Source organism: Kocuria palustris (assembly GCF_016907795.1).
Lineage (GTDB): Bacteria > Actinomycetota > Actinomycetes > Actinomycetales > Micrococcaceae > Kocuria > Kocuria palustris.
This window is the reverse complement of sequence record NZ_JAFBCR010000001.1, coordinates 1,032,892-1,261,050: the sequence shown is the minus strand read 5'-3', so window position 1 is coordinate 1,261,050 and position 228,159 is coordinate 1,032,892. Positions and strand designations below refer to the sequence as shown.

The following is a 228,159-nucleotide window of genomic DNA, read 5'->3' as shown; positions in this document are numbered from 1 at the left end:
CGCGCAGCAGCCTGGTCTTGCCGATGCCCACCGGCCCGGAAATCACTGCGGTGCGGGGATGACCGCGGCGCACCTCCTGGTAGAGCCGCAGGAGGTGCTCGAGCTGCGCATCGCGCCCGACGAGCGCGACATCGCCGGAGCTTCCGGTGGGTGCGTGGGGCATGGGCAGATCATAGCGATCGCGCCCGAGCGGTCCGGGGCTCGGGCCCGGGAAGGCTCGACGACGCGGGATCTGCCCGAGAAGGAGGGGCCGGCCGACTCGAGGGAGTCGACCGGCCCCGGGGGCTGCGTCCGGGGGCTCAGCCCTGGTCGCCGCCTCCCACCGGCAGCACGGAGCCGGTGATGTAGGAGGCCTCGTCGGAGGCCAGGAACACGATCGGGGCGGTCTGCTCCTCGAGCGTGCCGTAGCGCTTCATGTACGAGGAGTCGACGGTCTGGTCCACGATCGCGCGGTACCAGGCCTCCTCCTGCTCGGTTTCCGGGCCGGGTCCGCGCTGGACGGCGCGCGGGGGTGCCAGGGTGCCTCCGGGGGCCGTGGCCACCACGCGCACACCGCGCTCGGCGACCTCGAATGCCAGTGCCTTGGTCAGGGCGTTGACGCCTCCCTTGGCCGCTGCGTACGGCACGCGGTTCAGCCCGCCGGTGGCCACCGAGGACACGTTGACGATCGTCCCGGAGCCGGCCTCGAGCATGGGCCGCAGCACCGCGTGGCACGCGTACATGGTGGGGAACAGCGAGCGGCGGATCTCCTTGTCGATCTTCTCGACGTCGTACTCCTCGTACGGCCGGGCCCAGGTGGTCCCGCCGACGTTGTTGATCAGGACATCGATCCGGCCATGCGCCTCGAGCGCTGCGCAGACGAACTGCTCCGCGCCCGAGGCCTGCTCCAGGTCCACTCCCGTCACCGCGGTGGCCCGGCCGGCGCCGGAGCCCGTCTCCGCGCGCTCGTTGATGCCCACGGCGACCTCCTCGGCGATCTCGGAGCGGTCCACGAGCACGACGGTGCCGCCCTCGGCCGCCACCCGCTCTGCCACAGCGCGGCCGATGCCCTGAGCAGCTCCGGTCACCACGACCACACGGTCCGCGAAGCGGCCCGGGCTCAGGTGCGCGCGCTGCCCGGCCTCAGCCTCGACGGTCGGCATCCCGGAGACATCGGTGCCCGTGGCGCCGGGAGTGCCGGGGCCCTTGCCGTCTGCGGAGGCCATCAGGAATCCGCCCCGGCGGCCGTCTCCGGCTTCTCGTCGGCGGAGGTCTCGTGGGCGTCCACTGCCGTGTCCATGGTCTGCTTGGCCTGGACGGTGTGGGACTGGATCAGCTCGAGCGTCTTCTCGAGCTCACCGGCCCGCATGAGCTCCACGAGATCGTGGTGCTCCTGCGTGACGGTCTCGAAGATCACGCCGCCGTTCTCCAGGGCCTCGCGCATGTGGGAGGGGGTGTCCAGCCCCTGGTACGCCGCGAGCAGCGCGGGGTTGTCGGCGACCGTGAAGGGGTACTCGTGGAAGTCGTAGTTCGCGGCCACGAAGGCCTCGTAGTCCACGAGCTTGCCGTCCTCGACGGTGCCGTCGCACTTGTCCGCCAGGCGGCCCCAGTTGTCGAGCTGCTCCTCGGTGAGCTTGCCGATCAGCAGGCGGGCGGCGGCGGTCTCCAGCCCGGCGCGGGCATCGAGGTGCGCGGCGGTGTCCACCTTGCCGAACTTCAGGACGCCGGTCTCCATGGACGAGACCGCCTGCTCGGCGGAGGTGGACGAGTCGACCTCGTCGGGGGAGACCGGAGCGCCGGTCTCGTCGTCGCCGCCGGTGGTGCCCTTGGGGGCGAAGCGCTCGAAGTAGAAGTTGGCCGGGTTGACCTGCTTCTCGTCGAGCCAGGAGGACACGGCGTTGACCATGGGGGGCGGGCCGCACAGGTAGATGTCGACGTCGCCCTCGTTGAGGTGCTCCGGCTCGGTGATCTGAGTGACGTAGCCCGTGTGCGGGGCGGAGGTCCCCTCCTCGGAGGCGATGTAGTCCCAGGTGAAGTCGGAGAGCCGGTCCTCGTAGGCCTTGAGCAGGTCCAGGCCCACGATGTCCGCCTCGCGGGTCACGCCGTAGATCAGGTGCACCGGCTGATCGGTGCCGGATTCTGCGAGCTTCTCGAGGATCGACAGCAGCGGGGCCAGGCCGGTGCCGCCGGCCAGCAGCAGCAGCCGGCGCTTGGGCTCGCGGAGGAAGAACGAGCCGAAGGGGCCGGAGAACTCGATCTCATCGCCCTCCTGCGCGCGGTCGCGCAGGTACTCGGACATGGCGCCCTTCTCCGAGATGCGGACCATGAAGGCGGTCTCGTCGGTGTTCGGGCCGCTGGACATCGAGTACGAGCGGACCTCGTCGGTGCCGGGGACCTTGATGTTCACGTACTGGCCCGGCAGGAAGGAGAGCTCGTCCCGGTTGGGGATGTCGATGCCGAAGGAGATCGTGGAGTCCGAGTGGCGCTCGATCATGTCGACCTTGCCGTTGAACGTCACGGCGGAGGTCTTGGCGACCTCGGAGGTCGACGGGATGTTGATCGACATGTCCGACTCGGGAGTCGACTGGCAGGTGAGCAGGTAGCCCTTCTCCAGCTCGTCCTCGGTCATGGCGTCGTCGATGAAGTCGCCGGGATCGAACTCGCCGGACTCGCAGAACGACTTGCAGGTACCGCAGGCCCCGTCGCGGCAGTCCGACGGGATGTTGATGCGCGCCTTGAACGCGGCATCCATGATCGTCTCCATGTCACCGACCTTGATGACCTTGGTGACGCCGTCCTCGAAATTCAGTGCGACCTGGTTGGGCATGGTCTTCTCCTCGTCCTCTGCGGCGCTGCGGCCGGCGCAGGAAAGCTCGTGGTCCGACGGCCGCGCGGGCGGGATGCTCGCGCGGGGGTCGGGATTCGGGAAGGCCCGGGATGGCCCCGGGCGGGGGTGCGGGGCGCCGGGCAGACGGCGACTCGCGCGGGTTCGACGGGCGACACCCGAAAGCCCGCCGCCGTGCTCTGCGTCGGTCCGTGACGGAGCCAGAGCACGGTCGGCGGGCCGGAGGGCGCCTGCGATCAGATCATGTAGACGTCGATCACCTGGTGGATGTAGTCGTTCTTGAGCACGACCTTCTTCTTGGTGATCTGGGGCTTGTCGCCGGCGAGGTCGATGTCGACCTCCGCGTGGCCCCAGTAGTACATGTCGTTGTTGTAGCGGAAGTAGCCGGTCAGCCAGTTGTACCGGACGTGGACGGTGTCGCCGTCGCGGCCCAGGACCTCGATGTCCGAGAGGTTGTGGTTGTGCCGCGGCTCCGGCAGCGACGTGGCCGACGAGCGGTCCGTCTTGATGCGGAAGACGCGGTCCTCGAGGCCGCCGCGGTTGGCGTAGTAGATCAGCGAGATCTCGGTCTGCGGATCCGTGGTCAGCTCGTGATCGTCGTCCCACGACGGCATCCAGTACTCGGCGTCCGGGTGGTAGCACTCGATCCAGGCGTCGAAGTCGCGGTCGTCGAGCAGGCGGGCCTCGCGGTGGAGGAAAGCGCGGACGGTCTCGAGGACCTGGATGTCCTCGATGCTCATGAGCTCAGCCATGTGGTGTCTCCTTCAGGTCTGGGGAATCGGTCTGCGAGGGGCGTGCGTCAGCTCGAGGCGGCCGCGGACTCCGCAGCCTCTGCCTCGGCGGCCTCCTCGGCCTGCAGGCCCGACTCCATGACCTCGTGCCAGTAGCCGTGCTGGATGGGGTAGAGGCCCTCGTCCTCGGTCTTGACGCCCGAGGCGAGCACGTTGTCCATGCCCAGCGCCTTGGCCTGCTCGTCCGGGCCCTGGATCTCGTGCTCCATGCCGCGGGTCATGTCGTTCCACTGCGCGCCCTTGGCCCAGTAGGTCTTGTTGCAGGAGCGGAACTCCTCGAGATCGTCCGGGGTGGCCATGCCAGAGGCGTTGAAGAAGTCCTCGTACTGGCGGATGCGGTTGGCGCGGTTCTCCTTGGACTCGCCGACCGGGGCGATGCAGTAGATCGTCACCTCGGTCTTGTCCGCGGACAGCGGGCGGAAGACGCGGATCTGCGAGGAGAACTGATCCATGATGTAGACGTTCGGGTAGAGGCACAGGTTGCGCGAGATGTTGACCATGAAGTTGGCCATCTCCTCGCCGTACTTCTCCACGAGCTCCTCGCGGCGGTCCCACAGCGGGCGGTCCTTCGGGTTGCCCCACTCCTGCCACAGCAGCAGGTGGCCGTGCTCGAAGGAGTAGAAGCCGCCCTTCTGCTTGCCCCACTTGCCGGCGTCCATGGCCTTGGTGGTGTTGGTGGAGTCGCCCGAGGAGCGGCGCGAGGTGGTCGCGGCGTAGTTCCAGTGCACCGAGGTCACGTGGTAGCCGTCGGCGCCGTTCTCCGCCTGGACCTTCCAGTTGCCGTCGTAGGTGTAGGTGGAGGCGCCGCGCAGGACCTCGAGGCCGTCCGGGGACTGGTTGACGATCGAGTCGATGACCTTGGTGGCATCGCCCAGGTGCTCCTCGAGGGGCTTGACGTCCGGGTTCAGCGAGCCGAACAGGAAGCCGCGGTAGGACTCGAAGCGCGCGACCTTGGTGAGGTTGTGCGAGCCCTCCTTGTTGAAGCCCTCCGGGTAGGCGCCGTTGCGGCCGTCCTTGACCTTGAGCAGCTCGCCGCTGTTGCGGAACGTCCAGCCGTGGAACGGGCAGGTGAACGTGGTGCGGTTGTCCGTCTTACGTCGGCACAGCATGGCCCCGCGGTGCGCGCAGGCGTTGATGATGCAGTGCAGCTGCTCATCCTTGTCCCGGGTGATCACGACGGGGGTGCGGCCGATGTTGGTCGTGTAGTAGTCGCCGACGTTCGGGATCTGCGACTCGTGGGCCAGGTAGATCCAGTTGCCCTCGAAGATGTACTTCATCTCGAGCTCGAAGACCTCTTCGTCGGTGAAGATCTCGCGCTTGGCGCGGATGACGCCGTTCTCGCGGTCGTCGATGACGGCGTTGTCGATGACCTCGTGCAGATGGCTCAGGTTCTCAGTCATGGCTCATCCTGGAGTGTCGACCGGGCCGCCCCGGAAAGGTCCTGGGGCGGGTGCGCGGCTCGCGCTTCCCGACGTGCGGTCTGCGGCAATGCGGCACGCTTCAATGGTGCTCCAAGTCTGGGGCTCGGTGACGGCGCTCACATCAGGGGAATGCCTAGTGCAGGGCAAGGGGTTCGCATGTGCCGATTCGAGAAGAGAAACAGGTCGATTGATATTTGTGATGTGAGCAATGAGCGACCTACTCTTGCTGTATTGCACATCACATGTGCGGCCGGGCTCCTCGCTCCGACAGGACGTCCGCAGCCCCCTGGGGCTCATGGGCATCCGCTGCGGCGGGGACGGCTCCGCATCGACGCGGCGCAGCCATGGGCGGCGTGCTCGCGTCGGCAATCCGAACTATGTGGAGGTCGACATGACTGAAACCCGCAAGGAGCACGAGGGCACAGCCGTCGAGGCCGGCTCGCTCGCCACCCAGCGCTTCGCCGAGTCCGGCAAGCTCTCCGGCCTGGACGTCCCGGTCGAGCGCGTCGACGCGATCGCCTCGGACCTGGTCGACGCCCTGAACGAGATCGCCGTGAAGCACAGCGCCACGTACGAGGAGTTCAACGCGTTCAAGGCCTGGCTCATCAAGGTCGGCTCGGACGGCGAGTGGCCGCTGTTCCTCGACGTGTGGCTCGAGCACACCATCGAGGACATCAACTCTCAGGACCGTCCGGGCGTCGTCGGCACGATCGAGGGCCCGTACTACGTTCCGAACGCCCCGCAGATGCAGACCCCGGCCACGCTGGAGATGCGCGAGGACGAGGAGGGCACCCCCTTCGTCTTCCAGGGCGACTTCACCGACACCGCGGGCAACCCGATCAAGGATGCGACCGTCGAGATCTGGCATGCCGATGCCCAGGGCTTCTACTCGCAGTACGCCCCGGAGCTGCCCAAGTGGCTGTTCCGCGGCACTGTGGCCGCCGATGAGAACGGCCACTTCGAGATCCACACCAAGCGCCCGGCGCCGTACCAGATCCCCACCGACGGCGCCTGCGGCCAGCTGATCGCAGCCGCCGGCTGGCACGCCTGGCGCCCGGCCCACATCCACATCAAGGTCCACGCTCCGGGCTACCAGCTGGTCACCCAGCAGCTCTACTTCCCGGGCGATGTCCACAACGAGGACGACATCGCCGGTGCGGTCAAGCCCGAGCTGATGCTGGATCCGCAGGACAACCCGGAGGCCCCGGGTGAGATGGCGACCTACAACTACGTCCTGGCCCGCGAGGGCGAGACCAAGTGATCAGCCTCCGCTGATCCCGCGACGCCGGCCAGGGGGGAGCTCCCGCTGGCCGGCGTCGCATCGCACGAGCCCTCGGGGGGTACCGACCAGGTGCGCCCGGGGGCATCTGAGTCTCCGCCCGACGTGCGGAGAAACATGATTAGTCGATGTCTTGTCAGTGGACTGAGGTGTCCCCTATATTGGGGGATGTCGCGCGTATCGGCCCGAGGACGTCCCCCGTATGTGTTCTCGGATGATTCCCGCGCGCGATGGTGCGTCCCGTTCCCCCGATGCGGACGCCAGAACGGGCCCTGCCGATCCCCCAAGCGGCAGGGCCCGTTCGCACCCCCGGGGGCAGGATGCTCTTCAGCGTCGCTGGCCGCGGATCCAGGAGGAGTCGTAGCCGTCGTCGGGGCGCCGGTGCGGGCGGTCCTCGAAGCGCTCGGGATACTCCTCGGCCCAGTCCACACGGCGCAGCGGGGCGTCATCGTCATCGTGGATGGTGAGGCGGGAGGCCGCCACGAGTCCGAAGCTCAGTCCGGCGAAGGTGACCAGGGTGGCTGCGCTGACCAGCCAGACGATCGTCCAGGGGGAGCCGGACTCCGGGGCGGTGCCGTCGGCCCAGAAGGCTGCGCCCAGGAAGACGAGGGCCAGGGCAAGCACCGCGGAGGGCAGCAGCCATAGCGCGCGGCCGCGGCGGTGCTCGCGAGCAGGCAGGCGCAGCCCTGCAGGCACGCCCATGCCCACGGCCAGGAATCCCGCAGCACCCAGCACCGCAGGGAGCAGGCCCAGGGCTCCCAGGAGGCTCCGGCCGGTTGCGGAGAGCGAAGCGCACAGCAGCAGGCCCAGGCTGATCATGGCCAGGGATATCCCGCGCACAGCCCGGCGTCGCGCGCGGACGGTGCGCTCGTCCGTCGATGGCGCGTGCACGGAGTCCTCGGCCGGATCGGGGCGCTCGGTCACGGGATCACCTCCTGGTGGTTCTGATCCGCCCGCGGACCTGCGGCGGATCTGACCCGTCTTCAGGATACGACCGGAGCCTCGCGGGTCCCGGTGAGATCCATTCGGTAGAAGGTGGTGCCGTGCAGCGGGGCCCCGCCCACCCGCTCGAACTGGCGCGACGAGCCGCGGTTCTCCTCCACGATGAAGGTCACCAGCAGCCGGCGATACCCCTTCTCGCGCAGGCGGGACATGACCTCCTGGCTGAGCATCGACAGCAGGCCCTGGCCCTCGTGCTCCGCGCGCGTGCCCTGGACCAGCAGCAGGGCCTCGCGGCGGTAGCGCCGGTTGCACACCAGCAGCTTGGCCTGGTCCCACAGGCGCATCCGGCCGCGCGCCTCGCGCACCGCGGGCGAGATGTTCGGGATGCAGATGAAGTGCGAGGCGATCCGCCCGGTGGCCCGATCGCGCAGCAGTCCCACGATCTCCAGATCCAGCATGATCGACAGGTCCTTGACCGAGGCGGCGAACTGCTGCTCGTCCATGGGTGTGAAGTAGTGCTGGCGGCCCATGGCCTCGTTCACGGCGGCGGCGATCTCCGGCAGGATGCCGTCCACGTCGCGGCGGCGCAGCTGCACGAGCTCCACACCGCGGGCGTCGAGCTCGGCTGCCTCGGGGCGGCGCAGCGGCGCGCGGGTCAGGTCCACGCTCCAGGTCGCGCCCTCGGTCCAGCGCTCGAAGCCCAGGGCCTCGAAGCTGTCCGGGACGCGGCTCGGGTTCCAGGGCTGGTCCATGAACGTCGGCTGGGAGAAGCCGCTGGTGATCACGCCGCAGCGCTCCTGCCCGTCCAGGGCCACCGGGCCGAGCAGCTGCTGCTTGCCCATGGACCGCCCGCGCTCGGCGGCCCAGGCGGTCAGCGTCTCGAGGCAGGCGTGATCTGCGAACTCGGTGGCCCCGAAGAACAGGGTCGGCGTGCCCAGACGCTGCTCGAAGGCGTCGTGGGTGTGCACGGTCGAGCGAGCCCGCGCGGCCCCTTCCTGGTCGCGGACCAGGACCAGGTCGATGCGCCCCGGGTGATCCGCGGAGCCGTGGAACCAGCTGCGGATCGTCTCCTCCATGATCGGCATGTGCAGGTGGGCCGGGTGCAGCTCCCAGGGCAGGTCGATGAACTCCTGCAGCTGCGCCTCCGTCCGCACGATGTCGACGCGAAGTCTCTGGCTCACGGGGTGCTCTCCCTCTGGCCCGCGCGCAGCGGGCCGGGTGACGGTGGGGGTGTCGGGGTGTTCCCGCCGTCCGTGGGGGCGGGCGCAGGACGTCTGGCGGGATCGTACGGGATGCGCGAGCGTCCTCGGTCGTGAGGCGGGTCATGGGCACTGGCCGGATCTCTTTTGGTGACGTATCATCTAAACCAGGAACGGGTCGCCGGCCCCGCCGCAGCGCGGGGCTCGGGGCCGCAAGCGCACCACGATGGAGGAGAGCCATGAGCGAGCTGACGACAGCAGGCACCGAGCACAGCACCAAGGGCGCCTACGTGCACCAGGGCGAGGAGTTCGACCGGGACGCCAACTACATCGAGGACCGGATCGTGGCGGACCCGTCGTCGGCGCGGCTGAACGAGGGGGCGCAGGCCTGGCCGGTCGAGGCGGGGCGCTACCGCCTGGTCGCCGCGCGCGCCTGCCCGTGGGCCAACCGCACGCTGATCGTGCGCCGCCTGCTCGGGCTCGAGGATGCCATCTCGGTCGGGCTCCCGGGGCCCACCCACGACGTCCGCTCGTGGCGCTTCGACCTCGACGAGGGCGGGAAGGACCCGGTGCTGGGCATCGAGCGGCTGCAGGAGGCCTACTTCGCCCGATTCCCCGACTACCCCCGCGGCATCACGGTGCCGGCGATCGTGGACATCGAGACCGGTGGGGTCGTGACCAACGACTTCCCGCAGATCACGGAGGACTTCGCCAAGCAGTGGACGGCTCATCATCGCGAGGGCGCCCCGGACCTGTGGCCGGCTGAGCTCGAGGACGAGATGCGGGCGGTCATGAAGCGGATCTACACCGAGGTCAACAACGGGGTGTACCGCGCGGGCTTCGCCGGCTCGCAGGAGGCCTACGAGAAGGCCTACGACCGGCTGTGGACCGCCATGGACTGGCTCGAGGAGCGGCTGGCGGACCGGCGCTACCTGATGGGCGATCACGTCACGGAGGCGGACGTCCGCCTGTTCACGACCCTGGTGCGCTTCGATCCCGTCTACCACGGCCACTTCAAGGCCTCGCGCAACAAGCTGTCCGAGATGCCCAACCTGTGGGCCTACGCCCGCGATCTGTTCACGACCCCCGGATTCGGCGACACCGTCGACTTCCAGCAGATCAAGGAGCACTACTACATCGTCCACGAGGACCTGAACCCCACGCAGATCGTTCCGGTCGGGCCGTCGCTGGAGAACTGGCTCGAGCCCCACGGCCGCGAGGCGCTGGGCGGCAGCCCGTTCGGCGACGGGACCGCCCCCGGACCCGTGCGCCCCGACGAGCGCGTGGATCCGGCGCACACGCCCCTGGCGGTCTGAGCCCGGGCGCCGACCCCGCGGCGCGACCTGCGCTCAGCGGCCCGGCCCGGCTGGGGCGACGGCGGTACGCTGGTGGGTCGAGACCCGCCCGGCTGCCGCGCAGGCCCCGCCCCCGCCGCCGGGCCGCCCCCACTCCCCTGAAGGATGATTCCGTGACCCCGTACCGCAATCAGCGAGCCGCCGCTCTGCCGGCCCGGCTGTCCCGCTCCGTGCTGCTGGTCGGAGCCGGCGATCCCTCGGCCTTCGTCCCGGCGCTGGCCTCGGAGGCCGACTCCGTCATCTTCGATATCGAGGACGGCCTGCCCGAGGGGCAGAAGGAGCAGGGGCGGGCCGATGTCGTCGAGGCGCTGAACCAGGGCGCGGGCGCGTGGGTGCGGATCAACGACATCCACTCCGAGCACTGGCAGGCGGACCTGGATGCGCTGTCCGGGGCGCGCAACCTCCGCGGGATCATGCTGGCCAAGACCGAGTCGTCCGATCACATCACGCGCACCGCAATGATGATGCCGGCCGGCACCCCGGTCATCGCGCTCATCGAGTCCGCGCTGGGCCTGGTCAACGCGAATGACATCGCCCGGGCCCCGGGCGTCTTCCGCCTGGCCTTCGGCGTGGGCGACTTCCGCCGCGACACCGGCGCCTCCGGCGACCCCATGGCCCTGGCCCATGCCCGCTCGACCCTGGTGGTGGCCTCCCGCGTGGGCGGTCTGCCCGGCCCGATCGACGGCCCGACCCCCGGCGCCTCCGGCGAGCAGCTCGACGAGGCCTGCCGCGTGACCCAGTCCATGGGCATGACCGGCAAGCTGACCCTGGATCCGGCTCAGACCGAGGCGATCAACTCCGGACTGGCGCCCTCGGAGCAGGAGATCGCCTGGGCCCGCGAACTGCTCCACGAGCACGAGTCCGGCATGTCCGGGACCATGGACGGCAGCTACCTGCCGCGCCTGGCCCGCGCCCGCAAGGTCTCGGATCTCGCCGCGACCTACGGCCTCTGGAACCGCTGACCCGACTCCGACGAGCCCTCGCCGCGCGCGACGAGGGCTCGTCGGCGGTGTGAGGGTCGACTCGTCGGGACGATGGAGCCGACCGATACGATGGCGGCATGGATCAACCCCAGGAGCGCTTGAGCACTTCCGCAGGACCCACCAGCACCGGCGGCAGTCCGTCCGGGCAGACGCTGCGGCGCCTGGCCGAGCAGCTGGGCGTGAGCACCAGCTACGAGGGCTTCGACGGCCAGGAGGCGCAGGTCCCGGACGCCACGCTGAGCTCGGTGCTCACGGCCCTGGATCTCGATGTCTCCTCCGAGCGGGCCGCGCTGGACTCCCTGCAGGAGCACCTGGATGCCCCCTGGCGCAGGCTCCTGCCGCCGGTGGTGATCGCCGTCGAAGGCCGCGACGACTCCTTCCCCGTGCACGTCCCCTCCGGCAGCGAGCCCACCGTGGAGCTCTTCGCGGGAGAGCGGACCCGGCCCCTCGAGGCCGTGCCCGGAAGCCTGAGCACCCGGGAGATCGACGGGTGCCCGGTCGATCGCATCCTCTACCGCATCCCCTCCGATCTGGCCCCGGAGTGGTACGAGCTGCGCGCCAGCGCCCCGGAGATCGATCACGGGGTGCCCACCGAGGTCGAGCTGGCGGTGACGCCCGCCCGCCTGTCCACCACCGATCGGCTGCAGGACAAGCGCCGCTGGGGCTGGGCCGTGCAGCTCTACTCCGTGGCCTCGAACCGGACCTGGGGCGTGGGCGATCTCAACGACCTCGCGGGCTTGGCCGCGATCGGCGGCGAGCAGGGCGCGGACTACATCCTGATCAACCCCCTGCACGCCTCCGAGCCGGTGCCCCCGCTGGAGGCCTCGCCCTACTTGCCGGTGACCCGGAGGTTCTTCAACCCGCTGTATCTGCGCATCGCGGGCATCCCCGAGATCGTCTACCTCCGTCCCGGCGACGCCGAGGTCGTCCAGACGCTGGATGCCATCCAGCGGCGCAGGATCCTCGAGGTCGACGACGTCGAGCGGGACTCCGTCTACGCCGCCAAGCTGAAGGCGCTGGAGCTGCTCTACACCGTCCGCCGCTCAGCACAGCGCCAGCAGCAGCTGCGCCGCTTCGCCGCCGAGGGCGGGCAGCAGCTGCAGGACTTCGCGCTGTGGTGCGCGATCCGAGAGGAGATCGGAAAGGACTCGCCGCTGTGGGAGGACGAGGCCGCCGGTCCGGACTCGCCGTACGCCGTCGAGGCCCGCACGCGCCTGCAGAGCCGCGTCCACTTCCACATCTGGCTGCAGTGGCTGCTCGACGAGCAGCTTGCCAGCGCCCAGCACGCTGCGGACTCGGCGGGCATGGCGATCGGCGTGATGCATGACCTGGCCGTGGGAGTGTCCAAGGACGGGGCCGATGCCTGGTCGCTGAACCGGTCTCTGGCTCGGGGAGTCTCCGTGGGCGCTCCCGCCGACATGTACAACCAGCAGGGTCAGGACTGGAGCCAGCCGCCGTGGCATCCGTTCCGTCTGGCGGAGGCCGGCTACCGCCCGTGGCGGGAGATGCTGCGCGGGATCTTCCGCCACGCGGGCGGCATCCGGATCGACCACATCATGGGCCTGTTCCGGCTGTGGTGGATCCCGGAGGGCAACAGGGCCTCCGAGGGCGCCTATGTCTACTACGACCACGAGGCCATGCTCGGCATCCTGGCGCTCGAGGCCCAGCGCGCGGGCGTCGTCGTGGTCGGCGAGGACCTCGGCACGGTGGAGCCCTGGGTGCGCGAGGAGCTGGCGGCCCGCGGCGTGCTCGGCACCTCGGTGCTGTGGTTCGAGACCGAGGGCGACGGCCCCAAGGACCCCCGCGACTACCGCGTGGAGACCATGGCCTCGGTGGGCACGCACGACTTCCCGCCGACCGCCGGCTACCTCCAGGGCGTCCAGGTGGACCTGCGCGATGAGCTCGGACTGCTCGAGCGGCCCGTCGAGCAGGAGCGAGCCGAGGCTCAGCAGACGCTGCAGCGCTGGCTCGACGCCGTCCGGGCCGAGGGCCTGCTGCCCGAGGAGGCGAGCGAGCAGCAGACCGTCGAGGCACTGCACGCCTACCTGGGACTGGCGCCGTCGCTGCTGCACTGTGTCCAGCTCGTCGACGCCGTGGGCGAGCGCCGCGTGCAGAACCAGCCCGGCACGACCGATGAGCAGCATCCCAACTGGCGCATCCCGCTGGCCGATGACGAGGGCCGACGCGTGCTGCTCGAGGAGATCCAGGGCTCGGAGCGCGTGCGCTCGCTGTCCGCGGTCATGAATCGGGCCCTCGGGCGCGGGATGCGCAGGCAGAACCGCGAGGGCGCGCCCTCGCAGCCGCGGACCATGGACCCGGACGCCCCCACCGCGCCGTGGACCACCGGCTCCGTGAGCCCCGTCGAAGGCTGAGCCGCGCGGCAGGGTGTGGGTGATCCCACCCCCTGCCGGTTGGTCTTCCGCGCCGTGTCGACTAGACTCGCCTCTCGTCCCATCCCTGTCTCGGGCCCGATCAAGGCTCCGGACGGCACCCGGGGAGGGGCGGCATCCTCCTTCACCGGGGGATGCGGAAAGTTGCGGGCAACCCGGCGTCAACCTACTATCTAAGGCTGTCGTGTGGTGGAGTCCACCTTCCGGCACCAAGATCTTCACCGTCGTCATGGCGGACCCCTGACGGTTACCCACCGTGCCGGGCCCGAGTGCGGGCCCTGGGTTCATGAACGGTGGCTGTACTCAGGTGACGGGACGCCCTGGCCGCTGCCGCAGTTGCATCCGTGCATCAGCGCGCACCACAGCGTGCCGTCATTCGTCGACATTTGGAGGAGAGCACAATGGCAGCGTATTGCCAGGTGACCGGAGCTCAGCCGGGCTTCGGGCACACCATCTCGCACTCGCACCGCCGCACCAAGCGCCGGTTCGACCCGAACATCCAGAAGAAGCGCTACTGGGTCCCGTCCCTGCGCCGCAACATCACGCTGAACCTCAGCGCCAAGGGCATCCGCGTCATCGACGCCCGCGGCATCGATGCTGTCGTCGCCGAGATGCAGGCACGAGGGGAGAAGTTCTGATATGGCCAAGGATAAGGACGTCCGTCCCATCATCAAGATGAAGTCCACCGCCGGCACCGGGTACACCTACGTGACCCGCAAGAACCGTCGGAACAACCCGGATCGCATCGTGCTGAAGAAGTACGACCCGGTCGCCCGCAAGCACGTCGATTTCCGCGAGGAGCGCTGAGATGGCCAAGAAGTCCAAGATCGCCAAGAACGAGCAGCGCAAGGTCATCGTCGCCCGCTACGCCGACAAGCGCGCGGAGCTCAAGAAGACCCTGATCGACGAGAACGCCTCGGACGAGGCTCGCGAGGCAGCTCGTCTGGGCCTGCAGAAGCTTCCTCGCGACGCTTCGCCGGTCCGCGTGCGCAACCGCGACCAGATCGACGGCCGCCCGCGCGGCACCTTCCAGAAGTTCGGGATCTCCCGCGTGCGCTTCCGGGACATGGCTCACAAGGGCGAGTTGCCGGGCATCACCAAGTCGAGCTGGTAATTTCCCGTTCGGCGGGCATCTCCCGATGAGATGCCACTGAGTAGACCCCAATCTTCAGGAGGACTGCAGTATGGCTAAGAACCGCAGCGAGATCGTCGCCGAGATCGCCGAGAAGGCCGACACCACCCAGGCGCAGGTGAACGGCGTCCTGGACGCCCTCTTCGAGGTCCTCGAGACCTCCGTCGCTCAGGGCGAGAAGGTCACCATCCCGGGCTGGTTCTCCGTCGAGCGCACCGTCCGCAAGGCGCGCACCGGACGCAACCCGCAGACCGGCGAGTCCATCGAGATCCCCGAGGGCCACTCGGTGAAGCTCTCGGCCGGCTCCAAGCTGAAGGCTGCGGCCTCCTCCAAGTGATGCGGCGCGGCTGAGCAGCAGGACTGCTGCCCGGCCCGAGCGCCTCAGGGCGGCTCCCCCTCGGGGGAGCCGCCCTGAGGCGTTTTCGGACCAGGCGGTGCTCCGCGTCATGGCCCCGCAACCGGCCCCCGCGGATTTGCGGGGCGGACGCGGCGCGCGGCATACTGTGGGGCATCTGCCCGGGCGGTCGAGGCCCCGCCGCCCGGAGTCCGCATCGCCGCCGGAGGCCCGAAGGAGGGACGCTCGCCGTGATCACCGCGCGCTCCCTCCGACTGCTGCGCGGCTGGACCGCGGCCGCGGTGGCCACGGGTGCAGCCGCCCTGGCCCACACCGCCGCCGGAGGCCCGTGGCCGTCGCCGCTGCTCGTGGCCCTGTGCCTCGCGCTGTCGGCGCCGGTGTGCATGCTGCTGGCCGGACTGCGGCTGCCCGGGCTGGGGCTGACGCTGTCCGTCGCCGTGTCGCAGCTGCTGTTCCACGGACTGTTCTCCGTGTCCGGGAGCATGTCCGCAGCCGTCGATCACACCTCGCACGCCGGGCACGTGGGTGCCGCCTCCGACGGCCCGGAGCTGGTCCTGAGCGCCACCGGAGCCATGGTCCACGACCATGCGGCGCTCGAGGCGCTCGGAGTCAGCTCCGCGAGCGCCGCATGGCTCATGCCCGTCCTGCACGCTGCGGCCGGGATCGTGACCGTGCTGGTGCTGCGCCACGGCGAGAAGCTCGCCCTGCGGGCCGCGGCCACGCTGCTGATCCGTGCTCGAGCACTGATCTCGCGGATCGGGGACCCGGTCGTCATCGCCGCATCCGCGTGGCGCTGCGCACCGATGGGCCCGGCCGTGCCGCGTCTCGCCCAGGTGATCCTGGCCGCACTGCGCTACCGGGGTCCGCCCGTGCGGATGCTCGCCATCTGATCCTCCGCGCTCCACGTCGAGCCGCGCGCTCCGGAGTGCGCCTGAGACCGCACCGGCGCGTCGGCCCGTGGACGTCGCGGCCCCTCACGGGTCCAGCGGCTTCTGCCTGCGGACGATGGCGAGATGCGCAGCTCCACGCCGAGCGGGCCAGCACCGGCACCGGATCGGCTCCATCACAGCATCATCGCCGCCCCTCCATTCCCTGAAGGGCATGTCCGAGGCGCGGCGGAGGAGGAACTCCATGTCCATCAGCAAGCACACCATGAGCGCGGGGGCCGGACTGGCCGCTGCCGCGCTGATCGCCATGCCGGCACCGGCGCTGGCACACGACAGCCTCACCGGCTCGAGCCCCGAGAGCGGGGCCTCGAGCGCTGAGGCTCCCCAGGGGATCGATCTGACGTTCTCCGCGGCCCCGCAGGACATCGGCCTCGATATCCGCGTCAGCGGGCCCGACGGCTCGGACGTGACGGACGGCGAGCCCGAGATCCAGGGAACGACGGTCACCCAGCCCCTGTCGGATCAGGCGGACGAGCCGGGCGAGTACTCCGTCGTGTGGCGGGTGGTCTCCTCCGACGGGCACCCGATCGAGGGCGCCTACGACTACACGGTCGAGGGCGGGGAGGCCAGCGCCTCGCAGGAGCCCGCAGGCGGGGAGCCGGCCGAGGGGTCGTCGTCCGCCGGGGCATCCGGCTCGGCGCAGGCCCCGGAGTCGGCCTCCCCGGACGCGGACGACGCCCCGACCGAGGGGCAGGACGACGACCAGCCTTCGTCCGACACTGGGGACGAGTCGTCCTCCGGCACAGCCCTGTGGCTGCTGATCGGCGGCGGCGTCGTCGTGCTGGGTGCCGTCGCTGCGGCCGTCGTGATGATGCGGAGGATGGGGCGATGAGCGCGCAGGCAGCCGCGCGGCGGCGCCTTCTGCCCGCTGCGGCCGCCGTGGGCGGCCTGCTCCTGCTGTCCGGCTGCGCCGTGGGACAGGACGCCCCGGACGGCGACTCGGCCTCCAGCAGCGCCTCGAGCAGCGCCGAGGCGCAGGGCGGCGATCAGCTGGGCGTCGAGCAGCCCTGGATCAAGGCGGCCGATAGCGGGATGACCGCCGCCTTCGGGCAGCTGCGCAACGACGGCGACACCGCCGTCACCCTGACCGGCGCCTCTGCCGACGGCATCGCGGGCGAGGTCGAGCTGCACGAGACCGTCGCGGATCCGGAGACCGGGGCCACCAAGATGCAGGCGCTGGAGGACCCGATCGTGATCGAGCCGGGGGAGACCGTGACCCTCGAACCGGGTGGGCAGCACATCATGCTCATGGATCTGCAGTGCGCCCCCATGGCCGGCACCGAGCTGAGCGTGCAGCTGCAGTTCGAGGGCGGTCAGGAGCAGAGCCTCCGGCTGCCCGTGCGCGACTACGCCGGTGCCAAGGAGGAGTACGCACCGGGCGAGGAGCCCACCGCCGGTGAGAGCCCGGAACATGCCGACGAGAGCATGGAGGGCATGGATCACGGTGACATGGCGGGGATGGAGGACTCCTCCTCGGAGGCGCTGCCCATGTGCGAGGAGGCTGCGTGACACAGCGCCGTCCCGATCCTGCTGCGCGCTCCCGCGGCGCGCAGCAGGGCCCGGTCGAGGCCCAGGGCGGCTCAGCGCAGCCGCCCTGGGCTGCGGCCGGGGCGCCTCAGGGCGAGTCCCGTCCCGCGCGGGGCCTGTCCCGGCGCGGGCTGTTCGGCGCAGGCGGCGCCGTGGGAGCTGCCGCTGCGGCTGGCCTGGGCGCTGTCGGTCTGGGCGCCTCCAGGCTGTCCGTGCCGACGCGCTCGGGAGGCTCGAACGCTCAGGCGGAAGAGGCTCAGCCCGCGTTCATCGGCGACATCGCCGAGGACTTCCACGGCGAGCGCCAGGCCGGCATCGACACCCCCGCGCAGGGTTTCGCGGCCTTCCTGGGCATCGATCTGACCGAGGGCACCACGCGCGAGGACCTGCGCCGCATGCTCGTCGTGCTCACCCAGGACGCCGCCGAGCTGACCGAGGGCCAGGCCCCGATCGGCGACCAGGAGCCCGAGCTGGCGCTGAACCCGTCGAGGCTCACGGTGACCTTCGGCTTCGGGTCGGGGCTGATGCGGATCCTGGCCCCGGCGGCCGCCCCGTCGTGGCTGGCCCCGCTGCCGGAGTTCTCGATCGATCAGCTGCAGCCGCGCTGGAGCGACGGCGACCTGCTGCTGCAGCTGTGCTGCGAGGACCCGCTGACCCTGGCGCACGCTCAGCGCGTGCTGCTCAAGGACGTCCGAGGCTTCGGGCAGGTGCGCTGGGTGCAGGACGGGTTCCGCACCGCCGCCGGAGCCGAACCCGCGGGCACCACGCCGCGCAACCTGTTCGGGCAGGTCGACGGCACCGTCGACACCGCCGCAGGCACGCCCGAGCACGAGAGGATCGTGTGGGGCCAGGGCGAGGACGCGTTCGAGCCCTGGATCCAGAACGGCACCTCCTTGGTGCTGCGCCGGATCCACATGAACCTGGACACCTGGGACGAGGTCGACCGCATCGGGCGCGAGGACGCCGTGGGACGCACCTTGGACACCGGGGCGCCCCTGACCGGTGAGCACGAGCACGACGAGCCCGACTTCGAGGCCACGACCCCCGTGGGGTTCCCCGTGATCTCGGACTACTCGCACATGCGCCGGGCGCGGCACCCCGATGAGCGGGTGCGCATCCACCGGCGGGTCTACAACTACGACATGCCCGTCAGCGGGGCCTCCGGGTTCTCCCGCCACGACGAGACGGAGGGCGGGGTCAGCGACTCCGGTCTGCTGTTCGCGTCGTATCAGTCGGATCCGGCCCAGCAGTTCCTCCCGATCCAGCAGCGCCTGGACGAGCTCGACATGCTCAACACCTGGACGGTGCCGATCGGGTCCTCGGTGTTCGCGATCCCGCCGGCCTGCGAGCCGGGCGGATTCGTGGGGGAGCAGCTGTGGTGAGACCCTCGGGACAGCGCTGCCCGGCGGAGGCCCCGAACGCGGGCCCCGGTCGGCCGGCAGCAGATGGATGGAGGTGCGCCGCGACGGCGCGCCCAGCAGCACAGGCCGCGGCGCAGACGGCGCCGGCCGGGAGGACAGCATGAGCAGCACGGCGAACTCGACCGGGACCGCCCAGCAGCGGCGGTCGGGGCGAGGCCCCGCCCTCGGAGGCGGATCCTCGCCCTCCACCGGGCCCGGGGTCGTCCACGGCCTCTCGCCCTGGTGGATCGCAGGGGTGCTCGTGGTGGTGCTGCTGTCGCTTCTGGGTGCCCTGGCCTTCTCGGGCGCCTCCGCCCCGCAGGAGGTCGCCGATCCGGGAGCCGCAGTGCGCTGGGGTCTGCCGATCGCCGAGGCGCTGCGGGACACGGGCATGATCGTCGCGCTCGGGTCCGTGCTGCTGGCCGTGTCGGTGCTCCCGCACCGGCAGCGCTCGGGGCGGGGCCGCTCGCCTCGGGCCCGCGCGGGGGAGCAGGAGCCCGAGTCCCCGCTGTTCGCGCGCACCGTCGCTCTGGCCGGGGCGTCGTCGATCGTGTGGACCGTGGCCTCGGTCGCGGTGCTGATCCTGACCTATGCCGATGTCTCCGGGGTGCAGCTGTCCGCCAGCTCGGACTACACGCGCCAGCTCGTGAGCTTCGCGACCGAGATCCCCACGGGGCAGGCGATCGCCGTGGGCACGATCGTCGCCGCCGTGACCACGACCCTGCTCTTCGGCCTGCGCTCCCGGCTGGGACTGGCCGCGGCCATGGCGGTCGGCTGCCTCGCGATCGTGACCATGGCCCTCAACGGCCACAGCGCCGGCGGCGACGATCACATGGGCGCGGTCAACTCCCTGGGTCTGCACCTGCTCGGCGTCTGCCTCTGGGCCGGCGGGCTCGCCGCTCTGGCGTGGATCTCGCCGCAGCTGGCCGCGGACACCACCACTTCGGCACTGCCGATCGGCACGCGCGGGCGCCGCGGCGCCGAGTCCGGGCAGGCCGCCCGAGGCCGCCGCGTCCCCACCATCGCCGTGGTCCTGCATCGCTTCTCGACCCTGGCGCTGTGCTGCTATGCCCTCGTGCTGGCCTCCGGGATCATCAACGCCGGGGTGCGCATCGGCACCTGGGAGCAGCTCACCAGCGACTACGGGGTCCTGGCACTGCTCAAGCTCCTGCTGACCCTGCTGCTGGGCGTGGCCGGTCTCATGCACCGCCGCGCAGTGATCCCCGCGCTCGAGGCGGGGAAGGTCTCGGGGCGCCGAGCCGTATGGCAGGTCATCCTGGGCGAGCTCGTGCTCATGGGCGCGCTGATCGGCGTCGCCGTAGCACTCGGCAACTCGGCGCCCCCGGTGCCCGAGGAGCTCTCCGACAACGCCTCCCCGGCGCGCATCCTCACGTTCTACGAGCTGCCGCCGGCGCCGACGCCCGAGGGCCTGGTCACCATGTGGCGCTTCGACTGGCTGTGGGTCGCGGTCATCGCCGTGCTGGGCCTGTCCTACGCCTGGGCCCTGTGGAAGCTCGCGCGCACCGGCGGGCGCTGGTCGCCCCTGCGCGCAGTGTCCTGGTTCGCCGGCCTGGCCCTGCTGATGTACGCGACGTCCGGCGGTCTGGCCATCTACGCGCGGGTGCTGTTCTCCGCGCACATGGTCGAGCACATGTCGCTGACCATGATCATCCCGGTGTTCCTGGTCCTGGGCTCGCCCGTCACCCTGCTCCTGCGGGCCCTGGAGCCGCGCCAGGACGGCACTCGCGGACCGCGCGAGTGGATCCTGCGCCTGGTCCACTCCACCTGGGGCAAGGTCGTCACGCACCCGATCTTCGCCTCGGTGAACTTCGCGGCCTCGATCGTGATCTTCTACTTCACGGACCTGCTGTCGGTCACGCTGCGCTACCACGTGGGCCACGAGTTCATGATGGCCCACTTCCTGTTCACCGGGTACATGTTCGCCCTGGTGCTCGTGGGCCAGGACCCCATCCCGTACCGGCCGCCGCACTTCATGCGACTGGTCCTGCTGATCGCCACGATGGTCTACCACGCGTTCGTGGGCGTCACGATCATGGGCATGGACTCCCTGCTGGAGGCCTCCTGGTTCGGCAACATGGGCCGTCCTTGGGGCGCCTCGGCGATCGAGGACCAGCAGATGGGCGGAGCCCTGATGTGGGGCATCGGCGAGCTGCCCACGGCCATCCTGGCCGTCGTCGTGGCCATCCAGTGGGCCATGGACGGCAAGCGCGAGAACCGCCGGGTGGATCGCGAGGCGGATCGCACCGGCGATGCCGAGCTCGAGGCCTACAACGAGATGATGCAGTCGCTGGCCGAGCGCGAGCGCCGCTGAGCCGGACGGAATACCCCGGCGCCCGCCGGGGGTTGACACGACGGGGCAGGACCGAGCGATCGGGCCCCGCACGAGACGAGCACGAGGAAGAGGACCCCAGATGAGCGCGCAGTCCCGCGTCCGAGCATCCGCCCTGACAGGCCGCAGCTGGCTGAACACCGGCGGCGAGCAGCTCGACTGGCAGAAGCTGCGCGGCAAGATCGTCATCCTGGACTTCTGGTCGTTCTGCTGCATCAACTGCCTGCACGTGCTGGATGAGCTGCGTCCGCTGGAGGAGCGCTTCTCCGACGTCCTGGTGACGGTCGGCGTGCACTCGCCCAAGTTCGAGCACGAGGCCGATCCCGAGGCCCTGGCCTCGGCGGTGGACCGCTATGAGATCCACCACCCGGTGCTCGATGACCCCGAGCTCGGCACCTGGGACGCGTACACCGCGCGCGCCTGGCCGACCCTGGTGGTCGTGGATCCCGAGGGCTACATCGTGGCCCACCTCTCGGGGGAGGGCCACGTCCAGGGGATCGTCTCGCTCGTCGAGCAGCTCGTGGAGCAGCACGAGGCGGCCGGCACGCTGCACCGCGGCGACGGTCCCTACGTCCCCCCGGAGATCACCGACGGCGACCTCCGCTTCCCGGAGAAGGCCGTGGCCCTCGAGGACGGATCCGTGCTGGTGGCCGACACCGGTCACCACCGCCTGGTCCGCATGGCCGCCGACCTGCAGACCGTGCGCTCCGTGATCGGCGACGGCACCCGCGGCCACGCCGACGGCAGCCCCGAAGAGGCGCACTTCAACGAGCCGCGCGGGCTCGCGCTGCTGCCGCAGGGCGTCCGCGAGCAGGTGGGCTATGACGTGATCGTGGCCGACACCGTGAACCACCGCCTGCGCGGCGTGCGCCTGTCCGACGGCGAGGTCACGACCCTGGCGGGCAGCGGTGTGCAGCGCCTGCTGGATTCGGAGCGGGCCAAGGGCGTGGACGCCGATCACATCGATCCTGAAGCCGACCCGCGGGAGGTCGCGCTGTCCTCGCCGTGGGACGTCGTGTGGTCCGCGGCCGCCGACACCCTGGTGGTGGCGATGTCCGGCACGCATCAGATCTTCACCTTCGATCCGCGCACCGGCGAGCTGGCCGTGGCGGCGGGCACCGGCGACGAGGGCCTGGTCGACGGGGATCCCTCGCAGTCCTGGTTCGCGCAGACGTCGGGGCTGGTCGAGGCCCCGGACGGCACGATCTGGGCGGCGGATTCCGAGTCCTCGGCGCTGCGCTCCATCGCGGTGGCGGACGGCGCCCTCTCGGGCGTGGCCACGGCCGCGGGGCTCGGCCTCTACGACTTCGGCTTCCGCGACGGCGACTCGACCCAGGCGCGCCTGCAGCACCCGCTCGGCGTCGCGGTGCTGCCCGACGGCTCGATCGCCGTGGCCGACACCTACAACGGCGCCATCCGGCGCTGGGATCCCGTCGAGGGACAGCTCTCCACGCTCGAGCGCGACTTCGACGAGCCGTCGGACCTGCTGGTCGACGCCTCGGGGGAGACCCCCGAGCTGATCGTGGTGGAGACCAACCGGCACCGCCTGGTGCGCCTGCCCGTTCCGGAGAAGCTGCTGCAGGTCGACGAGGGCGCCTCCGTCTCCCAGCGCAGCCGCACCCCGATCGCCGGCGGCACCATGACGATCGACGTCCGCTTCGCCGCCCCCAGCGGCCAGAAGCTCGACGACCGCTGGGGAGATCCCACGCAGCTGAAGCTGTCGGTCTCCCCGGCCGAGGCGCTGGTCGACGGCGGCGGCGCCGCCCAGGGCCTCAAGCGCGAGATCACGCTCGCCGATGGCGTCACCGAGGGCGTCCTGCACATCACCGCCCGCGCGGCCGCCTGCGACGGCGAGCCCGGCGGCGAGATCCCGGACCACGCCGCCTGCCACCTGTACCAGCAGGACTGGGGGATCCCGTTCACGGTCGCCGAGGGCGCCGAGGACTCCCTGGTGCTGGATCTGCGCGGTCTGAACGCCTGACCCCTCCCACCCGGCCTCCCGCGCCTGTGTGCCTGGATGCCGCATGCGCGGCGCGGAAGCGCATGCGGGCAGCAGGCGCGAGGGGCTCAGCGGCGGGTGACCTTCACGCTGTCGTCGCTGACGGCCAGATCGGCCTGGTAGGTGAAGGGCACCGACTCGGTGACCTCCTCGGTGGTGCCGTCGAACAGGTCCACGGAGGTGAACGAGACCTCGGCCATGCCCTTCGCCGAGCCCAGGGCCCAGTCCTTGCCGCCGTCCACGCCGATCGTCACGGGCGGCTCGGGCTGCTTGGTGATGCTCCAGGTGACGTCGCCGTCCACTCGGCCGTCGAAGTCGTAGGAGAACGGGCAGTCGGTCGGGTACAGGCTGGACTGCTCGGTGCAGGTGCTCAGGTCAGCGGCGATCTGCTCGGAGATCTCGGTCTCCAGAGCCTCCGACGGGGTGGCCTCCAGCGCGATGGTCTCGGTCTGGGCCTCGTCCGTCAGGACGACCGAGGCAGGATCGGTGTCGACCCAGCGCGAGGCGTAGGAGGCCGAGTAGACACCGGGCGGGAAGGCTGCGAAGCGCTGCTCGGACTCCGGCAGCGCCGCCGAGGCTCCGTTGAGATCGGCGCTGGTGGCCCCGGGCATGGACACGGTGACCGAGGGGAGCTCGGATTCCTCGAAGCCCCACACCGTGAAGAAGCCCCACTGGGTGTCCACGGGCACCAGGCGGTACTCGGAGGCATGCGGCTGACCGTCCAGGGTGAAGTCGGCGCGCACCACGGCCTCCTCCGAGTCCTGGGAGACGGTCGAGATCTCGAGGTCCTCGAGCGACTCGGTGGCCGCGGCCAGCGGCTCGCCGTCGAGCAGGACGGCATCGTCCTCGGGATCGACCTGCGCATTGAGCAGGCCCAGGGCGCGGCCGCCGTCGCCGTCCTGGAGGCTCTCGAAGTAGGCGCGGACGTCCGTCTCCGGGCCGTACATGTACTTGTTGACCAGCGAGATCGTGATCCACGCGGCAGCCATGGCGAGCACGAGAAGGACCAGCCACATGCCGATCGCCCTGCGCACCGCCGTGTTCTGATCCATCCTCCTTACGCTAGTCGACGACACCGCCCGCGCTTCGAAGGAGCCGCACTCCATGGCCGAGTCCATCCGCCAGATCCCCGCGAAGTACGGCACCGCCGAGCGGGTTCTGCACCCTCGCATCGGCTCGATGGGCCGGCGTCTGCTGGCCTGCCTGCCCGCGGTCGTGCTCGGGCTCCTGTGCCTTGCCGTGCTGGGGGTGCGGCGGCCGGCGCCCATGGGGATCATCGTGCTGGTCATCGTCATCATCGGCTGCGCCGTCAGCGCGTGGCGCTGGCTGCGGCCCGTGACCGTGGCGATCACGCCCACCCATGTGCTCGGCTCGCGCACGATCGGCTTCCACACGATGGAGCGGGCGAAGATCGAGCGGCTGGTGGTCGTGGACTCCCTGCGCCGCCCGGCGCGCACCGGCTCCGACGGGACCAAGCGCCGCCGCGGCGTCGCTCGGCCCTACCTGTGGGCGGCCGACGACGCGGGGCGGCGCCTGTTCCGCATGGACGGGACGATCTGGGACCGGAAGTCCATCGACCGCCTCGTGGAGCACCTGGGGGTGAAGACGGAGCGCTTCGCCCAGGCCAGCCCAGCGCACATGGCGAAGACCTGGCCGCGGCTCGTGGGCCCCTTGATGCGCTTCCCGTGGCTGCGTCCCCTGCTCACGGGTCTGGCGGCGATCGCCGCGGTCCTGCTGCTGGTGTGGATGGCCTGGAACCAGGGCTGAGCCGCCGGCCCCGCCGGATCGCCGTGCGGGAGTCAGGCGGACGGCCACCCTGCGACCCGGCACGACGACAGCGGCCGGTCCTCCCGTGAGGGGAGGACCGGCCGCTGTCGTCAGGCAGGAGGCGGGTCAGGCCTGATGGTCGCGCATCCGCGCGATGTCGGCCTTGCGCTCCTCGTTGGCCTCGCGGGTCAGCTCGGCGCCGGCCTCCTCGTCGCGGGTGAGGTTCTCGCCGGTCTGCGGGTCGAACACGTGCATCTTGGAGGTGTTCAGCCACAGCTTGGCCTGCGAGCCGCCGCGCACGCGAGAGCTGGCGGGCAGCTCGACGACCACCTGGGCGGGCATCTCATCGGCGTCCAGGTCGCGGGCGAGCTCGTCGAGCTTGTCCTTGACGTCCCGGTCCTGCTCGAACTGCACGTAGCCGTACTGCTGGTTGCCCAGCCACTCCGTGTGCGAGAGCTCGGCGTCGAACGTGGCGCCCTTGGCCGACCACGGGGTGTCGGCGACGTCGCGGGCATCCGCGAAGTGCTCCGGGCGCACGCCCAGCACGAGCAGCTCGCCGGCCGAGTCCAGACGGCCCTGGGCATGGGCCGGGACCGGGATCTCGCCCAGCGGCGTCACGAAGACGTCGCCGTTGCGATGGGCCGGCAGGAAGTTCATCGACGGGGCGCCGATGAACCCGGCCACGAACAGGTTGACGGGCTGCTCGTAGAGCTCGCGCGGAGAGGCGATCTGCTGCAGCTCGCCCTTCTTCAGCACGGCCACGCGATCGCCCAGGGTCATGGCCTCGGTCTGATCGTGGGTCACGTACAGCGAGGTGATGCCCAGACGGCGCTGCAGCTGCGCGATCTCGGTGCGCATCTGCCCGCGCAGCTTGGCGTCCAGGTTGGACAGCGGCTCGTCGAACAGGAAGGCGTCGGCCTCGCGCACGATCGCGCGGCCCATGGCCACGCGCTGGCGCTGACCGCCGGACAGGTTGCCGGGCTTGCGCTCCAGGTGATCGTCGAGATCCAGCAGGCGCGAGGCCTCGCGGACCTTGGCGTCGATCTGGTCCTCGGGGAGCTTGTCCGAGCCCTTGGCCAGGCGCAGCGGGAACGCGATGTTCTCGTACACGGTCAGGAACGGGTACAGGGCGTAGTTCTGGAAGACCATCGAGAGGTTGCGCTCTCGTGGCTGCTTCTCGTTGACGCGGGTCCCGTCGATCCGCAGCTCGCCGTCGGTGATGTCCTCCAGACCCACGACCATGCGCAGGAGGGTGGACTTTCCGCAGCCGGACGGGCCGACGAGGATCAGGAACTCGCCGTCGGCGACGTCGATGCTGACGCCCTTGATGGCGGGGAAGCCGTCGTCGTACTTCTTGATGAGATTGTCGATGGTGATGGATGCCATGGTGCTGTGCGCCTCTCGTGGGGAGGAAGTGTGGTTTCGGGTCCGTACCGGGCGTCAGCCCTTGACGGCGCCCTGGGTGAGGCCGGAGACGATCTGGCGCTGGAACAGCAGCACCAGCAGGACCACCGGGATGGTGACCACGATCGCGGCGGCGGAGATGGCGCCGGCGGGGTCCTCGAACTGCGAGGCGCCGGTGAAGAAGCCCAGTGCGGCCGGCACGGGGCGGGCCGCCGAGGTCGAGGTCAGGCCGATGCCGAACACGAAGTCGTTCCAGGCGATGAAGAACGCGATGATCGCGGTCGTGAAGATGCCCGGGGTCACCATGGGCACGATCACCTTGCGGAAGGACTGCAGGGTGGTGGCGCCGTCGACCTGGGCCGCGGAGTCCAGATCCCACGGGATCTGCTGGAAGTAGGCCGCCAGCGTCCAGATGGAGATCGGCAGGGTCAGCGACAGGTACGGCAGGATCAGGCCCAGCCAGGTGTCGTAGAGCCCGATCTGGCGCCACATGTTGAACAGCGGGGTCACGATCGACACGACGGGGAACATGGAGACCATGAGCGAGGTCGTGAGGATCAGGGACTTGCCGCGGAAGTCCAGGCGGGCGATGGCGTAGGCGCACAGGGTCGCCAGCACCACAGCGATCGCCGTGGCGATCAGCGTGATGCCGATCGAGTTGCGCAGCGCCGGGACGAAGAGGTCCTGGGCCGAGCCCACGAAGATCATCTCGTAGTTCTCCCACGTGAACTGGGTGGGGATGAACCCGCCCGAGGTCAGGTCCGAGGCGGACTTGAAGGAGTTCATGAGGATCGAGAGCACCGGGAAGAGGCACCACACGAGGACGAGGACGGTGATGACCGCCCAGCCGAGCTTCTGCTTGCCGGTCATGGGATCAGCCCTTCCTTCCGGTGAGATCCACCTTGAAGCCCTTGATGGCCACGACGGCGATCAGCAGGACGCAGATGAACAGGATCACGGAGATCGCCGAGCCGAGGCCGATCTCCAGACGGGTGATCGAGGTGCGGTAGGTCAGCAGCGACAGCGACTCGGTCCCGTACTGGCCGTTGGTCATGATGTAGATGTTGTCGAAGATGCGGAAGGCATCCAGGGCGCGGAAGACGACCGCGACCATGATGGCGGCCTTCATGGAGGGGATGGTCACCTTGACCATGCGCTCCCACCAGCCGGCGCCGTCGACCTTGGCGGCCTCGCCGAGCTCGTTCGGCACCTGCGCCAGGCCCGAGAGCAGCAGCAGGGAGATGAACGGTGTGGTCTTCCAGATCTCGGAGGCCATGATCACCAGCAGCGCGGACCAGCCCTGGCCGAACCAGTTGAAGTCCGGGCCGATGACCGGCAGCCAGGCGAACCACGAGTTCACGTAGCCGGTGTTGATGTCGAAGGCGTAGAACCAGGCGAAGGCCGACACGACCGTGATGATGCCGTAGGGCACCAGGATCACGGTGCGCAGCAGGCCGCGCAGCTGCTTGATCGCCGAGTGCATGACCAGCGCCAGCGCGAAGCCGAGCACGAGCTCCACGGCGACGGTCACGACCGTGATGAGCAACGTGACCCACAGGTCCTTCCAGAACACACCGTCCGTGAGGACCGTCCAGTAGTTCTGGAGGCCGATGAACTCGCGGTCATCCGGGGCCGTGAGGCGGTAGGAGAACAGCGAGTCGAACAGCGCCTGGACGATGGGGTACATGGTCACCAGCAGCATGACCGCGAAGGCCGGTCCGGCCAGCAGCCAGCCGAGGCGGCGCTCGGACTTCAGCCGGTCGGAGACCGGGGCGGAGGCGGGCCGTCGGCGGCCCTGAGTCGAGGTGCTCACAGCAGCGACTCTCCCTTCAGGACGGAGTCGATGAACTCCTGCGAGTTCGCCGGGGTGTTCTCGTTGACCTCATGGATCGGGGTCCACTCCTGCTGGATGCCGGAGGAGATCTCGTTGTAGTACGGGGTCTGCGGGCGCGGGGCGGCGCTGTCCAGGGACTCGCGGATGGCCTCGTACATGGGGTAGGCCTCCTGCACGGCCTTGTCCTCGTAGGCAGAGGAGGCGGCGGCGGGGTTGCCGTCGGAGACCATGTACTTCGCCTGGTTGGCCGGGTCCGAGATGCACTCGATGGCCTCCCATGCCAGGTCCTGGTTCTCGGAGCTGGCGCCCACGCCCAGGTTGATGCCGCCCAGCGGGGGAGCCGACGGGGTGTCCGCGTCCACGCGGGGCCAGGTGGTCCAGGCGATGTCGTCCATCACGGACTGCTCGACCGAGCCTTCCGCGACAGCGCCCTGGGTGGCGGAGTAGACGAACGGCCAGTTGACCATGAACGAGCCCTTCTCGCCGCGGAACTGCTCCATGGCGGCGTTCTCGTCCTGGGTGTCGATGCCCGGACCGCCCAGTCCCTCCTCGCCGATCGTCCCGACGATGCCTGCGGCCTTGCCCCCGGCCTCGGAATCGAGCGCGAGCTCCAGGGTGTCGACCGAGGCGGGGTCGCCCTCCACGATCGAGCCGCCGGCGGACTCCACGAGGCTGTTGACCCACACGGTCATGGACTCGCCCTGCACGCCCTGCACTCCCAGGTACTTGTCCTGGTCCTTCGCGGCCGTGATGATCTGCTCCCATGTCACGGGCTGGGTCATGTCCAGCCCGGCGGCCTCGGCCACGGACTTGCGGTACCACAGCAGCTGCGTGTTGGCCCAGAACGGGATGGAGACGTACTCGCCGTCCCACTGCGCACCGGCCTGGGCGCCCTCGAGGGTGTCCTGCGTAGCTGTCTCCACGAGCTCCTGCGGCGGTGCGGCCAGGAAGCCCGGCTCGGCCAGCTCGGGGATGAAGGGCGGGTCCAGGGACATGATGTCCATGGACCTGTCGCCGGCCGCCAGGCGGCGGGCCAGCTGCTCGCGCTGCGTGGCGGCATCGCGCGGCAGCAGCGAGGTGGTGATGGTGTACTTCCCGCCCGAGTCCGCGGAGCACTGCTCGGCGATCGTGACCTGCCCCCCGTTGTCCGGGTTGATGTACCACGTCAGCTCGGTGGGACCGCCATCATCCGATGCGCAGCCCGCCAGCATCAGTGCTCCGATCGAGGCGAGCGCTGCGGTGCGCAGCCGTCGCCGATGGTGCTCTGCTCTCACGAGGTTCCTCCGTGTGCTCGATTCGTGCGAGGTGCACCGTGGACACGGCAGGCACCTCCACGGCCCAGGATACTCCCAGATGTGAATTGGCACACAATCGTCTGGGCGAGTCCCCGGAAGTCGCGCAACGGGAGATGAATGGGGGCGGCTCAGGCGAGCAGCAGGGCCACGACGGCCATGGTCCCCATGGCGGCCACGGAGGTCACGAGCACGACGTCGCGGGTCACGGCCTCAGCGCTGCGATAGCGCACGGCCGCCACATAGACGTTCTGCGCCGTCGGCAGCGCCGCCATCAGGACCACGCCGTAGAGCGTGGCGGGGTCCAAGCCCAGGGCGAGGCCGAACAGCCAGGCCAGGACGGGCTGGGCGATCAGCTTCAGCGCGGAGAGCAGCGCGACCTCCTGGCGGTGGGCGCGAGTGCCCTGCAACGGGCGGTGGGAGACCAGCGACATCCCGAACGCCGCGAGCATGCACGGGATGGCCGCCCCGGAGATCAGCTCGATCGGCTGGTGGGCCACGGTCGGCAGCTGCCAGCCGGTGGCCGAGAAGACCACGCCGAGCAGCGAGCCCAGGATCATGGGATTCGTGGCCACGGAGCGCACCAGCGACAGCGGGTTCGGGCGGCGCCCGAGCACTGCGATGTCCATGAGGGCCAGGTAGATGGGCGTGTAGATCGCCAGCTGGAACAGGATCACGGGCACGACGGCCGAGGCATCGCCGAGCACGAAGGTCGTCAGCGGGATGCCCAGGTTGGCGGAGTTGACCATCGAGGCGGACTGTCCGGACATGATCACGGAGCCCAGCCGTGCGCGTCCGCCCTGGGCGCCGCGGCGCTCGACGGAGCTGCCGTCGTCGTCGGCCGAGGGGAGGCTCTGCGCGGCCCGATCCCGCTGATCCCGCCGCCGCAGGGCGCGCCGTGCGAAGGCGAAGCCCCACCACAGCGAGGCGGTGGCCCAGGCGGAGACCAGGGCCACGAGCAGCGGGGCGGAGAAGATCTGAGAGACGTCCGCCCCGGAGACCGTCAGGAACAGCAGGCAGGGGGAGGCCACCCAGAAGGAGAAGGCGCTCAGGGAGCGCTGGCCGGCATCGCCCAGGATCCCCGCGCGGGAGACGACGGCCCCCACCAGGATGATGATCCAGATGACCGCGAATCCCGCGAGGACCCCGGCCATCTCAGCCGCGCCCGCCCAGCTCGGCGCGCGCGTCCGGGGAGCTCACGGCGTGATCGGGGGTCTTCACGTCCCCGACGACGGCCTCGGCGGGGTCCTGCCCCAGGTGCACGATGCGGTTGCCGGCATCCACATGGACGACGTGCGGCTCGTACGTGCGGGCCTCCTGGTCGTCCATCTGGGCGTAGGCCATCAGGATCACGAGGTCGCCCACGGACACGAGGTGGGCGGCGGCGCCGTTGATGCCGATCACGCCCGAGCCGCGCTCGCCGGGGATCGTGTAGGTCTCCAGGCGCGCCCCGTTGGTGATGTCGACGATGTGGACCAGCTGGCCCGGGAGGATGTCGGCGGCCTCGAGCAGGTCCAGGTCGACGGTCACGGAGCCCACGTAGTGCAGGTCCGCGTGGGTCACGGTCGCGCGGTGGATCTTGCCGGTGAACATGGTGCGCAGCATGGCTGCCTTTCACGAGACGCGAGCAGGGGTGCGGGGAAGCTCTGATGCCGCTGACGGCATATGCGCGTGGCGTTCGGGGCTGCGGCCGCACGGAGCGCCCCTGTCCGCAGCCGGAAGGGCCGTCCGATGAGAAGCGCCCGCAGACCGGAGGGTCTGCGGGCGCGGTCGGCGCAGGCCGACGAGAGAGCGGCTGACGGGAATCGAACCCGCGTATCAGGCTTGGGAAGCGTGCGCTCTACCATTGAGCTACAGCCGCGCGACGAACGCCGACTCTAGCGCAGTCCACGACACGGCGCCAATGCGTCGGGCGCCCGCGTGGACTACCGTGGCAGCCGTGCTGCTCTCCGATCGCGACATCCGCGCCGAGCTCGAGGCCCAGCGGGTCCGGCTCGAGCCCTGCGACCTCGACCTCATCCAGCCCTCGAGCATCGACGTCCGCCTGGACCGATGGTTCCGGCTCTTCGACAACCACAAGCACGCCGTGATCGACCCGTCGATCGAGCAGCCGGGGCTGACCCGGCTCGTGGAGGTGGCTCCGGAGGAGCCCTTCGTGCTGCATCCCGGCGAGTTCGTGCTGGGCTCCACCTACGAGTGCGTGAGCCTGCCCGACGACATCGCCGCCCGGCTCGAGGGCAAGTCCTCGCTGGGGCGCCTGGGGCTGCTGACGCATTCGACCGCGGGCTTCATCGACCCGGGCTTCTCGGGGCACGTGACCCTCGAGCTGTCCAACATGGCCACGCTGCCGATCAAGCTGTGGCCGGGCTCGAAGGTCGGGCAGCTGTGCTTCTTCCGGCTGTCGTCGTCCGCCGAGGAGCCCTACGGCACGGGGGATCACCAGAACCGCTACCAGGGCCAGCGCGGACCCACGGCCTCGCGCTCGCACCTGAGCTTCCACCGCACGCAGCTGCCGCGCTGAGGAGCACTCGGGCGGCGCGGGCTGCTGTGCGCAGCCGCATGCTGCAGGGCTCAGGCTGTGTGCGCGGTGGAGACCGCTACGGCGGCGGCCACCGCGGGCCGGGGCCGCGTGGGCAGCCCGATCATCATGAGAAGGCCCAGCAGGACGACGGCCACGATGCCCAGGATCCCGTAGCGCTGTTCGCCGAAGACGCCGATGGCCGTCCCGAACAGCAGCGGGGCCAGGAAGCTCACCGCACGCCCGGTCGTGGCGTAGAGCCCGTAGAGGGAGCCCTCCGTGCCCTCGGTGGTCAGCCGCCCCAGGTAGGACCGCGACGAGGCCTGGGCCGGGCCGACCGCTACGCACAGCGCCAGTCCGCAGACCCAGAAGGCCCCCTTGCCCTCGAGCAGCATCAGGGCGGTGCCGGCCACGGCGACCAGGGCCAGTGCGGCGACGATCACAGGCTTGGGACCCAGGCGGTCGTCGAGCTGGCCGCCCAGCAGTGCACCGAGGCCCGCGATCAGGTTGCCCGCGATCGCGAAGATCATGACCTCGGTGAGGCTGAACCCGAAGGTCCCCGCAGCGATCAGGCCGCCGAAGGCGAACACGGCGGAGAGGCCGTCGCGGAACACGGCCGAGGCCGCGAGGAAGTGCAGCGCCCGACGATCTGTGCGCCAGAGGTGGACCACCATGCGCACGATCTCCCGGTAGGGAGCCAGAGCTCCGCCGCCGGGGCCCGGGGCCCGGCGGCTGGGACACCGGGCTTCGATGCGGCGCAGGCTCACGATCAGCGGGACAGCCAGGACGACGCACCACACGGCGCAGAACAGGGCGACCGCCCGGACGTTGAGGGCCTCGTCCGTGGGCAGCCCCACGAAGCCGGGCGTGATGAAGCCGAACAGCACGAACGCGGTGGCCAGGATCGAGAAGATGTAGCCGACAGCCCAGCCGCGTCCGCTGACGCGTCCGATCGACTCCGGGGAGGTCAGCCCGGGAAGGGTCGCGGAGTAGTCCACGACGGCGAGCTCCTTGGCCGCGTTGGCGGCGCTGAGCAGGACGACGCCGAGCATGAGCAGCTGCTCCTCGGGGCGCACGAGGAAGCAGGCTGCCGTGCACGCCGCGCAGATCCCCGTGAACACGGCGATGCCGGTCGATCGGCGGCCGCTGCGGTCGGAGAGCCAGCCGATCAGCGGAGCCGCCACGGCGATCATCACCGCGGCCACGACCGTTCCCCGGGACAGCATCTGCGTGGCGTGCTCGGTGCTGCCGAAGGACCCTGACGTCAGGTACGTCCCGAAGACGAACGTGATCATCAGCGCATCGATCACGGAGATCGCGGCGTCGTAGAGGTACCAGGAGCGCAGGGCGCCGGGCCCGGCGGGGGACAGCGGAGCAGGGGGAACCGTCGGATCGACGGCCGCGGGCCGCGCAGTGGATTCCATGATGCTGAAGACTAGGGGCGACGGCGGCCGTCGGACGATTTCGCGACAAGGTGAAGGTGGCCCTGGGCACGGCGGGGCCTGCCGGCGAGTTGGTAGTCTGCTGGGCAGTTCCCCGCAAGACGACCCCGCAAGACGACTTACGAGCCGCTGCCCTCGTCGCCGGTCCCTCGACCGATCGGCTGGCCTGCAGAGCCGCTGGTCGTCGACTCCTCGAGCCGCAACGGAGGCGCACGTGCTGGCAGTGCTGATAGCCCACGCAGCCATCGCTCTGCTCGCACCGCTCCTGTTCACCCGCTTCGGCCGGTCCGCCTTCTACGTCATCGCGGCGGTGCCGGCGGCCTCGTTCATCTGGGTGCTGCTGCAGGGCGGGGCCGCGCATTCCGGGCAGTGGCAGCAGGTGATCCCCTGGCTGCCCACCATGGACCTGGCGATCGCCCTGCGCACCGACTCCCTGGCGTGGGTGATGTCGCTGATCGTGCTGGGCATCGGTGCGCTCGTGCTGGCCTACTGCGCCCGCTACTTCTCGGAGGACTCCCCGGACACGGGCTCCTTCGGCGCGCAGCTGGTCGCCTTCGCCGGGGCCATGTACGGGCTCGTCGTGGCCGATGATCTCCTGCTGCTGTTCATCTTCTGGGAGATCACGACCGTCCTGTCGTTCCTGCTCATCGGGTATGCCCGCGTCCGGCTCTCGGCTCGTCGCGCCTCCATGCAGGCCCTGATCATCACGACCGCCGGCGGCCTGACCATGCTCGTGGGCGTCATCCTGCTGGGGCAGAGCGCCGGCACCTACCGGATCTCCGAGCTCGTGGCCATGGGCCCGCAGCTGGCCTCGCACGGGCCGATCATCGACGTCGCGATCGCGCTGCTGCTCGTGGGCGCTGTGACCAAGTCGGCGCTGATCCCGTTCCACTTCTGGCTGCCCGAGGCCATGGCCGCCCCCACGCCCGTCTCGGCCTACCTGCACGCCGCCTCCATGGTGAAGGCCGGCGTCTACCTGGTGGCCCGGCTGGCCCCGGGCTACTCGGACACCGCCGCCTGGCAGCCCATGCTGCTCACGCTGGGCGTCGGCACCATGGTCTTCGGCGGCTGGGTCGCCATGCGCCAGTACGACCTCAAGCTGCTGCTGGCCTACGGCACCGTGTCCCAGCTGGGCTTCATGATCCTGGTCCTGTCCGTCGGCACCCCCGACGCCGCCCTGGCCGGCATGGCGCTGCTCGTGGGCCACGCGCTGTTCAAGGCGACCCTCTTCCTCACGGTCGGGATCATCGACCACGAGACCGGCACCCGAGACATCCGCAAGCTCTCCGAGGTCGGTCGCCAGATGCCCGTCCTGCTGGTCGTAGCGATCATCGCGGCGGCCTCGATGGCAGGCGTCCCGCCGTTCGGGGGCTTCGTGGCCAAGGAGGCCGTGCTCGGCACCCTGCTCCACGACGTCCAGGCGGACACGGGAGACGCCCTGGCCTGGATCCGCCTGCTCGGCGTGATCCTCGGCTCGGTGTTCACCGTCGTGTACTCGGCCCGCTTCGTGTGGGGCGCCTTCGGGGTCAAGCGCAGCGCGTTCGCCCAGCTGCCCACGGGCGAGGACGGCCGGCCCATGCGCACCCCGGCCCACCACGCAGCCCGCTCCTTCGTGGCCCCTGCCGTGGTGCTCACCGTCCTGACAATCGTCTACGGCTTCGTGCCCGGACCGGTCGAGCACTCGCTGCTGCCCTGGGTGGGCGAGTTCGCCGGCGAGGCCACGCTGCACCTGGCGCTGTGGCACGGCATCAACGGCGCGCTGCTGATCTCGCTGGGGATCATCGCGCTCGGGCTCCTCCTGCACGCCAATCGCCGCACGCTGGCCGCGGTGCTGCACTCCCTGCCGCACATGACCCCGGCCGAGCGGATCTACCGCGAGGTCATCGACTCCCTGGACAAGCTGGCTGTGTGGGTCACGGGCAAGACCCAGAGGGGCTCGCTGAGCTTCTACCTCTCGGTCATCCTGATCACGGCGATCGTCGTGCCGGTCACCGTCCTGTTCCTCTACGAGACCCCGCCGCTGGGCTCCATGCGCATCGCGGACTCGTGGGGACAGCTCGTGGCGGCCGCGCTGATCATCGGCGCGTGCCTGGCCGTGCTGCGCGCGGGCAAGCGCTTCCTGGCCGTGCTGCTCGTCTCCGTGACGGGCTACGGCCTGGCGCTGACCTTCGCCCTGCAGGGCGCCCCGGACCTCGCGCTGACCCAGACCCTCGTGGAGACCATCGCCCTGGTGGCCTTCGTGCTGGCGCTGCGGACCCTGCCAGCGCCCGTGTGGGACCGCAAGGCCGATCGCACCCGCCTGCCGCGGGCCATCATCGCGATCCTCTTCGGCGGCTTCATGATGCTGCTGGCGGCCTTCTCCATGGCCTCGCGCACCGAGTCCCCGGTCTCGTTCGCCATGCCGCGGCTGGCCTACGAGGAGGGCGACGGCGCGAACGTCGTGAACGTGCTGCTCGTGGACATCCGCGTGTGGGACACGTTCGGGGAGATCTCCGTGCTGGTCCTGGCAGCCACCGGCATCGCCTCGCTGATCTTCGTGCTCGGGCGCCGGGACCGCCCGCACGCCACGGCCCAGCCCAGCACCGGGCAGATCCGCCAGATCCGCCAGCGGGCCGAGATCACCGCGCGCAGCTTCGAGACCGAGTTCGACCGCGCCTCGCGGTCCTTCCGCGGCGACGAGGACGATCCCTACATCGTGGCCGGGCGCACGCTGTCCCCGGAGCGGCGCTCGATCGTGCTCGAGATCGTGACCCGGCTGCTGTTCCACACGATCATCATGGTCTCGCTGTACTTCCTGATCGCCGGTCACAACCTCCCCGGCGGCGGATTCGCCGGCGGCCTGACCGCCGGTCTGGCGCTCACGCTGCGCTATCTCGCGGGCGGGCGCTACGAGCTGTGGCGCTCGACGCCCATCAACGCGGGCACCATGCTGGGCCTGGGCCTGGCCATCGCCGCGGTCTACGCCATAGCCCCGATCTTCTTCGGCGGCTCGATCATGCAGAGCTACACGTTCGAGTGGACCTGGCCGATCATCGGCGAGGTGAAGTTCGTGACCGCCATGATCTTCGATGTCGGCGTCTACCTGGTGGTCGTGGGCATGGTCCTGGACGTCCTGCGCTCGCTCGGCGGGCAGATCGATCGGCACACGGAGGACGAGGCGCTGCGCCGCCGTCGTCGTGCCGCCGGTCGCGGCGGCGCCCGCATCCGCGTGGTGCGCCGCCCCTCCTCGGAGCCGGGCAGCACCGGGGCGATCACCGTCCTGCGCGAAGAGGCCAGCGACGACGTCGACCTGACCGAGAGCGACGCCACGCAGGACGTCACCGTCTCCGAGACCGACCTCAAGGACTTCGGGGGCGGGGGCATGGACCGGCAGCAGATCCTCAGCGCCGGCAAGCGCACGAGCACCGATGACGACCGGACGGGGGAGGGACGACGATGAGCCTGAACCTCACCATGCTGGTGGTCATGGGCGTGCTCTACGCCGTGGGCGTCTACATGCTGCTCGAGCGCTCGCTGACCCGCGTGCTGCTGGGCATCATGCTGCTGACCAACGGCACCAACCTGCTGCTGCTGCACACCGGAGGGCTGCCAGGGCGCTCGCCGCTCTACGACTCAGGTCTGGACCCGAGGGCCTACTCGGACCCGCTGCCGCAGGCGCTCGTGCTCACGGCGATCGTGATCGGCTTCGCGATCACCGCGTTCCTGCTCGGCATGATCTACCGCTCCTGGGTGCTCTCCCATCGCGATGAGATCACTGACGACGCCGAGGACCGCCGCGTGGCAGTCCAGTCGTCGTACGACGAGGAGCTGGACGCCGAGGTGCCCGAGGAGGACTCGGAGTTCGACGACGACGAGATCGACAGGCACGAGAAGGAGAGGGCCGAGGAGCTGGCACGCCACCGCAGGGAGCATGAGTCCGCTGAGCGGCGGCGTCAGCGCAAGGAGGGACGGCGATGAGCTTCGACATCATCCAGCTCGCCCCGCTGGCCATCGTCCTGCCCTTCCTGGGCGCGGCGCTGTCGCTGGTGCTGGTGCGCCGCAACCGGGCCCAGCGCTTCGTGGCGATCGTGTCGCTGTCGCTGACGCTGCTGGCCGAGTGCCTCGTGCTGGCCACGGCATGGGAGTCGGCCCCCACCTCGATCAACGTCGCCGGGTGGCAGGCTCCGTTCAGCATCGTGCTGGTCGTGGACCAGCTCTCGGCCATCCTGCTCGTGGTCTCGACCCTGGTCTCGCTGGCGGTGCTGCTGTTCGCGACCGGGCAGGGCATCGCCGACGGCGATGACGACGGCCCCATCTCGATCTTCTACCCCACGTTCCTGATCCTGGTCGCAGGCGTCTCGAACGCGTTCCTGGCGGGTGATCTCTTCAACCTGTACGTGGGCTTCGAGATCCTGCTGATGGCCTCCTACGTCCTGATGACCATGGGCGGCACGGCCCAGCGCATCCGGGCCGGCGTGACCTACGTGGTCGTCTCCGTGATCTCCTCGGTCCTGTTCCTGATCGCCATCGCGATGATCTACGCGGCCACCGGCACCGTGAACATGGCGGATCTGGCCGTGAAGCTCGGCGATCTGCCGGTGGGCACGCAGATGCAGCTGCACCTGATGCTGCTGGTCGCCTTCGGCATCAAGGCCGCGGTCTTCCCGCTGTCGTTCTGGCTGCCCGACTCCTACCCCACGGCCTCGGCACCCGTCACGGCCGTGTTCGCGGGCCTGCTCACCAAGGTGGGCGTCTACGCGATCATCCGCACCGAGACGCTGCTGTTCCCGGGGGACGGGGCGGATCAGCTGCTGCTGTGGGTCTCGCTGCTTACGATGGTCGTGGGCATCCTGGGAGCGCTGGCCCAGATCGACATCAAGCGTCTGCTGTCCTTCACGCTGGTCAGCCACATCGGCTACATGATCTTCGGCATCGCGGTCGGCACGCAGACCGCCATGGCGGCAGTTGTCTACTACGTGGTCCACCACATCATCATCCAGACCAGCCTCTTCCTGGTGGCCGGTCTGATCGAGCGCCGGGGCGGGTCGACCAACACGGACCGCCTGGGCGGTCTGGTCGGGCTGTCGCCGCTGCTGGCCCTGCTGTTCATGATCCCCGCGCTGAACCTGGGCGGCATCCCGCCGTTCTCCGGCTTCCTGGGGAAGGTGGGCCTGATCCAGGCGGGCACCGACCAGGGCGGCTGGGCCATCTGGGTCGTGATCGCCGGCTCCGTGCTCACCTCGCTGCTGACGCTGATGGCCCTGATGCGCATCTGGAACAAGGCGTTCCTGCGCGCCCCCGACGACGCCGACTACCCGGATCCGGTCCTGCTGGTCTCCCGGGACGAGGCACGGGAGCACGGGCCCCGCAGCGCCGCCTCGGTGTCCATGGAGGCCGAGGGCGGCGGCCGGTGGGCCGGTCGCAGCAACGTGCAGCTCATGCCGTTCTCCATGGTGATGCCCACCGGGATGCTCGTGGCGGTCGGGGTCGCCCTCACGGTCTTCGCGGGACCGCTGTTCTCGGTGGCCGACAACGCCGCGGAGAACCTCATGCACCCCGAGCGCTACGTCGAGGCGGTCTTCGGCGACGAATCGGGACCGCGCGGCGTCGTGGACGACGGCGAGGACCCGAGCTCCGATGACCCTGCCGCACCGAGCGTGCCGGAGGGCGAGCAGTACGGGGAGGATGTGGGCGAGGACAGCGGCGCCGGCATCCAGCGCGAGGTCTACGACGGCACGGATTCGCGGCCCTCGGCCGAGGCCGACGCGCAGCGGCAGGGCGCCGAGCAGTCCGAGGAGGCAGATCAGTGAGCTCGACAGCGACATCCCGCGGGTCCGCATCCGCCCGGCCGCGGCGGCGCGAGCACCGCTGGGCCGTGGAGATCCCCCTGATCCTATGGCTCATGCTCGTATGGGCCGTGCTGTGGGGCGAGCTGACGGCCAAGAACCTCCTGGTGGGCCTGGTGCTGTCCCTGCTGGTCACCCGGGCGCTGGCACTGCAGCCCGTACAGCTGTCCAGCCGCTTCAACGTGCTGCACGCCGTGACCCTGTTCGTCACCTTCCTGTGGCAGGTCATCCGAGCCAGCTTCGAGGTCATGTGGACCGTGATCGCCCATGGGCCCAGGGCCTCCTCGTCGGTGACCGCCGTGCAGATGCGCTCGCACTCCGATCTGATCATGACCGCGACCGGAAGCACCACGGGACTGATCCCGGGCTCGGTGCTGCTGGAGGTGGACCGTCCGAACGCGATCCTCTACTTCCACGTCCTGGACGTGCACGACGACGAGGACATCGAGCACTTCCGGGAGTCCGTGCGCAACACCGAGGCTGCCTGGATCCGCATGATGGGCTCTCCGGAGGACTACGCCGCGCTGCGGCGCGAGGACGCCCAGAAGGGCCGTGGACTCAGCCCTCGGGCCGTGCTGCGCAGCTGGGCGGGCTACGCCCACAGATCGAAGGCCGAACGAGGGGATGAGGAGCAGAGCCGATGAGCACCATCGTCATGGCCGTGTGCCTCGTGATGCTCGCCGGTGCGGCCGCCGGCGTGCTGTATCGACTGGTGAAGGGACCCTCGCTGCTGGACCGCGTGCTCTCCAGCGACGTCCTGCTCTCCGTGGTGGTCGCCGCGATCGCCCTGGAGATGGTCTGGAGCGATCACTCCGACTACATGATGGTCATCGTGACCGTCTCGCTGCTGGGCTTCATCGGCTCGGTGTCCGTGGCGCGGTTCGTCCAGCCCACGCGGCCCCGGAAGACGGGCCAGACCGATGAGGGCGCCACCAAGGAGCCGGTCGAGGGCGAGCGGGCCGAGCAGGATCACCGGCCCGCCCCGATGCAGAAGCCCTCCCCGTCCGAGAAGGAGGGACACCGCTGATGGATCCCATGGACCTCGTGCTCGACATCGTCGTGGGCGTGCTGCTGCTCGTGGGCTGCCTCATGTCCCTGACGGCCGGCCTCGGCCTGATCCGGCTGCCGGACGTCCTGTCGCGGATGCACGCGGCCACCAAGCCGCAGGTGCTCGGTCTGCTGTGCATGCTGCTGGCCGTGGTAATCCACTCCCGCGAGTGGACGCTGCTGCCGCTGGCCCTGCTCGGCTGGGCCCTGATGCTGCTCACGGCGCCGGTCTCGGCGCACATGGTGGGGCGCTCGAGCTATCGGACCAAGCACGTGCTCGATGAGACGCTGATCGCCGATGACCTGGCCGCAGCCCTGGACGAGGCCGACACCGCCGAGTCGCAGGGCGGCGCGGATCGCCCGTCGTGATCCGCGACGGCTCGCCGAGCGCGCTAGGGTGAGCACCGAACCTCCGGCGCCGGCTGAGGCGCCGGTTCCGCGATCTCCCGAGTAGCTCACTCGGGGTAGGAGATGACATGAACCCCAAGATCATGGGACTCATCGGCACCGGCGCGTCCGTGCTGGGCGTGCAGGCCGCCACCAAGGGCCTCGACGCCACGTGGAAGAAGGTCACCGGCCGCCAGGTCCCGTCCAAGGGCGATGACCCCCGTGAGGACCGCTGGCTCGATATCGTCCTGTTCGCCGTGGTCAGCGGCGTGCTGACCACGGTCGTGCGCACCCTGGTCAACCGCCAGGTCGCCGAGCAGCGCGAGAAGGCCGAGCTCAAGGCGCAGGAGAAGGCCAAGGGCCGCGCCTGATCTCGACCGGTCCGGGCCGGTCGCTGCGCGCGGCCTGCTGATCGATAGCGAAGGCGCCGGGAGCCGTGTGCTCCCGGCGCCTTCGTCCGTTCCGGGCCCGGCTGAGGGCGACCTGCATCTGCTGCGCGTTTGGCGTAGGATCCCGGGCATACGACAGGGGAGCGCCCGAGGGCGCTGAGAGTGCGGTCCGCCGCAGACCCTCGAACCTGCTCCGGCTAGCACCGGCGAAGGGAGTCGAGCATCTCGAGGGTGCTGTCGCGCAGCGGCATCGGCGCCTTCCGGCCCCGCCATCGAGCGCGGCACGCATCCTTCCCCTCCTGATCAGCGGGACGCCATGGCGCCCCCGATGCCCCAGGAGGAGCACCATGACGCAGCATCGCAGCACCGACCCGCTGTGCCCCGATCGCAGCAGCGCCGATCCCGGCCTCGATCCGCGCTCGCAGAGCGGTCCCCACCCGCGCCCGGACGGCGCCGCCCGCTCCCCGCAGCGCGGCTCCCGCTCCCGCCTGCGGTGGCGCGTGCTCGACCTCGTGGTCCTCGCGGTGCTGGCCGCCGCCTGCGGTGTCCTGTTCTGGGCTTGGTCGTCGCTGGTCTACCCGGTCTCCGAGGCGCTGACCGTCGGCTACCCGCCGGCAGGCGGGCTGCTGGTGGGCGGGTGGCTGCTGGCCGGACCGCTGGGCGCGCTGATCATCCGCCGTCCGGGAGCGGCCCTGGCCTGCGAGCTGCTGGCCGCCTCCTTCCAGGGGCTGCTGGGCACCACGTTCGGCGCCACCGTCGTGATCTCCGGCCTGATCCAGGGCGCTGCAGCGGAGGTCGTCTTCCTGGCCTTCGGCTACCGCCGCTTCGGACCGGCTGTGGCGATCGCCTCCGGGGCGCTGGCCGGCGCCCTCGGGACGCTGAGCGAGTGCCTCCTCTACTACTACGAGTGGCCGGGGGCTCACCAGGCGGTCTACGTCGTGCTGGGCACGGCCTCTGGCGCGGTGATCGCCGGGCTTGCCATGTGGCTGCTCGTGCGCGCGCTGCGTGCCACCGGTGTCCTGTCGGGCCTGGCCTCCGGGCGATGACGGAGGCTGTCCGCACCGCTGGGGCGAGCGTGACGGCCCGCGGCTTCGGCTGGCAGCCCGACGGCCGCGGCGAGCCCGCGCTGCAGGGCCTCGACCTGCAGATCCCCGCCGGTCAGCGGGTCCTGCTGCTCGGGGCGAGTGGGTCGGGCAAGTCCACCCTGCTGCACGCCCTGGCGGGGGTGCTGCCCCAGACCGAGGACGAGACCGACGACGGCGCGGGCAGCGGCCCCCGCGGGCAACTGCTGGTGGACGGGCGCCCGGCGGCGCAGCGGGACGCGGTCACGGGGCTGCTGCAGCAAGATCCGGAGTCTTCGATCCTGCTGGCGCGGGCCGGTGACGACGTCGCCTTCGGGCCTGAGAACCTCGCGGTGCCGGCGGCCGAGATCGGCCCGCGCGTGGACCGCGCCCTGGACTCCGTGGGGCTCGAGATCTCCACGGACCGGGACACCTCCGCCCTGTCCGGCGGTCAGCAGCAGCGCCTGGGGCTGGCCGGGATCACCGCCATGCGCCCGCGGCTGCTGCTGCTCGACGAGCCCACCGCCAACCTGGACCCCGAGGGCGTGGCCACGGTGCGCCGGGCCGTCGAGGCGGTCGTCGAGGACACCGGGGCCACCCTGGTGGTGGTCGAGCACCGCACCGAGGTGTGGGCCGATCTCGTGGATCGCGTGGTGGTCCTCGGTCCGCGCGGCGTGGTGGCCGACGGATCTCCGACGCAGCTGCTCGACGCCCACGGAACCTACGCCGAGCAGCTGCGCCGAGCCGGTGTGTGGACTCCCGGGGCGCAGGTCGAGCCGCTGCTGCCGGAGGCCTTGGCAGGCGACCTGCTGCTGAGTGCCGAGGCCCTGGAGGTCTCGCGCGAGCAGCCCTCGCAGCGCCGGCTGTCCAGGCGCCGACGGCGCGTGCGCTCGGGGCGGCCCGCTCCGGAGGACTCGATGGCCGGAGCCCCCGCAGCCCTGCCGGTCGACCTCCAGCTGCGCGCCGGGTCGGCCGTGGCCCTGACCGGTCCCAACGGAGCCGGCAAGTCCACGCTGGCGCTGAGCCTGGCCGGGCTGCTCGTGCCCGCCTCCGGTGCGGTGCGCGCCGCCGACGCTCTGGCCGACGGGATCCCGAACGATCCTTCGGTGTGGTCCGGTCCCGAGCTCGTGGAGCGGATCGGCACGGTCTTCCAGGAGCCGGAGCACCAGTTCCTCACCGGCACGGTGCGCGAGGAGCTCGCGGTCGGCCCGCGCCGGGCCGGGGTCCCGGAGGAGGAGATCGCCGGGCGCGTGGACGAGCTGCTCGATCGGCTGCGGCTGACGGAGCTGGCCGAGGCAAACCCGTTCACGCTCTCCGGCGGGCAGAAGCGCCGCCTGTCGGTGGGCACGGTGCTGGCCGCGGCCCCGCGGATCCTGATCCTCGACGAGCCGACCTTCGGCCAGGATGCCGTGACATGGGCGGCCGTCGTCGATCTGCTGGCCGAGCAGGTGCAGCGGGGTCGCTGCGTGGTGGTCGTGACCCATGACGCCGAGCTGATCCGCGCTCTGGCCGCTCGGGAGGTCCCGGTGCGGCCCGTGCCGCGCGCGGTCGGCATGCAGGGGTCCTCCACCGCGCCTGGGCGCCAGCGCGGGGTGCTCGCCCGACGGGACGCGCTGGCCAAGCTGGCCGCCGTGGCCGTGCTCAGCCTGGCGCTGCTGGTCTCGGCGGATCCAGTGACCTCGGGGCTGATCCTGGCCGTCGAGCTCGTGGGCCTGGCGGTGATCGGCCAGCGCCCGTCCGCGGTGCTGCTGCGGGTCTGGCCGCTGCTGCTGGCCGCCGTGCTCTCCGGGTGGGGCACCGCGGTGCTCTCCGATGCCGGAGGCGAGCTGTGGGTCTCCGCTGGGCCGCTGCAGCTGACGTCCGGCTCGGTGGCCGCCGGTGCGGCGATCGCCCTGCGCGCCCTGGCCCTGGCGCTGCCGGGGGTGATGCTGCTGCTGAGCACGGATCCGACCGATCTGGCCGATCGCCTGGCGCGCACCCTGCGCCTTCCGGTGCGGATCGTGCTGGCCGCGCTCGTGGGCCTGCGGCTGGTGACGGTGATGATCGATCAGTGGCAGGTGCTCGTGACGGCGCGGCGCGCCCGCGGCGTGGGCGGCTCCCGGCGTCCTGCGGCGGTGCTGCGCGAGGCCGGCGGGCGGGCGTTCGGGCTGCTGGTGCAGGCCCTGCGGCGGGCCTCGCGGCTGGCCGTGACCATGGAGGTGCGCGGCTTCGGCGGCGTGGTGGATGCCAGGGATCGGACCTGGGCCCGTCCGCTGCGCTTCGGGCGCGCGGATGCGCTGCTGCTGGGGGCGGCCGTGGCCGCAGCGGCGGCCGCGCCGGCGGTCTCTGAGCTGCTGGGGACCCACCGCTTCATCTGGCAGTGAGACCGAGGGCTCAGCCGGTGGGGCCGGGCTGGATGATGGTGGCGGACTCCCACACGGGATCGCGCTGCAGGTAGTCCAGCTCCTGCTGGGCCCACATGTCCCAGTAGGGCTCGAAGCCGCTGTCGCGGTTCAGGGCGCGCTCCCGGCGCTGGGCCTCCGGCAGCTCGACCCACACGGAGACGTCGAGGACCTCTCGCGCCGGTGCGCTGCAGGCTCCCACACCCTCCAGGACCACGATCTCCGCAGCACGGGTCAGCCGCGGTCCGCCCGGCGAGTCGGCCAGCCAGTCCCACGCCGTCCAGTAGGCGTCCCGGCCGTCGCGCAGCGGGGAGAGGATGGACTCCTCGTACATGGCGATGCCCCGATCCAGGCCGTCCCAGCCCGGGTAGAGGTCCTCGAGGTGGAAGACCACGACATCTCGGGTCACGGACAGCACCTGCGCGAGCTGCCCGGCCAGCGAGGTCTTGCCCGCCCCGGAGCGCCCGTCGATCCCGATGAGGTGGGGCCGGTGGATCGGCTCGGTGAGCTGATGCATGAGGGCGATGCCCGAGGGGTTGCGCTCGGCGATCGCGGGGTCCATGTGCAGCTCGACGTCCTGCATGCCTCAGGCCCCTGCCTGTTCGCGGGCATGCTCGACGATCCCCGGCAGCGCGTCGACGACCATCTCCCACGTGCTCTCGAAGCCCTCGGCCCCGCCGTACCAGGGGTCCGCCACGCCCTGCTCGGACTCGGGCAGATCGGCGGCCTGCGGGTCGAAGGAGCGGTACAGGCGCACCCGGTCCTGGGCGCCCTCCGGGGCCGTGGCGCGCAGGGCCCGAGCGTGCTCAGGAGTCATGGCCAGCAGGAGGTCGTGGTCCTCGAACCACTGCAGGGTGACCTGGCGGGCGCTGTGCCCGGAGGGATCGAGCCCCTCGCGCTCGAGCACCCGCGCCGCCCGGGGATCCACGGGGTTGCCGTGCTCCTCGTCCGAGATGCCCCCGGAGTCCACCGCGACCGATGAGGCGAGCCCGGCGCGATCGAGCTCGCGCTCGAGGGCCAGCTCGGCCATCGGCGAGCGGCAGATGTTGCCGGTGCACACGACTGCGATGCGATACATGCGCTCCAGTGTAGGCGGCATGCATGTGCGGCGTATGAGCGGGCCCTGACGAGCGCGGGACAGCGGAGTTCACGGGCGCGTCGGAAAGTTGATACGAACTGACTCAAGTCTGCTTGACACGAAGGTTGGCAGGGCTATACTTGAGTCCAGAAAGCTCAACGAGAGAGGCCGTCCGGGGCTGAAGGATCCGGTAGCCGCTCGCAGTGAGCACCGCAAGAACAGATCCGAAGGCCCCGTCAGAGGCTTCGGCAGAAGGAGGAATCACCATGGCTCGAGCAGTCGGCATCGATCTGGGCACCACCAACTCCTGCGTCGCAGTGCTGGAGGGCGGCGAGCCCGTCGTCATCGCGAACGCGGAGGGCGCCCGCACCACCCCGTCGGTCGTCGCGTTCTCCAAGGACGGCGAGACCCTCGTGGGCGCCGTCGCCAAGCGACAGGCCGTCACGAACGTCGATCGCACCATCGCCTCGGTCAAGCGCCACATGGGCACGGACTGGACGACCTCGATCGACGGCAAGAAGTACACCCCGCAGGAGATCTCGGCCCGCACGCTCATGAAGCTCAAGGCGGACGCGGAGGCCTACCTGGGTGACGACGTCACGGACGCCGTCATCACCGTCCCGGCCTACTACAACGACGCAGAGCGCCAGGCCACCAAGGAAGCCGGCGAGATCGCGGGCCTGAACGTCCTGCGCATCATCAACGAGCCCACCGCGGCGGCCCTGGCCTACGGCCTGGAGAAGGGCAAGGAGGACGAGAACATCCTCGTCTTCGACCTCGGCGGCGGCACGTTCGACGTCTCCCTGCTGGAGGTCGGCAAGGACGACGACGACTTCTCCACCATCCAGGTCGTTGCCACCGCCGGTGACAACCGCCTGGGCGGCGATGACTGGGATCAGCGCATCGTCGACTGGCTGCTGGAGCAGGTGAAGTCCAAGACCGGCGCGGATCTGTCCAAGGACAAGATCGCCCTGCAGCGCCTCAAGGAGGCCGCCGAGCAGGCCAAGAAGGAGCTGTCCTCGGCCTCCTCGACCAACATCTCGCTGCAGTACCTCTCCGTCACCAGCGAGGGCCCGGTGCACCTGGATGAGACCCTGACCCGCGCCAAGTTCGAGTCCCTGACCTCGGATCTGCTGGCCCGCGTGGAGCAGCCCTTCCGGGATGTCATCTCGGAGGCCGGGATCAAGGTCTCGGACATCGACCACGTGGTCCTCGTGGGCGGCTCGACCCGCATGCCCGCGGTCGTGGAGAAGGTCAAGGAGCTCTCGGGCGGCAAGGAGCCCAGCAAGAGCGTCAACCCGGATGAGGTCGTCGCGATCGGCGCCGCCATCCAGGCAGGCGTGCTCAAGGGCGACCGCAAGGACGTGCTGCTGATCGACGTGACCCCGCTGTCGCTGGGCATCGAGACCAAGGGCGGCGTCATGAACAAGCTGATCGAGCGCAACACGGCCATCCCGACCAAGCGCTCGCAGGTCTACACGACCGCCGAGGACAACCAGCCCTCGGTCTCGATCCAGGTCTTCCAGGGCGAGCGCGAGTTCACCCGGGACAACAAGAACCTGGGCACGTTCGAGCTGACCGGCATCGCGCCGGCCCCGCGCGGCGTGCCGCAGATCGAGGTCACCTTCGACATCGACGCCAACGGCATCGTGCACGTGTCCGCCAAGGACAAGGGCACCGGCACCGAGCAGTCCATGACCATCACCGGCGGCACCTCGCTGTCGCAGGAGGACATCGACCGCATGGTCAAGGACGCCGAGGCCAACGCCGAGTCGGACAAGAAGCGCCGCGAGGCCGCGGACATGCGCAACAACGCCGAGCAGCTGGCCTACTCGACCGAGAAGCTCGTCAAGGACAACGAGGAGAAGCTCTCCGACGATGTCAAGACCGAGGTCCAGGCGGACATCGACGCGGTGAAGACCGCGCTCGAGGGCGACGACGACTCCGCCGTGGAGTCGGCCGTCGAGAAGCTGCAGGGCTCCATGGGCAAGATCGGCGAGGCCGTCTACTCGCAGGACGGCGCCGAGGGCGCAGCCGCAGGCGAGCAGCCCGCCCAGGATGAGGACGAGGACATCGTCGACGCCGAGGTCGTCGACGACGAGAAGGATTCCGACTCGTCCAAGTGACCCGTGCTGCGAGGCTCGCCCGAGCGCCTCGCGGGACCCGTCGCGCACAGCGGCGGCCCCGCGACGGCGCCGGGCGGGCCTCGTCCGCATCCGCACACCGTCGCGCGCGATCCGCAGGCCGATCGGCCGGGTTGCGCCCCCACATCGCTTGAGGAGCCAGATATGACCACCAATCCAGAGGACCCGCGCTCGCAGGAGCAGGTGCCCGGCGATGCCGAGCAGCCCGCTGAGGGCGCCGAGAACCAGGAGCAGGCCTCGGCCGAGCAGCCGCTGACCCCGGAGGACGTCCTGGGCGCGGAGCAGACCGAGGAGGCCCGCCAGGCCGATCAGGGCCAGGGGTCCGCAGGCGATGACCTCGCCCGCGAGCGGCTCGAGGATCTGCGTCGACTGCAGGCCGAGTTCGTGAACTACAAGAACCGCACGGCCCGCGAGCGTGACCAGCTGCGCGATCACGTCATCGGCGACGTCGTCGCCTCGCTGGTCCCCGTGCTCGATGACATCGACGCCGGCCGCCAGGCCGGAGAGATCACCGACGGGCCCTTCGCCCGGATCTCCGACAAGCTCGAGGAGTCGCTGCAGCGCAACGGGCTGCAGCGAGTCGGCACGGTCGGCGAGGCCTTCGATCCGAACGTGCACGAGGCCGTGCTGCAGCAGCCTGCCGAGGGCGTCGAGCCCGACCACGTCTCGCTCGTGCTGCGCTCCGGCTTCCGCGTAGGCGGGCGCGTGGTGCGCGCGGCCCAGGTGGCCGTCGCGCCGGGCGACTGAGCCGGCCCGCTCGCGGAGGCGAGCGCCGTGACACGAGCCGCGCAGCGGCCCGTGCACCTGAGATGACGGGGGCGTCCGCCTCGGCGGGCGGCCCCGTCAGCTCCTCCCGGCAGACCCGAGGGATACGGGCCGCCGGAAGCACCATCACCACCGTCAACTGCCCCTGAAAGGAGGCGTCATGGCCAGTCAGGACTGGATCGACAAGGACTTCTATGGCGTTCTGGGCGTCTCCAAGGACGCGACCGACGCCGAGATCAAGAAGGCCTACCGCACGCTCGCCAAGAAGCATCACCCGGATCGCCACCCCGGTGACCCGGAGGCGGAGGCCCGCTTCAAGGAGATCTCCGAGGCGCACGACGTCCTCGCCGATCCCGAGGAGCGCCAGCAGTACGACCAGATCCGCGCCATGGGCTCCGGCGCCCGCTTCGCCGGCGGCTCCGGAGGCGGGGGCTTCGAGGACCTGTTCGGCGACGCCTTCGGAGGGGGCGGGCGCACCCGCACCCGCTACACCACCACCGGCGGCGGCGGAGGCTTCAGCTTCGAGGACCTCTTCGGAGGCGGCGGCTTCGGCGGTGGGGGCTACAGCGGCGGCTACAGCGCCGGAGGCTTCGACGGCTACGAGTCCCCTCAGCCGCCCGCCAAGGGCGAGAACCTCACCACGTCCACGCTGATCTCCTTCGACGACATGCTCAAGGGCACCACGGTGCGGCTGCGCCGCTCCGACGGCAAGACCACCACGGTCAAGGTCCCGCAGGGCGTGCGCGATGGCCAGAAGCTCAAGCTGCGGGGCAAGGGCCATGACGGCCCGGGCGGCCCGGGCGACCTGATCCTCACGGTCAAGGTCGGCGAGCACCCGGTCTTCTCCCGCAAGGGGGAGACGGACGACCTCCTGGTCACGGTGCCGATCTCCTTCCCGGAGGCCGCGCTCGGGGGCACCGTCCAGGTCCCCAAGCCGACCGGCGGCACCGTGTCGCTGCGCATTCCGGCCGGGACGTCGTCGGGACGCCGCTTCCGCGTGAAGGGCCAGGGCGTGCACTCGTCCAAGGGCCAGGGCAATCTGATCGTCACCGTGGAGGTGGCCGTGCCCGCCGAGCTCAACGACGCAGCCAAGAAGGCGGTCGAGGACTTCGCCGCCGCCACAGCCGGCGAGGATCCCCGGGCCAAGCTCATGGAGCGCGCCGGCGCGTGAGCCGGCTCTGAGCCCGGCCTCGCAGCGCCGGCCCGGGATCGCTCCCGGGTCCGCCCGCCGGGACACCGGAACCCCATCATCTGGAAAGGAACGTGAATGCCATGGCTCTCGACACGGACAAGCCGCTGTTCGTGATCTCCGTGGCGGCCGAGCTGGCGTCCATGCACCCGCAGACCCTGCGCCAGTACGACCGCCAGGGGCTGGTCCGCCCCTCCCGGGCCCCGGGGCGCGCTCGGCGCTACTCCCAGCGCGATGTGCAGAAGCTGCGCCAGATCCAGCAGCTGTCCCAGGACGGCGTCTCCCTGCAGGGGATCAAGCGCATCATCGAGCTCGAGAGCCAGGTCGCCGCCCTGCAGTACCGGGTCACCGAGCTCACGCGGGAGCGCGACGAGGCCCTGGAGCAGGTGGAGTCCGATCAGTCCGTGTTCGCGGCCACGGCCTCGGGCGAGATCGTGCGCCTGCCCCGCGGCAGGCGGCGCCTGCCGAGCGAGCGCCCCGAGGTCTCCAGCTCCCGGGCGCTGATGCTCTACCGCCCGAGCGACGGCCAGGGGCGCGCCTCCGCGACGCAGCGCCAGCGGCCCTGAGGCAGCACAGCGGCACGTGCCGGTCGAGGCTGTGAAGGCGGCGGTCCGTCCTCCCCGGGACGGGCCGCCGCCTTCGCCTATGGTGAAGCAGTCCATCGAACCGCGACACCGAAGGCACCCCATGCCCAGGAGCGAAGCGTCCCGCACCCCCATCGAGTCCCGACGACACGGGAAGGAGGCCGCAGCAGGGCGAGCCTTCCTGCGGGAGATCACCTACCCGCACAACATCCACCCGGTGCTGGTACCCGGCATCTCGGTGGACGGCCAGCTCAACCGCTACGGCGTGGACCGCATCGTCACCGTGGTCTCCGGAGCGCTGATCCTGGCGTTCATCGTGTGGGGCCTGCTCGACACCCAGTCGCTGACCGAGATCTCGACGGCCGCGCTGCAGTGGACCAGCGTGAACATGGGCTGGGCCTTCAACTCCCTGGCCGTGGGGCTGCTGATCTACCTGGTGTGCCTCGCCCTGTCGCGCTACGGCCGGATCCCGCTCGGCCTGGACACCGACGAGCCCGAGTACTCGACCGCGTCGTGGGCGGCCATGCTCTTCGCGGCGGGCATCGGCATCGGCATCATCTTCTTCGGGCCGTTCGAGCCCATGACCTACTTCCTCTCGCCGCGCCCCGGCTCGGTCGATCCGGGCACGCAGGAGGCCATGAAGCTGGCCTCGGCCCAGGCCGCCCTGCACTGGGGCCTCAACGCGTGGGCGATCTACGGGATGGTGGGACTGGCCGTGGCCTACGCCTCCTACCGCCGCGGCCGCGTCCCGCTGATGAGCTCGGTGTTCGCCCCGTTCTTCCGCGACGGGCGCACGGACAGCGCCGTCGGGAAGATCATCGACATCCTGGCGATCATCGCCACGCTGTTCGGCACGGCCGCCTCGCTCGGCATCGGGGCGCTGCAGATCGGGCGCGGCGTCGAGATCTTCGCCGGCCTGGGCGAGACGGGCAACGCCCTGGCGCTGATGATCATCGCCCTGCTCACCGCCGGATTCATCGCCTCGGCCGTCTCCGGGGTCTCGCGCGGCATCCGCTGGCTGTCCAACATCAACATGGTGCTGGCTGTGGCCCTGGCGCTGTTCTTCTTCATCGTGGGCCCCACGGCGTTCCTGGCCAACTACGTCCCCGCCGTCGTGGTCACCTACTTCGCGGAGCTGCCCACGATGCTCTCCGCCTCGATGTCCGACGGCCCCGAGATGCAGGAGTTCCTCTCCTCGTGGACCACGTTCTACTGGGCCTGGTGGGTCTCCTGGTCGCCGTTCGTGGGCGTGTTCGTCGCCAAGATCTCGCGCGGGCGCACCATCCGGCAGTTCATCTTCGGGGTGCTGTTCATCCCGTCGTCGATCGTGGTGCTGGCCTTCACCATCCTGGGCGGCACGGCCATCCGGGAGCAGTTCCAGCATCAGACGATCGCCCCCGACGGAAAGGCCGCAAGCCTGCCGGCCCCCGAGGAGATCTTCTTCGTCGTGGCCGATACCCTGCCCGGCGGGGCGGTCGTGACGGGGATCGTGATCGTGATGCTCGCGGTCTTCTTCATCACGACCGCCGATTCGGCCTCCGTCGTGGCCTCCCAGATGTCGCAGAAGGGCAACCCCGAGCCCCGCAGGCTCGTCACCGTCTTCTGGGGCCTGTGCATGGCCGGGATCGCGGTCGTGCTGCTGCTGGTCGGCGGTCAGAACGCCCTGACCGGGCTGCAGAACATGATCACCGTGACCGCGCTGCCGTTCACGCTGATCATCTTCGCCATGGCCGTGGCCTTCCACAAGGATCTGCGCACCGACCCCTACATCCTGCGCAGCGTCTACGGGGAATGGGCCCTGGAGAAGGCCGTCCGCCACGGCGTGGACGAGCACGGCGACGACTTCATGCTCGCCGTGCAGAAGGCCGACGGCCCCGACCGGGAGTGGGCCACGGCGGCCGATTTCGACTCCTCGGCCAGCGAGTACACCGACTGGTACCAGCGCACCGATGAGAACGGCCGTCCCGTGGACTACGACTGGGGCACGGGCACGTTCCCCGCTCAGGAGGACGAGCCCCGCAGCCCGGACGCCGACGGGTCGTCGGTCGAGGGGCGCCCGGAGGCCGGCGCCCAGCCGGGCGCCGAGGCCGGCCCCGGCGAGGATCAGCCCGAGAAGCGGTAGGTCAGATCCCGCGGAGTGCGCCCGGCCTCCCTGGCCTTGCGCTCGAAGCTGGTCAGGGTGCGGCCCTCCCAGCGCGGCGCCCAGCCCTGATCCGGCTGGGCGTCATCGGCCAGGGGGCCGGGGTGCAGGTTCTCGAAGCGGCCGTCCGCCTCGATGACCTCGCGCATCTGGATCGCGTACTCCTGCCAGTCCGTGGCCAGCCGCCAGGTGGCCCCGGGGCGCAGCACGCGGGCGACCTTCTCGACGAAGCCGGGGGAGACCAGGCGGCGCTTGTGGTGGCGCTTCTTGTGCCAGGGGTCCGGGAAGAAGACCCACAGCTCGTCGACGGAGGCCGGCTCCAGGAAGTGCTCGAGCACCTCGGGGGCGTTGGCCTGCACGGCCCGCACATTCTGCGCGCCGGCGGCGTCGGCCTTGGAGAGCAGGTCGGCGAGTCCCGGCGTGTACACCTCGACGGCCAGGAAGTCCTGCTCGGGGACCTCGGCGGCGCGGTGGGCCATGGCCTCGCCCAGCCCGGAGCCGATCTCGACGACCAGCGGGGCGCGCCGGCCGTAGACGGCCTCCTGGTCGAACACGGCGTGGGCGGCCACGGAGGTGTCGGTGATCTCGCGCGGGACCTGAAGGATCCGCTCGGGGGCCAGCTCGTCCCAGGCCCTCTGCCGTCGATGGGTCAGGCGGTCGCCCCGGCGCACGAAGGACAGCGGCTGGCGGTGGAAGCGGGTGGGATCCGCATCCCCGCCGGTCTGGTCGTCGGTCTCGGGCGCGGTCTGATCGGGGGAACTGTGCTCGCTCATCAGTCGGTGAGTCTAGCCAGCCGCTAGGGTGATGGGGCCGCCGCCCACCCCTCCCCGCCCTGACCGGGCATGTCCCGCAGGAGCACCGTGTCGTCGCTGACCAGGCTGAAGCTGTCCTCCGGAGCAGATCGGGCCATGTTCATCGTGGCCCTGGGCATCATGGCGGCGGTGAGCCCCATGGCCACGGACATCTACCTGGCCTCGATCCCGGCGGCGGCCGAGTACTTCCGGACCCCGATCACGGCGGTCCAGCTCTCGCTGAGCACGTACATGATCGGCATGGCCCTGGGGCAGCTCGTGCTGGGGCCCGTCTCCGATCGCCTGGGGCGCTACGGCCTGATCGTGGCCGGCACCTCGGTGTTCACGCTGAGCTCGGCGGGCATCGCCCTGTCCACGAGCATCGAGATGATGCTCGTGCTGCGCGCCGTCCAGGGGATCGCCGGTGCCGCGGGCGTGGTGGTCGGGCGTGCGATGGTCTCGGACACGGTCTCCGGCATCGAGGCCGCCAAGGTCTACACGCTGCTCGGCACGATCACCTCCATGGCGCCCATCGTCGCGCCGCTGATCGGCGGAGTGATCGCCTCACAGGCGGTGTGGCAGACGGTCTTCTGGCTGCTCACGGGCTTCGGCCTGCTCATGCTCACCGGGACGCTCGTGGTCCTCAAGGAGACGCTGCCTCCGGCCGAGCGCAGCCGTGCCGGCCTGGTGGGGATCTTCGAGGGGCCGTGGCGCATGCTGGGCCAGCCCGTGTTCATGGGCTGGGCGCTGGCCCTGGCCTTCGCCTTCGGCTGCCTGTTCTCCTACATCTCCGCCTCCTCGTTCGTGCTCCAGAACATCGTGGGGCTCTCGGAGCTCGGCTACTCGGTCGTCTTCGCCCTCGGCGCGCTGTGCGGGCTGCTCGGGGGCCTGGTCAACGTCCGCCTCCTGAACCGCTTCTCCCCGGGCGCCATCCTGCGCACGGCGCTGATCGCGCTCAGCTGCATCAACCTGGTGGGTCTGGCGGCTCTGCTGGCCGGTGCGCCGATGTGGACGCTGATCGCCCACGTGGTGGCCGCCCAGGCGTGCTTCGGATGCGTGATGGGCAATGCGATCGCGCTGGGCCAGGCCGAGGCGCGGCACCGGGCCGGGGCCGGCTCGGCGGTTCTCGGGCTGCTGCAGTTCCTGCTCGGAGGGATCGCCAGCCCGCTGTCCGGACTCGGCGGCGACAGCACCGCGGTGCCCATGGCGGTGTGGATGCTGATCTTCTCCGGACTGGCGCTGATCTGCGCCGTGACCGCCCTGCGGCTGTCCCGGCGCGCCGACGCCGACTGAGCGGACCAGCGACGGGCAGGCCTGCCGACACACTTCTCCCGTGAGCAGGCCGAGCACCGGCTGGCAATCACCTGTGTGCTTAGATGCTTTCGGATGGGACGTGTCGCGCGTCTCTCCGGCTCCAGACTCCCTGACGAGAGGACCCCCGTGATCCAGGACCTGCTCGACCAGCTCGCGGGCATCGGCTCGTACTGCTTCACCCCCGGCTCGATCGATGCCGCCCAGTGCTTCGGCAGCTTCGGCTCGATCATCTGGGGGCCCTTCTGCCTCATCCCGCTGATGCTGCTCACGGGCATGTACCTGACCATCCGCCTCTCGGGCCTGCAGCTGCGCAAGCTGGGCCCGTCGCTGCGCCTGGCCCTGCTCGACCGGGCGGACGACGACGCCGTGGGCGGCGACGTCTCCCAGTTCCAGGCGCTCACCACGGCCCTGGCGGCCACGGTGGGCACCGGCAACATCGTGGGCGTGGCCACCGCGATCTCGATCGGCGGCCCCGGCGCCCTGTTCTGGATGTGGGTCACGGGCGTGTTCGGCATGGCCTCCAAGTACTCCGAGGCCTTCCTGGGCGTGCGCTTCCGCACGACCGATGCCAAGGGGGAGATCTCGGGCGGGCCGCAGTACTACCTGCAGCGCGGCATCCCGGGCGGCATCGGCAAGTTCCTGGCCCTGTTCTTCGCGGTGGCCGCAGCGCTGGCGTCGTTCGGCATCGGCAACATGACGCAGGGCAACTCCATCTCCTCGAATGTCGAGGGCTCGTTCGGCATCCCCCTGTGGATCACCGGAGCGGTGCTGGCCATCCTGACGCTCGCCGTGCTGGTGGGCGGCATCAAGTCGATCGCCAAGGTCTCCTCGGGCTTCGTGCCGATCATGATCGTGTTCTACGTCGTGGGCGCGATCTGGATCCTGATCGTCAACATCGTCGACGTCCCCGCGGCGATCGCCCTGATCTTCACCGACGCCTTCTCCGGGACGGCCGCCGTGGGCGGCTTCGCCGGCTCTGCGCTGATCCTGGCCGTGCAGATGGGCGTGGCCCGCGGCGCGTTCTCCAACGAGTCCGGCATGGGCTCGGCCGCCATCGCCGCCGCCGCCGCCCAGACCACCCACCCGGTGCGCCAGGGCCTGGTGTCCATGACCCAGACCTTCATCGACACGATCATCGTGGTGACGTTCACCGGCCTGGTGATCATCACGACCGGCGTGTGGGAGCAGGGCTCGGACTTCGCCGCGACCATGACGGGCGACGCCTTCTCGCACGGCCTGCCCGGCAACTGGGGCCACTACGTGGTGACCATCGGACTCGTCCTGTTCGCCTACTCCACGATCCTGGGCTGGGCCTACTACGGCGAGCGCTGCATGGAGCGGCTGTTCGGTCGGAGGGCCGTCATGCCCTACCGCGTCGTGTTCTCGATCGTCGTCTACATCGGCTGCACCGTCCCCCTGGCGGTCGTGTGGAACTTCGCCGACGTCATGAACGGCCTCATGGCGATCCCCAACCTGATCGGCCTGCTCGTGCTCTCCGGGCTGATCTACCGGGAGACCAAGTACTACCTCGACAACGATCCGCAGCTGCGGGCCGGCAAGGCGCAGATCGACGCCTTCATGGCGGGCCACCCCGGCGGCATCGACACGTACGAGTCGACCGGGCGCTGAGCGCACGCGGGAGGGGCCTGCCGGCGGACCGGCAGGCCCCTCGTCGCTTTTCCACGGCAAACGACGACGACAGCTTCCCCCGCGGCAGCCGAGCGTGCCTAGGGTGGGGGCATGAGCGAACTCAACCACCCTCTGGCCCTGAGCGGCGACGCCGGGATCGCCACCGTCTACGACCAGGGCGCCCACGTCGCCTCCTGGACCCCGTTCGGCCACGACCCGGTCCTGTTCGTGTCCCGGCGCTCCGGATTCCAGGTGGGCACGTCCATCCGCGGCGGGATCCCCGTGTGCTTCCCGTGGTTCGGTCCCGGCCGCAGCGGGGACCGGAAGCCGGCGCACGGATTCGCGCGCATCGTGGACTGGGCGCGGGTGAGCACCGAGCAGGATGCGGCGGTCTTCGAGCTCACCGACGCCGCCCTGTCGCAGGAGCACCGGGAGTCCTTCCCGCACGCGTTCCGCGCTCGGCTCTCCGTGCGTGCCGGGGCGTCGCTGGAGGTCGTGCTCAGCGTGGAGAACACCGGGGAGGAGGCCTTCGAGATCGAGGAGGCGCTGCACACCTACCTGGCCGTCGGCGACGTCCGGGAGGTCGAGGTGCGCGGCCTCGAGGACGCCGAGTTCATCGACAAGACGCAGGACAACGCGCTCGTGCCCGCCGCCGGCCGGTCGCTGCGGCTGACGGGGGAGACGGACCGCGTGTACCTCTCGGGCGGGCCCGTGACGGTCGAGGATCCTGTGCTGGGCCGGCGCCTGCGCATCACCATGCGCGGGGCTGCGGACACCGTCGTGTGGAATCCGTGGAGCGAGAAGGCCGCGGCCATGTCCGACTTCGGCGACGAGGAGTGGCCGGCCATGCTGTGTCTCGAGGGCGCCAATGCGCTCGAGCACGCGGTGCGGGTCGCACCCGGCGAGGTCCACGAGCTCGGCTATCGGATCGACGTCGAGACCGACTGAATCCATCGAGAGCCTGCTGCCCGGACATGCGAACGCCCCCACCGTCACGGTGGGGGCGTTCGCCTGCTCTCGGGGCGGCAGCTGTCAGCGGCTGCGCCCGGGCGGAAGCGGAGCGCTCAGCTCACTTCTTGCCCTGAGCGATCAGGCTGGCGCCGATCGCGGCGAGCCAGACGTCCTTGGACAGCGGCGTGCCCTCCTGGGAGGGGCGGATGCCGTCCGCCTGGGTGAGCTCGTCGTTGCGGAAGTACATGCTCAGCATGCCGGCGGAGAACGCGAGCAGAGCGGCGCCGGCCAGGCGCTTGTTCACGAACGGGGTGACCAGCGCTGCGCCGATGCCGACCTCGGACAGCCACAGGAACTGCCCGAAGGTCTTGTCGTCCCACTCGCCGAACTGCGGGATGCCGCTGGCGGCCATGCCCTTGAGGTGGCCGTAGGCCTCCTCGGGGAGGTCCTTCTTCCCCAGCCCGGACTGGATGAGGTAGGCGCCGGAGACGCCGCGGAGGATGGCATTGGAGAGGCGCATTCGTGCTCCTTCAGGTCGGGGGTCTCGGCTCCCGCGTGCCGCGAGGAGCCGATGGGTGATCCGTCACGATGTTAGCAGGGCCTCCCGGGGTGGGCTGGTGCGCGTCGGGACGCCGGCCCCGCTGAGCGAGGGCCGGACTCGTGCTGCGCCTCACGGCGGTCAGGGGCCTGTTCATGTAGGGTCGATGAGTTGCACATGGCACTGCCCGCCGCGCACCGGACCCGACGGCCGTTCATCGGCCCGGGACGTGAGATCTGAAGCGAGATGGGCAGGCAGCGCGTCGAACACCCCGCGGGCACGCGGACGGCGCAGGACGCAGACGGACCCTCGAGGGCAGACCTCGGGTCTACGCCTGCAGCGGACCGGGAGCTCGGAAGCCCCGGACGTCACTGCGCGAGTCCGGTACGTCGCCTCCACGCGGATCGTGAGATCGGCGCACCCCGGCCGGCCGATACCGGCGCCGGGACATCCGATCGAAAGTGCTCTTCCCTTGACGTCCTTCATCGACCTCGGCGTGCCCGAGGCACTGGCTCGTGTCCTCTCCCAGCACGGGATCGACCAGCCCTTCCCCATCCAGACCAAGACCCTCCCGGACTCGCTGTCCGGGCGCGATGTGCTCGGCCGAGGCCGCACCGGCTCCGGCAAGACCATCGCCTTCGCCCTTCCCCTGGTGACCCGCCTGGCAGGCCTGGCCCAGGGAACCAGCCGCGCGCCGCGCAGGGCCAACCGGCCCACCGGCCTGGTGCTGGCCCCCACTCGCGAGCTCGCCACCCAGATCGATCGGGCGATCGCTCCACTGGCCGAGGAGGCCGGGCTGTCGACCACCGTGATCTTCGGCGGCGTCTCGCAGGTCCACCAGGAGCGCGCGCTCTCCCGCGGCGCCGACATCGTCGTGGCCTGCCCGGGCCGCCTCGAGGACCTGCTCAAGCAGGGGGTCCTGACCCTCGACGACATCCGCGTGACCGTGATCGACGAGGCCGATCACATGGCCGACATGGGCTTCCTGCCCGTGGTCACCCGCATCCTCAAGCAGACCCCGGACGACGGCCAGCGCCTGCTGTTCTCGGCCACGCTCGACGGCGGCGTGGACGTGCTGGTCAAGAAGTTCCTGCACGACCCCGTCACCCACTCGGTGGATGCGCCCAAGGCCGCGGTCTCGACCATGGAGCACCACGTGCTCGTGGTCGATGCCGATGAGAAGCAGGCGCTGATCGAGACCCTGGCCTCCGGCACGGGTCGGCGCGTGATGTTCACGCGCACCAAGCACCGCGCCAAGAAGCTGGCCAAGAAGCTCTCGCAGCAGGGCATCCCGGCGGTGGACCTGCAGGGCAACCTCTCGCAGAACGCGCGCGACCGGAACCTGGCGAGCTTCTCCCAGGGCGATGTCCGCGTGCTCGTGGCCACCGACGTGGCCGCCCGCGGCGTGCACGTGGATGACGTCGAGCTGGTCGTGCACATCGATCCGCCGGCCGAGCACAAGTCCTACCTGCACCGCTCCGGTCGCACGGCCCGCGCCGGCGCCCAGGGCCAGGTCATCACGATCGCCACGCGCGAGGAGCGCCGCGACGTCGAGAAGCTCATGAAGCAGGCCGGCGTGACCGCCGAGTTCTCCGAGGTCTCGATCGGCTCGCCGGTCGTCGCCGATCTCGTGGGCGAGCGCGCAGAGCGCGTGGAGTACGTGGCCCCGGCCCAGCAGCAGCCCTCCGGCGGCCGGGGTGCACGGCGCTCCGGCGGCCGCGGCGGCGAGGGACGTCCCGCCCAGCGCCAGGGCGGTCGTCAGGGCTCGGGCCGCGGCGGACGCGGCGGGGACGACGCCCGCGGCGAGTCCCGCGCCGAGGGCGGCCGCTCGCGCGGCGGCCGCGGCGCACAGCCCGAGGCCCAGGGCGGCCAGCGGGGCGGGCGCTCCGAGGGCCGCGCCGGTGAGCGCGGCCAGTCCCGCTCGGGCGGTCGCGGTGGACGCGGCGCCGAGCAGGGCCAGGCCCAGGGCCGGCGCGACGGAGGCCGCGGAGGCCGTCCGGTCCAGGGCGGCGGCCGCTCCGGCGGCGGTCGTACCGCCGGCTCGGGCCGCGGACGCAGCGGCGGCGCTCGCAGCACGGCTGCGCGCACGGACGCCCCGGCAACCGCTGTGGCGCTGCACGGCACCGCGGACGCGGTGGCCGATCGCGCCACGCAGGCAGCGGCTCGTCGTCGTGACCGCCGCGCCGGCGGCTCGCCGCGCGGCTGAGGCCCTCGCCGTGAGGCGCCGGGCAGGCTCGGCCGATGCGGCCGAGCCTGCCCGGTCCCACCTTCCGCCTCCGCGCCCCGTCCTCCCAGGACGACCGGACCCGGATAGGCCAGAAGCCCGGGATCTCCGTGAGGAGGTCCCGGGCTTCTGCCGTGCCCGCAGGCTCGGGGGATCAGCCGCGGTTCAGGCGCAGCACCTGACTGGCGGGGCGTCGGGGCGCCCCTGCGAGCTCAGCGCGGGACTGCTCGGCGGCGGCCGCAAGCGCGGAGGGATCGCTCGGATCCTCCTGCTGCTCGCCAGTCAGGTCCTTGCGGGGCAGCTCGGGGACCAGCGGGCCGATCGAGCGCAGCAGCTCGAGGGTCACGTCCTCGTGCCGGGCCACGGGCACGAAGCCGGGCTCGGTGGGGACCTCGCGCTCGCCGGGGACGATCACCACCGGCATGCCGGCGGCAGTGGCCGACTGGGCGCCGGCGATCGAGTCCTCCACGGCGATGCAGTCCTCGGCGGCCGTCATGAGTCGCTCGGCGGCCGTCAGATAGGGCTCCGGGTGCGGCTTGGCGTGCTCCACGTCCTCGCGCGAGACCGTCGCGCGGATCGCATGCGGGGCTGCCGCCGCGGTGCCCGCGATGACCGCGGCCAGCGCATTGGTCACGATCGCGGCGGGGATCGCGGCCTCGGCGAGCTCGTCGAGCAGCTGCGGGCGTGCGGGCAGGAAGGGGACGTGCTCGGCGGTCGCCGCCGCCACCTCGGCGCCGATGCGGTCGGTGACCTCCTGCAGCTCTCCCTGCGCTCCGCGATCGAGCATCAGCTGCGCCGACTCCTGGACGGTGCGGCCCAGGGTGGCCATGTCGTCCTCCTCGGTCCACTCCTGGCCGAACGAGCGGGCCACGGTGCGCTTGGCGATGGCCCACTCGGGCTCCGTGTCCACCAGGGTGCCGTCGTGATCGAGCAGGACGGCCTTGGGCCACGAGCGGTGCTGGGGATCCAGCCACTCGAGCAGGGCCAGGGAGAGCTGGCGGTGATCGGTCAGATGGACGGTTCCCCGCTGCGGGTCCACGGGCAGGGCGCCGGGGACGACGACCACGGTCATGCCCGCGGCCTGGGCGGCCTCCACGCCGGAGGGGGAGTCCTCGATCGCGATGCACTGCGCCGGGTCCACCCGCAGGCGGCGAGCGGCCTCCAGGTAGCCCTCCGGGGACGGCTTGGCGGCGATGCCCTGGGCGAGCTCGCGGTCGCCGATGATGACGTCGAACATGTTCTCGGGGCCCTTGGCGGCCGTGTGCTCGGCGATCTCGGTGGTGGCGTTCGTGACGATCCCGGCCGGGATGCCGGCAGCGGCCACCTCCTCGAGCAGCGCCTCGACACCCGGGATGAGCTCTGGGTCCTGCTCGCGCAGCAGCTCGCGGGACAGCAGCACCAGGCGCTCGCCCATGGCACGGTCCTCGAGCTCCACGCCGCGCTCGCGCAGCCGCTGCAGCGTCAGCCCGATCGACCGGCCCATGACGTCGTCGGTGTCCTGGGCGGTCCACGTGCCGCCGTGCTCAGCGGCCAGCCGCCGCTTGGCCAGGTCCCAGAGGGGCTCGGTGTCCATCAGGGTGCCGTCGTGGTCGAACAGGACGGCCTGGGGGAAGGTGCGAGGGGACATGCGCACCAGCCTATCGGCGCTGGGCGGACTCGGATTCCGACAGCGGGCGGATGGGCTCGGTGATCCGGTCGCGGTCGTAGACCACCAGGGCGTCGTTCTCGAGCAGGGTCTCGCTCGCCACGATGTTGCCGGTGCGCTTGTCCCTGGTGCTCCGGCTGACGATGTTGTGCCGGCGCACCTGCAGCTTCCCGGTCTGCGGGTCCAGCGCCTCGTAGAACCACCCGTCCTCCTCGCGGACATGGAACTTCTGGTCCAGGGGAGCATCGGCGCGCAGCTCGCCGCGCAGGTGCTCGTCATCCGTGCGGACCCGGAACTGGAAGGTGATGCCGGTGTCGTTGCGCAGGCGGTAGTCCAGGAAGTTCCACACGATGGAGGTGCCGGTGCCGAACGGGATCTGTCGCTTGAAGTCGGGGAAGAGATCCAGGCCGGAGTGGTGGTGGTGCTCCACGATGCTCAGCGGCGAATGCAGCGCCATCCAGTGCAGGAGGTTGGTGAACTGGCACAGCCCGCCTCCCACCCCGGTCTCCGCGCGGTCGTCGAAGATGACCACGCCGGGCTGGAAGCCGCGCCGGGCGCTGGGCTCGCCCACCAGCCGCCAGAAGGAGAACGTCTCTCCGGGGCGGATCAGGATCCCGTCCACGTGCGGGGCGGCCAGACCGAGCGAGACGGCCTTCCCCTCCTGCAGCTCGGGCTGCGCATTGCCCAGACGGCGGCGGATCAGCGAGTTTTGGGTGTAGACCTTGACCGGCAGCGACTCCTGCGACGCCTGCCGCGCGAAGCTGCTGCGCCGGAGACCGTCGGCGATCCTGCGCTGCATCCGGCGGCGGGCGAGGGCGATCTGATAGGTCGTCGGCGAGAGCTCGGAGAAGAGACGGCGTGCCATGATCTGCCTCCTTCGGCGTCGGGGGCACGCCATCCAGGGCAGCCCTCCGGTTTGCAGAGGGGAACAGGTGACGCCGAGGGGCGGCGCAGCCTCAGTCGTGGGCGGGGCCCAGAGCCTCGTGGCGGCGGTGCGATGCGGGCTCGAGCTGGAAGGTGGTGTGCTCCACGGCCACGGGGAAGTGCTCCACCGTGCACAGCTGCAGCGCGTCCAGGACGGCGGGCAGGGAGCCGTCGTGGAAGCAGTCGTCGTCCACCACCACGTGCGCGGTGAGCACGGGCACCCCGGTGGCCACCACGGAGGCGTGCAGATCGTGGATCGCCGCCACGTGCGGGACGGTCTCCAGGTGCTCGCGGACCTCGGTCACATCCAGACCGCGGGGGGCGGATTCGAGCAGCACGGAGCCGGACTCGCGCAGCAGCATGAGCGCCCGGGGCAGGATCAGCAGCGAGATCAGCAGGCCGGCCAGGGCATCGGCGCCGGTCCAGCCGGTGAAGTGGATGACGGCGGCCGCCGCGATCACGGCGACGGAGCCCAGGGCGTCGTTGAGCACCTCCAGGAAGGCGGCGCGCATGTTCATCGAATCCCCGCGCCCGCCCGCCAGAACCAGCAGCGAGGCGATATTGGCAGCCAGGCCCACGGCGCCGATCACGGCGAGCAGCACCACGTCCGTGTCCGCGGCCGGCGGGGGATCCAGCAGCCGCCGGACGCCCTCGACGATCGCGTAGAGGCCGACCACGAGCAGGACGGCGGCCTGCATGCCCGCGGCCAGGATCTCGGCGCGCAGCCAGCCCCACGTCCGGTGCGAGGAGCTCGGCCTGGCCGCCAGCGAGGCGGCGAGCAGGGCCAGCAGCAGACCGCCGGCGTCGACGAGCATGTGGGCGGCATCCACGAGCAGGGCCAGGGAGCCGGTGATCACCGCCCCGATGACCTCGGCGATCAGGATGCTCGACGTGATGGCGAAGGCGATGGCCAGGCGGCGACGGCCCGCACCCGCTGCATGGTCGTGGCAGTGCCCGCCTCCGTGCGCATGGCCGTGACTGTGGCCGGAGGCCTCTGCGGCGGCGCCGTCGGGGACGGCATGGGCGCTGCGGGTCTGCGCGCAGGCATGGTCGTGGGGGCGGGGGATCGTGGGGCGATCAGCCATGGCGCACCTCCTGCAGCACGGGGCCTCGTCGACGCCGACCCTTCCGGAAATTATCACGCCGCCGGCAGCTCCACTGCCGCCGGTGCGGTGCCCGGCCCCGTGAGCGCTGGGCGGGAGCGTCGGAGAGCGCTTCTAGGATGGAGCCATGAGCGCCCCGCTGGATGACCCCCGACGCCGCGGAGCCGTCGCCCGGACGGTGCCCCTGCTGGCTCCGGTGATGCCCCTGCTGCTGGCCGCCTGGCTCGCGCTGTCCTCCGCACCCGTCGGCGGGCCCGGGCAGCGCTGGCCGATCTGGCTCGGGGCCCTGGGCGCCCCGCTGGCGCTCCTGCTGTGGATCGCCGCGGGCATGGTGCTCGCCGATGCCCGCCGCTACCTCCAGCGCCGTGCCCGGCCCCTGACCTGCTGGCTCATGGTCGTCGCCTGGGCCCTGGCCGTGGCGCTGGGGGCGCTGCTGCCGGACCTGGTCCACGACGAGCCCGCCTCGATCTTCCTGGTGGTCTTCCCCGGTGCCACCGCCGGGCTGAGCTCGGGCTTCGCCAACACCGTGGGCGTGCTGATGTTCGCGGCGGCCGCCGCGAGCCTGCTGGCCGCGGCCCTCGACGTCCGCCGCACCCGCCTGCTGAGCCGCGGCGTGCCCCTCATCCCTGAGCCCGAGGACGAGGACCGCCTGCGCGAGCAGTGGCTCGACTCCTTCCGGTGACCGCGCCTGCACCCCTCCCGCCGAACAACGGATCCGCACCATGAACAAGGCCCTGACCGCTCTGCGCGACGGACTCCTGCCGCCGTCCCTGCGAGGCGATGAGCCCGCGGGACAGGGGCGTGCCGCGCAGTCGTCGTCGCACGCGGACAGCGGCGTGGTCACGGTCCCCAATGCCTTCACCGCGCTGCGCTTCCTGCTGATCATCCCGGCGGTCATCGCGATCCTGCAGATCCAGGAGCGGCCCTGGATGCCGCTGGTGCTGGTGGCGATCTTCTCGCTGACCGACTGGGTCGACGGCTTCCTGGCGCGACTGCTGGACCAGTTCAGCGAGTTCGGCGCCAAGCTGGATCCGATCGCCGACCGGATCGGCCTGGGCCTGGTGATCATCGCGCTGACGGTCGAGGGCATGCTGCCGCTGTGGGCGATCCTGGTGATCGCCGCGGTCGATGTGGCGCTTCTGGTCATGCTGGTCCGGCTGCGCCTGCGCGAGGGCATGGCGGTCACCTGGGCGGGCAAGCTGCGCACGGCCCTGACCATGCTGGGCGTGGTCGGGGTGCTGGCAGGGCCGGCCTTCGACTGGTCCTGGCTCACCGCCCTGGGCTCGGTGTGCGTGCAGGTCGGCGCCGTGCTGCACGTGCTCAACGGGATCGGCTACGCACGCACCGCCCTGCGGATCAGCCGCGGCGCATGACCGCCTGCTCCACCCCGGCGGAGTCGGTGATCAGCTCCACGAGCTCGAAGCCGCTGCGCTCGTAGAGCCTACGGCTGCCCGGGGTGGTCGACTCGAGGCCCACGGGCAGGCCCTCGGCGCGGGCCAGGCCGTGCTCCAGCAGGGTCGAGCCCACGCGACGGCCCTGCGCGGCCGGAGCCACCGTGAGGTAGGACAGGCGCCAGTGCGGCTCCTGGGGGTGCAGGCGGTCGTAGGTGCGGCTGTCCTGCTGCTGCTTCTGCGGGTCCGTCCCCAGGATCTCGCCAGCGCGGCGCTCGGCCTCCCGGGCCGCCGGGTCCTCGTGGGCCTTCGACTCGGGGCGGTCCCAGACGGCCGCACCCAGGATCTGTGGACCCTGATCGCCGTGCAGCTCCGCGACGTCCACCGCGGCATGGGGCAGCCAGACCTGCTCGAGCAGCAGGCGGTAGTGGGCCTCGAGCCGCTTGGTGAGGTCCTCGCCCGGCGCCGCATGGGCGCGGGCCCACGGATCGTCGGTGAAGGCCAGTGCCATCACTCCGGCGATCGTCTCGAGGTCCTCGGCGCTTGCCGGGCGGACGCGGATCGCGGTCTCGGAGGTGGTCATCGCGGAGCCTTTCGGGTCGGGACTGCGCCGCTACGGAGCGCGTCGGGGCAGCGGGGCCACACTATCCAGTCCGGCGGCGGCCCTGCAGGGCATTCAGCGCCTGGCCTCCGAGAGCCACAGGGGGATGACGCCGCGCACCACCTCGGTGCCGTCGCGCAGGTGGGCCGTCACGCGCACGGGCACCTCGCAGGGGAGGGGCTGCTCCCAGTCCGCCGGGTCGGTCTCGGCCAGGCATCGGACGTCGCCGGGGACCTTGGCCACGTAGTCGAGCCGGATGCCCTTGGGGATCCAGCGCGTGCCCTCCGGCAGCGTGGCCTCGGCCAGCAGGCCCATGGCCGCCTCGAGTCCGTTGCCGACGGCCAGGGCGTGGACGGTGCCGATGTGGTTCTGCACCGCGCGCCGCTTGCGGATCTGCACCACGGCGCGGTGCGGGGCCATCTCGAGGACCTGCGGGCGCACGGAGGCGAAGTAGGGGGCCTTGAGCATGTAGGCCAGGGAGAACGCTCGCTTCCCCAGGGGGCGGGCGGCGAACTGCTGGTACATCCGGTAGGTGGAGGTCATGCCCCGATGGTAGAGAAGATAGCGGGGAGAGGTGTCGAGCATCACTCCGGTGACGCAAGCCCGTGCCCATGGTGTATGGCGCAATAAAATTGAGTGGAGTAGACTCAAGTCAAGACAACACAAGAGGCGTCAAGGTCCGCAGGAGTGCAGCGGGCGGCAGCGCCGGAACAAGGAGGAACCTGTGGACACTCAGCTGACCACTCGCTCGCAGGAGGCCGTCTCGGCGGCGGCCGCTGCGGCCTCGACCGGGGGCCACCCGCAGATCGAGCCCCTGCACCTGCTGGACGCGCTGCTCCAGCAGCGCGACGGCGTCGCCGTCGCCATCCTGGAGGCCGCAGGCACGGACGTCGCCGCACTGGCCGCGGCGGTCACCGCCAAGCTCGGCGCGCTGCCGTCGGTCTCTGGCGACACTGCCAACCAGGCCCAGTTCAACCGCGCCGCCCTGCAGGCGGTCAAGGCGGCCGAGGCCTTCGCCCGCGAGCTCGGGGACGAGTACGTCTCGACCGAGCACCTGCTCTACGGCATCGCCGAGGGCCAGGGCGCTGCGGCCGAGCTGCTGGCCTCGGCCGGCGCCTCGCCCGCGGTCATCCGGGAGACGATCCCCAAGGTGCGCGGTGACCGTCGCGTGACCTCGCCGGATCCCGAGCAGACCTTCCAGGCGCTCGAGAAGTACGGCACCGACCTGACCGCGATCGCCCGCGAGGGCAAGCTCGATCCGGTGATCGGGCGCGACGGCGAGATCCGCCGCGTCATCCAGGTGCTGTCGCGGCGCACCAAGAACAACCCCGTGCTGATCGGCGAGCCCGGCGTGGGCAAGACCTCGGTCGTCGAGGGTCTGGCTCAGCGCATGGTGGCCGGGGACGTCCCCGAGTCGCTGCGCGGCAAGACCCTGATCGCCCTGGACATCGGTGCCATGATCGCCGGCGCCAAGTACCGCGGCGAGTTCGAGGAGCGCTTCAAGGCCGTCCTGGATGAGATCAAGGCCTCCGAGGGGCAGATCGTCACCTTCATCGATGAGATCCACACCATCGTGGGCGCCGGCGGCGGCTCCGAGGGCGCTATGGATGCGGGCAACATGCTCAAGCCCATGCTCGCCCGCGGCGAGCTGCGCCTGATCGGTGCCACCACGCTGGACGAGTACCGCGAGAACATCGAGAAGGACGCCGCGCTGGAGCGCCGCTTCCAGCAGGTCTTCGTGGGGGAGCCGTCGGTGGAGGACACGGTCGCGATCCTGCGCGGGCTCAAGGAGCGCTACGAGGCGCATCACAAGGTCCAGATCGCCGACAGCGCCCTGGTGGCGGCTGCGAGCCTGTCCAACCGGTACATCCCGCAGCGCCAGCTTCCGGACAAGGCCATCGACCTGATCGATGAGGCTGCCTCCCGGCTGCGCATGGAGATCGACTCCGCTCCGGAGGAGATCGACCAGCTGCGCCGCCAGGTGGACCGCCTGACCATGGAGGAGCTGGCCCTGGAAGGGGAGACCGACCCCGCTTCGGTCGAGCGGCTGGCCGCACTGCGCAAGGACAAGGCGGACAAGCAGGCCGAGCTGGATGTCCTGAACTCCCGGTGGGAGCAGGAGAAGGCCGGGCTGAACCGCGTGGGCGATCTCAAGGCGCAGATCGATGAGTTGCGCTCGCAGGCCGAGCGCGCCCAGCGCAGCGGCGATCTGGGGGAGGCCTCGCGCCTGCTCTACGGCGAGATCCCGGCTCTGCAGAAAGAGCTGGAGCGCGCACAGGAGCAGGAGGACGCCGCTGCCGATCGCGAGCTCATGGTCTCGGAGGAGGTCACCGCCGATGACATCGCCGAGGTGGTCTCCGCCTGGACGGGCATCCCCGCCGGGAAGATGCTGCAGGGCGAGGCAGAGAAGCTGCTCGAGATGGAGTCCATCCTGGGTCGGCGCCTGATCGGCCAGAAGAAGGCCGTGAAGGCGGTCGCCGACGCCGTGCGCCGCTCGCGCGCCGGCGTCTCCGACCCCGACCGCCCGATCGGCTCCTTCCTGTTCCTCGGCCCCACGGGCGTGGGCAAGACCGAGCTGGCCAAGGCGCTGGCCGAGTTCCAGTTCGACGACGAGCGCGCCCTGGTGCGCATCGACATGTCGGAGTACTCGGAGAAGCACTCCGTCGCCCGTCTCGTCGGGGCCCCTCCGGGATACGTGGGCTACGAGGAGGGCGGTCAGCTCACCGAGTCGGTGCGGCGCCGGCCCTATTCGGTCGTGCTGCTCGACGAGGTCGAGAAGGCCCACCCCGAGGTCTTCGACATCCTCCTGCAGGTGCTCGACGACGGCCGCCTGACCGACGGACAGGGCCGGACCGTGGACTTCCGCAACACGATCCTGATCCTGACCTCGAACCTGGGCAGCCAGTTCCTGGTGGATCCCGAGCTCGACGAGACCGCCAAGCGGGAGGCCGTGATGAACGTGGTCAATGCCTCGTTCAAGCCGGAGTTCCTGAACCGGCTCGACGAGACGATCATGTTCGATCCGCTGAGCACCGAGGACCTGTCGCACATCGTCGAGATCCAGGTGCGCGAGCTGGCGCGTCGCCTCGAGCCGCGCCGCTTGCGCCTGGAGGTGACCCCGGCGGCCCGCGAGTGGCTGGGGCTCGCCGGGTTCGACCCCGCATTTGGCGCCCGGCCGCTGCGCCGCCTGGTGCAGCAGCAGATCGGCGATCGGCTGGCCCGCGGTCTGCTCGCCGGCGACATCGTCGACGGCGACACCGTCCGCGTGGATGTCGATCCGAGCATAGACAGCGACGGACTGGTCGTCACCGCCGAGCGCGACTGATCGTCAGACGCCGCAGCCGCCCGGCGGTCGCCCCTTCCTCCCGCGGAGGGGCGACTGCCAGGTCTCTGCCAGGTAGGGCCGGGTCGATCCAGGAGCGTTCGAACGTGTACCCTGGGGCCACGATTCATACGCACATCACCGGGGCAGCACTGTGTGTCGACTGGCTGCCGACCGGAACCGAGAGACAGAGGGGGTCACGCTCATGGGGCGCGGCCGTCAAAAGGCGAAGGCAACGCGACAGGCTCGGGAGATGAAGTATTTCACCCCCGACACCGACCTCACCGCACTGCAGCGCGAGCTGCGGCAGTCGGGGCCGACCGAGAGTCGGCGCCCGGCGTTCGAGGACGACCAGCACAGCGCGGTCGACTCGCACTCCGAGGATCAGGACAGCTACGAGTACGACGATCGTCGCCGCTGAGCCTCCCCTCTCCTGAAGGGGTCAGCCGGTGCGACCGGCGTGCGAAGAGCCCCCCACCGTTCGGTGGGGGGCTCTTCGCATGCCAGCTGATCTCGGGGCGGGCGCCCCGTGGGCCGTGAGCGGCCCGCCGCGGCCGCGAGGAGTCGCTCGTGCAGGGCTTCAGCACGCGAAGGCCTGCACGAGCGACTCCTCGCGGGGCTCGATCGCTCAGCCGGCGTAGTCGCCGACCAGGTGCACTGCGCCGCCGTCGACGCCCTTGGCTCCCTGAACCCAGTCCGGTCCTCCGCCCAGGCCGTCGGCCGGCAGGTCCTCGACCTGGCCCATGATCCAGGCGTCCATGCCGCGGGAGTGCAGGCGGGCCAGGGCGGAGTCGGCCGCGGACGGATCGACGACCGCGATCATGCCCACGCCCAGGTTCAGCGTGCGCTCCAGATCGGGCTGCGGGACGCTGCCCAGGGTGCCGATCAGCTGGAAGACCGGCGGAACCGACCAGGTCCCGCGATCGACCACGGCCACGGTGCCCTGCGGCAGCACGCGGGCCAGGTTGGCGGCCAGTCCTCCGCCGGTCACGTGGGTGAACCCGCGCACACCCGAGCCGGTCGTGCCGTCAGGGCCGTTGACGGGGAAGGAACGGGCCAGATCCAGGACGTCGGCCGCGTAGACGCGGGTGGGCTCGAGCAGCTCCTCGCCCAGGGTGCGCCCGAACTCCTCGACCTCGCGCTCGAGCGACCAGCCGGCCACGTCCAGGACGCGGCGGACCAGGGAGTAGCCGTTCGAGTGGATGCCCGAGGAGCCCATGGCGATCAGGACGTCGCCCGAGCGCACGCGGTGCGGTCCGAGCAGCTCGTCGGCCTCGACCACGCCGGTCGTGGCGCCGGCGACGTCGTACTCGTCCGGGCGCAGCAGGCCCGGGTGCTCGGCGGTCTCGCCGCCCACCAGGGCGGCACCGGCCGCGGAGCAGGCGGCGGCGATGCCGCGCACGATATCGGCGATGCGCTCCGGCACCACCTTGCCCGTGGCGATGTAATCGGTCATGAACAGCGGCTCGGCGCCGACCACCACGATGTCGTCGACGACCATGCCCACCAGGTCCCAGCCGATGGTGTCGTGGATGTCCAGGGCCTGGGCGATCGCGACCTTGGTGCCCACGCCGTCGGTCGACGAGGCCAGGTACGGCTTGCGGTAGCCGGTCAGCGCCGAGGCGTCCCACAGCCCGGCGAAGCCGCCGAACCCGCCGACGACCTGGGGCGAGTGGGTGTCCTTGACGGCGGCGCGCATCAGCTCGACCGCGCGGTCACCGGCCTCGACGTCGACGCCGGCCGAGGAGTAGGTGATGCTCTGGGCCGCGTCTGTGCTCTTCTGATCGGTCACGATGCTCCTGGGGTGGCGTGGTGGTCGTGAGGTGTGCGATGCGGGGCCGACGGCCGCGCTCAGCGCTGGGACGAGCTGTGCTCGTGGGAGGTGCGGGTGTCCTGCTCCAGGACCAGGTCCTCGAGCTCGGAGTCGGGTCCTGGATCGCACGAGCCGACCTCGGAGGAGGGCTCGGCGTCGTCGGCCAGCAGGATGCGCTCGCCCGAGGCCTCGACGGTCTTCTCCTCGCTCGCGGCGGCTGCGGACTCACTCCGGCCGTGGGGCGCCGAGGGGGCGCGACGAGCCTCCACGACGGACTTGCCGAGAGCATCGGCTGCGGGCAGCTCGGTGGGATAGCGCCCGCAGAAGCACGCCGTGCACAGCTCGGAGGGCTCCTGCCGGGTGGCCTCGATCATGCCGTCCTCGGAGATGTAGCCCAGGGAGTCGGCGCCCAGGGAGGCGCGGATGTCATCGACGGCCAGCCCGTTGGCGATCAGCTCCGCGCGATTGGCGAAGTCGATGCCGTAGAAGCAGGGCCACTTGATGGGCGGCGAGGAGATGCGCACGTGGATCTCGGCCGCGCCGGCCTCGCGCAGCATGCGCACCAGCGCGCGCTGGGTGTTGCCGCGCACGATGGAGTCGTCGACCACGATCAGCCGCTTGCCCGCGACCACGGACTTCAGCGGGTTGAGCTTGAGGCGGATGCCGAGCTGGCGGATCGTGTCCGAGGGCTGGATGAACGTGCGGCCGACGTACGAGTTCTTGACCAGGCCGTTGCCGAACGGGATCCCGGAGGCCTCGGCATAGCCGATCGCCGCCGGCGTGCCGGATTCAGGGGTGGGCATGACCAGGTCCGCCTCGACGGGGTGCTCATGCGCCAGGGCCCGGCCCATGTCCACGCGGGACTCGTAGACCGAGCGGCCGTGGATCGCGGTGTCCGGGCGGGCCAGGTACACGTACTCGAAGACGCAGGCGGCCCGGCGGGCCTCGGCGAAGCGGTGCGAGCGCAGGCCGTCCTCGTCGATCGCGATGAACTCGCCGGGCTCGACCTCCCGCACGAACGAGGCGCCCACGATGTCCAGGGCGGAGGTCTCCGAGGCCACGACCCAGCCGCGCTCCAGGCGGCCCAGCACCAGCGGGCGGATGCCCTGCGGGTCGCGCGCGGCGTAGAGGGTGTGCTCGTCCATGAAGCTCAGGCAGAAGGAGCCCACGAGCTGCGGCAGCAGCGCCAGCGCGGCCTCCTCGAGGGAGTCGTGCGGGTGCTCGGCCAGCAGCGAGGTCACCAGGGCGGTGTCCGTGGTGTTGCCCCGGGCCATCTCGCCTCGCGAGGGGAAGCCCGACTTGTCGATGAGCTTGTCGTAGAGCTCCGCGGAGTTCGTGAGGTTGCCGTTGTGGGCCAGGGCGACCGTGCCGTGGGGCGTGGCGCCCAGGGTGGGCTGGGCGTTGGTCCAGGTCGAGCCGCCGGTGGTCGAGTAGCGGCAGTGCCCGACGGCCATGTGCCCGATCAGGGTGTTCAGCGTCGTCTCGTCGAAGACCTGGGAGACGAGCCCCATGTCCTTGTACACGCTGATGCGCTCGCCGTTGGAGGTCGCGATCCCCGCGGACTCCTGGCCGCGGTGCTGGATCGCGTACAGGCCGAAGTACGTCAGCTTGGCGACGTCCTCGCCGGGGGCCCAGACGCCGAAGACCCCGCATTCGTCCTGCGGAGCCCTGTCGTCGTCGAAGGTCTCGTGGGTCAGTCGTCCATCAGGTCGCAGCACGGGTTCAGTCTCCCACGTCGGCGGATCGGTCGTTCGGCGCGGCGGTGCGGGACTCCAGGTGAGCCTGCACCTCCCGGGCTCGTCGCACCGAGATGCGGTCGGCGACCACGTAGGCCACCGCTCCCAGGGCCATGCCGAGGAGTGCGAAGATCACCGCCATGTAGCCGATGACCTGGGTGGCCGTGAACTCCACGTTGCCCGATCCCAGCACGCCGATGACGATGCCCGCGATCAGGCCGATCGCTGCGCCGGTGCCCAGGAACACGGAGACCCTGGGCGCCCGGCGGAGGCTGAGGGTCGTGAGCTGCTCCTGGTCCTCGACGGGAGCCGTGGAGCCGCGGAGCGGGGTGGTCGGGGAGTCTTCGGAGGGCATGGGTCTCAGGATAACGGCCGCGGAGGCCGAGCGATCCCGCCGGAGGCCTCGCGCTGGGAGGCGTGCGTCTCAGGCCCCGAGCAGCGGCAGGACGCCCGAGAGATCGGTGCGGGTCCCGGAGGCCGCCACTCGGCGATCGGCCACGGCATCGGCCCAGCTCAGGCGCCCGGTGGCCAGCTCGAGCCACGTCCGGGCATCGGTCTCGACCACGTTCGGCGGGGTGCCGCGGGTGTGGCGCGGGCCCTCGATGCACTGGGTCACGCCCAGGGGCGGAACGCGCACCTCCACCGAGTTGCCCGGCGCGCGCTCGGCGAGCTCCTCGAGGGTGAAGCGCACGGCCGTGGCGATCGTGCTGCGCGGGGGCTCGTCGTCGCGTCGCCAGGCGGCCACGGCCAGGGTGCCGTCGGCGGGATCGATTCGTCGCCGGGCCATCAGCCGCGCCTCCGGGCTCCGGCCGGCTCGACCGGCTCCTGCCCGTGCTCGCGCAGGACGTCGACGACGGCGGGGGCCAGCTCGAATCCGCCCACGACCGCCTCGGCGCCCGTGATGGACGGGGTGGCGTCCTCGATCACGGGCCGGGCCCGCTCGGGGTCGATCGCCCCGACGGCGATCAGCAGGTTCAGGCCCACGAGCGCGTTGATGCGCCCGGAGCCGTCGAGGGTCTTGACGGCCACCGAGTAGCCGTCGGCGGTGCCCAGCCCCAGCACGCCCTCGGCGCCGAGCTTGGCGATGACGTCGAGCTGCTCCATGATCACGGTGTTCGACCGGCCGGGGCCCTCGACGAACTCGGGGTAGTCGAGCATGGCGGTGGCGACCGTGGCCATGCGGGCCTCTGCGCGGATGTTGCGCGCGGCGGCGCCTAGGGAGGCGTACGCCCTGCCGAGTCCGCTCAGCGAGATCGCGGCCAGGGGAGCCCCGCAGCCGTCGACCCCCACGAGGGAGGGCTGCTCGCCGGTGACCTCGGCGATCACGCGCAGCACCTCCTGCTGCAGCGGGTGCTGCGGATCCAGATAGGTCTGCAAATCCCAGTCGTTGACCGCGCATGCCGCGAGGAAGGCCGCGTGCTTGCCCGAGCAGTTGTAGAACAGGCGCGAGTCCTGCTCCTCCGGGCGGTGGCGCCCCACGGCCGGGCACTGCAGGGCCGTCTCCGCCACGCCGGCCTCCTCGAGGATGGAGCGCACGGCGGCAACCTGGTCGTCGTCGGCGCGGTGGGAGCCGGAGGCGATCGCGATCTGGCCCAGGCTGAGGATCGCCCCGGAGTTCATGGCGGCGATCGTCTGGAACGGCTTGAGAGTGGAGCGGGGGAAGATCGGCGTGTCGACATCGCCCAGGCTGATCAGCCGGGAGCCGTCCGGGCCGGTCACCACTGCGGAGCCGATATGGCGGGTCTCCACGAAGCCGCTGCGCCGCAGGCGGGCGATCTCCACGGCGGAGGAGGCGGCGAAGGTCTCGTCGGGACTCGGATTCTGCATCGTCATGGCCCCAGTATCGGGCATGGGCGGGCCCGCGCACCCGGTCCCGGGTGGGCACTAGGCTGGCCCCGTGAAGATTCTGGTCATCGGCTCAGGCGGTCGAGAGCACGCCATCGTCCGCACCCTCCTGCGAGATCCGGCCGTGAGGGAGGTGCACGCAGCCCCCGGCAACGCCGGGATCTCCCGGGAGGTGCCGGTCCATCCGGTCGACCCCCAGGATCCGGCTGCGGTCCTCGCCCTGACGCGGACGATCGGCGCGGACCTGGTAGTCGTCGGCCCGGAGGCCCCGCTCGTGGCGGGAGTGGCCGACGCCCTGCGCGCCGAGGGCATCGACGTGTTCGGGCCGTCGGCCGAGGCCGCACGGCTCGAGGGCTCCAAGGCCTTCGCCAAGGAGGTCATGGACAAGGCCGGGGTGCCCACGGCCCAGGCCCGGACCTGCACGACCGAGCAGCAGGTCCAGGACGCCCTCGACGCGTTCGGCGCTCCGCACGTGGTCAAGGACGACGGCCTGGCCGCGGGCAAGGGCGTCGTGGTGACGGAGGACCGCCAGGCGGCCGCGGCCCACGCGCTGGCCTGCCTCGAGGCGGGCTCGACCGTGGTGATCGAGCAGTTCCTGGACGGCCCCGAGGTCTCGCTGTTCGTGATCTGCGACGGCACCGAGGCCGTGGCCCTGACCCCCGCCCAGGACTTCAAGCGCATCTTCGACGGCGACGAGGGCCCCAATACCGGAGGCATGGGCGCCTACACGCCGCTGCCGTGGCTTCCGGCAGGCTTCGCCGACGAGGTCGTGGCGACCGTGGCGCGTCCGGTGCTCGAGGAGATGGCCCGCCGCGGAACCCCGTTCAACGGCGTGCTGTTCTGCGGCCTGGCCGTGACCTCCGAGGGCCTGAAGGTCATCGAGTTCAACGTGCGCTTCGGCGACCCCGAGACCCAATCCGTGCTGGCGCGGCTCGTCTCGCCGCTGGGCCAGCTGCTGAAGGCGGCGGCCCAGGGGCGGCTGGCCCAGGAACAGGCCTCGCCCGACGACGGCCCCCTGCCGCTGCGCTGGAGCCCGAGCAGCTCGGTCAACGTGGTCGTCGCCTCGGCCGGCTACCCGGGCACCGTGCGCACCGGCGATCCGATCACCGGCATCGAGGAGGCGGAGGCGCTCGAGGGCGTCGAGGTCATCCATGCGGGCACGGCGCACGGCACCGGCGCCCAGGACGGGGCCGTGCTCAGCTCGGGAGGCCGCGTGCTCACGGTCGTGGCCCTGGGCGATGACCTGGCTCAGGCCCGGGCCCGTGCCTATCAGGGCGTGGAGCTGATCCGGCTGGAGGGCTCCCAGCACCGCACCGACATCGCCGAGGGCGCCCTGCGAGCGCAGGCGCGCGCGCAGGCCGAGGACGAGGACGAGGCTGCAGCACCGGCCCCTGCAGTTCCGACGGCAGCTGCCGCCGCCCAGGGCGAGCGTCGACCGGAGCATCCCGAGTTCCCCGGCCACCCCGCCCCGCCCGAGCTGCCGGGCTGGAGGCACATGTACTCCGGCAAGGTCCGCGAGCTCTACGTCCCCGAGGACGAGCACATGGCGGCCACGGGCGCGTCCGTCGGCGATGACGCCGAGTACCGGGCGGGCAGCGTGCTGGTGCTGGCCACCGACCGCATCTCGGCCTTCGACCAGGTCCTGCCCACCGAGATCCCGGACAAGGGAGTCGTGCTGACCCAGCTGTCGCTGTGGTGGTTCGAGCAGCTCAGCGAGGTCCCCAACCACCTGTGGAGCACCGATGTCCCGGAGGAGGTCCGCGGACGGGCGGTGATCTGCAAGAACCTCTCGATGTTCCCGGTCGAGTGCATCGTGCGCGGCTATCTGACCGGTTCCGGGCTCAAGGACTACCGCCGCGACGGCGAGATCTGCGGCGTGGCCCTTCCCGAGGGGCTGGAGGACGGCTCGCGGCTCGAGGAGCCCATCTTCACGCCCACGGGCAAGGCGGAGGTCGGCGAGCACGACCTCCCCATCACCTTCGAGGAGATGTCCGAGGGCATGGGCACGGCCGTCTCGGAGCGGCTGCGCGAGCTGAGCCTGCAGATCTACGCCCGCGCCGAGGCGATCGCGCGCGAGCGGGGGATCATCCTGGCCGACACCAAGCTCGAGTTCGGCCTGGACTCCTACCGCGGGGCCATCACTCTGGGGGATGAGGTCCTGACACCGGACTCCTCCCGGTTCTGGGATGCCGAGACCTGGCAGCCGGGGCGCTCGCAGCCGTCATTCGACAAGCAGTACGTGCGCGACTGGCTGCACAGCGAGGCCTCCGGCTGGAACGGCGAGGGACTGGCGCCCGCGCTGCCGGCTGATGTCGTGGAGCCCACGCGGGCCCGCTACATCGAGGCATTCGAGCGGCTCACGGGGCGCAGCTTCAGCCCCCAGGGGCCCTTCCTGGAGGTCGACGCCGTCGACTGATCGGGTCCCCTCCGGCGGCTCGGATCCCGGGGTCCGCCAGAAAATCCCGAGAACCTGGACCAAAGTCCATAGTGCGAAGGCATGGACTCGTCGGATACTCGTGGTGAGCGAAAGCCGTGACGACCAGACGCGGCTGACGACTCGGTGAGGAACTCCTCGCCGCGCTCCCGGGAAGTTCCACCTTCCGGATCCAGGGCGCAGCGCGGAGTCCGTGTCGGTGTCGCTCCTGAAGGACTTGTCGAGGACCGGTGCTCTCCCCACCGCCTCGACTCCGGACAGCCGCGCGAGGACTGGATCCCCTCGCAGGACGGCGCGGAGCAGGTCCCTGAGGTGGAACGACGAGCGGCCCCTTCTGCCCATGAAGGGGCCGCTCAACGTTTGTCCGTAGCCCTTCTCAGGCCTGCTCGGGCGCAGCCGAGATGTGCTCGTGGATCAGCGACACCGCCGCAGCTCCCTCGCCGGTGGCCGAGGCCACCCGCTTCATGGACCCCGCGCGGACGTCTCCGGCGCACAGCACGCCGGGCACCGCGGTGGACGGCTGCGCCGGCGGGACGTCCTGCAGCCAGTGGTCGGCCGGGACGTCCCTGCCGGTGAGCACGAAGCCCCGCTCGTCCCGGCACACGGCCTCGGGAAGCCAGTCGCAGTGCGGGGCCGCCCCCAGCAGGAGGACGAGCCCGCCGACCTCCTGGTGCCGGCGCTGCCCGGTGGCGATCTCCTCGAGCTCGACCCAGGACAGCTCTCCCTCCTCGGCGCCGCCGTCGACCACGCGGGTCCCGCCCTGGACCTCGATCCGGGGGTTCGCCTCGATCTCGGTGATCAGGTACTGCGACATGGTCTCTCCGAGCCCGGGCCTGCGCACGACGATCGTGACGGAGCGGGCGAATCGTGCCAGGTGCACTGCGGCCTGCCCGGCGCTGTTCCCTCCGCCGACCACCACGACGTCCTGGCCCTCCATCTCCGGGGCCGAGGCCATCGCGGCGCCGTAGTGGACGCCGTGGCCGACCAGCTGCTCGAGGGAGTCGACGCCGAGCCGGCGGTAGCTGACCCCGCTGGCGATCAGGACGGTGCGTGCGCGCAGGGCCTCGGATTCGGTGTGCACGGTGTGCAGGTCTCCGTCGATCCCGGGCTCCAGGCGCTCGACCGGCCAGCCGGTGCGGATCACGGCGCCGAAGCGCAGCGCCTGGGTGCGCGCCCGCGACGTCAGGCGCATGCCCGAGATGCCGCGCGGGAAGCCCAGGTAGTTGCGGATCATCGAGCTCGTGCCGGCCTGGCCGCCGACGGCGTCGGATTCGAGCACGAGCGTGCTCAGTCCCTCGCTGGCCGCATAGACGGCCGCTGCGAGCCCGGCGGGTCCCGCGCCCACGATGATGACATCGAGCTCATCGGGCAGCTGCTCGACCGTGAGGGCGCGATTCGCCGAGAGCCTCCGGGCGAGGTGGCGGGCCGAAGGGCAGTGCTCGGCTGGCAGGCCCGAGGCGCTGATCATGGGCCAGCGGATCTCCTCCTCCGTCTCGGCCAGGATCCGCCGTCCGGTCTCGGAATCCGGGGAGTGCATCCCGTGCGGAGTGCCCATCCGATACAGGTGGTCCTGCAGCTGCCGGGCGATCGGGTGCCCCGGCGGGGCCACGATCGAGAAGGTCTCCACCTGCGGCCTGCCGGTCGTGGCGACCCAGTCGTTGAGCAGGTCGACGATCGCCGAGTGGAACTCCTCGTCGCGCTGCCCGCGCGGCAGCAGCAGGTGGGCATCGAGGACGCCCATGGCCACCTTGTGCCGCAGCAGCTGCACGTGGGGCATGAAGCTGGACCAGGCGGTGACCGCGATCCGCCGCGCCGTGGGCACGGCCGTGCGCACGGACTTCAGCGACGCGAAGGTCTGCGACCAGTCCTGGTCCTCGGTCTCGGGGGAGGTGTCCAGGACGAGAAGCGCCACGGGCGAGCCCTGGGCCTCGAGCTCCTCCAGGTCCGCGCTCAGCGCAGGCTGGGAGTCCACCGCGCGGACGTCGTACTCGTGGGCGTAGCGGCGGAACTGCCGGGTCAGCACCTCGCCGTGAAGGGCCGAGACGAGCAGGATCGCCGGCTGCGGCTCGACGGGCCGGTCCGGCTGGGAGGTCGTGGGCTGGGACGGGGGCGGGGTGGACATGGCGGCTCCAGTGCTCGGGCAGGACGGGGTTCCAGGACGACGGAGGAGGCTGCGACGAGCGCTGGATGCGTCGGGATCGGTTCAGGCGGTGGTGCTGTGCACGTAGCACCAGCGCCAGGTCTCGCCGGGCTCGGCCGACTGCATCACGGGATGGCCGGTGGCGCGGAAGTGCGCGGTCGCGTGCTGGCCGACCGAGGAGTCGCAGCAGCCGATCTCGCCGCAGGTCAGGCAGCGGCGCAGGGCCACCGGATGGGTGCCCTGCTCCACACAGGCGCGGCACACGGCGTCGTCGTCGGCATGCGGGCTCACCGAGGGCTGGGCGGCGAGCTCGTCGCAGGTGCCGCCCTGGCCGTCGCCGGTGGCCACGATCTCCTCGCGCGCCTCGGCGCCGGAGTCCAGCATGGACTCCTCGAGATCGAGCATGCCCAGGACCTCGCGGACCACGTGGGAGGGCACCTGGCCTTCCCTCCGGATCTCCAGCACGCGCTGGCGCTCGGCGGCGATCATGCTCAGACGCAGCCGGGTGTAGGCCTCCGACGGGGACTCCTCCCCGGTGCGGGTGGACAGCCGCTCCCAGGCTGCGAAGGTGCGCTGGTCCAGGCGGGCGCGGATGGACTCGGCCACGCCGTGGTCCTCGTGGTGGTCGCAACGATCGAGCTCGTGCAGACCTGCCTCGCTCGCCTGCTGCAGCAGGGTGGCCCGGGCCAGCGCGTCCACGGCGGGGTCGTTGGGCCTGACCCCCAGCGCGCGGGTCAGCCAGGGCAGGGACAGGCCCTGCAGGTAGAGGGTTCCCAGCACCACCACGAGCGCGCACAGCACCAGCAGATCGTGGTGGGGGACATCGGCCGGGATGATGAAAACGGCGGCGATCGTGACGACGCCGCGCATCCCCGCCCAGCCCGTGATGATCGCGTGCGACCACGGCTCCCGCTCCTGCGGGGCCTGGCGCAGGCCGCGCAGCCACTGGGTCAGCAGCACCCAGGCCATGCGCGTCAGGATCACCGCGGCGAGCACGCCTGCGCACGCGAGCACCACGCGCGACCAGGGGACGGTGCCGTCCAGGCCCGTGATGATGGAGACCACCTGCATGCCGATCAGCAGGAAGACCGCGTGCTCCAGCAGGAACGCCACGGTGGACCAGGTGACGCGCTCGGTGATCCGGGATCCGGAGGTCTGGACCACGGGCGCCTTGTGCCCGATGAGCAGGCCGGCGACGACCACCGAGATCACTCCGGAGGCGTGGATCTCCTCGGCCGCCAGGTAGGCCAGGAACGGGACGACGAACGAGAGCCCCGTGTCGATCAGGGGGTCGTGGATGCGCCGGCGCAGCAGGTTCACGACGACGGCCACGGCCAGCCCGAGCAGGATGCCCCCGCCGGCGGCGATGAGGAAGTCCAGGGAGACCGAGCCGACGGCGACGGCACCCGTGATGGCGGCGATCGCCGTGCGCAGGCTGACCAGGGCGGTGGCGTCGTTGAGCAGGGACTCGCCCTCGAGCACCGTGACGATCTGGCGGGGCAGCCCGATGCGGCGGGCCACGGCGCTGGCGGAGACGGCGTCCGGAGGGGCCACTGCCGCACCCAGGGCGAGCGCGACCGGCCAGGGGATGTCCGGCACGAGGGCGTGCAGCGTCCATCCGACGGTGAACGTGGTGACGACCACGGCCGTCACGGACAGCAGGATCACCGAGGTCAGGTTCGCCTTGATGTCGATGATCGAGGTCTGCAGCGCGGAGGAGTACAGCAGCGGCGGGAGCAGCCCCACGAGCACGAGCTCCGGGCCGAGCTCGATCACCGGGACGAAGGGCAGGAACGAGCCGATCACGCCCAGGACGATGAGGACCATGGGTGCGGGCAGCCGCAGCCGCTCGCTCAGGGAAGTGCCGGCGAGGACCGTGACGACGATGCCGACGAGCAGCAGAGCGGTGTGCATGGCGACATGCTAGTCAGCCGGGGGCGTCGGCGGCCCCGGTCGAGCGATCGGCGGAGCGGGCCCAGAACTCGATGATGTTCATGACGGCAGCCGCTCCGACGAGGATGAAGCTCAGACCCGCGAGTCCGACACCGGAATGACGAACGGCCGGATCCGCGCTGCGGCGGATCCGGCCGTTGCGATGTCCTGAGACATCACATGGTCGGGATGACAGGATTTGAACCTGCGACCTCCTCGTCCCGAACGAGGCGCGCTACCAAGCTGCGCCACATCCCGATTGCGCGGACTCGCGTCGCGCGCAACCCGACCAGTGTAAGGGCATCCGCGGGGGGATGGGAAATCCGTTCCTCGCAGCCCGTGCCGCTCAGGAGCTGGCGAGCAGGAAGGCCTCGCGCATCCGCTGGACGTCGGGCTCCAGTCCGGTGAAGTGGCGGAAGGCGTCGACGGCCTGGAAGACCGCCATGCGGCCGCCGTCGAGGGTGCGGCAGCCGCGCTGGGCGGCCTCCTCGAGCAGCTGCGTGCGCAGCGGCATGTAGACGATCTCCGCGACCCACTGCCGCGGGCTGAGCAGGCCGGTGTCGAAGGAGGTCCCGGGGTGGGCGGGCATGCCCATGGGGGTCGCGTTGACGACGCCGTCGCATGCCTGCAGCGCGGGCTCGAGCTGATCCTGGGGCAGCGCCTCTGCCGCCTGGCGGCCGGCCCCGCGGTTGAGGGAAGCCACGAGCTCCTGGGCCCGCACGGGGTCCAGGTCGCTGACCAGAAGGCGCTGCACGCCCATCCCGACCAGGGCCGAGGCCACCGAGGTGCCCGCCCCGCCGGTGCCGATCTGCACGACCGTCCCGGTCTCGGCATCCGGGAGACCCTCCAGGAACCCGCTGCGGAACCCGGAGACGTCGGTGTTGTGCCCGACGAGCGTCCCGTCCTCCCGGATCACGACGGTGTTGGCCGCGCCCAGGCGGCGCACGTCGTCGTCGATCTCGTCGAGCAGCTCGACGACGGCGCGCTTGTGCGGGTGCGTGATGTTCAGCCCGTCGAAGCCCAGGTCCCTGGCCGCGTGCAGGATCTCCGCGAGCGGCCGGCCCTTCAGCCCCGAGCGCAGGGTGTCCAGACGCCGATAGATGGTGGGGCGGCCCTGTGCCAGGCCCTCGGCCTCGTGCATGGGGGGAGTGCGGGACAGGGCGATGTCGTCGCCGATCAGCCCCAGCAGCAGCGTGCGCTCGCTCATGCGTCTGCGCCCCGTCCGTAGCGGGTCATCAGCAGGTCCACGGCGTAGAGATAGCCCTGCGCCCCGGCGCCGGCGATCACGGCGTCCGCGATCGGCGAGAGGAAGGACACGTGGCGGAAGTCCTCGCGGGCGTGCGGGTTGGACAGGTGGACCTCGACCGTGGGCAGCTCGGAGGCCTTGACGGCGTCGTGGAGGCTGACCGAGGTGTGGGTGAGCCCGGCGGCGTTGAGCACGCAGCCCACATGGCTCCCGCGTGCCTGCTGGAGGGCGTCGATCAGCTCGCCCTCGAGGTTGGACTGGCGGAAGTCGACCTCGGTGCCCAGCTCTTGGGCGCGCTGAGCGACCAGGGCCTCGATATCAGCCAGGGTCTGGCTGCCGTAGATCTCGGGCTCGCGCGTGCCGAGCATGTTCAGGTTGGGGCCGTTGAGGACCAGGATGCGCGGACGGGTCATGGTGCGTCTCCTCTCGGGGCCGCCGCGGCGGCCGGGATCTGGGATCGGGGATGGGAGCGTAGAAGGCCGGGCGAGCTCAGCGGGGCCGCGGCGGCAGCACGGCTGCGAGCTGATCGGCGGCCTCTCGCAGCAGCGGCAGCTGATCCTGCAGGTCCTCCCGGGTGCTGCGGAAGATGGGGGCGGCCAGGCACAGGGCGGCGATCAGCCCCCCGGCGGGGTCCAGGACCGGCACGGCGACGGCGGCCATGCCGTCGTCGTGCTCCTCCGACTGCGAAGCGAAGCCCTGCCGCTGCGTCTGCGCCACGAGCTCTCGCAGTCGATCGCGCTCGGTCAGGGTGCTCTCGGTCCGAGCCGGCATGGGGATCGACTCGAGCAGGCGGTCGCGCTCGGCGGCGGGGGCGAAGGCGAGCAGGACGCGGCCGATCGCCGAGGAGTGCAGGGTGCCCTGATCGCCCGGGTCCGTGGTGACTCGGAACTCCGGGCCGTCGATCTTGGCTGTGGTGAGGAAGCGCTGCCCGTGCAGCACGGCGAGCAGGCAGCTCTCCCCGGTGGTCTCGACCAGTCCCTGCAGCACCGGTGCCGCCGAGGCGTCGAAGCCCCGGGCGTGAGCGACCTTCTGCCCGAGCTGGAACACGGGCAGACCCAGGCGGTAGCGCTTGTCCTGGGGGGAGTGCTCCGCGAAGCCCGTGTCCACCAGGGTGCGCAGCAGACGGTAGGCGGTGGAGAAGTGGTGCCCCGAGGCCTCGGCGAGCTCGCGGGCGGTCGCGCCGTCCGGATGCTCGCCGAGCAGGCTCAGCATGTCCAGGGCCTTGCCCACGGTGCCGGTGCTCTGGGTGCTCACGCGCTTCTCCTCTGCGGTGCGCTTGACAGGCTCTGTTGTGTGGATCACAGTGAATCTATCACTATTCGGAAGTAATTTTCAATATGTGGAAATTATCCGTCCGGTGCTCCTGTCCTGCAGGACCCGGCGTGCGACTCCAGCCCGCCGCCTTTGCTCCGCCATCGTGAGGAACTGCCATGACCACTGCTTCGGCTGCCGAGCAGCCCGCCGCCTCGCCCTCCGGCAAGACTCCGCGCAAGGCCGCGCTGTCCAGCTGGGTCGGCTCCGCCCTGGAGTACTACGACTTCGCCGTCTACGGCACCGCAGCCGCGCTGGTGCTCAATCACCTGTTCTTCCCCGCGGACACCAGCCCGGGGGCTGCGATCCTGTTCTCCATGGCCACCGTGGGCGTCGCCTACGTGGTCCGTCCGCTGGGCGCCCTGATCATGGGCCCGCTGGGGGATCGCATGGGACGTCAGTTCGTGCTGATGCTCACCCTGTTCCTGATGGGCGGGGCCACCTTCGCCGTCGGCCTGCTGCCGACCTATGAGCAGGCCGGCCTGCTGGCCCCGATCCTGCTGACCCTGTGCCGCGTCATCCAGGGCCTCTCCGCCGCCGGCGAGCAGGCCAGCGCGATCTCGGTCTCGCTCGAGCACGCCGATGACGACCACCGCGCCTTCACCTCCAGCTGGACGCTGCAGGGCACCCAGGCCGGCACGCTGCTGGCCACCGCCGTGTTCATCCCCTTCACGCTGATCCTCACCGAGGAGCAGCTGATGAGCTGGGGCTGGCGCGTCCCGTTCTTCGTCTCGGCCCTGGTCGTCGTGACCGCCTGGGTCATCCGCCGCACCCTGGAGGAGCCGCCCAAGTTCCACGAGGTCTCCGAGCAGCTCGAGAGCGGCCCCACCAAGGCGCCGAACCCGCTGGGCATCCTGTTCCGCTACCACAAGGCGGCCGTGGCTCGGGTGGCCCTGGCTGCCATGGTCAACACCGTCAACATGGTCTTCACGGTCTGGTCGGTCTCCTTCGCGACCTCCGTGGTGGGCCTGAACCGCTCCACGATGCTGCTGGTGCCCGTGGTGGTCAACGCCGTCGCGCTGCTGGCGATCCCGCTGGCGGCCCTGCTCGCGGACCGGATCGGGCGCAAGCCGGTGTTCATCGCCGGGGCGGTCGGCGCGGCGGCAGGCATGTACGGCTACCTCGGTGCCGTCCACAGCGGCAGCTGGCCGCTGATCTTCCTGCTCGGCATCCTGATGTCCGGCTGCTTCTACTCACTGGCCAACGGCGTGTGGCCGTCGTTCTACGCCGAGATGTTCCCCACCGCGGTGCGCGTCTCCGGCCTGTCCCTGGGCACCCAGATCGGCTTCGCGGTCTCGGGCGGCGTGGCTCCGGCGCTGTCGGCCTACCTGGCCGGTGAGACCGGCGACAACTGGATGGGCGTGGCCATGTTCGTGACCCTCATGTGCCTCATCTCGGCAGGTGCCGCGCTGACCGCCACCGAGACGGGCCACCGCACGCTCGACAGCCTGGACGACCTGCACACCACCCGCACCGAGGCCATCGATCTCAAGGCCATCGAGGCCGCGCAGGAGCGCAAGGCGCAGAAGGAGGCAGCCGGCCGATGAGGACGTCGATCGCCACCGTGTGCCTGTCCGGAACGCTCGCGGAGAAGATGCGCGCCGCCGCGGATGCGGGCTTCGACGGGATCGAGATCTTCGAGCAGGATCTCGTCGTCTCGCCGCACACCCCGGCGCAGATCCGGCAGCGCGCCGCCGATCTGGGGCTGAGCCTGGACCTCTACCAGCCCTTCCGGGACCTGGACGGGGTCGAGGAGGACGTGTTCCGGGACGGCCTGCGGCGATTGGAGGCCAAGCTCGACGTGGCCCGCGAGCTGGGCATCGACACGATGCTGCTGTGCTCCAACGTGGGCACGGCCACGATCGACGATGACGAGGTCTGCGCCGAGCAGCTCAGGAGGGCCGGCGATCTGGCTGCGGAGTACGGCATCCGGCTGGCCTACGAGGCCCTGGCCTGGGGGAGGTTCGTCAACGACTTCGAGCATGCCGCTCGGATCGTGCGGATGGCCGATCACCCGAACGTGGGCACCTGCCTGGACAGCTTCCACATCCTCTCCCGCGGCTGGGACCCGGCGCCGATCGAGGACCTGGATGCGCAGACCGTGCTGTTCGTCCAGCTCGCGGACGCTCCGCTGCTGAGCATGGACGTGCTGTCCTGGTCGCGGCACCACCGGGTGTTCCCGGGGCAGGGCGGCTTCGACCTGGTCGATTTCATGGTGCACCTGCACCGCTGCGGCTACGACGGCCCGGTGTCCCTGGAGATCTTCAACGACTCCTTCCGCCAGGCCGACGTGGCGCGCACCGCCGTGGACGGGCTGCGGTCGCTGCGCTGGCTCGAGGACCGCACCCTGGCCCGCCTCGTCGAGCTGGGGGAGGCCGATCCCGGCGACGTCCTCGTCCAGGGCCGGGAGGAGGCCATCGGCACCGCCGACGGCGCGGGCCGCGGTGACGAGTCGGGCCCGACTGGTGCGGGCCCCCTGGAGCTGCGCGCACTTCCCCCGGCGGTCCAGCCAGAGGACTGGGGTTTCGTGGAGCTGCGCACGGGCAGGCTGGGGGAGGCCTCTCGCGTGCTGCATCAGCTCGGCTTCGCGCTGGGCGGCCATCACCGCAGCAAGGAGGGCGTGCAGCTGTGGACCCAGGGCGAGGCCCGCGTGGTCGTCGCCGACCTGGGCCCCACCGGCCAGGGGGCGGGACTGGCGGGGCTGGCCTTCGAGGTCCCGGACATCGAGGCCGCAGACGCCCGTGCTCACCTCCTGGGGGCGCGAAGGGTCGAGCGCAGCCGGCGATCGGATGAGCAGGACCTGCGCGGCGTGTTCGCCCCCGACGGCACGGAGATCTTCTTCTGCCCGCAGGAGGAGGGGCAGGTGCCGAGCTGGGCGCTCGAGTTCGGGCTGGAGGCCTCGCAGGGCCCGGCGCAGCAGGGACCGGGCATCACGGGGATCGACCACGTGAACACCGCCCAGCCCTGGCAGCACCGCGACGAGGCCGTGCTGTTCTTCACCGCGCTGCTCGGCCTGCAAGCCCAGGAGCCCCAGGACGTCCCGGGGCCGGCGGGTCTCGTGCGCAGCCAGGTCATGCGCTCGAGCGACGACGCGATCCGGATGCCGCTGAACGTGGCTCCGGAGGACGCCGAGCAGTCCGCCTCCATGGGCGCCGTGTATCCCGAGCACGTGGCCTTCGCCTGCCGGGACATCGAGGGCGTGGCCCGCAGGGCCGCGCAGCGAGGGCTGGACAGGCTCCCCGTGCCGGCGAACTACTACGCCGACCTGCAGGCGCGCTTCGGGCTGGACGACGACCGCGTGGCCGAGCTGCGCGAGCTCGGGCTGCTCTACGACCGCGACGACAGCGGGGAGCTGCTGCACTTCTACACCGGGACCCTCGGCGGGGTCTTCTTCGAGGTGCTCGAGCGCCTCGGGGGCTACCGCGGCTACGGAGCGGCGGATGCTCCCGTGCGCCTGGCCGCCCAGTACCGGCGCCTGCGCGATGCAGCACGCGGCATCCCGCGCTGAGGCACGGCACCTTTCGAGGCGGCCACCCCGAGACGACGGCCCCGGGCCGCGATTCCCGAAGGATCGCGACCCGGGGCCGTCGGGCGTTGCGGGACGACGTTCGCTCAGGCGCGCGCCGTCAGGGTCATGAGGACGGCCTCGGGGCGGCAGAACAGCCTCACCGGAGCGAAGCGAGATTCGCCGAGTCCGGCCGAGATCCCCACGGGCACGCCCTTCTGCTCCGTCATGCCCTTGCAGCGCTCGGGCTCGATATCGCAGTTGGAGACCAGTGCCCGGCCGCCGGGCAGGCAGACCTGCCCGCCGTGGGTGTGCCCGGCCAGGATCAGGTCCGCGCCGTCGTCGGCGAAGCGCTCGAGGGTGCGGATGTAGGGGGCGTGGGCCAGGCCCAGGCGCAGCACGGGCTCCTCGGCCGGAACCGCGTCTGCGGTCCAAGCCGATCCGGAGGCATGTGCGGCGCCGGCCGGCAGGCTGAAGCCCGGGTGGCGGTCGAAGTGCAGGTGGGGGTCATCGACGCCCGAGACGTCGAGCAGCTGCCCGCCGATGCGCACCGTGCGGGAGCGGTTGACCATCCCGAGCCAGCCGGCGTCCTCGAAGGCCCGGTGCATCTGCTGCCAGGGCAGCAGCTGCAGCTGGGTGCGGTCGTCGTCCTGCGAGGTGCGCTTCCAGAGATAGCGCGCGGGATTCTTGAAGGCCGGGGCGAAGTAGCAGTTGGAGCCCGGGACGAAGAGGCCGGGCAGGCGCAGCAGGGGCTCGAGGATCTCGAGCAGGTACGGCAGCGCCTGCATGTGCGAGAGGTTGTCGCCGGTGTCGATCACGAGATCCGGCTCGAGCTCGGCCAGACCGTGCACGAAGCGCTTCTTGGCCTCCTGGCCCGGAACCGTGTGCAGGTCCGAGATATGCAGCAGGCGCAGATCCCGCGAGCCGGGTGCCAGCACGGGAAGGGTCTCGTGGCGGACGCGGAAGCGGCGGCGCTCGCCGAGCACGGCCCATGCGCCGACGGCCAGGCCGGAGGCCGCGACAGCGGCACCGGTCTGGCCGAAGGTCCTCACCCAGGAAGCGCTCAAGGGATCACGCAGCCGGGGCGGTGGTGGCGGTCCCGCTGGCAGTCCCGCCGCTGTCGCCCGTCGCCGTGCCGCCGCTGCTCGAGTCGGAGTCGCTGCTCGAGTCGGAGTCGCTGCCGCTGGTCAGGTCCGACGGGGCCGAGGGGAACTCCTCCGTGCTGTAGTCCGGCGCGATCTCCTCCATGTACTTCTGCCACTGCTCACCGGCATAGGAGGCGCCGTCGACCCAGTCGTCGGGATCCGAGGTCTGGGAGGCCGGCGTGCTGCCGCCGATCGAGACGTCGTTGAGCGAGCTGCTGCCCTCGGCGTAGTTGCCGACCCAGGAGGCCGTGGACAGGCCCTGCGTGTAGCCCAGCAGCCAGGTCTGCGTGGAGTTGTCGGTGGTGCCGGTCTTGGCGGCCGACGCGTCCGGCAGCCCGATGCCGAGCTCGTAGCCGGAGCCGCGCACAAGGACCTGCTCGAGCACGTGGTTCACCGTCCGCGCCTCGTCCTCGCTGATCTGGCGCTGGCAGTTGCCCTCCGGGACCGCGTACTCGGTGCCGTCGGCGCCGGTGACGCTGAGCAGGGACCGGGGCTCGCAGCGCACGCCGTCATTGGCGAAGGTCGCGTAGGCGGTGGCCATGGTCAGCGGGGAGACGTTGTCCGACGAACCGCCCAGCAGCGCGGAGAGGTGCGTGGTGTCGATCGGCAGGCCCGTCTGTCCGTTGTGGAGACCCAGATCCGCGGTGAGCTCGCCGATGCGGCACAGGTCGAGCTGATCGGCCATGGCGTAGATCGCGGTGTTGATCGAGTTGTACAGGCCGTACTCCACGGACATGTCCCGCTCGTAGCCCTTGGTCGCGTTCTGGAACGAGAAGCCGTTGCCGTCGTTGCCCGGCTCGAACACCGAGCCGCCCTCCACGCAGGAGGCCTCCCACGCGTGATCGGCCGGGTAGCGGGTGCGCGAGGCGTCGATGTTCTGGCCCACCGACTTGCCGGCGTCGATCCAGGCCAGCAGCACGGCGGGCTTGAACGTCGAGCCCACCTGGTATCCGCCGGTGCCGGCGTCCAGGGTGTCCGTGTTGAAGTTGTAGACCGTGTTCTGGTGGTCCTCCTCCTCCGCTGAGGAGTAGTTCGAGTTCTGCGCCATAGCCACGATGTTCCCGGAGTCCGGCTCGACCGACACGATCGAGGAGCCCACGGAGTCCGGGTTGTCGTCGGCAGGCTGCGTGGCCTCGACCTGCTCCTGGGCCACGGACTGGGCCTTCGGATCCAGGGTGGTCACGATCTTCAGCCCGCCGCGCTGGAGGTTGTTCAGGCGGTCGTCCGGGGTCTCGCCGAACTCGGGCGAGGTGAGGATCTCGTTCTCCACGTACGTGCAGAAGTAGGGGGCGTCCTCGGAGGCGGTGCAACCCTGGTTCTCCGGGTGCAGATCCAGGTCCAGCGGGGCCGCGACGGCGGCGTCGTACTGCTCCTGGGAGATCTTGCCCTCATCGAGCATGGTCCACAGCACCGTGTTGCGGCGGTCGATGGACTGCTCCGGGTTGGTCGCGGGGTTGTAGTACTCCGGGGACTGCACGAGCCCCGCCAGGGTGGCCGACTGCTGGAGGTTCAGCTCCGAGGCGCTGATGCCCCAGTAGTAGTTGGCAGCGGTCTCCACGCCGTAGTTGCGCGGGCCGAACAGCACCATGTTCAGGTAGCCCTCGAGGATCTCCTCCTTGGGCACCTCGTTCTCCATGGAGACCGCGAGCTTCATCTCCTGGATCTTGTCCGCGTAGCCCTTGTTGGCGCCCAGCGTGGAGGCCTCGTCGCCGGCGCGGACGTCGCGGTCGATGATGAGGTTGTTGACGTACTGCTGGGTCAGCGTGGAGGCGCCCTGACGGCCCTCGGAGTTGGTCAGGTTGTTCGCGACCGCGCGGAAGATGCCCGTGACCGAGACGCCGCCGTGCGTGTAGAAGTCGCGGTCCTCGACCGAGACGATCGCATCCTGCATGTACGGGGAGATGTCGTCGAGCGCGACCGGTGTGCGGTTCTCCGCGTAGAACGTGGCCAGCTCGGTCTCGCCGTCACGCGCGTACGCGGTCGAGGAGCGGGAGATGGGGCCGTTGGAGAGGTCCTCGGGGAGGTCCTTCATCCACGCGACCGAGCCGTTGGCGGCGAGGCCCGCCGCAGCGGCCGAGGGCAGGACGAGGGCCGCGACGACGCCTCCGGCCAGGATGCTGGCGAGGAGGAAGGCGATGACGCGACCGACGGCAGACGTCCCCTGCGGGGCACCGGGGGAGCTCGGAGATGAGGCCATTCGGTCATGGTACAAGCGAAGCCTGGCAGCGGCGGGCGGCGCGCGATGAGGCCTGCGCCACGGGCCCAGGCACTAGGATCGGGGTCATGACCACCTGGGAATACATGACCGCGCCCATCATGATCCACGCGACCAAGCAGATCCTCGACAACTTCGGCTCGGAGGGCTGGGAGCTGGTGGCGATCCTGCCCGGCCAGCAGCAGGCCTCCACGCCGGACGCTGCCGTGAACGCTCCGCAGCAGACCAACCCGATCGCCTACTTCAAGCGCCCCAAGGAGGCCTGATCATGTCCGCAGCGGCATCCGCAGGACGCGTCGAGGCCCGCATGGCCGAACTCGGCCTGGCCCTGCCCGAGGTCCCCGCCCCGGCCGGCACCTACGTCCCGGCCCTGATCGACGGCACCCACGTCTGGACCTCCGGGCAGCTGCCGTTCGTCGACGGCGCCCTGCCGAGCACCGGCAAGGTCGGGCTCGGCGAGGGCCTGGTCGCCCCGGAGCTGGCCCAGCAGCTGGCCGCCACCTGCGTGCTCAACGCGCTTGCGGCGATCAAGGGCCAGATCGGCGACCTCGATCGCATCACCCGCGTGGTGAAGCTCGTGGGCTTCGTGTCCTCCGACCCGTCCTTCACCGAGCAGCCCGGCGTGATCAACGGAGCCTCGGATCTGCTGGGCGAGCTGCTCGGCCAGGCCGGAGTGCACGCCCGCTCGGCCGTCGGCGTGGCGGTCCTGCCCAAGGACTCCCCGGTCGAGCTCGAGCTCGTTGTCGAATTCGCCTGAGCCCCTCGAGGCTCCCACCGGGCCGTCCGGCCGCGCTGCTCAGGAGGAGCCGGCCGGGCGGCCCTCGTCGTACCCGCCGGGGCTCGAGCAGCGGCGCCCGGACTCGATCGCCCCGGTGCGCCGCTTCCCGCTGCTGCCGGAGTACAGGGCGGCGGCCGAGCTCTGGCTGGATCCAGAGCATGACACTGCTCCGGTCACGCCGCTGGACGCGGCCTGCACCGTGCTGCTGCGCGACAGCCCCCAGGGCGTGCAGACCTACCTCTGCGCCCACGAGCTGCGCTCGCCGTTCGGATCGGTGGCCTTTCCCGGCGGGAGGGTGACCGGCGCCGACGACGACCCCGTGCCCTGGTCCGGGCCCACGAGCAAGCAGTGGGCCGGCCTGCTGCAGGAGGACGTCGGCGATGCCCGCCGCGCCGTGATGGCCGCCGCACGCACCCTGTTCGTGAGCACCGGCGTGCTGCTGGCGGGTCGACGCAGCGATTCCACGATCACCATGACCGGCGGGCACGACTGGATGTCCGTGCGGGAGGACGTCGCTGCCGGGGAGTCCAGCATGGCCGAGCTGCTCCACGAGCGCCGGCTGGTGCTGCGCACCGAGCTGCTGCGGCCCATGGCCCGGTGGGTGACCGCCGAGTTCGTGCACCGCCGCTTCGACCTGCGCTGCTTCCTGGTGATCCTGCCGGAGCGGCAGGAGCCCTCGCCGCTGCGCTCCCGCGATCGTCCCGGCGCCTGGGTCTCCCCGGAGCAGATCCTGCGGGCCCGGGAGACCGACACCGGGTTCGCGGATGCCGCGCGCTCCGGCGATCTGGGGCTCACGGCCCGGGAGGCGCTGGCGGGGGCCGAGCCGCATGCCGACCTGCACCGGCTGCTGACCCCGTTCACCCTGCTGCTGCTCGAGGACCTGGCCGGAGCCGGCTGCGCGATCGCCGCCGCTGCCCACCGGCCCCACCTGGCTCCCTGCATGGCCCGGCTCGACCGCGACGACGACGGCAGGCTGTGCTTCGCCGTCGACCGCCGCAGCGGAGGGCGCCGCCGCCGCTGACCCGCGGAAGCCGCCTGCTCGCTGCTCAGCTGCGCCTCAGCGCCGCGATTACGGATCCCACGGCGGGCCCTTCCGCGCAGACGAGTGGAGGCCGCGACCCGATGGGTCGCGGCCTCCTCTTCATCGCTCCTGCCGGTCTGCTCGCCGAAGCGGTCCGGGGCAGAGCCGGCGGTGCGTCAGCGGGAGCGCTGCTGCAGGCGCGGCGTGTCCAGGATGACGACGGCGCGGGCCTCCAGGCGGATCCAGCCGCGCTGGACGAACTCGGCCAGGGCCTTGTTCACGGTCTCGCGCGAGGCGCCGACCAGCTGGGCCAGCTCCTCCTGGGTCAGCTCGTGGGCCACGAGCACGCCGTCGGGGGTCTGGCGGCCGAAGCGCTCGGCGAGGTCCAGCAGGGCCTTGGCCACTCGGCCGGGGACGTCGGAGAAGACCAGGTCGGCCAGGTTCTCGTTCGTGCGGCGCAGGCGACGGGCCAGGGCCTGCAGCAGCTGCTGCGAGACCGCGGGGTTGCGCTCGAGGACCTTCATGAGGTTCTCGTGGTTGAGCCCGGCCAGCTGGGTCTCGGAGACCGCGGTGGCGGCGGTCGAGCGGGGGGAGGGGTCGAACAGGGCCATCTCGCCGAAGACCTCGCCGGGGCCCATGACCGCGACCAGGTTCTCGCGGCCGTCGCTGGCCGTGCGGCCCAGCTTCACCTTGCCGGAGATGATGAAGTACAGGCGATCGCCCTGATCGCCCTCGTGGAACAGGGTGGCCCCGCGCGGGAGATCGACCTCGGTGATCTCGTCGGTGAGCGCGGCGAAGGCCTCGTCGTCAAGAGACGCGAAGAGGGGGGCCCGGCGCAGGACCTCGGTATCCATGGTGCTCCTCGAAAGGTGGTAGCTGATCTCGGTGCCGACTTGCTGTGACGCATTCGACACTCCTGTCCCCACTGTAATGCGAGATACTCCGATTCCCAACGGACCGGACATGATCGGACCGCCTCAGCGCGTCGAGGCGCCGGGGGGAGCCGCCCCGTCGACGGGTCGGCACGAGCGCGGAGGAGGCGGCGATGACCTGGAGCCTGATGGACCTGATCATCGTGCTTCTCCTTGTGCTGGGGATGCTCCACGGCCTGGTGCGCGGGATCGGGCGCACACTCGGCGGCATCGTCGGGCTGCTGCTCGGAGGTGCCCTGGCCCTGTGGCTGATCCCCCTGATCCCGCTGGAGACCGGCGGGTCCTCGGTGCGGCTGCTGGTGCTGGGCGGGCTGGTCGTGCTCGGGATGCTCGGAGGGCACGCCCTCGGCGAGGCCCTGCTCGGGCGGATCGCCGGGATGCCGTCCCAGCGGGACTCGCGGGCCGCGGCGGTGCTCGACGCCCTCGGCGGCGCGCTGCTCAGCACGGCGGCGGCAGCGCTCGTCGTGCTCGCGGCGGTCTCCACCCTGGCCAGCGGGCCGGCCCCGGCCCTGGGCGCCCACGCCGAGCGTTCGCCCATGATGCGCGCGATCGACGGCTCCGTGCCCCGGAGCCTCACGAGTCTGCTCGAGCAGACCCAGCACAGAGTGGCCGGAAGCGCCGCCGCGCGTGAGCTCGACACGCTGCTCTTCGCCCCGGCCTCCCCGCCGGAGGGAGAGGTCGAGGACCCGGAGATCCTCGCGGCGGCCGATTCGGTCGTCCAGGTGGTCGGCTTCGCCCCGCAGTGCTCGACGCGCCAGAGCGGCTCGGGCTTCGCTGCCGCCAAGGGCCAGGTGGTCACCAACGCCCACGTGGTGGCGGGCACCGACACCGTGTTCGTCCACGACGCCCAGGGGCGGCGGCACGAGGCCCGGGTGGTCCTCTTCCGTCCCGAGGAGGATCTGGCCGTGCTGGACGTCGCGAGCCTCGCGGCCCCGGCGCTGCCGATCGGCGGCGCCCCGGCGCAGGGCACCCTGGGGGCCTTCATCGGCCACCCCGGCGGCGGGCCGCTGACGATCGGCCCGGCCGAGGTCCAGGGCACGGCGCTGACCTCCATGAGCTCGATCGACGCCGAGGCCTCCGCCGCACCCGTCGAGGTCCTGCAGTTCGCCGGCGACGTCCAGCAGGGCAATTCGGGCGGGCCCCTGGTGGATGAGGACGGGGCGGTGATCGGCGTGGTGTTCGCCCGCTCGTCGTCCGGACCCGCCGGCTTCGCGGTGAGCACCGAGCAGCTCGACGCCGCGCTGTCCGCGGCGGACGGGGCCGAGCAGGCCGTCTCTACGCAGGACTGCGAGCCCGCCGCGGCGGGCTGAGATCGCCCGTCGCGCCGTGGATGCGGAAGGAGGGGCCGGGAGGAGCCGCACGGCTCCTCCCGGCCCCTCCTTTCGACGGGCTCAGGCCTGCGCTGGGCTCACTTGCCCAGCGAGTCCACGATCTGGTCCATGACCGTCTGATCGGCCAGGGTCGAGACGTCGCCGACCGGGCGATCCTCGGCGACGTCCTTGAGCAGACGGCGCATGATCTTGCCGGAGCGCGTCTTGGGCAGCTCGGGGACGATCAGCACGCGCTTGGGCTTGGCGATCGGGGAGATCTCCTTGCCCACGTGCGCCCGCAGCTCCTCGGACAGCTCGTCCTTGGGCCGGTTCTCGTCCACGGCGTCGTCGGTGAGGATCGCGAAGGCGACCACGGCCTGCCCGGTCGTCTCATCCGCGGCGCCCACCACGGCGGCCTCGGCCACCGACGTGTGCGACACCAGCGCGGACTCGATCTCCGAGGTCGACAGGCGGTGCCCGGAGACGTTCATGACGTCGTCCACGCGGCCCAGGACCCAGATGTCGCCGTCCTCGTCGAAGCGGGCGCCGTCGCCGGCGAAGTACATGCCCTCGAAGCGCGACCAGTAGGTGTCGATGAAGCGCTGGTCATCGCCCCAGATGGTGCGCATCATGGACGGCCACGGCTCGCGCACCACGAGGAAGCCCTGCTCGCCCTTGCCGACGCTCGCGCCCGACTCATCGACCACGTCCAGGCTGATGCCCGGCAGCGGGGTCTGCGCCGAGCCCGGCTTGGCCACGGTGACGCCCGGCAGCGGCGTCATCATGTGCGCGCCGGTCTCGGTCTGCCACCAGGTGTCCACGATCGGGCAGCGGCCGCCGCCGATGTGCTCGTGGAACCAGGCCCAGGCCTCCGGATTGATGGCCTCGCCCACGGTGCCCAGCAGGCGCAGCGAGGAGAGGTCGTACTCGGCCGGGATGTCCTCGCCCCACTTCATCATGGTGCGGATCGCGGTCGGCGAGGTGTACAGCGTGGTCACGCCGTACTTCTGCACGATCTCCCAGAAGCGGCCGCGGTGCGGCGAGTCCGGGGTGCCCTCGTAGATGACCTGGGTGGCGCCCATGACCAGCGGACCGTAGGCCACGTAGGAGTGCCCCGTGACCCAGCCGACGTCGGCGGTGCACCAGAAGACGTCGGTCTCCGGCTTGAGGTCGAAGGTCGCCTTCATGGAGAACGCGCCCTGGGTCAGGTAGCCCCCGGTCGTGTGCAGCACGCCCTTGGGCTTTCCGGTGGTGCCCGAGGTGTAGAGGATGAACAGCGGGTCCTCCGCGCTCATGGCCTCCGGCTCGTGCTCGGCGGACTGGTCGTCGACCAGGTCGTGCCACCAGTGGTCGCGGCCCTCGGTCCACTCGACGTCCTCGCCGTTGCGCTTGACCACCAGCACGTTCTCGACGGTGGGGGCGCCCTTGGACAGGGCCTCGTCGACGACCGGCTTGATCTTCGAGGGCTTGCCGCGGCGGTAGGAGCCGTCCACGGTGATCACGAGCTTGGCCTCGCCGTCCTCCATGCGCGAGCGCACGGCGTCGGCGGAGAAGCCGCCGAAGACCACCGAGTGGATTGCGCCGATCCGGGCGCAGGCCAGCATGGAGATCACGGCCTCCGGGACCATGGGCATGTAGATGCCCACGCGATCTCCCTTGGCGATGCCCAGCGAGAGCAGCGCGTTGGCGGCCTTGGAGACCTCGTCCTTGAGCTCGGCGTAGGTGTAGGTGCGCTCGTCGCCGGGCTCGCCCTCGAAGAGCAGGGCCGTGCGGTCGCCGTTGCCGGCTTCCACGTGCCGGTCGACGGCGTTGTAGGCGGCGTTGAGGGTGCCGTCGGCGAACCACTTGGCGAACGGCGGGTTCGACCAGTCCAGGGTCTCGGTGAAGTCCTGGGACCAGCTCAGCAGCTCGCGGGCCTGCCGAGCCCAGAACTCCGGCCCCTCTGCGGCTGCACGGTCGTAGACCTCTGCGCCGAAGTTCGCCTGAGCCGCGAACTCCTCTGACGGGGCGAAGGTCGGCTTCTGCTGCTGATCGGTCATCTGCTGCATCTCCAGTCCGGTGTGCGGTGTGTCACTGTCGTCTGCCTCGAGAGTAGTTCACCCTCCGAGCCACCTCCAATGCGGGCGGGCCGCACGCGGCGGAGGGCGTCGTGGGCCCCGCGTAGCATCGGGGCCATGACCCAGCCCGAGCCCACTGCGGACCCAGCCCAGCCCAGCGCGGGGCCGGTCAGCGACCTCAGCGCCGAGCACGGGCAGCACCCGCTGCACCGCCGTCAGGGCGGGCCGGTGCCGGATCATGTGCGGATCGTCGATCCGGCCAAGGCCCGCGCCGGTGCGGCCCGCCGTGCGCGCACGGGCAGGGCGGAGACCCCGCTGGCGCTCAAGCGCCGCGCTCGCCGGATCAACCAGGAGCTCGGACGGGCCTATCCGTATGCGGTGGCCGAGCTGGACTTCGACAGCCCCTGGCAGCTGCTCGTGGCCACTGTGCTCTCCGCGCAGACCACCGACGTCCGCGTCAACGCGACCACCCCGGCGCTGTTCGAGCGCTGGCCGGATCCGCGCGGGCTGGCAGAGGCCGAGCGCACGGAGGTCGAGGAGATGCTGCGGCCCCTGGGCTTCTACCGCTCCAAGGCCCGCTCCGCGCAGGGGCTGGCCCAGGCGATCGAGGACGAGCACGACGGACAGGTGCCGGGCCGGCTCGAGGATCTCGTGAAGCTGCCGGGGGTCGGGCGCAAGACCGCCAACGTGGTGCTCGGCAACGCGTTCGACGTCCCCGGCATCACGGTGGACACGCACTTCGGCCGACTGGCCCGCCGCTTCGGCTGGACCGGTCAGGAGGATCCGGTCAAGGTCGAGCACGAGGTGGGGGCGCTGTTCGAGCCCGAGAACTGGACGGATCTCTCGCACCGGCTCGTCTACCACGGCCGCCGGATCTGCCATGCCAAGCGCCCTGCCTGCGGAGTCTGCCCGGTGGCGGATCTGTGCCCCTCCTACGGGTTGGGCCCGGTCGAGCAGGAGGCCGCCGCGCAGCTGCTGGCCTACGAGTTCAAGCCCGGGCGCGAGGACCTGCTCGCCGGGTACATGGAGGGCCGGACGCGCCGCGAGCTGCGCGCGGCCGGGCACGGGCTGAGCGCATGAGCGCCCGCGAGCAGCTGCTGGGCGCCGTGGCCTCCCTGCGGGAGCAGGGTCCGCTGCGCATCGACGTCCTCAAGCACCGGACCACGCCGCGGGAATCTGCGGTGCTGATCCTCGTGGGCGTGCTCGACGACGTGGCCGCCGAGTCGGACGGGCCCGCCCCCGACGGCCCCGCGGCCGATCTGGACCTGCTGCTGATCCAGCGCGCCGCCACCCTGCGCGCGCATCCCGGCCAGGTGGCCTTCCCCGGAGGGCGGCTGGATCCCGAGGACGGCGACCCCGAGGACCCGGACGACGTCCTGCAGCTGCCCGGCGGGCCGGTCGCAGCCGCCTACGTGCGCGCGGCGCTGCGCGAGGCGCAGGAGGAGACGGGGCTGGATCCGTCCGGGATCGAGATCCTGGGCGCACTGCCCAAGGCGCCGGTGCCGGTCTCCGGGCACGACGTCACCCCGGTCGTCGGCTGGTGGACGCGGCCCTCGGCCGTGGACGTGGTGGATCACGCGGAGTCATCGCTCGTCTTCCGGGTTCCGGTGCTGGATCTGGTGGATCCTGACCGCCGCCACACCGCCGAGGTCACGCGCGAGGGGGCGAACCGGCCCACGCTGCGCCACCGCTCGCCGGCCTTCCGCGTGCCCCGGCAGATCACTGACCCGGTGGGCGGCGCGGACGAGGTGGTCGTGTGGGGCTTCACCGGGATCCTGCTGGACCGGGTGCTCGAGGCAGCCGGCTGGGCTCGCCCCTGGCCGAAAGACGACGGCCGTCCCGCGCCGCTGGGCTGAGCGGGACCGTCGTCACTTGGCCTGGTCGTAGCTCTCCACGACCGCCACGGTCACCGGGAACTCGACCGGCACCCGGCCGAAGACGATCCCGGTGGCCTGCTCGGCGCACTCGCGCACCAGATCGGCCACCTCCTCGGCGTGCTCGGCGGAGGAGTCCACCATGATCTCGTCGTGCAGGAAGAAGACCAGGGCGGCGTCCAGGCCGCGGCGATGCAGCTGCGCGCGCACGCAGCCCATCCAGGCCATGGCCCATTCGGCCGCTGAGCCCTGGACCACGAAGTTGCGCGTGAACCGCCCCTGCGACCTGCGCAGCTGGGCTGCGCGGCGCTCGTCCTCGGCGCTGGCCGTGCGGGCCACGGCCTCCTGCCAGCGCTGATCGGGCTGCGGCGACCAGCGCCCGAGCCAGGTGCAGACCTGGGAGCCGTCCTCGCCCACGCGGGCGGCGTGCTCCACGAAGGCCACGGCCTGCGGGAACAGCCGGGCAAGCTGGGGCATGAGCCTGCCGGACTCGCCGCTCGTGGCTCCGTACATGGCGCCGAGCAGAGCGACCTTGGCGTGATCGCGCTGGGTGAGTCCCGTCCCGGAGTCCCGGCCGCGCTCGGCGATCGAGAGGTAGAGGTCGCGACCGCGAGAGGCATCGGCCAGGGCGTCGTCGCGGGCGAGCACGGCCAGGACGCGGGGCTCGAGCTGGGCGGCGTCGGCGACCACCAGTCGACGATCCGGGCCCGGCCGCACGGCCGAGCGGATCACCTTGGGGATCTGCAGGGCCCCGCCGCCGCGTGCGGCCCAGCGCCCGGTGACCACGCCGCCCACCACGTACTCGGCGCGGAAGCGGTCATCGCGCACCCAGGATTCGAGCCACTGCCAGCCGCTGGCCGTGAGCAGCCGGGAGAGCTTCTTGTACTCCAGCACGGGGGCGACCAGCTGCTCGCGGCGAAAGCGCTCCCCGGGTGAGGAGACCGGTGCGGCCTGGACCCAGCCGGTGAGCTCCCACTGGCTCGTGGAGCTGACGTTGAGCCCCGCACCGCGCAGCGCCCGCAGCAGGGACTGGGGGGAATCCGGGTTCAGCTCGGCGGCGCCCAGCACCCGGCGGACCCGCTGGACGGCCTCCTCCATGCGGGCCGGACGATGTCCGAGCGCGGGCTGCGGGCCCAGCGCCTCGACGAGCAGGCGGCGATGGACCTCTGCGTCCCAGGGGATCCCGATCCGGTGCATGTCCGCGGCCAGCAGCGCCCCGGCGGATTCGAGCCCGCAGAGCAGACGCAGCTTCCCGGGGGAGCGGGAGCCCTCGATCGCGGCCAGCTGGGCGCGCAGCTCCTCGATGGCTGCAGAGAGCCGCTCGGCGCCCCCCGCGTCCGAGTCCGGGGCAGCCATGCCTTCCGGGGCATCGTCGAAGAGGCCCATCTGGCCCTCGCCGGGACCGTTCCACACGGAGCGCGGCGGGGGCTCGGGGGCGATCCCCGGGTGCTCGTGGGCCGCCAGAGGCTCGAGCACCGGCGAGTAGTCCACCCGTGCGGCCGGTGCGCTCGCCGCGTTGGAGAGGATCGCCGAGACCAGTCGGAGGTCGTGCAGGTGCGGCAGCGGCACGGCCGGATCCGCGGCCAGCAGCCCGGGCAGGATCAGCGGCGAGCGCTCGAGGACCCAGCGCGGGCTGCGGCCGGTCTCCGTCCGGCACCGGGCGTCCTGGTCGTGGATGAAGGCGGCGAGCCCCGTGGAGTCCAGCTGCTGCGGGGCGCTGAGGGGCCGGGTGAGGTCGTCGAGGACCTGCGCCCAGTGGACGGCCGAGGTTCTCGCGCCTGCGAGCCCTGTGGTCGCGGCGCGCGGATCCGGGGCGGTCACGACGATCAGCACTTCGGCATTCTCGCCGTCGGCACCGACAGCACAGGCGCCCCTGACCCCCGCCCGTGCGCGAGAGCCTCCACAGGCCATGCATCGGCGGCAGCGCCCCGCCAGGGCGTGCTCGGATCCGCGACTGCCGTCCCGAGGGGGCCGCCGGCGGCGCATCGTTCGGGGCATGACAGCACAGCACCTGCCCCAGGAGCCGCGGATCGAGCGGCGGCGACGCCCCTCCGGGCGGCGCGCCGCCGCCCTCGACCTGACGGCGCGAGCGGACCGCGAGGCCGAGCGGCAGACGGATCTCGACGCGGTCGTCGCGGACCGGGAGCTCGAGCGAGCGGGCTCGCTGCCCGGGCTGCCTCAGGCCGCGGGTGATCCGGTGATCAGTGCGAGCGCTGCGGTGCCGCCTCCGGCATCCGCGCTGCGTGCGACGGCCGAGACGACGGCTGCGGACCCCCGCGCGGTCGCTGCGCCCGGGGCGGAGAGGGCTCCTTCGGGCCTCGTGCTCGAGGGGCCCGGTCGGCGCGTGGTGCTGATCAGCGCGGACGCCGGCCTGGTCCAGGAGATGACCGCGGTCTGCGCTGCCGCCGAGGCGCGCCTGAGCCGCGCTCGCGGGCTCGAGCCCGGACAGCTGGAGGAGGCGGCGGCGGAATCGACCGAGCTGATCCTGCTGGATGCCCGCAGCCTCCGCGCCGCCGAGGTGAGCTCAGGGACGCTGCCGGCTCCGGCGGTGCTGCTGGGGACGGCCGAGGACGAGGACCTGTGGGAGCTGGCCTCCCGCGTGGGCGAGTGCACCGTGGCCGTGCTGCCGGCGGCCGAGCCGTGGCTGGCCGACCGGCTGGCGGATGTGCACGCGGACGCGGCACGCATGAGCGCAGGGGTGCTGGGCGTCATGGGCGCTGCGGGAGGAGCGGGCGCCTCGACCCTGTCCTGCTGGCTGGCGGCCTCGGCAGCTCAGGAGCACGACGTCGTGCTGGTGGACGGCGACCCCGACAGCTGCGGCATCGATCTGCTGCTGGGCACCGAGCTGCTCGGCGGGCTGCGCTGGCCGGATCTGGTGGGATCCCACGGGGCGCTGAGCTCGCAGCGGCTGTGGGAGGTGCTGCCGGACATCGAGGGCCTGGAGTCGCTCCGGTGGCTGTCCTGGGATCGTCGCGAGCCCGTGCAGGCGCCGGTGCCCGAGGTGCTGCGCACGCTGCGCCGTGCGTGCGACGTGGTCGTGCTCGACCTCGGCCGAGGCACCGAACGATCGTTCCGGATGGCCGGTCAGTGCGATGCCGTGCTGGTGGTCGTGCCGCGCACCCTCCGGGGGATGATCTGCGCCCTCCGTGTCGGACAGGGCCTCGGCGGGATCCCCGTCGAGTACGTCCTGGCCGGACCGGCCATCTCCGATGTCTCCGCCGACGGCGCTGCCGAGCACCTGGGCGTCCGTCCACTGGGGGCGCTGCCCTTCGATGCGCGGGTCGCGGAGGCCTGCGAGGTCCGCGATCTGCTGCCCCGCGGGCGCAGGCGACGCCACGCCGAGACGGCGGCTGCCCTGTGGGAGCAGCTCGATGAGCTGCACGGCCTGCTGGCCGAGGACGTCGCCTCCGCGGCCGGCACTGGATTGGGGCGGCGGGCATGAGCGCCCAGACGACGACGCCGTCGAGCCTCCGCGGCACGAGCGGCGCAGACCTGGACCCGCAGCTGCTGCACGAGGTCCGCGAGGCGCTGCTCAGCGACGGCGGCAGCGTGGACGACGAGCGGATCGCCCGTGCCGTGCGCGAGTCCGGCCATGCCCTCAGCGCCGCAGGGACCCTGCACGCCGTGCGCAGGATCCGCGCCGAGCTGACCGGGCTGGGCGCCCTGCAGGCCATGCTGCCCGCCGAGGGGCTCACCGACGTGTGGATCAACGGCCACCGCGAGGTCTGGTGGGAGGCCGGTGCCGGGCCCGTGCGGGTCAAGTCCCCCTTCCGCAGCGAGGAGGAGGTGCGCGCACTGGCCGTGCGCCTGATCGCCTCGGCCGGGCGGCGTCTGGACGACGCCCACCCCTGCGCCGACGTCCAGACCGACGACGGCATCCGCGTCCATGCAGTGCTGCCACCGATCTCCACGGGAGGCACGCTGCTGTCCGTGCGCTTCCGGCACCGCGCCGTGCTCAGCGTGAACGACCTGGTGGCCTCCGGGACCCTGCTCCCCGAGATCCTGGAGCTGCTGCTGGCCGCCACAGCCGGCGGGGCGAACCTGCTGGTCACCGGCTCGACCGGATCCGGCAAGACCACGGTGCTCAACGCGCTGCTGTCGGCCTGCCCCGTCGGCGAGCGGATCGTGCTGATCGAGGATGCCGCCGAGCTGCGCCCCGAGCACCCGCACGTGATCGGCCTGCAGTCCCGGCATGCGAACGTCGAGGGCGCCGGTGCGGTGGATCTGGTCGAGCTGGTGCGGCAGTCGCTGCGCATGCGCCCGGACCGGATCGTGATCGGGGAGTGCCGCGGGGCCGAGGTCCGGGAGCTGCTCACCGCGCTGAACACGGGGCACAGCGGGGCGGGGACCGTCCACGCGAACTCCGCCGATGCCGTGCCGGCTCGCCTGGCAGCGCTCGGAGCCCTCGGAGGGATGTCCCCGGAGGCGGTGGCCCTGCAGGCCGGCTCGGCCCTGGACCTGGTGATCCACCTGGACCGCGAGGGCGGTCGGCGGATCCTGCGCACCGTCTCGCTTCTGCAGGAGCACCAGGGGGCGCTGCGCATGGTCCCGGCCTTCGAGCAGACGCCGCAGGGTCCATCCTTCGGCCCAGGCTGGTCGGAGTTCGCGGCGCTGGCCGCGCGCAGTCCCGGGCAGGCCGGCTCATGAGCGCGTTCGCGGCCATCTGCGCCCTGCTCCTCGGGGCCGCGGTGCTGCTGTGGCTCCCGCGGCAGCTGCCGGCGCACCTCGGTGTCCTCGGGAGCGCCGCAGCTGCTGAACCGGTGCCGGCGGGGGCCACCGGGATCGAGTCCCTGCTTCGGCGGCTGCGCCGACGCGATGCCGCCGCTGAGGCCGGCGAGTGGGTCGATTGGATCCGGCAGCTGGCCGCTCTGGTCAGGGCGGGGCAGACCCCGTCGGCGGTCTTCTCCGTCAGCGCGCAGACCGCCGCCCAGGCGGTAGCGCCCAGCCGGTCGATCCGTGCTCAGGAGCGGATCAGCCGCAGCGTCGCCGCAGCCGCCTCCCTCGGACGCGGTCCGGGCGAGACGCTGCGGGCCCAGGCGGCCGCTGCGGGCCGAGGCCGCAGCCGGCTCGAGCGCACACGGGTCTCCGTGCTGCGGGATCTGGCCCGGTGCTGGGAGGTCTCCGAGCGCACCGGAGCGCCCCTGGCCTCGCTGCTGGAGGGCGTGGCCGAAGCCGCGGAGGCCGACCTGGATGCCGATGCCGCCCGCGAGACCGCCCTGGCGGGGGTCAAGGCCACCGTGCGGATCCTGTCCTGGCTGCCGGTGCTCGCCCTGGGGCTCGGGATGCTGATCGGCGCCGACCCGGTGCGCACGCTGCTGACCACACCCTGGGGCATCACCGCCGGCGTGCTCGGTGCGGTCCTGACGATCGTCGGGCGGGTGTGGACCCGCCGGATGGTCCACCAGGCAGAGGCCGCCTCCGGGCACCGGGCAGCGCCTGCTGCGGCACAGGGGAGGCGGCGGCCATGACCGATCCGCAGACCCTGCGCGGCGCGGCGCTGATCGCGTTCCTGGTCCTGGGAGCGCTGATCGTCTCGGGGATCGCGCCGCTGCCCGGCAGGAGCCGTCCCTCAAGCGGGTTGCCCGGAGCCTCGAGGGCCGCTGCGGCGGCCGAGGCGGAGGCGCCCGTCGGGACCGAGGCTGCCGCAGGCGTCTCCGCCGGGGTCCTGATCGAGCTCGTCGCCTCGATGCTCGAGTCGGGCGTCCCGGTCTCCAGGGCCCTGGAGGTGCTGGCCGGCACGGACTCCGGAGCCGTCGGGCAGGCGCTTCGCTGCGTGGCCACCGCACTCGGGCTGGGGCTGTCGTGGCAGCAGGCCTGGTCGGCAGCCGGGGAGGTTCCGCCCCAGGTCCAGGACCTGCGCTCGGCGCTGACCTTCGCGGCCGTCTCCGGGGCGCCGTCGGCCTCGGCCCTGCGGGCGGCCTCCGCTCAGGTCCGGCGCTCGGAGCACCGCCGGGCGGAGGCGGCGGCCGAGCGGCTGTCCGTGCACCTCATGGTCCCGCTGGGGCTGTGCTCCCTGCCGGCCTTCGTGTGCTGGGGCATCGTCCCGGTGCTCATCGGGCTCGTGCCCGACCTGCTCGGATGAGCGACGCCGTCGCAGCCGCGGCGGCCCATGAGCCCCGGTCGGACGACCGTCCGCCCGGTCCAGGAGCCCCTTCCCGGGGCCCGAATGAGAGAGAGGGACATCATGTCCGTCATCACCCGCACCACCGCCCCCGCCTCGCTCGAGCCGTCGGAGGAGATCGTCACCGCCCTGCAGCCGTCCGGGACCGTCGAGCCCGGTCGAGAGCTCAGCGCACAGGATCCGGACCTCGGCGCCTCCACGGTGGAGTACGCCATCATCCTCTTGGCCGCCGCCGCCTTCGGAGGCGTCATGGCGGCGGTCCTCGCCTCCGATGCCGTCTCCGACCTGCTGCTCAAGATCGTCGAGAAGGCGCTCGCCATCTGATCGCCGGGAGGATCCGCGCTCTCCGCGCGCGGATCCTCCCGGCCCTGGCCCGGTCGGCCCGGTGCCGCGCGCACCGGGCCGACCGACGACGACCGGAACGAGAGGACATCGCCATGAACAGCATCCGCGCAGCGCTCGCCCGCCGCACACGGCCACGGCACCGCCACAGCAGCAGCGCCCGGGACGAGGGCGCCGTGACCGTCGAGACCGCCATCGTCCTGCCCTCGATCGTCCTGCTGCTGGCCGTGCTCCTTGCCTGCGGCGGCGCGGCCATGCTGCAGGTGCGCGCCGAGGAGGCGGCGGGAGCCGCCGCCCGCGTGATGGCCCGCGGGGAATCCGCCGCCGACGCCCAGCGGGAGGCCGAGGCCATCGCCGGCGACGACGCCGTGGTCTCCGTGCAGCGCGACGACGACCGGGCCACCGCAGCCGTGCGGCTTCCCGCTCCCGGGGTCCTGGGGCGCTGGGAGTCGCTCGAGGTATCGGCCGAGGCCACGACGTTCAGCGAGGAGGTGATCGTCGATGTGGGCTGAGGGCGGCGGGCTCGACCCCGGGATCCTGGGCGACGATCCCGACGGATCCGCGTGGGATCGGCGGCATCATCCCGACCTCGGTGCGGGGACGGTCTTCGGACTGATCCTCGCCCTGGTCGCCGTCTTCCTGATCATCGCGGCGCTGGGAGTGGGGCAGGCCGCGATCCTGACCCATCGCGCCGGCAACGCCGCCGACCTCTCGGCGCTGGCCGCCGCCGACACCGCCCGCGGTCTGCGGATCGGGCAGCCCTGCGAGGTCGCCGCCGAGCTGGCCGAGCTCAACGGCGCGGAGGTTCTCGACTGCGCGGTCGTGGGTCCCGAGGCCACCACGGTCGACGTGGAGGTGGGCATCGACCTGCCGCCGTCGCTGTCGGTCTTCGGTCAGGCCCATGGCCGAAGCCGCGCAGGGGCGCCGGAGGACAGCCCCTTCTCATGAGGCGAGCGGGGCGTCCCTGCGCGGGGCAGCCGCCGGGTGTCCTGACAGCTCCGCCTGCAGCTGCCGGCGGTCGTCGCCGTGAGGGCCCTCAGCGCAGCCGGAAGGCTCGGAAGGCCTCGGCGGCCTCCACGCCGAGCTCGCGGCCGGCCTCCGCGGTGACTCCGGTGATCAGCTCGCGCGGGGCGGGGTGGCCCGGCAGATCCGCCAGGTACTCGCGGTGCTGCTCGAGCGAGGCGATCCCGCGCTCCAGGGGCTCGCCGCTGACGTCCACCGCGTGGGTGGGCTCGTCGGAGCCGGAGACCAGCAGCCACGTGGCGCCCCACGGCTCGAGGCCCTCCTGCTCGGCGAGCTCGCGGAAGACCCACCGGTTGTCGGCATCGCGCACGGCATCAGCGGCGGCGAGTCCGGCCACGCGGTGATCTGCCATGGACAGCCCCCACGGCACCACGTCAGCCCAGGTCATGGTCACCACCGCATCCGGGCGCACGCGGCGGATGTGCCGGGCGATGTCCCGGCGCAGCTCGAGCGAGGGCTCCAGGTGGCCGTCGGGGTGATCGAGGATCGTCAGGTCCGTGACGCCCACCTCCGCGCAGGCGCGGGCCTGCTCCTGGGCGCGCAGCGGGCCGGTCTCGGCGGGATCGCGCTGCATCCCGGCCTCGCCACTGGTCAGCAGCAGGTAGGAGACCTCCACACCGCGGGCGACCCAGCTGGCCACGGCGGCAGAGACCCCGTACTCGAGGTCATCGGGATGGGCCACCACGCACAGCACGCGGCGGAGGTCCTCATCGGGCAGCAGCTCCATGGCGCATCCGCTCCTCTTCCAGAATCGATTCGGGCCCCCAGTCTGGCACCGGCAGCGGGGCCAGGTCTCGCGCTCGCAGGGATCGCGGGGCGCAGCGCCGGATCAGTCCTGCGGATCGGCCACCGGCGCGGCCTTGAGCAGGGCGTCGAGCAGCCGCACCGCCGCCTGCTTGTCCAGCGGCTGATTCCGGTTGCCGCACTTGGGCGACTGGACGCACGACGGGCACCCGGCCTCGCACCCGCAAGCCGTGATGGCGTCCCGGGTGGCCTGCAGCCACCGCCGGGCGACGTCGTAGCCGCGCTCGGCGAATCCCGCGCCGCCGGGGTGGCCGTCGTGCACGAAGATCGTGGGCAGCTCGGTGTCGGCGTGCAGCGCGGTGGACAGCCCGCCGACGTCCCACCGGTCGCAGGTGGCCAGCAGCGGCAGGAGCCCGATCATCGCGTGTTCGGCGGCGTGCAGCGCTCCCGGCAGATCCGGCTCCTCGATGCCGGCGGCCGCCAGCTCCGATCCCGGCGCGGTGAACCAGACCCCGCGTGTGCGCAGGTCGGTGGGAGGCAGGTCGAGCGGCTCCTCGCCGAGCACCTCGTTGCCGGGCACGGCCTTGCGCTGAAAGGACACGACCTGCGAGGTCACCTGCACCTGCCCGAAGCGCACGGTCACCGGGCCCCACTGCTGGCTGCGCTCCTCCTCGATCACGGACACGGTGGTGACCTCGCGAGCCGAGGTCCAGAAGTCGGGCTGGGCGCGGGTCACCGAGACCAGGTGATGCTCCAGATCCAGGCCATCGACCAGGTACGACCTGCCCTGGTGGACGTACACGGCCCCGGGATGGGTCTGCTGATGGGCCTGGGACGTGCCGATCGAGCCGAGCAGCTGGCCGGTGTCCGTCTCGATGATCTGCAGGGGCCCGCCGCCGTCGCCGCGGATCGAGACCATGCCCGCCGGGTCCTCTGCATGGGTCCAGAACCAGCCGGTGGGACGACGACGCAGGCGCCCGGCCTGTTCGAGAGCCGCCACGATCACGGGGGCGCCGGGGCCGAAGAGCTCGAGCTCCTGGGGCCGCAGCGGCGTCTCGGCGGCGGCGGCGCACAGGTGCGGAGCCAGCACGTAGGGGTTGCCGGGGTCGAAGACCGTGGCCTCGAGGGGATCGTCGAACAGCGCCTCGTGATGGTTGACCAGATAGGTGTCCAGAGGGTCCTCGCGGGCGATGAACGCCGCCAGCGCGTCCTGCCCGGCGCGGCCGGCGCGGCCGATCTGCTGGAAGAACGAGCTGCGCGTGCCGGGCCATCCGGCCACCAGCACGGCGTCGAGCCCGGCGATGTCGATGCCGAGCTCGAGCGCGGACGTCGAGGACAGCCCGAGCAGCCGTCCGTCGCGCAGCTGCTGCTCGATCTCGCGGCGCTCCTCGGGGAGGTAGCCGGAGCGGTAGGCGGCCACGCGGTGGGCCAGGCCGGGCTCGACCTCCTCGAGCTGGCGGTGGGCGATCTGCGCGATCGTCTCCGAGCCGCGGCGCGAGCCCACGAATGCCAGGGTGCGGACTTGGCGCAGCACCAGGTCGGTGAGCATCTCGGCGGCCTCGACCACGGCGCTGCGCCGCACGGGTGCGCCGTTCTCGCCCTCGGCCCCGGACTGCTCGGGCTCCCACAGCACGACCGTGACCGGTCCATGGGGTGAAGTGTCCTCGCGGATCGCGGTGACCTCCTCGCTCGGAGCCCCGATCAGCCGGGCGAACGAGTCCTGCGGTCGCGCCGAGGTGGCCGAGGCGCCGATGAACACGGGAGCGGCGCCGTAGAGCGCGGCGACCCGCTGAAGCCGGCGCAGCACCACGGCCACGTGGGAGCCGAACACGCCGCGGTAGACGTGGGCCTCGTCGACGATCACCCAGCGCAGCCGGCGCAGGAATCGCGACCACTGCTGGTGGTTGGGCAGCACGCCTGCATGGAGCATGTCCGGATTGCACAGCACGGCATCGGCGTGATCGCGGATCCAGCGCCGCTCGGAGACGGGGGTGTCGCCGTCGTAGGTTCTCGCGCGCACGTCCAGGCCGGCGCCGTCGGGCCCGCCGCCGCGGCGGATGAGCCCCTCGAGAGCGCTGAGCTGATCGGCGGCCAGGGCCTTGGTGGGGGAGAGGTAGAGCGCGGTGGCCTCGTCGGGGTGCTGGAGCCTGCCCGGTGCCCTGCGCGCGGCCAGCCGCCCGCGGTGCAGATCGGAGAGCACGGGCGCCTGATAGGCCAGCGATTTGCCGGAGGCCGTTCCGGTGGCCACGATGACGTGGCTCTCGCCGGCCGCGCGGATGGCCCGGGCCTGATGGGCGTAGGGCTTGTCGATGCCCATGGCGCCGTAGGCCGCCACCACATCGGGGTGGATCGTCTCCGGCCACGCAGCGGTCTCGGCCTCGCGTCCCGGCAGCTCGCGGACATGGCGCACCTGCTCGGGGTCGGCGCCGCGACCGAGCAGCGGGAGCAGGGGATGGGGCTCGTGCATCCGCGCATTGTCCCACCGCGGCAGGCCGGCGTCAGCGCACCGGTCCGGTGCGCGCACGCCGCGCGCTCGTGGGGACGACGACGGGCTCAGCGGGACCCGCGGCAGAAACCCCGGGCAAGTCCTCGCCGCAGCCGGGGACCGAGGACCACCATGGGGACATGGACAAGGACATCCTCCACCCCGACCCCCTGCCCGAGCAGGATGAGCAGCCGGCACAGGCCCCGGCCGAGCCGCTGAGCGAGCAGCAGTGCTGGCAGCTGCTGGGTCAGAGCCGCTTCGGCCGTCTGGGCACCCGCGACGGCGATGAGATCGAGATCACCCCGGTGAACTTCATCGCTGATGAGGGCAAGCTCTACTTCCGCTCGGCCCGCGGCTCCAAGCTGCTGCGCCTGAGCCTGTACTCGCAGGTCGCCTTCGAGGTCGATCATGTGACCGGCGGACGGGCATGGTCCGTGATCGTGCGCGGACATGCCCGCACCCTCACCGATCCCCAGGAGCTCGAGCGCTTCGAGCGCCTCGGGCTGCGCCCATGGCTGGACACGGAGAAGCTCGAGGTCGTGGAGATCGCGCCGTACAAGGTCACGGGCCGGCGCTTCAGCCTGCAGGGCTGAGCCGCCCGTCGCCCGTCGGCGGCCACCGGTCGGCTGCCCGGCTAGCCTGGTGCGGTGACTGTCGAACGCATCCTGCTCCACTACCGGATCGTCGCCCTGCCGGATCCGCAGGCGATCGCGCTGTGGCAGGAGGCCCTGTGCGAGCGATGGGGCCTGCGCGGGCGCATCATCGTCTCCCCGCAGGGTCTCAACGGCACGGTCGGCGGGGAGGTCGGCGCTCTCAAGCAGTACGCCAAGGCCACCCGGCGCCATCCCGGCTTCCGCGACCTCGAGCTCAAGTGGTCGGACGGCTCGGCCGCGGACTTCCCGCGGCTGTCGGTGAAGGTGCGCCGAGAGCTCGTGGGCTTCGGCGCCCCCGACGAGGTCGCCGTGGACGAGCAGGGCGTGGTCGACGGCGGCGTGCGCGTGAGCCCGCAGCAGCTCGATGACATGGCCGCTCAGCGCGAGGACCTGGTGCTCTTCGACGGCCGGAACGCCTGGGAGGCCCGGATCGGGCGCTTCCAGGGAGCCGTGGTCCCGGACGCGGAGACCAGTCGCGACTTCGCCGCCGAGCTCGACTCCGGGGCCTACGACCACCTGAAGGACCGTCCCGTGGTCACCTACTGCACCGGCGGGATCCGCTGCGAGTTCCTCTCGGCCATGATGCGCCGCCGCGGCTTCCGCGAGGTCTACCAGCTCGACGGCGGCATCGTGCGCTACGGCGAGGCCCGCGGCGATGCCGGGCTGTGGCAGGGCTCCCTGGCCGTGTTCGACGACCGCGGGGCCCTCGAGTTCTCCGAGGACGCCGCCGTGATCGGGCAGTGCGACCTCTGCGGCGCCGACGCCCGGCGCTTCGAGAACTGCGCCCGATCCCGCTGCCACCGTCGCCTGCTGATGTGCGAGGACCACCGGGCCGCTCACCGCGACGGCCCGGGCCTGCGCTGCCCCGATGGCTGCCGGGATGCCCGCACCGGCGCCCCTCTGCCGCCCGAGGCCGACTCCGGGCAGAGCTCCTCCACACCGGCTGCGGCCCCCGAGACCGGGGACGCCCGCCCGACCGATCCGTCGACCAGCACCCAGGAGGGCGCATGAGCACGGGAGCGCACGAGACCGCCCGCACCCCCGACTTCGCGGATGTCCCGGAGGCGCCCCGCTCGGATGACCCCGCGCTGCTGGCCCGCCTGGGGCTGGCTCTCGAGGACGCTGGCTTCCGCGCCGAGCGGATCGCCGAGCTGCTGGGGACGGAGGCCGCAGATGCCCTGGCCCGCGATCAGGCGGTCCCCGCGCTTCGAGTCCTCCGCCGCCTCGAGGCCGCGGCGGAGACGGCGCCGTCGGCCGATCGTCGTCTGGCCGTGCTCGTCGAGCTGCTGCTGCTGGCACGCCCCGTCGGCTCCGGTGATCTCGAGGCGGCCCTGCCGGGCATCCGCGTTCAGGACCTCGAGCACCTCCGGCTGGTGGAGGCCGCGCACGGGCAGGTCCGCAGCCTGGTGGACCTGGATGTCCACCAGGCGGACGACGGCTTCCACCTGTGGATCGCCTCCGACCACAGCGCGTTCCAGCGCCCGGGCGCGCCGCTGCGCCGTGACCATGTGCTGGGCGTCGGAGGCGCCTCGCAGACCCTCGTGCAGATCACGGACCCGCGCCCGGCGGCCGTCGCGCTCGATCTGGGCACCGGCTGCGGCGTGCAGAGCTTCCACCTGCTGCGCCGGGTCGATCGCGTGGTCGCCACCGACCTGTCCGAGCGCGCCCTGGCCTTCGCCCGGTTCAACCTGGTGCTCAACGCCCAGGCCCTGCGCCTGGACCCCTGGGACCTCGAACGGCGCATCGAGCTGCGGCAGGGCTCGCTGCTCGAGCCTGTCGCGGGCGAGTCCTTCGACCTGGTCGTGTCCAACCCGCCGTTCGTGATCACCCCGCGCACGCCCGGCGAGGACGCGTCCTCCCGCTACACCTACCGCGACGGCGGCAGGGAGGGCGACGCCCTCGTGGCCGAGCTGCTCGGCGATCTGGGATCCGTGCTCGCCCCGGGTGGCAGCGCGCACCTGCTGGGCAACTGGGAGATCCGGGCCGAGGACGTCGAGCGCGGCGGAGGCAGCTTGGAGCGCGCCTGGTCGCGGCGTGTGGAGGGCTGGATCCCTGCGCAGCTGGACGCCTGGGTCATCCAGCGCGAGATCGAGTCCCCGCAGGCCTACGCCGAGACCTGGCTGCGCGATGCCTCCGAGCACCTCGAGCAGCAGCGGTGGGAGAAGGCCTACGCGGCGTACCTGGACGACTTCGAGGCCCGCGGGGTCGCCGGCGTCGGCTTCGGGTGGGTGCGCTTGGATCGCCCCGCAGCCGGGCGCACGAGCCCCGTCCGCCGCAGGCTCGAGCACATCGGCCACCCGGCTCAGCAGCCGGTCGGCGGCGTGCTTGCAGAGGCCGTGCGGAGGGAGCTCGAGCTGGAGCGCCTGGGCCCGGCCTGGGAGGAGCTGCACCTGGAGGTGCCCGAGCACGTCACCGAGGAGCGCCACGGGCGCCCGGGAGCCGAGGACCCGGCCGTCATCCTCGTCCGGCAGGGCGCCGGCCTGCAGCGCACGGCGGTCCTGACCTCGGCAGCCGCCGGACTGATGGGCGCCTGCGACGGCGAGCTCAGCGTCAGGCAGATCGTCGAGGCCCTGGGCATGCTGCTGGGGTGGGAGGCTCCCGCCGGGCAGCGTTCGCAGGAGGCGCTGGATCTGCTGGCGCAGACCCGCAGCCTGCTGGTCGACGGCTTCCTGGAGCCGGCTGCCGAGGATGCCGCCGCCGAGGACCGCGCCGGGGCCGGCAGGGCCTGATCTGCGCCTACCGCCTCGGCTTCCGAGGTGGGAGGATGGCAGGCATGACTGCAGAGAACCCGTACCGCGACCTGACCCGTGACGAGATGTGGCAGCTGCTCGACGACGAGCCCTTCGGACGCCTGGCCGTGCAGGCCGGCGGCTTCGTCGACATCTTTCCCGTCAACTTCGTGGTCCACGGCAAGAAGCTGTGGTTCCGCACGGCTCCGGGCTCAAAGCTCGCCGCTCTGACCGTCAACGACCAGGTCGCCTTCGAGGCCGATCACCGGGACGAGGACAGGCTGCGCGTCTCCTCGGTCGTGTTGCAGGGCCGGGCTCGCCGCGTGGACGACGCGCAGGAGCGCGAGCTCGCCGAGTCGCTGGGACTGCGCACCTGGGTGCGCAGCTTCAAGCCGGTCTTCGTGGTGATCGAGCCCGATCAGATCCACGGCCGCTCCTTCCCTGTCGGACCCGCGGACGACTCCGAGGACGACGACCAGGACTGACGCCGCAGCGCCTCTGCTCCACCTGCACGGCCCGAGGGGATCCCCCTCGGGCCGTTGTCGTCTGCTGAGGGAGCGGCCGGATCCGCGGACGGCGCCGGCCCGGAGGGTCGGGCGCGACCCCGTGTGTCGGGGGCTGTCCGGCGGCGGCTATATGGTGGGGGCGATCGGACGGGCGAGCGCTCGTCCACCGCAGCCTCCCGGCTCCCGCGCTTCCGGCGCGGAGGATGGCCGGGGTGTCCCCATCCCCTAGGAGCGACCGTGGCCCAGAAGAACCCGGGATCAGGCAGGAGCCTGCTCATCGTCGAGTCCCCCTCGAAGGTGAAGACCATCGCGGGGTACCTGGGCGACGCCTATGAGGTCGATTCCTCCATGGGCCACATCCGGGATCTGGCCCAGCCCTCGGACCTGCCCGCCGAGATGAAGAAGGGTCCCTACGGCAAGTTCGCCGTGGACGTCGAGTCCGGATTCGACCCGTACTACCTGGTCAGCACGGACAAGAAGAAGAAGGTCGCCGAGCTCAAGCGCAAGCTCAAGGACAGCGACGCCCTCTACCTCGCCACGGATGGCGATCGCGAGGGCGAGGCCATCGCGTGGCACCTGCTCGAGGTGCTCAAGCCCAAGGTCCCGGTCTACCGCGTGACCTTCCCCGAGATCACCCGCGAGGCGATCGAGCGCGGCTTCGGCGAGCTGCGGGAGCTGGACAAGGACCTGGTCGACGCCCAGGAGACCCGCCGCGTCCTGGACCGCCTCTACGGCTACGAGATCTCCCCAGTGCTGTGGCGCAAGGTCTCCTCCGGGCTCTCGGCCGGGCGCGTGCAGTCCGTGGCCACCCGCATGGTGGTGCAGCGCGAGCGCGAGCGCATGGCGTTCGTGACCGCCGATCACTGGGACCTGACCGGCGAGTTCGCCCCGGTCTCCGGGCCCGACGCCGGCAGCGCCTTCCAGGCGCGGCTGTCCAGCGTGGACGGGCGCAAGGTCGCCACTGGCCGCGACTTCGACGACCGCGGGCAGCTGCGCAAGCCGGAGGCCGTCGCGCACCTGGACGAGCAGCAGGCACGCTCGCTGGCCGAGGGCCTGTCCGAGGCCGCCTTCACGGTCGCGCAGCAGGAGACCAAGCCCTACCTCTCGCGCCCCAAGGCCCCGTTCACGACCTCCACGCTGCAGCAGGACGCCGCGCGCAAGCTGCACTTCTCGTCGCGCTCGACCATGCAGGTGGCTCAGCGCCTGTACGAGAACGGCTACATCACCTACATGCGAACCGACTCGGTCGCGCTGTCGCAGCAGGCCGTGAGCGCTGCTCGCAAGCAGGCTCGGGAGCTGTGGGGCGGGGACTTCGTGCCGGATGCCCCGCGCAGCTACGCGAACAAGTCCAAGAACGCGCAGGAGGCCCACGAGGCCATCCGCCCCGCCGGCGACTCCTTCCGCACCCCGGATCAGGTCCGCGGCTCGCTGTCGGCGGACGAGTTCAAGCTCTACGAGCTGATCTGGCAGCGCACCGTCGCCTCGCAGATGGCCGATGCCAAGGGCTTCACCGCGACCCTGCGCCTGGCCGCGACCAGCACCGACGGCCGCAAGGCGGAGTTCAGCGCCTCCGGCACCGTGATCACGTTCAACGGCTACCTCTCGGCCTACCGCGAGGCCCCGGACACCACCGAGGGCAAGGACGGTGAGGCGAAGGGCCGCAAGGACCGCCGCCTGCCGCAGATGGAGGAGGGCGACGCCCTCACCTCCCAGGAGATCGCCGCCGAGGGCCACAGCACCAAGCCCCCGGCCCGCTACACGGAGGCCTCGCTCGTGGCGGCCATGGACGAGCTCGGCATCGGGCGTCCGTCGACCTACGCCGCCGTCATCTCCACGATCACCGACCGCGGCTACGTCAAGGTCCGCGGCACCTCCCTGATCCCGTCGTGGACCGCGTTCTCCGTGGTGCGGCTGCTCGAGGAGCACTTCAGCGACTACGTCGACTACGACTTCACGGCCGAGATGGAGGAGGGTCTGGACCGCATCGCCCGCGGGGAGGAGGACCGCACGCAGTGGCTGCAGCGGTTCTACTTCGGCCGCGAGGACGAGCCCGACGACGGCCTCAAGGCCATCGTCGACGACCTCGGCGAGATCGATGCCCGGGCGCTGAACACGCTGAAGGTCACGGACACGATCGACCTGCGCGTGGGCAAGTACGGCCCGTACCTGGAGTCCGGCGGCGGGGTCGATCCGGAGACCGGCGAGGTCACGGACCCCGTGCGCGCCAACGTCCCGGACACCCTGGCCCCCGATGAGCTCACCGCCGAGAAGGCCGAGGAGCTCATGGAGATCGGGCGCGCCGATGGCCGCGAGCTCGGGCAGGATCCGCAGACCGGGCGCACCATCGTGGTCAAGGACGGCCGCTACGGCCCGTACGTCTCGGAGGTGATCCCCGAGCCCACGCAGGAGGAGCTCGATGCGATCCCCACGGAGTACTACAAGAACGGCAAGCCCAAGCCCAAGAAGATCGACAAACCCAAGCCGCGCACGGCCTCGCTGCTGTCCTCCATGGACATCCAGGAGGTGGACCTCGACGACGCCCTGAAGGTGCTCTCGCTGCCGCGGGAGGTCGGCGCCGACAAGGACGGCGAGATGATCACCGCCCAGAACGGGCGCTACGGGCCGTACCTCAAGAAGGGCTCGGACTCCCGGTCGCTGTCCAGCGAGGAGCAGATCTTCGAGATCACCCTCGAGGAGGCACAGCGGATCTACGCCCTGCCGAAGCAGCGCGGGCGCGGTGCCGCCAAGCCGCCGCTGAAGGACCTGGGCACGGATCCGATCACGGACAAGCCCATGATCATCAAGGACGGGCGCTTCGGCGAGTACATCACCGACGGCGAGACCAACGTGACCATCCCGCGCTCGGAGTCCGTGGAGCAGATGACGGCCGAGCGGGCCTCCCAGCTGCTCTCGGAGAAGCGCGCCAAGGGCCCGGCCGCCAAGAAGACCACCCGATCGTCGTCGGGCTCCCGGGCCAAGAAGCCGTCCGGGGCCTCCACGACCAAGCGCGCGGGCACCCGGAAGAAGACCTCCGCGTCTTCGTGAGCCCGCGGCGGGGCCCGCGGCGGTTCCCGCTCGGTCGACCGATCGATCACCTGAAGGAGCCAGCATGCGCCTGGGAGTCCTGGACGTCGGGTCCAACACCGTCCATCTGCTGCTGCTCGACGTCTACCCGGGCTCCCGGCCCGAGGCCTTCGCCGATCACAAGGTCAGCCTGCGCCTGGTCCAGTACCTGGACGAGGCCGGATGCATCTCGGACGAGGGCCGCGATGCGCTGACCGCGTTCGTGATCGAGGCCCGGGACGTCGCCGCCGAGCACGAGGCGGAGGATCTGCTGGCGTTCGCGACCTCGGCGATCCGGGAGGCCGGCAACGGCGCCGATGTGCTCGATCACGTGCAGTCGCGCTCCGGGGTCACCCTGACCGAGATCTCCGGGGATCAGGAGGCCGCGGTCACGTTCTCCGCGGTGCGCCGCTGGTCCGGGTGGGGCTCGGGCACGATCCTGGATCTGGACATCGGCGGCGGGTCCTTCGAGATGGCCATCGGCCACGACGGGCTTCCGGCGGCGGCGGTGTCCACGCCCCTGGGCGCCGGGCGCCTCACGCGCAGCTTCCTCACGCAGCACCCGGTGCGGCCCAGCGAGGTCAAGGCCCTGCGCAAGCACGTGCGGCGCACCCTGGAGCCGGCCGTGGAGACGATCCTGGCGCAGGGCGCCCCGGATCTCGTGGTCGGCACGTCCAAGACCTTCCGCTCCCTGGCCCGCATCTGCGGCGCCGCTCCCTCCGGGGCGGGCCAGTTCGTGCGGCGGACCATGCACCTGCAGGACCTGCGGCTGTGGACCCGGCGCATGGAGGCCATGACCGTCCAGGAGCGCTCGGACCTGCCCGGGGTCTCCGTGAACCGCGCCGAGCAGATGCTGGCCGGAGGCATCGCGGCAGAGACGGCCATGGACATGCTCGGGGTCCAGAGCCTGGACATCTGCCCGTGGGCCCTGCGCGAGGGCCTCATCCTGCGGCGCATGGACCGGCTCGGCGCCGATCCCGAGACCGTCCTGAACCCGCCCCACGGCCTGATCGGACGAGAGGCCCACGCATGAGCACCCATGTCGCCATGTCCTCGAGCTGCCTGTTCCTGGGCTCCATGCCCGAGGTCTTCCGCACCGCCAGCGAGCTGGGCTACGACTCGGTGGAGGTGCTGGTCACACATCAGCGCACCACGCAGCTGACCCACGAGCTGCTCGATGCGGTGCAGACCTACCAGATCCCCATCTCGGCCATCCACGCGCCCACCCTGTTCTTCACCCAGCAGGTCTGGGGCAGGCCGTGGACCAAGATCCAGCTCGCCGCCAAGATGGTCGAGGAGGTCGGTGCCGAGGTGGTCGTGGCGCACCCGCCGTTCGCCTGGCAGCACAAGTACGCCGAGAGCTTCGTGGAGGGCATCCGCGCCGTCGGCGACATGACCGGCGTGAAGATCGCCGTGGAGAACATGTATCCCTGGCGCGTGGGCGGCCGGGAGCTGCAGATGTACCGCCCGCACTGGGACCCGCGCCGCTTCGACTACGAGTGGGTGACCTGGGACTTCTCCCACGCCTCGATCGCCAAGGTCGACTCGCTCGTTGCCGTCCGCGAGCTGCTGCCGCGGCTGGGCCACGTGCACCTCACCGACGGCAACGACGGCGGCACCTCGGACGAGCACCTGGTGCCCGGGCACGGCGAGCAGCCGGTGGCCGAGACCCTGCAGCTGCTGGGCGCCAGCTCCTGGGAGGGCGTCATCGGCGTGGAGATCAACACCCGCGGCGCCGACGACGACGAGGCCCGCGATGCCATGCTCGCCGAGTCCCTCGACTTCGCTCGCACCCACATGGCCCTCGGGGCCGCGCAGTCGGCGGAGGGTGCCGGGGCAGGGCCCGCAGAGCCGACCGAGGGCCCTGAGGGGCGGGGCTCGCACAGCGTCTGAGGCGCCTCCTAGGGTGGATGCCAGAAGCATCCGAGACACGAGAGGACCTCTCATGACCGAGACCGCATCCGCATCGACCGAGCGCTCGAGCGCCGAGCCCGTGATCGCCTTCCTGGGCAGCGGCTCCATGAACGGCGCCATCCTGCGCGGCGTCCTGGCCTCGGGAGTGCCTGCCCGGCGCGTTCGCGCCACCACGCGCTCGCAGGAGTCCCGCGATCGGCTCTCCCAGGAGACCGGCGTGCAGGTCCTGTCCTCGGAGGCGGACGCCGAGGCCAACCGCCGGGCCGTCGAGGGCGCGGACATCGTGATGCTGGGCGTGAAGCCCTACGCGATCCTCGAGCTGTGCGATGACATCCGCCCGGCCCTGGCCCCGTCCACCGTCGTCGTGTCCGTGGCTGCCGGGGTGAACATGGCTGCCATGGCCGGGCATCTGCCCGAGGGGCAGCCGATCGTGCGCAGCATGCCCAACACCCCGTCCTCGGTGGGGCACGGCGCGCTGTCCCTGACGGCGGGCGATCACGTCACCGAGGATCAGGCAGCTGCGGTGGACGAGGTGCTCTCCGCCGTGGGCGTGGTCGTGCAGGTCCCGGAGGAGCAGATCAGCGCCGTCACCGGTGTGTCCGGCTCCGGCCCGGCCTACGTCTTCCTGCTGGCCGAGATGATGCAGAAGGCCGGCGAGCGCCTGGGCCTCGATGCGCAGACCGCCCGGACCCTGGCCAAGCAGACCGTCTCGGGCGCAGGACGCCTGCTCGAGGCGCCGGACGCCGATCCCGAGGCCCTGCGCAAGGCCGTGACCAGCCCGAACGGCACGACCGAGCGGGCGATCGAGACGTTCCTGGACAGCGGCATCGAGGACCTCGTGGCCCGCGCGGTCCAGGCCTCGGCCGCACGCGGCGACGAGATGGAGCAGGAGTACGCGGACTGAGTCCTGCCCGGAGCCGGTGGATCGGCCTGTGCCCGGCAGATGCCGGGCACAGGCGTCTGCGGGCCCGACGACTCAGCCGGCGCGGTCGAAGTGCTCCTGCAGCTGCGGGGACACCGAACGCAGCGCCATCGACCAGCACGTCCATTCGTGCCCGGCCGAGCAGGTGCCTGCGGGCATGGGCGCGCCGTCTTCGATCATCTGCTCGTAGGTGCTCGTGCTCACCCGCGCCCCGGACGACTCCGCGCTGGTCTCGAAGGCCGCGGTGGTCTTCTGCAGCTGGGCCTCGAACTCCTCGCCGGAGCCGGAGAACAGCCAGATCGGCATGCCGGACAGCGGCTGCGTGTGCCGGGACGGGTCGTGGGACTCCCAGTCGGCGCGGGTGGTGCGCTGTCCGTCGCCGAAGAGGTCCGAGCCCTCGCCTGTGGCAGCCTCGGCCTCGCCCAGCAGCAGCTTCCGATCGGCGGTCGCGTCGAAGCTGAGCAGCCCGGACATCGACACCGCGGCGCCGAAGAGATCGGGGCGGTCCTCGGCGTAGGCCATGGCGCCGTAGCCGCCGGCGGAGGCGCCCACGACCGCTCGCCCTTCCGGGGACGCGATCGTGGGATAGCGCTGATCCACCCACGGGAGCACCTCCTCGAGATGGTGCGTGCGCCAGCCCTGCGGCTGCGAGGTGGGTCCGGTCCAGTCGGTGTACCAGCCGTACGCGCCGTCATCGAGGGCCACGGTGATCGCCTGCAGATCCCCCAGGGAGTCCTCCAGGGCGGCGCGGTCGTACCAGTCCCGAGAGGAGGCCCCGGCGTCGGTGCCCGTCAGCAGGTAGACCACGGGGTAGTCGCGCGTCTCGTCGTAGTCCCGGGGAAGGGTCACGACCGCCGAGGGGCCGTCCTGGGTCTGCTCGGCCGGCACCAGCTCGGAGGAGAGCCGGTAGCGGGTCGTCCGGTCGGAGAGCCGCTGCTCCTCCAGGATCTCGGGCATCCCGGGCTCGGGAAGCGCCGCTGCGGGCTGGGCGGTCTCTCCCGGAGACGGGAAGCGCGCCTGACAGCAGTTGCGCAGACGGTCCTGCCGGATGAGCATGCCCGCGGTGACCGCCACGGCCAGCACGAGGACGATCGCCGCAGCCGTCAGGAGGCGTCGTCTTCCGATGCGCCGTCGTTCGCCCATGCCGGGCTCCTCTCGGTTCGCGGTGTCGCGCCACCTGGCTCAGGGCCGGGCGGCGAAGCGCTCGATGAGCTCCACGTGCCCGGCCACGATCAGGGTGTCGCGCGCGGTCACGGTGGTGTCGGGGGTGGCGTAGCTGAAGTCGTCTCCCGGCGCCTTCACGCCCACGACCGTCACGCCGTACTTGGCGCGCACATCCGCCTGGGCCAGCGTGAATCCCTGGGTCTCGCGCGGCGGGTGCATCTTGACGATCGCGAAGTCGTCGTCGAACTCCATGTAGTCCAGCAGGCGCCCCGAGACCAGGTGGGCGGTGCGCCGTCCGGCATCGGCCTCCGGGAAGATCACGTGGTGGGCGCCGATGCGGGAGAGGATCTTGCCGTGGGCCTTGGAGATCGCCTTGGCCCAGATCCTGCCCACGCCCAGATCCACCAGGTTCGCCGTGATCAGCACGGAGGACTCGATCGACGTGCCCACGCCCACGACCGCCTGCGTGAACTCGGCGGCGCCCAGCTGGCGCAGGGCGTCGATGTCCGTGGCCTCGGCCTGCACCACGTGCGTGAGCTGGCCGGCGAGCTTCTGCACGAGGGTGTGGTCGCGCTCCACGCCCATGACCTCTCGGCCCTGGGAGGCCAGCTGCAGGGCGGTGGCGGTGCCGAAGCGGCCCATGCCGATGACCAGCACGGGCACGGCATGGCTTCTGCCGCGGTGGCGATGCTCACCCAATGATCAGACTCTCCTCGGGGTAGTGGTACAGGCGCCGGCGCGATCGCAGCGCAAGGGCAGTGGCAACGGTAGTCGTGCCGATGCGCCCGATGAACATCACCACGATCAGCACCGCCTTGCCCGCAGGCCCCATCTCCCCGGAGAGCCCTACCGACAGCCCGCAGGTGGCGTAGGCGGAGACGACCTCGAAGAGCACCCGCTCCAGCGGCTCGCCGGTCAGCACGAGCAGGATCCCGACAGCTGTCAGCACGATCGTGGCGCTCATGGCGATCACGGAGATGGCGATGCGCAGCACGCCGTCGGGGATGGTGCGATGGAAGGCGAGGACGGCCTGATCGCCGCGGGCCTCCGCCAGGATCGCGAGCACGACGACGGCGAAGGTCGTGACCTTGATGCCGCCGCCGGTCGAGGCCGGCGCACCTCCGGCGAACATCAGGGCGTCGGTGAGCAGCAGCGTGACGGGCTGCAGATCCGCCATCTCCACGATGTTGAAGCCGCCGGAGCGCATCATGACGGAGGCGAAGAAGCCGTTGAAGATCTTCTGCCCCGGGGACTCGTCGCCGATCGAGGCCGGATTCGTCCATTCCAGCCCGGCCCACAGGACCCAGCCCAGCAGCATCAGGCCGAGCGTCGTGACCACGGTGACCTTGGTGTTGAGGTTCCACCGCGAGAACCGCAGCCAGCCGACCTGGCGCAGCACCAGGATGACGGGGAAGCCCAGCGAGCCGATCAGCACGCCCATGCTGATCGGGAACAGGATCAGCCACACGTGCACGGAGTCGGTGAAGTAGGGCACCAGGCCGTCGGAGTGCGGAGTGAAGCCTCCGTTGTTGAAGGCGGACACCGAGTAGAACACGCCGTGCCACAGGGCGGTGTGCGGGGCTTCGCCGGCCACCAGGAACCCGATCGTGAGGATCAGCGCCAGCGACCCCTCGATGACGATCGAGGTCGCGGCCACGGTGCGCAGCAGCGAGCCGACCTCGCCCAGGCGCCCGACGTTCATGGCGTTCTGCGTGACCAGCTTGGAGCGCAGGCCGAGCTTGCGCCCGATCGCCAGTGCCAGCAGCGATGTCATGGTCAGGGTGCCCAGACCGCCGATCTGCACGGCGACCAGGATGATCAGCTGGCCCGTGAAGGACCAGTGATCGGCCGTGGGCACCACCGTCAGCCCCGTCACGGTCACCGCGGAGGCGGCCGTGAAGGCGGCGTCGACGAAGGTCGTGGAGCGCCCGTCGTGGGAGGACCACGGCAGCCACAGCAGCAGGGTGAACAGCCCGGCCACGCCGACGAAGACCAGCACGGCCAGGCGGGCCGGGGAGGACTGGGCGACGCGGTCGAGCAGGTCGCGCAGACCGCCCAGCTGATCGCGCAGCGGGCGGGACTCGGTCTGGGGCGGATTGGCCCCGAGAGCGGCACGCACCGTGGAGCCTCCAGGATCATCTCGGCGGGGCGGGATCCGGCTCGGATCCACGCACAGTATGGACCTCTTGGTGCCCGGTTGGCGTCGTGTGCCGCCGTCGGCTCCCGACCGAGTCGCCCGGAGTGTTCTAATGAGCCTGTGACGCAGACGACACCCACCGCCCTGTTCTGGAGCCCGCAGCTGCTCCAGTACGACTTCGGCGCCTACCACCCCATGCACCCGTCGCGACTGGACGCCACCTGGCGGATGGTCCGGGAGTTCGGGCTGGATGCGCGCCCCGGTGTCGCCGTCCAGGTGCCGGAGGCCGCGCAGGACTCCGAGCTCGGGCTGGCGCACACGGACGAGTACATCCGGGCGGTGCGCGCCGTGAGCGAGGACCCCGGCAAGGAGATCGCCGAGTGCGGGCTCGGCACCGAGGACACTCCCGGCTACGCGGGCATCCACGAGGCCTCCGCGCGGCTCGCCGGCGGCACCCTGCAGGCGGCCCAGGCGCTGCTCGACGGCTCCGCCGTGCGCGCCGTGAACTTCAGCGGCGGCATGCACCACGCCTTCGCGGACAGGGCCAGCGGCTTCTGCGTCTACAACGACTGCGCCGTGGGCATCCACCGCCTGCTCGAGGGCGGGGTCTCCCGGGTGCTCTACCTGGACGTGGACGGCCACCACGGCGACGGCACCCAGTCGATCTTCTGGGACGACCCCCGCGTCATGACGATCTCCCTGCACGAGACCGGCGCAGCGCTCTTCCCCGGCACCGGCTTCGCGACCGAGCTGGGCGGGGAGCAGGCAGAGGGCACCGCGGTGAACATCGCGCTGCCGCCCATGAGCGACGACGCCCAGTGGCTGCGCGCCTACTTCGCGGTCGTGCCGCAGCTGATCGAGCAGTTCCGCCCGGAGGTGATCGTCTCCCAGCACGGCTGCGACTCGCATTTCCAGGACGAGCTGACCCATCTGAAGGTCTCCGTAGACGCCCAGCGCGAGATCATGATGGATGTGGCCCGGCAGGCGGATCGCTGGTGCGAAGGGCGCTGGATCGCCACCGGAGGCGGCGGCTACGACTGCTACGACGCCGTGCCCCGGTCCTGGACCCATCTGGTCGCGGTGGCCACCGGGGATCCGATCGGTCTGGCCCGCCCCGTTCCCGAGGCCTGGCGCGATCACATCCGCGAGGCCTACGGCACCGACCCCCACCCCTCCATGGGCGATGACGTCGACCTGTGGTGGCGCTCGTGGGAGGTCGGCTTCGACCCCGATGACCCCACCGACCGCGTGGTCATGGCCACGCGGCGGGCGGTGTTCCCGCTGTGGGGCCTGGACCCCTGGTACGACTGACCGGCCGCGCGCTGGCCTGCTCTCGGGTCCTCGCCCGGTAGGATCCCTGGAATGACTCAGGACGTCTTCACCGCTCTGGCCGACCCCACGCGACGCGCTCTGCTGGAGGAGCTCAGCATCGGCGAGCGGGCAGTCGGGGAGCTCGTCGCCGCGGTGGAGGCCTCCCAGCCGACCGTCTCCAAGCACCTGCGCGTGCTGCGGGAGTCCGGATTGGTGCATCAGCGCGCCGTGGGCCAGAAGCGCTTCTACCGCATCGAGGCAGAGCCCCTGCTGGAGACCGCCGAGGCCCTGCGCGAGCTGGTCGGCAGGCAGCACCGGGAGGCGGCATCGAGCGCGTCACCGGTCGAGACGGCCGAGCCGCTCGAGCCGGCGCAGAGCACCGAGCCCGTGCGGATCGTGAGCCAGGAGGCGCCCGAGCCCCAGGAGGGCGCGCAGCCGGCGGCACCCGCTGAGCAGACGCCCGTCGAGCGGCGCAGTCCCGCCGCGCAGCAGGCTCGCTTCCCGCAGCAGCCGGCCGCCTCCGCCGACGAGGCCGTCGTCGGGGAGGCCGCCCTGGCCGTTGCGCCGGCCGCATCAGCGGCCCAGGAGGCGGCGCCGCAGCGCCTGGACCCGCTCAGCGCGGTGCAGGACGGGCAGTCCCCGGCTCGCGGGCGCGGCGTGAGCGGGCTGGTCTCCTCGGTGCTGCGCAGGCGTCGCCGCTGATCGCAGCGGTCCCGGGGATGCCGGCCGCCGCATGTTTTCCGCGGCAGCCGAGCGCACTGGTCGCCACGGGCGCGCTGCGTCTGCCAGACTCGCCTCTGGTCGGGACGAGGGTCCCGTTTCCGGAGAGGAGCACATCGTGCACGAGAAGCTGCAGCCGGTCCGCGAGGCCGTCATCGCCCGCAACCCGGGTGAGAAGGAGTTCATCCAGGCGGTCGACGAGGTCTTCGAATCGCTGGGGCCTGTGGTCGCACGTCGCCCGGAGCTGCTCGACGCCGCCATCCTCGAGCGCATCTGCGAGCCCGAGCGCCAGATCATCTTCCGCGTGCCGTGGGTCGACGACCAGGGGCGCACCCAGATCAACCGCGGCTTCCGCGTCGAGTTCAACTCCGCGCTGGGCCCGTATAAGGGCGGCCTGCGCTTCCACCCGTCGGTCTACCTCGGCATCGTCAAGTTCCTGGGCTTCGAGCAGATCTTCAAGAACTCGCTGACCGGCATGCCCATCGGCGGCGGCAAGGGCGGCGCTGACTTCAACCCGTCGGGTCGCTCCGACGGCGAGGTCATGCGCTTCTGCCAGTCGTTCATGACCGAGCTCTACCGCCACATCGGCGAGTACACCGACGTCCCTGCCGGTGACATCGGCGTGGGCGGCCGCGAGATCGGCTACCTGTTCGGGCAGTACAAGCGGATCACCAACCGCTACGAGTCCGGCGTCCTGACCGGCAAGGGCCTGTCCTGGGGCGGCTCCCTGGTGCGCACCGAGGCCACCGGCTACGGCACCGTCGAGTTCGCCCGCCAGATGCTCAAGACGAAGGGCGACGACTTCGACGGCAAGACCGTCTCCGTCTCCGGCTCGGGCAACGTGGCGATCTACGCCATCCAGCTCGCCCAGAGCCTGGGCGCCAAGGTCGTCACCGCCTCGGACTCCAGCGGCTTCGTCCACGACCCGGACGGCATCGATCTGGACATCCTGCGCGAGGTCAAGGAGGTCGAGCGCGGGCGCATCAACGACTACGTCCAGCGCCGCGGCGGCCAGGCCCGGTTCACCGAGGTCGGCAAGGCCTCGCTGTGGCAGGTGCCGACGCAGGTCGCCCTGCCCTGCGCCACGCAGAACGAGCTCAACGGCGCGGATGCCCGCAAGCTCGTGGAGAACGGCGTGCTGGCCGTGGCCGAGGGCGCCAACATGCCCACCACGACCGAGGGCGTGCACATCTTCCAGGAGGCGGACGTGCTCTTCGCCCCGGGCAAGGCGGCCAACGCCGGCGGCGTGGCAACCTCCGCCCTGGAGATGCAGCAGAACGCCTCGCGCGACTCGTGGACCTTCGACTACACCTCGACCCGCCTGACCGAGATCATGAAGGGCATCCACGACACCTGCGCGGCCCACGCCGACGAGTACGGCCAGCCGGGCAACTACGTCGCGGGCGCCAACATCGCCGGTTTCATCAAGGTCGCCGACGCCATGCTGGCCCAGGGCGTCATCTGAGCAGGCAGGATGAACGTAGGCTGAGCACATGGCCACACATCGACGAGTCCTCCAATGGCTGGAGAACGAGCTCTTCGACGGGAACCTGGTCCTCGGACAGCAGCTCCCGTCGGACAAGGACCTCGCGGCGATCCTCGGCGTGAGCCGCGGGACCATGCGCGAGGCCCTCAAGATCCTCGAGGCGCAGGGCGTCCTGCGGCTCTACGAGGGGAGCCGCAAGTCGATCCTGCCCATGCTCGTGCGCGAACCGGCCTCCTCGGCAGGTCCCGCGCTGCAGCTGCACATGGCCACAGCGGCATATCCGCTGAGGGACATCGTGCAGACGCGGGTCCTGCTCGAGACCTGGGCGCTGCGCAGCTCGGACTACCGCAGCCCGGCCATGCCGGAGCTGCGAGCGATCCTGCGGGAGATGGCACGCGATGACATCTCCCTCAAGGAGTTCCACCACCACTACGTGAGCTTCCACATCGCCCTGGTGAAGACGGCGGGCAACACCCTCGTCGCCTCGCTGATGTCGGCGCTGCGGGATTCCATCTACGAGTACACGATGGCGCTGGTGGGCCATGTGCCCCTGTGGTCCAAGACCGTGGACCGCATCCGGGCCGAGCACCAGGCGATCTTCTCGGCGGTGCTCGCCGGGGACCGCAACCTGGCCGCCCGGCTGGTCGAGGAGCACATCGAGTACCAGTACGTCGAGGCCGGAGTGGATCCCGATCGCGGCACGCGCGGTCCCGAGTCCGTGTCCACGGGGCTGATCCCCGGGCCCACGGCCTCGGGCCGGGTCTGGGCCTCGGAGGACGAGGGCCAGGAGCCGGGGCGCGCGTCGTCGCGGGCCGGGGGACTGGTCCAGGCGGCGGCCGCCGGTCGCGGGGCCTCGCACGACGGCCCCGTCAAGGAGGCCGCCACCGGCGCCATGCCGGCTGCGCCGCATGCCGAGGGCGGCAGCGCCGAGCAGAACCAGGCGGGCGGCTCGCCGAGCGCCGCTCCGGCAGCGCAGGATTCCCGGTCCGCCGAGGACTCGGAGTCCACCGGCGGCTGAGAGCGTCGGCCCCGGCGGAATACCACCCTGCGGGGCATAGCAGGTAGACTTCCGGGGAACGAATTCTCGACTGGGCGGGTCATGCCCGCCTCGTCGTCACCCGGTCGCGCACCGGAACGGCCGTCGCGCCAGACGTGCCGGGCAGCAGCGCGCCGACGCGCCGCGCCGGTTCGGACCAACGAAACGTGAAGTGAGGGAAGCCCATGGGCTCTGTGATCAAGAAGCGCCGCAAGCGCATGTCCAAGAAGAAGCACCGCAAGCAGCTGCGCAAGACCCGCCACCAGCGTCGCAACAAGAAGTGACCTGCTGGCAGTGAGCCGACAGGGGCCCCGCTCTCGCGAGCGGGGCCCCTCGGCATGTGCGCGGCAGCAGCCTCGCATGACGCCGCGTTGCCGGCCGCGCGGCCTCGTGGAGGGGGCGCGGCGCCCTCGTCATAGGATCGGACGATGACCGAGCAGACCCCGGGGCAGATCGACCTCTCCGTGCCGCCGCTGCGGCTGATCACCCGTCAGGGGTGCCACCTGTGCCAGGCGGCCCGCGACACCGTCGCCGCCGCAGCCCAGCGCCACGGCTTGGAGTGGGCCGAGACCGACATCATGCAGCTGCCGGAGTCCGAGCAGACCCAGCGCTGGCAGATCGAGGTCCCCGTGCTGCTGATCGACGGCCGGCAGCGCGACTTCTGGCAGATCGACCCGCGCAGGCTCGAGCGCCTGCTCGTCCGGCGCGGGGCCTGAGCGGGCTCGATTCGAGCCCTGTGCCCGGGTCTGGGATGATGGCCCCCATGTCCTCAGCGATCGTCCATCTGCTGCGTCACGGCCAGGTCCACAATCCGGACCGGATCGTGTACGGCCGCCTGCCCGAGTTCCGCCTGGCCGAGCGCGGCCAGGAGATGGCCCGGGTCGCCGCCCAGTCGCTGGCCCAGCGACGCGACGAGCAGGGCGCGCGGATCGTGCACCTGGTGGCCTCGCCGCTGCTGCGCACCCGCCAGACGGCGCAGCCGGTGGCCGAGGCCCTCGATCTGCAGATCCACCCGGATGAGCGCGTGATCGAGCCCTGGAACCACTTCGAGGGCCACCACGTGGACGCCGCCGAGCTGGCCAAGCCGGTGCACTGGCCGCACCTGATCGACCCGCTGCGCCCGTCGTGGGGTGAGCCGTACCGCAGCATCGTGGCGCGCATGGCCGAGGCGGCGCTGGCGGCGGGGCGCCGGGCCGTGGAGATCGGCGGCGACGGCGCGGAGGCCGTGATCGTCTCCCACCAGCTGCCGATCTGGCTGACCCGCCTCTCGGCCGAGGGCCGCCGCCTGCCGCATGACCCCCGCAAGCGGCAGTGCAACCTGGGGTCGCTGACCTCCCTGCACTTCACTGACCTCGACTCCGGGCGCCGACCCGCGGTGACCTATGCGGAGCCGTCGGCGCACCTCTACTCAGGGGTCAACCAGCTTCCCGGGTCATGATGGCCCGCGCCTCCGCGGGCCCCTCCGCACCGCCCGCGCCCCTCGTCCGTTCCGAACCCCATCCTCAGGTGAGCGCATCGTGATCCGTCCTCCCCGCACTGCCCGCCCGCACGTCGACAGCGCCGCTGGCGCGGACGATGATGCCCGGGTCCGTCCCACGCGCCGCGCGCTGCTGGGCCTGGGCGGAGCCGGCTTGGGGGCCCTGGTGCTCTCCGCCTGCTCGGCCAAGGAGGACGACCTCGCGCAGCAGGCCAACGCCGGCGGGGACACCGGATACATCGCCGGGGACGGCTCCGTGAGCGAGTACCCCGAGGACGACCGCTCCGATCCCGTGGACTTCGAGGGCGCGCTGTTCGACGGCACCGAGGTCACCGGCGAGCAGCTGCGCGGGAAACCCGTGCTGCTCAACTTCTGGTACGCCGGCTGCGCTCCGTGCCGCAAGGAGGCCCCGGACCTGGTCGAACTGGCCCAGGACTTCGAGGACCGTGTCGCGTTCTACGGCGTGAACGTGCGCGACGAGCAGGCCACTGCGGAGGCCTTCGAGCGCACCTTCGAGATCCCGTACCCGTCGTTCGAGGACCGCGACGGAGGTGTGCTGCTGGATCTGTCCAAGCACGTCCCGCCGCAGGCCGTGCCGACCACCCTGGTGCTCGACTCCCAGGGGCGTGTGGCCGCCCGGATCCTGGGCATCGCCGACCCCTCGATCCTGCGCACCGTCCTCGACGACGTCACGTCGGTCTGAGGCGCTCGTGATCGACGGCAATCCCTTCGCCGAGACCGTCCTGGACGGATCGCTGCTGGCCGCGCTGCCGGTGGCGGCGCTGGCGGGGCTGGTCTCCTTCGCCTCGCCCTGCGTCCTGCCGCTCGTGCCGGGCTACCTGGGCTACGTCACCGGGCTGACCGGGATCGACCTGCAGAAGCAGAAGCGCGGGCGGATGCTCGCGGGGATCGGGCTGTTCGTGCTCGGCTTCACCCTGGTGTTCCTGCTGATGTCGGTCGTGCTGGCGCAGCTGGGCGCGTTGCCGTGGCTGCGCGGTCAGGGCTGGGTCATGGTCGTGCTCGGGGTGCTCGTGATCGTCATGGGGCTCGTCTTCATGGGAGGGATCGGCGCCCTGCAGCGCGAGCGCAAGATCGAGCGGCGCCCGCCTCCCGGGCTGTGGGGGGCCCCGCTGCTGGGCATCACGTTCGGACTGGGCTGGGCCCCGTGCATCGGGCCCACGTTCGCGGCGGTGCAGGCCCTGGCCTACAGCGGCGGCTCCTCGGTGGGCAAGGCCGCTCTGCTGACCGTCGTGTACTGCCTGGGCATGGGCATCCCGTTCCTGATCGCGGCCCTGGCGCTGCGCCGCGGGATGGGCGCCCTGGACTTCTTCAAGCGGCACCGGGTGGCCCTGCAGCGCTTCGGGGGGCTGATGCTCGTGGTGATCGGCCTGCTCATGGTCAGCGGCGTGTGGACGGCCTTCGTCTCGTGGATCCAGTCGGAGCTGGTCCAGGACTTCGTGCCGGTGATCTGAGGCGGAGGATGGACAGCGCACAGGACGATGCCCCGGCTCCCGGACAGGAGCACGGTGCAGGCACGGATGAGCACACCAGGGCGCGCGGCGCCCGCAGCGATCGAGGGAGCACAGTGAGCACAGCGCAGAAGGACCCCGGGGGAGGATCGAGCCAGGAGGTGACCGTTCCGTCGCTGGGGCCCCTGGGGATGCTGCGCTGGGCCTGGGCCCAGCTGACCAAGATGAACACGGCGCTGTTCCTGCTGCTGATGCTGGCGGTCGCCGCTGTTCCGGGCTCGATCTTCCCGCAGCGGGTCCAGGACGTCGCGGCCGTCAACGACTACATCGACTCGAATCCGCGGCTGGGGCCGATCCTGGACCGGCTGCAGATGTTCGACGTCTTCTCCTCGGTGTGGTTCGCGGCCATCTACCTGCTGCTGTTCATCTCGCTGGTGGGCTGCGTGCTGCCGCGCGCTCGCAAGCACTGGCAGGCCTGGCGGGCCCAGCCCCCGCGCACTCCGCGCCGGTTCTCCCGCCTGCCCGTGCACCGCAGCCTGCGCATCGGCGGGGCCGATGGCACCGAGGCCCCGTCGGCCGCGGAGATGGTCGAGCGCAGCGCGGCGCTGCTGAAGAAGCGCGGCTACCGCGTGCACCTGCGCGACATGGACACGCCGACGCCGTCGGTGGGCGCCGAGCGCGGCATGTGGAAGGAGGTCGGCAACATCCTCTTCCACGTGGCCCTGCTCGGCATCCTGATCTTCATGGCAGTCGGCGCGATGTTCGGCTTCAAGGGCCAGAAGATCCTGACGGTGGGGGAGACCTTCGCGAACTCGCTGATCAGCTACGACTCGTTCACCCCGGGCTCGAACTACGACGCCGACTGGCTGGCCCCGTTCACGCTGACCGTGGACGACTTCCACATCGACTACAACCGCGACACCGATGACCCCGGCAGCTACGGCCAGCCGCTGGGCTTCGACGCCGACGTCACCGTCCAGGACGGCCCCGACGACGAGCCGCGCCAGGAGAAGCTGTCGACCAATCAGCCGGTCTCCTCGAACGGGGTGCGCTCGTACCTGATCGGCAACGGCTACGCGCCGACCGTGCGGGTCACCGACGGCGACGGAGACGTCGCGTATGAGGGCCCCGTCATCACCGTCCCCGAGGACCTGACGAACATCTCGGCGTTCACGCTGAAGGTCCCGGACTCCCAGCCCGAGCAGCTCGGCTTCACCGGCACGTTCCTGCCGACCGGCTACGTCGACGAGGCCTCCGGCCAGCTGACGTCGATCGACCCCGATCTGGGCAACCCCACGCTGGTGCTGTCCGTGTACTCGGGCGATCTGGGCCTGGACAGCGGTGCGCCCCAGAACGTGTACGTCCTGGACGTCGAAGGTCTGCAGGAGCAGGCCTCGCCGAGCACCCCCGGCGGTCCGCTGGTGCTCAACGAGCAGAACCCGAAGGCCGAGCTGCCGAACGGCCTGGGGGAGATCGAGTACCTGGGCACCGAGCGCTACGTCGGGCTGGACGTGAACTACGATCCGGGAACGGCCGGGGTGTTCATCTCGTTCATCCTGGCCTTCGCCGGGCTGATCATGTCGCTGTTCATCGTGCGACGCCGCGCCTGGGTGCGAGTGCGCACCGAGCAGACCCCGGAGGGGCCGCGCGCGGTCCTGGAGTACGCTCTGCTGGCCCGCGGGGAGGACCCGCGGCTGGAGTCCGAGGACGAGGCGCTGCACGAGCTGTTCAGCGGTGAATGGGAGCACATCGGCGTCGCAGACGATGTCGATGAGGATGCGGAGGCGCCCGGCGCCTCGAAGGTGGGAGAATCACGAGCATGAGCACTGAAGTGAACACCGCGCTGGGGACATGGTCGGAGCTGTTCATGCTCCTGGCCGCCCTGGTCTACCTCTGCGTCTTCATCTGCTTCGCCTGGGACATGGCGTCCCATTCGAAGACCCTGAGCGAGGCCGAGAAGCGCACGACAGCGCGCAGCTCCTCCCGCAGCCGCGAGCTCGTGGGCGCCGGCGGCGGGGCCTCGAGCGCCTCCGGGCCGGAGGAACCGGAGCGCGACGAGCGCAACGACTCCGGTGCGGGCAACCGCGCCGGAAGCCGCCGGGGCGTCTCGGAGAAGCTCGAGGGCCAGGTCGCCGACTCCCGCATGGGCTATGGCACCTCCGAGCGCCGCCCGGCAGCGCGCGCTGCCATCGTGCTGATGGTCATGGCCTTCGCGATCCACCTCGTGGCCGTGGTGTCCCGAGCGATCGCAGCCCAGCGCGTGCCGTGGGGCAACATGTACGAGTTCTCGACCACCTCTGCGCTGATCATCGCCGGGATCTACCTCATCATGCTGATCCGTCGCGATCTGCGCTTCGTGGGCGTGATGATCTCGGGCCTGGTCACGCTGCTGCTGACCATGGCCACGATCGCCTACCCCACCCCGGTCTCCCCGCTGCAGCCGGCGCTGCAGTCGTACTGGCTGATCATCCACGTCTCGATCGCCGTGGCGTCGTCCGCGATCTTCGCGGTCACCTTCACCATGTCGATCCTGCAGCTCATCCAGGACCGCCGCGAGCGCCGCATCCTCGACGGCGGCGAGCCGGGCTGGGCCTTCATGCGCTCGGTGCCCTCGGCCAAGACGCTGGAGAACTTCGCCTATCGCCTCAACAGCGTGGGCTTCGTGTTCTGGACCTTCACCCTGGCCGCCGGCGCGATCTGGGCCCGCGACGCCTGGGGCCGCTACTGGGGCTGGGATCCCAAGGAGGTGTGGACCTTCGTGATCTGGGTGGTCTACGCCGCCTACCTCCACGCCCGCGCCACCCGCGGCTGGACCGGAACCCGCTCGGCCTGGCTGTCGATCGCAGGCTTCCTGTGCGTGCTGTTCAACTACTTCATCGTGAACACCCTGTTCGAGGGCCTGCACTCCTACTCGGGGCTGTGAGCCGGCTTCCGGCTCCGGCCGCTTCCTGAGACCGGAGGGACCCCGCGTCGCACGACGCGGGGTCCCTCCGCTTCCCGGGCCGCCCCTCATGGCAGTTCTCGGGCGGGTCTCGGGTCTGGTGAGCTCGGAGGAGGGGGTGCCATGCTCGCTGCCATGGACGATCCTTCCGGCGACCTCTCTACGGAGCCCCGTCGCGCCGCAGAGCTTGTGCGCCTGGCGCACCAGCGCCTGCTCGGCACCGCCTCAGGCCTCGATGACGCCCAGATCCGACGTGCCTCGCTGCTGCCGGAGTGGTCAATCGGGCACGTGCTGACCCACCTGGCGCGCAACGCCGACGGGCACAGCCGCCGACTCGCAGCAGCCCTTCGGGGAGCGGATGAGCCGAGGTATCCCGGTGGTGCGCAGCAGCGCCGGGACGAGATCGACGAGGGCGAGGGTCGGCCCGCGGCGCAGATCCTGCGCGACCTGCAGGAGTCCTGCGGCCGTCTGGACGGGGTGCTCGCCGCCATGGATGCGGCGGGCTGGCCCCACCCTGAGCTCCTGGGCCGCGACTCCTACGGCACGAGCGGGGAGCCGGCGCACCGGCTGCGCGAGGTCGAGATGCATCATGTGGACCTCGGCCTCGAGTACACGTCCGCCGACTGGCCTCAGGAGTACGTGGCCTGGGACCTTCCGCAGCTGCTCGCAACCGTCCCGCAGCGCTGGGGATCGCTGTCGAGCCAGCGCCGGCTGCTCGCCTGGCTGGCCGGTCGAGCAGACCCGCAGGATGCGCCGCAGCTCGAACCCTGGGGCTGAGCTGCGCGCGGGGATCCCGAGGGATTCAGCGCGCGGAGGGATCCGCCCCGGGGGCGCTCGGCGCGTCGTCGTCCGGGTCCTCCGAGCCTGGGGCCCGGTCCTGGTCGGACTGCGGCTCATCGGCCGGATCGTCGCCGGCCTGTTCCTCGCCGGGCTGCTCGCGGCGCTGCCGCTCGCGCTCGGCCTGGCGTCGCTGGCGGTCCAGCTGGCGCAGGAACTCGGGGTCGTCATCCGGGCCCTTGCCGCGGGTGGGGACGGAGCCGGGGGAGGCGTAGCGCGGGCGGCCCAGCGTCAGCCACAGGATGCCGCCGATGACCGGCAGGAGCAGGATGATCGCCAGCCACGGACCGCGGCGCAGGCCGCGGATGTCGCGGGCGTCCGAGCGCGCGCAGTCGATCAGCGAGTAGATGATCACGCCCACAGCCAGAGCGATCACGCCGATGATGAGGATGGCTCGGATCATGTCTCCATCGTACGGGGAGGCCCGACCCCGCGATCAATCGCGACGGGGCCGCGACGTCCGGGTCCCGTCCTCAGCGCGCCGAGTGCACCGACTCCGAGCACTGGGCAGCGGACGACCCGCTCGCGGCCGCGGCCGTCGGCGTCGCGACCTCATCGGCGGTCGTCGCCTCCGAGACGCTCCCCGCATGCGAGCCGCTGCGATGCTGCAGGACCGACCAGCCGACGGCGGCCAGCCACAGGACGGCGATCCCCAGCAGCACGGCGTGGGAGACCGTCGCAGGGGCGTCCAGCGCATCCGCCCCGAGCAGGGTCCGGGCGTTGGTGAGCACGATCAGCCCGCCCACGGCCGGGCCGAGCACGCGCGAGGGGACGCAGCGGACCAGCGCGGCGGCGATGGGTGCTGCGATCACGCCCCCGATCAGCAGGGCCAGCACCCAGGACCAGGTGATCCCCTGGCTGCCCAGGGAGAAGAGGAAGCCGAGCGAGGCGGCCACGGTGACCAGGAACTCCGCGGAGTTGATCGAGCCCACGACCTTCCGGGGCTCCAGGCGGCCGTCGGCGAGCAGGGCGGGCGTGCCGACGGGGCCCCAGCCGCCGCCTCCGGCGGCGTCCATGAAGCCGGCGAAGAGCCCGAGCGGGGCGAGCAGCCGTGCGGGGATGGCTCGTCCCAGTCGATCGCTGCGCAGGCCGCCGAGCGTGAAGCGCACCAGGATGAACAGGCCCAGGGCGAGCAGCACTGCGGACATGAAGGGCCTGGCGGCCGCGGCGTCGAGGTTCGACAGGGCCGTGGCCCCCAGGAAGGCGCCGATCGCACCGGGGATCCCGATCTTGGCCACGACGCCCCAGTCGACGTTGCCGAAGCGCCAGTGGGAGAGCCCGGACACGAGCGTGGTCCCGACCTCGGCCAGGTGCACGGTGGCCGAGGCGGCAGCCGGGTTGGCCCCGATCGTGAGCAGCAGCGTGGAGGTCGTGACGCCGTAGGCCATGCCCAGGCCGCCGTCCACGAGCTGGGCGGCCAGGCCGACGAGGGCGATGAGGACGAGCATGCGCATGCGGGACTCCCGGGCAGTGGGGTGGGGCGGATCGTTGACTCGGCAGCGCCGCGCGGGCGGGGCGAGCGCCGCTTCCGCAGCCGATCCACTATTCCCATCAGGATGATGGGATTTGCTGTGCGCGAGCATTCCAGGGCCCTGGGAAGGGCGTCAAAGTCCGTGAAACAATCGACACATGGAGATCTCCGCACGCGCCGAATACGCGATCAGGGCCATGCTCATGCTCGCCGAGGCGCACGCGGCGGGCACCGCCGCCATGCCCGCCCAGGAGCTGGCCCAGCGTCAGCAGCTGCCGGCCAAGTTCCTCGAGGTGGTCCTCGGGCAGCTGCGCCGTGGGGGGCTCGTCGTCAGCCGCCGCGGAGCCGCAGGCGGCTACCGGCTGGCCTCCCAGGCGCAGGAGATCACGATCGGCGCGGTGATCCGCACGGTGGAGGGGCCGCTGGCCGGCATCCGGGGGCAGCGCCCGTCGGACACCGCCTACACGGGTGCTGCTGAGCACCTGCCGGTCGTGTGGGTCGCGCTGCGCTCGGCCATGCGCCGGGTGCTCGACGAGGTCACGCTGGCAGATGTCCTGACCGGCGGCTTCCCGGAGCACGTGCGGGCCTTCGCCGAGGAGCCCGGAGCCTGGACGGACCGCTGGCCGATCGAGGGCGGGCGCTCGCAGGGCTGATGCCCGTGCGCGCGCGGAGGCCGCATCCAGGGGCGGGCCGTAGGATGCTCCGGTGAACTTCCTGAAGTACTCCGCCCTGCGCCTGGCCATCCTCGCCGTCGCGTTCGTGCTGTTCATGGCACTGGACCTCGGTCTGATCTTCTCCGGCATCGCCGCCGTGATCGTGGCGTTCGCGGTGTGCTATCTCTTCTTCCCCAAGCTGCACATCGCCGCGAGCGAGGACCTCAACCGCGCGATCTCGCGCTCGCCCAAGCCCCGCAGCCGAGAGCGCCTGCGCGACACCCGGGACGAGGACGCCGAGGCCGACGCCTACCGCCGCAGCCGCGGCGAGGACGACCTTCCCTGAGGATGCGGAAGGGGCCCGGGCGCACCAGCCCGGGCCCCTGAACGCGGCCGCTGAGGCCCTGAACGCAGGGCCGCCTGCCTCACAGGCTCTGGTGCGCCACCACGGCGATGAGGAACAGCACGGACCACACGAGGTTGAGGATCCCGCACTGCTTGAGCACCGGGATCAGCGCGGTGCGCTCGGTGGCACCCAGCACGGTGCGCGCGGCCATGATCGCCAGCGGGGCCGCCAGCAGCACCAGCAGGAACCACGGGTTCTGCGGGAGCAGGAACACATGCAGCGCGAAGGCCAGCCCGAGCTCGGCGGTGAAGACCACGCGGGCCCAGCGATCGCCCAGCCGCACGGCCAGGGTGCGCTTGCCGACCTCCTGGTCGCCGGGGATGTCGCGGATGTTGTTGGCCATCAGCAGCGCGCAGGCGAACAGTCCCGTGGCCACGGCGGCGATCCAGGCCTGCAGGTTCAGCTCGCCGGCCTGGGTCATGGCGGTGCACAGCACGGCCACGAGCCCGAAGTAGACGAACACCGCCGCATCGCCCAGCCCGCGGTAGCCGTAGGGCCACGGGCCTCCGGTGTAGCCCCAGGCGGCCAGCACCGCGGAGGCGCCGATCACCAGGAACCACCACTGGCCTGACAGCGCCACCAGGGCGACGCCGGCCACCATGGCCAGCACGAAGCAGCCCAGCGCGGCAGCCAGCACCTGCCGTGGTGCGGCGGCCCCGGAGCCGACCAGGCGCATGGGGCCCACGCGGTCGTCGTCGGTGCCCTTGATGCCGTCCGAGTAGTCGTTGGCGTAGTTCACGCCGATCTGCAGCAGCAGCGCCACGGCGAAGGCCAGCAGCGCGCGCACCACGTCCGAGCCCCACATGGACTGGGCGGCGGCGGTCCCGGCGATGACCGGGGCCAGGGCCATGGGCAGGGTGCGCAGGCGCGCGCCCTCGACCCACTGCGCAGGTGTAGCCACGAACAGGACCTCCTCGGCCGACGGCTGTGAACCGGCCCATCATTTCATGAGAACCCGACGGACCCGACCGCTGCTCAGCCGCTGACGCCCTCCAGCAGGCGGCGCACCTCGGCCCGATCCGGCTTGCCGGTGACGAGCATGGGCATCTGCGCCGCGATGAGCCATCGCTTGGGAACGGCCGCAGCGCCCAGTGCTGAGCGGATCTCGGCGGACAGCCGCTCCCGCAGCGCGGTCTCCTCCCGCTGATGGGCGCTCGAGCGCGGGACGACGAGCGCGGCCACGGCCTGTCCCCACTGCGGATCCGGCACCCCGAGCACGACGGCCTGCTCGATCTCGGGATCGCGCAGCAGCTGCTGGGCCACCACGCCGGCCGAGACCTTGAGCCCGCCGGTGACCACGACGTCGTCGGCGCGACCGGCGATCTCCAGCAGCCGCCCGTCCCAGGTGCCGAGGTCATCGGTGCGGTACCAGCGCCGGCCGTCGATCAGGCGGACATGGCGGGCGGTCTGGGCATCGTCGTCGAGGTAGCCGGTCGTGACCGCGGCCCCGCCGAGCCAGATCCGCCCGGATCCCTCGGGCGCCAGCGGGGCGCAGCCCTGCGCAGGAGCCGGTGACGAGGACCCCTCCGAAGCCTCGATCCGGACCTCGATGCCGTCGAGCGGTCGGCCGTCGTACACGCAGCCGCCGCAAGTCTCCGACATCCCGTAGGTGGTGGCCACGCGGGCCCCCAGGGCGCGGGCGCGCTCGAGCAGCACGCGCGAGGCCGCCGAGCCTCCGAGCAGCACCGAGTCGAAGGATGCCAGCGCCCGGCGCACCGCGCGCCCGCCTGCCGGGTCGTCTGCGACCTCGACCAGTCGGGAGAGCTGGGTCGGCACGAGCGAGACGTGCCGGACCTCGCCCGTCATCCTCTCGGCGGCGCCCGCGAAGGCCTCGGCGCGGAAGGGTCCGTCGTCCATGATCACCGGCTCGGTCCCTGCAAGTGCCGATCGGGCCAGGACCTGGACACCGGCCACGTAGTGCGCGGGCAGGCACAGCAGCCACTGGCCGTGCCCGCCGGTGCGCACGGCTGTGGCCTGTCCGGAGGCGCGCAGCGACTGCGCCTCGAGCACCGTGGCCTTGGGGCGCCCGGTCGAGCCCGAGGTCGAGACGACGACGGCCGGACCGGGCCGCGACAGCGCATCCCGGAGCCGCTCGAGCAGACCGGCCGCACCGCCGAGCCCGGGCAGGGCCTGAGGGCCGTCGAGGACAACGGCGTCCGAAGGCAGGTCCGCGGTGCGCGGCGCCGGCATCGCGCGACCGGGCAGCTCCTGCTCCGCAGAGGAGGTGTCCGCCACGGGGATCAGAAGTAGTACGGGTAGGACGACCAATCGGGATCGCGCTTGCCCAGGAAGGCATCGCGGCCCTCGACGGCCTCGTCGGTCATGTAGGCCAGGCGCGTGGCCTCACCGGCGAAGACCTGCTGCCCGACCATGCCGTCGTCCGGGAGGTTGAAGGCGTACTTGAGCATGCGGATCGCCTGCGGGGACTGCGCGCAGATCATCCGGCACCACTCGATGGCCGTGGCCTCGAGCTCGGAGTGCTCCACGACCTCGTTGACCGCGCCCATGCGGTGCATGTCCTGGGCGGAGTACTCGCGGGCCAGGAAGAAGATCTCGCGGGCGTTCTTCTGACCCACCTGGCGGGCCAGCAAGGCGGAACCGTAGCCGGCGTCGAAGGAGCCGACGGTGGCGTCGGTCTGCTTGAACCTCCCGTGCTCTGCCGAGGCCAGCGTGAGGTCGCAGACCACGTGCAGGGAGTGCCCGCCGCCTGCTGCCCAGCCGGAGACCGCGGCGATCACGGGCTTGGGCATGGTGCGGATCAGACGCTGGACCTCCAGGATGTGCAGGCGCCCGGCGCGGGCCGGATCCACCGACTCGGCGGTCTCGCCCTCGGCGTAGCGGTAGCCGTCGCGGCCGCGGATGCGCTGATCGCCACCCGAGCAGAAGGCCCAGCCGCCGTCCTTGGCCGACGGGCCGTTGCCGGTGAGGATCACGGCGCCCACGTCCGAGCTCATGCGGGCATGATCGAGCACGCGGTAGAGCTCGTCCACCGTCCCCGGGCGGAAGGCATTGCGGACCTCGGGGCGGTCGAAGGCCACCCGGACCCAGGGCAGGTCGCGCTCGAGGGCGCCGTCGGGTCCGCGCTGGACGCCGCGGTGGTAGGTGATGTCCGTCAGGTCCTCGAACCCCTCGACCGTGCGCCACTGCACGGGATCGAAGATCTCGGAGACCTGGCGGGAGAGCTGGGATGCGCTGGAGTCGTTCACAGCGGCCAGTCTACGAGCGCTCGCCGACGCCGGAACGGGCCCGCTGGGGCCGTCGACGCCCGCGGAGCTGCTGCCGCACGGCAGATGGGAGACTGGCCGGATGATGGATCTGGACCTCGAGCGCCTCGGCGCGGACCTGCCCTTCGCGCAGGCCGTCCCGCGGCTGCGGGCGGCGCTGGCCGGCCACGGAGTCGCCGTCGTGGAGGCGCCTCCGGGCACCGGCAAGACCACGCTCGCCCCGCCGGCGGCGGCCCTCGAGCTCGGGGCGGATGCGCGCAGCAGGGTCGTCGTCGTGCAGCCGCGGCGGGTGGCCGCGGGGGCCGCGGCCCAGCGGCTGGCCCAGCTGAGCGGAACGAGGCTCGGCGAGCTGTCCGGGCTCACCGTGCGCGGGCAGCGCGAGGTCGGCTCGGGGACCGCCATCGAGTTCGTGACCCCGGGCGTGCTGATCGGGCGCCTGCTGGCGGACCCGGAGCTGAGCGGGACCCGAGCGATCGTGCTCGACGAGGTCCACGAGCGCGGCCTGGAGATCGACCTGCTGCTGGGCATGGTCCTGGAGCTGCGGCAGCTGCGCGAGGACCTGGCCCTGATCGTCATGTCCGCCACCCTCGACGCCGGATCCTTCCGCGACCTGATCGGGCAGGCGCTCGGGCTGGACGAGGTCCCGCTCGTGGACAGCCGGGCGGTCGAGCACCCCCTCGAGGTCCGCTGGGCTCCGGGGACGGGGCCGCGGCTCGACGAGCGCGGCGTGCGGCGGGAGTTCCTGGACCACGTGGCCCGCACGGCGCATCGGGAGCACGAGCGCGGCCTGGCCCAGGACCCTGGCCTCGACGCCCTCGTCTTCCTGCCCGGAGCCGGGGAGGTCTCCCACGTGGCTGCTCGGCTCCGGGAGCTCTCGGAGGCCGAGGTGCTCGAGCTGCATGGGCGCATCCCCGCGCACGAGCAGAACCTCGCGGTGGCCGGGCGCGAGCCGGACGGCCGCCCCCGGATCGTTGTCTCCACGGCCCTGGCCGAGTCCTCGCTGACGGTGCCCGGAGTGCGCCTGGTGATCGATGCCGGTCTCTCGCGCGAGCCGCGCAGGGACGCGGTGCGCCGCATGTCCGGGCTCGTCACGGTCTCGGCCTCTCGGGCCTCGGGACGGCAGCGGGCGGGCCGTGCCGCGCGCACCGGTCCCGGAGCGGTCGTGCGCTGCTACGACGAGTCGGCGTGGGCGGCCATGCCCGAGCGCGCCGTCCCGGAGATCCGCACGGCCGATCTGACCTCCGCAGCACTCGTGCTGTCCTGCTGGGGAGCCCCGGGAGGCAAGGGCATGGCCCTGCTGGATCCGCCTGCGCCCCGGGCCCTGGCCGATGCTCACCGCACGCTGCGCTCGCTGGAGGCCCTCGACGAGGACCTGCGTCCCACTGCCGTCGGCCGCCGCCTGGCGGGGCTGCCGCTGGATCCGCGCTGGGGCCGCGCTCTGCTCGTCGGCGCACAGTCGGTGGAGGAGTCCACGGCCGCCGAGATCGTGGCGGCCGTCGCCGACGACCACCGGGCCCCCGACGGCGACCTCGCCGGTCTGCTGCGCGAGCTGCGCCGCGGGCAGCATCCGGGCTCCCGGCGCTGGCAGGCCGAGGCTCGACGGCTGCGCTCGCTGATCGCGGGAACGGCTGTGGAGCCGTCGGGCGAGTCGCCTGGCCCCGAGCCGCAGCGGCGACGAGCCGATCCCGAGGCGAGCCGAGAGCCCGCCGCTCACGCCCCTGCCGATGCCCAGGAGGTCCTCGGGCTGGTGGTGGGCCTGGCCTTCCCCGAGCGGATCGCCCGGCGGATGGATGAGCGCGGCGAGCAGTGGCTGCTGGCCTCGGGGACCCGCGCCGGCCTGCCTCGCGAGTCCCCGCTGGTCCACGAGCAGTGGCTGGCCGTCGCCGATGTCACGCGCTCGCAGGCCTCGGCCGCCGCGGGCACCGGGGCCCTGATCCGCGCTGCCGCCGGGCTGGAGCGGGCCACGGCCGAGCGCGCCGCGGGTCGACTGCACCGGCGCGAGCTGTCCGTGCGCTTCGTCGACGGGCGGGCCAGGGCTCGCGACGTCGAGTCGCTGGGGGCCATCGAGCTCGCGGCCACCCCGGCGCGCCCGGACCCCGAGCAGGCCGCCGAGGCGATCGGCCGTGCGCTCGAGGAGCAGGGCCCGGCGCTGCTGGAGATGTCCGAGCAGGCGCTGCAGCTGCGCGCTCGGATGGCGGCCTGCCACCGGCACCTGGGCGGGCCCTGGCCGGCCATGGACGACGACTCCCTGGGAGCCCAGGCGCAGGTCTGGCTCGGCCCGGAGCTCGCGGCGCTGGCACGAGGGGCCTCGGTGCGCTCGATCGACACCGTCTCGGCTCTGCGACGGCTGCTGCCCTGGCCGGAGGCCTCGCGCTTCGAGGACCTGGCCCCGCAGCGGCTGGCCGTGCCATCGGGCGCCTCGCACCGGATCCTGTGGCCGCAGCAGTGGGAGTCCGAGGAGGTCGCGCTCACCGACCAGGAGGAGCAGGCCGGCAGCGGGCGCGGGCAGGTCCCGCAGCCGATCGTGCGGGTCAAGCTCCAGGAGTGCTTCGGCCTGGCGGAGTCGCCCCGGCTGCTCGACGGTCGTCTGCCGGTGCTCTTCCACCTGCTCTCCCCGGCCGGGCGGGAGCTGGCGATCACGGCCGATCTGGCCTCGTTCTGGGACGGGCCGTACCGCCAGGTCCGCGCCGAGATGCGCGGGCGCTATCCCAAGCACCCGTGGCCGGAGGACCCGTGGGCCGCCCAGGCCACCGCCAGGACCCGTCGGCGCGGCTGAAGCCGGCAGCGGCGCGGGAGGCTCTGCCGGGACCTGGCCCGGAGTCGGACAGGGGGCCCGGGACGATGCTCATCGTCCCGGGCCCCCTGAGGCTTCAGCGCAGCTGGATCGCTCAGCCGTTGTGCGCCCACGGTGCGGGCGGGGTGCCGCCCTCGGCGGCGCCGGTGGCCCGAGCGGAGCCGTCCGCGTCCTGAGCAGAGCTCGCACCGGCCTGGGCCGGCGCCGAGGCCGCACCTGCGGCACGGGGAGCTTCGAGCTCGGAGTCGTCCTCCGGCAGGCCCTCGCGGGAGCGGGCGACGGCGGCGTCGAAGTGGTCGTCGATGCCCGGCTCGTTGCTGTAGGTGGCCAGGGAGACCAGCACGGCCACGATGAGCGCGGCGGCGAAGCCAGGGATGATCTCGTACAGATCCGCCCACGGGGTCGAGGGCCAGATCAGCACGACGGCCGCGCCGACCACCATGGAGGCGGTGGCGCCGTAGCCGGTGAGCTTCTTCCAGTACAGCGACAGCAGCACGATCGGGCCGAAGGCCGCGCCGAAGCCGGCCCAGGCGAAGCCGACCAGGGCCAGGATCGATTCGGACGGGTTCAGGGCCATGAGCGCGGCGACGACCGCCACGACGAACACGGCGGCGCGGGAGACCCACAGCGACGAGCGGCCGGTCAGAGGGCGGCGGCGCAGCAGCAGCATGAGGTCCTCCACGAACGCGGAGGCGGTGACCACGAGCTGCGAGGACAGCGTGGACATGATCGCGGCGAGCACGGCGGCCAGCACGAGCCCGGCCACGAACGCCGGGAACAGGCCGATCGCGGAGTCCAGGAACACGGTCTCGGCAGTCTCCGAGTTGGTGAGGCTCACGCGTCCGCGCTCCACCAGCGGGATCGCGAACAGGGCGGTGAGGATCGCGCCGATCACGCACAGGGCCATCCACACGATGTTCCAGCGGCGCCCGGAGACGGCCTCGTGGTGGCTGCGCAGGGCCATGAAGCGCACCAGGATGTGCGGCTGGCCGAAGTAGCCGAGGAACCAGGCGAACAGCGAGATCGCGCCGATGACGCCGCCGGCCGCGCTCCAGTCGAAGAGGTTCCAGGCGCCGGGGTGAACCTCGTCCACGCGCTGGACGATGGTCGCCGGGCCGCCGGCGATGATCATGGTCACGACGGGCACCGCCAGCAGGGCCAGGAACATCAGGGTGCCCTGCACGAAGTCGGTGAAGCTGGCGCCCAGGAATCCGCCGATCAGCGTGTAGAGGATCGTGACCGCGGCGATGACCAGCATGCCGATCAGGTAGGTCTCGCTGTTGGACCAGCCGAAGCTCTCCTCGAGGGCACCGCCGAACGAGGCCGCCGCGAAGTTGCCGCCGGCGACCATGCCGGAGGAGATGTAGAACGTGAAGAAGATGAGGATGACCAGTCCCGAGACCACCCGCAGCATCCGGCCGCCGCGCACCAGGCGGTTGCCGAAGTAGGAGGGGAGGGTGATGGCATTGCCATACTGCTCGGTGAACAGGCGCAGTCGCGGGGCCACGACCTTCCAGTTGACCCAAGCGCCCAACGTCAGGCCGATGGCGATCCAGGACTGTGCCATGCCGCCGAGGTAGAGCGCTCCGGGCAGGCCCATGAGCAGCCAGCCGGACATGTCGGAGGCGCCGGCGGACAGCGCGGCGACCGGGGCGGGCAGATCGCGCCCGCCGATCATGTAGTCGTCCTTGTCATTGGTGCGCGTGGACGCCCAGAGGCCTATGCCGACCATCGCCAGGAAGTACAGGGCGATGGCGGCCATCATCCACCAGAAGCCGGATCCTGCTTCGATCATGGGGTTCCTCTCCGCCTCGGTGCGGATGGGGCGCGCAGCGGCGTCCATCGATCGTCCGGGCGTGTTCTCCGAATCGGGAAGTGCGGGAAGTGCGGGGGTTGCGGGGCAGCGGGGCCGCTCAAGCGGGTCGCGCGAGATCGTGCGGTCCTGCGGGTCGGGCTGCGGAAGAGCAGCAGCCCGGACCGCGGTGGGCGAGTGCGAGGCAGCGCCCAAGCGCGGACAAAACGACTGAAAGGATACGGGAAGGTCGCTCAGCGCCCCCCCGATATGACGCAGATATGCCGCTCTGACCTGGGGCGATGAAATGCTTGACAGGTTGTGTCCAGGTGGTGTCGGGGCGTCGCTCAGCCGGTCTCGGCGGCCCGGCGCGGGGGGTCCAGGATCCAGGGGCCCTGGTCCAGGCGCACCTCGTCGAAGCGCTGGAGCACATCGGAAGCCGTGCGGATGTTGTCGCCGAGCCCCAGGGAGGCTCCGATCCAGCCCATCGCCTCACCCGGCCCCACGCCCAGGCCGCGCAGGTCCGCCAGGCTCACGGCGCCGTCGCGCTTGGCCAGGCGGTCGCCGTCGGGATTGAGCACGAGGGGGACGTGGATCCACTGCGGCTCGGGCAGCCCGAGCAGCTGCGCCAGATGGGCCTGCCTGGGCGCGGAGGACAGCAGGTCGTCGCCGCGCACCACCTGATCGACGCCCTGATGGGCGTCGTCGACGACGACCGCGAGGTTGTAGGCGGGGCGGCCGTCGTTGCGCACGAGAACGAAGTCGTCGACGGCAGCGGTGTGCTCGCCCAGCAGGCGGTCGCGGACGGTCGCAGAATCCGTCTGGGCGCGCAGTCGCAGCGCGGCCGGGCGCTCGGCGCGGCGGGCATCGCGCTGGGCGGGCGTCAGATCGCGGCAGGTGCCCGGATAGGCCCCCGGCGCCCCGTGCGGCGCGCCGCCTGAGGCCTCGATCTCCTCGCGGATCTCGCGGCGCGTGCAGAAGCACTCGTAGACCAGATCGCGCTCGCGCAGCCTGTCGACGGCCTGGAGGTGCGCCGGGATCCGCTGCGACTGCACGAGCACGGGCTCCTGCCAGTCCAGGCCTATCGCGGCCAGGTCCTCGAGCTGGCGCTCGGCCGCGCCCTCCTTGACGCGGTCGAGGTCCTCGAAGCGCAGCGCGAACCCGCGGCCGTCGGCGCGGGCGATCGCCCAGGCCAGCACGGCGGTGCGCAGGTTGCCCAGGTGGAGGTCCCCGGAGGGGGAGGGCGCGTAGCGCCCGGATCCGCGGCTCAGCATGGCCACCACCGTAGGCCACGCGCGGTGCGGCACCGTACGCTGGATGGGTGAGCTCCCTCAGCGAAGTCGGCGACGACATCCATGTCATCACCACGGAGAACTGGCGCCTGAACTCGGGCCTGGTCGTGGGGTCCTCGCGCGCGCTCGTGATCGACACCGGCGCCGGGCCGCGGCAGGGGCGCGAGATCCTCGAGGCCGTGCGCACGGTGACCCAGCTGCCGCTCGTGGTGCTGAACACCCACGCCCACTACGACCACTACATGGGCAACGCGGTCTTCGAGCGGGCCGGAGTCACCGAGTTCTGGTCGCACCGCGACGCCGCCGCGGCCATCGGCACCCACGGCGACTTCCAGCGCTCCTTCGTGGGAGTCCTGGAGCCGGAGATGGGGGAGGGCAAGGGTCTGGGGACGCGGATCGTGGTGCCGCAGCGGCACCTGCCCGGCACCGGTCTGCGCCCCGCGCTGAGCCGGATCGACCTGGGCGGTCGGCACGTGGTCGTGTTCTCGGTGGGACGGGCGCACACGGACAACGACATCTTCGCGGGCGTGGACGAGGTCCTGTTCGCCGGCGACGTGGTGGAGCAGGGCGCGGATCCGGCCTTCGAGGACGCCTATCCGCGCGAATGGGTGCGGGCCCTGGAGCAGATCGCGGATCTGGAGCGCTACTCGGTGGTCGTGCCGGGCCACGGCTCCCCGGTATCGCGCGGCGCGGTGCGGGACATGGCCGAGAACATGGCCGCGGCGATCGAGCGCCTGGATGCGCCTGCGGCCCCGGTGCAGGACGCCGCCGGTCCGGTGACCGCCGCGCTGTACCAGCTGCCCTACGGGGCGGCGGCCTCCAGGATCCTGCTGGACCGGCTGGCCGTCATCGCCGGCGCGGGCGCATAGCCCGCACCATCTGCTGGGCCGAGAGCAGGGACGCGCTCAGCACGCCCAGGGCGCCGAAGGCCAGTGCCAGGCCCGGTGCCGGGATCGTCTGCTGAGCCGTCAAGGCCAGGATCGTGAGCCCGGCCCCCAGCACGAACAGGACCAGCAGCGTGAGGCCGCGCTGCGGGACCCAGGGCTCGGCCGGGATCAGCGCGCGCAGCACCAGGGATCCGAGCACGAACCAGCCGGCGACCAGCAGCACGGACACGGCGGCATCGGCGGGCCGGTGCCAGCCGTTGATGACCGTCCCCACCCCGGCCACAGTGACTGCCGCAGCGCCCAGCAGCGCCCACGCCTTGCGCTGGCGCGCGGGAGCGACCATGACGACGACCGCCACGGCTGCCGCTGCTGCGGCGGTGTGCCCGGAGGGCAGGGAGTTCTGGGCCGACTCCTGGATCCCGTAGGCGGTCTTGTCCAGCAGGCTGTGCTTGAGCAGCTGGACGGAGGCCAGGGCCGGCACCGCGGTGAGCACGGCGATCACCAGCGGGATCCAGCGGCGGTTCGAGGCGGCCAGGATCAGTGAGATCACAGCGGAGGCCGCGCAGGTGATGAGGGTGGCCGAGGCGAGCAGGCCGGTCACCGTGGAGGGGAGGCGTTCGTTGACCGCAGAGGCCTGGCGCAGGGCGACCTCATCCACCCACTGCCCGTTCACCGTGCGCAGCGCGGCCCAGGCGATCAGCCCGGCCAGGGCGAAGAGCACGCCTGCGCGCACCAGCTGGCCCACTGCGGAGCCGACCGTGAGATCGCGCCGCGGCTGCGGGCGGTGCTCGCCGCCGTACTGGTAGGCGGCCTGGCCCGGGTAGTCGGGGCGATCGTCGATGCGCTGCGGGGCCCAGACCTGCTGTCGCTGCAGCGGAGCCGTCGGCGCAGGGACCCCGGCGACGAGCCGGGTCTCCTGCGCCGTGTCGGGCCTCATCCGGTGGTGCTCGACCCCGAGATGCTCGCCCTGCGGGTGCCGATCCTGCGCCGCGGAGTGGCGGTCGCCCCGCTGTCCTCGCTGCGGATCGGTCTCAGCCGGAATGTAGGTCACGCTCGTCGTCCCCTGATCGACACTGCCTGATCGCCCAGGCTTCGGAAGGGCCCCAGTGTGGCATCGGAGCCTTCGCGGATCCTGGGACCGAGCCTCGGATTCCCGAGGACTCGGGCGCAGCCCCTGCGCGGCCCGGCCCTAGGCTGGATCCATGTCCCGAACCGAGCCCCTGGCCTTCAGCCCCCTGCCGCAGCCGCTGCCCTCCCTCGAGGAGGTGCTTGAGGACGCCGCGGTCGTGGACCTGCCGATGACCTCGCGCTTCCGCGGTCTGCAGCGCCGCGAATCCATGCTGGTGCGCGGTCCGCAGGGCTGGGCCGAGTTCGCCGCCTTCCCCGAGTACGACGATGCCGAGGCTCTGGCCTGGTGGCGCTGCGCCCTCGAGGTCGCCTGGCTCGGGCTGCCGCGGCCGCGGCGCACGACCGTCTCGGTCAATGCCACCGTCCCGGCGGTGCCCGCCGCGGAGGTCCCCCGCGTGTTGGCCCGCTACGGGGAGGGCATCGCCGCGGTGAAGGTCAAGGTGGCCGAGCACGGCCAGTCGCTGGCCGACGACGACGCCCGCGTGGCCGCCGTGCGCGCGGTCCTGCCGGAGGCCGCGCTGCGCGTGGATGCCAACGCCGGGTGGGGCCCCGAGGAGGCGGTCGAGGCGCTGATCCGGCTGGCCCGCCACGGGCTCGAGTACGCCGAGCAGCCCAGCCCCGGGATCGAGGGCCTGGCTCGCGTGCGCAGCGAGCTGCGCGGCCGCGGGGAGCCCCTGCCGATCGCCGCGGACGAGTCCGTGCGCAAGGCCGAGGATCCGCTCGCGGTGGCCCGAGCCGAGGCCGCCGATCTGATCGTCATCAAGGCCGCCCCGCTGGGCGGGGCGCGACGGGCGCTCGCGGTCGTCGAGCAGGCCGGGCTGCCGGCCGTGGTGAGCTCCGCCCTCGAGACGAGCGTGGGCCTCAGCGCGGGTCTCGCCCTGGCCGCAGCGCTGCCCGAGCTGCCGTACGCGTGCGGGCTCGGCACGGCAGCGCTGCTGGCCGAGGACGTGACGGGCAGCCCGCTGCTGCCGAGCGGCGGCGTCCTGCCGGTGGGCCCCGTCGCCGCCGATCCGGAGCTGCTGGACCGGCACCGGGCCTCGCCGCAGCGCGAGCAGTGGTGGCGAGACCGCGCTCGCCGGGTGCACGGCCTGCTCGAGCGGACCGAAGCGCAGCATCGCGCCTGATCGGAGCCCCCTCGAGGTTCCCTCGACATGCGGATTCATCGGGGATACGGCATGGCTTCCTGTCCTTTTTCTGCCGTCGTCGTCCTGTTCACTGCGCGTTCTCCCGGCGACCAACAGGCCCTCACGCACGACGGGTTAGGTGGTCTGCGACGAAGGAACCGACGCCCGCCGCTCGTCCGACGGGCCGATGAGAGGGAACCCATGCGCCACCAGCTCCTGCCCATGCTCGGCCACACGAACGGCAAGCGCTCGCCGCTGACCTGCGCCCTGAAGTGCGACTCCGCCTGCGCCAAGCCGGACTGCAACCAGTCCGACAACGCCACCTTCCACGAGGTCGCCTCCACGGCGCTCTCGCGCCGCTCGGCCCTGGGCCTGGGTGCGGCCGCCGCGGTCTCCGTGGGCGTCGTGGCCACCGGGACCCGCGCCGAGGCGACCTTCGCCTACTGGGGCGAGCGCGGCGGCAGGATGGACTTCACGCCGATCGATCCCGTGGATGCCGCGGTCGACGACCTCAACGTCCCGGAGGGCTTCGACTGGTCGCCGATCATCCGCTGGGGCGACCCGCTGTTCGCCGACTCCCCGGCCTTCGACCCGCAGAACCAGACCTACGAGTCGCAGAAGGCGCAGTTCGGCTTCAACAACGACTACCTCGACATCATCCCGGACCGCGGCGGCCGCACCGGCGTGCTCGTGTGCAACCACGAGTACACGAACGAGAACACCATGTTCCCGGCCGATCAGCTCGAGAACGATCTCGAGCGCACGGCCGCCGTCGGGATCGCAGCCCACGGCATGGCGGTCGTGGAGATCGAGCGCTCGGCCCCCGGCCAGCCCTGGACCTATGTGGTGGGCGGTCGGCGCAACCGGCGCATCACCGCCGACACCCCCTTCTCCGTCGACGGCCCCGCCGCCGGCTCGGACATGCTCAAGACCGTGGCCGATCCCACCGGCAGGCTCGTGCTGGGCACCCAGAACAACTGCTCGGGCGGCGTGACCCCGTGGGGCACGGTCCTGTCCGGCGAGGAGAACATCAACAACGTCCTCACCGCCAAGGCCTCCCCGGAGGCCACCCGCTACGGCATCGGCACCAAGCCGACCTCGCGCCGCTGGGATCTCGTGGACCCCCGCTGGGACGGCAACAACGAGGGCTACGAGAACGAGATCAATCGCTTCGGCTGGGTCGTGGAGATCGACCCGCAGGATCCGTCGTCGACCCCGGTCAAGCACACCTCCATGGGCCGCTTCAAGCACGAGGGCGCCAACGTCTACGTGGCCGCGGACGGCACCGTGGTCGCCTACTCGGGCGATGACCAGCGCTTCGACTACCTGTACAAGTTCGTCTCGGCCAAGAAGCACAAGCAGGGCGACCGCCGCCACAACATGACGCTGCTGTCCGAGGGCGATCTCTACGTCGCCAAGTTCACCGGCGACTCCGAGAAGGAGATCGACGGCTCCGGGCGCCTGCCCTCCGACGGCGCGTTCGACGGCAAGGGACAGTGGCTGCCCCTGGTCGTCGGCGGCAAGTCGAAGGTCCAGGGCATGTCCGTCGAGGACGTGCTCGTGCACACCCGCCTGGCGGGCGACAAGGTCGGCGCCACCAAGATGGACCGCCCCGAGGACGTCGAGCCCAACCCGCACACCGGCAAGGTCTATGTGGCCTGCACGAACAACACCGAGCGGGGCACCCCGGGCAAGGCGGCGGCGGACGAGGCCAACCCGCGCAGCAGCAACCGCGACGGGCACATCATCGAGCTCACCGAGGACGCGGCGAACTCCGGCGGCACGACCTTCCACTGGTCGATCCTGCTGGTCTGCGGCGACCCGGCCGCCAACTCGTCGACCTACTTCGCGGGCTTCCCGGCGGATCGGGTCTCGCCGATCTCCTGCCCGGACAACGTCGCCTTCGACGCCGAGGGCCACCTCTGGATCTCGACCGACGGGGCTCCCGGCACGATCGGCTACAACGACGGGCTGTTCCGGGTGGGCCTCGAGGGGCGCGAGCGCGGTCTGGTCGAGCAGTTCCTCTCCGTCCCGCAGGACGCCGAGACCTGCGGCCCGGTCATCCACGACAAGGAGCAGATGGCCTACGTGGCCGTCCAGCACCCGGGCGAGGATGGCACCTTCGAGGATCCGCGCTCGTACTTCCCGGACTACGTGCTCAAGACCCGCCAGGGCGACGGCAAGTTCTCTCTGGCCCGCCCTTCGGTCGTGCAGGTCTACTCGACCGGCAAGGGCCGCGGGCAGTTCGGCCGCGGCAAGGAGCTCGCCCGTGAGCGCAAGTCGGCGCGCGGTCTGGAGATGGAGGGCTACAAGGGCCGTTCGACCAAGGCCATCCGCGACAAGGCGCGTCGCGCTCGACGGTCCTACACGGACTGAGGCACCTCCGACGGCAGCCGGCGGTCAGTAGGGTGAGCGGATGACCTCCGACGCCCTGCTGACCGCCGCCGCCGTCCTGGACGGGCTCACCGACTCCGGGCTGCGCGAGCTGTTCGTGTGCCCCGGCTCCCGCTCGGCCCCGTTCGCCTACGAGGCCGCCCGTCGCGACGGACGCGACCTGTCGGTGCACGTGCGCCTCGACGAGCGCTCGGCGGCCTTCCACGCCCTGGGCGCGGCTCGGGCCACGGGGCGTCCCGCGGCCGTCGTGACGACATCGGGCACCGCCGCCGGGAACCTGCTGCCGGCGGTCATGGAGGCCCATCATGCAGGGGTCCCGCTCGTGGCGATCACCGCCGACCGACCGCCGGAGCTGCGCGGCACCGGGGCGAACCAGACCACCGTGCAGCCCGGGATCTTCGCGGGCTTCGTGCGCGTCGAGCTCGATGTGGTGCTCGAGGACTCGGCGCACGATCCGCAGGCGCTGCGCGGGCTGGTGCTGGAGACCCTGGCCCCCGCGCTCGCCGCGCTCCGATCGGAAGGGCACGAGGCTCCGGCGGGGCCCGTGCACCTGAACGTCGCGCTGCGCGATCCGCTGCAGCCGCAGCCGCCGACCGAGGATGCTGCGGACGATGAAGGTCCCGGATCGACCGCGGCGACCCCGGGGCAGCCGCGTGCGGACGACGCCGCCGATGCCCCCGCCGGCGCTGCGGATCAGGCAGAAGAGCTCGCCGATCGGCTGCGCCTGTCCGTGGAGATCCCGCCGCTGGATCCTGCCGAGATCAGGCTCCCGGAGGAGCCGGACGGCCTGCGGCGCAGCGTGCTGGTCGCCGGCGATGGTGCAGGAGCGGGCGCCGCTCAGCTGGCCGAGGCGCTCGGGACTCCGCTCCTGGCCGAGCCGTCCTCTCAGGCCCGTCGCGGCTCCACGGCCATCGGCCCCTACCGTGCCCTGCTGGACACCGCGCTCGGCGAGGGCATCGAGCGCGTCCTGCTGGTCGGACGCCCCACGCTCTCGCGCCCGGTGGCCGCGCTGCTGCAGCGTCGCGGGGTGGAGGTCGCGGCATGGCGGCCCCGGCCGGTCCCGTGGTTCGACGACGGCCGCAGGTCTGAGCGCGAGCTCACGACGGCGGCTGAGGCGGCCGCATTCCTCGGGCGGGCTCCGCGGGAGTGGACCGAGGCCTGGAGCAGAGCCGGGGCCGAGGGCCAGCGTCGTGCGCTCGAGGTCCTGCAGCGGGCGGCTTCCGTCAGCGACGGGGTCCCCGGTCCGCTGACCGCACGGGCCGTCTGGGAGGCATGCCGCGCCGACGGCCGACTGCTGGTGATGGGCTCGTCGAATCCGATCCGCGATCTGGACCTGCTGGGCCAGCCTGATCCCCGCGCCGACGAGGGCGTGGAGGTCCTGGCGAACCGGGGACTGGCCGGGATCGACGGACTGGTCGCCACGGCTGCCGGGGCTGCGCTGTCCTCCGGGCGTCCGGTCCGGGTCCTGCTCGGCGATCTCACCCTGCTGCACGATGCCGGTTCGCTGCTGAGCCTGCGCGGCGAACGGGCCCCGCAGCTGCAGATCGTCGTGCTCGACGACGGCGGCGGGGGCATCTTCGCCACGCTCGAGCACGGCGCGCTGGGGGAGCACCGGGCCTACGGGCAGATCGTCGAGCGCTTCTTCGGCACGCCGCCCAGCGCACGGGTGGCCGAGGTCTGCGCCGGCTACGGGATCCCCGTGCATCAGGCGGGCACCGTCCAGGAGCTGGAGGAGCAGCTGCGCGACCCGGCTCCGGGGGTGAGCGCGGTCGTGGTGCGTGCCCAGCGCGTCGGTCTTCGGCAGATGAGCCAGGAGCTCACCCGCGCCGTGCGCGGATGAGCTCCTGGGAGGACTGCTGAAGCGCCTGCCGGCCGCGCGGCTGCTCAGGCTCCGGTGCGGGGTCCCTGGGCCGGGACGGAGGCGCCGTCCTCGACGAGCGGGGACTCGGCGGCCGCCTCGCGAGCGGCCCGGACCTCCTCCGGCTTCGCGTCGCCGTCGATCACCAGGCGGCGCTCGATCAGGTAGGTGTTGTGCTTGCGCGGCACCAGCACCGTGACGATGGTGCCGCGCAGCGCGACCACCGCGAACACGTAGAACTGCTGCGAGGCGCACATGGCCGCGCCTGCGGCACGGGCGTTCGAGGTGTAGTAGCTGGCCTGGAAGCCGTAGACCAGCACCTGGGTGCCCAGGTTGCCCACGCCGGCCACCGCGATGACCAGGCCCCGCCCCAGGCCGGTGAGGAAGCGCAGCAGGCCGAAGGTGAAGACGGTCCCGGTCAGGGCGGTGATGGCCATGCCGCTGGAGAACCAGGCGATGCCGCTCATGAGCATGCGCTTGCGGCCGAGGATGTCTCCGATGAATCCGGAGGCGAACGATCCGAGCAGCACGCCGATCAGAGCGAGCGATCCGACGGTTCCGGCGATGGACGGATCCAGCGGGCCGATCTGCGAGGGGTCGTTCATGAGGGTCGGCATCACGGTGCCGAACACCACGAGGTCATAGCCGTCGAAGATCAGCGCGGTCGAGGCGATGGCGGCCACCCAGATGGCCGTCTTCATCACGAGCGAGCCGTTCTCCGTCGCGAGGGTCTGGGTCGTGGACAGGGGTCCCCGATCTCTCCGTCGTGTCTGGGCGCGGCGGCAGATTCGCCGAGCGGGCTCGAGGAGGCGGACCTCTTCGAGTGCCACGATGCTCGCAGGGGTGTGATCCAGTTCATATGAGGGAAATCCCTGGGATATCACCAGGTGCTTCTAGGGGTGTCTGGGATATCAATAAGCCCTGATCATGTCGGATCGCTGGAATGATCCGGCACATGGGCCTCACTCGGCCCCCAGGGCCCCCAGCACGGGACGCAGCTTGGCGCGCGTCTCGGCGAGTTCCTCCGCGGGGTCGGAGGCGCCCACGATGCCGCAGCCGGCATAGACGCCGGCGGTCGCTGCGTCCTCCAGGATCCCGCCGCGCAGGGCGATGCCGAAGTCGCCGTTGTGCCGGGCATCGACCCAGCCGACGGGGCCTGCGTAGAGGCCTCGATCCATCCCCTCGAGCCGGGCGATGGAAGCGGCCGCGGCGGCGGTCGGCGTACCGCACACGGCGGCCGTGGGGTGCACGGCCTCCACCAGCTCGAGGGCGGAGGCCACGGTGCCGTCGGGGCCGCGGCGCAGATCGCAGGTCACGTCCGAGGCCAGGTGCCACACGTTGGGCAGCTCGAGCAGGTACGGCTCGGTCGAGGAGCGCACCGCGTCCGTGTAGGCGGCGATCCCCTCAAGGAACGAGGCGATCGCGAACTCGTGCTCCGAGCGCTGCTTGGCGTTCTCCATGAGCCGCTCGTGTGCCCAGGCCCGCTCGGCGGCGCTCGCGGGACCTGACGACGCCCGCGCGACGGTGCCGGCCAGCACCCGGGCGTGCACGGCGCCGTCGAGCACGCGCACCAGCCGCTCGGGCGTGGCTCCGAAGGCCCGACCGCCGTCCGGGCTCGGCCGGCCGAGGATGTCCACGGTGTAGGTCCAGCAGCGGTCGTAGTCGGCGGCCAGGCGGCTCAGCGCCCTCGGCATGTCCAGCTGCGAGCCCTCGGCCGCGCGCACCGGGACGCGCCGTGCCAGCACGATCTTCTCGAGGCTCCCGGAGCGGATCTCCTCGATCCCGGAGGCCACCCCATCCAGCCACGTTGCCTGGGCAGCAGGATCCTCGAGGGCGCGCGGCGCCGCGGTCTCGGGGGCGGGCCCGTCCGGGAGCTGGATCAGGCGGCGGACGGCCTCCGCGATGTCGTCGGGCCCCAGGGGATCGGGGGAGGAGGAGACCAGGGTCGCCCAGGCGCCGTCGCCGTCGCGGCCCAGCACCAGCTCGGGGACCACCAGCCCGGAGCGGCGCTGGGAGGAGCGCGCGAAGGCGAATGCGCCGAAGGCCACGGGGCCGGTGGCCGAGCGCTGCAGCGGATCCTCGATCCGCAGCCCGTCCACGACGTCGTCCCACCATGCCCGGGCGCCCGTGAACCGGTCCTCGCCGGTGATCGCGAACGAGGCCGCCCGACCGAAGCCGATCAGCCCCAGGCCGCCGATCGTCCAGCAGGCCTCGGGTCCTGCGGGCAGCATGGCGCGCAGATCCGCGTCTTCGTGCAGGACCGTGGGCAGTGCGTCGGGCAGCTGCTCGAGGGGCATGGTGAGGCTTCGGCGCAGGGCCGACGGGGCGGGTGAGCAGTGGCTGACGGGCATAGCGGCTCAGTGTAGGCCGCGGCCGCGGGGCATGTCGGTTCGGGCTGTCGGGCGGCGGTGCCACAATGGAGCCCGTGAATCGTGCAGACCTGTCCAAGCGCACCGACGCCGTCGCCTCCATGTTCGATCAGGTGGCCCCGCGGTACGACCTCGCCAACGACATCCTCGCCCTGGGCCAGACCAGGGGCTGGCGCCGTGCTGTCACCAGCGCTGTGGGCGCGGTCCCCGGCGAGCGCGTGCTCGACGTCGCCGCCGGCACGGGGACCTCCTCGGAGCCGTTCGTGGATGCCGGCGCGGAGGTCGTCGCCGTGGACCTCTCCGAGGGCATGCTGCGCGTCGGGCGCGATCGCCGCCCGGACATCGACTTCATCCAGGCGGACGCCACGCACCTGCCGTTCGCCGACGAGACCTTCGACGCCGTGACGATCTCGTTCGGTCTGCGCAACATCGCCGAGCACCGCCAGGCCCTGTTCGAGATGCTGCGCGTGACCAAGCCGGGCGGGCGCCTGGTGATCTGCGAGTTCTCCACGCCGGTCTTCAAGCCCTTCCGCACGCTCTACAGCGAGTACCTGGTCCGCGCGATCCCGGGCATCGCGCAGAAGGTGACCTCCAACCCGGAGGCCTACGAGTACCTGGCCGAGTCCATCCGCGACTGGCCGGACCAGGAGACGCTGTCCGAGCACCTGAGCGAGGTCGGGTGGCAGGAGGTGCGCTACCGCAATCTCACCGGCGGCATCGTGGCCCTGCATCACGCGGTGAAGTCGCTCGAGCACACCTACGGCGCGCCCACCATCGATCTGGCGTGAAGGTCGTGATCGCCGGCGGCGGTCCTGCGGGATCCACCGCCGCCTACTGGCTCGCCGCCCACGGCCATGAGGTCGTGGTCCTGGAGAAGACGGCGCATCCGCGCGAGAAGGTCTGCGGCGACGGCCTCACTCCGCGTGCCGTGCACGAGATGCAGCTCATGGACCTGCCGCACGGCGCGCAGAACGGCTATCGCGCCAATCGCGGGCTGAGGCTGTGCGCCCGCGACCGCGCGATCGAGGTCCCCTGGCCCGAGCTGACCGACTTCCCGTCCTACGGGCTGGTGCGGCCCCGCTCGGGCTTCGACCAGCACCTGGCCCGCCACGCCGAGGCGGCCGGTGCCCGGCTGATCGAGCACCGCTCCGTGACCTCCGTGGTCCGCGACGACGACGGCCGCGTGATCGGTGCCGACGCCTCGGTGCTCGGTGCGGACGGTCGGCGCACCGGCGAGACCGAGCGCCATCTCGGCGATCTGGTCCTGGCCGCCGACGGCGTCTCCTCGCGCACGGCCGTCAGCTCGGGCCTGCATCGCGATCCGGACCGGCTGATGGGCGTGGCCGTGCGCGGCTACTACGAGTCCCCGCGCACGGACATCGAGTGGATGGAGGGCTGGCTCGAGCTGCGCGACGGCACGGACCCCTCGGGCTCCCTGCTGCCCGGCTACGGCTGGGTCTTCGGCGCCGGCGACGGCACCGCCAACGTGGGCCTGGGCATGCTCAGCACCTCCAAGGCCTTCCGCGGCACGGACTACCGACGCGTGCTGCAGGACTGGGCGGCCTCCATGCCCAGCCAGTGGACGTTCGATTCCGAGCATCAGCGCGGCCGCATCCTCTCGGCTGCACTGCCCATGGCCTTCTCCCGCACGCCGCACTGGGTGCCCGGGATGATGCTGCTCGGCGACTCCGCGGGACTGGTCTCGGCGTTCAACGGCGAGGGCATCTCGAATGCCATGCAGTCGGCGCGCCTGGCCGCCGAGCAGATCCACGAGGCCGCCGGGGCCAACGGCCCGGCTCAGCGCGACGTGGTCCTGGCGCGCTATCCGCAGCTGCTGCAGGACGAATGGGGAGCCCACTTCACCCAGGGGCGCGCGCTGGCGCAGCTGATCGGGCGGCCGCGGATCATGAAGGCCGCCGTCGCCACCGGCATGTCCTTGCCCGCGCTGATGCGCTTCGTGGTGCAGGTCATGACCGAGCTCAGCGACCGCCCGGCGCACACCTGGGAGGACCGGGCCATCGCGCTGCTGGACGCCCTCACCCCGGCCACCTCCAACCGGAGGCGCGCGTCCGGGATCCCGGACGAGCACCTCCAGAAGCCGTCCCCGACGAAGTAGAGTGTCCGATCGTGACTGACTCCTCCCAGGCCCCCGCGCGCCCCGACGACTCGCTGTCGGGCATCCTGCCCCCGAGCTTCGCCGCCGTCGCTCAGGACGAGGTGCTGGGACCGCAGCTGCTCGAAGGCCTCTCGGCGATCGAGGACCGACTGGCCGAGTGCGTGCGCAGCACGGATCCGCTGATCCAGGTGACGTCCTCGCACCTGCTGCAGGCAGGCGGCAAGCGGGTGCGCCCGCTGCTGACGCTGCTCAGCGCCCAGGTGGGCGGGGGCATCAACGACGACGTCGTCGACGCCGCTGTGGTCGTCGAGCTGACCCACCTGGCCTCGCTGTACCACGACGACGTCATGGACTCCGCCCCCGTCCGCCGCGGAGTCGAGGCCGCGCACACGGTGTGGGGCAACTCGGTCGCGATCCTGACCGGCGATCTCATCTTCGCCCGCGCCTCGTCCCTGGTGGCCGAGCTGCCCGGGGACTCCTTCAAGGTCCAGGCCAACGCCTTCGCCCGACTGGTCGAGGGCCAGCTCAAGGAGACCTCCGGCGTCCCGGAGGGCACGGATGCCCTCGAGCACTACCTCGAGGTGCTGGCGGGCAAGACCGGCTCGCTGATCGCCGCGTGCGGGATCTACGGCGCAGGCCTCTCCGGTGCGGACGAGCACGTGCGCGCCGCCATGGAGACCTATGGCGAGCGCATCGGCGTGGCCTTCCAGCTGGCCGACGACATCATCGACATCACCTCGCCCTCGGAGGTCACCGGCAAGACCACCGGCACGGACCTGCGCGAGGGCGTGCTCACCCTGCCGGTGCTCATGCTGCGGCGCATGGCAGAGGACGGCGATGCCTCCGCGGCGCGCGTCCTCGACCTCGTGGACGCAGATCTGACCAGCGACGACGCCCTGGCCGCCGCCGTCGAGGCGATCTGCGGGCACGAGGCCGTCGAGCGGTCGTGGGCCGTCGCGCAGGAGTGGGTCGACGACGCCCTGCGGGCCCTGGAGCCGCTGCCCGCCTCGGCCGCTCGCTCGGCGCTGGAGGCCTTCGGGCGTGACATGGTTCACCGCCGTTCCTGAGAATGCGGTATAAATGCACCGCTGAAATGATCCCGATTCCCGGGGCATGACCTCGATGACCGAGGCGGCGGGACGCACACGCGCCGTCGAGCCCTGATTTCTCGAGGTGGAACGTGTCCTCACCCAACGCTTCCGCGACCACGGAGGTCCGCTCCTCGCACGAGCGCGAAGCCTTCTCCAGCCGCACCGTCTTCATCCTGGCCGCCATGGGCTCCGCCATCGGCCTGGGCAACATCTGGCGCTTCCCGTACATCGCCTACGACAACGGCAGCGGCGCCTTCATGATCCCGTACCTGGTCGCGCTGCTCTCGGCCGGCCTGCCGCTGCTCATGCTGGACTACGCCGTGGGACACCGCTTCCGCGCCTCCGCCCCGCTGGCCTTCCGCCGCCTGCACCCCAAGGCGGAGGTCCTGGGCTGGTGGCAGCTGGCCATCTGCTGCGTCATCGCCGTGTACTACGCCGCGATCCTGGCCTGGGCAGGGTCCTACACGATCTTCTCCTTCACCAAGGCCTGGGGCGATGACCCCGAGGGCTTCCTGATGGGCCAGTACCTCCAGGTCGCCGAGACCGTCGCCCCGAGCTTCGACTTCGTGCCCCAGGTGCTCATCGGCATGATCCTCGTGTGGGGCGTGCTGATCGTCGTGATGTCGCTGGGCGTGCAGAAGGGCATCGGCCGCTTCAACGTGATCTTCCTGCCGCTGCTGATCGTGATGTTCGTCGTCATGGTGGTCATCTCCCTGACCCTGGACGGGGCGGGCATGGGCCTGGACGCCCTGTTCACCCCGGACTGGTCGGCGCTGTCCAACCCGTCGGTGTGGATGGCCGCCTACGGCCAGATCTTCTTCTCGCTGTCCGTGGGCTTCGGGATCATGGTCACCTACGCCTCCTACCTCAAGCCCAAGACCGATCTCACCAGCTCCGCGCTGGTGGTCGGCTTCGCGAACTCGAGCTTCGAGATCCTCGCGGGCATCGGCGTCTTCGCCGCCCTGGGCTTCATGGCCAGCGCGTCCGGAGTCGCCGTCGGCGACGTCGCGACCAACGGCATCGGCCTGGCCTTCATCGCCTTCCCCACGATCATCTCGGAGGCGCCCGCCGGCACCCTGATCGGCGTCCTGTTCTTCGGGGCCCTGACCTTCGCCGGGTTCACCTCGCTGATCTCGATCGTGGAGGTCATCATCGCGGGCTTCCAGGACAAGCTGGGCCTGACCCGCGTGCCGGCCGTCCTGGTGGTCACCGTCCCGCTGGCGATCGTCTCCCTTGCGCTGTTGCCCACGACCACGGGCCTGAGCCTGCTGGACGTCGCCGACGCCTTCGTGAACAACTACGGCATCATGCTCGTGGCCCTGGTGGCGGTCGTGCTGCTCACCGCCGGGCTGACGGCACTGCCGGTGCTGCGCGATCACCTCAACTCGGTGTCCACCTTCAAGCTCGGGCGCACCTGGATGCTGCTGGTCGGCGGCCTGGGCGTCGTCGTGCTGGGCTACTCCCTGATCGGCCAGCTGTCCGTGACCCTGTCCGAGGGCTACGGGGGATACCCGAGCTGGTATGTCGGCGTGTTCGGCTGGGGCATGGCGCTGGCGCTGCCGGTGCTGTCCTGGCTGATGACCCGCATCCCCTGGTCCGAGCGCTCGCGCGCCTCCCAGCAGTCCCCGGCCCCGGCCATCCTGGACTCCGTGCTGGATCGGCGCCTGCTCGGGACCTCCGGGCACTCCCCGCTGCAGGACGGCCCCCGTAGCCCCTGGGAACAGGGCTCCGAGCCCGGCGCCCGCACCGAGATTCCCGCTGAGAACGAGGAGAACGTCCGATGAGCACCACCGCCGTGATCATGATGATCGTCGCCATGGTGACGGTCTGGGGCGGCCTGCTCGCCTCGCTGCTGCACCTGCGCAACTCCCCGGAGGAGCAGGACGACTGAGACCGGCAACCGCTCTGTGCGGGCTCCGGCGAACCGCAGAGGCCCCTGCCTCCGCTGCCTGACGGGCAGCCGGAGGCAGGGGCCTCGTGCTCGGGCGCGACTCGTCGTCTCTGTCCCGAGGCCGTGCTCCGCGCGGTGGCCGGCTCAGCTGAGGGGGCGCGCCTCGATGGGCTCGGCTGCGCGGTCGCGGCGGCGGCGACGCCCGGCGAGGACCGCGTCGGCGATCATCAGCACGACGGCGGCCCAGACGACGAAGAACCCGGCCCAGCGCTCCGGCGGCATGGCCTCGTGCAGGATGACCACCGCCACGATGAACTGCAGGATCGGGGCGATGTACTGCAGCATGCCCACTGCGGACAGCGGGAGGTTGGAGGCCGCGAGCCCGAACAGCAGCAGCGGGCCCACGGTGATCACGCCCGTGCCGATCATGAGGGCCGTGTTGGCCGGGCCGGCGGTGCCGAAGACCAGCGCATCGCGGCTGATCAGCAGCCCCACGATGATCGAGGACGGGATCAGCAGCACGAGCGTCTCGACCGACAGGGTCACCAGGGCGGGCCAGCTGCTGCCGACCATGGACTTCACGAGCCCGTAGAAGCCGAAGGTGAAGGCCAGCCCGAGCGACATCCAGGGGACCTGGCCGTAGAAGACCGACATGACCAGCACAGCAGTCGCCCCCAGGATCAGGGCGCCCCACTGGAGGGGCCGCAGCCGCTCACGCAGCACCAGGACGCCCAGCAGGATCGAGACCAGGGGGTTGATGAAGTACCCCAGCGAAGCCTCGAGCGTGTGCCCGGAGGTCGTGGCGATCGTGTAGAGCGTCCAGTTCATCCCCACGAGCACGGCGGCCAGCGCGAGGAGGCCGAGCACTCGCGGCTGGGCCAGCGCCGCCGCGAAGCGGCCGAACTGCCGGAAGACCCCGAGCATGATCATGCACAGCACCAGCGCGAACCCGATGCGCATGGAGACGATCTCCCAGGGGCCGGCAGGCGCCAGCGCCACGAAGTACAGCGGGAGCACGCCCCAGAAGGTGTAGGCGGCGATGCCCTGTGCCAGCCCCGCGCGGGGGCTGCGCACATGGCGGACGTCGACGACCTCCGGGGCCGGACCGGAGGTCGGGACCGGGTCCGGCGTCAGACTCACCGTCCGAAGAAGCGGCTCAGGAAGCCCTTCTTGCGCGGCTGGTCGTCCTCGGCCGGGCGGGTCCGCTCGGCGGCCTCGTCGTCGACGGTGGCGTCCTGAGGGTCCTCGACCGGGGCGACGGTGCGCTCGGAGTCCTGGCGGCGCAGGTCCTCGGCATCGACGCGCTCGACGGTCTCGGCCTCCCGAGCCTCCGGACGGTCCTGCTCGGCAGAGGCGGCCGCAGCCTCCTCGGAAGAGCGCTCGTCGTCGTGGGAGTCCTCGTCCGAGGTCTCCGCCTCGTCCGGGGTCTCGGCCACGTCCGGGGTCTCGGCCACGGGCACCGTGGAGGTCGTGACCTCGCCGGGAGCCACGTCGCGGCGCGGATCCTGGTCGTAGGGGAGGTCGTCCTCGGCGGCAGCACCGCCGTAGGTGACGGTCGGCTCGTCCTCGCGCGGCTGCTCCGGCTCGTCGTGGGAGATCTCGTAGGCGGGCTCGTCGTCCTGGATCTCGGGCTGCTCGGAGGCCGGCACGGGGGCCTCGAGCTCCTCGCGGGAGAGCTGGTCGGGAAGCGGGGTCTGCTCGGCATCGGCGGCGGGAGCCGCCGGCTCCTGCTCGGCGCGCTCCTGGGCGGCGGTGGCCTCCCGGCGAGCCTGCTCGTCGGCCTGGCGGGCGGCGCGATCGCGCTCGGCCTCCGCAGCGGCCAGACGCAGCGCATCGTCGCGATCGGCGCGCAGGGCCTCACGGCGGGAGACGGCCTCCTCCTCGAGGACGCTGAGCTCCTGCTCCCCGACCAGGGGATCGGCGGACTCGGCGGCATCGATCTTCCGGTCCTCGAACCACAGCCGCTGGGCGCCGGAGCGGGTCGTGATGACGCAGGTGGTCTCGCCGTCCCAGTCGATGTGAGCGCCGCGCAGGCGGATGTAGGAGTCCACTGCGCGGCAGTGGTCCTCGGCGGTGCCGGTCTGCAGCGCCTCGGCGATCACGCGCATCATGGTCTCGACGTCCAGCGCGGGCAGCTCGAGCTCGGGGCCCTCGAGCAGCAGCCACGCGGTGACCTGGCCTCCCACGCCGGCGGGGTAGTGGGCCCAGATCCCCGTGACGGACTTCGCGGCCAGGGCGAGGCGACGAGCCAGCCCGTCCTCGCGGGGGATCTCATCGGCGATCAGCTCCTCGACATCGCTGCGCGAGCCGGCCTGGCGGGCCTGCACCGAGGCGGCGACGACCTCCGGAGGGAAGTGCCCGAGCTCCTGCCAGGCCCAGATCCACGAGCCGCGGCTGGTGGAGTCGGTGCCCAGCAGGTGGGGGCGCAGCGTGACCGGCGGGTCGGACTGCAGGGTGAACGAGGCTGCCGAGAAGTCGACGTCCCACTCGACGCCCTGGCTCAGTTCGGCCAGGCGGGCCTGGTGCTCGGTCGAGATGAAGACCGAATCGTCGATCAGCTGCTGCAGTGATGTCGTCATGGGCCCCAGGCTAGCAAGGCAGAGCGCGCCCGGGCGGTGGCAGGACCTGGATAGGGTTGAGCCATGACTCAGGATCCCGCCCCCGCCCCCGTTCCCGAGCCCTCCGGCCGCCGTCCGGGCAGCCACAGCGCCGAGCAGCGCACCGACGCCCAGACCGCCGAGCTGCTGCAGCAGCAGCTGCGCACGATCGGGCAGTGGGTGCTCAGCGTCGTCAACGCCCGGCCCGGCTGGCAGCGGATGATCCTCGATCTCAAGCCGCAGGACGGGCGCGTGTGGCTGCGGATCTCGGAGGAGCGCGACGGCCGGGTCCTGCCCGGCACGGTGGGCCCCCTCAATGCGGCGAGCCCCGTGCTGCGCAGCATCGAGCGGCTGCAGTCGCTGAGCTACCGTCCCGGACGCGGCACCTGGTTCGCGACCAGCGTGATCGTGATCGCCGAGGGCTGGCCGGAGCCCGAGCACCGCTTCACGGCCCACCACGTCTACGACGAGCGCCCGGAGGTCCTCGGGGAGGAGGGCCCGTACGGGCTCGAGGACGCCCTCGCGCACCTCGAGCGCTTCCCGCGCACGGAGGACCGGGTCCCGTCGTGGCTGGCCGAGATGGCCGCGCAGGCGGACGTGAGCATCCCCGTGCTGGCCCCGGAGGACGTCGCCTCCGCGGTGGACGGGTCCACCGTCAATCCGCTGCTGCGCGAAGCCGTGCTCGGCTTCGCCGCCGCCCCTTCGGAGGAGGGGATGATCGAGGTCCTCCGCCAGGCCATGCAGGGGACCGTGGTGCTCGATGCCAGCGGCTCCGACCTGGTGCCCGATGCGGAGGGAGCCCAGCCCGGTCCCGAGTCGACGATCCGGCTGCAGAGCCTGCGCGATCAGGACGGCGCGGTGGGTCTGGCAGTGTTCACCTCGGAGGAGGAGGCCCGGGAGGCCTTCCGGCGGTTCTCGGGCCAGGAGGCCGGCGAGCCCACGCTGCTGCGCCAGCCGACGCTCGTGCCGCTGCAGATCCTGATGCAGGACGAGCAGTACGACCACCTGGTGGTCGATCCGGGGAAGGCCTCCTGCCGCATCCCGCGTCGGCAGATCCAGTGGGCCCTGTCCTCGCCGCACAACGACGTCGTCAAGGGCGGTCTGGTCTCCGGCAGCATCCCGCAGATCCTCGGCGGCATGGTCGGGCGCGAGTCCAGGCTGCTCGTGGCCACCGAGCCCCCGCAGGACGGCTCCGTCCCGCCGCCGGTCTTCGCCTCGAACGACGACGGCACCGCGGACACGCTCTACGTCTTCACCTCCGTGGCCGAGGTCGCGGCCCTGGACCGCAGCCTCGAGTCCCGTGCGGCCTCCGGACGCGATGTCCTGCGCATGGCCCTGGACTCGGGGGCGCGGCGCATCCGGCTCAACGCCAGGGCGCCCATGGCCGTGTTCGAGATGGACGAGATCTTCCGCCTGCTGGCCTCGCTCGAGGAGTCCGAGGACCAGCAGCGCCGCGCGGCGGAGGCGGACGACGAGGACTTCGAAGCCGAGTCGGAGGACCCGGGCGCCATACCGGGCAGCCAGCCGTTCTCGCCTGACATCCGCTGAGGGCGCGCCCGGGCGGCGCCTCCGCGCGGAATCCGTCCTGCTGCGCTGGAGCTCGTGGCCGCAGCGCAGCGGGATGGAAGCAGGCCCCCTCGACCGGATGGTCGAGGGGGCCTGTCGCTCATCGGCCGCCCAGCGGCCGGAGGCGGATCAGCGGATCACACGTACTTGGCGTCGGCGCCGCGGTTGGCGGCCTCCGCCTCGCGCACGCGCTTGCCCAGCTCGGGGTGCACGTTCTCCCAGTACTGGAAGGCGCGCTCCTTGATCGTCTCGTCCTGGACGTCGCCCACGTGCCCGGCGATGTTGTCCACCAGGACCTGCTGCTCCTCGGCGTCCATGACCTCCGAGTACAGCTTGCCGGGCTGCGAGAAGTCGTCGTCCTCGGCGCGCAGGGTCGCGGCGGCGCGCACCATCTCGCCGTCCGTCTCCCAGCGCATCTCGTCGGCCGGCTTGACGCCCTGGCCGGCGACGGGGCCGCCGGCGGTGTTGGGCGCGTAGACCGGCTGGGTCGGGGCCTTGAAGGTGTAGCGCATGGGGCCGTCGTGCGAGTACGAGTTGTTCTCGGCGTAGTGCGGGTAGTTCACCGGCAGCTCCGCGAAGTTCGCCCCGATACGGTGACGGTGCGTGTCCGGGTAGGAGAACACGCGGGTCATGAGCATCTTGTCCGGGGAGATCTCGTGGCCGGGCACGGTGTTGCCCGGGGAGAAGGCCGCCTGCTCGATCTGGGCGAAGTAGTTCAGCGGGTTCTGGTTCAGCACGAACCGGCCGATCTTCTTCCGCGGGTAGTCCTTGTGCGAGATCGTCTTGGTGACGTCGAACGGGTTGACCTTGTAGGTCTTGCCGTCCTCGTAGGGCATGATCTGCACCTCGACCGACCAGGCCGGGAAGTCGCCCTTCTCGATGGAGTCGTAGAGGTCGCGGCGGTGGGCGTCGGCGTCCTGGCCGGCGATGTGCGCGGCCTCCTCGCCGGTGAGCCCCTCGACGCCCTGCTCGGAGATGAAGTGGTACTTCACCCAGAAGCGCTCGCCGGCCTCATTGACCCACTGGTAGGTGTGCGAGCCGTAGCCGTTCATGTGGCGCCAGTTCTTGGGGATGCCGCGCGAGCCCATGAGGTAGGTGACCTGGTGGGCCGACTCCGGGGACTGGGTCCAGAAGTCCCACTGCATGGTGTTGTCGCGCAGGCCCGAGCCGGGGAGGCGCTTCTGCGAGTGGATGAAGTCCGGGAACTTGATGCCGTCGCGGATGAAGAAGATCGGGGTGTTGTTGCCCACGATGTCGAGGTTGCCCTCGGTGGTGTAGAACTTCAGCGCGAAGCCGCGGGGATCGCGCCAGGTATCGGGCGAGCCCTGCTCGCCGGCGACCGTGGAGAAGCGGGCCAGCATGGGCGTCTTGGTGCCCTTCTGGAAGACCGCCGCACGGGTGTACTCCGAGACGTCCTCGGTGATCTCGAGCTCGCCGAAGGCGCCGCCGCCCTTGGCGTGCACCACGCGCTCGGGGACGCGCTCGCGGTCGAAGGCCGCCAGCTTCTCCACGACGTAGGTGTCGTGCAGGGCGATGACGCCGTCGGGGCCGCCGCTCGTCAGCGAGTGGGCGTCCGACTGGACGGGCTTGCCCAGCTGATCGGTCGTGAACTCGCCGGTGGGGCGCAGTCCGTCTTCGTAGATGTTCTTCTCGGCCACGGTGTTCCTCCTGTGAGGTGATCTTGCGATGGTCGTCGATCCGGGCGCCGCGCTTGACGCGCCGCCCCTGCGACGGCCCGGGTCAGCCAGCAGCAGCGACCGCTCCGGGGGTCTGTGGGGCGGCTTCCCCTGCTGCGGCGGCCTCGGCCGCACGACAGCTGCGGCAGATGCCGCGGTAGAGGACGTCGGCGGAGAGCAGCTGCATGCCGAGGTCATCCGAGGGGCTCAGGCACGGCGCGGCGCCGACCGCGCAGTCGACGTCCTCCACCTGCCCGCAGCGCACGCAGTAGGCGTGATGGTGGTTGTCGCCGGTGCGGGTCTCGTAGAGGGCGGGTCGGCCCGGGGGCTCGAACTTGCGCAGCATCTCCAGGCTCGTCAGGTCCGTCAGCACGACGTACACCGACTGAGTGCTGATGCTGGGCAGCTGCTCCCGCACGAGCTCGGCGATCTGCTCGGCCGAGCTGTGGGGGTGGTCCTGGACTGCGGCCAGGACGGCCAGGCGCTGACGGGTGACCCGGCGCCCCTGGGCTCGCAGCTGTGCGCTCCAGTCCTCGCTGGTCACGACGCGGCCCTCGTGCGGCGGGTACCCGTGGGTCTCCGTCTCGAGTGCTGATGTCCTCATGGTCCCGAGTGTAGCGATAATTCTGAGAAACTCACAAGAACGGCATGTCCTGCATCGCTCGTCTCGGGGAGGCGACGACGCTGATCTGCGGTGATGCGAACGCATATGTTTCTGGCGGCGCCGTCATCCGACTGGCCCCGCGCGTCGGCCTTACCTATCCTCAGGTGCAGATCGCCGCGTCCCCTCCGGGAGGGCCTGCTGCGGTTCGGCGGCCTTGACGCGAGCGCCCGCACACGGGGGCGGACTGCGCCTCCTGGCGGGTGCATCCGTTTTATGAGAAGAAGCCGCCTTCCACGTCCGAGCACCGAATGCGCCCCCATGAACCCCCATCACGAGAATCCTGCGGACAGCGAGCCGGAGGCGACGAGCCACGAGCCCGCCTCCGGGCACGAGCCGCGCCCTCAGGACGGGGCGGAGGCCGGCCCGGGCCCGCAGACGCCGTGGTCCGCTGCCGACGATGCCGGTGCGGCCGCCGCACCGATCGCCCCCGCAGACCTCGAGTCCCCGCAGGAGGAGTCCGCGGCCCCCGAGGACGAGGCGATCGCCGATGAGGCGCTGCTGGATTCGGCTCGCGCCGGCGACGAGAGCTCGTACGCCGCGCTCTACGAGCGGCACCGCTCGACCGCGCTGAACGTCGCGCGCATGCACACCCGCAATGTGCACGACGCCGAGGACCTGGTCTCCGAGGCCTTCGCCCGCATCCTCAGTGTCCTGCGCCGCGGCGGCGGCCCCCGCAAGTACATGCGCAGCTACCTGGTCACCACCATCGGCCGTCTGGCGGTCGACCACGGCATGGCGGCCGGCCGCGTGCGCCCCTCGGAGGACGAGGCCGAGCTGGATCGACCCGAGGAGTTCGACGACGTCGTCGTGCGACAGTGCGAGGCCGCCGTGGTGGCCACGGCCTACGGCTCGCTGCCCGAGCGCTGGCAGGCCGTGCTGTGGCACACCGAGATCGAGGGCATGAAGCCCGCGGCGGTGGCCGAGGAGCTGCAGATCAGCCCCAACGCCGTCTCCGCCCTGGCCAAGCGGGCCCGGCAGGGGCTGCAGAGCGCCTACCTGCAGGCGCAGGTCTCGGCCGAGGCCACCGACGCCTGCCCGGAGTACGCCGGCGAGCTGGGCGCGTTCGCCGCAGGGACCCTGGCCTCCCGGCGCCGCGCCAAGCTGCAGCAGCACCTCGACGCCTGCCCGCGCTGCACCGCCGAGTACCTCCAGCTCGAGGACATCGGCGTGGGCCTGCGCGTCTGGATCCTCCCGGTGCTGGCGGCGCTGCCGCTGTGGGGCACCGAGTCCAAGGTGCTCACCGCGATCCTCGCCTCCGGCACGGGCAGTGCGCTCGCCGCAGGGGCCGGCGGGAGCTCCGCCGGGGGATCTGCGGATGTATCGGGCGGTTCCGGCCAGGCCCCCGCAGACCCTTCAGCGCTGACTCCGGCACCCGCCGACGGCGCAGTCGCCGCAGGCTCCGAGACAGCCGCAGGCTCAGCGGGCGGCGGCTCCGCCGGTGGGGCCGGCTCGGCGAGCGAGGGCGGCAAGCTCGGCATGGGTGCGGACGTGGCCGGCGGCATCGGGTTGAAGGTCGCGGTCGGCGTGGTCGCTGCGGCGGCTGCGGTCTCGCTCGTCGGCCTGGGCGTGTCCACGCTCGTCCGCCATGACGACGGCGGCGCCAGCGCCATCGGGGGACTGCCCTTCCCTGCGGGTGAGGGCGAGGCCGACAGCAGCGACGAGCAGAGCAGCGACGGCGACGGCCGTGGCGGCGATGACGGCGCGGACTCGGGCGGCTCCCTGTTCGGGGACGCTGCCGGCGATGCCGGCGCTGACTCGGCGCCCGGCGGCGGAACCTCCTCGGCGGATCCGGCCGATGCGTCGGACAGCGCCGACCGGCTCGCGGCCTTCGGCCCGGCCGACCAGGCCGATGACCAGAGCGCTGGCAACGGCGCGGACTCCGGCAGCGAGGCCTCGGCCGAGGACAGTCGGGCAGGAAACGGGGCGGACTCCGGTGCCGCCGGCGACGCCGCTGCCGGCGGTGCTGACGACGGAGCCGATCGGCCCGCGAGCGGCGGCGGCTCCGGCAGCGGTGCCTCCGGCAGCGATGGCGGGGCTCTGGGCGGCACAGGGGGCGAAGGCGCCCCCGGCGGCTCGAGCAGCGGCGAGGCCTCCGGCAGCGGCAGCTCCAGCGGCGAGCCCGGTTCGAGCGGCACGACCGATCCGGTTCCGCAGCCCGCTCCCACCGGCGAGTCCGCACCGGAGCCGGAGCCCACCCCCGAGCCGACCGCGGAGTCCACCGAGCCGGGGGACGAGGAGAGCCCTCCGACCACCGACGACTCGACCGATTCCACCGATCAGGCCACGGAGCAGGGCGAGGAGTCTGCGGATCCTGACCAGACGGACACTGGCGAGGAGTCTGCGGACCCCGACCAGACGGACACGGGCGGCACGACTCCGGGCAGCGGCAGCTCCAGCGGCGAGCCCGGTTCGAGCGGCACGACCGATCCGGTTCCGCAGCCCGCTCCCACCGGCGAGTCCGCACCGGAGCCGGAGCCCACCCCCGAGCCGACCGCGGAGTCCATCGAGCCGGGGGACGAGGAGAGCCCTCCGACCACCGACGACTCGACCGATCCGGCCACGGACGCGGGCGAGGAGTCTGCGGACTCCGACCAGACGGACACGGGCGGCACGACTCCGGGCAGCGGCAGCACGGACCCGAACCAGGCGCCGACCGAGGTGGCCGGCGGCACCTGGGTGTGGGTCCCGCGCAGCGAGTGGTTGTGGCTGTGGCAGGTCCTGTGGCCCGGCGTGGCCGGATACTGGGAACTGTCTGCGGAAACGGTGGCCTAGGGAACATCCCCACGGAGCCTGCCGGTTCAGACCGGTGAAAGAGGGATCGCTCGCATCGCCCGGCAGCTGCCGGCCCGAGGGGCCGCAGGCAGCTTCCGCGCGCCGAGTGCGGCGTGACCGTCCCGACGTACGAGAGGAAGAGGCCTCGCATGCACCGACATTTCAACGGGTTGAAGACCGCAGCGCTGCTCGGGGGGATGTGGGGCCTGCTCGTGCTGATCGGGTACGGCATCTCGCTGAGCACGGGCAGCTCGATCTTCATCCTCCTCTTCGCGCTGATCGGGCTGGCTTCCACGGCCTACAGCTACTGGAACAGCGACAAGCTCGCGCTGCGCTCCATGCACGCCGTCGAGGTCAGCGAGCAGCAGGCGCCCTGGCTGTACGCCACGGTGCGCGAGCTCTCCGATCGCGCCGGACAGCCCATGCCCCGGCTCTACGTCTCGCCCACCTCGAGTCCCAATGCCTTCGCCACCGGCCGCGACCCCAAGAACTCCGCGGTGTGCGTCACGGAGGGGATCCTGCAGCTGCTCAGCGAGCGCGAGCTGCGCGGCGTGCTGGGCCACGAGCTTCAGCACGTCTACAACCGGGACATCCTCACCTCGTCCGTGGCTGCGGCGATCGCGGGCATCATCACCTCGATCGCGCAGTTCCTGCAGTTCACCGCGATCTTCGGCGGGCGCGGGGGCGACGAGAGGGGCAACCCGCTGGCGGCCCTGGCCGTCGCCTTCCTGGCCCCGGTGGCCGCCTCGGTCATCCAGATGGCGATCTCGCGCACCCGCGAGTTCGACGCCGACGAGGATGGCGCCCGGCTGACGGGCGATCCGCTGGCCCTGGCCAATGCGCTGAACAAGATCGAGAACGGCGTCAACGCCAGGCCGCTGCCGGCCGATGACCAGAGGGTGGTCAACACGTCGTCCATGATGATCGCGAACCCGTTCCGCGGCGGCGGACTCTCCCGGATGTTCAGCACGCACCCGCCCACGGCCCAGCGCATCGAGCGCCTGCAGGCCATGCTCCACGAGGGCTGAGCCGACACGACGAAGGGGCGCCGTCGCAGCCGAGATGCTGCGACGGCGCCCCTTCGTCGTCCGACAGGGGGCGGCGGCGGGGGACTGTCAGCGGAAGTTGATGAACTGCAAGTCGACGTCCAGGTCCTTGCCCTTGAGCAGCGCGATGGTCTCCTGGAGGTCGTCGCGGGACTTGGACGAGACGCGCAGCTCGTCGCCCTGGATCGTGGCCTTGACGCCCTTGGGGCCCTCATCGCGCACGATCTTGGTGATCTTCTTGGCGTCGTCCTGGGCGATGCCCTCCTTGATGGTGGACTCGATCCGGTACTCCTTGCCCGAGGCGAAGGGCTCGCCGGAGTCCAAGGACTTCAGGGAGATGCCGCGCTTGGCCAGCTTGGACTGGAAGACGTCCAGCACGGCCTTGGCCCGCTCCTCGGAGTTGGCCTTGATGAGGATCTTCTCGCCGGAGAAGTCGATCTCTGCGCCCACGCCGCGGAAGTCGTAGCGCTGGGCGACCTCCTTCTGCGCCTGGTTCATCGCGTTGGAGACCTCCTGCTTGTCGACCTTGCTCACGACATCGAAGGTGGAATCGCTGGCCATGGTGCTCCTCCTGGGGCTCTTCAGGGTCATCGACGGGGCCGTCGGACGCGTTGCACGGCAACAAGTCGCAGCAGTTGCCTGGGGATTCCGGCCGACGACGGGGCCGTCGCCCGCGTGATCACGGGCCTCTGGGCTCCAGTCTAGGGAGTCGTGATGAATCCGTGATGCTCTCCACCAGGTTCGCACAGGTGAACGGCCGAGCATGGAGGCATGAATCTGATCGACAGCCCCTCGACTCGCAGCGCCGCGATCGCGAGCCCCAGCCTCGGCGGAAGCACCGCCGGCTCCGACCCCCGCCTGGAAGCGGTGGCGGAGGAGCTGGCTCAGGCCGTCTCTCGCGGAGACGTCTCCCGCGAGCAGGCCGATGCCTTTCTCGACCGCCTGTCCGCCCGCGTCTCAGCGCCCTTGGCCGGCGAGCTCTGACGGAGCGGGCGAGCACTGGCCTCGTGCCGGGATTTGGCCGCAGGCCGGTGCTTCGCTAAAGTAGCGGTGCTCCCGCACAGGGAGCATCTCCGGCATCGGCTCGTCCGGTGCGGTCGCGGCAGATTACCCGAGCGGCCAAAGGGGGCTGACTGTAAATCAGCTGGCACTGCCTACGGGGGTTCGAATCCCTCATCTGCCACACGCGCCCTGCTGTGCAGGACCAGGAAGGCGCCCCGGACCACACGATCCGGGGCGCCTTCTCGCATCTGCGGCTCCGGGCGCCCCGGCAGGTCCCTCGTCGGCCCTCGCGGGAAGGGGATGTGTCCACCGACGGCGAACCGCAGCTGACGCGCGAGGCCGCGGTCCGTAGGGTGGCGGCCATGGCTACCGTTGAGATCACGCAGGAGAACCTGCAGGAGACCCTCACCCAGAACGACATCGTCCTGTTGGACTGGTGGGCGGACTGGTGCGGGCCCTGCAAGCAGTTCGCACCCACCTTCGAGGCGTCCTCGGAGAAGCACCAGGACGTCGTGCACGGCAAGATCGACACCGAGGACCAGCAGATGCTGGCCGCCTCCGCCCAGATCAGCTCGATCCCCACCCTGATGGCCTTCCGCGAGGGCGTGCTCGTCTTCTCGCAGGCCGGCGTGCTGCCCGAGTCCGGGCTGGACCAGGTCGTCGAGGCCGTGAAGGGCCTGGACATGGAGGAGGTCCACAAGCAGGTCGCCGAGCAGCAGGCCGCTGCCGAGTCCGGCGACGACCAGCAGAGCTGAGTCCACCCGCCAGGCACCGACACCCCAGCGCAAGGGCGTCTCCCCCGAAGGGAGGCGCCCTTCGCCGTGTCCAGGCCGGGTGGCCTCGACCGGCGTGCAGGCAGCTCCGGAGACGGCCCTGCAGCGCCTGGAGTCAGTGCTCGCGGTGGTCCTCGGGGGACAGCCGCGGCCCCATGCGCTGGGCCCGCCACTGCGAGGCGTGCAGCAGCCGCACGACGCGCTGACGGTGCCCGCGCCAGGGTTCGAGCAGCTCGAGCATGCGGGCGTCGTCGCCCCGGCAACCGTCGAAGAACTCGGTGACGTGATGCGCCAGGTGGTAGTCGGCCACGCTGACGCGATCGGGATCGCCGTGCGTGACCTGAAGGGTCTCGGCGACGGTCCACGGGCCCACGCCGGGCAGAGATCTCAGCGCGCGCTCAAGATCCTCGTCCAGCGGGCGGCGGTTCCAGCGGGCCAGCGCACCGGCCCGGGCGGCGAGGAGAGCCATGGTCCGCGAGCGGGCGGGATCGACCCCTGCTCGATGCCAGGCCCAGGACGGGATCACCCGCACCTGCTGCGGGGTCGGTGCGACCGCCATGCCGCGCGGTGCGGGACCCGGGGCTGCGTCCCCATGGGCGCGGGCCAGCCAGCGCTGCTCGCGGATGGCCTCGTGCCCGGTGACGCGCTGCTCGAGCACCGCGGCGCACAGAGCCTCGAAGAGCCGCCCGGTGGAGATCAGGCGCATTCCCGGGCTGTGATGCCGGGCCTGACGCAGGGAGCTCGGCAGGGCGTCCCAGGCGGGGGAGTCCTCGAACGCGGACCAGTCGTCGCGGGCCCCGCACCACAGGGGAGCCTCGTCCAGGAAGCCCCGGGCTCCGGGGCCCCAGGCGTCGACGAGGATGTCCCGGCGCAGGAGGTCGCCGTCCCCGGCGCGGGTGAAGCGCGCGGTGAGCGGGGCGCCATCGACCCGGGCGGTGATCCAGGCCTGCTGCGGGGAGGGGACCTGCGCGGTCGTGTGCTGCGCCCCGCGCGCCAGCGCCCCCAGCGACTGCGCTAGGTCCACCGGCCCCGGCGGGCTCCAGCGCCGACGATGTTCGCCGGCCTGCGCTGTCCCGTCCTGGACCGCGCCGCGAGGGCGAGCGGGGGTGCTGCGTGTGCGACCGGCGGACATGGCGCTGATCGTGGCACAGCGGGGCGACAGCACAGCCGCGGCGGGGCGGCCGCCCGAGTGTCTCTGCTCACGATGGCCTGCATCCCCGGTCGAGCAGCGGAGGCGTGGGTTAGGGTGGATCGACCCTTCCGGTCACATCCCTGGATCTGTCTGTCGTGCACCGACGTCTTCTCGTCGGTGATCGGCGGCCGCCTCAGGCCGCTGGAATCCCGTCGCCTCTACCGTCGAGCCTCGGCTCGCACCGCGCTTCGAACCGCGCGGACCCAGCGACGCAGGACGCCTTCTGCACTCGGGGAGCACCGGAGCCATGTGCAGCCACTTCAGACGACCGCTCCTCCAGCGGCGCCTCGTCGTGCGCTCGATCCCGTGAGGAGCTCGGATGAGCGAGAACGCCCCCGACCAGAACACCCAGGACACCACCCCCACCTTCGCCGAGCTCGGCATCGACGCCCGCGTGCTCGCAGCGCTCGAGGCCATCGGCTACGAGAAGCCCTCGCCCATCCAGGAGGCGACCATCCCGGTCCTGCTGGAGGGCCGCGACGTCGTCGGCATGGCGCAGACGGGCACCGGCAAGACCGCGGCCTTCGCGGTCCCGGCCCTGTCGCGCCTGGCCGAGCTGGCCGATCTCAACGGCCCGTCGACCTCCACGCAGGTCCTGGTGCTGGCCCCCACCCGCGAACTGGCGCTGCAGGTCGGCGAGGCCTTCGCCTCCTACGCCGTCCAGCTCGAGGACTTCACCGTCCTGCCGGTCTACGGCGGCTCCTCCTACGGTCCGCAGCTGGCCGGGCTGCGCCGCGGCGCCCAGGTGGTCGTCGGCACGCCGGGCCGCGTGATCGATCACCTCAAGCGCGGCTCTCTGAAGCTCGACGACCTCCAGTACCTCGTGCTCGACGAGGCCGACGAGATGCTGCGCATGGGCTTCGCCGAGGACGTCGAGACGATCCTGTCGCAGACCCCCGAGGACAAGCAGGTCGCCCTGTTCTCCGCGACCATGCCCCCGGCGATCCGCAAGATCGCCCAGCGCTACCTGCGCAACCCGGAGGAGATCTCGGTCAAGGCCAAGACCTCCACCGCCACGAACATCCGCCAGCGCTACCTGCAGGTCATGGGCGCCCACAAGCTCGAGGCCATGACGCGCCTGCTCGAGGTCGAGGAGCACGACGGCATCATCGTCTTCGTGCGCACCAAGGCCGCGACCGAGGAGGTCGCCGAGAAGCTGCGCGCCCGCGGCCATGCCGCCACCGCGATCAACGGCGACATCCCGCAGCAGGCCCGCGAGAAGTCCGTGGAGCAGCTGCGCAACGGCAAGATCGACATCCTGGTCGCCACCGACGTCGCCGCCCGCGGACTGGACGTGGAGCGCATCTCCCTGGTCGTGAACTACGACATCCCGCACGACACCGAGTCCTACGTCCACCGCATCGGCCGCACCGGCCGCGCGGGCCGCTCGGGCGATGCGATCCTGTTCATGACCCCGCGCGAGAAGTACCTGCTGCGCGCGATCGAGAAGACCACGCGCCAGCCGGTCGAGCAGATGCCCATGCCCTCGGTCGAGGACGTGAACCGCACTCGCGTCGATCAGTTCGGGCAGTCGATCACGGACACGATCGAGACCCAGGATCTCTCGGCCTTCCGCGAGATGGTCACCGCCTACGTCGAGGACCACGACGTCGACCCGCTCGAGGTCGCCGCGGCCCTGGCCGTGATCTCGCAGGGCGACCAGCCCTTCTTCGCCCAGGAGCTGCCCGAGGCCAAGCGCAAGGAGCGCGATCGCGGCGAGCGCTCGGAGCGCGGCGGACGCACCCCGCGCTCCGAGGAGGGCAAGGCGACGTACTGGATGGCCGTGGGCCACAAGCACCGTGCGCTTCCGGGCTCGATCGTCGGCGCCCTGACCAACGAGGGCGGGCTCAAGGGCTCGGACATCGGCGCGATCGAGATCAAGCCGTCGTTCACCCTGATCGGGCTGCCGGACGATCTCTCCCGCGGAGACCTGGACCGCCTAGGCGCCATCGAGATCAACGGCCAGCGCCTGGACATCCGCCAGGACCGCGGCCCCAAGTCCAGCGGCGCGCGCAGCGACCGCGGCGATCGCGGCGGCTACCGCGGCGACGACCGCCGCGGAGGCCGCTCGGCCCGTCCCGAGCACAGCGGCGGCCACAAGAAGTTCACGGGCGGCCGGAAGGGCTCGCAGCGCCACGGATCGCGCTGATCGTAGAAGGCGGGCCTGCGTATCGTGTGAGTCATGACCGCAGAGCCCGCCGCCGCCCGGGGCGGCGCTGTGCTCCGACAGCTGACGTCGGTGCGTGGACGGGCCCTCGTGGTGGTCGTGACCATCACCGCTCTGACGGTGCTGGCGATCGGCGCGGCCACGCACTGGGTCCGCTACGGCCAGCTCGAGGCCTCGGTGGCCCAGGGCACCGAGCAGGAGGCCGGGGAGCTGCAGCGGCTGCTCGATCGCGGCCCCGCCTCGGCGGAGGCCGATGCCATGGCCGGCCCGCCTGCCGAGACGGCACCGGAGGACGCCTTCGACAGCCGGTTCGACAGCGTCGAGCACCTGCTGTGGACGTTCATGTCCACCTCCGTGCCGGCCCCTGACGAGGTCATCGTGGGGCTGGTCGACGGCGAGGTCCGCTACACCTACGACGGCCCGGCCGGCGAGGGCCTGAGCCACGACGTGATCGAGGAGGTCGTGCGCGAGCACGGCCAGCCGGACCGCACGGTCCACACCATCGGACAGCACGACGGCCGCGACATCGGCTTCGGGCTGATCCACGTGGACATCGACGGCGATGCGTCCGAGGGCTACCTGGTCGTGGCCACGGACATCACGCAGGGCCGCCAGGAGATCCTGGACTCGTGGTGGCGCTACGTCATGATCTCCCTGCTGTTCCTGGTCGCCGCCTCAGCGGTGGCCTACTACCTGATCGGGCGCGTCACCGCACCGATCTCGAGGCTGCGCGAGGCCACCGAGTCGATCTCGGTGAACGATCTCTCCGGCCGCGTGGAGGTGCCCAGCCAGGATTCGGACGTGGCTCACCTGGCGGAGAACTTCAACGGGATGCTCGACCGCCTCCAGGAGGGCTTCGAGGAGCAGCGCCAGTTCCTGGACGACGCCGCCCACGAGCTGCGCACGCCGCTGACCATCCTGCACGGCAACCTCGAGCTGATGGACGAGCACGATCCGCACGACGCCGCCGAGACCCGCGATCTGATGCTCGACGAGATCTCACGGATGAACCGCCTGGTCGATGACCTCCTGATGCTGGCCCGGTCGCGGCGCCCGGACTTCGTGCGCCCGGCCTCCTTCGAGGTCTCTGCCTTCCTGGACGACGCCTTCGCGCGGATCTCGGCCCTATCCGGGCAGCGCCGCTGGCGGGTCGACTCCCGCTGCGAGGGCCTGCTGGTGGCCGACCGCGAACGGCTCATGCAGGCCGTCATCCAGCTGGCCGCCAACGCCGTGAAGTTCAGCGCCGAGGACGACGCCATCGCGATCGGCGCCTCCTGGGGCGAGCTCGACGACGGCGGCAGGCGGCTGCAGCTGTGGGTGCGCGACACCGGCGCCGGCATCGATGTGAAGGACCAGGCCCGGATCTTCGAGCGCTTCGGCCGGGCCTCGGCGGGGCGCACGGTCGGGGGCTCCGGGCTGGGCCTGGCCATCGTCGAGGCCATCGCGCGCGGGCACGGCGGGCGGGTCGCGCTGCGCTCGTCGCTCGGCGCGGGCTCTCAGTTCACCCTGATGCTGCCGGAGGGCGGGCCCTCGCCGGAGCCCGCCGAGACGCCGGTCGATTCTCTCTCCTGATCCCCTCATCTTCCTGTGCGAGCCTGCCCCCGAGCGGGAGAGCCCCGCGGCAGTCACGACACCAGGAAGGGACCGGGAGATGGCCAACATCCTGATCGCGGAGGACGAGGAGCGGATCTCCCGCTTCATCCAGAAAGGGCTGCGCGCCTCCGGCTACGAGACCGCGGTCGTCGAGGACGGCGTCGAGGCCCTGGATCTGGCCAGCACCGGCGTCTACGACCTCCTCGTGCTCGACGTCGGACTGCCCGGGCTCGACGGCTTCCAGGTGCTCGCCGATCTGCGCGCCGGCGGCTCCGGAATGCCCGTGATCATGTGCACGGCTCGGGACTCGGTGGAGGACACCGTGCAGGGCCTGGACTCCGGGGCCGATGACTACCTGGCCAAGCCCTTCCGCTTCGCCGAGCTGCTGGCGCGGGTGAAAGCGCGCCTGCGTCAGACGGGCTCCGCCGGGGACGACGGCAGGCTCACCGCCGGGAGCCTGACGCTGGACATCTCGCGGCGCTGCGCGTTCGTCCACGACCAGGAGATCGCCCTGTCGGCCCGCGAGTTCTCGATGGCCCAGGTGCTCCTCGAGAACACGGGCCAGGTGCTCACCCGCGACCTGCTGCTGAACAAGGTCTGGGGCTACGACTTCGCGGGCTCCTCGAACGTGGTGGACGTCTACGTGCGCTACCTGCGCAACAAGCTCGGGCCCGAGCGGATCATCACGGTGCGCGGAGCCGGCTACAGGCTCGCGGAGATCTGAGCCGATCGGCGCCGAGCGAGGCGGTCCTCATGCTCGTCTCACGTGCGGAGGCCATTGTGGGGACATGCGCATCCTCTGGTCCGTCGTCGCCCTGATCGTCGCCTCGATCCTCGCCGTCGCCCTGTGGGTCTCTGCGGGCCCGGCGGCCCCGGAGACCGAGGTCCTGCGCGACGGCGTCGGCAGCAGCGAGGATCCCGAGGACGGCGCCACGAGCGAGCCGGCCGAGGACGACTCCTCGTCCGCTGCGTCGCAGGATCCTTCTGCGGGCCCGTCGCAGGAGGCCTCGGCGCAGCCGTCGTCGGAGCCGTCACGGGCGGAGGCCACCTCGCAGCCGACCCGGGAAGAACAGCAGCCGGCCGCGACGCCCGCTCCGGCTCCGGCCCCGGCGCAGGAGCCCGTCCCCGTTCCCGTCCCGCTCGAGCAGTCCCAGGGCTACGACGACGACTGGGACGACGATGCGGACGGCGACTGGGATGATGACTGAGCCGGCTCCGATTTCATGTCTCAGCCAGGTGTGCTGTACAGTATTCCGCGTTGCCCCGATAGCTCAGTGGTAGAGCGCCATCTTGGTAAGATGGAGGTCCCGGGATCGATTCCCGGTCGGGGCTCTCGAGATGAGGGCCCGCATCCGCGTCATGACGGGGATGCGGGCGTCATCGTCTCTCCTGGCGGTGTAGCTCAGCTGGTTAGAGCGCACGACTCATAATCGTGAGGTCGACGGATCGAGCCCGTCCACCGCTACGGAAGATGAAGCCCGTGATCCCCACTCGGATCGCGGGCTTCTCCTATTGCAGGGGCAGCGGTGCGGGCGCCTTCCCGGTGCGGCCTCCGAGGCCCCGTCCCCGAGAATCCGTCAGCGGCCGCAGGATCGGGCCCGCGCACCCACGGGAGGTTGCACCGCCATGGCCATCAGCCCCGAGCTCGTCGGTCGGACGTATCCGGCCATCGAGCCCTACACCGTCTCGCGGGAGGCCGTGCGCGCGTTCGCCGCGGCCGTCTTCGCGCAGGACCCGTCCCACACGGACCCGGAGGCAGCTCGCGCTTTGGGCCATGCGGACCTCCTCGCCCCGCCGACCTTCGCGATCATCGTCGCCCAGCGCGCGGAGGCCGCCGTGGTGGCGGACCCGGAGGCCGGGATCGACTTCTCCCGCGTCGTGCACGCCGATCAGCGCTTCACCCACGCCCGCCCCATCGTCGTCGGCGACGAGCTCGTCGCGGCCACGACCGTCGATGCCGTGCGCGCCGTCGGCACCGGGGCCATGGTGACGTTCCGCACCGAGATCACCGACCGCCAGGGCCAGCCGGTCTCCACCGCGCGCTCGTCCCTGCTGGTGAGAGGAGACGACCAGTGACCGCTGCAGACACCGCTCCGGTGCTCGCCCAGCTCGAGAAGGGCCAGGAGGTCGCTCGCCGCGACCTCCAGCTCTCCCGCGCCGATCTCGTGCGCTACGCCGCCGCCTCCAGGGACTTCAACCCCATCCACTGGAACCAGGAGTTCGCCATCTCCGTGGGCCTGCCGGACGTCATCGCCCACGGCATGCTGACCATGGGTGCCGCCATGCAGCTCGTGGCCGACTGGGCGGGGGATCCGGGGCGCGTCGTCGACGTCCAGACCCGCTTCACCAAGCCGGTCGTGGTGCCGAACGGGGTCCGCGAGGGCGCCGCCGAGATCCAGCCGTCCACCACGCTGAGCATCGTCGGCGTCGTGGGCGCCCTGGACGAGCAGGCCGGCACCGCCCGGATCGACCTGACCGTCTCGGCCCCCGATCTCTCGGACCCGCAGGCCGATCCCGCTGAGGCGGCCTCGCAGAAGGTCCTGGTCAAGGCGCAGGCGGTGGTGGTCTGCCGTTGACCCGGGGGCGCACGAAGCCTGACCCGTCCAGCCTGCGCCCGTGGCGCATCAGCGTCTTCGCGATCTACTTCGCCTCGGGCATCGGCATCTCCGCGTGGCTCACCCGCATCCCCGCGATCTCCGAGCGGCTCGAGCTGGGCCCGGCGGCCATGGGGGCGCTGCTGCTCACGCAGACCATCGCGGCCTTCGCCTCGGTGTCCACCTCGGGCATGACCGTGATGCGGCTGGGTGCCAAGCGCAGCATCGCCGTCACCGCATCCATGGTCGTGATGGGCATGATCCTGATCGGCGTGGGCGTCAGCGTCTTCGGCTCGGTCCTGGTGACCGCCGTGGGCATGCTGCTCTTCGGCCTGGGTTCCGCCACCTGGAACGTGGCCTCCAACGTCGAGGGAACCGCGCTGGAGACGGCCATGGGCCGCAGCATCATGCCGCTGATGCACGCGTTCTTCTCGATCGGCACGGTGACCGGTGCCGTCGTGGGCTCGATCGCGACCGCCGGCGGGGTGGCCGTGGTGTGGCATGTGGGTGCCATGGCCCTGGTCATGGGTCTGCTGGTGGCCCTGGCGCTGCCGCGCTTCCAGGGCGACCGGCGGGCCGCCGCCGATCTCAACCCCGTCTCCTCGCAGATGCCCCTCATCACCGGCACCATGCAGCAGATCGACCTGGCCTCCGACGGCCGCGGACGCGACTCCGGCGCTGCGACCGCGCAGGACGCGTCCTATGGGGTCGGCGACGCCTGGAGGGACAAGCGCACCGTCCTGGTGGGGGTCTTCGTGCTCGGCATGGCGCTGACGGAGGGCGCGGCCAACGACTGGGTGGCCCTGGCCATCACCGACGGCTACGAGGCCCCTGCGCACCTGGGCGCGATCGGCTACGGCATCTTCGTGGCCGCCATGACCACCGGCCGGCTCAGCGGCACCTGGCTGATCGACCGGTTCGGCCGCCTCGCGGTGCTGCGCACCGCCTGCGCGCTCGCACTGGTCGGACTGGGCGTCTTCGTGTTCTCACCCTCCCTGGCCGCCGGCATGATCGCGCTGTTCCTGTGGGGCATCGGCGCCTCCCTCGGCTTCCCCGTGGGCATGTCCGCCGCCGCCGACGATCCCCGTCGGGCCGCCGCCAACGTCTCCGTGGTCTCGACCATCGGCTACGGCGCGTTCCTGGGCGGTCCGCCGCTGCTGGGGCTGCTCGGCGAGGCCGTGGGCGTGCGAGGCGCCCTGGGCTTCGTGATGATCTTCGTGATCGTCTCGATGCTGCTGGTCTCGAATCTGCGGCCTCCTGCCTCGGCCGGAGCTCGAGCGGGCACCGCGGCCTGAGGTCGATAGGATCGGGGGCATGACTTCCCCCGAGCTCTCCACGCTGACCACCACCCGCATCGGCGGCCCCGCCGGGTCCCTGATCCGCGCCGGCAGCCAGCAGGAGATCATCGACGCCGTCCGCGCCGCCGACGAGCAGGGCAGGCCCGTGCTGCTCGTCGGCGGCGGATCCAATCTGCTGGTCGGCGATGACGGCTTCGACGGCGTGGTGGTGCACCTGGCCTCGCAGGGCCTCGAGGTCGCGGACCCGTCGGAGGACGGCTCCGTGATCGTGACCGTGCAGGCGGGGCATGCCTGGGACGACGTCGTCGAGCAGACCGTCTCCCGCGGGCTGGTGGGCCTCGAGGCCCTGTCCGGCATTCCGGGCACCGCAGGGGCCACCCCGGTGCAGAACGTCGGGGCCTACGGCGCGGAGGTCTCCCGCACGATCGTGCGTGTCAGCACCTGGGATCGGCGCGCGCGGGAGGTCCGCGAGTTCGAGACCGCCGAGCTCGACTTCGCCTACCGCGACTCCCTGCTCAAGCGCACCACCGAGGCGGGCTCTCCGCGCTACGTGGTCCTCGAGGTCGGCTTCCGGCTGGCACAGGGCACGGACTCCGCGCCGATCCAGTACGGCCAGCTGGCCGACGCCCTGGCCGTGGAGGTCGGCGGCAGTGCGGATCCGGCCCAGGTGCGTCGCACCGTCCTGGAGCTGCGAGGCTCCAAGGGCATGGTCCTGGACCCGCAGGACCCCGATACCTTCTCCACCGGCTCGTTCTTCACCAACCCCATCGTCGAGGCCAAGGAGGCCGAGCGGCTGCTGCCGGCCGATGCCCCGCGCTATCCGGTGCTCGACGGCGCCGGCTCGCCGGTCGAGGGCCGGCTGAAGCTCTCGGCGGCCTGGCTGATCGATCGCTCGGGGTTCGGCAAGGGCTTCGGGCTGCCCGGCACGCGCAACGAGCGCCTCGGGCTCGAGGGCCCGGATGTGGCCCAGGGCCGAGCCGCCGTGTCGACCAAGCACACCCTGGCCATGACCAATCGCGGCTCGGCCAGTGCCTCGGACGTGGAGGCCCTGGCCCGCACTGTGCGCGACGGAGTCCAGGAGGCCTTCGGCGTGCAGCTGGTGCCCGAGCCGGTGATGGTGGGCTTCCACCTGTGACCCCGCAGGAGCCTCTCGCCGAGGTTCCGCCGCAGGGCGAGGACCTGACCGACGAGATCCGCCGCGGTCAGAGCCACAGCCACCCGATCCGGCGGCGGATGCGCGCGTTCCAGGACTGGTCGCACCGAGGATCCCGCCTGCGGCGCACGCTGGTGGTCGGGCTGATCTCCGTGGCGGGATTCGTCCTGCTGATGGCCGGGGTGATCATGTGGTTCATCCCTGGGCCGGGTTGGCTGTTCGTGTTCCTCGGCATCGGAGTGTGGTCGCTCGAGTTCGCCTGGGCCGAGCGGCTCAACCACTGGGCGCTGCACCAGGTGACCCGCCTGTGGACCTGGTGGAAGGGCACGCGTGCGGCGGGCTGGTGGCGCTGGTGCCTCTCCGGAGCCGCGGAGCGCTCCCGTCGAGCTGAGGAGGCGGCCCAGGCGCAGCGAGAGGGCCGCCGCGTGCGCGGCGGCCCTCATAATGCAGCCCCGGGTGCCTGACGAGGGGCCGCTCGTGGTCGGCGCGCAGGGCGGCGCATCCGCGGCCCCGAGGGGCCGCACCGGGACGAGCGGCGGTGCTCAGCGCCGCGTGCGCCTCACAGCGCTCCGATGGCGATGCGCAGCATGCGGCGCAGCGGCTCGGCCGCGCCCCACAGCAGCTGGTCGCCCACCGTGAAGGCCGAGAGGTACTGCGGACCCATGGACATCTTGCGCAGGCGCCCCACCGGGATCTGCAGGGACCCTGAGGCCGAGACGGGGGTCAGTCCGTTCATGGAGGCCTCCTTCTCGTTCGCGACCACGGTGGCCCACTCGTTGTCGGCATCGAGGATCCGCTCGATCTCCTCGACGGGGACGTCCTCGGTGAGCTTGATCGTCAGCGCCTGCGAGTGCGAGCGCATGGCGGCGATGCGCACGCACAGCCCGTCGATCGCGATCTGGTCGTCGCCGGACAGGCCCAGGATCTTGTTGGTCTCCTTCTCGGCCTTCCACTCCTCGCGGGACTGGCCGTTGCCCAGATCGGCGTCGATCCAGGGGATGAGGGAGCCGGCCAGCGGCACGCCGAACTGCTCGACGTCGAGCTGCCCGGAGCGCTGGGTCTCCAGGACCCTGCGATCGATCTCCAGGATGGCCGAGGCCGGATCGGCGAGCTCGTCGGACACGGCCGAGGAGAGGTCGCCGAACTGGCGCAGGACCTCGCGCATGTGACGGGCGCCGCCGCCGGAGGCCGCCTGATACGTCATGGAGGTGGCCCATTCGACGAGCCCACTGCGGAACAGCCCGCCCAGGCCCATGAGCATGCAGGACACGGTGCAGTTGCCGCCCACGAAGTCCTTGGTGCCGCCGGCCAGCGCTGCGTCGATGACGTCGCGGTTCACGGGGTCCAGCACGATGACCGAGCTGTCCTCCATGCGCAGGGTCGAGGCGGCGTCGATCCACAGGCCGTCCCATCCGGTCTCGCGCAGCTTCCGGTGGACCTCGGAGGTGTACCCGCCGCCCTGGGCGGTCACGATGATCGGCAGGCGCCGAAGAGCCTCGATGTCGTTCGCGTCCTGGAGGACCCCGGTGTCGCCGAGGCCCTCGATCTGCGGAGCGGGGGCCCCGGGGGAGGAGGTCGAGAAGAAGACGGGCTGGATGTCGGCGAAGTCGCCCTCGGCGCGCATGCGGTCCATGAGGACGGAGCCGACCATCCCGCGCCATCCGACGAAGCCGACGGCGGGTGCGGAGCTGTGATCGATGGTCATCGTCCCAGTCTAGGCGGCGTCAAGGGACCGTTGCGATTCCTTGTCCGGGCTCCGAGACCCGAGAGGGCTCAGTCCGCGACGGCTGAGCGGTACTGCGGGAAGCGCTCCAGGTAGTCCTGGACGTAGGTGCAGGTGGGACGCACCAGCACGCCGGCCGCCTGGCAGGCCTCCAGCAGGAGCGTCACGAGCGTGCGGGCGTAGCCCTGGCGGCCGTGGCGCTCGTCGATGATCGTGTGCTGCAGCTCGAGCGTGCCGTCCGGGTGCTTCTCGACGCCCTCGAACCCGATGAAGGTCTGGTCGAGCCACAGCTCCACGCGCCCGCTGGTGGTGTTGTCGACCAGGCGCAGACCCGGCTCGTCGTGGATCTCCGGCTCGGGGCGCTGCGCATCGCCCGGGACGTCCTGCTGGGTGCTCACGAGGGCCTCCTGCCCGGCCGCTGCCGGTCCCCGCGCCATCGACGGGGCCCCGGGTCGGCCATGGATATGGTGCGCACCACTCTATCGGCTGCGACGACGGCGCGGCGGATCAGCGCCGCCAGTGCTCCACGTGCCAGCGCAGCCCTGTGCGCGAGAGGCGGTCCTCGTCGCGGCGCTCCAGCCGCCACGGGGCCTCCAGACGGGGTGCGCGGGTGTCTCCGGGCTCGTCGACCTCGATCACCGTCACGACCGCGTGCTCGAGCTCGGGCATGGCGTCCTCGAGCAGGCGCGCCCCGCCGATGACCCACAGGTGCTCGCCGCCCGGCGCCTCGGCGCCGGCGCGCACGGCCTCGCGCCACGAGCTCACCGCCATGACCGCGGTGCCGTCCTCGCGCGGGTCCGCCTGCAGCCCCGGGTCCTCGGGGCGGGAGGTCACGACCACGTTGGTCCGGCCCGGCAGGGGGCGGAAGCGCTCGGGGAAGGACTCCCAGGTGCGTCGGCCCATGAGCACGGGATGGCCCTGGGTGGTGGCCTTGAAATGAGCCAGGTCCTCGGGCAGGTGCCACGGCATGCCGCCGTCGCGGCCCATCACCCCGTCGGGGGTCTGGGCCCAGATCGCGGACAGGCGCGGGGCGGGCATCAGACCGCCACCGGGGCCTTGATCCCGGGGTGGTGCTCATAGCCTTCGAGGACGAAGTCCTCGAAGTCGTAGCTGAAGAGGTCCTCCGGCCTGCGCGCGAAGCGCAGCCGCGGATACGGGTACGGCTCGCGGGCGAGCTGGCGCTGCACCTGCTCCACGTGGTTGTCGTAGACGTGGACGTCGCCGCCGGTCCACACGAAGTCCCCGGGCACCAGATCGGTCTGCTGGGCGATCATGCGGGTCAGCAGCGCGTAGGAGGCGATGTTGAAGGGGACCCCCAGGAACATGTCCGCCGAGCGCTGGTAGAGCTGGCACGACAGCCGTCCCGGACCGTCCTGCTGCGGCTGCACGTGGAACTGGAAGAGCGCGTGGCACGGGGGCAGGGCCATCTGATCGACCTCCGCCGGGTTCCAGGCGCTGACGATGTGGCGGCGCGAAGAGGGGTTCGTGCGGATCGAGTCCACCACCCGGGCGATCTGGTCGATGCCGCTGCCGTCGGGGGCCGGCCACGAGCGCCACTGGACCCCGTAGACGGGGCCGAGCTCGCCGTCGGCGTCGGCCCACTCGTCCCAGATGCTCACGCCGCGCTCCTGCAGCCAGCGCACGTTCGAGGACCCGCGCAGGAACCACAGCAGCTCCAGCGCCACCGAGCGGAAGTGCACGCGCTTGGTCGTCAGCAGCGGGAAGCCCTGCGAGAGGTCGTAGCGGATCTGGCGCCCGAACACGGAGCGGGTGCCCGTGCCGGTGCGATCGGAGGTGTGCACGCCATCGGCCATGACCTCGCGCAGGAGGTCCTCGTAGGGGGTCGGGATGGCCGTGGACGGGTTCGGACTCACGTGGGGTCGCCTCCAGGTGCGGGGTCTCGTGCGTATCGGCTGCGGTGTCCTCAGCGCTGCCGAGGGCGCGGTTCTTCCGTGCGGCGCTCATGCGGCGAGGCGGCGGGGCCGGCCGCCCCCGACGGAAGAGGGTGCGGCCGTCGGGTCAGTCGTCGAACGGCTTGACGATCTCGACCGTCACCACGCGGCGGCGGTGCTTGCGCGAGACCTGCAGCACGATCATCTCGCCGGGGGCCAGGTAGGGATCCTCCTCCGGCAGGATCGAGCGCAGCTGCGGATCGAGCCGGCCGCGCAGCACGCGCAGGACGGTGGGCAGCACGGGCCGGTGGGTGCACAGCGCCGCCGAGGGCTCCTTGTCGAACAGGGACTCCACCACGGCCCCTGCCTTCGCCGGACGCCGCTTGTGAGCGGCCTCGGTCAGCTGCGGCTTCTCCTTGAGCTTGAGCCCGGCCGCGCGCGCGTACGGAGTCACGGTGGACAGGCAGCGCAGCCACGGCGAGCTGACCACGCGCTTCGGGGACCAGACCTCGAGCAGGCGCGTGACCGCCATGGCCTGGCGCTTGCCCGTGGCGGCCAGGGGACGGTCGCCCTCCGGGCGCGACCACGACGAGCGCGGCTTGGCCTTCGCGTGGCGCACGATGATCACGGGCCGCACCGAGAGATCGCCGGCGGCGTGCAGCTCGACGAGCCGCTCCAGCGGCTCCAGGTCGCTCCGGTTGCTCAGCAGCTCGCGGGCTCGCTCGGGGGAGACCCACTCCAGCCGGTCGACCTCGTGGCCGTCGGCCTCCGGGCGATCCAGGGGGCCGATCTCGGCGCTCCAGTAGTGGACGTGCTTCTCCGCGCTCTTGGCCCTGTAGCGGATCGCGGGCAGCGGGACGCCCAGCCTGACGTCGAGCCCGACTTCCTCGAGCACCTCTCGGTGCGCCGTCTCGGGCAGCGTCTCCTGGTCCTCCTGCTTGCCCTTGGGCCAGGACCAGTCGTCGTAGCGGGGCCGGTGGATGATCAGCAGCTCCAGACCTGATCTGCCGTCGGAGCGCCAGCACAGGCAGCCGGCGGCGCGCACCGAGGGATCGGTATCGGGCGACGGCTCCGTCATGCGGTACGCCAGCCGGTCCGGGTTCTTGGCCATATCGGCTTCCGGGTCCTCTCGTGGTGGGATGCGGTCGTCGTGCGGCTCGCGCGCCAGCGCCTCCGGCCGGAGGCCATGACGCTCTGGCTCCGACGGCGGCGCGCAGTCATGCTAACCGGACCGCGCCCCCGGCTGCGGACACAGCCGGAGCGCGTGCCGCGGACCCGAGCGGACGCTCTCAGCGCCGGGAGAACATCACATCCACGTGCCAGCGCTCGAAGCCCAGGGACTCGTAGAGCCGGAAGGCAGCCGTGTTCTCCGCATCGACGTAGAGCAGGATCTCGTCGAGCCCCTGCTCGGCCAGATGCCGCATCCCGGCGACGGTCAGCGCCCGGCCCAGGCGACGCCCCTGCTGATCGGGGGCGATGCCCACCACGTAGACCTCGCCGCGGGCCGGCTCCTGGCCGGAGCCCGGGTGCCGCTTGGTCCAGTGGAAGCCGAGCACGCGATCGGGATCGTCCTGCTCGACGGCCAGCAGCAGCCCTGCGGGGTCGAACCAGGACTCCGCCTGTCGCTGGCGCAGGTCCTCGAGGCTCATCTGGCCCTGCTCGGGGTGATCGGCGAAGGCCGCGGCGTTGACCCGCAGCAGCTCCTGCTCGTCCCGGCCGGGCTCGAACGAGCGGATGACCACGCCGTCCGGCAGCTCGACCTCCGGAAGCCGCGCCGGGCGCGCATCCGTGCGCAGCAGCCGGTGCAGCTCGCGCACCGGCTCGAAGCCCAGCGTCTGCGCCAGATGCCGGGCGGCGGGGTGGTCGCCGTGGGACCAGGCGTCGACCGGGCCGTCATGGCCCTCGAGGATCGTCTCGATGAGGCGGCGCCCCAGCCCCCGGCCACGCTCCTGGGAGTCCACGACGCCCTCGAGCAGCGCCGGTGCGCCCTGGGCGCGGGAGCGCACGAGCACGGCGGCCGCCAGCGCCCGGCCGTCCTCCGATGCCTCCGCCAGGTCCGCGCGCTCGGGCTCCGTGCGGAGGTCGACCAGGGTCTGATCGGACAGCGGGGGGTCGCCATCGTCGTCCTCGGCGGCCCGGGCCAGGGCCAGGACGGCCTCCAGATCGGCCTGCTCGGGGCTCAGGCGCTGGATGGGGTGCGTGCTGCGGTTCATCGGAACCTCCTGGGTTGCCTCGGGTCTCGTGCGGTGCTCGTCGGGCGCTGGTCTCAGCGTCCCTCGGGAGCGCGTCGGGCGGTCAGGCTGTACCCGACGTTGCGCACGGTCGTGACCATCTTCTCGTGATCCGGCCCCAGCTTCGCCCGCAGGCGCCGGATATGGACGTCGACGGTGCGCGTGCCGCCGAAGTAGTCGTAGCCCCACACCTCGGAGAGCAGCTGGCTGCGGGTGAAGACCCGGCCCTCGTTCTGGGCGAGGAACTTCAGCAGCTCGAACTCCTTGTACGTGAGATTCAGGGTCTCGCCGGCCACGTGAGCGGAGTAGGCGGCCTCGTCGATCATGACCGAGCCGGCCGTGATCAGCTCGTCGCCCGCCGATTCGTCGGCCTGGCTGCGCGCCGAGGCCAGGCGGATGCGGGCATCGAGCTCGGCGGGTCCGGCGCCTGCCAGGACGATGTCGTCCACGAGCCAGGAGGCGGCCACGGCGGCCAGCCCGCCCTCGGTCAGCACCATGATCACGGCCTTGTCCGGGGCGATCCCGCGCAGCAGCTGGGCCAGGTTGCGCGCCGCGACCAGTCCCGAGCGGCCGTCGATCAGCAGCAGGTCCGCCTGCTGCAGCTCCGGCACGGACCCGCCGACGGCGCCGCGGTCCAGGGTCGAGACGGGGTGGGGGAGCAGATCCAGGGCGGGGAGCACCGCAGACGGCGCCTGGCCGGGATCGGCCAGCATGATGATCCGGGTCATCCGGGCTCCACTTCCCTCGTCGTGCAATGCCTTCCGGGGCGGACGCCGCGACAGTGTGGTCGATGGCGCCGCCGGCGCCCGATCAGCTTACGCGGGGCGAATCGTGGGCCGTCCCGGCGGCTCCACGCGGCGTCACGGTCGGCCTGGCGGCTCCGGGCAACTATCGTGGTCTTCCATGACAGCGCTCAGGACAGAGGCGAGAACCGCGCCCCGACCGGGCATGAAGGTGGCCACGACCGGCGTGTGCGCGACCCTCGTGCTGGGTCTCGCGCTGGCCGCGGCCGTGGCGGGAGGCATCGCGCCCTACCTGCTGGCCGCCGCCATGAGCCTGGTGCTCGGCCTGGGATGGGCCTCGGCCGTGGGCATCCGCGCCCGGTACCGGCACAGCATCATCATCCTGCTCAGCGGCGCCCTGGCCGCCGCGGTCTCTGCTCTGCCGGCAGGCGATCGCCTGACCTGGATCCCGGCCATCGTGGCGGTCGCACTGATCGCGATCTTCGTGGCCGAGCTCGTGCGCGGCGAGGGCGCCGAGCACCGCCTGGAGTCTACGATCTCCTCGACTGCCGGGGTGCTCGCCGCCGTCTCGTCCTCGGGCTGGATCGCCCTGTCGCGGCACCTGCACGATCTGGGCGACACCCCCGTCGCCATGGTCGTGGTCCCCGGGGTGCTCACGGGAGTGATCATCGGCGTGGTGGGCCTGCGCCTGCTGCTCTCGGCGCCAGAGCGCGGACCCAAGCGCGGCCTGCTGGCGCTGAGCGTCCTGCCGGTCGCTCTGCTGGGCCCGACCGCACTCTTCGCGGCCCGCATCGTGGCGCTCATGGTATTTTGAGCCCATGCTCCTTGCTATCGAGATCTTCTACCTGGTCCTGCTCGCCCTCGCGGTCGTGACGATCGGCCTCATCAGCGTGGTCGTCGTCAAGAACCTCTACAAGGGGCAGATGTAAGCCGTGCCTGTCGAGATCCCCACCGATCTCCCTGCTGAGCTCGTCCCCTTCGCCTGGCTGCTGGGCGAGTGGCAGGGCGACGGCTTCGTCGGCTACGGCGAGTCCGAGCAGCGCCCCTTCCGCCAGCACGTCCAGTTCGCGCACAGCGGCCTGCCCTTCCTGGAGTACCGCGCCGAGTCCCACCTGGTGGACCAGGACGGCAAGCCGGAGCGCCTGATCACGGTCGAGCACGGCTTCTGGCAGCTGGCGCGCCCGCAGCGCAGCGGCGACTCCGGACCCGGCCTGATGCCCGGGGCTCCGGAGCCGGAGATCACCACCGCCGATCAGGTCGAGGCCCTGCGCCTGCCCGGAGGCGGATTCCCCCTCGTGGCCACGTTCAGCCGCCCCGGCGGCGTGAGCGAGCTCTACGTCGGAGAGATCGACGGTCCCCGCATCCAGATGGGCACGGACGCCGTCGTCCGCGCCGAGGGAGCCAAGGAGCACACCGCCTCGACCCGCATGTTCGGCCTGGTCAACGGAGACCTCTTCTGGGCCTGGGACATGGCGGCCGAAGGCCGATCGCTGAGCACGCACGCCTCGGCTGAGCTGAAGAGGATATGACTGACACTTCGCATGACCCCGCCTCCATCGCCACATCCGAGCCCCAGGCCCAGGTGCGGCGATCCGCGCTTCTGGACGTCGTCGACGGAGCCGTCGAGGCCTCCGGCCAGGATGCCGGGACGGCCGCCCACTACGGCGACCCGGTCAGGGAGCAGCGGGCGCTGGCCCGCGGCAGCGCGATCGTGGACCTGTCGCACAAGGGCGTCGTCTGCGTCAGCGGACCCGATCGACTGTCCTGGCTGAGCACCCTGAGCTCCCAGATCCTCACCGGGCTGGGGCCGGGGCAGTCCTCGGAGACGCTGTTCCTGTCCGTGCAGGGACGCGTGGAGTTCGCACCCCATGTGATCGAGGACGGGCGCACCGCCTGGCTGATCACGGAGCCGCAGGAGACCGAGCCGCTGCGCCAGTGGCTCGAGTCCATGCGCTTCGCTCTGCGGGTCGAGATCGAGGACCGCAGTCAGGAGGTGGCCGTGCTCGGCGCCGCGGAGGTGCCTGAGCACCTGCGCCTGCTGGCGGCCGAGCCGGCCGAGGGGCGCTGCGAGCTGGTCTGGACGGATCCGTGGCCCGGGGTCGCCGAGGGCGGATGGGCCTACGGCGAGCAGCAGGATCATCCGGGCGAGCAGCGGCGCTGGCACGAGGTCCTCGTGCCGCGCGAGCGCCTCGTGCAGGCCGTGACCGGCCCCCAGGCCGACGGGCTGAGCCTGGCCGGCTCGTGGGCGGGGGAGGCCCTGCGCATCGAGGCGTGGCGGCCCCGCCTGGGCCCGGACACCGATGACCGCACCGTGCCGCACGAGCTCGACTGGCTGCGCACGGCGGTCCATCTGGCCAAGGGCTGCTACAAGGGCCAGGAGACGGTCGCGCGGGTCCACAACCTGGGCCATCCTCCGCGGCGCCTGGTCTTCCTGGACCTCGACGGCTCCGAGCACACGCTGCCCTCGGCCGGGGCAGAGGTGATCGCCGGGCAGCGCACGGTCGGCAGGGTGACCTCCGCGCAGCTGCACCACGAGGCCGGGCCGATCGCCCTGGCGGTCATCAAGCGCTCGGTGGACCCCCAGGCGGAGCTGCGGGTGCGCGAGCCGCTGCGAGACCCGGATGCCGGCGGCGGGAACGCGGACGAGCAGGCTCCCGAGCAGTGGGCCGCCGCCCAGATCGTCGTGGTGCCGCCGGATGCCGGTCAGGTGGTCCAGCGCGAATCCGGCTTCCTGCGGAAGCCTCGGAGCTGACGCACGGCCCCAGGGGCATCCGGCCCAGCAGGACTCCGGGGCTGGGGGGGCAAAACGGCGCTCGACGGGCGAAGCGGTGCTTGACGGGCGAGACGATGCTCGGAGGATGGGACCGGGGGCCCGCGATCCACGGATCGCGGGCCCCCGGTGCGTTCCTGGGCCGAGGCGGCCCAGGTGCGCCTCTCAGCGCCCGAAGAGGACCTTGGCCTCGTCCCAGCGGTCCTGGGGCACCGTCTTGAGCCCCGTGAGAGCCTCGTCGAAGCTCACCGGGACCATGTCCGTGCCGCGCAGGGCCACCATGTAGCCCCACTTCTTCTGCTGGATCAGATCGACCACGCTCATGCCGAAGCGCGTGGCCAGCACGCGGTCGTAGCCCGTGGGGGCGCCGCCGCGCTGGATGTGGCCCAGGATGGTGTTGCGGGTCTCGATGCCCGTGCGCTCCTCGATCTGCTGAGTGATGTACTCGCCGATCCCGCCCAGGCGAGGACGGCCGTCGGCCTCGGTGCCGTGCACGGCGGTGACGTCGTCGAAGCCCTCGGGGATGAAGCCCTCGGCCACCACGACCAGCGGAGAGCGTCCGCGCTCGTGGACCTCGGTGACCCAGCGGCAGACCTCGTCCATGCTCGTGCGCTGCTCGGGGATCAGCACCGCGTGCGCACCGGCGGCCATGCCGGAGTGCAGGGCGATCCAGCCGACATGACGGCCCATGACCTCGGCGACCATGCAGCGGTGATGCGACTCGCCGGTGGTGCGCAGGCGGTCCATGGAATCGGTCGCGATGGAGACCGCGGTGTCGAAGCCGAACGTGTAGTCGGTGCCCATCAGGTCGTTGTCGATGGTCTTGGGCACGCCGACGACGGGAAGCCCGTCCAGCGCCAGCCGACGGGCGCCGGCCAGGGTGCCCTCGCCGCCGATGGCCACGACGGCGTCGATCCCGTGCCTCTCGAGCATGATCGAGATGTTCTCCGGACCGCCCTGGGGATGGTCGTACGGGTTGGTGCGCGAGGTGCCCAGGATCGTGCCGCCCTGGCGCGCCAGGCCGCGCACCTTGGTGCGGGGAAGATCGATGATGTCTCCCTCGACCAGGCCGCGCCATCCGTCGCGGAAGCCGACGAACTCGTGGTCGTAGCTCTTGATGCCGTGCAGCACCGCCGCGCGGATGACGGCGTTGAGCCCGGGGCAGTCGCCGCCGCTGGTCAGCAGACCGATCTTCATGGGTGTCGCTCCTCCTGCTCGGGGACTGGCCACGCCCGCAGGCGAGGGGTCGCGGAAGCGGATCCGCCTGCAGCCGATGGATTCTGCTCCCAGTCTAGGTGCGGGGCTGGGCGTGGGTGTCGGCCCGCGGCAATTCGCGGCAGTTCAGGAGCCGTTCACCTGCACCCGACTAGAATGGACGGTCAGTCAGCCACAGGCCCCGGCGGCTGGCAGCGCCTCGGGGCCGCCGCACCGATCGCAGCCCTTCGGGGCCGCGGTCCCAGCCCTTGGGAGCCGCAATGGCAGAAGCGCCGCAGGAGAACCTCCGCGAGTTCATCGACAAGCTCGTCGAGCAGGGCTACACCGTCACCGACGGCCATACCGCCGACCCCGATCTGATCGATCCGGGCGGATCCGCCGTGGAGACCTGGCGCGAAGGCGGGTACCCGTACGACGAGCGGATGTCGCGCGAGGACTACGAGCTCGAGAAGTACCGCCTGCAGATCGAGCTGCTGAAGTTCCAGTACTGGGGCCAGGACAACGACCTCAAGCACATCATCCTGTTCGAGGGCCGCGACGCCGCCGGCAAGGGCGGCACGATCAAGCGCTTCACCGAGCACCTGAACCCCCGTGCCGCGCGCACCGTCGCTCTGAGCACCCCCACCGAGCGGGAGAAGGGGCAGTGGTACTTCCAGCGCTACATCGAGCACTTCCCCACGAACGGCGAGATCGTGATGTTCGACAGATCCTGGTACAACCGGGGCAATGTCGAGCGGGTCATGGGCTACTGCACCGATGAGGAGTACGAGGTCTTCATGAAGCAGGCCCCGGTCTTCGAGAAGATGCTCGTGGACGCCGGGATCCACCTGACCAAGTTCTGGTTCTCGGTCACCCAGCACGAGCAGCGCACCCGGTTCGCGATCCGCCAGATCGATCCCGTCCGGCGCTGGAAGCTCTCGCCGAACGATCTCGCCTCGCTCGATCGCTGGGACGACTACACGCTGGCCAAGGAGGAGACGTTCCGCCGCACGGACACGGATCACGCTCCCTGGATCACGATCAAGTCGAATGACAAGAAGCGAGCGCGCCTCAACGCCATGCGCTACTTCCTGAACCAGTTCGACTACGAGGACAAGGACGAGTCGGTCGTCTACCCGCCTGATCCGCAGATCGTGCGCCGCGGCCGCGACGCCGTCGACGACTGATCCGCCCGGCACGGCTCCGGACGAGGATCAGGGCCCGCAGACCGAGCACCCGGAAGGTGCCTGGTCTGCGGGCCCTGTCGTGCGTGCCTGCGGCTCAGTCCTCGAGACCTCGGTCAACGACCGCCCAGCTGGCAGCGGCCGAGACCGCGGTGACCGTGAGCACGGAGGGCCAGGCGCCCAGCTTCCTGGCCAGCGGATGGGAGAGCCCGAAGCCCAGGAGGTAGACCGCGCTGAGCGCACTGGTCTGAGCGGGCCCGCCGCGGTGCCACCAGGTGTGGGCCGCAGCCGCCCCTGCGCCGAGCAGCGCCGCCCCGCCGAGCCAGCGCACCCCGGTCGCCCGGGCGATCCCGTAGCCGCCGATCAGCCCGACCGTGGTCCAGGCCGCGGTCGGGATCTGCTCGAAGACCCCGACGGCCCGCGCTGCGGCCTCACCGGCGCGCTGGGCACCGGTGGGCTCGGACGCGACCTGCGCGCTCATCGGGCACCGCCCAGGAAGTCCTGCAGCCGGGTCAGGCCCTCGCGCAGGTCGTCGTCGCCCAGGGCGTAGGAGAGCCGGAAGTAGCCCGACGGGCCGAAGGCCTCGCCCGGAACGACCGCCACCTGCGCCTTCTCGAGGATCAGCCCGGCCAGCTCGGCCGAGGTCTGCGGGGTGCTGCCGTCGAAGTCGCGGCCCAGCAGCGCGCTGACGTCCGGATAGACGTAGAACGCGCCCTGGGGCTCGGGGACGGTGACGCCGTCGATCGCCGAGAGCATCTCCACGGCCAGCCGCCGACGGCGGTCGAATGCCTCGCCCATGGCGGTGACATCGTCCTGCGGCCCGGTCAGCGCGGCGACCGCCGCGCGCTGGGCGATGTTGTTGACGTTCGAGGTCAGGTGCGACTGCAGCGTGCTCACGGCCTTCACGACGTCCGCGGGGCCGATCAGCCAGCCCACGCGCCAGCCGGTCATGGCGTAGGTCTTGGCCACGCCGTTGAGCACGATGACGTTCTCGCCGAGCTCCGGGCAGGCCCCGGCGATCGAGGTGAACGGGGTGCCGTCGTAGGTGAGCTGCTGGTAGATCTCATCGGCGATCACGAAGATCCCCTTCTCGGCGGCCCAGGCGCCCAGCGCCCTGGTCTCCTCCGGGGAGAACACCGCGCCGGTCGGGTTCGACGGCGAGCAGTGCAGGATCGCCTTGGTGCGATCGGTGAGCTTCTCCTCGAGCATCTCGGGGGTCACCTTGTAGCCGTGCTCGGCACCGGCGAAGACCTCGACGGGCACGCCGCCGGCCAGGCGGATGGCCTCCGGGTACGTGGTCCAGTACGGGGCGGGCAGCAGGACCTCGTCGCCCTCGTCCAGCACCGCGGCGAAGGCCTCGTAGACGGCCTGCTTGCCGCCGTTGGTCACCACGACCTGCGAGGGGTCCACCTGCCAGCCGCTGCGCTCGGCGGTCGTGTCCGCGATCGCGCGGCGCAGATCGGGCAGGCCGGGGCCGGGGGAGTAGCGGAAGTTCGACGGGTCCTGCAGGGCCTCGGCAGCGGCCTCGACGATGTGCGCGGGGGTCGGGAAGTCGGGCTCGCCGGCGCCGAAGCCGATGATCGGATGCCCCTCGGCCTTGAGGGCCTTGGCCTGGGCGTCGACTGCCAGTGTGGCCGACGGGGCGATCGCCGCGATGCGGCGGGAGATGCGTTCGGACATGACCTGCGGTTCCTCCATCTGGGTGAGCCTGGGAGCGCCGTCCGCCGCTCGTCGCGGCCGCGGCACCCTCCCATGCTACTGGGGCGCTGCCTCTGCACCGGGGGCGATCCCCGGGCGATGAGGCGCCGTCGGGCCTTGCCGAGCGGCATTGTCTGGACTAAAATGGCCCGCTGGTGTCCAACCGAGCCCGCCGCTCGCACGGGCGCCCCGCACGGGGCGCACCGCGGCAGTGGTAGGCTCGAGGACCGGCGTGCGGGGCATCCGCCCCGCAGGCCTGAAGGGCAGTGGCGCAATTGGTAGCGCAGCGGTCTCCAAAACCGCAGGTTGCAGGTTCGAGTCCTGTCTGCCCTGCGCAGCCCGCGTCCTCCTCCCGTGAGCAGCATGGCGTCGCCGAGCGCTCGCGGGAGGGCGGATGCGAACAGCGCAGACCATCACCCGATGGTGCGGACCAAGCGCGAGGCCCTCTTGAGGAGAACCGATGTCGCAGAGCACAGCCGCTGATCAGCCGGGCGGTGAGCCGGAGCAGAAGTCGAACGGGATGTTCGGCGGACTCCTCCTGTTCCTGCGCCAGGTCATCGCCGAGCTGCGCAAGGTCCACACCCCCACGCGTCGCGAGCTCGTGCAGTACACGCTCGTCGTCCTCGTCTTCGTGGCCTTCATGATGGGCCTGATCTCGCTGCTGGACTTCGGCTTCGGCCAGCTGGCCATGCTGGTCTTCGGCGACGGCGCGATCGCCTCCTGAACGACGCACGCCCGCCGGGAGCAGACACCGGCGCAGAGCACGACCGCTTCGCGAGCACGGCCTCGCGGCCACCCCAGAGCAGAGGAAAGCAGGGACTCCCAGTGACCCAGCACGAAGCTGAGAACGACGTCGACCTGGCGCCGGAGGACACGACTCCCGCGCAGGACGCCGCCGAGCAGGCTGAGACGGCTGCGCCGGCGAGCGTCTCGGCAGAGGCCGTCGAGGCCCCCGTCGAGCAGGAGTCCGTGCAGGACGCCGACCTGGCGATCGCCGAGGGCGCCGAGTCGGAGGAGCCCGCCCAGGCCCCCGTGGAGGAGGCGCCCGCCGAGGATCCCCGCAAGGAGTTCGCGGCCAAGCTGCGTCGGCAGGAGGGCGACTGGTTCGTCATCCACACCTACGCCGGCTACGAGAACCGCGTGAAGACCAACCTGGAGACCCGCATCCAGTCCTTGAACATGGAGGAGGACATCTTCCAGATCGAGGTCCCCATGGAGGAAGTCGTGGAGATCAAGAACGCGCAGCGCAAGACCGTGCGCCGCGTCCGGATCCCCGGCTACGTCCTGGTGCGCATGAACCTCACCGACGCCTCCTGGGGCGCCGTGCGCCACACCCCGGGTGTGACCGGGTTCGTCGGGCAGGACGCCTACAACCCCAACCCGCTGCGCATCGACGAGGTCGTCGACATGCTCAACCCGGTGTTCGAGGCCCCCGCCGCGGCAGAGGGCCAGGCCCCGTCCTCGGGCGGCTCCGCCGGTGCGGCCGCCTCGGCTCCGGCCGTGACCGTCGACTTCGAGGTCGGCGAGTCCGTGATCGTCAAGGAGGGCGCGTTCGCGACCCTCCCGGCGACCATCTCCGAGATCAAGGTGGAGTCCCAGCAGCTGGTCGTCCTCGTGTCGATCTTCGAGCGCGAGACGCCGGTCACCATCTCGTTCGACCAGGTCTCCAAGATCTGATCCCCGACCGGTCCGCCGGGGCCCGCTCGCGCGCGGATCTGGCAGACTGGTCGATCGTCGTCCTGACGCCGGCTGCTCCTCCGGGGGCCCGACTCGGATGCCGACTGCAGGCCCAGGGCCTGCCCCACATGCTTCGGCACCGCCGCGGGACGCGCTTTCGCGCGGCGGGCGCCGTCCGGCCGCCGCGCCACGGCGGCCACACCGCCGTCGTACGCTCCTGTGCGGCGGTACATCACGTCAGGAGGACCACACCATGGCTCCCAAGAAGAAGAAGGTCTCGGGTCTGATCAAGCTGCAGATCCAGGCCGGCGCCGCCAACCCGGCACCGCCCGTCGGCCCCGCGCTCGGTGCGCAGGGCGTCAACATCATGGAGTTCTGCAAGGCCTACAACGCGGCCACGGAATCCCAGCGCGGCAACATCATCCCGGTCGAGATCACGGTCTACGAGGATCGCTCGTTCACCTTCGTCACCAAGACCCCGCCTGCCGCGCAGCTGATCAAGAAGGCAGCCGGCATCCAGAAGGGCTCCGGCGTCCCGCACACGGACAAGGTCGGCTCGATCACCTGGGACCAGGCGCGCGAGATCGCCCAGACCAAGGCCGCGGACATGAACGCCAACGACGTCGAGGCCGGCGCAAAGGCGATCGCGGGCACCGCACGCTCGATGGGCATCGACGTCGTCTGATCCGGCTTCCAGCCGCAGCACGACACAGCACACGTAATCCCGTGGCAGGGCCGAGCGCGGTCCGCATGACCACGACTGCACAAGGAGAACAAGCAGATGGCAAAGCGCAGCAAGGCGTACCGGGCCGCCGCCGAGAAGATCGACGGCGACCGTCTCTACACCCCGGCCGAGGCGATCGCACTCGTCAAGGAGCTCGACGGCTCCAAGGCCGATTCGACCGTCGAGGTCGCCATGCGGCTCGGCGTGGATCCCCGCAAGGCCGACCAGATGGTGCGCGGCACCGTCAACCTGCCGAACGGCACGGGCAAGACCGCTCGCGTGGTCGTCTTCGCCCAGGGCGACAAGGCCGCGGCCGCTGAGGCCGCAGGCGCCGACTTCGTGGGCGCCGACGACCTGATCGCCAAGGTCCAGGGCGGCTGGGTCGACTTCGACGCCGCCGTGGCCACGCCGGACATGATGGGCAAGGTCGGCCGCCTGGGCAAGGTCCTGGGCCCCCGCAACCTGATGCCGAACCCCAAGACCGGCACCGTCACCATGGATGTCGCCAAGGCCGTCGGCGACATCAAGGGCGGCAAGATCGACTTCCGCGTCGACAAGCACTCGAACCTGCACTTCATCGTGGGCAAGACCTCGTTCGACCAGAAGGCGCTGGCGGAGAACTTCGCCGCCGCTCTGGAGGAGGTCCTGCGCCTCAAGCCGGCCTCGTCCAAGGGCCGCTACGTCTCCAAGATGACCGTCGCCTCCACCTGGGGCCCCGGCATCCCGGTGGATCCGAACGCCACCTCCGTCGAGTCCGAGGCCTGAGCCCCGCACGATCATCTGCCGATGAGCAGATGACCGCTCTTTTCCCCGGTGATTGACCGCCGCGGGAGGGATGCATGATCCTGAGGGGTCCAGTCGACAGCGACTGGGCCCCTCTTCCGTTGACGAGCGAAGCCCTCCGTGCGGCCCCTGCCGCACGTGCGCAGCCGGGCGCGTTCACCGTCGAAAGGCCCGATGTGCTCCCGAGCGAAGCCGTCCAGATCCGCCAGATCCGCACGCCGGAGGTCTTCGACGAGGCCGCCGAGCGCACCCTGGGCGAGGTGGCCGGTCTGGTGCGCCGCTCGCGAGAGGCGATCTGGGGCACCGGGCAGCTGTCGAACGAGGCCGAGGACATCTTCCACGACCTCCATGATCCGTGGGAGCGCGTGGTCCTGCTGGGCGCCTTCCTGGAGGACCGGCTCGTGGGGCGCGCCGAGATCCGGCTGCCGCTCGTCGTGCACACCCGCTCCGCCGTGGTGCTCGTGACGGTCGATCCGGAGTGCGAGGACAGGGGAGTGGGCCTGGAGCTGCTGGCGGCCGCGGAGCAGCTCTCCGGTGCGGAGGCTCGGCGCCGCGTCACGCTCCAGTCGGAGCACCCCGGGCCCGGGGACCTGCAGGGCGATGGCCGCATCGGATCCCCCACCGGGACCATGGCCCAGGTCAGCCCCGAGGACTGGATCACCGCCTCGGACGGCTCGGGGCGGCTGCCGCTGTCCAATCGTCAGACACGCTTCGCCCAGCGCGCGGGGTACACCCTGCGCACCGTCTCGGACGTGAGCCGGCTGTCCGTCCCCCTGGATCCGGAGGAGATGCGCAGGCTCGGCCAGGATGTGCTGGCCAGCGAGGGCGCGGAGGACTACCGGACCCACGTGTGGAAGGACGAGGCGCCGGAGCAGTGGCTCGAGTCGCTCGCCCGCCTGCATTCGCGGATCCCGTCGGACGCCTTCGCCGCCCCGGAGGTGTGGGACCCGGAGCCGTGGGACGCCGAGCGGGTCCGGCGCACCGAGGCGCTGCGCAGCTCCGGCGGCGATCGGTCCCTGATGGCCGTCATGGAGCACATCCCCTCCGGCGAGCTCGTGGGGATGACCGAGGTCGTCGTGCCCCGTCCCCATCGCGGGGCCGGGCTGCAGGACGAGACCGTCGTGCTGCGGGAGCATCGCGGTCGGCGGCTGGGACTGCGGCTCAAGCTCGAGAACCTCCGTCAGATCGCGCGGGAGACCCCGGGCGTCGAGTCGATCTACGTGTGGACGCACAGCGGCAACACCCGCATGAACTGGGTGAACCGCCGACTGGGCTCCGTCGTGGTGGGCCGCTCCGCGGTCTGGGAGCGGGCGATCGGGGAGGCCTGAGGCGAGGCTGCCGCGGTGGAGTTGCCGCTGGCTGCGCGAGCGGGTACTCTCGTGGCATCCAAAGACCGCCGGTCGCGGATCCGTCGTGCCTGCTTCACCTCGAAGCGGACGGAGCGGATCGCCGTAAGAGCCCCTCGGGGCGTCCAGCGCAGGTGTCCTGAACGTGCAAGACCTCTGATCCGCCTCTGGCGGTCAGCGTCCTGATGCGCCTCGGCTCCTGCCGGGGCGCTTTTCTCGTCTGGGGCACGAACGGCAGGCGCCCGGCACACCAGGAAGGAGTGCCATGGCGAACTCTGAGAAGTACGCCGCGGTGGCCGAGCTGAAGGGACGCTTCGAGTCGTCCACTGCAGCTGTGCTGACCGAATACCGCGGGCTCTCGGTGACGCAGATCTCGCAGCTGCGCCGCTCGCTCGGCGAGAACGCCGAGTACGCCGTGGTGAAGAACACGCTGGCCGGCATCGCCGCCCGCGAGGCCGGGATCGACGCATTCGAGGGACAGCTCCAGGGCCCCACCGCGATTGCGTTCGTCTCCGGCGATGCGGTCGCCGTCGCAAAGGGCCTGCGCGACTTCGCCAAGGAGAACCCCGCGCTCGTCGTCAAGGGCGGCTACATGGACGGTGCCGCCCTCGATGAGGCCGGCATCAAGAAGCTCGCGGACCTCGAGTCCCGCGAGGTCCTGCTGGCCAAGGTCGCCGGAGCCGCACAGGCTTCGCTGTCCCAGGCCGCAGCGCTGTTCCAGGCGCCGCTGTCCAAGACGGTCCGCACGGCCGAGGCGCTGCGCGCCAAGGTCGAGGAGACCGGCTCGGACACCGTTGCCGACGCCTGAGCGTCGACTCACCACGTACCAGAACCATCCTCCGTCGCGCCGCGCCCCATGCGGCCGACGGGAACAGACACCAGAAGGAGCCACATCATGGCCAAGCTGACCACCGATGAACTGATCGAGGCCTTCAAGGAGCTCTCCCTCATCGAGCTCTCCGAGTTCGTCAAGGCTTTCGAGGAGACCTTCGACGTCACCGCTGCGGCCCCGGCCGCCGTGGCCGCCGCCCCGGCTGCCGGTGGCGACGCCGCCGCCGCCGAGGAGGAGCAGACCGAGTTCGACGTCATCCTCGAGGCTGCCGGCGACAAGAAGATCGGCGTCATCAAGGAGGTGCGCGCCCTGACCTCCCTCGGCCTGAAGGAGGCCAAGGACCTCGTCGACGGGGCTCCCAAGCCCGTCCTCGAGGGCGCTTCCAAGGAGGACGCCGAGAAGGCCAAGGAGCAGCTCGAGGGCGCCGGCGCCACCGTCACCCTCAAGTGATCCGTGCGGGCCTGAGCCCGCACCTCGCTTCAGACCGCCTCGCGGTCGGATCAGCGCCCCGCACGGCTCCGGCCGGGCGGGGCGCTCGTCGTCTCACGGGTCGCCGCTGCGCCGCCGTCGACCGAGGCCGATGGATGTTCGACAAGGGGTAGACAACGGCTCTGGACTTGACGTAATCTGTTTCTTTGCGTCGTCCCTGAGTTCTGCGTGCCTTCATATAGCGGTGGGCGCCCCTCGGACCCGAGCCGCCGGCTCTGCGACCCGCGTCGGATCGATCCTCGCACGGCACCCTGCGCCCCGTGCGAGCAGTCCCCTCGCCCGCAGCGCCGCGTTCCGGCCGTCTCCGAGTCCTCCGGACGGGAACCGCGCGATTCACCTGCAGATCTGTGGAAGGAATCTCACTTTGGTCGCCTCGAGCACCGATTCGTCCGTCACCGCATCCCAGGCAGGAGGCAGCGTGGCCCGCCGCGTCTCCTTCGCCAAGATCCACGAGCCCCTGGAGGTCCCCAACCTCCTGGCCCTCCAGACCGAGAGCTTCGATCGCCTCATCGGCAACGAGAAGTGGCAGGAGCGCCTGCGCCTGGCCCTGGAGGCCGGCGAGACCGGCGTCGCCACCACCTCTGGCCTCTCGGACATCTTCGAGGAGATCTCCCCGATCGAGGACTTCCAGGGCACCATGTCCCTGTCCTTCACGGAGCCGGAGTTCTACGACCCCAAGTACACGGTCGATGAGTGCAAGGACCGTGACGCCACCTACTCGGCCCCGCTGTACGTCAAGGCCGAGTTCATGAACAACACCACCGGCGAGATCAAGCAGCAGACGGTCTTCATGGGCGACTTCCCGCTCATGACCGACAAGGGCACGTTCGTGATCAACGGCACCGAGCGCGTCGTCGTCTCGCAGCTGGTCCGCTCGCCCGGCGCCTACTTCGAGCGCGGGCAGGACCGCACCTCGGACAAGGACATCTACTCGGCGCGCATCATCCCCTCGCGCGGCGCCTGGTTCGAGCTCGAGATCGACAAGCGCGATCAGGTCGGCGTGCGCCTGGACCGCAAGCGCAAGCAGTCCGTCACGGTGCTGCTCAAGGCTCTGGGCTGGTCCGAGTCCAAGATCCTCGAGGAGTTCGGCGAGTTCGACTCGATCCGCGCCACCCTCGAGAAGGACGCGACCGAGACCCGCGACGACGCGCTGCTGGACATCTACCGCAAGCTGCGTCCGGGCGAGCCGCCCACGGTCGAGGCCGCCCAGCAGCTGCTGGACAACATGTACTTCAACCCCAAGCGCTACGACCTCGCCAAGGTCGGCCGGTACAAGATCAACCGGAAGCTCGGTATCGACAAGCCCTTCACCGACCCGGATGCGTCCGTGCTCTCGGTCGAGGACATCGTCGCCATGATCCGCTACCTCGTCACGCTGCACGCCGGGGGAGACTCCATTGAGGGCGTGCGCGACGGCGAGACCCGCGACATCCGCATCGACGTCGATGACATCGACCACTTCGGCAACCGCCGCATCCGCGCGGTGGGCGAGCTGATCGAGAACCAGATCCGCACCGGTCTGTCCCGCATGGAGCGCGTCGTGCGCGAGCGCATGACCACCCAGGACGTCGAGGCGATCACCCCGCAGACCCTGATCAACATCCGCCCCGTGGTGGCGGCGATCAAGGAGTTCTTCGGCACCTCCCAGCTGTCGCAGTTCATGGATCAGAACAACCCGCTCGCGGGCCTGACCCACAAGCGTCGGCTGTCCGCTCTGGGCCCCGGCGGCCTGTCCCGCGACCGCGCCGGCATGGAAGTCCGCGACGTCCACCCGTCGCACTACGGCCGCATGTGCCCGATCGAGACCCCTGAGGGCTCGAACATCGGCCTGATCGGCTCGCTGGCCACCTACGCCCGCATCAACCCGTTCGGCTTCATCGAGACCCCGTACCGCAAGGTCCGCGACGGCGTCGTCACCGACGAGGTCGTCTACCTGACGGCCGATGACGAGCGCGGCGCCACGATCGCCCAGGCCAACGCCCCGCTGACGGACGACATGCGCTTCGCCGAGGACGCTGTGCTGGCCCGTGCCGCCGACGGCTCCGGCGAGGCCGTGCTGGTCGAGCCCGCGGACGTCGAGTTCATGGACGTCTCCCCGCGCCAGATGGTGTCGGTGGCGACCGCCCTGATCCCGTACCTCGAGCACGACGACGCCAACCGCGCGCTCATGGGCGCCAACATGCAGCGCCAGGCCGTGCCGCTGCTCGTGTCGGAGGCCCCGCTCGTGGGCACCGGCATGGAGCGCTACGCCGCCATGGATGCCGGCGACTCCGTGCTGGCCGTCAAGGCCGGCGTGGTCACCGAGGTGGCCGCCGATCACGTGATCGTGGCCAACGACGACGGCACCGAGAAGGAGTACACGATCGGCAAGTTCGTGCGCTCCAACCCGGGCAACACGTACAACCAGCGCGTCGTGGTCTCCGAGGGAGATCGCGTCGAGCCGCGCACCGTGCTGGCCGACGGCCCGTCGACCGATCACGGCGAGCTGGCCCTGGGCAAGAACCTGCTCGTGGCCTACATGTCCTGGGAGGGCCTCAACTACGAGGACGCCATCATCCTGTCCCAGCGCATGGTCTCGGACGACGTCCTGACCTCGATCCACATCGAGGAGCACGAGATCGATGCCCGCGACACCAAGCTCGGTGCCGAGGAGATCACGCGCGACATCCCTAACGTGTCGGAGGAGGTGCTCTCGGCTCTGGACGAGCGGGGCGTCATCCACATCGGCGCCGAGGTCCAGGCTGGCGACATCCTGGTCGGCAAGGTCACGCCCAAGGGCGAGACCGAGCTGACTCCGGAGGAGCGCCTGCTGCGCGCGATCTTCGGCGAGAAGTCCCGCGAGGTTCGCGACACCTCCCTGAAGGTGCCCCACGGCGAGTCGGGAACGGTCATCGGCGTGCGCGTCTTCGACCGCGACGAGGATTCGGACGATCTCCCGGCCGGCGTCAACCAGGTCGTGCGCGTCTACGTCGCGCAGAAGCGCAAGATCACGGATGGCGACAAGCTCGCCGGACGCCACGGCAACAAGGGCGTCATCTCCAAGATCCTGCCCCTGGAGGACATGCCGTTCCTGGCGGACGGCACCCCCGTCGACGTCATCCTGAACCCGCTGGGCGTGCCCGGGCGCATGAACCTCGGCCAGGTGCTCGAGGTCCACACCGGCTGGCTGGCCAAGCAGGGCTGGAAGGTCGAGGGCGACCCGCAGTGGCTGGATCACCTCACGAACTTCCCCAAGGAGACCGGCCCCACCAACGTGGCGACCCCGGTGTTCGACGGTGCCCGCGAGGACGAGATCTTCGACCTGCTGGATCACTCCAACGTGACCCGCGACGGAGATCGCCTGATCAACCACACGGGCAAGGCGCAGCTGTTCGACGGCCGCTCCGGCGAGCCGTTCCCGGATCCGATCTCGGTCGGCTACCAGTACATCCTGAAGCTGCACCACCTGGTGGACGACAAGATCCACGCCCGCTCGACCGGTCCGTACTCGATGATCACGCAGCAGCCCCTGGGCGGTAAGGCCCAGTTCGGCGGCCAGCGCTTCGGCGAGATGGAGGTCTGGGCGCTGGAGGCCTACGGCGCCGCCTACACGCTGCAGGAGATCCTGACCGTGAAGTCGGATGACGTGCACGGCCGCGTGAAGGTCTACGAGGCGATCGTCAAGGGCGAGAACATCCCGGAGCCGGGCGTTCCCGAGTCGTTCAAGGTCCTCATCAAGGAGATGAAGTCCCTGTGCCTGAACGTCGAGGTCCTCTCGGCCGACGGCCAGACCGTCGAGATGCGCGATGCGGATGACGAGGTCTTCCGCGCCGCTGAAGAGCTGGGCATCGACCTGTCCCACTCCGAGCCGAGCTCGGTCGAAGAGGTCTGATCACCTCCGACGTCGACCGCCCACTCTTTTTGAAGACTGCTTAGAAAGGGATCAAGGATCCTCATGTCCAACGATTCTTCGCTCAACCTCATGCGCATCGGCCTCGCCACGGCCGACCAGATCCGCTCCTGGTCGTACGGCGAGGTCAAGAAGCCCGAGACCATCAACTACCGCACGCTCAAGCCGGAGAAGGACGGGCTCTTCTGCGAGAAGATCTTCGGCCCCACCCGCGATTGGGAGTGCTCCTGCGGCAAGTACAAGCGCGTGCGCTACAAGGGCATCATCTGCGAGCGCTGCGGCGTCGAGGTGACCCGTGCCAAGGTGCGCCGCGAGCGCATGGGGCACCTGGAGCTCGCCGCTCCGGTGACCCACATCTGGTACTTCAAGGGCGTGCCCTCTCGTCTGGGCTACCTGCTGGACCTGGCGCCCAAGGACCTGGAGAAGGTCATCTACTTCGCGGCCTACATGGTCACGAAGGTCGATGAGGAGGCCCGCCACGAGGACCTCCCGAACCTCCAGGCCTCGATCGACCGCGAGAAGAAGGCCCTCGAGGACCAGCGCGATGCCGACGTCGTCGCCATCGCCGGGGACCTCGAGACCGATCTGGCCGAGGTGGAGAAGGAGGGCGGCAAGGCCGCCGAGAAGCGCAAGCTGCGCGATGCCGCCGACCGCCAGATGGCCAACGTGCGCAAGCGCGCCGACCGCGAGATCGACTCGATCGACCGCGTGTGGGAGCGCTTCAAGAACCTCAAGGTCAACGACCTCGAGGGCGACGAGGCGCTGTACCGCCAGCTGCAGGACCGCTTCGGCATGTACTTCGAGGGCTCCATGGGCGCCGAGGCGATCAAGAAGCGCCTCGAGACCTTCGACCTGGCTGCTGAGGCCGAGGCCCTGCGCGAGACCATCGCCACGGGCAAGGGCCAGCGCAAGTCGCGCGCCCTGAAGCGCCTCAAGGTCGTCAACGCGTTCCTGTCCACGGACAACTCGCCGCTGGGCATGGTCCTGGACGCCGTCCCGGTCATCCCGCCGGAGCTGCGTCCCATGGTCCAGCTCGACGGCGGCCGCTTCGCGACCTCGGATCTCAACGATCTGTACCGACGCGTGATCAACCGCAATAACCGCCTGAAGCGCCTGCTGGATCTCGGCGCCCCCGAGATCATCGTGAACAACGAGAAGCGCATGCTCCAGGAGGCTGTGGACTCCCTGTTCGACAACGGCCGTCGCGGCCGCCCCGTCACGGGCCCGGGCAACCGCGCGCTCAAGTCGCTGTCGGACATGCTCAAGGGCAAGCAGGGCCGCTTCCGCCAGAACCTGCTCGGCAAGCGCGTGGACTACTCGGGCCGCTCGGTCATCGTGGTCGGCCCGCAGCTGCGAATGCACCAGTGCGGTCTGCCCAAGCAGATGGCGCTCGAGCTGTTCAAGCCGTTCGTGATGAAGCGCCTGGTCGATCTGAACCACGCGCAGAACATCAAGTCGGCCAAGCGGATGGTCGAGCGCTTCCGCCCGCAGGTGTGGGACGTCCTGGAAGAGGTCATCACCGAGCACCCGGTGCTGCTCAACCGCGCCCCCACCCTGCACCGCCTGGGCATCCAGGCCTTCGAGCCGCAGCTCGTCGAGGGCAAGGCCATCCAGCTGCACCCGCTCGTGTGCTCGGCGTTCAACGCGGACTTCGACGGCGACCAGATGGCCGTGCACCTGCCGCTGTCGCCGGAGGCCCAGGCCGAGGCGCGCGTGCTGATGCTGTCGTCGAACAACATCCTCAAGCCGTCGGATGGCAAGCCGATCGCCCTGCCCTCGCAGGACATGATCATCGGCCTGTACCACCTGACCACCGTCCGCGAGGACGAGGTCGGGGCCGGGGAGAGCTACTCGTCGGTGGCCGAGGCCGTCATGGCCTTCGACGCCCGCAAGCTGCACCTCAACGCGCCGATCAAGGTCCGCATCGAGGACTTCGTCCCCGGTGAAGGCTGGGAGGCCCCGGAGGGCTGGACCGAGGGCGACACCGCCACGGTCGAGACCACCCTGGGCCGCGTCATCTTCAACCAGCAGCTGCCCGCCGGGCACCCGTGGTTCGAGGGCGTCGCGGACAAGAAGAGCCTCTCGCGCCTGGTCAACGACCTCGCCGAGGAGAACTCGATGGGCGTCGTGGCGCAGACCCTCGACAACTTCAAGGACGCCGGCTTCTACTGGGCCGCCTGGTCGGGCATCACGGTGGCGATCTCGGATATCGCCACGCCTCCGTCCAAGCCCCAGATCATGGAGGGCTACGAGGCGCAGGCCGCCAAGATCCAGACCCAGTACGAGACCGGTCTGATCGACGACGACGAGCGCCGCACCGAGCAGATCGACATCTGGACCAAGGCGACCGACGAGGTCGCTGCGGCCATGCGCGAGAACCTCGGCCGGTTGAACAACATCAACCGGATGGTCTCCTCGGGTGCACGAGGCAACTGGATGCAGGTCCGTCAGATCGCGGGCATCCGCGGCCTGGTGGCCAACCCCAAGGGCGAGATCATGCCCCGTCCGATCAAGTCCTCGTACCGCGAGGGCCTGACGGTGCTGGAGTACTTCATCGCGACCCACGGCGCCCGCAAGGGCCTGGCCGACACCGCGCTGCGCACGGCGAACTCGGGCTACCTGACCCGTCGTCTCGTCGACGTCTCCCAGGACGTCATCGTCCGCGAGGGCGACTGCGGCACGGATCGCGGCCTGACGCTGCCGGTCTCCGAGACCTCGGAGACGGGTCAGCGCGTGCTGGATGCCGAGGTGGAGAACACCATCCACGGCCGCGTGCTGGCCGTGGACGTGGCCGATGCGAACGGCGAGATCGTGGCCCAGGCGGGCCAGGACCTCTCGGACGGGCTCATCAAGGCGATCTTCGACGCCGGCGTGGACGAGGTCCGCGTGCGCTCGGTGCTGACCTGCGACTCCGCCGTCGGCGTGTGCGCGGCCTGCTACGGCCGCTCGCTGGCGACCAACAAGCTGGTCGACATCGGCGAGGCCGTGGGCATCATCGCGGCTCAGTCGATCGGCGAGCCCGGCACGCAGCTGACCATGCGCACGTTCCACACGGGCGGCGTCGCCTCCTCGGACGGCGACATCACGCAGGGTCTGCCGCGAATCCAGGAGCTCTTCGAGGCCCGCACGCCCAAGGGCGTCGCGCCGATCTCGGAGGTCGCCGGTCGCGCCACGATCGAGGACACGGAGAAGGGCGTGCGCGTCGTCATCACCCCGGACAACGGGGACGAGGACTTCGCGTACCCGGTGCTGCGCCGCGCCAAGCTGCTCGTGGCCGACGGCGAGTCCGTCGAGGTCGGCCAGCAGCTGGTGGCCGGTGCGGTGGACCCCAAGGAGGTCCTGCGCATCCGCGGTCGCCGTGCGGCCCAGAAGCACCTGGTGGACGAGGTCCAGGGCGTGTACCGCTCCCAGGGCGTGGGCATCCACGACAAGCACGTGGAGGTCATCGTCCGGCAGATGCTGCGTCGCAACACGGTCATCGAGTCCGGCGACACCGACCTGCTGCCGGGCGAGCTCGTGGACGACGTCCGCTACCGCGAGGCCAACCGCAAGGCGGTGACCTCGCAGCAGCGTCCGGCCGCAGGCCGTCCGGAGCTGATGGGCATCACCAAGGCCTCGCTGGCCACGGACTCGTGGCTGTCGGCCGCCTCCTTCCAGGAGACGACCCGAGTGCTGACGCAGGCCGCCATGGAGGCCAAGTCGGATCCGCTGGTGGGCCTGAAGGAGAACGTGATCATCGGCAAGCTGATCCCGGCCGGCACCGGCCTGGCTCGCTACAACGATGTGAGCGTGGAGCCCACCGAGGAGGCCAAGGCCGCCCTGTTCACGGACAGCGGCGCGTACGCGGACTTCTCGTACGCCGACGACTCGTCGCTGGGCGAGTTCCAGGCGATCCCGCTGGAGGACTACGACTTCGGCGCCAACTGATCGGTCGGCGGCACCTCGGCGCTGAGCTGAGGTGCCGCGCCGAGATCAGACCCGGACGCTCGGCGTCCCAGACCGGAAGCCCCGCTCCTGCACTGGCAGGAGCGGGGCTTCCGCCGTCTCTGCCGATCGTGACGTCGCACGGTCCACCGAGACCGCGTCGAGCCCCCGGCGCGGGCCGAAGCCGACAGCGAGGGCTTCAGCGGCCCGTCGCGCAGGCAGGTCGGGCGGGGTGCCCTCGGTGCTGCGGCGGCTCCCGGCGGCGAGGGGGACGGCCGCTTCCTGAGCGGACGCGCGGTGCGGGACATCACCGGCAGGCTCGCCGGGGTGGGCTTTCTGGGCTACGGGTCCACGAGCAAGCTGGGGCTCGGCGTCCACATGCGCCAGCACGCCCGCGCCTTCGTCATCGAGGACCCGGCCGACGGCTCGCACGTGGCGCTGGTCGCAGGCCACGGTCAGCCTGGGAGCCACCCACACCCATGCCACTCCGGGCGGCGCCGGATTCGACGAGCTGCAGAACATCACCACGCTGGGCTTCCAGCCCCAGGTCTTCGAGGCGCGCAGGTCGAGGGCATCGTGGCCGCAGACGCCGACCGGGCGGAGGGCAGACTGCGAGTGAGCCGCTCGGAGCTGGCCGATGCGGGGGGTCAACCGGTACATGGAGGCCTTCCGCCTGAATCCCGAGGACCTGGGCTCGGCGCTGCCCGGCGGTCTGGACACCTCCTCGACCACGCTGCGGATGGAGAGCGGGGGAGCGGTCGACGCCGTCGTGAACTGGTAATCGACCCACAGCACCTCGCTGACGAACACCAACCGCCTGGTCTCGGGGGAGAACAAGGGCTGCGCCGAGTACGCCCTCGAGCGCCTGGACCACGGCGTGCACCTCACGGCGCAGCAGCGACCGGAGTTCGTGGCGGCGTTCGCCAACTCGAACTCCGGCGACATCAGCCCGAACCTGAACCGGAGCCCGGGCAGCGGGCCCACGGACGACGAGTTCGAGAACACGCGGGAGATCGGCACGCGCCAGGCCGATGCGGTGCGCTCCCAGCTGGCCTCGTCGGGAGACCCGGTGGGCTCGGGGGTGGCCAGCCGGATCACCTACGTGGACATGCGCGGCTACCAGGTGCGCCCGGAGTTCTCCGGCACGGGTCGCACCGAGCGCGCAAGCTGGGCGATCCTGGGCACGGCCTTCGGCGCCGGATCCCAGGAGGACGGGCCGGGCCCGAGCATCTTCAGCGAGGAGCTGGGGAACAACCCCTTCTCGGCCACGCTGGCCTCGTGGCGCTACCGGGTCGACCGCTACGAGGCGGCCATCCACGCGCCCAAGTCCATCCTGCTGTCCGTCAGGGCCATGGGCTGGGTCCAGCAGCAGGTCCCGGTGCAGCTGATCCGCCTGGGCCGGCTGTGGCTGGCGGTCATGCCCGGCGAGGTCACGGCCGCCGTGGGCGTGATGTACCGCAGGGCGGTCGCTGAGGCCACCGGCGTGCAGGAGCGCGATGTCATCATCCAGGCGACCTCCAACGGCTGCACGCACTACGTCACGACGCGCTGGGAGTACGAGTCGCAGCAGTACGAGGGCGGGGCCACGGTCTACGGCAAGCACTCGGCGGCCGCGTACTGCCAGATCCTCGACGGGCTGGCCCGGGCGATCGTCGACGACACGGAGGTGGCCCTGGGCCTCGTGCCGCGGGATGAGTCGGGCAAGGCGCTGCGATCCCTGCAGGAAGCCGACGGCGCGGACCTGCCCATGCCGATGCGGGCCTTCGGCGATGTCTGGACGCAGCCGGTCGACGTCACCGCCGGGCAGGTGGCCCACGCCGTGTTCGTGGGGGCGAACCCGAACGACAACGTCCGCCACGGCGGCTCGTACCTGGTGCTCGAGCGCCAGGCGGACGGCGCCTGGCAGCGCTTCCGCGACGACCAGGACTTCGACACCCGGTTTCTCTGGGAGGGCAGGCTGTTCTCGCGCTCGCTGGTGACCTTCGAGTGGACCGTGCCCGCCGGTGCCGCCGGCACCTGCCGCTTCGTCTACCAGGGCGATCGCCGCACCGGTCTCAGGAGGATCCTGCCGATCACGGCGACCAGCCGGGCCTTCACCGTGCGCTGATACTTGCCCGAGCGGGGGAGAATCCGGGACATGGCCAATTCGTCCTCCGGAGACTCCGTGCTCGTGCGCCTCGACCGGGTGCTGGCCGCCTTCGGGCGCGACCAGCCCCGGCTGACCTCCGCGCAGATCGCGCGACGCACGGGGCTGCCTCCGGCCACCGCCCATCGCCTGTGCGCCGATCTGGCGGCAGCCGGCTGGCTGACGCGCGGGGCGGGGGGCTCCTACTCCGTGGGGACCCGGCTGTGGGAGCTGGCCACCCGGTCGGCCCCGGAGACCTCCCTGGCGGCGGCGGCCGCGCCGTTCCTGCACGGCGTCCAGTCGGTGCTGCGACAGCATGTCCAGCTCGGTCGCATCCAGGGCGACGAGGTCCTGTTCGTGCAGAGGCTCTCCCAGCCCGGCACCCGCCCCATCAGCTCCGCGGTGGCGGGGAGGCTGCCGCTGCACCTCTCGGCCACCGGCCTGGTGCTGCTGGCGGGGCTGCCCGAGGCGCAGCGCCGCGACCACGCCCGACGCGTGCTCGAGCGCGGCGAGCAGCTGCCGCAGGGCGGGCCCGAGCAGCTCGCGCAGGTGCTGCGCGAGATCCGCGCGAGCGGCCACTGCGTGCAGACCGGCAATCTGGAGCCGGACCGCACGGGCATCGCCGTGCCCGTCCATGCCGCCGACGGCTCGGTGCTCGCAGGCCTGGGCGTCGTCGCCGATCGGGCCCTGGCCCCCGTGGATCCCTCAGCCGTCGTGCAGGCGCTGCACACGGCCGCTCACGGGATCGCCCGCGCGGTCGAAGGACCGGATCATCCCGTTGAATGAGCAGTATGTGGCGCAGGCCTCACTGTGAGCCTGAGACTGTGCGCACAACCGTTCGCCAGGAGGACATCCCGTGAGCCAGAACCCCGCGCAGCCCGCATCGGCCGCACCCCTCCTCGAGACGCAGGTCGCGATCGCCGGCGCCGGCCCCGCCGGGCTGATGCTCGCGCACCTGCTGCGTCGCGAGGGCCTCGAGACGATCGTGATCGAGAAGCGCGACCCGGAGACGATCCGGGCCACCCACCGCGCCGGGATCCTGGAGGCCGGCACCGTGGACATGTTGGTGGACTCCGGCGTCGACGGCCGAGTGCTCACGGAGGGTCACGAGCATGAGGGCACGTCCCTGCGCTTCGAGGGCCGCAGCCACCACATCGACTTCCAGGAGACGGTCGGGCGCTCCGTGCGGCTCTACCCGCAGAACGAGGTGTTCTGGGACCTCAAGGAGGCCTCCGAGCGCGACGGCGGCACGGTCTTCTGGTCGGTCGACGACGTCGCCGTCCATGACGTCGAGTCGGATCGCCCGGGGGTCACGTTCGTCGATGCCGAGGGCGCGGCGCGCGAGATCCGCTGCCGGATCCTGGTGGGTGCCGACGGCTCCCGCTCGGTGTGCCGCAAGGCGATTCCGGAGGACGTGCGCACGGATCACTTCACCGAATACCCGTTCGCCTGGTTCGGCATCCTGTGCCAGGCGCCGCCGAGCCACCACGAGCTGATCTACACCCGCTCCGAGTCCGGGTTCGCGCTGATCTCCCAGCGCTCGGACGACGTCCAGCGGATGTACTTCCAGTGCGACCCCACGGAGGATCCCGACGACTGGTCGGACGAGCAGATCTGGGCCCGGCTGCAGGAGTGCGTCTCCGGCCCGGACGGCTTCCGCCTGCAGGAGGGGCCGATCATCGACAAGACGGTCCTGCCCTTCCGCTCCTATGTGTGCGAGCCGCTGCGCCACGGCTCCCTCGTGCTCGTGGGCGATGCCGGGCACACGGTCCCCCCGACCGGCGCCAAGGGCCTGAACCTCGCCTTCTGCGACGTCCGCGTCCTGGCCCCGGCCCTCGTGGCCCTGCTGCGCGACGGCGATGAGCGGCCGCTGGCCGGCTACTCGGGGGCGGCGCTGGAGCGCGTGTGGAAGGCGCAGAACTTCTCGTACTGGGTCACCCGCATGCTGCACAGCAGCTCCGAGGACTCCGAGTTCGACTCCCGCCGCCAGCTCGGCGAGCTGCATGCGATCACGGACTCGCCGTACGGCCGGGCGTACTTCGCCGACTCCTACACGGGCTGGCAGGCCTGAGCGGGCGCTGAAGCCCACGGTGGGCCGTCGATGGCGCACCCCCCCCTACCCAGGTCCGACGACGGACCGCGCTCCGATCACCATGCGTGCGCTCTGCGCACAAGTGTTCAGTTTCGGAGTGACGCACGTTATTCTCAGGTGCTGGAGAGCACGGGCAGCAGCCCTGGGATGACGGGGCCGCGGGGCAGCCCCGCGGCAGCACCTCTACTGCCCGGCTGATGAAGGAGATGACCATGGCGGACACCCCCGTCTCGTCCTCGGACGCGGCAGCGGATTCCCAGTCGGTCCTGAGCGCGGAGATGGGCGCGATCTCGGAGAGCTATGCGGCCTCCGGATCCGTCGAGACCCAGCCTCGACTCGACTATGCGCCCTATCGCAGCTCGGTCCTGCGCCACCCCACCAAGGATCTGCATCATGCGGATCCGGAGACCGTCGAGCTGTGGGCCCCGGCCTTCGGCCCCCGCGACGTCGACGCCCTCGAGTCCGACCTCACGATCCAGGACAAGGGCGAGCCCATCGGCGAGCGGATCACGATCAGCGGGCGCGTGCTCGACGGCGAGGGCCGGCCGGTGCGCCGCCAGCTGGTGGAGATCTGGCAGGCCAATGCGGCGGGCCGGTACATCCACAAGCGCGATCAGCACCCGGCTCCGATCGACCCGAACTTCACCGGGGTGGGCCGCTGCCTGACCGGCGACGACGGCTCGTACTCGTTCACCACGATCAAGCCGGGCCCGTACCCGTGGAAGAACCACTACAACGCGTGGCGTCCGGCTCACGTGCACTTCTCGCTGTTCGGCACGGAGTTCACCCAGCGCATGGTGACCCAGATGTACTTCCCGGGCGATCCCCTGTTCGCCCTGGACCCGATCTACCAGGCGATCGTCGACCCCAAGGCGCGCGAGCGCCTGGTGGCGAACTACGACCACGACCTCTCGGCCCACGAGTGGTCGCTGGGCTACAAGTGGGACATCGTGCTCACCGGAACCCACCGCACGCTCATGGAGGAGGACACCGATGTCTGAGCAGCTGACACCCACGCCCGGTCAGACCGTCGGCCCCTTCTACGGCTACGCCCTGCCGTTCGACGGCGGGGAGAACCTGGTGGATCGGACGCATCCCCAGGCCGTGCGCCTGCACGGGGTCGTCTACGACGGCAACGGCGATCCCGTGCCGGACTCTCTGCTGGAGATCTGGCAGGCGGATGAGCACGGGCGGATCTCGCAGGAGCCCGGCTCCCTGATCCGCGACGGCTACACCTTCACGGGCTTCGGCAGGCAGGCCGTGGACAACGTGGGGGCGTACTCGTTCACCACGGTGGCCCCCGGCCCCACGGAGCCCGGGGCGGCCCCGTTCATCGCCATGACGGTCTTCGCCCGCGGTCTGCTCAACCGGCTCTTCACCCGGATCTACCTCCCGGAGGACCAGGAGGCCCTGGAGCGGGACCCGCTGCTGTCCTCGGTGCCGGCGGATCGGCGCGAGACCCTGATCGCCCGCCGCGAGCAGGACGGCTCGCTGCGCTTCGACGTCCGCCTGCAGGGCGAGGCGGAGACCGTGTTCCTGCGCTACCCGCAGCACGCGGACTGAGCAGGCACGGGGCCGGGCCGACGTCCATCGTCGCCCCGCCCCCTCCGCCGCGCGGGGACGACTCGCGACGGCGTCACCACCATCTTCAGAGCATCGCGACGACAGGACGACGACGAGACGCATGGCAGCACAGGACGCCGACTATGGTCTGCTCGTCCCCGGAGCCCATCGGGCCCGGGGACTCGCCGGTGATCGACAGGTGCTGCGCTGCCTGGTGCGAGCGGAGACCGCTTGGGTCGCGGCGCAGGCGCAGCTCGGGCTCGTCCCGGACAGCGCCGCGGAGGCGGCGGCCGACGTCCTCACGGACGAGGTGCTCGATCGCAGCTTCGACCTGGCGGATCTCGCCGAGCGCAGCGAGCTGGGCGGGAACCCGGTGATCCCCATGCTCGCGGATCTGCGCGCAGCGGTGCGGGAGATCGACCCGGAGGCCGTCGGCGCAGTGCACCGCGGGCTGACCAGTCAGGACGTTCTGGACACCGCCCTGATGCTGGTGCTGCGCGAGGCCCTCCAGCATCTCGATGACTCCCTGTCCCAGGCGCGGTCCGCGCTGGCCGGACTGGCCCAGCGCCACCGCCACGCTCTGTGCGCCGCGCGCACCCTGACGCAGCACGCGCTGGCCACGACCTTCGGCCTGCGCTGCGCCCAGTGGCTCGAGGGGCTGGCGGATGCCCATGAGCGGCTGGACCGGCTGAGCACTCCGGTGGCCATCGGCGGTGCGGCCGGCACCCTGGCCGGATCGCAGGCCCTGTTCGAGCAGCAGGAAGACCTCCAGCGCGGCAGTGCCTGCTCCGCGGAGCTCTCCGAGCAGGTCCTGCAGCTGCACGCCGCCTGGGCCAGGCAGCTCGGGCTGGAGGAGGCGCCCCACGTCTGGCACACCGCCCGGCAGCCCGTTCTGGACGCCGGGGCCGCGCTGGGCAGCGTCTGCGCGGCGATCGGCAGGATCGCCGACGACGTCCTGCTGCTCTCGCGCCCCGAGCTCGGCGAGCTGCGCGAGCCCACGGGCCCGGGCAGGGGCGTGTCCTCGGCCATGCCGCAGAAGCAGAACCCGGTGCTCTCGGTCCAGCTCAAGCGCACCGCCCTGAGCGCACCGCAGCTGCTCGCCTCGCTGTTCACTGCCGCCTCCTCCTCGGTCGACGAGCGTCCGGACGGCGCCTGGCACGTGGAGTGGCCGGCGCTGCAGCAGCTGCTGCGACTGAGCCTGACGGCGTGCTCCCAGCTGGCAGAGCTTGCCCAGGGGCTGCGCGTGGATGTCGAGCGCATGGAGGAGAACCTGCGCGCCTCGGGGCCGGCGCTGCTCTCCGAGCGGATCGTCACGGCGCTGAAGCCTGCGGTGCAGGAGGCGGACGGGGCCACGGGAGCCCAGCGCATCCAGGCCGTGCTGGCCCGGGCCGGTGCGGATGTCGAGGCAGCCGTCGACGGCCTGGCGGAGATCACGGGGGAGGGCCGCGACGCCCAGGGGCATGCCCTCGACCGGCAGCGGCTGCAGCAGCTGTGCGACCCGCGCGGCTATCTGGGCGCGGCCGATCTGCTGATCGATCGGGCTCTCGCGCGGCAGGACGAGCGAGAGGCGCTGCCCGGCGGCGGCGCCAGAACAGGAGAGGACTCATGAGCGTTCCGAGCATCCGCCTCGTGGAGCTGAGCGCGCCCGCTGCGGCGCAGGACGAGCAGCGGCCGGTGCTGCTGCTCGGCCCGGCGCTGGGCACGGCTCTCGTCCCGCTGTGGGGCGGGGTCGCCCGCGAGCTGGAAGGGCGCTTCCGCATCATCGGCTGGGAGCTGCCGGGCCACGGGGGCGCACCGGCCGGCTCCGAGGACTTCTCGATCGAGGAGCTCGCCCAGGGCGTCCTGGCCGCCGTGGATGCGGTCGAGGAGCTCCCGGCCGAATCCCCGTTCTGGTATGCGGGCTGCTCCGTAGGCGGGGCCGTGGGGCTGCAGCTGCTGGTCGATGCGCCGCAGCGCGTCCGAGGCGCCGTCATCACCGCCTCCGCACCGCAGCTGGGCGATCCCGAGCAGTGGCGCGAGCGCGCCGCGCTGGTGGAGGCCGCGGGAACTCCCACGCAGGTCATCGGCAGTGCGCAGCGCTGGCTCACCCAGGACTTCATCGAGCGCGACGCCGCCGCCGGCACCGGGATCACCACGGGTCTGCTGCACGCGCTGCAGTCCGCCGACCGCCACGGCTACGCCCAGGTGTGCCGTGCGATCGCCGCGTTCGACCTCACCGGGCGACTGGGGGAGATCGTCGCCCCGGTGATCGCCGTGGCCGGCGAGCAGGACCCCTCGGTCGAGGCGCAGGCGGTGCGGGACTGGGCGCAGCAGGTGCCCGGTGCGCGCTTCGAGCTGATCGAGCAGGCCGCGCACATGATCCCCGCCCAGCAGCCGGCCGCGCTCGCCGGGCTGATCAAGGAGCTGGCAGCGCAGACGCCGGGCTCCGCGTCGACCGATCCGCTGCGGCGTGAAGGGGCGCCGTCCTCGGTCGGCGACTCGGCCCCGGGGAGCGCCTCGGCTCCGGCGCCTGCACCACGCGCGGGCGGCGACCGCACCGCCTCCCAGACGCATGCCGACGGCATGCGGGTGCGCCGCGAGGTCCTCTCCGACGCCCACGTGGATCGCTCGGAGGCCAACAAGGACGAGTTCACGGCCGAGTGGCAGGACTTCATCTCCCGCTACGCCTGGGGCGAGATCTGGACCCGTCCGGGCCTGGATCGGCCCATGCGCAGCGCCATCACGCTGACCGCCCTGATCGCGGCGGGGCACTGGGGTGAGTTCGAGATGCACGTGCGCGCGGCACTGCGCAACGGGCTGACGCGCGAGCAGATCAAGGAGATCCTGCTGCAGAGCTCGATCTACCTCTCGGTGCCCTCCGCCAACAACGCCTTCTCCCATGCCAAGGCGGTCTTCGACCGTCTGGACGCGGAGGCCGCCAGCGCCTCCTCGCCCGCCACGACAGACCGAGCATCATCAGACGACGAAGGAGTCACCTCATGAGCACCGCAGCCAGCGGCCGCCAGGACGCCTACATCTACGACGCCGTGCGCACCCCGTTCGCCAAGATCGGCGGCGCCCTGTCCGGCCACCGCCCCGACGACCTCGCAGCGCTCGTGGTGCGCAGCATGGTCGAGCGAGCTGAGGGCCTGGACCCGGAGAGCATCGACGAGGTCGTGTTCGGCAACGCCAACGGCGCCGGCGAGGAGAACCGCAACGTGGCGCGCATGGCCACGCTGCTGGCCGGTCTGCCCACCTCGCTGCCGGGCACCACGGTCAACCGCCTCTGCGGCTCCTCGCTGGATGCCGCCATGATGGCCTCGCGCCAGATCGAGCTCGATGAGGCCGACCTGATGCTCGTGGGCGGCGTCGAGTCCATGTCGCGCGCTCCCTGGGTCCTGCCCAAGACCGAACGTCCGTTCCCCATGCAGGACCTGCACCTGGCCAACACCACGCTCGGCTGGCGGCTGGTCAATCCCGAGATGCCCGATGCCTGGACGGTCTCGCTGGGCGAGGCCACCGAGCAGCTGCGCGAGAAGCACGGGATCACCCGCGAGGAGCAGGACGTCTTCTCGGCGCGCTCCCACCAGCTGGCCGCGAAGGCCTGGGACGAGGGCCGCTACGACGACCTCACCGTGACCGTGAAGGCCAACTCCAAGCGCGGCAGCGACGTCACCCGCGATGAGACCGTCCGCGCCGATTCCACCCCGGAGACGCTCGGCGGTCTGCGCACCGTGTTCCGCAAGGACAGCGGCACGGTCACCGCCGGCAACGCCTCGCCCATGAACGACGGCGCCTCCGCCGCGTGGCTCGGGTCCGAGAAGGCTGCCGTTCTTCTGGGGCGCACGCCGCTGGCGCGCATCGCCGGGCGCGGCGCTGCGGCCAATGAGCCGCAGTTCTTCGGCGAGGCGCCGGTCGAGGCCGCGAACCTGGCCCTGAAGCGCGCCGGGATCGGCTGGGAGGATGTCAGCGCCGTCGAGCTCAACGAGGCCTTCGCGGCCCAGTCGCTGGCGTGCCTCCGCCAGTGGGGGATCGAGGAGTCGATCGTCAACGCGTGGGGCGGCGCGATCGCGATCGGCCACCCGCTCGGCGCCTCCGGCACCCGAGTGCTGGGAACCCTGGCTCGGCGCCTCCGGGCGGAGGGCGGCCGCTGGGGCGTGGCTTCGCTGTGCATCGGCGTGGGCCAGGGCCTGGCCGTCGTGCTCGAGAACACCGACGCCGCCTGAGCCCGGCGCACCAGAGACCGAACGATCATTCGCAAGGAGAGAGCATGCTGAGCATCGCGGACACCGCGGCCCAGGCCGTCGAGCAGATCGAGGACGGCTCGACCGTCATGATCGGGGGCTTCGGGGTGGCGGGTCAGCCCGTCGAGCTGATCGACGCCCTGATCGAGCAGGGCGCGAACGACCTGACCGTCGTGAACAACAACGCGGGCAACGGCGACGTCGGGCTGGCCAAGCTCATCCAGCTGGGACGGGTGAAGAAGATCATCTGCTCGTTCCCGCGCCAGTCGGACTCGTGGCACTTCGACGAGAAGTACCACGCCGGCGAGATCGAGCTGGAGGTCGTCCCGCAGGGCAACCTGGCCGAGCGCATCCGCGCCGCAGGCGCCGGCATCGGCGCGTTCTACACCCCCACCGGCTACGGTACGCCGCTGGCCGAGGGCAAGGAGGTCCGCGAGCTCGACGGACGCCACCAGATCCTCGAGTACCCGATCGTCGCCGACTACGCCCTGACCAAGGCGCACACCGCCGACACCGCGGGCAACCTCACCTACCGCAAGACGGCGCGCAACTTCGGCCCGATCATGGCCGCGGCCGCCCGGACGTCGATCGTGCAGGTCTCGGAGCTCGTGGAGCGCGGGCAGATGGATCCGGAGACCGTGGTGACCCCGGGTATCTACGTCGACACCGTCGTGCGCATCCAGGCCCCCAAGACGCCCGACGCGGGCTGATCCCCTCACGGATCAGGACCGCCGCCGCAGGCGGCGCCCGTCCCGATCCACCGCGAGCAGACACGCCACCGCAGCGGCAGCCAGGCCGCGCAGAGAGCGAGACACGACCATGAGCACTCCCCAGACCCAGGACGCGGCGCTGGACAACCAGCAGCTCGCCGAGCTCGTCGCCCGCGACATCCCCGCCGGCGCCTATGTGAACCTCGGCATCGGCCAGCCCACGCTGGTCTCCGACTACCTCTCGCCCGAGGACGACGTCACCCTCCACACGGAGAACGGCATGCTCGGCATGGGTGCGGCCGCCCACGGCGAGGACATCGACCCCGATCTGATCAACGCGGGCAAGATCCCGGTCGTGGAGACCGACGGCTGCTCGTACTTCCACCACGCGGACTCGTTCGCCATGATGCGCGGCGGCCATCTGGACTGCTGCGTCCTCGGCGCCTTCCAAGTGGACCGCAACGGCAACCTGGCCAACTGGTCGACCGGCAAGCCCGGGGCCATCCCCGCGGTCGGCGGGGCCATGGACCTGGCCACCGGCGCCAAGCAGACGTTCGTGATGATGGACCTGCGCACCAAGAAGGACCAGCCCAAGCTGGTCGAGCAGTGCGATATGCCCCTGACGGGCGTCGGCTGCGTCTCGCGCGTCTACACCGACCGCGCCGTCTTCCTCATCGAGGGCGACGGCCGCGTGGTGGTGCGCGAGACCTTCGGGGCCACGTTCGAGCAGATCCAGCAGCTCGTGCCCTTCCCGCTCGAGCAGGCCTGAGGACAGCAGCGCAGATGGCAGTCGAGCATTCCGCCGACGGGTCGGGGGAGTCCGAGCGCGCCGCCGGGTCGTCGTCGCGCTCGGGCACGGACACGGTGCAGTCGCTGGCCCGCGGCCTCGGCGTGATCACCGCCTTCGACGCCGGGCGACCCCGGATGACGCTGTCCGAGGTCGCCCGGCGCAGGGGCCTGTCCCGGGCGACGGCGCGCAGGCTCCTGCTGACGCTCGAGCAGCTGGGCTACGTGCGCACCGACGGCCGCGACTTCGAGCTCACCGCCAAGGTCCTCGAGCTCGGCTACGCCTACCTCTCCGCGCTGAGTCTGCCGGAGATCGCCGCCCCGCACCTGCGCCGGCTCTCCGAGACAGTGGGGGAGTCCACCTCCGTGGCCGTATTGGACGGCTCGGAGATCGCCTACGTGGCCCGGGTCCAGGCCCGGCACATCATGAATGTCGCGATCTCGGTGGGCACGCGCTTCCCGGCGCATGCGACCTCCATGGGCCGCGTGCTGCTCAGCGAGCTTCCCGACGACCAGGTCCGCGCTCGCTGCGAGGCTGCTCTGGCTCATCCGCCGGCCCGTCGCACCGTCACGACCCTCGACGGGCTGCGCCATCGCCTGGCCGAGGTGCGCCGCAGCGGGTGGGCGGACGTGGACCAGGAGCTCGAAGCCGGGCTGCGCTCGGTGGCCGTGCCGATCCGGGACGCCCGGGGGCAGATCATCGCCGCGGTCAACGTCTCCATGCGCGTGGGCGTCACGGAGGAGCACGAGGATCCGCTGCGTGCGATCCTCCCGGCGCTGCGCGAGTGCGCAGGCGCCATCCAGCAGGACCTGGCCGCGTCCGGGGCGGGTGGGCACCAGGACCCCGCCATCGCGGCGCGCGGAGGCGTCTGATACACTGTCCGGGATTGGCTCGACCATCCGTGGTCGCTTCCAGTGGCAGGTATGGACTCCGTCCTCAGGCACGCAGGGTGTGCCCGAATGCCACTTTTTGTCATGCCTCGAGGGTCTCGCCCCTGCTGCCCGCAGCGATCGCATCGTCGATCTCCTGCAGCACCCCTCGAGGCATCGGCCGCGGGTCCGCGTCGAGCGGCCCATGGCAGGCCTATCCACCAACGTCGCGCGCCGCACCGGCGCGCCACCATCAGGAGACGATGTGCCCACTATCCAGCAGCTGGTCCGCAAGGGCCGCACCCCGAAGGTCGTGAAGACCAAGGCGCCGGCCCTCCAGGGCAGCCCCATGAAGCGCGGCGTCTGCACCCGCGTGTACACGACCACGCCCAAGAAGCCGAACTCCGCGCTGCGCAAGATCGCGCGCGTGCGCCTGAACAACGGGGTCGAGGTCACGGCCTACATCCCCGGTGAGGGCCACAACCTGCAGGAGCACTCCATCGTGCTCGTGCGCGGCGGCCGAGTGAAGGACCTCCCCGGCGTCCGCTACCGCATCGTGCGCGGCGCCCTCGACACCCAGGGCGTCAAGGGCCGCGGCCAGGCCCGCTCCCGCTACGGCGTGAAGAAGGAGAAGAAGTAATGCCTCGTAAGGGTCCCGCCCCCAAGCGCCCGCTCGTCGTCGACCCGGTCTACGGATCCCCGGTCGTCACGCAGCTGATCAACAAGGTCCTCCAGGACGGCAAGAAGTCCACCGCCGAGCGCATCGTCTACGGCGCGCTGGCCGGTGTCGAGCGCAAGTCCGGCGAGGAGCCGGTCGCCACGCTCAAGAAGGCCCTGGAGAACATCAAGCCGGCCCTCGAGGTCCGCTCCCGCCGCGTCGGCGGCGCCACCTACCAGGTGCCGATCGAGGTCCGCGCGGGCCGTTCACAGGCACTGGCCCTGCGCTGGCTCGTCGGCTACTCCAAGGCCCGTCGCGAGAACACCATGACCGAGCGTCTGATGAACGAGATCCTGGACGCCTCGAACGGTCTGGGTGCCGCTGTGAAGCGTCGCGAGGACACTCACAAGATGGCCGATTCGAACAAGGCCTTCGCCCACTACCGCTGGTAATTCCGGCTCCGCTGGTAGCATCGGCACGTTCTGCCGCCCCTCATCGGGGGCGGCAGACCGCCGGGAACACCTCAGAAGGGACTCACCGTGGCACAAGACGTGCTTACCGACCTGAAGAAGGTCCGCAACATCGGCATCATGGCGCACATCGACGCCGGCAAGACCACCACCACCGAGCGCATCCTGTTCTACACGGGCATCAACCACAAGCTCGGTGAGACCCATGAGGGTGCGTCCACGATGGACTGGATGGCTCAGGAGCAGGAGCGTGGCATCACGATCACCTCCGCGGCCACCACCTGCTTCTGGGACGACAACCAGATCAACATCATCGACACCCCGGGCCACGTGGACTTCACGGTCGAGGTCGAGCGCTCCCTGCGCGTCCTCGACGGCGCCGTCGCCGTCTTCGACGGCAAGGAGGGCGTCGAGCCCCAGTCGGAGACCGTCTGGCGCCAGGCGGACAAGTACGACGTCCCCCGCATCTGCTTCGTCAACAAGATGGACAAGCTGGGCGCGGACTTCTACTTCACCGTCGACACCATCATCAACCGCCTCAAGGCCAAGCCGCTGGTCATGCAGCTGCCGATCGGCTCGGAGAGCGACTTCGTGGGCGTCGTGGACCTGGTCCACATGAAGGCCCTGGTCTGGGAGGGCGACTCCAAGGGAGACGTCTCCCTGGGCGCCTCGTACAAGACCGAGGAGATCCCCGCGGATCTCCAGGAGCGCGCCGAGCAGTACCGCGCCGAGCTGGTCGAGAACGTGGCCGAGGCCGATGACGAGCTCATGGAGAAGTACCTCGGCGGCGAGGAGCTGACGATCGATGAGATCAAGGCCGGCGTCCGCAAGCTGACCATCGCCTCGGAGGCCTACCCGGTCTTCTGCGGCTCCGCGTTCAAGAACCGCGGCGTGCAGCCGATGCTCGACGCCGTCGTGGACTACCTGCCCTCGCCGCTCGACGTCGACGACGTCCAGGGCCACTCGGTGCGCGACGAGGACGAGGTCATGACCCGTCCGGCCGATCGCACCGCTCCGTTCTCCGCTCTGGCCTTCAAGGTCGCTGCGCACCCGTTCTACGGCCAGCTGACCTACACCCGCGTCTACTCGGGCACGGCCAAGGCCGGCGAGCAGGTCCTGAACTCGACCAAGTCCAAGAAGGAGCGCATCGGCAAGCTGTTCCAGATGCACTCCAACAAGGAGAACCCGGTCGAGGAGATCCAGGCCGGTCACATCTACGCGATCATCGGCCTGAAGGACACCACCACGGGTGACACCCTGTGCGATGCGGCCAACCCGATCGTGCTGGAGTCCATGTCCTTCCCGGCTCCCGTGATCTTCGTGGCCATCGAGCCCAAGACCAAGGGCGACCAGGAGAAGCTCTCCACCGCCATCCAGAAGCTCTCCGCTGAGGATCCGACCTTCACGGTCTCCCTCAACGAGGAGACCGGTCAGACCGAGATCGGCGGCATGGGCGAGCTGCACCTGGACATCCTGGTGGATCGCATGAAGCGCGAGTTCCGCGTCGAGGCGAACGTGGGCAAGCCCCAGGTCGCCTACCGCGAGACCATCAGGAAGTCCGTCGAGAAGGTCGACTACACCCACAAGAAGCAGACCGGCGGCTCCGGTCAGTTCGCCAAGGTGCAGGTCTCCTTCGAGCCGATCGACCTCGAGGCCGAGGAGCTCTACGAGTTCGACAACGCCGTCACCGGCGGTCGCATCCCGCGCGAGTACATCCCGTCGGTGGACGCCGGAATCCAGGACGCCATGCAGCTCGGCGTGCTGGCCGGCTACCCGGTCGTGGGCGTCAAGGCCACGCTGCTCGACGGCGCCTACCACGACGTCGACTCCTCGGAGATGGCGTTCAAGATCGCCGGCTCCATGGTCTTCAAGGAGGGCGCCAAGCGCGCCAACCCGGTTCTGCTCGAGCCGACCATGGCCGTCGAGGTCCGCACGCCCGAGGAGTACATGGGCGATGTCATCGGCGACCTGAACTCGCGCCGCGGCATGATCCAGTCCATGGAGGACGTCTCCGGGATCAAGCTCGTCAAGGCCAGCGTTCCGCTGTCCGAGATGTTCGGCTACATCGGCGACCTGCGCTCCAAGACGCAGGGCCGCGCGGTGTACTCGATGTCCTTCGACTCCTACACGGAGGTCCCGAAGAACGTCGCCGAGGAGATCATCCAGAAGAACCGCGGCGAGTGATCCGTCGGCGGCTTCCTTGTGAGGAGCCGCCGACGGCCCCACGGCCTCGATCGCGGGCCCGCAGCCGGCCCCGAGCCGGGCGGGCCCGCCGCACCGACCGATTTCTCACCCCCAACCAGCCCGACTACACTTGCAGAGGATTCCGCCCGCTGAGCGCCTCTGCACGCGTCAAGGGCGAGCAAGTTCGCATCATTCTCTAGGAGGAACCACCATGGCGAAGGCCAAGTTCGAGCGCAGCAAGCCGCACGTCAACATCGGCACCATCGGTCACGTCGACCACGGCAAGACCACGCTGACCGCTGCGATCTCCAAGGTCCTGGCCGACAAGTACCCGGACCTCAACGAGGCCCGCGACTTCGGCGGCATCGACTCCGCTCCGGAGGAGCGCCAGCGCGGCATCACGATCAACATCTCGCACATCGAGTACCAGACCGAGAAGCGCCACTACGCGCACGTCGACGCCCCCGGCCACGCCGACTACGTCAAGAACATGATCACCGGCGCGGCCCAGATGGACGGCGCGATCCTCGTGGTCGCCGCCACCGACGGCCCCATGGCGCAGACCCGCGAGCACGTCCTGCTCGCCCGTCAGGTCGGCGTGCCGACCCTGATGGTCGCCCTGAACAAGTCGGACATGGTCGATGACGAGGAGCTGCTGGACCTCGTCGAGATGGAGGTCCGCGAGCTGCTCTCGGACCAGGAGTTCGACGGCGACAACGCCCCCGTCGTGCGCGTCTCGGCGCTGAAGGCCCTCGAGGGCGACCCGGAGTGGGTTGCCAAGATCGAGGAGCTCATGGACAACGTCGATGAGTTCATCCCGGACCCGGTCCGCGACACCGACAAGCCCTTCCTCATGCCCGTCGAGGACGTCTTCACGATCACCGGCCGCGGCACCGTCGTGACCGGCCGTGCCGAGCGCGGCACCCTGCCGATCAACTCCGAGGTCGAGATCGTCGGCATCCGCCCGATCCAGAAGACCACGGTCACCGGCATCGAGATGTTCCACAAGCAGATGGACGAGGCCATGGCCGGCGAGAACTGCGGCCTGCTGCTGCGCGGCCTGAAGCGCGACGACGTCGAGCGCGGCCAGGTCGTCTGCAAGCCCGGCTCGATCACCCCGCACACGGACTTCGAGGCCAACGTGTACATCCTGTCCAAGGATGAGGGTGGGCGTCACAACCCCTTCTACACGAACTACCGCCCGCAGTTCTACTTCCGCACCACCGACGTCACCGGCGTCATCTCCCTGCCCGAGGGCACCGAGATGGTCATGCCCGGCGACAACACCGAGATGTCGGTCGAGCTCATCCAGCCGATCGCCATGGAGGAGGGCCTCGGCTTCGCCATCCGCGAGGGCGGCCGCACCGTGGGCTCCGGCAAGGTCACCAAGATCACCAAGTGATCATCGGCTGACTGATCCCGGACGCGGGCTCGCACGAGTCTGAGTCCCGGAAGCCTCGAAGGGCCCCGCACCGATCCGTCGGTGCGGGGCCCTTCGCCGTGCCCACCCGACAGTGGGGCTCCGCTGCCTCAGGCCGTCGCTCGAGCTGCGCGCGGCGGGAGAGCTGAGCCACATCGACGCACCCGGGGTTGCGGGGCATCCGAGGATCGTGGCAAGATGGACGGCGTTGTTCGCGCATCGGCGCTGCTCGCAGCGCACCGAACGATGCAGGGTCCGGCCTCCTGGCGAGGCGTGTGCCGCAGCGAACCCCTCTGAACGACCCTCCCGCGATCCGGGATCGATGCTGTCGTCTGCGCAGAGCGAATAGACGACACGCCCGACCCCGGGGGACGGTGCTCCGGCAGGCTGAGGAACCCGACGACGTCGGATTCAGCCCGTGCGGAGCGGCGCTGAAGGCAGCGCCACGCATAAGGAGCCTCGGCTCCGTCACAGGGAAGTACTTGAAGAAAGAGAGTCACGACGCCATGGCGGGACAGAAAATCCGCATCCGGCTGAAGTCCTATGACCACGAGGTCATCGACGTCTCGGCCCGCAAGATCGTCGAGACGGTGACCCGTGCCGGCGCAACCGTCGTCGGTCCGGTGCCGCTGCCGACCGAGAAGAACGTGTACACCGTGATCCGGTCGCCGCACAAGTACAAGGACAGCCGTGAGCACTTCGAGATGCGCACGCACAAGCGCCTGATCGACATCGTCGATCCCACGCCGAAGGCGGTCGACTCGCTCATGCGACTCGACCTGCCGGCCGATGTGAACATCGAAATCAAGCTCTGATAAGGACCGCAGACGCAATGACTACGACTTACGAACGCCAGATGAAGGGCATCCTGGGCACCAAGCTCGGCATGACCCAGGTCTGGGACGAGAACGGGAACCTGGTTCCCGTCACCGTGGTCCGGGCTGACACCAACGTTGTGACCCAGCTGCGGACCCCGGAGAACGACGGCTACTCCGCCGTCCAGATCGGCTACGGCCAGATCGACCCGCGCAAGGTGACCAAGCCCCTGGCCGGTCACTTCGAGAAGGCCGGCGTGACCCCGCGCCGCCACCTGGTCGAGCTGCGCACGTCCGATGCCGCCGAGTACTCCCTGGGCCAGGAGCTCTCCGTGGAGATCTTCGAGGCCGGCGCGCGCGTCGACGTCGTCGGCACCACCAAGGGCAAGGGCACCGCAGGTGTCATGAAGCGCCACGGCTTCGCCGGCGTCTCCGCCTCCCACGGTGCCCACAAGAACCACCGCAAGCCGGGCTCGATCGGCAATGCGTCCTACGCAGCGCGCGTCTTCAAGGGCATGCGCATGGCCGGCCGCATGGGCAACGAGCGCCACACCACCACGAACCTCAAGGTGCACGGTGTGGATGCCGAGAACTCCCTGCTGCTCATCAAGGGCGCCCTGCCGGGCGCCAAGGGTTCGGTCGTCCTCGTCCGCACCTCCGTGAAGGGAGCCTGATACTCATGGCAACTGAGACCATCAACGTGGACCTCCCCGCTGAGATCTTCGACGCCAAGTCCTCGGTGCCGCTGATGCACCAGGTCGTCGTGGCGCAGCTCGCGGCCGCCCGTCAGGGCACCCACAAGACCAAGACCCGCGCCGAGGTTTCCGGCGCCGGCCGCAAGCCCTTCAAGCAGAAGGGCACGGGCCGCGCCCGTCAGGGCTCCATCCGCGAGCCCCAGATGACCGGCGGCGGCATCGTGCACGGCCCGGTGCCGCGCGACTACTCGCAGCGCACGCCCAAGAAGATGAAGGCCGCCGCCCTGCGCGGTGCCCTGTCGGACCGTGCCCGTCACGGCCGCATCCACGTGGTGTCGACCCTCGTCGAGGGCACGACCCCGTCCACCGCAGCCGCCAAGGCCGCGCTGGCGGGTCTGACCTCGCGCAGGCACGCGCTCGTGGTGCTCTCGCGCCAGGATGACGTCGCCGCTCTGTCGGTGCGCAACCTGCAGAACGTGCACAGCATCTACGCGGATCAGCTGAACACCTACGACGTGCTGGTCAGCGACGACGTGGTCTTCACCAAGGATGCGTACGACGCATTCGTCGAGGCCGCCACGGCCGGCAAGAAGCAGGAGGACGCCAAGTGAGCGTGACCTACAAGGACCCCCGCGACGTCATCGTCGCTCCGGTGCTCTCCGAGAAGTCGTACTCCCTGATGGATCAGGGCCAGTACATCTTCCAGGTGACCCCGGATGCGAACAAGATCGAGATCCGCCAGGCCGTCGAGTCCATCTTCGACGTCAAGGTGGCCTCCGTGAACACGATCAACCGTGCCGGCAAGCGGAAGCGCACGCGCTTCGGCTGGGGGCAGCGCAACAGCACCAAGCGTGCTGTGGTGACGCTGTCCGAGGGCACCATCGACATCTTCGGCGGTTCCCAGGGCTGAGGCCCGGG

The 228,159-nt window shown here is 71.2% G+C and carries 204 protein-coding genes, 6 tRNA genes, 2 pseudogenes and 1 riboswitch (1 of these 213 only partly in view); of the genes and pseudogenes, 140 read left to right on the top strand and 72 right to left on the bottom strand.

Annotated features, from left to right (window positions below; translation table 11 throughout):
• From JOE55_RS05560 to benA, 5 genes are all read right to left on the bottom strand, one after another.
• Window positions 1–163, bottom strand: the 5' portion of a protein-coding gene (locus JOE55_RS05560) for a helix-turn-helix transcriptional regulator (RefSeq protein ID WP_204782255.1). The gene continues 2,711 nt to the left of window position 1, outside the view; the window shows 163 of its 2,874 coding nt (coding positions 1–163); its start codon is at window positions 161–163; its stop codon lies off the left edge, out of view.
• A gap of 136 nt (window positions 164–299) precedes the next feature.
• Window positions 300–1,205 (bottom strand): 1,6-dihydroxycyclohexa-2,4-diene-1-carboxylate dehydrogenase, encoded by a 906-nt coding sequence (locus JOE55_RS05555; RefSeq protein WP_239546444.1) that lies wholly within the window; start codon window positions 1,203–1,205, stop codon window positions 300–302.
• Window positions 1,205–2,806 carry a benzoate 1,2-dioxygenase electron transfer component BenC gene (gene benC, locus JOE55_RS05550; protein ID WP_204782254.1) on the bottom strand — a complete coding sequence of 534 codons (1,602 nt, stop codon included), beginning with the start codon at window positions 2,804–2,806 and terminating at the stop codon, window positions 1,205–1,207. The genes JOE55_RS05555 and benC overlap by 1 nt, the downstream gene beginning before the upstream one ends.
• A gap of 254 nt (window positions 2,807–3,060) precedes the next feature.
• A complete protein-coding gene (benB, locus tag JOE55_RS05545; RefSeq protein WP_024289769.1) occupies window positions 3,061–3,576 on the bottom strand; it encodes a benzoate 1,2-dioxygenase small subunit in 516 nt (171 codons plus the stop codon).
• A gap of 47 nt (window positions 3,577–3,623) precedes the next feature.
• Complete coding sequence (benA, locus tag JOE55_RS05540; RefSeq protein WP_204782253.1) at window positions 3,624–5,015, bottom strand: benzoate 1,2-dioxygenase large subunit; 1,392 nt, start codon at window positions 5,013–5,015, stop codon at window positions 3,624–3,626.
• A 412-nt stretch (window positions 5,016–5,427) separates the two neighbouring features.
• On the opposite strand from benA, the gene catA reads away from it, so the two are divergent.
• Entirely contained in the window at window positions 5,428–6,297 is an 870-nt protein-coding gene (gene catA / locus JOE55_RS05535; RefSeq protein ID WP_204782252.1) for a catechol 1,2-dioxygenase, read from the top strand.
• Window positions 6,298–6,642: 345 nt separating this feature from the next.
• On the opposite strand, the gene JOE55_RS05530 is transcribed toward catA, so the two are convergent.
• Window positions 6,643–7,239, bottom strand: coding sequence for a hypothetical protein (locus JOE55_RS05530; protein ID WP_204782251.1), 597 nt, complete (start codon window positions 7,237–7,239; stop codon window positions 6,643–6,645).
• A 59-nt stretch (window positions 7,240–7,298) separates the two neighbouring features.
• Window positions 7,299–8,438, bottom strand: a complete 1,140-nt coding sequence (locus JOE55_RS05525; RefSeq protein ID WP_204782250.1) for a hypothetical protein — start codon at window positions 8,436–8,438, stop codon at window positions 7,299–7,301.
• A 257-nt stretch (window positions 8,439–8,695) separates the two neighbouring features.
• On the opposite strand from JOE55_RS05525, the gene JOE55_RS05520 reads away from it, so the two are divergent.
• The 13 genes from JOE55_RS05520 (at window position 8,696) to JOE55_RS05460 (ending at window position 22,876) form a co-directional block, all read left to right on the top strand.
• Entirely contained in the window at window positions 8,696–9,772 is a 1,077-nt protein-coding gene (locus JOE55_RS05520; RefSeq protein ID WP_204782249.1) for a glutathione S-transferase family protein, read from the top strand.
• A gap of 152 nt (window positions 9,773–9,924) precedes the next feature.
• The gene (locus tag JOE55_RS05515) at window positions 9,925–10,773 is read left to right on the top strand and encodes an HpcH/HpaI aldolase/citrate lyase family protein (RefSeq protein WP_024289775.1); all 849 of its coding nucleotides are present in this window, start codon (window positions 9,925–9,927) and stop codon (window positions 10,771–10,773) included.
• 119 nt (window positions 10,774–10,892) lie between these two features.
• Window positions 10,893–13,166, top strand: a complete 2,274-nt coding sequence (gene malQ, locus JOE55_RS05510) for a 4-alpha-glucanotransferase (RefSeq protein ID WP_338125432.1) — start codon at window positions 10,893–10,895, stop codon at window positions 13,164–13,166.
• Window positions 13,167–13,585: 419 nt separating this feature from the next.
• Complete coding sequence (gene rpmB, locus JOE55_RS05505) at window positions 13,586–13,822, top strand: 50S ribosomal protein L28 (RefSeq protein WP_006213877.1); 237 nt, start codon at window positions 13,586–13,588, stop codon at window positions 13,820–13,822.
• Window position 13,823: 1 nt separating this feature from the next.
• A complete protein-coding gene (gene rpmG / locus JOE55_RS05500) occupies window positions 13,824–13,991 on the top strand; it encodes a 50S ribosomal protein L33 (protein ID WP_006213876.1) in 168 nt (55 codons plus the stop codon).
• Window position 13,992: 1 nt separating this feature from the next.
• Entirely contained in the window at window positions 13,993–14,298 is a 306-nt protein-coding gene (rpsN, locus tag JOE55_RS05495) for a 30S ribosomal protein S14 (RefSeq protein ID WP_053447915.1), read from the top strand.
• A gap of 70 nt (window positions 14,299–14,368) precedes the next feature.
• Entirely contained in the window at window positions 14,369–14,653 is a 285-nt protein-coding gene (locus JOE55_RS05490) for an HU family DNA-binding protein (RefSeq protein WP_006213874.1), read from the top strand.
• Window positions 14,654–14,901: 248 nt separating this feature from the next.
• The gene (locus JOE55_RS05485; protein ID WP_053447914.1) at window positions 14,902–15,561 is read left to right on the top strand and encodes a hypothetical protein; all 660 of its coding nucleotides are present in this window, start codon (window positions 14,902–14,904) and stop codon (window positions 15,559–15,561) included.
• A gap of 241 nt (window positions 15,562–15,802) precedes the next feature.
• Window positions 15,803–16,450 (top strand): copper resistance CopC family protein, encoded by a 648-nt coding sequence (locus JOE55_RS05480; protein WP_204782247.1) that lies wholly within the window; start codon window positions 15,803–15,805, stop codon window positions 16,448–16,450.
• The gene (locus JOE55_RS05475; protein WP_204782246.1) at window positions 16,447–17,127 is read left to right on the top strand and encodes a copper chaperone PCu(A)C; all 681 of its coding nucleotides are present in this window, start codon (window positions 16,447–16,449) and stop codon (window positions 17,125–17,127) included. The genes JOE55_RS05480 and JOE55_RS05475 overlap by 4 nt, the downstream gene beginning before the upstream one ends.
• Window positions 17,124–18,527, top strand: coding sequence for a Dyp-type peroxidase (locus JOE55_RS05470; RefSeq protein WP_204782245.1), 1,404 nt, complete (start codon window positions 17,124–17,126; stop codon window positions 18,525–18,527). The genes JOE55_RS05475 and JOE55_RS05470 overlap by 4 nt, the downstream gene beginning before the upstream one ends.
• 139 nt (window positions 18,528–18,666) lie before the next feature.
• Complete coding sequence (locus JOE55_RS05465; protein ID WP_239546442.1) at window positions 18,667–20,877, top strand: bifunctional copper resistance protein CopD/cytochrome c oxidase assembly protein; 2,211 nt, start codon at window positions 18,667–18,669, stop codon at window positions 20,875–20,877.
• A gap of 100 nt (window positions 20,878–20,977) precedes the next feature.
• Window positions 20,978–22,876, top strand: coding sequence for an NHL domain-containing thioredoxin family protein (locus tag JOE55_RS05460; protein WP_204782244.1), 1,899 nt, complete (start codon window positions 20,978–20,980; stop codon window positions 22,874–22,876).
• Between the two features lie 86 nt (window positions 22,877–22,962).
• Here JOE55_RS05460 and JOE55_RS05455 read toward each other — a convergent pair whose 3' ends face one another.
• Window positions 22,963–23,946 carry a hypothetical protein gene (locus tag JOE55_RS05455; protein WP_040560442.1) on the bottom strand — a complete coding sequence of 328 codons (984 nt, stop codon included), beginning with the start codon at window positions 23,944–23,946 and terminating at the stop codon, window positions 22,963–22,965.
• Between the two features lie 52 nt (window positions 23,947–23,998).
• Between JOE55_RS05455 and JOE55_RS05450 the strand changes: the two genes are divergently transcribed.
• Window positions 23,999–24,661, top strand: a complete 663-nt coding sequence (locus JOE55_RS05450) for a hypothetical protein (protein ID WP_204782243.1) — start codon at window positions 23,999–24,001, stop codon at window positions 24,659–24,661.
• A gap of 126 nt (window positions 24,662–24,787) precedes the next feature.
• Here JOE55_RS05450 and JOE55_RS05445 read toward each other — a convergent pair whose 3' ends face one another.
• The 7 genes from JOE55_RS05445 to JOE55_RS05415 all read right to left on the bottom strand — a co-directional run bounded on the left by JOE55_RS05445 (window position 24,788) and on the right by JOE55_RS05415 (window position 31,052).
• Window positions 24,788–26,047 (bottom strand): ABC transporter ATP-binding protein, encoded by a 1,260-nt coding sequence (locus tag JOE55_RS05445; protein ID WP_204782242.1) that lies wholly within the window; start codon window positions 26,045–26,047, stop codon window positions 24,788–24,790.
• 54 nt (window positions 26,048–26,101) lie between these two features.
• The gene (locus JOE55_RS05440) at window positions 26,102–26,935 is read right to left on the bottom strand and encodes a carbohydrate ABC transporter permease (protein WP_024289786.1); all 834 of its coding nucleotides are present in this window, start codon (window positions 26,933–26,935) and stop codon (window positions 26,102–26,104) included.
• A gap of 4 nt (window positions 26,936–26,939) precedes the next feature.
• Window positions 26,940–27,878 carry a carbohydrate ABC transporter permease gene (locus JOE55_RS05435; RefSeq protein ID WP_338125431.1) on the bottom strand — a complete coding sequence of 313 codons (939 nt, stop codon included), beginning with the start codon at window positions 27,876–27,878 and terminating at the stop codon, window positions 26,940–26,942.
• Complete coding sequence (locus JOE55_RS05430; protein WP_204782241.1) at window positions 27,875–29,173, bottom strand: extracellular solute-binding protein; 1,299 nt, start codon at window positions 29,171–29,173, stop codon at window positions 27,875–27,877. Before JOE55_RS05430 ends, JOE55_RS05435 begins: the two co-directional genes overlap by 4 nt.
• A 149-nt stretch (window positions 29,174–29,322) precedes the next feature.
• A complete protein-coding gene (locus JOE55_RS05425) occupies window positions 29,323–30,345 on the bottom strand; it encodes an AEC family transporter (protein WP_204782240.1) in 1,023 nt (340 codons plus the stop codon).
• A 1-nt stretch (window position 30,346) separates the two neighbouring features.
• A complete protein-coding gene (panD, locus tag JOE55_RS05420) occupies window positions 30,347–30,796 on the bottom strand; it encodes an aspartate 1-decarboxylase (protein ID WP_006213858.1) in 450 nt (149 codons plus the stop codon).
• Window positions 30,797–30,981: 185 nt separating this feature from the next.
• Window positions 30,982–31,052: transfer RNA gene (locus JOE55_RS05415), tRNA-Gly, on the bottom strand.
• Between the two features lie 78 nt (window positions 31,053–31,130).
• Here JOE55_RS05415 and dcd point away from each other — a divergent pair.
• Window positions 31,131–31,712 (top strand): dCTP deaminase, encoded by a 582-nt coding sequence (dcd, locus tag JOE55_RS05410; RefSeq protein ID WP_053448328.1) that lies wholly within the window; start codon window positions 31,131–31,133, stop codon window positions 31,710–31,712.
• A 50-nt stretch (window positions 31,713–31,762) separates the two neighbouring features.
• Here dcd and JOE55_RS05405 read toward each other — a convergent pair whose 3' ends face one another.
• Window positions 31,763–33,133, bottom strand: a complete 1,371-nt coding sequence (locus JOE55_RS05405; RefSeq protein WP_204782239.1) for an MFS transporter — start codon at window positions 33,131–33,133, stop codon at window positions 31,763–31,765.
• 232 nt (window positions 33,134–33,365) lie between these two features.
• Between JOE55_RS05405 and JOE55_RS05400 the strand changes: the two genes are divergently transcribed.
• The 9 genes from JOE55_RS05400 (at window position 33,366) to JOE55_RS13420 (ending at window position 44,223) form a co-directional block, all read left to right on the top strand.
• Entirely contained in the window at window positions 33,366–36,590 is a 3,225-nt protein-coding gene (locus tag JOE55_RS05400) for a Na+/H+ antiporter subunit A (RefSeq protein WP_204782238.1), read from the top strand.
• On the top strand, window positions 36,587–37,108 hold the full coding sequence (locus tag JOE55_RS05395; protein ID WP_204782237.1) for a Na(+)/H(+) antiporter subunit C: 522 nt from the start codon (window positions 36,587–36,589) through the stop codon (window positions 37,106–37,108). Before JOE55_RS05400 ends, JOE55_RS05395 begins: the two co-directional genes overlap by 4 nt.
• The gene (locus JOE55_RS05390) at window positions 37,105–38,940 is read left to right on the top strand and encodes a Na+/H+ antiporter subunit D (protein ID WP_204782236.1); all 1,836 of its coding nucleotides are present in this window, start codon (window positions 37,105–37,107) and stop codon (window positions 38,938–38,940) included. Before JOE55_RS05395 ends, JOE55_RS05390 begins: the two co-directional genes overlap by 4 nt.
• A complete protein-coding gene (locus JOE55_RS05385; protein WP_204782235.1) occupies window positions 38,937–39,620 on the top strand; it encodes a Na+/H+ antiporter subunit E in 684 nt (227 codons plus the stop codon). The genes JOE55_RS05390 and JOE55_RS05385 overlap by 4 nt, the downstream gene beginning before the upstream one ends.
• Window positions 39,617–40,003: a monovalent cation/H+ antiporter complex subunit F gene (locus tag JOE55_RS13425; protein ID WP_204782234.1), complete on the top strand. Its 387-nt coding sequence runs from the start codon at window positions 39,617–39,619 to the stop codon at window positions 40,001–40,003. The genes JOE55_RS05385 and JOE55_RS13425 overlap by 4 nt, the downstream gene beginning before the upstream one ends.
• The gene (mnhG, locus tag JOE55_RS05375; RefSeq protein WP_024289798.1) at window positions 40,003–40,392 is read left to right on the top strand and encodes a monovalent cation/H(+) antiporter subunit G; all 390 of its coding nucleotides are present in this window, start codon (window positions 40,003–40,005) and stop codon (window positions 40,390–40,392) included. The genes JOE55_RS13425 and mnhG overlap by 1 nt, the downstream gene beginning before the upstream one ends.
• Window positions 40,393–40,499: 107 nt before the next feature.
• Window positions 40,500–40,781: a DUF4235 domain-containing protein gene (locus JOE55_RS05370; RefSeq protein WP_053447902.1), complete on the top strand. Its 282-nt coding sequence runs from the start codon at window positions 40,500–40,502 to the stop codon at window positions 40,779–40,781.
• 145 nt (window positions 40,782–40,926) lie between these two features.
• A riboswitch (TPP riboswitch) is annotated at window positions 40,927–41,031 on the top strand.
• 115 nt (window positions 41,032–41,146) lie between these two features.
• Window positions 41,147–41,845, top strand: a complete 699-nt coding sequence (locus JOE55_RS05365; protein ID WP_204782233.1) for an ECF transporter S component — start codon at window positions 41,147–41,149, stop codon at window positions 41,843–41,845.
• Entirely contained in the window at window positions 41,842–44,223 is a 2,382-nt protein-coding gene (locus JOE55_RS13420; protein ID WP_204782232.1) for an ATP-binding cassette domain-containing protein, read from the top strand. The genes JOE55_RS05365 and JOE55_RS13420 overlap by 4 nt, the downstream gene beginning before the upstream one ends.
• A 10-nt stretch (window positions 44,224–44,233) precedes the next feature.
• On the opposite strand, the gene JOE55_RS05355 is transcribed toward JOE55_RS13420, so the two are convergent.
• Both JOE55_RS05355 and JOE55_RS05350 read right to left on the bottom strand, forming a co-directional pair.
• Window positions 44,234–44,824, bottom strand: coding sequence for a nucleoside/nucleotide kinase family protein (locus JOE55_RS05355; protein WP_006213843.1), 591 nt, complete (start codon window positions 44,822–44,824; stop codon window positions 44,234–44,236).
• A gap of 3 nt (window positions 44,825–44,827) precedes the next feature.
• Window positions 44,828–45,319 carry a low molecular weight protein-tyrosine-phosphatase gene (locus JOE55_RS05350; RefSeq protein WP_204782231.1) on the bottom strand — a complete coding sequence of 164 codons (492 nt, stop codon included), beginning with the start codon at window positions 45,317–45,319 and terminating at the stop codon, window positions 44,828–44,830.
• Between the two features lie 266 nt (window positions 45,320–45,585).
• On the opposite strand from JOE55_RS05350, the gene dnaK reads away from it, so the two are divergent.
• The 5 genes from dnaK to JOE55_RS05325 all read left to right on the top strand — a co-directional run bounded on the left by dnaK (window position 45,586) and on the right by JOE55_RS05325 (window position 52,123).
• Window positions 45,586–47,445, top strand: coding sequence for a molecular chaperone DnaK (gene dnaK, locus JOE55_RS05345; RefSeq protein WP_204782230.1), 1,860 nt, complete (start codon window positions 45,586–45,588; stop codon window positions 47,443–47,445).
• Between the two features lie 162 nt (window positions 47,446–47,607).
• Entirely contained in the window at window positions 47,608–48,210 is a 603-nt protein-coding gene (locus JOE55_RS05340; protein WP_024289804.1) for a nucleotide exchange factor GrpE, read from the top strand.
• Between the two features lie 178 nt (window positions 48,211–48,388).
• Window positions 48,389–49,399: a DnaJ C-terminal domain-containing protein gene (locus tag JOE55_RS05335; RefSeq protein WP_024289805.1), complete on the top strand. Its 1,011-nt coding sequence runs from the start codon at window positions 48,389–48,391 to the stop codon at window positions 49,397–49,399.
• Window positions 49,400–49,500: 101 nt separating this feature from the next.
• On the top strand, window positions 49,501–49,983 hold the full coding sequence (locus JOE55_RS05330; protein ID WP_204782229.1) for a heat shock protein transcriptional repressor HspR: 483 nt from the start codon (window positions 49,501–49,503) through the stop codon (window positions 49,981–49,983).
• Between the two features lie 121 nt (window positions 49,984–50,104).
• Window positions 50,105–52,123, top strand: a complete 2,019-nt coding sequence (locus tag JOE55_RS05325; protein WP_204782228.1) for a BCCT family transporter — start codon at window positions 50,105–50,107, stop codon at window positions 52,121–52,123.
• Here JOE55_RS05325 and trmB read toward each other — a convergent pair.
• Complete coding sequence (trmB, locus tag JOE55_RS05320) at window positions 52,105–52,914, bottom strand: tRNA (guanosine(46)-N7)-methyltransferase TrmB (protein ID WP_204782227.1); 810 nt, start codon at window positions 52,912–52,914, stop codon at window positions 52,105–52,107. The genes JOE55_RS05325 and trmB overlap by 19 nt on opposite strands.
• 87 nt (window positions 52,915–53,001) lie before the next feature.
• Between trmB and JOE55_RS05315 the strand changes: the two genes are divergently transcribed.
• The 3 genes from JOE55_RS05315 (at window position 53,002) to JOE55_RS05305 (ending at window position 56,823) form a co-directional block, all read left to right on the top strand.
• Complete coding sequence (locus JOE55_RS05315) at window positions 53,002–54,225, top strand: Bcr/CflA family efflux MFS transporter (RefSeq protein WP_204782226.1); 1,224 nt, start codon at window positions 53,002–53,004, stop codon at window positions 54,223–54,225.
• Between the two features lie 210 nt (window positions 54,226–54,435).
• Window positions 54,436–55,875, top strand: coding sequence for an alanine/glycine:cation symporter family protein (locus JOE55_RS05310; protein WP_040560477.1), 1,440 nt, complete (start codon window positions 54,436–54,438; stop codon window positions 55,873–55,875).
• Window positions 55,876–55,986: 111 nt separating this feature from the next.
• Window positions 55,987–56,823: a D-hexose-6-phosphate mutarotase gene (locus JOE55_RS05305; RefSeq protein WP_204782225.1), complete on the top strand. Its 837-nt coding sequence runs from the start codon at window positions 55,987–55,989 to the stop codon at window positions 56,821–56,823.
• A 121-nt stretch (window positions 56,824–56,944) separates the two neighbouring features.
• On the opposite strand, the gene JOE55_RS05300 is transcribed toward JOE55_RS05305, so the two are convergent.
• Window positions 56,945–57,346: a hypothetical protein gene (locus tag JOE55_RS05300; protein ID WP_024289814.1), complete on the bottom strand. Its 402-nt coding sequence runs from the start codon at window positions 57,344–57,346 to the stop codon at window positions 56,945–56,947.
• A 490-nt stretch (window positions 57,347–57,836) separates the two neighbouring features.
• Here JOE55_RS05300 and JOE55_RS05295 point away from each other — a divergent pair, with 490 nt between their 5' ends.
• Entirely contained in the window at window positions 57,837–59,570 is a 1,734-nt protein-coding gene (locus tag JOE55_RS05295) for a DEAD/DEAH box helicase (RefSeq protein WP_024289815.1), read from the top strand.
• A gap of 172 nt (window positions 59,571–59,742) precedes the next feature.
• Here the strand turns inward: JOE55_RS05295 and JOE55_RS13060 are convergent, their stop codons facing one another.
• The 3 genes from JOE55_RS13060 to JOE55_RS05280 all read right to left on the bottom strand — a co-directional run bounded on the left by JOE55_RS13060 (window position 59,743) and on the right by JOE55_RS05280 (window position 63,242).
• Window positions 59,743–61,215, bottom strand: coding sequence for an HAD family hydrolase (locus JOE55_RS13060; protein WP_239546438.1), 1,473 nt, complete (start codon window positions 61,213–61,215; stop codon window positions 59,743–59,745).
• 10 nt (window positions 61,216–61,225) lie between these two features.
• On the bottom strand, window positions 61,226–62,098 hold the full coding sequence (locus JOE55_RS05285) for a VanW family protein (protein WP_204782224.1): 873 nt from the start codon (window positions 62,096–62,098) through the stop codon (window positions 61,226–61,228).
• Window positions 62,099–62,189: 91 nt separating this feature from the next.
• The gene (locus tag JOE55_RS05280; protein ID WP_024289817.1) at window positions 62,190–63,242 is read right to left on the bottom strand and encodes a cation diffusion facilitator family transporter; all 1,053 of its coding nucleotides are present in this window, start codon (window positions 63,240–63,242) and stop codon (window positions 62,190–62,192) included.
• Between the two features lie 145 nt (window positions 63,243–63,387).
• Between JOE55_RS05280 and JOE55_RS05275 the strand changes: the two genes are divergently transcribed.
• Window positions 63,388–63,942 (top strand): hypothetical protein, encoded by a 555-nt coding sequence (locus JOE55_RS05275; RefSeq protein ID WP_024289818.1) that lies wholly within the window; start codon window positions 63,388–63,390, stop codon window positions 63,940–63,942.
• Between the two features lie 40 nt (window positions 63,943–63,982).
• Window positions 63,983–64,633 carry a CDP-alcohol phosphatidyltransferase family protein gene (locus tag JOE55_RS05270; protein WP_006213822.1) on the top strand — a complete coding sequence of 217 codons (651 nt, stop codon included), beginning with the start codon at window positions 63,983–63,985 and terminating at the stop codon, window positions 64,631–64,633.
• Here the strand turns inward: JOE55_RS05270 and JOE55_RS05265 are convergent.
• Together JOE55_RS05265 and JOE55_RS05260 are read right to left on the bottom strand one after the other, a co-directional pair.
• Entirely contained in the window at window positions 64,617–65,234 is a 618-nt protein-coding gene (locus JOE55_RS05265) for a GNAT family N-acetyltransferase (protein WP_024289819.1), read from the bottom strand. The genes JOE55_RS05270 and JOE55_RS05265 overlap by 17 nt on opposite strands.
• 93 nt (window positions 65,235–65,327) lie before the next feature.
• Complete coding sequence (locus JOE55_RS05260; protein WP_024289820.1) at window positions 65,328–65,795, bottom strand: hotdog fold domain-containing protein; 468 nt, start codon at window positions 65,793–65,795, stop codon at window positions 65,328–65,330.
• Window positions 65,796–65,976: 181 nt separating this feature from the next.
• On the opposite strand from JOE55_RS05260, the gene clpB reads away from it, so the two are divergent.
• Both clpB and JOE55_RS05250 read left to right on the top strand, forming a co-directional pair.
• Window positions 65,977–68,577, top strand: coding sequence for an ATP-dependent chaperone ClpB (gene clpB, locus JOE55_RS05255; RefSeq protein WP_204782223.1), 2,601 nt, complete (start codon window positions 65,977–65,979; stop codon window positions 68,575–68,577).
• Window positions 68,578–68,779: 202 nt separating this feature from the next.
• Entirely contained in the window at window positions 68,780–68,995 is a 216-nt protein-coding gene (locus tag JOE55_RS05250; RefSeq protein WP_024289822.1) for a DUF3073 domain-containing protein, read from the top strand.
• A gap of 207 nt (window positions 68,996–69,202) precedes the next feature.
• Here the strand turns inward: JOE55_RS05250 and purM are convergent, their stop codons facing one another.
• The 5 genes from purM to JOE55_RS05225 form a co-directional block, all read right to left on the bottom strand.
• Window positions 69,203–70,366, bottom strand: a complete 1,164-nt coding sequence (gene purM / locus JOE55_RS05245) for a phosphoribosylformylglycinamidine cyclo-ligase (RefSeq protein WP_137801828.1) — start codon at window positions 70,364–70,366, stop codon at window positions 69,203–69,205.
• 59 nt (window positions 70,367–70,425) lie between these two features.
• A complete protein-coding gene (gene purF / locus JOE55_RS05240) occupies window positions 70,426–72,105 on the bottom strand; it encodes an amidophosphoribosyltransferase (RefSeq protein WP_204782222.1) in 1,680 nt (559 codons plus the stop codon).
• Between the two features lie 4 nt (window positions 72,106–72,109).
• Window positions 72,110–72,478, bottom strand: coding sequence for a hypothetical protein (locus JOE55_RS05235; protein WP_204782221.1), 369 nt, complete (start codon window positions 72,476–72,478; stop codon window positions 72,110–72,112).
• A gap of 69 nt (window positions 72,479–72,547) precedes the next feature.
• Window positions 72,548–72,910 carry a sterol carrier family protein gene (locus JOE55_RS05230; RefSeq protein ID WP_006213814.1) on the bottom strand — a complete coding sequence of 121 codons (363 nt, stop codon included), beginning with the start codon at window positions 72,908–72,910 and terminating at the stop codon, window positions 72,548–72,550.
• A complete protein-coding gene (locus tag JOE55_RS05225) occupies window positions 72,910–73,956 on the bottom strand; it encodes an asparaginase (RefSeq protein ID WP_204782220.1) in 1,047 nt (348 codons plus the stop codon). The genes JOE55_RS05230 and JOE55_RS05225 overlap by 1 nt, the downstream gene beginning before the upstream one ends.
• Before the next feature lie 64 nt (window positions 73,957–74,020).
• On the opposite strand from JOE55_RS05225, the gene purD reads away from it, so the two are divergent.
• Entirely contained in the window at window positions 74,021–76,384 is a 2,364-nt protein-coding gene (purD, locus tag JOE55_RS05220) for a phosphoribosylamine--glycine ligase (protein WP_204782219.1), read from the top strand.
• 394 nt (window positions 76,385–76,778) lie between these two features.
• On the opposite strand, the gene JOE55_RS05215 is transcribed toward purD, so the two are convergent.
• The 6 genes from JOE55_RS05215 to JOE55_RS05190 all read right to left on the bottom strand — a co-directional run bounded on the left by JOE55_RS05215 (window position 76,779) and on the right by JOE55_RS05190 (window position 82,974).
• Complete coding sequence (locus tag JOE55_RS05215; protein ID WP_204782218.1) at window positions 76,779–78,524, bottom strand: NAD(P)/FAD-dependent oxidoreductase; 1,746 nt, start codon at window positions 78,522–78,524, stop codon at window positions 76,779–76,781.
• Window positions 78,525–78,605: 81 nt separating this feature from the next.
• Complete coding sequence (locus JOE55_RS05210; RefSeq protein WP_204782217.1) at window positions 78,606–80,456, bottom strand: Na+/H+ antiporter; 1,851 nt, start codon at window positions 80,454–80,456, stop codon at window positions 78,606–78,608.
• Window positions 80,457–80,655: 199 nt separating this feature from the next.
• A tRNA-Pro gene (locus tag JOE55_RS05205) sits at window positions 80,656–80,732 on the bottom strand.
• 88 nt (window positions 80,733–80,820) lie between these two features.
• Window positions 80,821–81,681: a shikimate dehydrogenase gene (locus JOE55_RS05200; RefSeq protein ID WP_137801823.1), complete on the bottom strand. Its 861-nt coding sequence runs from the start codon at window positions 81,679–81,681 to the stop codon at window positions 80,821–80,823.
• Window positions 81,678–82,133 carry a type II 3-dehydroquinate dehydratase gene (gene aroQ, locus JOE55_RS05195; protein ID WP_204782216.1) on the bottom strand — a complete coding sequence of 152 codons (456 nt, stop codon included), beginning with the start codon at window positions 82,131–82,133 and terminating at the stop codon, window positions 81,678–81,680. Before aroQ ends, JOE55_RS05200 begins: the two co-directional genes overlap by 4 nt.
• A 76-nt stretch (window positions 82,134–82,209) precedes the next feature.
• Window positions 82,210–82,974, bottom strand: coding sequence for an IclR family transcriptional regulator domain-containing protein (locus tag JOE55_RS05190; protein ID WP_204782215.1), 765 nt, complete (start codon window positions 82,972–82,974; stop codon window positions 82,210–82,212).
• A 176-nt stretch (window positions 82,975–83,150) separates the two neighbouring features.
• Between JOE55_RS05190 and JOE55_RS05185 the strand changes: the two genes are divergently transcribed.
• Both JOE55_RS05185 and JOE55_RS05180 read left to right on the top strand, forming a co-directional pair.
• On the top strand, window positions 83,151–84,578 hold the full coding sequence (locus JOE55_RS05185) for an MFS transporter (RefSeq protein WP_204782214.1): 1,428 nt from the start codon (window positions 83,151–83,153) through the stop codon (window positions 84,576–84,578).
• Window positions 84,575–86,539, top strand: a complete 1,965-nt coding sequence (locus JOE55_RS05180; RefSeq protein WP_204782213.1) for a bifunctional sugar phosphate isomerase/epimerase/4-hydroxyphenylpyruvate dioxygenase family protein — start codon at window positions 84,575–84,577, stop codon at window positions 86,537–86,539. Before JOE55_RS05185 ends, JOE55_RS05180 begins: the two co-directional genes overlap by 4 nt.
• Before the next feature lie 104 nt (window positions 86,540–86,643).
• Here the strand turns inward: JOE55_RS05180 and JOE55_RS05175 are convergent, their stop codons facing one another.
• Window positions 86,644–87,603 (bottom strand): metallophosphoesterase, encoded by a 960-nt coding sequence (locus tag JOE55_RS05175; RefSeq protein WP_239546436.1) that lies wholly within the window; start codon window positions 87,601–87,603, stop codon window positions 86,644–86,646.
• A gap of 4 nt (window positions 87,604–87,607) precedes the next feature.
• Window positions 87,608–89,878, bottom strand: coding sequence for a transglycosylase domain-containing protein (locus JOE55_RS05170; protein ID WP_204782212.1), 2,271 nt, complete (start codon window positions 89,876–89,878; stop codon window positions 87,608–87,610).
• 86 nt (window positions 89,879–89,964) lie between these two features.
• Between JOE55_RS05170 and JOE55_RS05165 the strand changes: the two genes are divergently transcribed.
• From JOE55_RS05165 to JOE55_RS05155, 3 genes are read left to right on the top strand one after another with little or no spacing between them, the layout of a single operon-like run.
• Window positions 89,965–90,162, top strand: coding sequence for a DUF4177 domain-containing protein (locus JOE55_RS05165; RefSeq protein WP_006213800.1), 198 nt, complete (start codon window positions 89,965–89,967; stop codon window positions 90,160–90,162).
• A gap of 2 nt (window positions 90,163–90,164) precedes the next feature.
• A complete protein-coding gene (locus tag JOE55_RS05160; RefSeq protein ID WP_024289835.1) occupies window positions 90,165–90,653 on the top strand; it encodes a RidA family protein in 489 nt (162 codons plus the stop codon).
• Entirely contained in the window at window positions 90,637–91,695 is a 1,059-nt protein-coding gene (locus tag JOE55_RS05155; protein ID WP_006213797.1) for an NUDIX hydrolase, read from the top strand. The genes JOE55_RS05160 and JOE55_RS05155 overlap by 17 nt, the downstream gene beginning before the upstream one ends.
• Before the next feature lie 176 nt (window positions 91,696–91,871).
• Here JOE55_RS05155 and JOE55_RS05150 read toward each other — a convergent pair whose 3' ends face one another.
• Complete coding sequence (locus JOE55_RS05150) at window positions 91,872–92,549, bottom strand: Crp/Fnr family transcriptional regulator (protein ID WP_006213795.1); 678 nt, start codon at window positions 92,547–92,549, stop codon at window positions 91,872–91,874.
• A 191-nt stretch (window positions 92,550–92,740) separates the two neighbouring features.
• Here JOE55_RS05150 and JOE55_RS05145 point away from each other — a divergent pair, with 191 nt between their 5' ends.
• Window positions 92,741–93,937, top strand: coding sequence for a MarP family serine protease (locus JOE55_RS05145; protein ID WP_204782211.1), 1,197 nt, complete (start codon window positions 92,741–92,743; stop codon window positions 93,935–93,937).
• Window positions 93,938–94,035: 98 nt separating this feature from the next.
• On the opposite strand, the gene acs is transcribed toward JOE55_RS05145, so the two are convergent.
• Entirely contained in the window at window positions 94,036–95,985 is a 1,950-nt protein-coding gene (acs, locus tag JOE55_RS05140) for an acetate--CoA ligase (RefSeq protein WP_204782210.1), read from the bottom strand.
• A gap of 126 nt (window positions 95,986–96,111) precedes the next feature.
• Between acs and nth the strand changes: the two genes are divergently transcribed.
• Window positions 96,112–97,074: an endonuclease III gene (gene nth, locus JOE55_RS05135; protein WP_239546434.1), complete on the top strand. Its 963-nt coding sequence runs from the start codon at window positions 96,112–96,114 to the stop codon at window positions 97,072–97,074.
• Complete coding sequence (locus tag JOE55_RS05130; protein ID WP_204782209.1) at window positions 97,071–97,850, top strand: NUDIX hydrolase; 780 nt, start codon at window positions 97,071–97,073, stop codon at window positions 97,848–97,850. Before nth ends, JOE55_RS05130 begins: the two co-directional genes overlap by 4 nt.
• 12 nt (window positions 97,851–97,862) lie before the next feature.
• Here the strand turns inward: JOE55_RS05130 and JOE55_RS05125 are convergent, their stop codons facing one another.
• Complete coding sequence (locus JOE55_RS05125; protein ID WP_204782208.1) at window positions 97,863–99,701, bottom strand: bifunctional 3'-5' exonuclease/DNA polymerase; 1,839 nt, start codon at window positions 99,699–99,701, stop codon at window positions 97,863–97,865.
• 163 nt (window positions 99,702–99,864) lie between these two features.
• Here JOE55_RS05125 and ssd point away from each other — a divergent pair, with 163 nt between their 5' ends.
• The 7 genes from ssd to JOE55_RS05090 all read left to right on the top strand — a co-directional run bounded on the left by ssd (window position 99,865) and on the right by JOE55_RS05090 (window position 105,279).
• A complete protein-coding gene (ssd, locus tag JOE55_RS05120) occupies window positions 99,865–101,310 on the top strand; it encodes a septum site-determining protein Ssd (protein ID WP_204782207.1) in 1,446 nt (481 codons plus the stop codon).
• A complete protein-coding gene (locus JOE55_RS05115) occupies window positions 101,307–102,515 on the top strand; it encodes a TadA family conjugal transfer-associated ATPase (RefSeq protein ID WP_204782206.1) in 1,209 nt (402 codons plus the stop codon). The genes ssd and JOE55_RS05115 overlap by 4 nt, the downstream gene beginning before the upstream one ends.
• Window positions 102,512–103,336, top strand: coding sequence for a type II secretion system F family protein (locus JOE55_RS05110; RefSeq protein ID WP_204782205.1), 825 nt, complete (start codon window positions 102,512–102,514; stop codon window positions 103,334–103,336). Before JOE55_RS05115 ends, JOE55_RS05110 begins: the two co-directional genes overlap by 4 nt.
• Window positions 103,333–103,950, top strand: a complete 618-nt coding sequence (locus tag JOE55_RS05105; protein WP_053447881.1) for a type II secretion system F family protein — start codon at window positions 103,333–103,335, stop codon at window positions 103,948–103,950. The genes JOE55_RS05110 and JOE55_RS05105 overlap by 4 nt, the downstream gene beginning before the upstream one ends.
• 102 nt (window positions 103,951–104,052) lie before the next feature.
• Window positions 104,053–104,313, top strand: a complete 261-nt coding sequence (locus JOE55_RS05100) for a DUF4244 domain-containing protein (RefSeq protein ID WP_024289846.1) — start codon at window positions 104,053–104,055, stop codon at window positions 104,311–104,313.
• Window positions 104,314–104,426: 113 nt separating this feature from the next.
• Window positions 104,427–104,843 carry a TadE family type IV pilus minor pilin gene (locus JOE55_RS05095; protein ID WP_204782204.1) on the top strand — a complete coding sequence of 139 codons (417 nt, stop codon included), beginning with the start codon at window positions 104,427–104,429 and terminating at the stop codon, window positions 104,841–104,843.
• Window positions 104,833–105,279 (top strand): Rv3654c family TadE-like protein, encoded by a 447-nt coding sequence (locus JOE55_RS05090; RefSeq protein WP_006213781.1) that lies wholly within the window; start codon window positions 104,833–104,835, stop codon window positions 105,277–105,279. The genes JOE55_RS05095 and JOE55_RS05090 overlap by 11 nt, the downstream gene beginning before the upstream one ends.
• Before the next feature lie 88 nt (window positions 105,280–105,367).
• Here JOE55_RS05090 and JOE55_RS05085 read toward each other — a convergent pair whose 3' ends face one another.
• Window positions 105,368–106,081 (bottom strand): PIG-L deacetylase family protein, encoded by a 714-nt coding sequence (locus tag JOE55_RS05085; protein WP_024289847.1) that lies wholly within the window; start codon window positions 106,079–106,081, stop codon window positions 105,368–105,370.
• Window positions 106,082–106,183: 102 nt separating this feature from the next.
• Window positions 106,184–108,565 carry a DEAD/DEAH box helicase gene (locus JOE55_RS05080; protein ID WP_204782203.1) on the bottom strand — a complete coding sequence of 794 codons (2,382 nt, stop codon included), beginning with the start codon at window positions 108,563–108,565 and terminating at the stop codon, window positions 106,184–106,186.
• Between the two features lie 158 nt (window positions 108,566–108,723).
• On the opposite strand from JOE55_RS05080, the gene JOE55_RS05075 reads away from it, so the two are divergent.
• From JOE55_RS05075 to proC, 8 genes are all read left to right on the top strand, one after another.
• Window positions 108,724–109,176 carry a pyridoxamine 5'-phosphate oxidase family protein gene (locus JOE55_RS05075; protein ID WP_024289849.1) on the top strand — a complete coding sequence of 151 codons (453 nt, stop codon included), beginning with the start codon at window positions 108,724–108,726 and terminating at the stop codon, window positions 109,174–109,176.
• 54 nt (window positions 109,177–109,230) lie between these two features.
• Complete coding sequence (gene trhO, locus JOE55_RS05070) at window positions 109,231–110,247, top strand: oxygen-dependent tRNA uridine(34) hydroxylase TrhO (RefSeq protein WP_204782202.1); 1,017 nt, start codon at window positions 109,231–109,233, stop codon at window positions 110,245–110,247.
• Window positions 110,244–111,965, top strand: a complete 1,722-nt coding sequence (locus tag JOE55_RS05065; protein ID WP_204782201.1) for a DUF7059 domain-containing protein — start codon at window positions 110,244–110,246, stop codon at window positions 111,963–111,965. Before trhO ends, JOE55_RS05065 begins: the two co-directional genes overlap by 4 nt.
• A 44-nt stretch (window positions 111,966–112,009) precedes the next feature.
• Window positions 112,010–112,450 (top strand): pyridoxamine 5'-phosphate oxidase family protein, encoded by a 441-nt coding sequence (locus JOE55_RS05060; RefSeq protein ID WP_231861249.1) that lies wholly within the window; start codon window positions 112,010–112,012, stop codon window positions 112,448–112,450.
• Window positions 112,451–112,708: 258 nt separating this feature from the next.
• Window positions 112,709–115,516 carry a type I DNA topoisomerase gene (topA, locus tag JOE55_RS05055; protein WP_024289852.1) on the top strand — a complete coding sequence of 936 codons (2,808 nt, stop codon included), beginning with the start codon at window positions 112,709–112,711 and terminating at the stop codon, window positions 115,514–115,516.
• A gap of 64 nt (window positions 115,517–115,580) precedes the next feature.
• Window positions 115,581–116,567, top strand: a complete 987-nt coding sequence (locus JOE55_RS05050) for a Ppx/GppA family phosphatase (protein WP_204782200.1) — start codon at window positions 115,581–115,583, stop codon at window positions 116,565–116,567.
• Window positions 116,564–117,427: a sugar phosphate isomerase/epimerase family protein gene (locus JOE55_RS05045; RefSeq protein WP_137801803.1), complete on the top strand. Its 864-nt coding sequence runs from the start codon at window positions 116,564–116,566 to the stop codon at window positions 117,425–117,427. Before JOE55_RS05050 ends, JOE55_RS05045 begins: the two co-directional genes overlap by 4 nt.
• Window positions 117,428–117,479: 52 nt before the next feature.
• Window positions 117,480–118,352, top strand: a complete 873-nt coding sequence (proC, locus tag JOE55_RS05040) for a pyrroline-5-carboxylate reductase (protein ID WP_204782199.1) — start codon at window positions 117,480–117,482, stop codon at window positions 118,350–118,352.
• A 72-nt stretch (window positions 118,353–118,424) separates the two neighbouring features.
• Here proC and JOE55_RS05035 read toward each other — a convergent pair whose 3' ends face one another.
• Genes JOE55_RS05035 through JOE55_RS05025 form a run of 3 tightly spaced genes read right to left on the bottom strand, consistent with a single transcriptional unit; the run spans window position 118,425 to window position 121,653 of the window.
• Window positions 118,425–119,513, bottom strand: coding sequence for an alpha/beta hydrolase (locus JOE55_RS05035; RefSeq protein WP_204782198.1), 1,089 nt, complete (start codon window positions 119,511–119,513; stop codon window positions 118,425–118,427).
• A gap of 39 nt (window positions 119,514–119,552) precedes the next feature.
• The gene (locus tag JOE55_RS05030) at window positions 119,553–120,197 is read right to left on the bottom strand and encodes a potassium channel family protein (protein WP_006213769.1); all 645 of its coding nucleotides are present in this window, start codon (window positions 120,195–120,197) and stop codon (window positions 119,553–119,555) included.
• A 28-nt stretch (window positions 120,198–120,225) separates the two neighbouring features.
• Window positions 120,226–121,653 (bottom strand): TrkH family potassium uptake protein, encoded by a 1,428-nt coding sequence (locus JOE55_RS05025; RefSeq protein ID WP_024289857.1) that lies wholly within the window; start codon window positions 121,651–121,653, stop codon window positions 120,226–120,228.
• A 213-nt stretch (window positions 121,654–121,866) separates the two neighbouring features.
• Here JOE55_RS05025 and JOE55_RS05020 point away from each other — a divergent pair, with 213 nt between their 5' ends.
• From JOE55_RS05020 to JOE55_RS04965, 12 genes are all read left to right on the top strand, one after another.
• Window positions 121,867–122,982, top strand: coding sequence for an acetoin utilization protein AcuC (locus tag JOE55_RS05020; protein ID WP_239547110.1), 1,116 nt, complete (start codon window positions 121,867–121,869; stop codon window positions 122,980–122,982).
• Window positions 122,983–123,033: 51 nt separating this feature from the next.
• Window positions 123,034–123,684 carry an ArsR/SmtB family transcription factor gene (locus JOE55_RS05015; protein WP_204782197.1) on the top strand — a complete coding sequence of 217 codons (651 nt, stop codon included), beginning with the start codon at window positions 123,034–123,036 and terminating at the stop codon, window positions 123,682–123,684.
• A gap of 136 nt (window positions 123,685–123,820) precedes the next feature.
• A complete protein-coding gene (gene gdhA, locus JOE55_RS05010; RefSeq protein WP_204782196.1) occupies window positions 123,821–125,167 on the top strand; it encodes an NADP-specific glutamate dehydrogenase in 1,347 nt (448 codons plus the stop codon).
• 28 nt (window positions 125,168–125,195) lie between these two features.
• Entirely contained in the window at window positions 125,196–126,206 is a 1,011-nt protein-coding gene (locus JOE55_RS05005; RefSeq protein WP_024289861.1) for a FadR/GntR family transcriptional regulator, read from the top strand.
• A 203-nt stretch (window positions 126,207–126,409) separates the two neighbouring features.
• On the top strand, window positions 126,410–126,508 hold the full coding sequence (locus JOE55_RS05000) for a 30S ribosomal protein bS22 (protein WP_009882927.1): 99 nt from the start codon (window positions 126,410–126,412) through the stop codon (window positions 126,506–126,508).
• 144 nt (window positions 126,509–126,652) lie between these two features.
• Window positions 126,653–126,940: a glutaredoxin family protein gene (locus JOE55_RS04995; protein WP_024289862.1), complete on the top strand. Its 288-nt coding sequence runs from the start codon at window positions 126,653–126,655 to the stop codon at window positions 126,938–126,940.
• Window positions 126,941–126,987: 47 nt separating this feature from the next.
• Window positions 126,988–127,662 carry a histidine phosphatase family protein gene (locus tag JOE55_RS04990; RefSeq protein WP_204782195.1) on the top strand — a complete coding sequence of 225 codons (675 nt, stop codon included), beginning with the start codon at window positions 126,988–126,990 and terminating at the stop codon, window positions 127,660–127,662.
• 79 nt (window positions 127,663–127,741) lie between these two features.
• Window positions 127,742–128,404 (top strand): TlpA family protein disulfide reductase, encoded by a 663-nt coding sequence (locus tag JOE55_RS04985; RefSeq protein ID WP_204782194.1) that lies wholly within the window; start codon window positions 127,742–127,744, stop codon window positions 128,402–128,404.
• A gap of 10 nt (window positions 128,405–128,414) precedes the next feature.
• The gene (locus JOE55_RS04980) at window positions 128,415–129,173 is read left to right on the top strand and encodes a cytochrome c biogenesis CcdA family protein (RefSeq protein WP_024289865.1); all 759 of its coding nucleotides are present in this window, start codon (window positions 128,415–128,417) and stop codon (window positions 129,171–129,173) included.
• Between the two features lie 8 nt (window positions 129,174–129,181).
• Window positions 129,182–130,993 (top strand): cytochrome c biogenesis protein ResB, encoded by a 1,812-nt coding sequence (gene resB / locus JOE55_RS04975; protein WP_204782193.1) that lies wholly within the window; start codon window positions 129,182–129,184, stop codon window positions 130,991–130,993.
• Complete coding sequence (gene ccsB, locus JOE55_RS04970; protein ID WP_024289867.1) at window positions 130,990–132,093, top strand: c-type cytochrome biogenesis protein CcsB; 1,104 nt, start codon at window positions 130,990–130,992, stop codon at window positions 132,091–132,093. The genes resB and ccsB overlap by 4 nt, the downstream gene beginning before the upstream one ends.
• 141 nt (window positions 132,094–132,234) lie before the next feature.
• Window positions 132,235–132,888, top strand: coding sequence for a maleylpyruvate isomerase N-terminal domain-containing protein (locus JOE55_RS04965; RefSeq protein WP_204782192.1), 654 nt, complete (start codon window positions 132,235–132,237; stop codon window positions 132,886–132,888).
• Between the two features lie 25 nt (window positions 132,889–132,913).
• On the opposite strand, the gene JOE55_RS04960 is transcribed toward JOE55_RS04965, so the two are convergent.
• A complete protein-coding gene (locus JOE55_RS04960) occupies window positions 132,914–133,351 on the bottom strand; it encodes a PLD nuclease N-terminal domain-containing protein (RefSeq protein ID WP_024289869.1) in 438 nt (145 codons plus the stop codon).
• A gap of 70 nt (window positions 133,352–133,421) precedes the next feature.
• Window positions 133,422–134,402: a sulfite exporter TauE/SafE family protein gene (locus JOE55_RS04955; RefSeq protein ID WP_204782191.1), complete on the bottom strand. Its 981-nt coding sequence runs from the start codon at window positions 134,400–134,402 to the stop codon at window positions 133,422–133,424.
• 175 nt (window positions 134,403–134,577) lie between these two features.
• On the opposite strand from JOE55_RS04955, the gene JOE55_RS04950 reads away from it, so the two are divergent.
• Entirely contained in the window at window positions 134,578–135,072 is a 495-nt protein-coding gene (locus tag JOE55_RS04950; protein ID WP_006213752.1) for an RrF2 family transcriptional regulator, read from the top strand.
• Between the two features lie 52 nt (window positions 135,073–135,124).
• On the top strand, window positions 135,125–135,418 hold the full coding sequence (locus JOE55_RS04945) for a DUF4229 domain-containing protein (RefSeq protein WP_024289871.1): 294 nt from the start codon (window positions 135,125–135,127) through the stop codon (window positions 135,416–135,418).
• A 79-nt stretch (window positions 135,419–135,497) separates the two neighbouring features.
• Here JOE55_RS04945 and JOE55_RS04940 read toward each other — a convergent pair whose 3' ends face one another.
• The 3 genes from JOE55_RS04940 to JOE55_RS04930 form a co-directional block, all read right to left on the bottom strand.
• A complete protein-coding gene (locus JOE55_RS04940; protein ID WP_204782190.1) occupies window positions 135,498–136,379 on the bottom strand; it encodes a 1,4-dihydroxy-2-naphthoate polyprenyltransferase in 882 nt (293 codons plus the stop codon).
• Between the two features lie 74 nt (window positions 136,380–136,453).
• Window positions 136,454–137,713: an AMP-binding protein gene (locus tag JOE55_RS04935; RefSeq protein ID WP_204782189.1), complete on the bottom strand. Its 1,260-nt coding sequence runs from the start codon at window positions 137,711–137,713 to the stop codon at window positions 136,454–136,456.
• 5 nt (window positions 137,714–137,718) lie between these two features.
• Window positions 137,719–138,684, bottom strand: coding sequence for a 1,4-dihydroxy-2-naphthoyl-CoA synthase (locus JOE55_RS04930; RefSeq protein WP_006213747.1), 966 nt, complete (start codon window positions 138,682–138,684; stop codon window positions 137,719–137,721).
• A 100-nt stretch (window positions 138,685–138,784) separates the two neighbouring features.
• Between JOE55_RS04930 and hrpB the strand changes: the two genes are divergently transcribed.
• Window positions 138,785–141,478 (top strand): ATP-dependent helicase HrpB, encoded by a 2,694-nt coding sequence (gene hrpB / locus JOE55_RS04925; protein ID WP_204782188.1) that lies wholly within the window; start codon window positions 138,785–138,787, stop codon window positions 141,476–141,478.
• Between the two features lie 112 nt (window positions 141,479–141,590).
• Here the strand turns inward: hrpB and putP are convergent, their stop codons facing one another.
• Together putP and gluQRS are read right to left on the bottom strand one after the other, a co-directional pair.
• Window positions 141,591–143,291, bottom strand: coding sequence for a sodium/proline symporter PutP (gene putP / locus JOE55_RS04920; RefSeq protein WP_204782187.1), 1,701 nt, complete (start codon window positions 143,289–143,291; stop codon window positions 141,591–141,593).
• A 344-nt stretch (window positions 143,292–143,635) separates the two neighbouring features.
• A complete protein-coding gene (gluQRS, locus tag JOE55_RS04915; RefSeq protein WP_051452678.1) occupies window positions 143,636–144,562 on the bottom strand; it encodes a tRNA glutamyl-Q(34) synthetase GluQRS in 927 nt (308 codons plus the stop codon).
• A 47-nt stretch (window positions 144,563–144,609) separates the two neighbouring features.
• Here gluQRS and JOE55_RS04910 point away from each other — a divergent pair, with 47 nt between their 5' ends.
• Complete coding sequence (locus tag JOE55_RS04910) at window positions 144,610–145,449, top strand: MBL fold metallo-hydrolase (protein ID WP_024289878.1); 840 nt, start codon at window positions 144,610–144,612, stop codon at window positions 145,447–145,449.
• Here JOE55_RS04910 and JOE55_RS04905 read toward each other — a convergent pair.
• Window positions 145,427–146,404 (bottom strand): phosphatase PAP2 family protein, encoded by a 978-nt coding sequence (locus JOE55_RS04905; RefSeq protein WP_144421669.1) that lies wholly within the window; start codon window positions 146,402–146,404, stop codon window positions 145,427–145,429. The genes JOE55_RS04910 and JOE55_RS04905 overlap by 23 nt on opposite strands.
• A gap of 6 nt (window positions 146,405–146,410) precedes the next feature.
• Between JOE55_RS04905 and JOE55_RS04900 the strand changes: the two genes are divergently transcribed.
• From JOE55_RS04900 to menD, 4 genes are all read left to right on the top strand, one after another.
• Window positions 146,411–146,548, top strand: a complete 138-nt coding sequence (locus tag JOE55_RS04900; RefSeq protein WP_155930972.1) for a hypothetical protein — start codon at window positions 146,411–146,413, stop codon at window positions 146,546–146,548.
• Between the two features lie 121 nt (window positions 146,549–146,669).
• Window positions 146,670–147,719 (top strand): o-succinylbenzoate synthase, encoded by a 1,050-nt coding sequence (locus tag JOE55_RS04895; protein WP_204782186.1) that lies wholly within the window; start codon window positions 146,670–146,672, stop codon window positions 147,717–147,719.
• Window positions 147,720–147,920: 201 nt separating this feature from the next.
• A complete protein-coding gene (locus JOE55_RS04890) occupies window positions 147,921–150,095 on the top strand; it encodes a PhoX family protein (protein WP_024289881.1) in 2,175 nt (724 codons plus the stop codon).
• Window positions 150,096–150,135: 40 nt separating this feature from the next.
• Window positions 150,136–151,953 (top strand): 2-succinyl-5-enolpyruvyl-6-hydroxy-3-cyclohexene-1-carboxylic-acid synthase, encoded by a 1,818-nt coding sequence (menD, locus tag JOE55_RS04885; RefSeq protein WP_204782185.1) that lies wholly within the window; start codon window positions 150,136–150,138, stop codon window positions 151,951–151,953.
• Between the two features lie 44 nt (window positions 151,954–151,997).
• On the opposite strand, the gene JOE55_RS04880 is transcribed toward menD, so the two are convergent.
• Both JOE55_RS04880 and JOE55_RS04875 read right to left on the bottom strand, forming a co-directional pair.
• A complete protein-coding gene (locus JOE55_RS04880) occupies window positions 151,998–152,672 on the bottom strand; it encodes an MFS transporter (RefSeq protein WP_239547091.1) in 675 nt (224 codons plus the stop codon).
• A gap of 261 nt (window positions 152,673–152,933) precedes the next feature.
• A complete protein-coding gene (locus tag JOE55_RS04875; RefSeq protein ID WP_204782183.1) occupies window positions 152,934–154,322 on the bottom strand; it encodes an isochorismate synthase in 1,389 nt (462 codons plus the stop codon).
• A 74-nt stretch (window positions 154,323–154,396) separates the two neighbouring features.
• Between JOE55_RS04875 and JOE55_RS04870 the strand changes: the two genes are divergently transcribed.
• The 5 genes from JOE55_RS04870 (at window position 154,397) to JOE55_RS04850 (ending at window position 159,438) form a co-directional block, all read left to right on the top strand.
• On the top strand, window positions 154,397–155,128 hold the full coding sequence (locus JOE55_RS04870; protein ID WP_204782182.1) for a demethylmenaquinone methyltransferase: 732 nt from the start codon (window positions 154,397–154,399) through the stop codon (window positions 155,126–155,128).
• Window positions 155,125–156,456 (top strand): geranylgeranyl reductase family protein, encoded by a 1,332-nt coding sequence (locus JOE55_RS04865; protein WP_204782181.1) that lies wholly within the window; start codon window positions 155,125–155,127, stop codon window positions 156,454–156,456. Before JOE55_RS04870 ends, JOE55_RS04865 begins: the two co-directional genes overlap by 4 nt.
• 11 nt (window positions 156,457–156,467) lie before the next feature.
• A complete protein-coding gene (locus tag JOE55_RS04860) occupies window positions 156,468–157,523 on the top strand; it encodes a polyprenyl synthetase family protein (RefSeq protein ID WP_204782180.1) in 1,056 nt (351 codons plus the stop codon).
• 113 nt (window positions 157,524–157,636) lie between these two features.
• Window positions 157,637–159,331, top strand: coding sequence for a sodium-dependent transporter (locus tag JOE55_RS04855; protein ID WP_204782179.1), 1,695 nt, complete (start codon window positions 157,637–157,639; stop codon window positions 159,329–159,331).
• Entirely contained in the window at window positions 159,328–159,438 is a 111-nt protein-coding gene (locus JOE55_RS04850) for a methionine/alanine import family NSS transporter small subunit (RefSeq protein ID WP_082677002.1), read from the top strand. The genes JOE55_RS04855 and JOE55_RS04850 overlap by 4 nt, the downstream gene beginning before the upstream one ends.
• A 144-nt stretch (window positions 159,439–159,582) precedes the next feature.
• On the opposite strand, the gene rarD is transcribed toward JOE55_RS04850, so the two are convergent.
• On the bottom strand, window positions 159,583–160,578 hold the full coding sequence (gene rarD / locus JOE55_RS04845) for an EamA family transporter RarD (protein ID WP_204782178.1): 996 nt from the start codon (window positions 160,576–160,578) through the stop codon (window positions 159,583–159,585).
• The gene (locus JOE55_RS04840) at window positions 160,575–162,017 is read right to left on the bottom strand and encodes a DUF6882 domain-containing protein (protein WP_204782177.1); all 1,443 of its coding nucleotides are present in this window, start codon (window positions 162,015–162,017) and stop codon (window positions 160,575–160,577) included. The genes rarD and JOE55_RS04840 overlap by 4 nt, the downstream gene beginning before the upstream one ends.
• Before the next feature lie 63 nt (window positions 162,018–162,080).
• On the opposite strand from JOE55_RS04840, the gene JOE55_RS04835 reads away from it, so the two are divergent.
• On the top strand, window positions 162,081–163,583 hold the full coding sequence (locus JOE55_RS04835) for an SseB family protein (RefSeq protein WP_204782176.1): 1,503 nt from the start codon (window positions 162,081–162,083) through the stop codon (window positions 163,581–163,583).
• A gap of 155 nt (window positions 163,584–163,738) precedes the next feature.
• Here the strand turns inward: JOE55_RS04835 and JOE55_RS04830 are convergent, their stop codons facing one another.
• Both JOE55_RS04830 and JOE55_RS04825 read right to left on the bottom strand, forming a co-directional pair.
• On the bottom strand, window positions 163,739–165,259 hold the full coding sequence (locus tag JOE55_RS04830; RefSeq protein ID WP_204782175.1) for a catalase: 1,521 nt from the start codon (window positions 165,257–165,259) through the stop codon (window positions 163,739–163,741).
• Window positions 165,260–165,341: 82 nt separating this feature from the next.
• Window positions 165,342–165,881 (bottom strand): Fur family transcriptional regulator, encoded by a 540-nt coding sequence (locus JOE55_RS04825; protein WP_239546429.1) that lies wholly within the window; start codon window positions 165,879–165,881, stop codon window positions 165,342–165,344.
• Between the two features lie 318 nt (window positions 165,882–166,199).
• Here JOE55_RS04825 and JOE55_RS04820 point away from each other — a divergent pair, with 318 nt between their 5' ends.
• Complete coding sequence (locus JOE55_RS04820) at window positions 166,200–168,713, top strand: sigma-70 family RNA polymerase sigma factor (protein ID WP_204782174.1); 2,514 nt, start codon at window positions 166,200–166,202, stop codon at window positions 168,711–168,713.
• A 149-nt stretch (window positions 168,714–168,862) separates the two neighbouring features.
• Window positions 168,863–169,741: a zinc metalloprotease HtpX gene (gene htpX / locus JOE55_RS04815; RefSeq protein ID WP_024289893.1), complete on the top strand. Its 879-nt coding sequence runs from the start codon at window positions 168,863–168,865 to the stop codon at window positions 169,739–169,741.
• Window positions 169,742–169,828: 87 nt separating this feature from the next.
• Here htpX and JOE55_RS04810 read toward each other — a convergent pair whose 3' ends face one another.
• Complete coding sequence (locus JOE55_RS04810; RefSeq protein WP_006215871.1) at window positions 169,829–170,320, bottom strand: YajQ family cyclic di-GMP-binding protein; 492 nt, start codon at window positions 170,318–170,320, stop codon at window positions 169,829–169,831.
• A 210-nt stretch (window positions 170,321–170,530) separates the two neighbouring features.
• Between JOE55_RS04810 and JOE55_RS04805 the strand changes: the two genes are divergently transcribed.
• The 3 genes from JOE55_RS04805 to trxA all read left to right on the top strand — a co-directional run bounded on the left by JOE55_RS04805 (window position 170,531) and on the right by trxA (window position 171,516).
• Entirely contained in the window at window positions 170,531–170,743 is a 213-nt protein-coding gene (locus JOE55_RS04805; protein WP_204782173.1) for a hypothetical protein, read from the top strand.
• Between the two features lie 117 nt (window positions 170,744–170,860).
• Window positions 170,861–170,942: transfer RNA gene (locus tag JOE55_RS04800), tRNA-Tyr, on the top strand.
• Window positions 170,943–171,123: 181 nt separating this feature from the next.
• Complete coding sequence (gene trxA / locus JOE55_RS04795) at window positions 171,124–171,516, top strand: thioredoxin (RefSeq protein ID WP_040560385.1); 393 nt, start codon at window positions 171,124–171,126, stop codon at window positions 171,514–171,516.
• A gap of 133 nt (window positions 171,517–171,649) precedes the next feature.
• On the opposite strand, the gene JOE55_RS04790 is transcribed toward trxA, so the two are convergent.
• The gene (locus tag JOE55_RS04790) at window positions 171,650–172,558 is read right to left on the bottom strand and encodes a DNA glycosylase family protein (RefSeq protein ID WP_204782172.1); all 909 of its coding nucleotides are present in this window, start codon (window positions 172,556–172,558) and stop codon (window positions 171,650–171,652) included.
• Between the two features lie 487 nt (window positions 172,559–173,045).
• Here JOE55_RS04790 and JOE55_RS04785 point away from each other — a divergent pair, with 487 nt between their 5' ends.
• The 11 genes from JOE55_RS04785 to JOE55_RS04735 all read left to right on the top strand — a co-directional run bounded on the left by JOE55_RS04785 (window position 173,046) and on the right by JOE55_RS04735 (window position 181,995).
• Window positions 173,046–174,875 carry a DEAD/DEAH box helicase gene (locus JOE55_RS04785; RefSeq protein ID WP_061710837.1) on the top strand — a complete coding sequence of 610 codons (1,830 nt, stop codon included), beginning with the start codon at window positions 173,046–173,048 and terminating at the stop codon, window positions 174,873–174,875.
• 33 nt (window positions 174,876–174,908) lie between these two features.
• Window positions 174,909–176,465, top strand: a complete 1,557-nt coding sequence (locus tag JOE55_RS04780) for a sensor histidine kinase (protein ID WP_204782171.1) — start codon at window positions 174,909–174,911, stop codon at window positions 176,463–176,465.
• Between the two features lie 79 nt (window positions 176,466–176,544).
• Window positions 176,545–177,210, top strand: coding sequence for a response regulator transcription factor (locus JOE55_RS04775; protein WP_204782170.1), 666 nt, complete (start codon window positions 176,545–176,547; stop codon window positions 177,208–177,210).
• A gap of 64 nt (window positions 177,211–177,274) precedes the next feature.
• Window positions 177,275–177,694, top strand: a complete 420-nt coding sequence (locus JOE55_RS04770) for a hypothetical protein (protein WP_204782169.1) — start codon at window positions 177,275–177,277, stop codon at window positions 177,692–177,694.
• A gap of 52 nt (window positions 177,695–177,746) precedes the next feature.
• Window positions 177,747–177,818: transfer RNA gene (locus JOE55_RS04765), tRNA-Thr, on the top strand.
• Between the two features lie 59 nt (window positions 177,819–177,877).
• Window positions 177,878–177,951 (top strand) — tRNA-Met (locus JOE55_RS04760).
• Between the two features lie 161 nt (window positions 177,952–178,112).
• The gene (locus tag JOE55_RS04755) at window positions 178,113–178,562 is read left to right on the top strand and encodes an FAS1-like dehydratase domain-containing protein (RefSeq protein WP_204782168.1); all 450 of its coding nucleotides are present in this window, start codon (window positions 178,113–178,115) and stop codon (window positions 178,560–178,562) included.
• Window positions 178,559–179,062 carry a MaoC/PaaZ C-terminal domain-containing protein gene (locus tag JOE55_RS04750; protein ID WP_204782167.1) on the top strand — a complete coding sequence of 168 codons (504 nt, stop codon included), beginning with the start codon at window positions 178,559–178,561 and terminating at the stop codon, window positions 179,060–179,062. Before JOE55_RS04755 ends, JOE55_RS04750 begins: the two co-directional genes overlap by 4 nt.
• A complete protein-coding gene (locus JOE55_RS04745; protein WP_204782166.1) occupies window positions 179,059–180,375 on the top strand; it encodes an MFS transporter in 1,317 nt (438 codons plus the stop codon). Before JOE55_RS04750 ends, JOE55_RS04745 begins: the two co-directional genes overlap by 4 nt.
• A 19-nt stretch (window positions 180,376–180,394) precedes the next feature.
• Entirely contained in the window at window positions 180,395–181,513 is a 1,119-nt protein-coding gene (locus tag JOE55_RS04740) for a UDP-N-acetylmuramate dehydrogenase (RefSeq protein WP_204782165.1), read from the top strand.
• Window positions 181,510–181,995 (top strand): PGPGW domain-containing protein, encoded by a 486-nt coding sequence (locus JOE55_RS04735; RefSeq protein ID WP_338125426.1) that lies wholly within the window; start codon window positions 181,510–181,512, stop codon window positions 181,993–181,995. Before JOE55_RS04740 ends, JOE55_RS04735 begins: the two co-directional genes overlap by 4 nt.
• A gap of 95 nt (window positions 181,996–182,090) precedes the next feature.
• On the opposite strand, the gene asd is transcribed toward JOE55_RS04735, so the two are convergent.
• The 7 genes from asd to JOE55_RS04700 form a co-directional block, all read right to left on the bottom strand.
• On the bottom strand, window positions 182,091–183,236 hold the full coding sequence (asd, locus tag JOE55_RS04730) for an aspartate-semialdehyde dehydrogenase (protein ID WP_061710843.1): 1,146 nt from the start codon (window positions 183,234–183,236) through the stop codon (window positions 182,091–182,093).
• A 68-nt stretch (window positions 183,237–183,304) separates the two neighbouring features.
• Window positions 183,305–183,652, bottom strand: a complete 348-nt coding sequence (locus JOE55_RS04725; protein WP_006213551.1) for a GNAT family N-acetyltransferase — start codon at window positions 183,650–183,652, stop codon at window positions 183,305–183,307.
• A 109-nt stretch (window positions 183,653–183,761) separates the two neighbouring features.
• Window positions 183,762–184,292: a dihydrofolate reductase gene (locus tag JOE55_RS04720; protein ID WP_204782164.1), complete on the bottom strand. Its 531-nt coding sequence runs from the start codon at window positions 184,290–184,292 to the stop codon at window positions 183,762–183,764.
• Window positions 184,292–185,128 carry a thymidylate synthase gene (locus JOE55_RS04715; protein ID WP_204782163.1) on the bottom strand — a complete coding sequence of 279 codons (837 nt, stop codon included), beginning with the start codon at window positions 185,126–185,128 and terminating at the stop codon, window positions 184,292–184,294. The genes JOE55_RS04720 and JOE55_RS04715 overlap by 1 nt, the downstream gene beginning before the upstream one ends.
• A 145-nt stretch (window positions 185,129–185,273) precedes the next feature.
• On the bottom strand, window positions 185,274–186,257 hold the full coding sequence (locus JOE55_RS04710; RefSeq protein ID WP_239546427.1) for an NUDIX hydrolase: 984 nt from the start codon (window positions 186,255–186,257) through the stop codon (window positions 185,274–185,276).
• A 178-nt stretch (window positions 186,258–186,435) separates the two neighbouring features.
• Entirely contained in the window at window positions 186,436–187,359 is a 924-nt protein-coding gene (gene mshD / locus JOE55_RS04705; RefSeq protein WP_204782162.1) for a mycothiol synthase, read from the bottom strand.
• Window positions 187,360–187,412: 53 nt separating this feature from the next.
• Window positions 187,413–188,105 carry a response regulator transcription factor gene (locus tag JOE55_RS04700; RefSeq protein ID WP_204782161.1) on the bottom strand — a complete coding sequence of 231 codons (693 nt, stop codon included), beginning with the start codon at window positions 188,103–188,105 and terminating at the stop codon, window positions 187,413–187,415.
• 175 nt (window positions 188,106–188,280) lie between these two features.
• Between JOE55_RS04700 and JOE55_RS04695 the strand changes: the two genes are divergently transcribed.
• The 3 genes from JOE55_RS04695 (at window position 188,281) to ygfZ (ending at window position 190,872) form a co-directional block, all read left to right on the top strand.
• Entirely contained in the window at window positions 188,281–188,934 is a 654-nt protein-coding gene (locus tag JOE55_RS04695; protein ID WP_239546426.1) for a hypothetical protein, read from the top strand.
• A gap of 118 nt (window positions 188,935–189,052) precedes the next feature.
• A complete protein-coding gene (locus JOE55_RS04690; protein ID WP_053447831.1) occupies window positions 189,053–189,649 on the top strand; it encodes a heme-binding beta-barrel domain-containing protein in 597 nt (198 codons plus the stop codon).
• Window positions 189,646–190,872: a CAF17-like 4Fe-4S cluster assembly/insertion protein YgfZ gene (gene ygfZ, locus JOE55_RS04685; RefSeq protein WP_239546424.1), complete on the top strand. Its 1,227-nt coding sequence runs from the start codon at window positions 189,646–189,648 to the stop codon at window positions 190,870–190,872. The genes JOE55_RS04690 and ygfZ overlap by 4 nt, the downstream gene beginning before the upstream one ends.
• 183 nt (window positions 190,873–191,055) lie before the next feature.
• Here the strand turns inward: ygfZ and JOE55_RS04680 are convergent, their stop codons facing one another.
• A complete protein-coding gene (locus JOE55_RS04680; RefSeq protein WP_061710850.1) occupies window positions 191,056–192,087 on the bottom strand; it encodes a 6-phosphofructokinase in 1,032 nt (343 codons plus the stop codon).
• Window positions 192,088–192,365: 278 nt separating this feature from the next.
• Between JOE55_RS04680 and ppk2 the strand changes: the two genes are divergently transcribed.
• Complete coding sequence (ppk2, locus tag JOE55_RS04675; protein ID WP_006213540.1) at window positions 192,366–193,271, top strand: polyphosphate kinase 2; 906 nt, start codon at window positions 192,366–192,368, stop codon at window positions 193,269–193,271.
• A 94-nt stretch (window positions 193,272–193,365) separates the two neighbouring features.
• Here ppk2 and JOE55_RS04670 read toward each other — a convergent pair whose 3' ends face one another.
• Window positions 193,366–193,749, bottom strand: a complete 384-nt coding sequence (locus JOE55_RS04670; RefSeq protein ID WP_204782160.1) for a hypothetical protein — start codon at window positions 193,747–193,749, stop codon at window positions 193,366–193,368.
• Window positions 193,746–194,948: a pyridoxal phosphate-dependent aminotransferase gene (locus JOE55_RS04665; protein WP_235586802.1), complete on the bottom strand. Its 1,203-nt coding sequence runs from the start codon at window positions 194,946–194,948 to the stop codon at window positions 193,746–193,748. The genes JOE55_RS04670 and JOE55_RS04665 overlap by 4 nt, the downstream gene beginning before the upstream one ends.
• Window positions 194,949–195,226: 278 nt before the next feature.
• Here JOE55_RS04665 and JOE55_RS04660 point away from each other — a divergent pair.
• The 32 genes and pseudogenes from JOE55_RS04660 to rplW all read left to right on the top strand — a co-directional run bounded on the left by JOE55_RS04660 (window position 195,227) and on the right by rplW (window position 228,151).
• Window positions 195,227–195,299 (top strand) — tRNA-Trp (locus JOE55_RS04660).
• A 127-nt stretch (window positions 195,300–195,426) separates the two neighbouring features.
• Window positions 195,427–195,690: a preprotein translocase subunit SecE gene (secE, locus tag JOE55_RS04655; protein WP_006213537.1), complete on the top strand. Its 264-nt coding sequence runs from the start codon at window positions 195,427–195,429 to the stop codon at window positions 195,688–195,690.
• Between the two features lie 101 nt (window positions 195,691–195,791).
• Window positions 195,792–196,643 (top strand): transcription termination/antitermination protein NusG, encoded by an 852-nt coding sequence (gene nusG / locus JOE55_RS04650; RefSeq protein ID WP_204782159.1) that lies wholly within the window; start codon window positions 195,792–195,794, stop codon window positions 196,641–196,643.
• A 253-nt stretch (window positions 196,644–196,896) separates the two neighbouring features.
• The gene (rplK, locus tag JOE55_RS04645) at window positions 196,897–197,328 is read left to right on the top strand and encodes a 50S ribosomal protein L11 (RefSeq protein ID WP_006213535.1); all 432 of its coding nucleotides are present in this window, start codon (window positions 196,897–196,899) and stop codon (window positions 197,326–197,328) included.
• A 96-nt stretch (window positions 197,329–197,424) separates the two neighbouring features.
• Window positions 197,425–198,132, top strand: a complete 708-nt coding sequence (rplA, locus tag JOE55_RS04640; protein ID WP_006213534.1) for a 50S ribosomal protein L1 — start codon at window positions 197,425–197,427, stop codon at window positions 198,130–198,132.
• A 194-nt stretch (window positions 198,133–198,326) separates the two neighbouring features.
• On the top strand, window positions 198,327–199,478 hold the full coding sequence (locus JOE55_RS04635) for a GNAT family N-acetyltransferase (protein WP_338125425.1): 1,152 nt from the start codon (window positions 198,327–198,329) through the stop codon (window positions 199,476–199,478).
• Between the two features lie 283 nt (window positions 199,479–199,761).
• Window positions 199,762–200,304 carry a 50S ribosomal protein L10 gene (gene rplJ, locus JOE55_RS04630; protein WP_204782157.1) on the top strand — a complete coding sequence of 181 codons (543 nt, stop codon included), beginning with the start codon at window positions 199,762–199,764 and terminating at the stop codon, window positions 200,302–200,304.
• 87 nt (window positions 200,305–200,391) lie between these two features.
• Window positions 200,392–200,778 (top strand): 50S ribosomal protein L7/L12, encoded by a 387-nt coding sequence (rplL, locus tag JOE55_RS04625; protein ID WP_204782156.1) that lies wholly within the window; start codon window positions 200,392–200,394, stop codon window positions 200,776–200,778.
• A 403-nt stretch (window positions 200,779–201,181) separates the two neighbouring features.
• A complete protein-coding gene (rpoB, locus tag JOE55_RS04620) occupies window positions 201,182–204,688 on the top strand; it encodes a DNA-directed RNA polymerase subunit beta (protein WP_204782155.1) in 3,507 nt (1,168 codons plus the stop codon).
• Window positions 204,689–204,751: 63 nt separating this feature from the next.
• Window positions 204,752–208,633: a DNA-directed RNA polymerase subunit beta' gene (locus tag JOE55_RS04615; protein WP_024289922.1), complete on the top strand. Its 3,882-nt coding sequence runs from the start codon at window positions 204,752–204,754 to the stop codon at window positions 208,631–208,633.
• A 279-nt stretch (window positions 208,634–208,912) separates the two neighbouring features.
• Window positions 208,913–209,062, top strand: a pseudogene (locus tag JOE55_RS13555) (neutral/alkaline non-lysosomal ceramidase N-terminal domain-containing protein); the annotation flags it as partial.
• 205 nt (window positions 209,063–209,267) lie between these two features.
• The gene (locus tag JOE55_RS04605) at window positions 209,268–209,411 is read left to right on the top strand and encodes a hypothetical protein (RefSeq protein ID WP_204782154.1); all 144 of its coding nucleotides are present in this window, start codon (window positions 209,268–209,270) and stop codon (window positions 209,409–209,411) included.
• A gap of 12 nt (window positions 209,412–209,423) precedes the next feature.
• Window positions 209,424–210,242, top strand: a pseudogene (locus JOE55_RS13300) (neutral/alkaline non-lysosomal ceramidase N-terminal domain-containing protein); the annotation flags it as partial.
• A gap of 12 nt (window positions 210,243–210,254) precedes the next feature.
• Window positions 210,255–210,737 (top strand): neutral/alkaline non-lysosomal ceramidase C-terminal domain-containing protein, encoded by a 483-nt coding sequence (locus JOE55_RS13295; RefSeq protein ID WP_338125489.1) that lies wholly within the window; start codon window positions 210,255–210,257, stop codon window positions 210,735–210,737.
• Between the two features lie 30 nt (window positions 210,738–210,767).
• The gene (locus tag JOE55_RS04595; RefSeq protein WP_204782152.1) at window positions 210,768–211,541 is read left to right on the top strand and encodes an IclR family transcriptional regulator; all 774 of its coding nucleotides are present in this window, start codon (window positions 210,768–210,770) and stop codon (window positions 211,539–211,541) included.
• Between the two features lie 70 nt (window positions 211,542–211,611).
• Window positions 211,612–212,826, top strand: coding sequence for a 4-hydroxybenzoate 3-monooxygenase (locus tag JOE55_RS04590; protein WP_204782151.1), 1,215 nt, complete (start codon window positions 211,612–211,614; stop codon window positions 212,824–212,826).
• 233 nt (window positions 212,827–213,059) lie between these two features.
• A complete protein-coding gene (gene pcaH / locus JOE55_RS04585; RefSeq protein ID WP_239546422.1) occupies window positions 213,060–213,848 on the top strand; it encodes a protocatechuate 3,4-dioxygenase subunit beta in 789 nt (262 codons plus the stop codon).
• Complete coding sequence (pcaG, locus tag JOE55_RS04580; protein WP_006213520.1) at window positions 213,841–214,410, top strand: protocatechuate 3,4-dioxygenase subunit alpha; 570 nt, start codon at window positions 213,841–213,843, stop codon at window positions 214,408–214,410. Before pcaH ends, pcaG begins: the two co-directional genes overlap by 8 nt.
• A 121-nt stretch (window positions 214,411–214,531) precedes the next feature.
• Entirely contained in the window at window positions 214,532–216,019 is a 1,488-nt protein-coding gene (locus tag JOE55_RS04575; RefSeq protein ID WP_204782149.1) for a lyase family protein, read from the top strand.
• Window positions 216,016–217,392 (top strand): bifunctional 3-oxoadipate enol-lactonase/4-carboxymuconolactone decarboxylase PcaDC, encoded by a 1,377-nt coding sequence (pcaDC, locus tag JOE55_RS13650; protein ID WP_204782148.1) that lies wholly within the window; start codon window positions 216,016–216,018, stop codon window positions 217,390–217,392. The genes JOE55_RS04575 and pcaDC overlap by 4 nt, the downstream gene beginning before the upstream one ends.
• Window positions 217,389–218,615 (top strand): thiolase family protein, encoded by a 1,227-nt coding sequence (locus tag JOE55_RS04565; RefSeq protein ID WP_204782147.1) that lies wholly within the window; start codon window positions 217,389–217,391, stop codon window positions 218,613–218,615. The genes pcaDC and JOE55_RS04565 overlap by 4 nt, the downstream gene beginning before the upstream one ends.
• Before the next feature lie 44 nt (window positions 218,616–218,659).
• Complete coding sequence (locus JOE55_RS04560; RefSeq protein ID WP_204782146.1) at window positions 218,660–219,343, top strand: 3-oxoacid CoA-transferase subunit A; 684 nt, start codon at window positions 218,660–218,662, stop codon at window positions 219,341–219,343.
• 109 nt (window positions 219,344–219,452) lie between these two features.
• The gene (locus tag JOE55_RS04555) at window positions 219,453–220,112 is read left to right on the top strand and encodes a 3-oxoacid CoA-transferase subunit B (RefSeq protein ID WP_204782145.1); all 660 of its coding nucleotides are present in this window, start codon (window positions 219,453–219,455) and stop codon (window positions 220,110–220,112) included.
• A gap of 14 nt (window positions 220,113–220,126) precedes the next feature.
• Window positions 220,127–221,002 carry an IclR family transcriptional regulator domain-containing protein gene (locus JOE55_RS04550; protein ID WP_204782144.1) on the top strand — a complete coding sequence of 292 codons (876 nt, stop codon included), beginning with the start codon at window positions 220,127–220,129 and terminating at the stop codon, window positions 221,000–221,002.
• Between the two features lie 262 nt (window positions 221,003–221,264).
• Window positions 221,265–221,639, top strand: coding sequence for a 30S ribosomal protein S12 (rpsL, locus tag JOE55_RS04545; RefSeq protein ID WP_006213513.1), 375 nt, complete (start codon window positions 221,265–221,267; stop codon window positions 221,637–221,639).
• The gene (gene rpsG / locus JOE55_RS04540) at window positions 221,639–222,109 is read left to right on the top strand and encodes a 30S ribosomal protein S7 (RefSeq protein ID WP_006213512.1); all 471 of its coding nucleotides are present in this window, start codon (window positions 221,639–221,641) and stop codon (window positions 222,107–222,109) included. The genes rpsL and rpsG overlap by 1 nt, the downstream gene beginning before the upstream one ends.
• An 87-nt stretch (window positions 222,110–222,196) precedes the next feature.
• Window positions 222,197–224,311 (top strand): elongation factor G, encoded by a 2,115-nt coding sequence (fusA, locus tag JOE55_RS04535; protein ID WP_024289928.1) that lies wholly within the window; start codon window positions 222,197–222,199, stop codon window positions 224,309–224,311.
• Between the two features lie 211 nt (window positions 224,312–224,522).
• Window positions 224,523–225,713: an elongation factor Tu gene (gene tuf / locus JOE55_RS04530; protein WP_006213510.1), complete on the top strand. Its 1,191-nt coding sequence runs from the start codon at window positions 224,523–224,525 to the stop codon at window positions 225,711–225,713.
• A 524-nt stretch (window positions 225,714–226,237) separates the two neighbouring features.
• Window positions 226,238–226,546: a 30S ribosomal protein S10 gene (gene rpsJ / locus JOE55_RS04525; protein ID WP_006213509.1), complete on the top strand. Its 309-nt coding sequence runs from the start codon at window positions 226,238–226,240 to the stop codon at window positions 226,544–226,546.
• 17 nt (window positions 226,547–226,563) lie between these two features.
• On the top strand, window positions 226,564–227,220 hold the full coding sequence (gene rplC, locus JOE55_RS04520) for a 50S ribosomal protein L3 (protein WP_024289929.1): 657 nt from the start codon (window positions 226,564–226,566) through the stop codon (window positions 227,218–227,220).
• Window positions 227,221–227,225: 5 nt separating this feature from the next.
• A complete protein-coding gene (rplD, locus tag JOE55_RS04515) occupies window positions 227,226–227,852 on the top strand; it encodes a 50S ribosomal protein L4 (RefSeq protein WP_006213507.1) in 627 nt (208 codons plus the stop codon).
• Window positions 227,849–228,151, top strand: coding sequence for a 50S ribosomal protein L23 (gene rplW, locus JOE55_RS04510; protein ID WP_006213506.1), 303 nt, complete (start codon window positions 227,849–227,851; stop codon window positions 228,149–228,151). The genes rplD and rplW overlap by 4 nt, the downstream gene beginning before the upstream one ends.
• The last annotated feature ends 8 nt before the right edge of the window (window positions 228,152–228,159 follow it).

Bases quoted from the DNA above. Each gene is read 5' to 3' on its own strand.
- JOE55_RS04780 (WP_204782171.1), top strand. From the start codon at position 174,909: ATGACCGCAGAGCCCGCCGCCGCCCGGGGCGGCGCTGTGCTCCGACAG.
- trmB (WP_204782227.1), bottom strand. From the start codon at position 52,914: ATGAGCGAGCACAGTTCCCCCGATCAGACCGCGCCCGAGACCGACGAC.
- JOE55_RS04820 (WP_204782174.1), top strand. From the start codon at position 166,200: ATGAACCCCCATCACGAGAATCCTGCGGACAGCGAGCCGGAGGCGACG.
- JOE55_RS04680 (WP_061710850.1), bottom strand. From the start codon at position 192,087: ATGAAGATCGGTCTGCTGACCAGCGGCGGCGACTGCCCCGGGCTCAAC.
- JOE55_RS04950 (WP_006213752.1), top strand. From the start codon at position 134,578: ATGGAGATCTCCGCACGCGCCGAATACGCGATCAGGGCCATGCTCATG.
- rplK (WP_006213535.1), top strand. From the start codon at position 196,897: ATGGCTCCCAAGAAGAAGAAGGTCTCGGGTCTGATCAAGCTGCAGATC.
- JOE55_RS05100 (WP_024289846.1), top strand. From the start codon at position 104,053: ATGTCCGTCATCACCCGCACCACCGCCCCCGCCTCGCTCGAGCCGTCG.
- JOE55_RS05270 (WP_006213822.1), top strand. From the start codon at position 63,983: ATGAACAAGGCCCTGACCGCTCTGCGCGACGGACTCCTGCCGCCGTCC.
- JOE55_RS05145 (WP_204782211.1), top strand. From the start codon at position 92,741: ATGACCTGGAGCCTGATGGACCTGATCATCGTGCTTCTCCTTGTGCTG.
- JOE55_RS05105 (WP_053447881.1), top strand. From the start codon at position 103,333: ATGACCGATCCGCAGACCCTGCGCGGCGCGGCGCTGATCGCGTTCCTG.
- JOE55_RS04555 (WP_204782145.1), top strand. From the start codon at position 219,453: ATGAGCACTCCCCAGACCCAGGACGCGGCGCTGGACAACCAGCAGCTC.
- JOE55_RS04755 (WP_204782168.1), top strand. From the start codon at position 178,113: ATGGCCATCAGCCCCGAGCTCGTCGGTCGGACGTATCCGGCCATCGAG.
- rpmG (WP_006213876.1), top strand. From the start codon at position 13,824: ATGGCCAAGGATAAGGACGTCCGTCCCATCATCAAGATGAAGTCCACC.
- rpsG (WP_006213512.1), top strand. From the start codon at position 221,639: ATGCCTCGTAAGGGTCCCGCCCCCAAGCGCCCGCTCGTCGTCGACCCG.
- gluQRS (WP_051452678.1), bottom strand. From the start codon at position 144,562: ATGCTGAGCCGCGGATCCGGGCGCTACGCGCCCTCCCCCTCCGGGGAC.
- rplA (WP_006213534.1), top strand. From the start codon at position 197,425: ATGGCAAAGCGCAGCAAGGCGTACCGGGCCGCCGCCGAGAAGATCGAC.
- JOE55_RS05250 (WP_024289822.1), top strand. From the start codon at position 68,780: ATGGGGCGCGGCCGTCAAAAGGCGAAGGCAACGCGACAGGCTCGGGAG.
- pcaG (WP_006213520.1), top strand. From the start codon at position 213,841: ATGTCTGAGCAGCTGACACCCACGCCCGGTCAGACCGTCGGCCCCTTC.
- rpsJ (WP_006213509.1), top strand. From the start codon at position 226,238: ATGGCGGGACAGAAAATCCGCATCCGGCTGAAGTCCTATGACCACGAG.
- JOE55_RS04875 (WP_204782183.1), bottom strand. From the start codon at position 154,322: ATGCCCGTCAGCCACTGCTCACCCGCCCCGTCGGCCCTGCGCCGAAGC.
- resB (WP_204782193.1), top strand. From the start codon at position 129,182: ATGGACAGCGCACAGGACGATGCCCCGGCTCCCGGACAGGAGCACGGT.
- benA (WP_204782253.1), bottom strand. From the start codon at position 5,015: ATGACTGAGAACCTGAGCCATCTGCACGAGGTCATCGACAACGCCGTC.
- benB (WP_024289769.1), bottom strand. From the start codon at position 3,576: ATGGCTGAGCTCATGAGCATCGAGGACATCCAGGTCCTCGAGACCGTC.
- rplL (WP_204782156.1), top strand. From the start codon at position 200,392: ATGGCCAAGCTGACCACCGATGAACTGATCGAGGCCTTCAAGGAGCTC.
- JOE55_RS04770 (WP_204782169.1), top strand. From the start codon at position 177,275: ATGCGCATCCTCTGGTCCGTCGTCGCCCTGATCGTCGCCTCGATCCTC.
- panD (WP_006213858.1), bottom strand. From the start codon at position 30,796: ATGCTGCGCACCATGTTCACCGGCAAGATCCACCGCGCGACCGTGACC.
- JOE55_RS05110 (WP_204782205.1), top strand. From the start codon at position 102,512: ATGAGCGCGTTCGCGGCCATCTGCGCCCTGCTCCTCGGGGCCGCGGTG.
- JOE55_RS04740 (WP_204782165.1), top strand. From the start codon at position 180,395: ATGACTTCCCCCGAGCTCTCCACGCTGACCACCACCCGCATCGGCGGC.
- JOE55_RS05080 (WP_204782203.1), bottom strand. From the start codon at position 108,565: ATGCACGAGCCCCATCCCCTGCTCCCGCTGCTCGGTCGCGGCGCCGAC.
- tuf (WP_006213510.1), top strand. From the start codon at position 224,523: ATGGCGAAGGCCAAGTTCGAGCGCAGCAAGCCGCACGTCAACATCGGC.
- JOE55_RS04835 (WP_204782176.1), top strand. From the start codon at position 162,081: ATGACTCAGGATCCCGCCCCCGCCCCCGTTCCCGAGCCCTCCGGCCGC.
- putP (WP_204782187.1), bottom strand. From the start codon at position 143,291: ATGATCGAAGCAGGATCCGGCTTCTGGTGGATGATGGCCGCCATCGCC.
- JOE55_RS05370 (WP_053447902.1), top strand. From the start codon at position 40,500: ATGAACCCCAAGATCATGGGACTCATCGGCACCGGCGCGTCCGTGCTG.
- secE (WP_006213537.1), top strand. From the start codon at position 195,427: ATGTCGCAGAGCACAGCCGCTGATCAGCCGGGCGGTGAGCCGGAGCAG.
- JOE55_RS05425 (WP_204782240.1), bottom strand. From the start codon at position 30,345: ATGGCCGGGGTCCTCGCGGGATTCGCGGTCATCTGGATCATCATCCTG.
- JOE55_RS05300 (WP_024289814.1), bottom strand. From the start codon at position 57,346: ATGCGCCTCTCCAATGCCATCCTCCGCGGCGTCTCCGGCGCCTACCTC.
- JOE55_RS04905 (WP_144421669.1), bottom strand. From the start codon at position 146,404: ATGAGGCCCGACACGGCGCAGGAGACCCGGCTCGTCGCCGGGGTCCCT.
- JOE55_RS05090 (WP_006213781.1), top strand. From the start codon at position 104,833: ATGTGGGCTGAGGGCGGCGGGCTCGACCCCGGGATCCTGGGCGACGAT.
- asd (WP_061710843.1), bottom strand. From the start codon at position 183,236: ATGACCATCGATCACAGCTCCGCACCCGCCGTCGGCTTCGTCGGATGG.
- JOE55_RS05130 (WP_204782209.1), top strand. From the start codon at position 97,071: ATGAGCGCCCGCGAGCAGCTGCTGGGCGCCGTGGCCTCCCTGCGGGAG.
- JOE55_RS05555 (WP_239546444.1), bottom strand. From the start codon at position 1,205: ATGGCCTCCGCAGACGGCAAGGGCCCCGGCACTCCCGGCGCCACGGGC.
- JOE55_RS05475 (WP_204782246.1), top strand. From the start codon at position 16,447: ATGAGCGCGCAGGCAGCCGCGCGGCGGCGCCTTCTGCCCGCTGCGGCC.
- JOE55_RS04775 (WP_204782170.1), top strand. From the start codon at position 176,545: ATGGCCAACATCCTGATCGCGGAGGACGAGGAGCGGATCTCCCGCTTC.
- JOE55_RS04965 (WP_204782192.1), top strand. From the start codon at position 132,235: ATGCTCGCTGCCATGGACGATCCTTCCGGCGACCTCTCTACGGAGCCC.
- JOE55_RS05350 (WP_204782231.1), bottom strand. From the start codon at position 45,319: ATGTATCGCATCGCAGTCGTGTGCACCGGCAACATCTGCCGCTCGCCG.
- JOE55_RS05225 (WP_204782220.1), bottom strand. From the start codon at position 73,956: ATGACGATGCAGAATCCGAGTCCCGACGAGACCTTCGCCGCCTCCTCC.
- ssd (WP_204782207.1), top strand. From the start codon at position 99,865: ATGACAGCACAGCACCTGCCCCAGGAGCCGCGGATCGAGCGGCGGCGA.
- hrpB (WP_204782188.1), top strand. From the start codon at position 138,785: ATGATGGATCTGGACCTCGAGCGCCTCGGCGCGGACCTGCCCTTCGCG.
- JOE55_RS05450 (WP_204782243.1), top strand. From the start codon at position 23,999: ATGGCCGAGTCCATCCGCCAGATCCCCGCGAAGTACGGCACCGCCGAG.
- JOE55_RS05170 (WP_204782212.1), bottom strand. From the start codon at position 89,878: ATGGCCTCATCTCCGAGCTCCCCCGGTGCCCCGCAGGGGACGTCTGCC.
- pcaDC (WP_204782148.1), top strand. From the start codon at position 216,016: ATGAGCGTTCCGAGCATCCGCCTCGTGGAGCTGAGCGCGCCCGCTGCG.
- JOE55_RS04720 (WP_204782164.1), bottom strand. From the start codon at position 184,292: ATGCCCGCCCCGCGCCTGTCCGCGATCTGGGCCCAGACCCCCGACGGG.
- JOE55_RS05260 (WP_024289820.1), bottom strand. From the start codon at position 65,795: ATGACCTCCACCTACCGGATGTACCAGCAGTTCGCCGCCCGCCCCCTG.
- JOE55_RS05160 (WP_024289835.1), top strand. From the start codon at position 90,165: ATGTCCGCAGCGGCATCCGCAGGACGCGTCGAGGCCCGCATGGCCGAA.
- JOE55_RS05095 (WP_204782204.1), top strand. From the start codon at position 104,427: ATGAACAGCATCCGCGCAGCGCTCGCCCGCCGCACACGGCCACGGCAC.
- JOE55_RS05215 (WP_204782218.1), bottom strand. From the start codon at position 78,524: ATGTCCACCCCGCCCCCGTCCCAGCCCACGACCTCCCAGCCGGACCGG.
- JOE55_RS04825 (WP_239546429.1), bottom strand. From the start codon at position 165,881: ATGAGGACATCAGCACTCGAGACGGAGACCCACGGGTACCCGCCGCAC.
- JOE55_RS05275 (WP_024289818.1), top strand. From the start codon at position 63,388: ATGAGCGCCCCGCTGGATGACCCCCGACGCCGCGGAGCCGTCGCCCGG.
- JOE55_RS05065 (WP_204782201.1), top strand. From the start codon at position 110,244: ATGAGCACGGGAGCGCACGAGACCGCCCGCACCCCCGACTTCGCGGAT.
- JOE55_RS05325 (WP_204782228.1), top strand. From the start codon at position 50,105: ATGCCCAGGAGCGAAGCGTCCCGCACCCCCATCGAGTCCCGACGACAC.
- JOE55_RS05165 (WP_006213800.1), top strand. From the start codon at position 89,965: ATGACCACCTGGGAATACATGACCGCGCCCATCATGATCCACGCGACC.
- JOE55_RS05020 (WP_239547110.1), top strand. From the start codon at position 121,867: ATGCACCCGTCGCGACTGGACGCCACCTGGCGGATGGTCCGGGAGTTC.
- dnaK (WP_204782230.1), top strand. From the start codon at position 45,586: ATGGCTCGAGCAGTCGGCATCGATCTGGGCACCACCAACTCCTGCGTC.
- JOE55_RS05490 (WP_006213874.1), top strand. From the start codon at position 14,369: ATGGCTAAGAACCGCAGCGAGATCGTCGCCGAGATCGCCGAGAAGGCC.
- JOE55_RS05335 (WP_024289805.1), top strand. From the start codon at position 48,389: ATGGCCAGTCAGGACTGGATCGACAAGGACTTCTATGGCGTTCTGGGC.
- JOE55_RS04895 (WP_204782186.1), top strand. From the start codon at position 146,670: ATGTCCCGAACCGAGCCCCTGGCCTTCAGCCCCCTGCCGCAGCCGCTG.
- JOE55_RS04995 (WP_024289862.1), top strand. From the start codon at position 126,653: ATGACCGAGCAGACCCCGGGGCAGATCGACCTCTCCGTGCCGCCGCTG.
- JOE55_RS04785 (WP_061710837.1), top strand. From the start codon at position 173,046: ATGAGCGAGAACGCCCCCGACCAGAACACCCAGGACACCACCCCCACC.
- JOE55_RS04695 (WP_239546426.1), top strand. From the start codon at position 188,281: ATGACAGCGCTCAGGACAGAGGCGAGAACCGCGCCCCGACCGGGCATG.
- JOE55_RS05280 (WP_024289817.1), bottom strand. From the start codon at position 63,242: ATGGCTGATCGCCCCACGATCCCCCGCCCCCACGACCATGCCTGCGCG.
- JOE55_RS05520 (WP_204782249.1), top strand. From the start codon at position 8,696: ATGAGCGAGCTGACGACAGCAGGCACCGAGCACAGCACCAAGGGCGCC.
- JOE55_RS04955 (WP_204782191.1), bottom strand. From the start codon at position 134,402: ATGCGCATGCTCGTCCTCATCGCCCTCGTCGGCCTGGCCGCCCAGCTC.
- benC (WP_204782254.1), bottom strand. From the start codon at position 2,806: ATGCCCAACCAGGTCGCACTGAATTTCGAGGACGGCGTCACCAAGGTC.
- JOE55_RS13420 (WP_204782232.1), top strand. From the start codon at position 41,842: ATGACGGAGGCTGTCCGCACCGCTGGGGCGAGCGTGACGGCCCGCGGC.
- JOE55_RS05460 (WP_204782244.1), top strand. From the start codon at position 20,978: ATGAGCGCGCAGTCCCGCGTCCGAGCATCCGCCCTGACAGGCCGCAGC.
- JOE55_RS05050 (WP_204782200.1), top strand. From the start codon at position 115,581: ATGCGCCTGGGAGTCCTGGACGTCGGGTCCAACACCGTCCATCTGCTG.
- JOE55_RS05440 (WP_024289786.1), bottom strand. From the start codon at position 26,935: ATGACCGGCAAGCAGAAGCTCGGCTGGGCGGTCATCACCGTCCTCGTC.
- JOE55_RS05235 (WP_204782221.1), bottom strand. From the start codon at position 72,478: ATGCCCTCCGAAGACTCCCCGACCACCCCGCTCCGCGGCTCCACGGCT.
- JOE55_RS04595 (WP_204782152.1), top strand. From the start codon at position 210,768: ATGGCCAATTCGTCCTCCGGAGACTCCGTGCTCGTGCGCCTCGACCGG.
- JOE55_RS05085 (WP_024289847.1), bottom strand. From the start codon at position 106,081: ATGGAGCTGCTGCCCGATGAGGACCTCCGCCGCGTGCTGTGCGTGGTG.
- menD (WP_204782185.1), top strand. From the start codon at position 150,136: ATGACCTCCGACGCCCTGCTGACCGCCGCCGCCGTCCTGGACGGGCTC.
- JOE55_RS05230 (WP_006213814.1), bottom strand. From the start codon at position 72,910: ATGGCCCGGCGACGAATCGATCCCGCCGACGGCACCCTGGCCGTGGCC.
- pcaH (WP_239546422.1), top strand. From the start codon at position 213,060: ATGGCGGACACCCCCGTCTCGTCCTCGGACGCGGCAGCGGATTCCCAG.
- JOE55_RS04605 (WP_204782154.1), top strand. From the start codon at position 209,268: ATGCGGGGGGTCAACCGGTACATGGAGGCCTTCCGCCTGAATCCCGAG.
- JOE55_RS05000 (WP_009882927.1), top strand. From the start codon at position 126,410: ATGGGCTCTGTGATCAAGAAGCGCCGCAAGCGCATGTCCAAGAAGAAG.
- JOE55_RS05405 (WP_204782239.1), bottom strand. From the start codon at position 33,133: ATGGAATCCACTGCGCGGCCCGCGGCCGTCGATCCGACGGTTCCCCCT.
- JOE55_RS05305 (WP_204782225.1), top strand. From the start codon at position 55,987: ATGAGCGAACTCAACCACCCTCTGGCCCTGAGCGGCGACGCCGGGATC.
- JOE55_RS04560 (WP_204782146.1), top strand. From the start codon at position 218,660: ATGCTGAGCATCGCGGACACCGCGGCCCAGGCCGTCGAGCAGATCGAG.
- JOE55_RS05035 (WP_204782198.1), bottom strand. From the start codon at position 119,513: ATGGGCGAACGACGGCGCATCGGAAGACGACGCCTCCTGACGGCTGCG.
- rplJ (WP_204782157.1), top strand. From the start codon at position 199,762: ATGGCGAACTCTGAGAAGTACGCCGCGGTGGCCGAGCTGAAGGGACGC.
- JOE55_RS05045 (WP_137801803.1), top strand. From the start codon at position 116,564: ATGAGCACCCATGTCGCCATGTCCTCGAGCTGCCTGTTCCTGGGCTCC.
- JOE55_RS05180 (WP_204782213.1), top strand. From the start codon at position 84,575: ATGAGGACGTCGATCGCCACCGTGTGCCTGTCCGGAACGCTCGCGGAG.
- JOE55_RS05480 (WP_204782247.1), top strand. From the start codon at position 15,803: ATGTCCATCAGCAAGCACACCATGAGCGCGGGGGCCGGACTGGCCGCT.
- JOE55_RS05210 (WP_204782217.1), bottom strand. From the start codon at position 80,456: ATGCACACCGCTCTGCTGCTCGTCGGCATCGTCGTCACGGTCCTCGCC.
- JOE55_RS05390 (WP_204782236.1), top strand. From the start codon at position 37,105: ATGAGCTTCGACATCATCCAGCTCGCCCCGCTGGCCATCGTCCTGCCC.
- ccsB (WP_024289867.1), top strand. From the start codon at position 130,990: ATGAGCACTGAAGTGAACACCGCGCTGGGGACATGGTCGGAGCTGTTC.
- JOE55_RS04880 (WP_239547091.1), bottom strand. From the start codon at position 152,672: ATGAAGACGGCCATCTGGGTGGCCGCCATCGCCTCGACCGCGCTGATC.
- mshD (WP_204782162.1), bottom strand. From the start codon at position 187,359: ATGAACCGCAGCACGCACCCCATCCAGCGCCTGAGCCCCGAGCAGGCC.
- JOE55_RS13060 (WP_239546438.1), bottom strand. From the start codon at position 61,215: ATGTCCCCTCGCACCTTCCCCCAGGCCGTCCTGTTCGACCACGACGGC.
- aroQ (WP_204782216.1), bottom strand. From the start codon at position 82,133: ATGACCCGTCCGCGCATCCTGGTCCTCAACGGCCCCAACCTGAACATG.
- nth (WP_239546434.1), top strand. From the start codon at position 96,112: ATGACCCAGCCCGAGCCCACTGCGGACCCAGCCCAGCCCAGCGCGGGG.
- JOE55_RS05005 (WP_024289861.1), top strand. From the start codon at position 125,196: ATGGCCACACATCGACGAGTCCTCCAATGGCTGGAGAACGAGCTCTTC.
- rpsN (WP_053447915.1), top strand. From the start codon at position 13,993: ATGGCCAAGAAGTCCAAGATCGCCAAGAACGAGCAGCGCAAGGTCATC.
- proC (WP_204782199.1), top strand. From the start codon at position 117,480: ATGACCGAGACCGCATCCGCATCGACCGAGCGCTCGAGCGCCGAGCCC.
- JOE55_RS04840 (WP_204782177.1), bottom strand. From the start codon at position 162,017: ATGACGACATCACTGCAGCAGCTGATCGACGATTCGGTCTTCATCTCG.
- JOE55_RS05395 (WP_204782237.1), top strand. From the start codon at position 36,587: ATGAGCCTGAACCTCACCATGCTGGTGGTCATGGGCGTGCTCTACGCC.
- acs (WP_204782210.1), bottom strand. From the start codon at position 95,985: ATGCAGCAGATGACCGATCAGCAGCAGAAGCCGACCTTCGCCCCGTCA.
- JOE55_RS04615 (WP_024289922.1), top strand. From the start codon at position 204,752: ATGTCCAACGATTCTTCGCTCAACCTCATGCGCATCGGCCTCGCCACG.
- JOE55_RS05115 (WP_204782206.1), top strand. From the start codon at position 101,307: ATGAGCGCCCAGACGACGACGCCGTCGAGCCTCCGCGGCACGAGCGGC.
- JOE55_RS05465 (WP_239546442.1), top strand. From the start codon at position 18,667: ATGAGCAGCACGGCGAACTCGACCGGGACCGCCCAGCAGCGGCGGTCG.
- JOE55_RS04805 (WP_204782173.1), top strand. From the start codon at position 170,531: ATGAATCTGATCGACAGCCCCTCGACTCGCAGCGCCGCGATCGCGAGC.
- JOE55_RS05445 (WP_204782242.1), bottom strand. From the start codon at position 26,047: ATGGCATCCATCACCATCGACAATCTCATCAAGAAGTACGACGACGGC.
- ppk2 (WP_006213540.1), top strand. From the start codon at position 192,366: ATGGCAGAAGCGCCGCAGGAGAACCTCCGCGAGTTCATCGACAAGCTC.
- JOE55_RS04890 (WP_024289881.1), top strand. From the start codon at position 147,921: ATGCGCCACCAGCTCCTGCCCATGCTCGGCCACACGAACGGCAAGCGC.
- JOE55_RS04710 (WP_239546427.1), bottom strand. From the start codon at position 186,257: ATGGCCAAGAACCCGGACCGGCTGGCGTACCGCATGACGGAGCCGTCG.
- JOE55_RS04850 (WP_082677002.1), top strand. From the start codon at position 159,328: ATGAGCACCACCGCCGTGATCATGATGATCGTCGCCATGGTGACGGTC.
- JOE55_RS05365 (WP_204782233.1), top strand. From the start codon at position 41,147: ATGACGCAGCATCGCAGCACCGACCCGCTGTGCCCCGATCGCAGCAGC.
- JOE55_RS05355 (WP_006213843.1), bottom strand. From the start codon at position 44,824: ATGCAGGACGTCGAGCTGCACATGGACCCCGCGATCGCCGAGCGCAAC.
- JOE55_RS05330 (WP_204782229.1), top strand. From the start codon at position 49,501: ATGGCTCTCGACACGGACAAGCCGCTGTTCGTGATCTCCGTGGCGGCC.
- JOE55_RS04700 (WP_204782161.1), bottom strand. From the start codon at position 188,105: ATGACCCGGATCATCATGCTGGCCGATCCCGGCCAGGCGCCGTCTGCG.
- JOE55_RS05285 (WP_204782224.1), bottom strand. From the start codon at position 62,098: ATGGCACGCCGTCTCTTCTCCGAGCTCTCGCCGACGACCTATCAGATC.
- JOE55_RS05455 (WP_040560442.1), bottom strand. From the start codon at position 23,946: ATGGATCAGAACACGGCGGTGCGCAGGGCGATCGGCATGTGGCTGGTC.
- JOE55_RS05060 (WP_231861249.1), top strand. From the start codon at position 112,010: ATGACTGCAGAGAACCCGTACCGCGACCTGACCCGTGACGAGATGTGG.
- JOE55_RS04810 (WP_006215871.1), bottom strand. From the start codon at position 170,320: ATGGCCAGCGATTCCACCTTCGATGTCGTGAGCAAGGTCGACAAGCAG.
- JOE55_RS04670 (WP_204782160.1), bottom strand. From the start codon at position 193,749: ATGAGCGCGCAGGTCGCGTCCGAGCCCACCGGTGCCCAGCGCGCCGGT.
- JOE55_RS05265 (WP_024289819.1), bottom strand. From the start codon at position 65,234: ATGACCACCTCCGAGACCGCGATCCGCGTCCGCCCGGCAAGCGCCGAG.
- JOE55_RS04575 (WP_204782149.1), top strand. From the start codon at position 214,532: ATGGCAGCACAGGACGCCGACTATGGTCTGCTCGTCCCCGGAGCCCAT.
- ygfZ (WP_239546424.1), top strand. From the start codon at position 189,646: ATGACTGACACTTCGCATGACCCCGCCTCCATCGCCACATCCGAGCCC.
- JOE55_RS05015 (WP_204782197.1), top strand. From the start codon at position 123,034: ATGACTCAGGACGTCTTCACCGCTCTGGCCGACCCCACGCGACGCGCT.
- JOE55_RS05200 (WP_137801823.1), bottom strand. From the start codon at position 81,681: ATGAGCGAGCGCACGCTGCTGCTGGGGCTGATCGGCGACGACATCGCC.
- catA (WP_204782252.1), top strand. From the start codon at position 5,428: ATGACTGAAACCCGCAAGGAGCACGAGGGCACAGCCGTCGAGGCCGGC.
- JOE55_RS04550 (WP_204782144.1), top strand. From the start codon at position 220,127: ATGGCAGTCGAGCATTCCGCCGACGGGTCGGGGGAGTCCGAGCGCGCC.
- JOE55_RS05340 (WP_024289804.1), top strand. From the start codon at position 47,608: ATGACCACCAATCCAGAGGACCCGCGCTCGCAGGAGCAGGTGCCCGGC.
- JOE55_RS04665 (WP_235586802.1), bottom strand. From the start codon at position 194,948: ATGTCCGAACGCATCTCCCGCCGCATCGCGGCGATCGCCCCGTCGGCC.
- htpX (WP_024289893.1), top strand. From the start codon at position 168,863: ATGCACCGACATTTCAACGGGTTGAAGACCGCAGCGCTGCTCGGGGGG.
- JOE55_RS04565 (WP_204782147.1), top strand. From the start codon at position 217,389: ATGAGCACCGCAGCCAGCGGCCGCCAGGACGCCTACATCTACGACGCC.
- JOE55_RS13425 (WP_204782234.1), top strand. From the start codon at position 39,617: ATGAGCACCATCGTCATGGCCGTGTGCCTCGTGATGCTCGCCGGTGCG.
- JOE55_RS05150 (WP_006213795.1), bottom strand. From the start codon at position 92,549: ATGGATACCGAGGTCCTGCGCCGGGCCCCCCTCTTCGCGTCTCTTGAC.
- mnhG (WP_024289798.1), top strand. From the start codon at position 40,003: ATGGATCCCATGGACCTCGTGCTCGACATCGTCGTGGGCGTGCTGCTG.
- JOE55_RS04960 (WP_024289869.1), bottom strand. From the start codon at position 133,351: ATGATCCGAGCCATCCTCATCATCGGCGTGATCGCTCTGGCTGTGGGC.
- rpmB (WP_006213877.1), top strand. From the start codon at position 13,586: ATGGCAGCGTATTGCCAGGTGACCGGAGCTCAGCCGGGCTTCGGGCAC.
- JOE55_RS04990 (WP_204782195.1), top strand. From the start codon at position 126,988: ATGTCCTCAGCGATCGTCCATCTGCTGCGTCACGGCCAGGTCCACAAT.
- rplC (WP_024289929.1), top strand. From the start codon at position 226,564: ATGACTACGACTTACGAACGCCAGATGAAGGGCATCCTGGGCACCAAG.
- JOE55_RS05075 (WP_024289849.1), top strand. From the start codon at position 108,724: ATGGACAAGGACATCCTCCACCCCGACCCCCTGCCCGAGCAGGATGAG.
- trxA (WP_040560385.1), top strand. From the start codon at position 171,124: ATGGCTACCGTTGAGATCACGCAGGAGAACCTGCAGGAGACCCTCACC.
- rplD (WP_006213507.1), top strand. From the start codon at position 227,226: ATGGCAACTGAGACCATCAACGTGGACCTCCCCGCTGAGATCTTCGAC.
- JOE55_RS05185 (WP_204782214.1), top strand. From the start codon at position 83,151: ATGACCACTGCTTCGGCTGCCGAGCAGCCCGCCGCCTCGCCCTCCGGC.